This window comes from Kribbella sp. VKM Ac-2566 (assembly GCF_004366005.1).
GTDB classification, from domain to species: Bacteria; Actinomycetota; Actinomycetes; order Propionibacteriales; family Kribbellaceae; genus Kribbella; species Kribbella pratensis.
In genome coordinates this window covers 287,154-517,839 of sequence record NZ_SODT01000008.1, presented here as the reverse complement: position 1 = coordinate 517,839, position 230,686 = coordinate 287,154, and the positions used below count along the sequence as shown (strand labels likewise).

The 230,686-nt window shown below is 68.7% G+C and carries 210 protein-coding genes and 2 riboswitches (2 of these 212 only partly in view); of the genes, 108 read left to right on the top strand and 102 right to left on the bottom strand.

All coding sequences use genetic code 11. The features are described from left to right. The 5 genes from EV647_RS05420 to EV647_RS05400 form a co-directional block, all read left to right on the top strand. Positions 1–222 carry the final stretch of an ABC transporter permease gene (locus tag EV647_RS05420; RefSeq protein ID WP_133999282.1) on the top strand. 786 nt of this gene lie to the left of the window's left edge, so the window shows 222 of its 1,008 coding nt (coding positions 787–1,008); the start codon falls outside the window, past its left edge; it ends in the stop codon at positions 220–222. Positions 223–262: 40 nt separating this feature from the next. After that, positions 263–2,020 (top strand): ABC transporter substrate-binding protein, encoded by a 1,758-nt coding sequence (locus EV647_RS05415; RefSeq protein ID WP_133999279.1) that lies wholly within the window; start codon positions 263–265, stop codon positions 2,018–2,020. 103 nt (positions 2,021–2,123) lie between these two features. Continuing rightward, a complete protein-coding gene (locus tag EV647_RS05410) occupies positions 2,124–3,116 on the top strand; it encodes an ABC transporter permease (protein ID WP_133781794.1) in 993 nt (330 codons plus the stop codon). Beyond that, positions 3,113–4,276, top strand: coding sequence for an ABC transporter ATP-binding protein (locus tag EV647_RS05405; RefSeq protein WP_133999276.1), 1,164 nt, complete (start codon positions 3,113–3,115; stop codon positions 4,274–4,276). The genes EV647_RS05410 and EV647_RS05405 overlap by 4 nt, the downstream gene beginning before the upstream one ends. Before the next feature lie 20 nt (positions 4,277–4,296). Further along, positions 4,297–5,316, top strand: coding sequence for an ABC transporter ATP-binding protein (locus tag EV647_RS05400; RefSeq protein ID WP_133999273.1), 1,020 nt, complete (start codon positions 4,297–4,299; stop codon positions 5,314–5,316). 57 nt (positions 5,317–5,373) lie between these two features. Here EV647_RS05400 and EV647_RS05395 read toward each other — a convergent pair whose 3' ends face one another. The 13 genes from EV647_RS05395 to EV647_RS05335 all read right to left on the bottom strand — a co-directional run bounded on the left by EV647_RS05395 (position 5,374) and on the right by EV647_RS05335 (position 17,805). Beyond that, on the bottom strand, positions 5,374–6,678 hold the full coding sequence (locus EV647_RS05395) for a sugar ABC transporter permease (RefSeq protein WP_133999270.1): 1,305 nt from the start codon (positions 6,676–6,678) through the stop codon (positions 5,374–5,376). Further along, positions 6,675–7,490: an ATP-binding cassette domain-containing protein gene (locus EV647_RS05390; protein WP_202876046.1), complete on the bottom strand. Its 816-nt coding sequence runs from the start codon at positions 7,488–7,490 to the stop codon at positions 6,675–6,677. The genes EV647_RS05395 and EV647_RS05390 overlap by 4 nt, the downstream gene beginning before the upstream one ends. Before the next feature lie 113 nt (positions 7,491–7,603). Beyond that, on the bottom strand, positions 7,604–8,689 hold the full coding sequence (locus EV647_RS05385) for a substrate-binding domain-containing protein (RefSeq protein WP_133999267.1): 1,086 nt from the start codon (positions 8,687–8,689) through the stop codon (positions 7,604–7,606). An 80-nt stretch (positions 8,690–8,769) separates the two neighbouring features. Continuing rightward, on the bottom strand, positions 8,770–9,945 hold the full coding sequence (locus EV647_RS05380; protein WP_133999263.1) for an ROK family transcriptional regulator: 1,176 nt from the start codon (positions 9,943–9,945) through the stop codon (positions 8,770–8,772). A 150-nt stretch (positions 9,946–10,095) separates the two neighbouring features. After that, the gene (gene cobS / locus EV647_RS05375; RefSeq protein WP_133999260.1) at positions 10,096–10,935 is read right to left on the bottom strand and encodes an adenosylcobinamide-GDP ribazoletransferase; all 840 of its coding nucleotides are present in this window, start codon (positions 10,933–10,935) and stop codon (positions 10,096–10,098) included. Then, positions 10,932–11,459 (bottom strand): bifunctional adenosylcobinamide kinase/adenosylcobinamide-phosphate guanylyltransferase, encoded by a 528-nt coding sequence (locus tag EV647_RS05370; protein WP_133999257.1) that lies wholly within the window; start codon positions 11,457–11,459, stop codon positions 10,932–10,934. Before EV647_RS05370 ends, cobS begins: the two co-directional genes overlap by 4 nt. Further along, positions 11,452–12,297: an ECF transporter S component gene (locus EV647_RS05365; protein ID WP_133999254.1), complete on the bottom strand. Its 846-nt coding sequence runs from the start codon at positions 12,295–12,297 to the stop codon at positions 11,452–11,454. Before EV647_RS05365 ends, EV647_RS05370 begins: the two co-directional genes overlap by 8 nt. Further along, the gene (locus EV647_RS05360; RefSeq protein ID WP_133999251.1) at positions 12,294–13,904 is read right to left on the bottom strand and encodes an ABC transporter ATP-binding protein; all 1,611 of its coding nucleotides are present in this window, start codon (positions 13,902–13,904) and stop codon (positions 12,294–12,296) included. Before EV647_RS05360 ends, EV647_RS05365 begins: the two co-directional genes overlap by 4 nt. After that, complete coding sequence (locus EV647_RS05355) at positions 13,901–14,998, bottom strand: energy-coupling factor transporter transmembrane component T (protein ID WP_133999248.1); 1,098 nt, start codon at positions 14,996–14,998, stop codon at positions 13,901–13,903. Before EV647_RS05355 ends, EV647_RS05360 begins: the two co-directional genes overlap by 4 nt. After that, the gene (locus EV647_RS05350) at positions 14,999–15,715 is read right to left on the bottom strand and encodes an SCO2322 family protein (protein WP_133999245.1); all 717 of its coding nucleotides are present in this window, start codon (positions 15,713–15,715) and stop codon (positions 14,999–15,001) included. A 114-nt stretch (positions 15,716–15,829) separates the two neighbouring features. Next, positions 15,830–15,924, bottom strand: a riboswitch (cobalamin riboswitch). A 56-nt stretch (positions 15,925–15,980) separates the two neighbouring features. Continuing rightward, entirely contained in the window at positions 15,981–16,190 is a 210-nt protein-coding gene (locus EV647_RS05345; protein WP_133999242.1) for a hypothetical protein, read from the bottom strand. Beyond that, the gene (locus EV647_RS05340; protein WP_133781818.1) at positions 16,187–17,197 is read right to left on the bottom strand and encodes an aldo/keto reductase family protein; all 1,011 of its coding nucleotides are present in this window, start codon (positions 17,195–17,197) and stop codon (positions 16,187–16,189) included. Before EV647_RS05340 ends, EV647_RS05345 begins: the two co-directional genes overlap by 4 nt. 20 nt (positions 17,198–17,217) lie before the next feature. After that, a complete protein-coding gene (locus tag EV647_RS05335; protein WP_133999239.1) occupies positions 17,218–17,805 on the bottom strand; it encodes a DUF3043 domain-containing protein in 588 nt (195 codons plus the stop codon). A 166-nt stretch (positions 17,806–17,971) separates the two neighbouring features. Between EV647_RS05335 and EV647_RS05330 the strand changes: the two genes are divergently transcribed. From EV647_RS05330 to EV647_RS05315, 4 genes are all read left to right on the top strand, one after another. Next, entirely contained in the window at positions 17,972–18,790 is an 819-nt protein-coding gene (locus EV647_RS05330) for a PspA/IM30 family protein (RefSeq protein WP_131462562.1), read from the top strand. Then, entirely contained in the window at positions 18,787–19,062 is a 276-nt protein-coding gene (locus tag EV647_RS05325; protein ID WP_133999236.1) for a hypothetical protein, read from the top strand. The genes EV647_RS05330 and EV647_RS05325 overlap by 4 nt, the downstream gene beginning before the upstream one ends. Positions 19,063–19,294: 232 nt before the next feature. Next, positions 19,295–20,821, top strand: coding sequence for a sugar transferase (locus EV647_RS05320; protein WP_238175159.1), 1,527 nt, complete (start codon positions 19,295–19,297; stop codon positions 20,819–20,821). Positions 20,822–20,914: 93 nt separating this feature from the next. Further along, positions 20,915–21,430: an RNA polymerase sigma factor gene (locus EV647_RS05315; protein ID WP_166680224.1), complete on the top strand. Its 516-nt coding sequence runs from the start codon at positions 20,915–20,917 to the stop codon at positions 21,428–21,430. A gap of 42 nt (positions 21,431–21,472) precedes the next feature. Here EV647_RS05315 and EV647_RS05310 read toward each other — a convergent pair whose 3' ends face one another. From EV647_RS05310 to EV647_RS05260, 11 genes are all read right to left on the bottom strand, one after another. Next, complete coding sequence (locus EV647_RS05310; protein WP_133999230.1) at positions 21,473–21,826, bottom strand: hypothetical protein; 354 nt, start codon at positions 21,824–21,826, stop codon at positions 21,473–21,475. Positions 21,827–21,830: 4 nt separating this feature from the next. Beyond that, positions 21,831–23,450: a right-handed parallel beta-helix repeat-containing protein gene (locus EV647_RS05305; protein ID WP_133999227.1), complete on the bottom strand. Its 1,620-nt coding sequence runs from the start codon at positions 23,448–23,450 to the stop codon at positions 21,831–21,833. After that, positions 23,447–24,655, bottom strand: coding sequence for a glycosyltransferase (locus tag EV647_RS05300; protein ID WP_133999224.1), 1,209 nt, complete (start codon positions 24,653–24,655; stop codon positions 23,447–23,449). Before EV647_RS05300 ends, EV647_RS05305 begins: the two co-directional genes overlap by 4 nt. Then, the gene (locus EV647_RS05295; protein ID WP_133999221.1) at positions 24,652–25,872 is read right to left on the bottom strand and encodes an O-antigen ligase; all 1,221 of its coding nucleotides are present in this window, start codon (positions 25,870–25,872) and stop codon (positions 24,652–24,654) included. The genes EV647_RS05300 and EV647_RS05295 overlap by 4 nt, the downstream gene beginning before the upstream one ends. After that, the gene (locus EV647_RS05290; RefSeq protein ID WP_133999218.1) at positions 25,869–27,614 is read right to left on the bottom strand and encodes a Wzz/FepE/Etk N-terminal domain-containing protein; all 1,746 of its coding nucleotides are present in this window, start codon (positions 27,612–27,614) and stop codon (positions 25,869–25,871) included. Before EV647_RS05290 ends, EV647_RS05295 begins: the two co-directional genes overlap by 4 nt. Next, positions 27,611–28,861: a Wzz/FepE/Etk N-terminal domain-containing protein gene (locus EV647_RS05285; RefSeq protein WP_133999215.1), complete on the bottom strand. Its 1,251-nt coding sequence runs from the start codon at positions 28,859–28,861 to the stop codon at positions 27,611–27,613. The genes EV647_RS05290 and EV647_RS05285 overlap by 4 nt, the downstream gene beginning before the upstream one ends. Positions 28,862–28,929: 68 nt before the next feature. Further along, positions 28,930–30,867 carry an alginate lyase family protein gene (locus EV647_RS05280; protein ID WP_202876045.1) on the bottom strand — a complete coding sequence of 646 codons (1,938 nt, stop codon included), beginning with the start codon at positions 30,865–30,867 and terminating at the stop codon, positions 28,930–28,932. Continuing rightward, positions 30,864–33,014, bottom strand: a complete 2,151-nt coding sequence (locus EV647_RS05275; RefSeq protein WP_133999212.1) for a bi-domain-containing oxidoreductase — start codon at positions 33,012–33,014, stop codon at positions 30,864–30,866. Before EV647_RS05275 ends, EV647_RS05280 begins: the two co-directional genes overlap by 4 nt. A gap of 27 nt (positions 33,015–33,041) precedes the next feature. Continuing rightward, positions 33,042–34,961 carry an asparagine synthase (glutamine-hydrolyzing) gene (gene asnB, locus EV647_RS05270; protein ID WP_133999209.1) on the bottom strand — a complete coding sequence of 640 codons (1,920 nt, stop codon included), beginning with the start codon at positions 34,959–34,961 and terminating at the stop codon, positions 33,042–33,044. Positions 34,962–34,963: 2 nt separating this feature from the next. Continuing rightward, positions 34,964–36,202, bottom strand: a complete 1,239-nt coding sequence (locus EV647_RS05265; RefSeq protein WP_202870835.1) for a glycosyltransferase family 4 protein — start codon at positions 36,200–36,202, stop codon at positions 34,964–34,966. Then, on the bottom strand, positions 36,199–37,521 hold the full coding sequence (locus tag EV647_RS05260) for a UDP-glucose/GDP-mannose dehydrogenase family protein (protein WP_133999206.1): 1,323 nt from the start codon (positions 37,519–37,521) through the stop codon (positions 36,199–36,201). The genes EV647_RS05265 and EV647_RS05260 overlap by 4 nt, the downstream gene beginning before the upstream one ends. Before the next feature lie 282 nt (positions 37,522–37,803). Between EV647_RS05260 and EV647_RS05255 the strand changes: the two genes are divergently transcribed. From EV647_RS05255 to EV647_RS05180, 16 genes are all read left to right on the top strand, one after another. Further along, positions 37,804–38,865: an NAD(P)-dependent oxidoreductase gene (locus EV647_RS05255; RefSeq protein ID WP_133999203.1), complete on the top strand. Its 1,062-nt coding sequence runs from the start codon at positions 37,804–37,806 to the stop codon at positions 38,863–38,865. Next, complete coding sequence (locus EV647_RS05250) at positions 38,865–40,109, top strand: class I SAM-dependent methyltransferase (RefSeq protein WP_133999200.1); 1,245 nt, start codon at positions 38,865–38,867, stop codon at positions 40,107–40,109. The genes EV647_RS05255 and EV647_RS05250 overlap by 1 nt, the downstream gene beginning before the upstream one ends. A 25-nt stretch (positions 40,110–40,134) precedes the next feature. Next, on the top strand, positions 40,135–40,968 hold the full coding sequence (locus tag EV647_RS05245; RefSeq protein WP_133999197.1) for a sugar phosphate nucleotidyltransferase: 834 nt from the start codon (positions 40,135–40,137) through the stop codon (positions 40,966–40,968). Then, a complete protein-coding gene (locus tag EV647_RS05240; protein WP_133999195.1) occupies positions 40,968–41,627 on the top strand; it encodes a PIG-L deacetylase family protein in 660 nt (219 codons plus the stop codon). Before EV647_RS05245 ends, EV647_RS05240 begins: the two co-directional genes overlap by 1 nt. Before the next feature lie 14 nt (positions 41,628–41,641). Beyond that, complete coding sequence (locus EV647_RS05235; RefSeq protein WP_166680223.1) at positions 41,642–42,763, top strand: class I SAM-dependent methyltransferase; 1,122 nt, start codon at positions 41,642–41,644, stop codon at positions 42,761–42,763. Between the two features lies 1 nt (position 42,764). After that, entirely contained in the window at positions 42,765–43,313 is a 549-nt protein-coding gene (locus EV647_RS05230) for a dTDP-4-dehydrorhamnose 3,5-epimerase family protein (protein WP_133999189.1), read from the top strand. After that, on the top strand, positions 43,310–44,626 hold the full coding sequence (locus EV647_RS05225; RefSeq protein ID WP_133999186.1) for a glutamate-1-semialdehyde 2,1-aminomutase: 1,317 nt from the start codon (positions 43,310–43,312) through the stop codon (positions 44,624–44,626). The genes EV647_RS05230 and EV647_RS05225 overlap by 4 nt, the downstream gene beginning before the upstream one ends. 12 nt (positions 44,627–44,638) lie before the next feature. Continuing rightward, positions 44,639–45,610, top strand: coding sequence for a glycosyltransferase family 2 protein (locus tag EV647_RS05220; RefSeq protein WP_133999182.1), 972 nt, complete (start codon positions 44,639–44,641; stop codon positions 45,608–45,610). Beyond that, positions 45,607–46,830 carry a polysaccharide pyruvyl transferase family protein gene (locus EV647_RS05215; protein WP_133999179.1) on the top strand — a complete coding sequence of 408 codons (1,224 nt, stop codon included), beginning with the start codon at positions 45,607–45,609 and terminating at the stop codon, positions 46,828–46,830. Before EV647_RS05220 ends, EV647_RS05215 begins: the two co-directional genes overlap by 4 nt. After that, positions 46,827–48,146 (top strand): hypothetical protein, encoded by a 1,320-nt coding sequence (locus EV647_RS05210; RefSeq protein ID WP_133999176.1) that lies wholly within the window; start codon positions 46,827–46,829, stop codon positions 48,144–48,146. The genes EV647_RS05215 and EV647_RS05210 overlap by 4 nt, the downstream gene beginning before the upstream one ends. Beyond that, a complete protein-coding gene (locus EV647_RS05205) occupies positions 48,143–49,354 on the top strand; it encodes a glycosyltransferase family 4 protein (RefSeq protein ID WP_133999173.1) in 1,212 nt (403 codons plus the stop codon). The genes EV647_RS05210 and EV647_RS05205 overlap by 4 nt, the downstream gene beginning before the upstream one ends. Positions 49,355–49,513: 159 nt before the next feature. Further along, complete coding sequence (locus EV647_RS05200) at positions 49,514–51,010, top strand: sugar transferase (RefSeq protein ID WP_238175157.1); 1,497 nt, start codon at positions 49,514–49,516, stop codon at positions 51,008–51,010. Beyond that, complete coding sequence (locus EV647_RS05195; RefSeq protein WP_133999167.1) at positions 51,010–51,951, top strand: GDP-L-fucose synthase; 942 nt, start codon at positions 51,010–51,012, stop codon at positions 51,949–51,951. The genes EV647_RS05200 and EV647_RS05195 overlap by 1 nt, the downstream gene beginning before the upstream one ends. Beyond that, the gene (gmd, locus tag EV647_RS05190) at positions 51,948–52,946 is read left to right on the top strand and encodes a GDP-mannose 4,6-dehydratase (RefSeq protein ID WP_133999164.1); all 999 of its coding nucleotides are present in this window, start codon (positions 51,948–51,950) and stop codon (positions 52,944–52,946) included. Before EV647_RS05195 ends, gmd begins: the two co-directional genes overlap by 4 nt. After that, complete coding sequence (locus tag EV647_RS05185; RefSeq protein ID WP_133999161.1) at positions 52,943–53,689, top strand: WecB/TagA/CpsF family glycosyltransferase; 747 nt, start codon at positions 52,943–52,945, stop codon at positions 53,687–53,689. The genes gmd and EV647_RS05185 overlap by 4 nt, the downstream gene beginning before the upstream one ends. Positions 53,690–53,698: 9 nt before the next feature. After that, entirely contained in the window at positions 53,699–54,967 is a 1,269-nt protein-coding gene (locus EV647_RS05180; protein ID WP_133999158.1) for a hypothetical protein, read from the top strand. On the opposite strand, the gene EV647_RS05175 is transcribed toward EV647_RS05180, so the two are convergent. The 3 genes from EV647_RS05175 to EV647_RS05165 form a co-directional block, all read right to left on the bottom strand. After that, a complete protein-coding gene (locus EV647_RS05175) occupies positions 54,954–56,405 on the bottom strand; it encodes a fibronectin type III domain-containing protein (protein ID WP_238177043.1) in 1,452 nt (483 codons plus the stop codon). The two genes, EV647_RS05180 and EV647_RS05175, sit on opposite strands and share 14 nt — an antisense overlap. A 100-nt stretch (positions 56,406–56,505) precedes the next feature. Beyond that, positions 56,506–58,035 carry a fibronectin type III domain-containing protein gene (locus tag EV647_RS05170; protein WP_133999155.1) on the bottom strand — a complete coding sequence of 510 codons (1,530 nt, stop codon included), beginning with the start codon at positions 58,033–58,035 and terminating at the stop codon, positions 56,506–56,508. 144 nt (positions 58,036–58,179) lie between these two features. Continuing rightward, positions 58,180–60,411, bottom strand: a complete 2,232-nt coding sequence (locus EV647_RS05165; RefSeq protein ID WP_133999152.1) for a LamG-like jellyroll fold domain-containing protein — start codon at positions 60,409–60,411, stop codon at positions 58,180–58,182. Between the two features lie 176 nt (positions 60,412–60,587). Here EV647_RS05165 and EV647_RS05160 point away from each other — a divergent pair, with 176 nt between their 5' ends. Both EV647_RS05160 and EV647_RS05155 read left to right on the top strand, forming a co-directional pair. Beyond that, the gene (locus EV647_RS05160) at positions 60,588–62,213 is read left to right on the top strand and encodes a Wzz/FepE/Etk N-terminal domain-containing protein (protein ID WP_133999149.1); all 1,626 of its coding nucleotides are present in this window, start codon (positions 60,588–60,590) and stop codon (positions 62,211–62,213) included. Beyond that, positions 62,213–63,499, top strand: coding sequence for a hypothetical protein (locus EV647_RS05155; RefSeq protein ID WP_238177042.1), 1,287 nt, complete (start codon positions 62,213–62,215; stop codon positions 63,497–63,499). Before EV647_RS05160 ends, EV647_RS05155 begins: the two co-directional genes overlap by 1 nt. Here the strand turns inward: EV647_RS05155 and EV647_RS05150 are convergent. After that, complete coding sequence (locus tag EV647_RS05150; protein ID WP_238177041.1) at positions 63,485–64,906, bottom strand: right-handed parallel beta-helix repeat-containing protein; 1,422 nt, start codon at positions 64,904–64,906, stop codon at positions 63,485–63,487. The genes EV647_RS05155 and EV647_RS05150 overlap by 15 nt on opposite strands. A 152-nt stretch (positions 64,907–65,058) precedes the next feature. Beyond that, entirely contained in the window at positions 65,059–66,471 is a 1,413-nt protein-coding gene (gene uxaC, locus EV647_RS05145) for a glucuronate isomerase (RefSeq protein ID WP_133999143.1), read from the bottom strand. Between the two features lie 143 nt (positions 66,472–66,614). Between uxaC and EV647_RS05140 the strand changes: the two genes are divergently transcribed. Genes EV647_RS05140 through EV647_RS05115 form a run of 6 tightly spaced genes read left to right on the top strand, consistent with a single transcriptional unit; the run spans position 66,615 to position 73,072 of the window. After that, a complete protein-coding gene (locus tag EV647_RS05140) occupies positions 66,615–67,610 on the top strand; it encodes a LacI family DNA-binding transcriptional regulator (RefSeq protein WP_133781896.1) in 996 nt (331 codons plus the stop codon). Between the two features lie 57 nt (positions 67,611–67,667). Beyond that, positions 67,668–68,885 carry an ABC transporter substrate-binding protein gene (locus EV647_RS05135; RefSeq protein WP_133999140.1) on the top strand — a complete coding sequence of 406 codons (1,218 nt, stop codon included), beginning with the start codon at positions 67,668–67,670 and terminating at the stop codon, positions 68,883–68,885. Then, on the top strand, positions 68,882–69,976 hold the full coding sequence (locus EV647_RS05130) for an ABC transporter ATP-binding protein (RefSeq protein ID WP_133999137.1): 1,095 nt from the start codon (positions 68,882–68,884) through the stop codon (positions 69,974–69,976). The genes EV647_RS05135 and EV647_RS05130 overlap by 4 nt, the downstream gene beginning before the upstream one ends. Beyond that, positions 69,973–70,851, top strand: coding sequence for an ABC transporter permease (locus EV647_RS05125; RefSeq protein WP_133999134.1), 879 nt, complete (start codon positions 69,973–69,975; stop codon positions 70,849–70,851). Before EV647_RS05130 ends, EV647_RS05125 begins: the two co-directional genes overlap by 4 nt. Next, complete coding sequence (locus EV647_RS05120) at positions 70,848–71,693, top strand: ABC transporter permease (protein WP_133999131.1); 846 nt, start codon at positions 70,848–70,850, stop codon at positions 71,691–71,693. The genes EV647_RS05125 and EV647_RS05120 overlap by 4 nt, the downstream gene beginning before the upstream one ends. Then, a complete protein-coding gene (locus tag EV647_RS05115; RefSeq protein WP_133999128.1) occupies positions 71,690–73,072 on the top strand; it encodes a mannitol dehydrogenase family protein in 1,383 nt (460 codons plus the stop codon). Before EV647_RS05120 ends, EV647_RS05115 begins: the two co-directional genes overlap by 4 nt. A gap of 105 nt (positions 73,073–73,177) precedes the next feature. On the opposite strand, the gene EV647_RS05110 is transcribed toward EV647_RS05115, so the two are convergent. From EV647_RS05110 to EV647_RS05105, 3 genes are all read right to left on the bottom strand, one after another. Then, positions 73,178–74,764, bottom strand: a complete 1,587-nt coding sequence (locus tag EV647_RS05110; RefSeq protein WP_238177040.1) for a right-handed parallel beta-helix repeat-containing protein — start codon at positions 74,762–74,764, stop codon at positions 73,178–73,180. Between the two features lie 130 nt (positions 74,765–74,894). Then, positions 74,895–75,068 (bottom strand): hypothetical protein, encoded by a 174-nt coding sequence (locus EV647_RS42820; protein ID WP_238177039.1) that lies wholly within the window; start codon positions 75,066–75,068, stop codon positions 74,895–74,897. Continuing rightward, complete coding sequence (locus tag EV647_RS05105; protein WP_238177038.1) at positions 75,031–76,596, bottom strand: right-handed parallel beta-helix repeat-containing protein; 1,566 nt, start codon at positions 76,594–76,596, stop codon at positions 75,031–75,033. The genes EV647_RS42820 and EV647_RS05105 overlap by 38 nt, the downstream gene beginning before the upstream one ends. Before the next feature lie 60 nt (positions 76,597–76,656). On the opposite strand from EV647_RS05105, the gene EV647_RS05100 reads away from it, so the two are divergent. The 5 genes from EV647_RS05100 to EV647_RS05080 all read left to right on the top strand — a co-directional run bounded on the left by EV647_RS05100 (position 76,657) and on the right by EV647_RS05080 (position 80,686). Then, positions 76,657–77,862 carry a glycosyltransferase gene (locus tag EV647_RS05100; RefSeq protein ID WP_133999122.1) on the top strand — a complete coding sequence of 402 codons (1,206 nt, stop codon included), beginning with the start codon at positions 76,657–76,659 and terminating at the stop codon, positions 77,860–77,862. Positions 77,863–77,923: 61 nt separating this feature from the next. Next, positions 77,924–78,361: an adenylyltransferase/cytidyltransferase family protein gene (locus tag EV647_RS05095; RefSeq protein ID WP_238177037.1), complete on the top strand. Its 438-nt coding sequence runs from the start codon at positions 77,924–77,926 to the stop codon at positions 78,359–78,361. Next, positions 78,358–79,083: a CDP-alcohol phosphatidyltransferase family protein gene (locus tag EV647_RS05090; protein WP_133999119.1), complete on the top strand. Its 726-nt coding sequence runs from the start codon at positions 78,358–78,360 to the stop codon at positions 79,081–79,083. The genes EV647_RS05095 and EV647_RS05090 overlap by 4 nt, the downstream gene beginning before the upstream one ends. After that, positions 79,083–79,499: an adenylyltransferase/cytidyltransferase family protein gene (locus EV647_RS05085; protein ID WP_133999116.1), complete on the top strand. Its 417-nt coding sequence runs from the start codon at positions 79,083–79,085 to the stop codon at positions 79,497–79,499. Before EV647_RS05090 ends, EV647_RS05085 begins: the two co-directional genes overlap by 1 nt. Beyond that, positions 79,499–80,686, top strand: coding sequence for a glycosyltransferase family 4 protein (locus tag EV647_RS05080; RefSeq protein ID WP_133999113.1), 1,188 nt, complete (start codon positions 79,499–79,501; stop codon positions 80,684–80,686). The genes EV647_RS05085 and EV647_RS05080 overlap by 1 nt, the downstream gene beginning before the upstream one ends. A gap of 279 nt (positions 80,687–80,965) precedes the next feature. Here the strand turns inward: EV647_RS05080 and nadA are convergent, their stop codons facing one another. Continuing rightward, a complete protein-coding gene (gene nadA / locus EV647_RS05075) occupies positions 80,966–82,147 on the bottom strand; it encodes a quinolinate synthase NadA (RefSeq protein ID WP_133999110.1) in 1,182 nt (393 codons plus the stop codon). An 82-nt stretch (positions 82,148–82,229) separates the two neighbouring features. Here nadA and EV647_RS05070 point away from each other — a divergent pair, with 82 nt between their 5' ends. The 8 genes from EV647_RS05070 (at position 82,230) to EV647_RS05035 (ending at position 90,493) form a co-directional block, all read left to right on the top strand. Next, on the top strand, positions 82,230–82,805 hold the full coding sequence (locus tag EV647_RS05070) for an NTP transferase domain-containing protein (RefSeq protein WP_202876044.1): 576 nt from the start codon (positions 82,230–82,232) through the stop codon (positions 82,803–82,805). Positions 82,806–82,843: 38 nt separating this feature from the next. Next, positions 82,844–83,719, top strand: a complete 876-nt coding sequence (locus tag EV647_RS05065; RefSeq protein ID WP_133999108.1) for a MoxR family ATPase — start codon at positions 82,844–82,846, stop codon at positions 83,717–83,719. A gap of 7 nt (positions 83,720–83,726) precedes the next feature. Continuing rightward, entirely contained in the window at positions 83,727–84,815 is a 1,089-nt protein-coding gene (locus EV647_RS05060; RefSeq protein ID WP_133999105.1) for a VWA domain-containing protein, read from the top strand. After that, the gene (locus EV647_RS05055) at positions 84,808–85,995 is read left to right on the top strand and encodes an XdhC family protein (RefSeq protein WP_133999101.1); all 1,188 of its coding nucleotides are present in this window, start codon (positions 84,808–84,810) and stop codon (positions 85,993–85,995) included. Before EV647_RS05060 ends, EV647_RS05055 begins: the two co-directional genes overlap by 8 nt. A gap of 85 nt (positions 85,996–86,080) precedes the next feature. Next, positions 86,081–86,590 carry a (2Fe-2S)-binding protein gene (locus tag EV647_RS05050; protein ID WP_133999098.1) on the top strand — a complete coding sequence of 170 codons (510 nt, stop codon included), beginning with the start codon at positions 86,081–86,083 and terminating at the stop codon, positions 86,588–86,590. Continuing rightward, positions 86,587–89,010 carry a xanthine dehydrogenase family protein molybdopterin-binding subunit gene (locus EV647_RS05045; RefSeq protein ID WP_133999095.1) on the top strand — a complete coding sequence of 808 codons (2,424 nt, stop codon included), beginning with the start codon at positions 86,587–86,589 and terminating at the stop codon, positions 89,008–89,010. The genes EV647_RS05050 and EV647_RS05045 overlap by 4 nt, the downstream gene beginning before the upstream one ends. Next, the gene (locus EV647_RS05040; RefSeq protein WP_133999092.1) at positions 89,007–89,861 is read left to right on the top strand and encodes a xanthine dehydrogenase family protein subunit M; all 855 of its coding nucleotides are present in this window, start codon (positions 89,007–89,009) and stop codon (positions 89,859–89,861) included. The genes EV647_RS05045 and EV647_RS05040 overlap by 4 nt, the downstream gene beginning before the upstream one ends. Continuing rightward, positions 89,858–90,493, top strand: coding sequence for an SRPBCC family protein (locus EV647_RS05035; RefSeq protein ID WP_133999089.1), 636 nt, complete (start codon positions 89,858–89,860; stop codon positions 90,491–90,493). Before EV647_RS05040 ends, EV647_RS05035 begins: the two co-directional genes overlap by 4 nt. Positions 90,494–90,499: 6 nt before the next feature. Here EV647_RS05035 and nfi read toward each other — a convergent pair whose 3' ends face one another. After that, complete coding sequence (gene nfi / locus EV647_RS05030) at positions 90,500–91,165, bottom strand: deoxyribonuclease V (protein WP_133999086.1); 666 nt, start codon at positions 91,163–91,165, stop codon at positions 90,500–90,502. Continuing rightward, on the bottom strand, positions 91,165–91,566 hold the full coding sequence (locus tag EV647_RS05025; RefSeq protein WP_133999083.1) for a VOC family protein: 402 nt from the start codon (positions 91,564–91,566) through the stop codon (positions 91,165–91,167). The genes nfi and EV647_RS05025 overlap by 1 nt, the downstream gene beginning before the upstream one ends. A 219-nt stretch (positions 91,567–91,785) precedes the next feature. On the opposite strand from EV647_RS05025, the gene EV647_RS05020 reads away from it, so the two are divergent. Continuing rightward, positions 91,786–92,880, top strand: coding sequence for a glycerate kinase (locus EV647_RS05020; RefSeq protein WP_133999078.1), 1,095 nt, complete (start codon positions 91,786–91,788; stop codon positions 92,878–92,880). A 148-nt stretch (positions 92,881–93,028) separates the two neighbouring features. Beyond that, positions 93,029–93,385 carry an iron-sulfur cluster assembly accessory protein gene (locus tag EV647_RS05015; protein WP_130446795.1) on the top strand — a complete coding sequence of 119 codons (357 nt, stop codon included), beginning with the start codon at positions 93,029–93,031 and terminating at the stop codon, positions 93,383–93,385. 213 nt (positions 93,386–93,598) lie between these two features. Here EV647_RS05015 and EV647_RS05010 read toward each other — a convergent pair whose 3' ends face one another. After that, positions 93,599–95,050: a DHA2 family efflux MFS transporter permease subunit gene (locus EV647_RS05010; RefSeq protein ID WP_133999075.1), complete on the bottom strand. Its 1,452-nt coding sequence runs from the start codon at positions 95,048–95,050 to the stop codon at positions 93,599–93,601. Between the two features lie 117 nt (positions 95,051–95,167). Here EV647_RS05010 and EV647_RS05005 point away from each other — a divergent pair, with 117 nt between their 5' ends. Next, positions 95,168–95,878, top strand: coding sequence for a TetR/AcrR family transcriptional regulator (locus EV647_RS05005; RefSeq protein WP_133999072.1), 711 nt, complete (start codon positions 95,168–95,170; stop codon positions 95,876–95,878). A gap of 489 nt (positions 95,879–96,367) precedes the next feature. Then, the gene (locus tag EV647_RS05000; protein ID WP_238177036.1) at positions 96,368–97,801 is read left to right on the top strand and encodes an MFS transporter; all 1,434 of its coding nucleotides are present in this window, start codon (positions 96,368–96,370) and stop codon (positions 97,799–97,801) included. 431 nt (positions 97,802–98,232) lie between these two features. Here EV647_RS05000 and EV647_RS04995 read toward each other — a convergent pair whose 3' ends face one another. After that, positions 98,233–99,486 (bottom strand): aspartate aminotransferase family protein, encoded by a 1,254-nt coding sequence (locus EV647_RS04995; protein ID WP_133999068.1) that lies wholly within the window; start codon positions 99,484–99,486, stop codon positions 98,233–98,235. 80 nt (positions 99,487–99,566) lie between these two features. Here EV647_RS04995 and EV647_RS04990 point away from each other — a divergent pair, with 80 nt between their 5' ends. Beyond that, on the top strand, positions 99,567–101,039 hold the full coding sequence (locus tag EV647_RS04990) for an NAD-dependent succinate-semialdehyde dehydrogenase (protein WP_133999065.1): 1,473 nt from the start codon (positions 99,567–99,569) through the stop codon (positions 101,037–101,039). A gap of 20 nt (positions 101,040–101,059) precedes the next feature. Here EV647_RS04990 and EV647_RS04985 read toward each other — a convergent pair whose 3' ends face one another. After that, entirely contained in the window at positions 101,060–101,710 is a 651-nt protein-coding gene (locus EV647_RS04985; protein WP_133999062.1) for a GntR family transcriptional regulator, read from the bottom strand. Further along, positions 101,707–102,435 carry an aspartate/glutamate racemase family protein gene (locus tag EV647_RS04980; protein ID WP_166679880.1) on the bottom strand — a complete coding sequence of 243 codons (729 nt, stop codon included), beginning with the start codon at positions 102,433–102,435 and terminating at the stop codon, positions 101,707–101,709. Before EV647_RS04980 ends, EV647_RS04985 begins: the two co-directional genes overlap by 4 nt. Before the next feature lie 45 nt (positions 102,436–102,480). On the opposite strand from EV647_RS04980, the gene EV647_RS04975 reads away from it, so the two are divergent. After that, complete coding sequence (locus EV647_RS04975) at positions 102,481–105,489, top strand: FAD-binding and (Fe-S)-binding domain-containing protein (protein ID WP_133999059.1); 3,009 nt, start codon at positions 102,481–102,483, stop codon at positions 105,487–105,489. Between the two features lie 131 nt (positions 105,490–105,620). Here EV647_RS04975 and EV647_RS04970 read toward each other — a convergent pair whose 3' ends face one another. From EV647_RS04970 to EV647_RS04960, 3 genes are read right to left on the bottom strand one after another with little or no spacing between them, the layout of a single operon-like run. Further along, the gene (locus tag EV647_RS04970; RefSeq protein ID WP_133999056.1) at positions 105,621–106,808 is read right to left on the bottom strand and encodes a PLP-dependent aminotransferase family protein; all 1,188 of its coding nucleotides are present in this window, start codon (positions 106,806–106,808) and stop codon (positions 105,621–105,623) included. A gap of 4 nt (positions 106,809–106,812) precedes the next feature. After that, the gene (locus tag EV647_RS04965) at positions 106,813–107,982 is read right to left on the bottom strand and encodes a M24 family metallopeptidase (RefSeq protein WP_133999053.1); all 1,170 of its coding nucleotides are present in this window, start codon (positions 107,980–107,982) and stop codon (positions 106,813–106,815) included. 11 nt (positions 107,983–107,993) lie between these two features. Further along, positions 107,994–108,749, bottom strand: a complete 756-nt coding sequence (locus tag EV647_RS04960) for an Asp/Glu racemase (protein ID WP_202876042.1) — start codon at positions 108,747–108,749, stop codon at positions 107,994–107,996. 67 nt (positions 108,750–108,816) lie between these two features. Between EV647_RS04960 and EV647_RS04955 the strand changes: the two genes are divergently transcribed. Genes EV647_RS04955 through EV647_RS04945 form a run of 3 tightly spaced genes read left to right on the top strand, consistent with a single transcriptional unit; the run spans position 108,817 to position 111,682 of the window. Further along, positions 108,817–109,809 carry a D-2-hydroxyacid dehydrogenase gene (locus EV647_RS04955; RefSeq protein WP_238177035.1) on the top strand — a complete coding sequence of 331 codons (993 nt, stop codon included), beginning with the start codon at positions 108,817–108,819 and terminating at the stop codon, positions 109,807–109,809. Continuing rightward, positions 109,806–111,191: an amidase gene (locus EV647_RS04950; RefSeq protein ID WP_133999050.1), complete on the top strand. Its 1,386-nt coding sequence runs from the start codon at positions 109,806–109,808 to the stop codon at positions 111,189–111,191. Before EV647_RS04955 ends, EV647_RS04950 begins: the two co-directional genes overlap by 4 nt. Then, positions 111,188–111,682: a DUF3830 family protein gene (locus EV647_RS04945; protein WP_133999047.1), complete on the top strand. Its 495-nt coding sequence runs from the start codon at positions 111,188–111,190 to the stop codon at positions 111,680–111,682. Before EV647_RS04950 ends, EV647_RS04945 begins: the two co-directional genes overlap by 4 nt. On the opposite strand, the gene EV647_RS04940 is transcribed toward EV647_RS04945, so the two are convergent. The 11 genes from EV647_RS04940 to EV647_RS04890 form a co-directional block, all read right to left on the bottom strand. Beyond that, positions 111,669–112,481: a MerR family transcriptional regulator gene (locus tag EV647_RS04940; protein WP_133999044.1), complete on the bottom strand. Its 813-nt coding sequence runs from the start codon at positions 112,479–112,481 to the stop codon at positions 111,669–111,671. The two genes, EV647_RS04945 and EV647_RS04940, sit on opposite strands and share 14 nt — an antisense overlap. An 8-nt stretch (positions 112,482–112,489) precedes the next feature. Next, positions 112,490–113,896, bottom strand: coding sequence for an amidase family protein (locus tag EV647_RS04935; RefSeq protein WP_133999041.1), 1,407 nt, complete (start codon positions 113,894–113,896; stop codon positions 112,490–112,492). Positions 113,897–113,929: 33 nt separating this feature from the next. Further along, positions 113,930–115,093, bottom strand: coding sequence for an amidohydrolase family protein (locus EV647_RS04930; RefSeq protein WP_133999038.1), 1,164 nt, complete (start codon positions 115,091–115,093; stop codon positions 113,930–113,932). Next, complete coding sequence (locus EV647_RS04925) at positions 115,090–116,274, bottom strand: M20 family metallopeptidase (RefSeq protein ID WP_133999035.1); 1,185 nt, start codon at positions 116,272–116,274, stop codon at positions 115,090–115,092. The genes EV647_RS04930 and EV647_RS04925 overlap by 4 nt, the downstream gene beginning before the upstream one ends. 17 nt (positions 116,275–116,291) lie before the next feature. Beyond that, the gene (gene atzF / locus EV647_RS04920; protein WP_133999032.1) at positions 116,292–117,875 is read right to left on the bottom strand and encodes an allophanate hydrolase; all 1,584 of its coding nucleotides are present in this window, start codon (positions 117,873–117,875) and stop codon (positions 116,292–116,294) included. Beyond that, positions 117,872–119,824, bottom strand: a complete 1,953-nt coding sequence (locus tag EV647_RS42475; RefSeq protein WP_202876041.1) for a 5-oxoprolinase/urea amidolyase family protein — start codon at positions 119,822–119,824, stop codon at positions 117,872–117,874. Before EV647_RS42475 ends, atzF begins: the two co-directional genes overlap by 4 nt. A 2-nt stretch (positions 119,825–119,826) precedes the next feature. After that, positions 119,827–120,462, bottom strand: coding sequence for an urea amidolyase associated protein UAAP2 (locus tag EV647_RS04910; protein WP_133999026.1), 636 nt, complete (start codon positions 120,460–120,462; stop codon positions 119,827–119,829). Beyond that, on the bottom strand, positions 120,459–121,112 hold the full coding sequence (locus EV647_RS04905) for a DUF1989 domain-containing protein (RefSeq protein ID WP_133999023.1): 654 nt from the start codon (positions 121,110–121,112) through the stop codon (positions 120,459–120,461). The genes EV647_RS04910 and EV647_RS04905 overlap by 4 nt, the downstream gene beginning before the upstream one ends. Further along, the gene (locus EV647_RS04900; protein WP_133999020.1) at positions 121,109–122,692 is read right to left on the bottom strand and encodes an amino acid permease; all 1,584 of its coding nucleotides are present in this window, start codon (positions 122,690–122,692) and stop codon (positions 121,109–121,111) included. Before EV647_RS04900 ends, EV647_RS04905 begins: the two co-directional genes overlap by 4 nt. A gap of 56 nt (positions 122,693–122,748) precedes the next feature. Further along, a riboswitch (guanidine-I (ykkC/yxkD leader) is annotated at positions 122,749–122,881 on the bottom strand. Between the two features lie 97 nt (positions 122,882–122,978). Further along, complete coding sequence (locus EV647_RS04895) at positions 122,979–123,917, bottom strand: NAD(P)-dependent oxidoreductase (protein WP_133999017.1); 939 nt, start codon at positions 123,915–123,917, stop codon at positions 122,979–122,981. A 70-nt stretch (positions 123,918–123,987) separates the two neighbouring features. Next, positions 123,988–125,388: a serine hydrolase gene (locus EV647_RS04890; protein ID WP_238177034.1), complete on the bottom strand. Its 1,401-nt coding sequence runs from the start codon at positions 125,386–125,388 to the stop codon at positions 123,988–123,990. Positions 125,389–125,425: 37 nt separating this feature from the next. Here EV647_RS04890 and EV647_RS04885 point away from each other — a divergent pair, with 37 nt between their 5' ends. Then, a complete protein-coding gene (locus EV647_RS04885) occupies positions 125,426–126,322 on the top strand; it encodes a diacylglycerol kinase family protein (protein ID WP_133999011.1) in 897 nt (298 codons plus the stop codon). On the opposite strand, the gene sigJ is transcribed toward EV647_RS04885, so the two are convergent. Further along, on the bottom strand, positions 126,296–127,153 hold the full coding sequence (sigJ, locus tag EV647_RS04880) for an RNA polymerase sigma factor SigJ (RefSeq protein ID WP_133999008.1): 858 nt from the start codon (positions 127,151–127,153) through the stop codon (positions 126,296–126,298). The two genes, EV647_RS04885 and sigJ, sit on opposite strands and share 27 nt — an antisense overlap. A 77-nt stretch (positions 127,154–127,230) precedes the next feature. Between sigJ and EV647_RS04875 the strand changes: the two genes are divergently transcribed. After that, positions 127,231–127,599 carry a DoxX family protein gene (locus EV647_RS04875; protein ID WP_133999004.1) on the top strand — a complete coding sequence of 123 codons (369 nt, stop codon included), beginning with the start codon at positions 127,231–127,233 and terminating at the stop codon, positions 127,597–127,599. Here EV647_RS04875 and pulA read toward each other — a convergent pair. From pulA to EV647_RS04855, 4 genes are all read right to left on the bottom strand, one after another. After that, positions 127,596–133,247 carry a pullulanase-type alpha-1,6-glucosidase gene (pulA, locus tag EV647_RS04870; protein ID WP_133999001.1) on the bottom strand — a complete coding sequence of 1,884 codons (5,652 nt, stop codon included), beginning with the start codon at positions 133,245–133,247 and terminating at the stop codon, positions 127,596–127,598. The two genes, EV647_RS04875 and pulA, sit on opposite strands and share 4 nt — an antisense overlap. 75 nt (positions 133,248–133,322) lie before the next feature. After that, positions 133,323–134,045 (bottom strand): Sir2 family NAD-dependent protein deacetylase, encoded by a 723-nt coding sequence (locus EV647_RS04865; RefSeq protein ID WP_133998998.1) that lies wholly within the window; start codon positions 134,043–134,045, stop codon positions 133,323–133,325. 15 nt (positions 134,046–134,060) lie between these two features. Next, positions 134,061–134,273 carry a sulfurtransferase TusA family protein gene (locus EV647_RS04860; RefSeq protein ID WP_133998995.1) on the bottom strand — a complete coding sequence of 71 codons (213 nt, stop codon included), beginning with the start codon at positions 134,271–134,273 and terminating at the stop codon, positions 134,061–134,063. Next, positions 134,270–135,385: a cysteine desulfurase family protein gene (locus EV647_RS04855; RefSeq protein WP_202876040.1), complete on the bottom strand. Its 1,116-nt coding sequence runs from the start codon at positions 135,383–135,385 to the stop codon at positions 134,270–134,272. Before EV647_RS04855 ends, EV647_RS04860 begins: the two co-directional genes overlap by 4 nt. A 94-nt stretch (positions 135,386–135,479) precedes the next feature. Between EV647_RS04855 and coxB the strand changes: the two genes are divergently transcribed. The 4 genes from coxB to EV647_RS04835 all read left to right on the top strand — a co-directional run bounded on the left by coxB (position 135,480) and on the right by EV647_RS04835 (position 139,979). Continuing rightward, entirely contained in the window at positions 135,480–136,364 is an 885-nt protein-coding gene (gene coxB / locus EV647_RS04850; RefSeq protein ID WP_133998992.1) for a cytochrome c oxidase subunit II, read from the top strand. Next, positions 136,361–138,133, top strand: coding sequence for a cytochrome c oxidase subunit I (ctaD, locus tag EV647_RS04845; protein ID WP_133998989.1), 1,773 nt, complete (start codon positions 136,361–136,363; stop codon positions 138,131–138,133). The genes coxB and ctaD overlap by 4 nt, the downstream gene beginning before the upstream one ends. Continuing rightward, complete coding sequence (locus EV647_RS04840; RefSeq protein ID WP_131342187.1) at positions 138,130–138,525, top strand: cytochrome c oxidase subunit 4; 396 nt, start codon at positions 138,130–138,132, stop codon at positions 138,523–138,525. Before ctaD ends, EV647_RS04840 begins: the two co-directional genes overlap by 4 nt. Positions 138,526–138,734: 209 nt before the next feature. Beyond that, a complete protein-coding gene (locus EV647_RS04835) occupies positions 138,735–139,979 on the top strand; it encodes an Ig-like domain-containing protein (protein ID WP_238175144.1) in 1,245 nt (414 codons plus the stop codon). A 72-nt stretch (positions 139,980–140,051) separates the two neighbouring features. Here the strand turns inward: EV647_RS04835 and EV647_RS04830 are convergent, their stop codons facing one another. Both EV647_RS04830 and EV647_RS04825 read right to left on the bottom strand, forming a co-directional pair. Then, positions 140,052–140,627: an HNH endonuclease gene (locus tag EV647_RS04830; RefSeq protein WP_238177033.1), complete on the bottom strand. Its 576-nt coding sequence runs from the start codon at positions 140,625–140,627 to the stop codon at positions 140,052–140,054. A 171-nt stretch (positions 140,628–140,798) separates the two neighbouring features. Next, positions 140,799–141,626 (bottom strand): alpha/beta hydrolase, encoded by an 828-nt coding sequence (locus tag EV647_RS04825; protein ID WP_133998980.1) that lies wholly within the window; start codon positions 141,624–141,626, stop codon positions 140,799–140,801. A 41-nt stretch (positions 141,627–141,667) separates the two neighbouring features. Between EV647_RS04825 and EV647_RS04820 the strand changes: the two genes are divergently transcribed. Beyond that, complete coding sequence (locus EV647_RS04820) at positions 141,668–142,132, top strand: MarR family winged helix-turn-helix transcriptional regulator (protein ID WP_133998977.1); 465 nt, start codon at positions 141,668–141,670, stop codon at positions 142,130–142,132. A 56-nt stretch (positions 142,133–142,188) separates the two neighbouring features. Here EV647_RS04820 and EV647_RS04815 read toward each other — a convergent pair whose 3' ends face one another. Genes EV647_RS04815 through EV647_RS04800 form a run of 4 tightly spaced genes read right to left on the bottom strand, consistent with a single transcriptional unit; the run spans position 142,189 to position 146,427 of the window. Then, positions 142,189–143,862, bottom strand: coding sequence for a cytochrome bc complex cytochrome b subunit (locus EV647_RS04815; RefSeq protein ID WP_133998974.1), 1,674 nt, complete (start codon positions 143,860–143,862; stop codon positions 142,189–142,191). Continuing rightward, positions 143,859–144,884, bottom strand: coding sequence for a Rieske 2Fe-2S domain-containing protein (locus EV647_RS04810; protein ID WP_370342795.1), 1,026 nt, complete (start codon positions 144,882–144,884; stop codon positions 143,859–143,861). Before EV647_RS04810 ends, EV647_RS04815 begins: the two co-directional genes overlap by 4 nt. Before the next feature lie 17 nt (positions 144,885–144,901). After that, the gene (locus EV647_RS04805) at positions 144,902–145,768 is read right to left on the bottom strand and encodes a c-type cytochrome (RefSeq protein WP_133998967.1); all 867 of its coding nucleotides are present in this window, start codon (positions 145,766–145,768) and stop codon (positions 144,902–144,904) included. Then, positions 145,765–146,427, bottom strand: coding sequence for a heme-copper oxidase subunit III (locus EV647_RS04800; RefSeq protein WP_133998964.1), 663 nt, complete (start codon positions 146,425–146,427; stop codon positions 145,765–145,767). The genes EV647_RS04805 and EV647_RS04800 overlap by 4 nt, the downstream gene beginning before the upstream one ends. An 82-nt stretch (positions 146,428–146,509) precedes the next feature. Here EV647_RS04800 and EV647_RS04795 point away from each other — a divergent pair, with 82 nt between their 5' ends. Genes EV647_RS04795 through trpD form a run of 3 tightly spaced genes read left to right on the top strand, consistent with a single transcriptional unit; the run spans position 146,510 to position 148,955 of the window. Beyond that, complete coding sequence (locus EV647_RS04795) at positions 146,510–147,427, top strand: cytochrome c oxidase assembly protein (protein WP_133998960.1); 918 nt, start codon at positions 146,510–146,512, stop codon at positions 147,425–147,427. Between the two features lie 46 nt (positions 147,428–147,473). Then, a complete protein-coding gene (locus EV647_RS04790) occupies positions 147,474–147,893 on the top strand; it encodes a response regulator transcription factor (protein ID WP_133998957.1) in 420 nt (139 codons plus the stop codon). 6 nt (positions 147,894–147,899) lie between these two features. Continuing rightward, positions 147,900–148,955 carry an anthranilate phosphoribosyltransferase gene (gene trpD, locus EV647_RS04785; RefSeq protein ID WP_133998953.1) on the top strand — a complete coding sequence of 352 codons (1,056 nt, stop codon included), beginning with the start codon at positions 147,900–147,902 and terminating at the stop codon, positions 148,953–148,955. A 47-nt stretch (positions 148,956–149,002) separates the two neighbouring features. Here the strand turns inward: trpD and EV647_RS04780 are convergent, their stop codons facing one another. Then, positions 149,003–149,677, bottom strand: a complete 675-nt coding sequence (locus tag EV647_RS04780; protein WP_238175141.1) for a hypothetical protein — start codon at positions 149,675–149,677, stop codon at positions 149,003–149,005. Further along, positions 149,650–149,970, bottom strand: coding sequence for a hypothetical protein (locus EV647_RS04775; RefSeq protein ID WP_133998947.1), 321 nt, complete (start codon positions 149,968–149,970; stop codon positions 149,650–149,652). Before EV647_RS04775 ends, EV647_RS04780 begins: the two co-directional genes overlap by 28 nt. 520 nt (positions 149,971–150,490) lie before the next feature. On the opposite strand from EV647_RS04775, the gene EV647_RS04770 reads away from it, so the two are divergent. After that, a complete protein-coding gene (locus tag EV647_RS04770; protein WP_133998944.1) occupies positions 150,491–150,727 on the top strand; it encodes a hypothetical protein in 237 nt (78 codons plus the stop codon). A 103-nt stretch (positions 150,728–150,830) separates the two neighbouring features. On the opposite strand, the gene EV647_RS04765 is transcribed toward EV647_RS04770, so the two are convergent. From EV647_RS04765 to EV647_RS04755, 3 genes are all read right to left on the bottom strand, one after another. Next, a complete protein-coding gene (locus tag EV647_RS04765) occupies positions 150,831–153,779 on the bottom strand; it encodes a hypothetical protein (protein ID WP_133998941.1) in 2,949 nt (982 codons plus the stop codon). A 128-nt stretch (positions 153,780–153,907) separates the two neighbouring features. Beyond that, positions 153,908–154,195 (bottom strand): Lrp/AsnC family transcriptional regulator, encoded by a 288-nt coding sequence (locus EV647_RS04760; protein WP_133786133.1) that lies wholly within the window; start codon positions 154,193–154,195, stop codon positions 153,908–153,910. Positions 154,196–154,290: 95 nt separating this feature from the next. After that, entirely contained in the window at positions 154,291–156,096 is a 1,806-nt protein-coding gene (locus tag EV647_RS04755; protein WP_133998938.1) for a DEDD exonuclease domain-containing protein, read from the bottom strand. Between the two features lie 174 nt (positions 156,097–156,270). Between EV647_RS04755 and EV647_RS04750 the strand changes: the two genes are divergently transcribed. The 7 genes from EV647_RS04750 (at position 156,271) to EV647_RS04720 (ending at position 164,521) form a co-directional block, all read left to right on the top strand. After that, entirely contained in the window at positions 156,271–157,578 is a 1,308-nt protein-coding gene (locus tag EV647_RS04750; protein ID WP_133998935.1) for an NYN domain-containing protein, read from the top strand. 119 nt (positions 157,579–157,697) lie between these two features. Further along, the gene (locus tag EV647_RS04745; RefSeq protein ID WP_311136370.1) at positions 157,698–157,928 is read left to right on the top strand and encodes a hypothetical protein; all 231 of its coding nucleotides are present in this window, start codon (positions 157,698–157,700) and stop codon (positions 157,926–157,928) included. Between the two features lie 213 nt (positions 157,929–158,141). Further along, on the top strand, positions 158,142–159,203 hold the full coding sequence (locus tag EV647_RS04740; RefSeq protein WP_133998932.1) for a C40 family peptidase: 1,062 nt from the start codon (positions 158,142–158,144) through the stop codon (positions 159,201–159,203). An 88-nt stretch (positions 159,204–159,291) separates the two neighbouring features. Next, complete coding sequence (locus EV647_RS04735; protein ID WP_133998929.1) at positions 159,292–160,776, top strand: hypothetical protein; 1,485 nt, start codon at positions 159,292–159,294, stop codon at positions 160,774–160,776. Further along, on the top strand, positions 160,769–162,016 hold the full coding sequence (locus EV647_RS04730; RefSeq protein WP_133998926.1) for a M48 family metallopeptidase: 1,248 nt from the start codon (positions 160,769–160,771) through the stop codon (positions 162,014–162,016). The genes EV647_RS04735 and EV647_RS04730 overlap by 8 nt, the downstream gene beginning before the upstream one ends. Further along, entirely contained in the window at positions 162,013–163,131 is a 1,119-nt protein-coding gene (locus EV647_RS04725; protein WP_133998923.1) for a glycosyltransferase family 4 protein, read from the top strand. Before EV647_RS04730 ends, EV647_RS04725 begins: the two co-directional genes overlap by 4 nt. A gap of 229 nt (positions 163,132–163,360) precedes the next feature. Continuing rightward, positions 163,361–164,521, top strand: a complete 1,161-nt coding sequence (locus EV647_RS04720) for an alanine--tRNA ligase-related protein (protein WP_133998920.1) — start codon at positions 163,361–163,363, stop codon at positions 164,519–164,521. Here EV647_RS04720 and EV647_RS04715 read toward each other — a convergent pair. The 3 genes from EV647_RS04715 to EV647_RS42815 are packed head-to-tail and all read right to left on the bottom strand — an operon-like array spanning position 164,514 to position 167,200. Continuing rightward, a complete protein-coding gene (locus EV647_RS04715) occupies positions 164,514–165,485 on the bottom strand; it encodes a DMT family transporter (RefSeq protein ID WP_133998917.1) in 972 nt (323 codons plus the stop codon). The genes EV647_RS04720 and EV647_RS04715 overlap by 8 nt on opposite strands. A gap of 39 nt (positions 165,486–165,524) precedes the next feature. Continuing rightward, the gene (locus EV647_RS04710) at positions 165,525–166,196 is read right to left on the bottom strand and encodes a DUF1345 domain-containing protein (protein ID WP_202876039.1); all 672 of its coding nucleotides are present in this window, start codon (positions 166,194–166,196) and stop codon (positions 165,525–165,527) included. Between the two features lie 26 nt (positions 166,197–166,222). After that, positions 166,223–167,200: a DUF5937 family protein gene (locus tag EV647_RS42815; RefSeq protein WP_238177032.1), complete on the bottom strand. Its 978-nt coding sequence runs from the start codon at positions 167,198–167,200 to the stop codon at positions 166,223–166,225. A gap of 67 nt (positions 167,201–167,267) precedes the next feature. Between EV647_RS42815 and EV647_RS04700 the strand changes: the two genes are divergently transcribed. Further along, positions 167,268–168,470 (top strand): MFS transporter, encoded by a 1,203-nt coding sequence (locus tag EV647_RS04700; RefSeq protein ID WP_238177031.1) that lies wholly within the window; start codon positions 167,268–167,270, stop codon positions 168,468–168,470. Here the strand turns inward: EV647_RS04700 and EV647_RS04695 are convergent. Next, positions 168,430–169,170 (bottom strand): SDR family oxidoreductase, encoded by a 741-nt coding sequence (locus EV647_RS04695; RefSeq protein WP_133998907.1) that lies wholly within the window; start codon positions 169,168–169,170, stop codon positions 168,430–168,432. The two genes, EV647_RS04700 and EV647_RS04695, sit on opposite strands and share 41 nt — an antisense overlap. 70 nt (positions 169,171–169,240) lie before the next feature. Here EV647_RS04695 and EV647_RS04690 point away from each other — a divergent pair, with 70 nt between their 5' ends. Next, on the top strand, positions 169,241–170,113 hold the full coding sequence (locus EV647_RS04690) for a LysR family transcriptional regulator (RefSeq protein ID WP_133998904.1): 873 nt from the start codon (positions 169,241–169,243) through the stop codon (positions 170,111–170,113). Here EV647_RS04690 and EV647_RS04685 read toward each other — a convergent pair. Continuing rightward, entirely contained in the window at positions 170,110–170,970 is an 861-nt protein-coding gene (locus EV647_RS04685) for a helix-turn-helix transcriptional regulator (RefSeq protein ID WP_133998901.1), read from the bottom strand. The two genes, EV647_RS04690 and EV647_RS04685, sit on opposite strands and share 4 nt — an antisense overlap. A gap of 101 nt (positions 170,971–171,071) precedes the next feature. On the opposite strand from EV647_RS04685, the gene EV647_RS04680 reads away from it, so the two are divergent. The 3 genes from EV647_RS04680 to EV647_RS04670 are packed head-to-tail and all read left to right on the top strand — an operon-like array spanning position 171,072 to position 172,917. Next, on the top strand, positions 171,072–171,485 hold the full coding sequence (locus EV647_RS04680; RefSeq protein WP_133998898.1) for a cupin domain-containing protein: 414 nt from the start codon (positions 171,072–171,074) through the stop codon (positions 171,483–171,485). Beyond that, positions 171,482–171,856, top strand: coding sequence for a DUF2255 family protein (locus EV647_RS04675; RefSeq protein WP_133998895.1), 375 nt, complete (start codon positions 171,482–171,484; stop codon positions 171,854–171,856). The genes EV647_RS04680 and EV647_RS04675 overlap by 4 nt, the downstream gene beginning before the upstream one ends. Before the next feature lie 23 nt (positions 171,857–171,879). Next, on the top strand, positions 171,880–172,917 hold the full coding sequence (locus tag EV647_RS04670) for an alcohol dehydrogenase catalytic domain-containing protein (protein ID WP_133998892.1): 1,038 nt from the start codon (positions 171,880–171,882) through the stop codon (positions 172,915–172,917). Here EV647_RS04670 and EV647_RS04665 read toward each other — a convergent pair. After that, positions 172,914–173,918 (bottom strand): LacI family DNA-binding transcriptional regulator, encoded by a 1,005-nt coding sequence (locus EV647_RS04665; protein WP_133998889.1) that lies wholly within the window; start codon positions 173,916–173,918, stop codon positions 172,914–172,916. The two genes, EV647_RS04670 and EV647_RS04665, sit on opposite strands and share 4 nt — an antisense overlap. A gap of 10 nt (positions 173,919–173,928) precedes the next feature. Then, positions 173,929–175,659 carry a glycoside hydrolase family 36 protein gene (locus EV647_RS04660; RefSeq protein ID WP_133998886.1) on the bottom strand — a complete coding sequence of 577 codons (1,731 nt, stop codon included), beginning with the start codon at positions 175,657–175,659 and terminating at the stop codon, positions 173,929–173,931. A gap of 177 nt (positions 175,660–175,836) precedes the next feature. Between EV647_RS04660 and EV647_RS04655 the strand changes: the two genes are divergently transcribed. From EV647_RS04655 to EV647_RS04645, 3 genes are read left to right on the top strand one after another with little or no spacing between them, the layout of a single operon-like run. Beyond that, the gene (locus EV647_RS04655; protein WP_133998883.1) at positions 175,837–177,189 is read left to right on the top strand and encodes an ABC transporter substrate-binding protein; all 1,353 of its coding nucleotides are present in this window, start codon (positions 175,837–175,839) and stop codon (positions 177,187–177,189) included. 3 nt (positions 177,190–177,192) lie between these two features. Further along, complete coding sequence (locus EV647_RS04650; RefSeq protein WP_133998880.1) at positions 177,193–178,095, top strand: carbohydrate ABC transporter permease; 903 nt, start codon at positions 177,193–177,195, stop codon at positions 178,093–178,095. Then, positions 178,092–178,997, top strand: coding sequence for a carbohydrate ABC transporter permease (locus EV647_RS04645; RefSeq protein ID WP_133998877.1), 906 nt, complete (start codon positions 178,092–178,094; stop codon positions 178,995–178,997). The genes EV647_RS04650 and EV647_RS04645 overlap by 4 nt, the downstream gene beginning before the upstream one ends. Before the next feature lie 51 nt (positions 178,998–179,048). Here the strand turns inward: EV647_RS04645 and EV647_RS41875 are convergent, their stop codons facing one another. The 6 genes from EV647_RS41875 to EV647_RS04615 form a co-directional block, all read right to left on the bottom strand. Further along, a complete protein-coding gene (locus EV647_RS41875; RefSeq protein WP_370342332.1) occupies positions 179,049–179,474 on the bottom strand; it encodes an STAS domain-containing protein in 426 nt (141 codons plus the stop codon). Between the two features lie 58 nt (positions 179,475–179,532). Beyond that, positions 179,533–180,174, bottom strand: coding sequence for a response regulator transcription factor (locus EV647_RS04635; RefSeq protein ID WP_133998870.1), 642 nt, complete (start codon positions 180,172–180,174; stop codon positions 179,533–179,535). Further along, positions 180,167–181,402 carry a sensor histidine kinase gene (locus EV647_RS04630; RefSeq protein WP_133998867.1) on the bottom strand — a complete coding sequence of 412 codons (1,236 nt, stop codon included), beginning with the start codon at positions 181,400–181,402 and terminating at the stop codon, positions 180,167–180,169. The genes EV647_RS04635 and EV647_RS04630 overlap by 8 nt, the downstream gene beginning before the upstream one ends. A gap of 24 nt (positions 181,403–181,426) precedes the next feature. Beyond that, entirely contained in the window at positions 181,427–182,191 is a 765-nt protein-coding gene (locus tag EV647_RS04625; protein WP_133998864.1) for an ABC transporter permease, read from the bottom strand. Next, positions 182,188–183,102, bottom strand: a complete 915-nt coding sequence (locus tag EV647_RS04620; RefSeq protein WP_202876038.1) for an ABC transporter ATP-binding protein — start codon at positions 183,100–183,102, stop codon at positions 182,188–182,190. Before EV647_RS04620 ends, EV647_RS04625 begins: the two co-directional genes overlap by 4 nt. A 93-nt stretch (positions 183,103–183,195) precedes the next feature. After that, positions 183,196–184,983, bottom strand: coding sequence for a long-chain fatty acid--CoA ligase (locus EV647_RS04615; protein WP_133998861.1), 1,788 nt, complete (start codon positions 184,981–184,983; stop codon positions 183,196–183,198). Positions 184,984–185,088: 105 nt separating this feature from the next. Here EV647_RS04615 and EV647_RS04610 point away from each other — a divergent pair, with 105 nt between their 5' ends. From EV647_RS04610 to EV647_RS04580, 7 genes are all read left to right on the top strand, one after another. Then, the gene (locus EV647_RS04610) at positions 185,089–185,550 is read left to right on the top strand and encodes a polyketide cyclase / dehydrase and lipid transport (RefSeq protein ID WP_133998858.1); all 462 of its coding nucleotides are present in this window, start codon (positions 185,089–185,091) and stop codon (positions 185,548–185,550) included. A 4-nt stretch (positions 185,551–185,554) separates the two neighbouring features. Further along, on the top strand, positions 185,555–185,986 hold the full coding sequence (locus EV647_RS04605) for an SRPBCC family protein (protein WP_131342091.1): 432 nt from the start codon (positions 185,555–185,557) through the stop codon (positions 185,984–185,986). 4 nt (positions 185,987–185,990) lie between these two features. Further along, complete coding sequence (locus EV647_RS04600; protein WP_133998855.1) at positions 185,991–187,295, top strand: ArsA family ATPase; 1,305 nt, start codon at positions 185,991–185,993, stop codon at positions 187,293–187,295. Next, a complete protein-coding gene (locus EV647_RS04595; RefSeq protein ID WP_133998852.1) occupies positions 187,292–187,693 on the top strand; it encodes a hypothetical protein in 402 nt (133 codons plus the stop codon). Before EV647_RS04600 ends, EV647_RS04595 begins: the two co-directional genes overlap by 4 nt. Beyond that, positions 187,684–188,643 (top strand): ROK family glucokinase, encoded by a 960-nt coding sequence (locus EV647_RS04590; protein ID WP_133998849.1) that lies wholly within the window; start codon positions 187,684–187,686, stop codon positions 188,641–188,643. The genes EV647_RS04595 and EV647_RS04590 overlap by 10 nt, the downstream gene beginning before the upstream one ends. Positions 188,644–188,724: 81 nt before the next feature. Next, positions 188,725–189,867, top strand: coding sequence for an ROK family glucokinase (locus tag EV647_RS04585; RefSeq protein WP_133998846.1), 1,143 nt, complete (start codon positions 188,725–188,727; stop codon positions 189,865–189,867). After that, complete coding sequence (locus EV647_RS04580; protein ID WP_133998843.1) at positions 189,864–190,559, top strand: endonuclease/exonuclease/phosphatase family protein; 696 nt, start codon at positions 189,864–189,866, stop codon at positions 190,557–190,559. Before EV647_RS04585 ends, EV647_RS04580 begins: the two co-directional genes overlap by 4 nt. On the opposite strand, the gene EV647_RS04575 is transcribed toward EV647_RS04580, so the two are convergent. Both EV647_RS04575 and EV647_RS04570 read right to left on the bottom strand, forming a co-directional pair. Then, positions 190,549–191,292 carry a phytanoyl-CoA dioxygenase family protein gene (locus EV647_RS04575; protein WP_133998840.1) on the bottom strand — a complete coding sequence of 248 codons (744 nt, stop codon included), beginning with the start codon at positions 191,290–191,292 and terminating at the stop codon, positions 190,549–190,551. The two genes, EV647_RS04580 and EV647_RS04575, sit on opposite strands and share 11 nt — an antisense overlap. A gap of 40 nt (positions 191,293–191,332) precedes the next feature. Further along, positions 191,333–192,082 (bottom strand): enoyl-CoA hydratase-related protein, encoded by a 750-nt coding sequence (locus tag EV647_RS04570; protein WP_133998837.1) that lies wholly within the window; start codon positions 192,080–192,082, stop codon positions 191,333–191,335. Positions 192,083–192,175: 93 nt separating this feature from the next. Between EV647_RS04570 and EV647_RS04565 the strand changes: the two genes are divergently transcribed. Further along, the gene (locus EV647_RS04565; RefSeq protein WP_133998834.1) at positions 192,176–192,694 is read left to right on the top strand and encodes a hypothetical protein; all 519 of its coding nucleotides are present in this window, start codon (positions 192,176–192,178) and stop codon (positions 192,692–192,694) included. Here the strand turns inward: EV647_RS04565 and EV647_RS04560 are convergent. The 4 genes from EV647_RS04560 to EV647_RS04545 are packed head-to-tail and all read right to left on the bottom strand — an operon-like array spanning position 192,691 to position 195,937. Next, positions 192,691–193,116 (bottom strand): nuclear transport factor 2 family protein, encoded by a 426-nt coding sequence (locus EV647_RS04560; protein WP_133998831.1) that lies wholly within the window; start codon positions 193,114–193,116, stop codon positions 192,691–192,693. The two genes, EV647_RS04565 and EV647_RS04560, sit on opposite strands and share 4 nt — an antisense overlap. Before the next feature lie 25 nt (positions 193,117–193,141). Then, a complete protein-coding gene (locus EV647_RS04555) occupies positions 193,142–194,383 on the bottom strand; it encodes a TIGR00300 family protein (protein ID WP_133998828.1) in 1,242 nt (413 codons plus the stop codon). Positions 194,384–194,439: 56 nt separating this feature from the next. Continuing rightward, complete coding sequence (locus EV647_RS04550; RefSeq protein ID WP_133998825.1) at positions 194,440–195,150, bottom strand: hypothetical protein; 711 nt, start codon at positions 195,148–195,150, stop codon at positions 194,440–194,442. Then, positions 195,143–195,937 (bottom strand): carboxylesterase, encoded by a 795-nt coding sequence (locus EV647_RS04545; RefSeq protein ID WP_238177030.1) that lies wholly within the window; start codon positions 195,935–195,937, stop codon positions 195,143–195,145. Before EV647_RS04545 ends, EV647_RS04550 begins: the two co-directional genes overlap by 8 nt. Positions 195,938–196,282: 345 nt before the next feature. On the opposite strand from EV647_RS04545, the gene EV647_RS04540 reads away from it, so the two are divergent. From EV647_RS04540 to EV647_RS04495, 10 genes are all read left to right on the top strand, one after another. Next, positions 196,283–197,047, top strand: coding sequence for a 1-acyl-sn-glycerol-3-phosphate acyltransferase (locus EV647_RS04540; protein ID WP_133998821.1), 765 nt, complete (start codon positions 196,283–196,285; stop codon positions 197,045–197,047). Positions 197,048–197,083: 36 nt separating this feature from the next. Further along, complete coding sequence (locus EV647_RS04535) at positions 197,084–197,476, top strand: DUF2237 family protein (RefSeq protein ID WP_133998818.1); 393 nt, start codon at positions 197,084–197,086, stop codon at positions 197,474–197,476. 43 nt (positions 197,477–197,519) lie between these two features. Next, on the top strand, positions 197,520–198,893 hold the full coding sequence (locus EV647_RS04530) for a class II 3-deoxy-7-phosphoheptulonate synthase (RefSeq protein WP_238175137.1): 1,374 nt from the start codon (positions 197,520–197,522) through the stop codon (positions 198,891–198,893). Beyond that, entirely contained in the window at positions 198,890–199,912 is a 1,023-nt protein-coding gene (locus tag EV647_RS04525) for a low specificity L-threonine aldolase (protein ID WP_133998815.1), read from the top strand. Before EV647_RS04530 ends, EV647_RS04525 begins: the two co-directional genes overlap by 4 nt. 37 nt (positions 199,913–199,949) lie before the next feature. Further along, positions 199,950–200,927 (top strand): ribose-phosphate pyrophosphokinase, encoded by a 978-nt coding sequence (locus EV647_RS04520; protein ID WP_133998812.1) that lies wholly within the window; start codon positions 199,950–199,952, stop codon positions 200,925–200,927. Positions 200,928–201,823: 896 nt separating this feature from the next. Further along, the gene (locus tag EV647_RS04515) at positions 201,824–202,243 is read left to right on the top strand and encodes a hypothetical protein (protein ID WP_133998809.1); all 420 of its coding nucleotides are present in this window, start codon (positions 201,824–201,826) and stop codon (positions 202,241–202,243) included. Between the two features lie 178 nt (positions 202,244–202,421). Next, positions 202,422–203,063: a hypothetical protein gene (locus EV647_RS04510; protein WP_133998806.1), complete on the top strand. Its 642-nt coding sequence runs from the start codon at positions 202,422–202,424 to the stop codon at positions 203,061–203,063. Positions 203,064–203,595: 532 nt separating this feature from the next. Continuing rightward, positions 203,596–204,165 carry a cyclopropane-fatty-acyl-phospholipid synthase family protein gene (locus tag EV647_RS04505; protein ID WP_238177029.1) on the top strand — a complete coding sequence of 190 codons (570 nt, stop codon included), beginning with the start codon at positions 203,596–203,598 and terminating at the stop codon, positions 204,163–204,165. Positions 204,166–204,371: 206 nt separating this feature from the next. Next, a complete protein-coding gene (locus tag EV647_RS04500; RefSeq protein ID WP_238177028.1) occupies positions 204,372–205,352 on the top strand; it encodes a serine hydrolase in 981 nt (326 codons plus the stop codon). Positions 205,353–205,405: 53 nt separating this feature from the next. After that, on the top strand, positions 205,406–206,527 hold the full coding sequence (locus EV647_RS04495; RefSeq protein WP_133998800.1) for a Gfo/Idh/MocA family protein: 1,122 nt from the start codon (positions 205,406–205,408) through the stop codon (positions 206,525–206,527). A 150-nt stretch (positions 206,528–206,677) separates the two neighbouring features. Here EV647_RS04495 and EV647_RS04490 read toward each other — a convergent pair whose 3' ends face one another. Further along, positions 206,678–209,806, bottom strand: a complete 3,129-nt coding sequence (locus EV647_RS04490; RefSeq protein WP_238177027.1) for an amidohydrolase family protein — start codon at positions 209,804–209,806, stop codon at positions 206,678–206,680. A 379-nt stretch (positions 209,807–210,185) separates the two neighbouring features. On the opposite strand from EV647_RS04490, the gene EV647_RS04485 reads away from it, so the two are divergent. Continuing rightward, a complete protein-coding gene (locus EV647_RS04485) occupies positions 210,186–210,704 on the top strand; it encodes a hypothetical protein (protein WP_133998798.1) in 519 nt (172 codons plus the stop codon). Positions 210,705–210,709: 5 nt separating this feature from the next. Here EV647_RS04485 and EV647_RS04480 read toward each other — a convergent pair whose 3' ends face one another. Genes EV647_RS04480 through EV647_RS04470 form a run of 3 tightly spaced genes read right to left on the bottom strand, consistent with a single transcriptional unit; the run spans position 210,710 to position 212,972 of the window. Continuing rightward, the gene (locus EV647_RS04480; RefSeq protein WP_166680222.1) at positions 210,710–211,213 is read right to left on the bottom strand and encodes an SRPBCC domain-containing protein; all 504 of its coding nucleotides are present in this window, start codon (positions 211,211–211,213) and stop codon (positions 210,710–210,712) included. Between the two features lie 33 nt (positions 211,214–211,246). Beyond that, positions 211,247–212,491 carry a hypothetical protein gene (locus tag EV647_RS04475; protein WP_133998792.1) on the bottom strand — a complete coding sequence of 415 codons (1,245 nt, stop codon included), beginning with the start codon at positions 212,489–212,491 and terminating at the stop codon, positions 211,247–211,249. Then, entirely contained in the window at positions 212,481–212,972 is a 492-nt protein-coding gene (locus tag EV647_RS04470) for a SigE family RNA polymerase sigma factor (protein ID WP_133998789.1), read from the bottom strand. The genes EV647_RS04475 and EV647_RS04470 overlap by 11 nt, the downstream gene beginning before the upstream one ends. A gap of 164 nt (positions 212,973–213,136) precedes the next feature. Here EV647_RS04470 and EV647_RS04465 point away from each other — a divergent pair, with 164 nt between their 5' ends. Then, positions 213,137–214,207, top strand: coding sequence for a glycoside hydrolase family 172 protein (locus EV647_RS04465; protein WP_133786185.1), 1,071 nt, complete (start codon positions 213,137–213,139; stop codon positions 214,205–214,207). A 9-nt stretch (positions 214,208–214,216) separates the two neighbouring features. On the opposite strand, the gene EV647_RS04460 is transcribed toward EV647_RS04465, so the two are convergent. The 5 genes from EV647_RS04460 to thiO all read right to left on the bottom strand — a co-directional run bounded on the left by EV647_RS04460 (position 214,217) and on the right by thiO (position 220,618). Further along, the gene (locus EV647_RS04460; RefSeq protein ID WP_133998786.1) at positions 214,217–215,425 is read right to left on the bottom strand and encodes a glucoamylase; all 1,209 of its coding nucleotides are present in this window, start codon (positions 215,423–215,425) and stop codon (positions 214,217–214,219) included. A gap of 13 nt (positions 215,426–215,438) precedes the next feature. Then, positions 215,439–216,329, bottom strand: a complete 891-nt coding sequence (locus EV647_RS04455; RefSeq protein WP_133998783.1) for a DMT family transporter — start codon at positions 216,327–216,329, stop codon at positions 215,439–215,441. 30 nt (positions 216,330–216,359) lie between these two features. Continuing rightward, positions 216,360–218,309 (bottom strand): Stk1 family PASTA domain-containing Ser/Thr kinase, encoded by a 1,950-nt coding sequence (gene pknB / locus EV647_RS04450; RefSeq protein WP_133998780.1) that lies wholly within the window; start codon positions 218,307–218,309, stop codon positions 216,360–216,362. A gap of 74 nt (positions 218,310–218,383) precedes the next feature. Beyond that, the gene (locus EV647_RS04445) at positions 218,384–219,322 is read right to left on the bottom strand and encodes a LysM peptidoglycan-binding domain-containing protein (protein WP_133998777.1); all 939 of its coding nucleotides are present in this window, start codon (positions 219,320–219,322) and stop codon (positions 218,384–218,386) included. A 168-nt stretch (positions 219,323–219,490) separates the two neighbouring features. After that, on the bottom strand, positions 219,491–220,618 hold the full coding sequence (gene thiO / locus EV647_RS04440; protein WP_133998774.1) for a glycine oxidase ThiO: 1,128 nt from the start codon (positions 220,616–220,618) through the stop codon (positions 219,491–219,493). Between the two features lie 43 nt (positions 220,619–220,661). Between thiO and thiE the strand changes: the two genes are divergently transcribed. Genes thiE through EV647_RS04425 form a run of 3 tightly spaced genes read left to right on the top strand, consistent with a single transcriptional unit; the run spans position 220,662 to position 222,147 of the window. Next, a complete protein-coding gene (thiE, locus tag EV647_RS04435; RefSeq protein WP_238177026.1) occupies positions 220,662–221,300 on the top strand; it encodes a thiamine phosphate synthase in 639 nt (212 codons plus the stop codon). Next, positions 221,297–221,725 (top strand): ribonuclease domain-containing protein, encoded by a 429-nt coding sequence (locus tag EV647_RS04430; RefSeq protein ID WP_202876037.1) that lies wholly within the window; start codon positions 221,297–221,299, stop codon positions 221,723–221,725. Before thiE ends, EV647_RS04430 begins: the two co-directional genes overlap by 4 nt. Then, positions 221,722–222,147, top strand: a complete 426-nt coding sequence (locus EV647_RS04425) for a barstar family protein (protein ID WP_133998768.1) — start codon at positions 221,722–221,724, stop codon at positions 222,145–222,147. Before EV647_RS04430 ends, EV647_RS04425 begins: the two co-directional genes overlap by 4 nt. Here the strand turns inward: EV647_RS04425 and EV647_RS04420 are convergent. Further along, positions 222,130–222,483 carry a DUF4180 domain-containing protein gene (locus EV647_RS04420; protein WP_133998765.1) on the bottom strand — a complete coding sequence of 118 codons (354 nt, stop codon included), beginning with the start codon at positions 222,481–222,483 and terminating at the stop codon, positions 222,130–222,132. The genes EV647_RS04425 and EV647_RS04420 overlap by 18 nt on opposite strands. Positions 222,484–222,559: 76 nt before the next feature. On the opposite strand from EV647_RS04420, the gene EV647_RS04415 reads away from it, so the two are divergent. After that, positions 222,560–222,979, top strand: coding sequence for a helix-turn-helix domain-containing protein (locus EV647_RS04415; RefSeq protein ID WP_133998762.1), 420 nt, complete (start codon positions 222,560–222,562; stop codon positions 222,977–222,979). On the opposite strand, the gene EV647_RS04410 is transcribed toward EV647_RS04415, so the two are convergent. After that, positions 222,980–224,050: a polyprenyl synthetase family protein gene (locus EV647_RS04410; RefSeq protein ID WP_133998759.1), complete on the bottom strand. Its 1,071-nt coding sequence runs from the start codon at positions 224,048–224,050 to the stop codon at positions 222,980–222,982. It abuts the gene before it with no gap. A 57-nt stretch (positions 224,051–224,107) separates the two neighbouring features. On the opposite strand from EV647_RS04410, the gene metF reads away from it, so the two are divergent. Both metF and EV647_RS04400 read left to right on the top strand, forming a co-directional pair. Further along, positions 224,108–225,025: a methylenetetrahydrofolate reductase [NAD(P)H] gene (gene metF, locus EV647_RS04405; protein ID WP_133998755.1), complete on the top strand. Its 918-nt coding sequence runs from the start codon at positions 224,108–224,110 to the stop codon at positions 225,023–225,025. Between the two features lie 4 nt (positions 225,026–225,029). After that, positions 225,030–225,560, top strand: a complete 531-nt coding sequence (locus tag EV647_RS04400; RefSeq protein WP_133998752.1) for a histidine phosphatase family protein — start codon at positions 225,030–225,032, stop codon at positions 225,558–225,560. Positions 225,561–225,566: 6 nt separating this feature from the next. Here the strand turns inward: EV647_RS04400 and EV647_RS04395 are convergent, their stop codons facing one another. The 3 genes from EV647_RS04395 to EV647_RS04385 all read right to left on the bottom strand — a co-directional run bounded on the left by EV647_RS04395 (position 225,567) and on the right by EV647_RS04385 (position 229,811). Further along, positions 225,567–227,738, bottom strand: a complete 2,172-nt coding sequence (locus EV647_RS04395) for a UvrD-helicase domain-containing protein (RefSeq protein WP_166679789.1) — start codon at positions 227,736–227,738, stop codon at positions 225,567–225,569. 154 nt (positions 227,739–227,892) lie between these two features. Continuing rightward, positions 227,893–229,200, bottom strand: coding sequence for an NAD(P)/FAD-dependent oxidoreductase (locus tag EV647_RS04390; RefSeq protein WP_133998746.1), 1,308 nt, complete (start codon positions 229,198–229,200; stop codon positions 227,893–227,895). Continuing rightward, positions 229,200–229,811 carry a DUF4126 domain-containing protein gene (locus EV647_RS04385; RefSeq protein WP_133998743.1) on the bottom strand — a complete coding sequence of 204 codons (612 nt, stop codon included), beginning with the start codon at positions 229,809–229,811 and terminating at the stop codon, positions 229,200–229,202. Before EV647_RS04385 ends, EV647_RS04390 begins: the two co-directional genes overlap by 1 nt. 163 nt (positions 229,812–229,974) lie before the next feature. On the opposite strand from EV647_RS04385, the gene EV647_RS04380 reads away from it, so the two are divergent. After that, positions 229,975–230,686 carry the 5' end (the start) of an N-acetylmuramoyl-L-alanine amidase gene (locus tag EV647_RS04380; protein ID WP_133998740.1) on the top strand. It continues 1,211 nt past the right edge of the window, so 712 of the gene's 1,923 nt are visible here — the first part of the coding sequence; the start codon lies at positions 229,975–229,977; the stop codon falls past the right edge of the window.

The window sequence follows — 230,686 nt, the reverse complement described above, 5'->3', positions numbered from 1 at the left end:
CCGGCGTATGTGACCGCGGAGGCCGGCCTGTCCTTCCTCGGCGTCGGTCTGATCGAGCCGGTCCCGTCCTGGGGCCAGACGATCGCGACCGCGACCAACTGGTTCAAGGCGGATCCCCTGTACCTGTGGCTTCCGGTGCTCGGCATCACCGCGCTCGTGCTGGCACTGGCTCTGCTCGGTGACGCCGTACGCGACGCCTTCGACCCCAAGACTCGCCGGTAGCCCGGCGTTGCCCCAGCGGCAGAAAAGGAGAAACACAACAATGCAGTGGAAACAAGTCACCGCTGTTGCGGCGACGGTCATGCTGGCCGTCGCGGCCTGTGGCACCCCGTCGTCCAACAACAAGGGCGGGGCCAACGCGGGCAACGCGGGTACGGCGCAGGAGAAGGCGACGGACCCGACCGCGAAGGGCCCGGCACCGGAGATCGAGGGTGCCCAGAAGGGTGGTGTCGCCACCGTCCTGTCCGACGTCACGCCGGACACCATGGACCCGACGAACATCTACTTCATCGACGGGAACCAGATCGGCAAGCTGATGTACCGGGCGCTGACCCAGTACCGCCTGGACGGTGACAGCCACAAGCCGGTGCTCGTTCCGGACCTCGCCGAGGACCTGGGCACGAAGTCCGCCGACGGCCTGACCTGGACCTTCAAGCTCAAGCAGGGCATCAAGTACATGGACGGCACGCCGGTGAAGGCGGCCGACTACGCGTACGCGATCAAGCGGTCCTTCGCGCACGACCTGTACGACGCCGGACCGACGTACCAGGACGAGTACTTCAAGGACGGCAAGACCTACAAGGGCCCGTACGGCGCGAACGGCGACAACTACGCCGGTGTCGACACGCCGGACGACCACACGCTGGTCATCCACCTGGCGAAGAAGTTCGACGACCTGCCCTACTACGCGGCATTCCCGATGTTCACGCCGATCCCGAAGGCGAAGGACACCAAGAAGTCGTACGACCTGAAGCCGATGACCACCGGTCCGTACCAGGTCGACTCCTACACCCCGGGTTCGGAGCTGAAGCTCAAGCGGAACCCGCACTGGGACCCGAACACCGACCCGGTGCGGTACCAGTACCCGGATGCCTGGGACTTCAAGTTCGGTCAGGACACGCTGAAGGTGCAGCGCCAGGTGCTGGCCAGCAACGGCCCGGACGCGAACGCGCTGAACTACTCCGACCTGGACTCCAGCCTCGTCCCCGAGGTCAAGGACCAGAGCCAGATCGTCACCGGTCCGCAGCCCTGCACCAACGTCTGGGGCCTGGACACCCGGAAGATCCCGATGGAGATCCGGCAGCTGATCGCCAAGGCGTACCCGTTCGACACCTACCGCAAGGTCGCCGGCCTGACGCCGCAGACCGCGATCCCGGCCTCGACGATCCTGCCGCCTGCTGTTCCCGGCTACGAGAAGTACGAGCTCCCGGGTCTGGTCGGCACGGGTAAGGGCGCCGAGGACCCGGCCGTCGCGAGCGAGGTCAAGGCGAAGCTGAAGGAGCTCGGCAAGGAGAACTTCGAGCTCAGCTGGTACTACTCGAACGACGACAAGATCGCCACGCAGGTCAACCAGCTGCGGACCCAGGTCTACACCGCCGCCGGCTTCAAGGTGCGGGCCGTCGGTGTTCCGAAGGCCAAGATCCGGACCCTGCGCAACGACCCGGCCGCGCCGGTGAACATCGCTCAGGGCCCGTCGGGCTGGTGCTCGGACTGGCCGTCCGGCGCCAGCTGGTTCCCGGTGCTGTTCAAGTCCGACGCCGTTGCGCTGAGCAACAGCATCGGCATGCTGCAGGACAAGACGCTGGACGCCGAGATCGATCGCGTCAACGGGCTGACTGCCGACCAGCAGCTCAAGGAGTGGTCGAAGGTCGACAAGTTGATCATGGAGAAGTACCTGCCGCTGATCCCGCTGTACTACAGCTACAGCGGGTACCCGGTCGGCAAGAACCTGGGTCACGTGATCAACGACCCGACGCAGGGTCTGCCGGAGTTCACCTCCATCTTCCTGAAGCAGCCCTGATCCGGGGCCAGGTAGTCCTAGCGGTTTGATCATCTGACCACGGGTGGTGACCGGACAGTGTCGAACTCGTCCGGTCACCACCCCTCGGTGAGGAGAATCCCTCGTGCTCTACTTCGTGGCGCGCCGGCTGGTGAGCGCGCTCAGCGTCGTGCTGGTCACGCTGATCGTGACCTTCGCGCTGTTCTTCGTTGCGCCGACCGATCCGGCCGGCGCGATCTGTGGTGATCGCAACTGCACCCAGGAGCGATACAACGACATCAAGGAGAATCTGCACCTGGACCAGCCACTGGTGCAGCAGTTCGCCGGGTACACGGCCGGCATCTTCGCCGGGCGGACCTTCGAGACGGCCGGCGTGAAGCAGAAGTGCTCGGTGCCGTGTCTGGGCTTCTCCTTCAAGAACGACCGGCCGGTGACCCAGATGCTGAAGGAACGGCTGCCGGTGACGGTGTCGCTGGTCGCCGGGTACGCGGTGATCGTCCTCACCATCGGTGTCTTCGTGGGCTCGATGGCCGCGAAGAGACGCGGGACGCTGGGCGACCGAGCGTTGATGAGCAGCACGCTGATCCTCAGCTCGGTCCCGTACTACATCGTCGCGCTGATGATCTCGCTCTACCTGACGATCCTCTACCAGATCCTGCCGCGCGGCGGATACACACCGATCACACAGAATCCGGTGGCCTGGTTCACCGGGCTGCTGACCCCGTGGCTGGTTCTCGGCCTCTACAGCTGCACGCAGTACGCGCGGTACTCGCGCGGCTCGATGGTGGAGGCGCTGAGCGAGGACTACATCCGGACCGCGCGGGCCAAGGGCCTGTCGGATCGAGTGGTCACCTACAAGCACGGGCTGCGCTCCGGGATGATCCCGGTCATCACGATCTTCGGTCTGGACATCGCCGGCAGCCTCTCGGGCGCGATCTTCACCGAGCGGATCTTCGACCTGCAGGGCCTCGGCAACCTGGTGCTGGACAGTTTGAGCAACTACGACCTGCCGGTGATCATGGGCACCGTCCTGGTCTCTTCGGTCATCCTGGTCGCGATGAACTTCCTCGTCGACATCGCCTACTCACTGATCGACCCCCGGGTGAGGCTCTCGTGACGAACCCAGCCAACGACGACGCCAAGGAAGTTCAGGACAGCATGGTGGAAACGCCGGCCGGCGACACCGCGGCCGCCAAGCGTGGTCCGTCGGTCGCCACCCGCGAGCGCCGGCAGGGCTCGATCAACCCGAGCGGCGAGACGCCGTACCTGGTGGTCGAGGACCTGGCCGTGAAGTTCCCCACCGCCGACGGCATGGTCAGCGCGGTGAACGGGCTGAGCTACTCGGTCCCGCTCGGCCGCACGCTGGCCATCGTCGGCGAGTCCGGGTCCGGCAAGTCGGTGTCGAGCATGGCCGTGATGGGCCTGCACGACCGGAAGCGGACCCGGATCACCGGGTCGATCCGGCTCGGCGGCGACGAGATCATCGGCCTGTCCGAGAACGACCTGATGAAGATCCGCGGCGACGCGGTGTCGATGGTCTTCCAGGACCCGCAGTCCTCGCTGCACCCGCTCTACACGATCGGCAACCAGCTGGTCGAGGGTTACCGCGTGCACCACAAGGTGTCCAAGGACGTGGCGAAGAAGCGGGCGCTGGAGATGCTCGACCTGGTCGGCATCCCGAACCCGCAGCGCCGGTTCTCGCAGTACCCGCACGAGTTCTCCGGCGGTATGCGGCAGCGCGCGATGATCGCGATGAGCCTGATCAACGACCCGAAGCTGGTGATCGCCGACGAGCCGACCACCGCGCTGGACGTGACCGTGCAGGCGCAGATCCTGGACCTGCTGAACAACCTGCAGAAGGAGTTCGGCTCCGCGATCGTGCTGATCACCCACGACCTCGGGGTGGTCGCCGAGATGGCCGACGACGTGCTGGTGATGTACGCCGGGCGCTGCGTCGAGTACGGCACCGCGGAGGACGTGCTGGCGAACCCGCGGATGCCCTACACCTGGGGCCTGCTCGAGTCGATCCCGACCGTCTCCTCGGCGAACGAGAAGCTGCGCCCGATCAAGGGCCTGCCGCCGAGCCTGCTGAACCTTCCGGACGGCTGCTCGTTCAACCCGCGCTGCCCGTACAAGGACCGGGTCAAGGGCGAGCTCTGCACGACGCAACTGCCGGACCTGCTGCCGGTCGACGGCGCCGGTGCGCACACTTCCCGTTGTCACCTGCGCGACAAGGCCTCGATCTACGAGGCCGAGGTCGCGCCGAGACTGGGCTGACGAGAGAGGACTGAGGAACCATGAGCGAAACTCTCTTGCAGGTCCGCGACCTGAAGATGCACTTCCCGATCAAGGAAGCGGCCGGTCTCGGCCGGACCAAGAAGGTCGTGCAGGCCGTGGACGGGGTGACCTTCGACCTGAAGGCCGGCGCCAGCCTCGGCCTGGTCGGCGAGTCGGGCTGCGGTAAGTCGACCACCGGCCGGATGATCACCCGGCTGCTGACCCCGACGTCCGGCGAGATCGTGTTCAAGGGCACCGACATCGCGCAGCTGAAGGAGCGGGAGCTGCGGCCGTTCCGCCGCCAGCTGCAGATCGTCTTCCAGGACCCGTACAGCTCGCTGAACCCGCGGCAGACGGTCAGCAACATCATCAGTACGCCGCTGCGCGTCCACAACCTGGTGCCGAGGGGCAAGGAGCTCGCGCGGGTCCAGGAACTGCTGGAGCGCGTCGGCCTGAACCCGGAGCACCACAACCGCTACCCGAACGAGTTCTCCGGCGGTCAGCGGCAGCGCATCGGCATCGCCCGGGCGCTCGCGGTGGAGCCCGAGGTGATCATCGCCGACGAGCCGGTCTCCGCGCTCGACGTGTCGATCCAGGCCCAGGTGATGAACCTGCTCGAGGACCTGCGCAGGGACCTCGGGATCGCGTTCGTGTTCATCGCGCACGACCTCGGCGTGGTCCGGCACTTCTGTGACGAGGTCGCGGTGATGTACCTCGGCAAGATCGTCGAGCAGGGCAGCCGGGACCAGATCTACAACGCGCCGCAGCACCCGTACACGCAGGCGCTGCTGTCGGCCGCGCCGGACCTGGGCACGATCCGCGGCGTCCCGCCGAAGGAGCGGATCCGGCTGGTCGGCGACGTACCCTCGCCGATCGACCCGCCGAGCGGCTGCCGGTTCCGGACCCGGTGCTGGAAGGCGGAGGACATCTGCGCCACCCAGGAGCCGCTGCTGGAGATCAAGCCGCAGTCGGCTCCGGGCCACACGGCCGCGTGCCACTTCGCGGAGCCGAAGGCCGACCTGATCGCCGATACCGCGTAAGACAACAAGTAGGCCCTCCGTCAAAGGCGACGGAGGGCCTACTTGTGTCCGGATTGGCTATGCGCGGCCGTGGGCCTGGCGGCTGCGGCGGCTGAGGGAGTCGATGGTGACGGCGATCAGCAGGACGCCCGCGGTGACGATGTAGCGGACGTTGGAGTCCAGGCTGAGCAGGGCGAGACCGTTGGAGATCGAGGTGATCACCAGCGCGCCGAGCAGCGCGGAGTACGCCGAACCACGGCCGCCGAACAGGCTGGTGCCGCCGATGACAGCGGACGCGATCGCGTTCAGGTTCACGTCCGTGCCACCGCTGGCCTGGCCGACGGCCACCAGCCGGGCCGCCGCGAGGATGCCGCCCACCGCGGCGAAGGTGGTGCAGGCCGCGAACACCGTCAGGTAGATCATCCGGACGTTGATACCGGCCCGGCGCGCTGCCTCGACGTTGCCGCCGACGGCGAAGACCGATCGGCCCCAGCGCGTCCGTCGTACGGCGAGGTCGGTGACCACGACCAGGGCGAGGAACAGCAGGAACATCGACGAGACGCCGCGGTCGCCGTTCAGCACTGCGATCGGGATCAGCAGCACGATCGCGAGGCCGGCGGCCTTGATCGCGATCACCGAGTTCGGCGCCGCGGACAGACCGGCCGCGGCGCGGGCGGTCCGGCCCTGCCAGCGGCTCAGCGCGTAGGCCACCACGACCAGGGCGACCAGTGCGTAGGCCATCGCGGGGGAGAGGAAGCTCCGCGTCGCGAATCCGACCAGCGCGGAGTCGTACGGCAGGTTGATCGTGCCGTCCTTGCCCAGCACCAGCAGCTGGAGACCGAGGAACCCGAGCAGACCGGCGAGAGTGATGACGAAGCTCGGTACGCCGAAGCGCGTGTACAGGAGGCCGTAGAACAGGCCGATCAGCACACCGAGCGCGACGGCGGCGACGAGCGACGCGACGATCGGCCAGCCCTTGTTGACGAACGTGACGCCGACGACCGCAGCTGCCACGCCGCTCACCGAACCGACCGAGAGGTCGATCTCGCCGAGCAGCAGGACCAGAACGATGCCGAGGGCAATCACGCCGACGGACGTGGTCTGCAGCGTGAGGTTCACCAGGTTGCGGCTGGACAGGAACGAGCTGTTCGCGATCTGGAAGACCGCCCAGATGATGACCAGGCCGACGACCACCGGGACCGAGCCCAGGTCGCCGGACCGCAGCCGGGCGGTGAAGGCGCCGACCGCGCCGCTGATCCCGTGCCCGGCGATCAGCCGCTCGTCCTGGAGATCGGCCGGCAGCTGGGCCGCGCCGTTCTCCTCGGGCGCCGCCGTCGTACCCGTGATGTCCTGGGGGCGGGTCCCCGATCCTTGGAGACTCATGAGGCCGGTCCCTCTTCCCGGCTCCGGCGCGCTGCGCGCTCGGAGACCGCGTTGTCGGTAGCGCCGGTGATCGCGGCGATGATGTCCTGCGTCCTGGTCTCGCTGACCACGAAGACGCCGTTGTTGCGGCCGAGACGCAGTACGGCGACCCGGTCCGCGACCGCCATCACGTCGGCCATGTTGTGGCTGATCAGGATGACGGCCAGCCCGCGTTCGCGGAGCCGCTCGACCAGGTTGAGGACCTCGGCGGTCTGAGCGACGCCGAGGGCCGCGGTCGGTTCGTCCAGCATCACGACCTTGGGCCGGCCGAGCAGGCTGCGCGCGATCGCGACGGTCTGCCGCTGGCCGCCGGACAGGCTGGCGACCGGGATCCGGACCGAGGGGATCTTCGCGGACAGCTGCCGGAGCAGCTCCCAGGAGGAGCGCTCCATCTCGACCTCGTCGAGGGCGCCGTTCTTGCGCATCTCGCGGCCGAGGTACAGGTTCGCGACCACGTCGAGGTTGTCGCACAGCGCGAGGTCCTGGAACACGGTGGCGATGCCGAGCTGCTGCGCCTCGGCCGGGCTACCGACCCGGACCGGCCGGCCGTCGAACACCATCGACCCGTCGTCGGCCGTGTAGACGCCGGCGATCGTCTTGACCAGCGTGGACTTGCCGGCCCCGTTGTCGCCGACGAGAGCGAGCACCTCACCGGCACGGACGTCCAGCTCGATGTTCTTCAGAGCCTGCACGGCGCCGAAACGCTTGGAGACCCCCTGCAGCGTCAGCACCGTACCGGCGCCGACGTCGAGGGGAGTCGGGGTAACAGTCACGTGTTGAGCCTCCTGGACTTATTTCACGCCATGATCCTCGCCGGGGGCGCGGTTGGGGAGAGGTCGGCGCAGCCCCCCGCACCTCACTGCGGGGGGCTACGCCGAGGGGCGGGTCAGTTGGCGGACAGGCCTGCGGCGGTGCAGGCGGCAGCGAAGGACGCGGTGCAGATGTCGGTGACCTTGTAGATGTTGTCCTTGACGACGGTGTCCTTGATGTTGTCCTTGGTCACCGCGACCGGGTCGAGGATCGTCGACGGTACGCCGTTCTTTTCGGTGGTGGACTCGGGCTTGCCGCCGTTCGCCAGCGCAACCGCACCCTTGGCGGCGGCCTCTGCCTGCGGCTTGACCGCCTTGTAGATGGTCATCGCCTGGTCGCCGGCGATGATCCGCTGGATCGCGGCCAGTTCCGAGTCCTGCCCGGTGACCGGCGGCAGCGGCTTCACGCCACCGCCCTTCAGCGCGGCGATCGCGCCACCCGCGGTGCCGTCGTTGGCTGCATACACACCGACCAGGCCGTTCTTGATCGCGCTCAGCTGGCCCTCCATCCAGCCCTGCGCCTTGTCCGGGCTCCAGTCCGGGGTCTCGAACTCGGCGGCGATCTTGAACCCGCTGGAGTCGAGCACGCTGTGCGCGCCCTTCTTGAAGTCGGCGGCGTTCGGGTCGGTCGGCGAGCCGTTGATCATCGCGAGGTTGCCGGACGTCTTGCCGGCCGCCTTGAGCGCATCCACCAGGGTCTGCGCCTGCAGCTTGCCGACCGCCTCGTTCTCGAACGACACGTAGTAGTTGGCGTTCTCGATGAACCGGTCGTACGCGACCACCGGGACGCTCTGGGCCTTCGCGGAGGCGGCGACCGCGGCGGCGGCCTTGCCGTCGACCGGGTCGAGAACCAGGACGTTCGCGCCCTGGGTGAGCGCGGCCTCGGCCTGCTGCTGTTGCTTGGCGGCGTCCTGATCGGCATTGCTGTAGATCAGCTGGCAGTCGCCGCAGGCCGCCTTCAGCGCCTCGGTGAACAGCGGGCGGTCGAGCGCCTCGTACCGGGTGGTCTTCGACTCGGGCAGCAACAGCGCGACCTTTTTCGCGCCGCCTGAGCCGCTGCCCGAGCCGGAGCCCGTGTCGTCCTTGCCACAGGCCACCAAGGAGGTGGCGAGGGCCGAGACGGCAAGCCCGAGGCCGACGAGACGAAGTGCTGAGAAGGACATATGGCGGCTCCTTGACGAGACGGCCCCGATTGGCCTGCCCGCAGTCAAGCCCGCCGGCGTCTTGGCGTCAAGACTTGAATTCAAGAAATGGAGATATTGGTATGACTCAGCATCGATGCGCGATGGATCGCGCCGACGATGTCCGCCTCGTCGCCGAGCTCGGCGGGGCGCAGTTCGACGCTCGCCGCGGCGCTCGGGATCGCGCACCGGTCGAGCGCCTCGCGGAGCGGGGCGTGGATCAGTTCGCCGGCCTCGGCCATCAGGCCGCCGACCACGATCGCCTCCGGGTTCAGCAGATTGACGACGCCTGCCACGGCGACGCCGACCCGGCGGCCGGCGTCCTCGATCACCCGGCGGCAGCCGAGATCGCCGGCGAGTGCGCGGGTCACGATGTCCTTCAGCCGCAGCGGTCCGTGCGACGCGGCCAGGCTGCTGATCAGCGCGCGCGAGCCGACGAACGTGTCCAGGCAGCCGCGGTTGCCGCAGCGGCAGATCGGGCCGTTCTCGTCGATCGTGACGTGCCCGATCTCGCCCGCCGTACCGGTCGAACCGCGGAACACGTCGCCGTTGATCACGATGCCCGCGCCGACGCCGTACGAGAACTTCAGGTAGCAGCCGTTCCGGACGCCGCGGAGCGCGCCGGCCCGCAGTTCGCCCAGGGCCGCAAGGTTCGCGGTGTTGTCGAGCGCGACCGGGGCACGCAGGTACCCGGACATCGCCTCGGTCACGTTGACGCCGCGCCAGCCGGGCAGCACCGCGTCGGACCCCGCCTCGCCGCTGACGGAGTCGACCGGCATCGGCAGCCCGAACCCGATGGCGGAGATGTCCTCGACGCCGGAGCTGACCGTCTCGGCCAGGTCGGCGAGCAGGCGGGCGGCGCGCTCCATGCCCTCGTCGGCGACGTGATCGGCCTGCAGCGGCATCAGTTGCTGGGCGAGGATCTCGCGGGAACCGTTCGCGACCGCGACGCGGACGTCGCGCTCGCCGAACGCGACACCGGCCAGCAGCCCACCGCCGGACGCGAGGGAGACCAGTACGGCGCGGCGGCCGTTGCGGATGCTGCGGGACAGGCCGACCATGCCGGCCTGGTCGAGCTCCTTGACCATGTTCGAGACGGTGGCGGCGGAGAGGCCGGAGGCGGCGGCGATCTCGACCTGCGTGAGCGGGCCGTGCTGCCGGACGACGCCGAGAACGCGCGCACGATTGGCTTCGCGCAGCGAAGCCTGCGAGCCCGGGGCCGGGCGAGTTGCGTTCATTACATAAAGATAACGGATCGCGGGGCGTGCCCGGCCGCCCACCGGTGGTGAACCACGAACATCTTCCGCAACCTCGCCGTCACTACCCCTCTGAAACGTCTCGTCGGCGAGAGTAGACCACCCCGGCCACGAGGTGGTGGAGGTGAGCGCTCACACGGTCAAGGCGAGCGCCACAAGGGCCACCGGGAGAGCCATTTCGACGGTCGCGCCGAGGACGTCGCCGGTGGTGCCGCCGAGCGCCCGGACAGCTCGGCGGCCGATGAGCAGGCTGGTCAGAACGGCCAGGAGTACGGCGCCTGCGGTGCCGGACGAACGGAGTACGGCGGGGGACGCGAGCCAACTGAGCGCGATGGCCGCGGCGAGTACTGCGGCTGTAGTGAGGGTTGCCGTGAGTGGGCGGACGGTAGTGGCGACGATCGATCCCAGGCCGTCGGGGCGGGCCGCGGGGATCGACGTACGGCAGGACCAGGGGAGGGTGAGGCGGCTCGCGGCGGTGGCGATCAGAAGCGCCTGCCAGCCGAAGTCCGCTTGCAGGCAGGCGGTGAGGGCGGCGACGTCGAGGAGCAGTACGCCGACGATGGCGACGACACCGAACGGGCCGATGTCGCTCTGCTTCATGATCCGCAGCATCGTCTCGCGGTCCCGCCGGCTGCCCAGGGCGTCGGCGAAGTCGGCGAGGCCGTCCAGGTGCAGTCCGCCCGAGAGCCCGGCGACAACCAGCACCCCGAGTACGGCCGCCAGCAGGTCCGCCTCCGGCTTCACCAGCTGCGCAAGCACGACAACCGCGGCAGCGATCCCGCCGACCAGCACTCCGACGGCCGGGGCCAGCACCATCGCGCGCCCGCCGACCTCTCGATCAACTCGTGATGGCACGCCCGCGGGCAGGACCGTTAGCGTGCCGAGCGAGAGTCGCGCGGCATCGCTCCAGGCCCGTCGGACGTTGGCGTCTGCGGGCCCGGCGGCGGCTTCCGGTTCGCCGGGCTCGGTCATGTGAGGGGGAGGGTTCGGCCGGCCACGGTCCAGAGGACCTGGTCGGACGCCAGGGAGATGGTGGTGTTGAGGCGGCCCATGAGGTCGCGGAACAGACGGGTCCCGGGGTCGGCGGGGACGATGCCGGAACCCACGTCGTTGCTGACGGCAACCACGCGGCGGGCGGTCGCGGACCACGCGTCGGCGAGGCCGGCGATGGCTTGCTCGACGAGGCCCGCGCGGTCGAGATCGGACCAGACGTCGACGGTGTCCATGGTGCGCGACAGCCAGAGGGTGAGGCAGTCGATCAGGAGCGGGGGACCGGAGGACTCGAGCAGTGGCACCAGGTCGATCGTCTCCGCCAGACCCCAGGAGGCCGGCCGGCGGGCCTGGTGCTTCGCGACCCGGTCCGCCCACTCGGCGTCACCGGAGTCGTTTCCGCCGGTCGCGACGTACAGGACGTCGGGCTCCGCGGACAGCAGGCGTTCGGCGGCGACGGACTTGCCGGAGCGGGCTCCGCCGAGGATGAGGGTTCGGTCAGGCATTCGTCCTCCCGGGCTCGAAAACCACCGGCGCCTCGAAGGCCGCCTTGCGCGCCGTACGCCGGAACGCGTTCAGGATCGGCCGCCCGAGCAGCAGCACCAGCACCGCGCTCAGGATGCCGCGCGGAATGTCCCACCCCAGCGACGTCGCCACCACGAACAAGAAGTACCGGTGCAGGTTGGCGGCCAGTGCGTCGCCCGGGATGAACGAGAAGTCGCTGCCGAACGTCGCGTACGGCCAGAACCAGAGGTTCATGATCACGCCGTACAGCACACCCGACACCAGCGAGTACGCCGCCAGCAGCAGCAACTCCAACCGCCCGCCGACCCGCGGCAGCAGACCCGCAAGACACCCGACCCACGCGCACGCGAACATCTGGAACGGCATCCACGGCCCGACCCCACCGCTGATCAGCGCCCCGCCCAGCAACGACACCGCCCCGAGCACGAACCCGAAACCGGCGCCGAACGCCCGTCCCGCCAGCACGAGCAGGAAGAACCCCGGCTCGAGTCCCGCCGTACCTGGGCCCAACGCCCGCAGGGCCGCGCCGACCGCGGCAAGCATGCCGACCAGTGAGATCACCTTTGCGTCGATCCCGGCCTCGGAGAGCTCCGCCAGTACGACGGCCACGAGCAACGGCAACAGCAACACGAACAGCCACGGCGCGTCCGTGGTGTGACCGATCGCGGACTCGCCTGCCTGCGAGGTCTGGAAGAACAGCGGCCACGCGAACCCGAGCACGCCCGCGAGCGAGGCGACAAGCAACGCGGTCGTACTCCGGGGCTTCAGCCGGATCAGGCGAAGTGGTGCAGTCGGGGGCTTGAGCCGGTTGCGTTTCACGACGCCCGATCCAGTGCGTCCGCGACCTCGCCGACGGTCAGGAACGGCAGCGGCGCAAGGATCTTCGCCACCTGCGGCGCGAACGCCGGCGATCCGGCGATGACCTCGGCCGTCTCCCCGTCACTCACCAGCTCGCCGTCGGCGAGCACCATCACCCGCGTGGCGACTTCGGCGACCATCTCCACGTCATGCGTCGACAACACCACTGCGTGCCCAGCAGCGGCCAGCTCGCGCAGGATTGCGACCAGCCGCCGCTTGGCGCCGTAGTCCAGGCCCCGCGTCGGCTCGTCCAGCAACAGCAGTGGCGGCGCGCCGCACAGTACGACGGCCAACGCCAGGCACAGTCGCTGTCCCTCCGACAGGTCGCGCGGATGCATGTCCAGAGGCACATCGGGTGCCAGTCGCTCCAGGAGCGCCCGGCAGCTACCTGTGGTCACCTTGAAGTCGGAGTCCGCGGTGGAGCATTCGTCCGCGACCGTAGCGGCGTACAGCAAGTCTGCGGGCTCCTGCGGGACCAGTCCGACCGCTTTGACCAGTCGCTTCGGATTGGTACGGCGTGGGTCGACTCCTGCGGCGGTCGCAGTGCCAGAGCGAGGAGAGAGGATGCCGACGAGAGAGTTCAGCAACGTCGACTTGCCCGCGCCGTTGCGGCCCATCAGTGCGACGACCTCACCGGCCTTGATACTCAGCGAGACACCACGGAGCGCAGTGACGCTGCCGTAGCTCACCACCAGGTCCTTGCACTGGGCAAGCTCCGCACCGAGTGGTCCTCCCGCGCGTGCAGGCTGCGGAGAGTCGAGCCGGGAGCGGAGACCTGCTGCAGCGCGTCGGGCGTCCCGTACCGACAGGGGGAGCGGTGACCATCCGGCCAGCCGTCCCAGCTCCACGACCGGCGGTGCGACCGGTGCGGTCACCATGCGCTCGGCCGGCAGGCCCGTCGACACAGCAGCGGCGCCACCGGGTACTTCGATCACGCGGTCGGCGTACTGGATCACCCGCTCCAACCGGTGCTCGGCCATCACCACAGTGACACCCAAGTCGTGCACGAGCCGCTGGAGCGCAGCCAGCACCTCCTCGGCCGCCTGTGGGTCCAGCGCGGAGGTGGGTTCGTCCAGCACGAGTACGGCGGGATGCGACGTGAGAGCTGCTCCGATGGCAGTCCGCTGCCGCTGTCCACCAGAAAGCGACGTCAGAGCTCGATCCCGTACGTCGGCCAGCCCGAGCAGGTCCAGCGTCTCCTCGACGCGCCGCCGCATCACGTCCGGCGCCACACCGAGCGACTCCATGCTGTACGCCAGTTCGTCCTCGACCGTGTCGGTGACGAACCCCGCCATCGGGTCCTGTCCGACCATCCCGACCACGTCGGCGAGATCGCGCGGCCGGTACTCGCGGGTGTCCCGCCCGTCGACCAGCACCCGCCCGGCCAGCGTGCCTCCGGTGAAGTGCGGCACCAAGCCGTTGATTGCCCGCAGCAACGTGGACTTGCCGGACCCGGTTCGCCCGATCACCAGCGCCAGTTCGCCCTCCGGCACCGTGAAGCTGACGTCCCGCAGAGCCGGTTGGAGCGCCCCGTCGTACGTCACCGTCACCTGGTCGAACTCGATCATTTGACCGCCTTAGTCAGTGGCGCTTTGAGGGGTGGTGCGGCCACGGCGGGCACCAGTCCGATCAGTACGCCGACGACCGGCAGCACCGGTACTGGTGGGACCACCAACGGGCCGGCCAGCAGCAGACCGTTCACACCACGGACCGCTGCGGTCACCATGGCACCCGCGGCCACAGCACCGGCCGCAACGACGATCCACTCGGGCAACGCCCACGGGTCGGGTCGGTAGCGCGTCCTGCTGACCCGCTGCCGCCCGACTGCCATGGCTGCGACTGCCAGCAGCACACCAGCCGCCAGCGCACCGGCAGCTAATGGGAACGCCATGGCGTCGGTCAGCAACGCGTAGACGCCCAGCAGGATCCCCAGCAGTCCCAGCAGCACGCACAGTGCGGTGAGTCGACGCTGCGCACGAGGAGCCTGCGCAGTACGGCCGTAGCCACGTGAGTCCATCGCGGCCGCCAACTCCACCGATCGGTCCAACGCACCTTCCAGGACAGGCATGGCCGTCGTACGGAAGGAGGCGCGGGTACGACCGCGGAGCCGTCGTGCTGCGCGCACGCGGCGGCCGTCCGTCACCAGTTGCGGCGCGAAGGTCAGTGCGACCACGCACGCGACCCCCATCTCGTAGAGGGCCCCTGGCAACGACTTCAGCAACCGCCGCGGACTGGCCAGTGCGTTGGCCGCACCCACGCAGCAGAGCATGACGGCCAGCTGACCACCGTCGTACAGAGCCGTCACCAGAGCCTCCGCCGTGACGTCGCCGCCGAGCTTGACGCCCGCAGCCCAGTCAGGCAAGGGGATCTGCGGCAGCGTGAACAGCAGCGTGTTTCCCTGCGAGCGGGTGGACAGCAGCGCCTGCAGGACCACGCGGACGCCGATGACCAGCAGACCGAGCTTGAGGAACGCAGTGAAGCTGTGTGCCCACGGTGCGTCGCTCCGGCGGGCTGAAACGACGAATCCGGTCACGGCGAGGATCAGGACCAGCAGGACCGGATTGCGTGTCCTGCTGGCCGCGACAGCCATGCAGAGCGCCCACAACCACCAGGCCCCCGGGTGGAGTGCCCGGGGGAGTGTCAGGTGGTGGACGGCGCGCACTTAGTTGGCCGCAGTACGCCGGCGGTTCAGCACGAATCCGCCGCCCGCCAGGAGCAGCACCACGATGACGGCGATGATGATGCCGGTCCACGGCGTACCGCTGCTGTCTGAGGAGGGTGTGGAGGCGGCGGGTGTCGCCGTCGAGCCCACCGCTGCACCGATCTGCAACGTGACCGGGGGCTCGGTGGCCGGGACCTTGATGTTCTTCACCTGGTCGCCGCAGCTCTTGGACGGGTAGCCCGCGATGCCGCAGGTCAGGCCCTTCTCGATCCGGACCGGTCCGGCCGCGGCGAGGATCTGCGCGCCGGTCGACTTCGGGGCGGTCACCACGCAGGTGCCTTTGGCTTCACCCGGCGTCTCGCCGGCGACCGCGTCCTCCGGCGTACCCGGGTCGACGACCAGCGCGACCCGCTTCTTGCCGGTCTCCGCCGGGGTCTTGCCGCAGATCGCGTCGAAGTCGCCCGCGGCCCGCGGGACCCGGGGCTTGGCGCCGCCGACGGCGAACCGCCAGCCCTCCACGGCGCCGTCGGCGGGCACGAAGGCGTCGGCGCCCTTCTGGGAGAAGGCCCATTGGCCGTTGCTCCACTGGTAGTAGCCCCAGAAGCGGTAGCCGTCCTCTGTCGGGGCGGCGGTCGCTGAGACGGTGGCAACGGTCCCAGCCAGCAGGAGACCCGCCAGCAGGCTGAGGACCAGTCGTACGGTCCGGTGTGCAGTCATGGTGGTTCCTCGGTCGGGCCGCAGCCCGGTGGAGGAGGTCCCGCCTGCACCGGCAGGGTAGGGGCTCCACCCGCGGACCACGGCGGGTAGTCGAGCCTGACCGCCTGCGTCACAGTGTTCCGGCTTGCCACCTGTCAGTGCTGTCAGTGCTGTCAGCGCTGTCAGGTGGCCTACGGTTGCGGGTCAGCGCCGGACTCGGACCGGCTTCCCTGTGACGCAGGCGTGTGGTTCGAAAGCAGCTTACTCTGCGCTTATTCGGCGGTGCTTATTCGGCTGAGGACAGGCTCATCGGCCCGTAGACCTCGCGGCCGTCCTCCAGCAGGTACACCTGACCGACGCCACGGTCGGCCAGGTCCCGCCAGACCTCGCCCAGCCAGCTCTCCGCGTCACCCTGCGCCGAGAAGTCGGCCCCGCCGACCTCGCCGGGGTCGACCAGGGCACCGGTCGCGGTCTCGAACCGCCAGCTCCAGCTCACGAGTTCGGCCGCTTCTGCGGGGCGTTCTGCGCGGTCTTGGCCGGGTCGTTCTCGACGATGTGGCCGAGCACCTCGTCGATCCGCTTCAGCAGACCCTCGTCCAGCGTGACGCCGGAGGCCTTCACGTTCTCGGTGACCTGCTCGGGCCGGGAGGCACCGATGATCGCGGACGAGACGTTGCTGTTCTGCAGCACCCACGCGATCGCGAGCTGGGACAGCGAGAGGTCCGCCTCCTCGGCGAGCGGCTTCAGCTCCTGGACCCGGGTGAGCACGTCGTCGGTGAGGAACCGCTTGATGAAGTTGGACCCGTTGGCGTCGGTCGCCCGGGAACCCTCCGGCGGCTGCTGACCGGGCAGGTACTTGCCGGTGAGCACGCCCTGCGCGATCGGCGAGAACACGACCTGGCCGATGCCGAGCTCCTCCGACGCCGGCACCACCTCGGCCTCGATCACCCGCCACAGCATGCTGTACTGCGGCTGGTTCGAGACGAACGGGATGCGCAGCTCGCGGGCCAGCCGGTGGCCCTCCTGCAGCTGCTCGGCGGTCCACTCCGACACGCCGATGTAGAGCGCCTTGCCCTGCCGGACGACGTCGGCGAACGCCTCCATCGTCTCCTCGAGCGGCGTCTCGGTGTCGAACCGGTGCGCCTGGTACAGGTCGACGTAGTCGGTGCCGAGGCGCTTGAGCGACCCGTTGATCGACTCGTGGATGTGCTTGCGGGACAGGCCGGTGTCGTTCGGCCCGCCCGGACCGGTCGGCCAGTACACCTTGGTGAAGATCTCCAGCGACTCGCGGCGCTCGCCGGCCAACGCCTCGCCGAGCACCGACTCGGCCTTGGTGTTCGCGTACACGTCGGCGGTGTCGAACGTCGTGATGCCGGCCTCCAGGGCCGCCCGCACGCAGGCCTTGGCCTGCTCGTTCTCCACCTGGGAGCCGTGCGTCAGCCAGTTGCCGTACGAGATCTCGCTGACCTTGAGACCACTGTTACCCAGATACCGGAAGTCCATGGTTTGACCCTACCGCTCGTTCAGGACGGCTTCTCGCCGCGCTTCACCATCGGCTTCGGCAGCCGCCAGCGGCGCATCTGCATCGTCCGCCGGACGGCGTAGAACCCGATCCCCTTGGTGGACTCCTTCGGGAACTTGATCCCCACCTGCTTCTTCAGCCCGGAGGTGAGCAGGAACCAGTCCGCCGCGATCAGCAGGATCATGAACAGGAACAGCAGGTTCACCATCCCGGCCAGCCACGGGAACTGCGGCGAGAACACGACGCCGATCAGCGACACCACCAGCAGGACCGGCAGCGCGAACTCCATCACCGAGTAGCGCGCGTCGACGTAGTCGCGGGCGAACCGCCGTACCGGGCCCTTGTCGGCGGCCGGCAGGTACCGGTCGTCGCCGGTCTGCATGGCCGTCTGCATCTTGGCGCGCTCGGTCCGGACCTTCTCCCGCCGGATCGCCGAGGCCTCCTTGCGGTTGCGCGGCTTCTTGAACGCGGCCTTGCGGGCGGCCTCCGCTTCCTTGCGGCTCGGCGTCGGACGCCCCTTGCCGCCCGGCTTGCCCTGGGACTCGGCAGGTACGGTGGTATCTGTCTCAGACTTGGTACGACGGAACACGGGGTCAGAACCTCATTCGCAGGGCAGGTCGCGACTCGGGGTGGTCCCCGGACCTTCCTCCTACTTTATCCGGGCCGGTCCTGATGGTGTGGTGACCCGGTGGGACATAGGGTGGAAGGCACGCACGCCGGGTCGTCAGTCCGGCACAGAAGGGGTACGGATATCGATGAGCATCTTCAAGCGGATGTCGACGATCTTCAAGGCCAAGGCGAACTCCGCCCTGGACAAGGCCGAGGATCCTCGCGAAACCCTTGACTACTCGTATCAGAAGCAGCTCGAGCTGCTGCAGAAGGTACGGCGGGGTGTGGCCGACGTGGCCACCAGCCGGAAGCGGGTGGAGCTGCAGGCGTCACAGCTGCAGTCCCAGTCGGCCAAGCTGCAGGAGCAGGCGCAGAAGGCGCTCTCGATGGGCCGCGAGGACCTGGCCCGTGAGGCCCTGACCCGCAAGTCCGGTCTCCAGGGCCAGATCGACGACCTGACCACCCAGCACGCCCAGCTGCAGGGTGAAGAGGAGAAGCTGACGCTGGCCTCCCAGCGGCTGCAGGCCAAGGTCGAGTCCTTCCGGACCCGCAAGGAGACCATCAAGGCCACCTACACCGCGGCCGAGGCGCAGACCCGGATCAACGAGGCCTTCTCCGGTATTTCCGAGGAGATGAGCGACGTCGGTCTCGCGGTCCAGCGCGCCGAGGACAAGACCCAGCAGATGCAGGCCCGGGCCGGCGCGATCGACGAGCTGCTCGCCTCCGGCGCGCTCGACGACGCGAGTGGCACCGTGAAGGACAACATCACCCTGGAGCTGGACCGGATGTCGTCCGGCTCCGACGTGGAGAACGAGCTGGCCGCCATGAAGGCCCAGCTGGCCGGAGGCGGTGCGCCGAAGGAGCTCTCCGGTGAGGGGGCCGCGCAGGCCCAGCCGCAGTCCGCCCAGCCAGTGCAGCAGCCGGCAGCCGAGCCGGCGCGACCTCAGGACGGAGATGTTCGGTGATCGTTCGCATCATGGGTGAAGGCCAGTGGCGACTGGCCGACGACAAGCTGGACGCGCTCAACGCGGTGGACGGCGACCTGGAGAAGGCGGTGTCGTCCGGCGACGAGACGGCGTACCAGACCGCGTTCGCCGCGCTACTGGACTTCGTCCGCTCCGGCGAGCAGGTGCCGGACACCGAGCTGCACGACTCCGACGCCATCCTGCCCCCGTCGGACAGCTCGCTCGCCGAGATGCGTGAACTGATCAGCGGCGACGGCTTGATCGCCGGCTGATCACTTGCAGTAGCCGTTTTTTCGAGACCCCTGGGACCGAAACTGGTCCCGGGGGTCTTTTTCTCCTACGGCGACTGCGCGGGGGTAAACACTCGTCGTCAGTGCTGTTCCAGGCGGCATTCGCGTAGTACTGTCTGGTTCACGCCGTTGTGGGGGCGGCGATGGACGAGGTCCGTGACGGGGTGTGGGTTGGTCACGGGTTTCGCTGTACACCTGTGGGGGGTGGCTGTACGTGACCGAATTCGTCATGTCTGAAGGACTCGCCGAACCAGCTGATTTGCGGCCGGCGCCGTCGGGGGACCGGCGTCGGCCGGTCTGGGTGGTTCCGGACGCGGTGCCGGCTGTGCTGCCGCGCTCTGCCCGGCACACCGAGGCGCGCTGGGTGGCGAAGTACCGGCGGGCGTCGCTGGCGGCTGATCTCGGCGCCGGGATGATCGGCGCCTCGCTGGCGCTGGTGGCCCGGTTCGGGGCTCAGATCAATCTTGGATACGTCGTGCTGGGGGTGCTGCTGCCGGTCGCCTGGGTGGCCTGTGTGGCGCTGCAACGCGGCTACGAGACCCGGTACTTCGGCACCGGGCCGGAGGAGTTCCGCTCGGTCATCCGGGCTGCGGTGGCCCTGACTGCCATCGTGGCGATCTCGTCGTACGCGACCAAGAGCGAGGTTGCTCGAGGGTTCGTGGTGCTGGCGGTGCCGATGACGTGTGCGGCGGCGATGTTCGGCCGCTGGATGCTGCACCGGCAGATCTCCTGGCGGCGGTTCGCCGGCCGGTGCATGCGCCGGGTACTCGTTGTCGGACGCAACGACCAGGTGACCACGCTGAAGCGGCACCTGGAAGAACGGCCGGCCGACGGGTACGTCGTGGTGGCCAGCTGCCTGCCGCGTGGCGACGTCTTCGAGGAGCCGGAACCGGAGCGCCTGGGCCGGACCGAGATGGACATCCTGGCCGCGGTCGACCAGTACACCGTCGAGGTCGTGGCCGTGGCCGCTGACCCCGAACTGGCCGGACACACGCTGCGGAAGCTGTCCTGGGCACTCGAGCAGCGCGGTGTCGAGCTGATCGTCTCGCCGGGCATCGTCGAGGTCGCCGGTCCGCGGATCTCGATCCGGCCGGTCGCGGGCCTGTCGCTGCTGCACCTGGAGCGGCCGTCGGTCTCCGGCGGACCGCACCTGCTGAAGAGCATCTTCGACCGGGTGGTCGGGTGTCTGATGCTGCTCGGCGTCGCGCCGATCCTGCTGGTCACCGCGATCCTGGTGAAACTCACCAGCCGCGGGCCGGTGCTGTTCCGGCAGACCCGGGTCGGCCGCGGCGGCAAGCAGTTCCAGATGCTGAAGTTCCGCACGATGGTGGCCGACGCCGAGGCACGCAAGGCCGAGCTGCACGCGCTGAACGACGGCAACGGGGTCCTGTTCAAGCTCCGCGACGACCCGCGGGTGACCAGGGTCGGGCGGTACCTGCGACGGTTCTCGATCGACGAGCTGCCGCAACTGGTGAACGTGCTCCGGGGGGACATGTCACTGGTCGGCCCGCGTCCGCCGTTGCCCGCCGAGGTCGCGCAGTACGCGATCGACGACGCGCGACGGATGCTCGTGAAGCCGGGCCTGACCGGCCTGTGGCAGGTCAGCGGTCGCAGCGACCTGACCTGGGAGGAGTCCATGCGGCTCGACCTGCGGTACGCCGACAACTGGTCGATCGCGCTGGACCTTTTGATTCTGTGGAAGACCGCACGCGCCGTGCTGGGGAGCGACGGCGCGTACTGAGTGGTGTTGAGCGGTGTTGTGTTCCCGAGGGGGGAATCCGTGACTGTAGTACTGGAAAGATCGGCCGTTGCCCGATCCGAGGCAGCGACCCTGGTGGTCGGGGCCGCGGCGGGGGACCAGGGTGCCTGGAGTCAGCTGGTCGATCATTATGCGCGGCTCGTCTGGGCCGTCACCCGCAGCTTCCGGCTGGGCGACAGCGACGCCGCTGACGTCTCGCAGGTGGTCTGGCTGCGGTTGCTCGAGCACATCAATCGCGTCGATCCCGAACGGGTCGGCGCCTGGCTGGTCGTCACCACGCGCCGGGAATGCCTGCGGGTACTGGCGTTCCGCAAGCGCGTGCTGCTGACCTACGAAGCAACGGCGTTCGAGGACGTGGCCGGCGACCAGCCGGAGCTGGACTCCGACCTGATCGCCGGCGAACGGGCGGACGACGTACGGCGGGCACTCGAGAAGCTGCCGGACCGCTGGCAGCAGCTGCTCGGCATGCTGATGTCCGACCCGCCGGCGCCGTACGCCGAGATCTCCGCGACGATCGGGATCCCGATCGGCAGCATCGGCCCGATCCGCGGCCGTTGCCTGGAGAAACTCAGACTGCTGCTTGCCTCCTGAGGCAGCAGGCCCCGGTCCGGGCCGCCACCGATCGTGCTCTGGTCAGAGCATGATCCAGGCGGTCCGGACCGGCCGTTGTGCGCTACCGGGCCACCGCAGTAGGAAGCTCACCAGTTGCGCGTTGCCAGGCCCGTCGCTACCGCGCGCCTCGACCACGACCGGACCGGCCGGGAAGACCCGTAGTTCCACGGTCAGCGTCGTGCGTTCCACGTCCAGCGTCACCCCGTGCCCGGCGAAGCGCAGCCGTCGTACGTCGTCTCCGGGCTGGTCGATGAGGCTGTCGAAGACCAGGTCGAGCACGTCGAGGCCGTGTTCGTGCCGGCCGAACGCGGCGTACCCGACCGACCGGAGCAGCGCGATCTGCTCACACGCGGCCCGTTCAGGAGGCCCGATCATCGCTTCAGCGCTCCCCGGTCGAGCCGCTCGCGGGAGCCGGCAGCTTGATCAGGCTGTCCGTGTCCTGGTTGTAGGGCGCGCCCTGCCAGGTGGCCCAGTTCGCCCGGGCACCTTGCGCTGGAACGACGAAGCTCCACGGACCGGAGTAGATGTTCGAGGAGAACTTGTTGTTCTGCTGCAGTGCGACGGCCTCCTCGATCGCGGTGCCCTTGTACGGCGACCAGGCGGGGGAGGTCCCGAAGTTCGCGAACAGACCGTTGTAGCCGCAGCCGGTCTGCGAGCTGCAGGTCGCCGGAAGCCGGCTCGGGTCGAGGCTGAAGAGATTGTTGTGCACGTGGACGTTCTGCGTCTTCCACCGGCAGTCGTCGAAGTAGGGCTGCTTCTTGATGTTGCGCTGGGTGCAGGTCTTGGCGGTGACCAGCTGAGGATTGACCAGGGTGTCGGCCTGGCTGCCCTCCGCCGGTGATCCCGAGAACCGGTCGGAGTTCTCCCACAGCACGACGCCCGACCAGTTGTCCTTGAAGACGTTGTCGCTGATCTCGAAGGTCTTGCCGGAGCCGGCTCGGACCCGCCGGTCGCTGCCCGACTCCGAGATGTAGACGGCGCCGGTCGGGAAGTTGCCGTTGGCCGGACCCTCGACGTGGCCGTTGCCGACGAACGTGTTGCTCCGGATGACCGCGTTGTAGCTGATCTCGTAGATCAGGCCCTCGGCGTCGTTGCCTTCGATGTAGTTGCCCTCGAAGAGGAATCCCGCGTTGTTCGTGTCGGCCCACAGACCGGCGCCCTTGTTGTCGTGGACCCAGTTGTTCCGCACGACCGCTCCGGTGACCTCCCAGAACTTCCCGCCGGCCGTGCACCCGCACCCCGGCCTGAGGTGCTCCCAGTCGTCGGTGTTGTTGCCGGTGATCTCGTTGCTGTCGAGCGTGATGTTCGAAACGCCCGCGATGGCGCTGTAGGTGCCGAAGCCGCTCTGCCCGTTGTGCGCCAGGCAGTTGTGGCGCAACAGGTTGCGGGTGCCGACCATGACCGCGTTCCCGGCGTTGTCCCGGATCGTGTTCCCGAGCAGCGTCCAGCTCGCCGTGGTCTCGTGGTTCACCACGCCTTCGTCGTTGTTGGAACCGTGGCGCCCGAAGTTCTGGATGGTGAGGTTCCGGATGACGACGCCGCCCGCCGGCCCGCTGAACGCGTACAGGTTCAGGTGCTGCCCGTCGATGATCGCTCCCGGCGCGCCGACGTACGTGTTGCCGGCCTTCGGCGTCACCTGGTCGTACTGGCCGGTGCCCAGGGTGTGCACTCCCGGGACGAGCCAGAACGTCGTACCGGCGGGCCTGTCCTCGGTCAGCGCAATCAGGTTCTGCGTTCGCTGCACGACGACGGCGCCACTGGGTGGTCGCGCGGGACCGGCCAGGATGGTCGGGTTGTCGCAGATCCGGGCCGGCGGAGATGCCGGTGCGGGCGCGGCCGCCGACGGCCCCGGCGCCGCGGCGGGTGGTGCTCCGGGGACGGAGACGCCGACCGAGGCCTGGGTCACCGCGGCGCGGTTCCTGGCGACGAACCCGGCGGTGACCAGGCCGGCGACCAGCAACAGAGCCCCGGAGCCGGCCAGCAGGCGGCGGGTGTTCATCGGCGTCGCACAGCGGGGTGCTCCACTGCGTACCGGTAGATCTCGAGCAGGTGCCCGATGTTCTGGGTGGGATGGAACCGGTTCTCGTACGTCGCCCTTGCCTGCAGCCCGTACTTCTCGTACCGCTCCGGAGACCGGTCGACGTCCTGGAGTGCGGTCAGCAGTTCGGCGGCGTCACCGGGCCGGAACAGCGAGCCGTCCATGCCGTCGGTGATCAGTTCGGGGAACGAGCCGTGAGCGGCCGCGATCGAGGGGACCCCGGCGGCCATCGCCTCCACGAGCACCAGCCCGAACGTCTCCTGGACCTGTGAGGGCAGCAGGACGGCGCGCGAGCGGGCGATGAGCTCGAAACACTCCTGTTTGCTCAGCATTCCGGTCACCTCGACCGACGGATGCCGCTCCGCCCAGCGTGAGACCTCTGCTTCCAGCGCTCCGCCGCCGGCGATGACCAGCCGCAGCCCCTGATCGCCCGCCGTCGAGCGGTACTCGTCCCAGGTGCGCATCAGGAACGGCAGGCCCTTGGCCTCGTCGAGGCGGCCGACGTAGGCCACCTGGTGCTCGCGTGATGCAGGTCCCGACACAGGTCCGTCGTACGGCACGAGGTTCGGTTTGACGAAGACGCGCTCCGGATCGAAGTCCATTGCGGCCAGCAACGGGATCTGGGAAGCAGTCGGCAGGACGTACGCCGAGACCAGCGAGCGCCATGCGTTCCGGTGCACGCGCCCGGCGACGACAACGGGCGCGGTCGCCAGTACCGAGCCGCGGTAACAGCGGTGCCGGATGGCGGCCGTGGAGCTGCCGTCGGCGCACTCCAGGCAGATCTTGCCGTCCCGGAAGAAGTCGCCGGTCGCACAGACCAGCCGGTAGTTGTGCAGGGTCGCGACCACCGGTACGCCGGCGTCACGGCACGCGTACAGCACGGAGGAACTGAGCAAAGGAAAAGTGTTGTGAACATGTACCACGTCAGGCTCGAACCGTCGCAGTACCGCGCTCAGGTCCCGGTGCGAGCTGCGGCTCCAGACCACGGTCGCCGGCAGGGCGGCCTTCTGCAGCGGCGACCAGCTCTCGATGTCGTCGCTGCGCCGTTCGAAGTGTTCCACCTCGTGTCCGAGGGACCGGAGGGCGTGACTCTCCTGGTCGACGACCCGGTTCTCCCCGCTGGGAGCCGCCGAGCGATAGCGGTTGTGCAGAACGAGGATTCTCATCGCGGGCCTCTGTTGAGGGTCGGCAGGAGCAGAGATGCGGCGAGGGCGAGTTCGAGCAGGGCGAGCGACGCGTCGCCGAGACCGGTCTCGGTGAAGCTGGAGACGATGGCGTAGCCGACCAGGTACAGCGCGAGCGCCCGGTGGACGCCGTGCGGGCGGAACGAGGCGGTGATCAGCAGGAACAGGAGCATCGCGATGTTGATCGCCACACCGACCAGCCCGAGCTCGTAGTAGGTGGAGATCCAGTTGCTGTCGATCGCCAGGCCGTTGAACGATTTGTTGGTCAGTCCAATGCCGAACAACAGCTCGAACCACCCCCGCGGCTTGGACAGGACCTGGTCCCAGACCACGGTGCGCCCGGTCAGGTTCGACAGTTGCGAGGTGTCCTGACCGCGGGCGATCCAGGTGGTCAGCACCGAGGACAGGCTGAGTGCGCCGATCGAGACGATGACCGTTCCGGTGGCGAACGCCCGGCGGACGCGGGCCCGGGTGCGGAAGAGGCTGAGCCCGGCGATCAGGAGGCCGGCCGCCATCGACACCAGCGCCGTGCGGGTGTGGCTGAGCAACAGGATCGGCAGGGCGACCGTCGCGGTGATCAAGGCCGTCCTCCGCTGGATCGTGCCGGACATCCAGAGGATCGCGGTCAGCCCGATCGCGGTCGCGGCGTACCGGCCGACCTGCGTCGGGGGGATCGGCCAGATGGCGCCGCCCAGGCGGCCTTCGGTCCCCATCGCGACGCCCGGTGCGACGACGTACCCGACCAGAACGGAGCCCAGGACGATCCCGACGATGGTCAGATGTGCCTTGACGAGGAGCAGATCACGCCGGCCCCACCAGGGGGTCAGCAGCAACAGGGTCAGCAGGAACGCGATCAGGCGGCAGACCCGGTAGAGGCTGCCGAAGATGAACTCGCTCCGCAGGCTGTCCATCACGGCGACCCCGGCCATAACGGTCACCAGCAGGATGAAGGTGCTCCGGCGGATCGATCCCCGGCGGTTGATGCTCATGGCAAGGATCAGGGCCACGCCGAGGGATCCCTGGGTGATCAGCTTGCCGATGATCCCCGGGATGGGCAGCAGGTGCCCCGCGCCGGGATAGAACGGGATGACGTTGAGGACCAGCAGCCCCCAGCAGGTGTAGATCCGGCGCCGGACCGTCCGCGGCCCTGGCACCGACCGGACGGCCGGCGCGGTGCCGAGGAGCGGCGGAGCGGTCATGGGGCGACCACTCCGAAACCGGACCCGGCCGCAGCCTGCCCGGCCGCTCCGACCTGAGTGCGCTCCTCGTTCTGCCCGTTCTGCCCGTTCTGCCCGGTCTGCCCGGTCTGCCCGGTCTGCCCGGTCTGCTTGGCGTGTTCGGTCGACTTGGTCTGCTCGGCGTGCTCGGTCTCCGTCTCCCACTGCCCGAGGCTGTCGTCGGTGCGGTCGGCGCGCAGCAGTACGGCGGTTTCGACGTGGAGGCCGGCGAGCCGGATCATCTCGCCGGTGGCGTGCAGGGTCGTCGCGTTGGACCGGCCCGCGGTCGCCACGAGCGCCGCCCGGGAGGCCCAGGCCCTGAGGTAGTCGGCGCCCAGCGCGGGGGAGAGGGTCGCGTGGACCAGTACGACGTCGGCGGCGGCCCAGACCGCGCGCAGAGCCTTCTCCTCGTCGGTGTCCCCGTCCGCTTCCTCGTGCAGGCGAAGACCTTCGAGGGCGCCGGTGCCCGACGCCGGGCGATGGACGTTGACCGGTAGGTCGGCGTCCGTTACCGGTGCCTCGAACGTGCCCGGCTTCTTGATGCCGAATCTGGCCGCGAGGTCACCGGTGTCGGTCAGATCCGCCACCAGAACCCGCTGTCCGTGTTCGGCGAAGGACCGCGCGAGCAGGGCGACCAGGCGTGCACAGTCCTTCGTCGTGTCGATGCTCACGACGGCGAGGGCCGGTGCTAGCCCGTCCTCGCCCGTGACGGTCCAGCCCAGGTGCCGCACGACTGGTCCGAGGTCGGGCTCCGGTGCGCGGAGCCGGCGGATGGTCGGCCGGCGGCGGAGCCGCGGGCGTCCGATGCTCAACCGGATCGGTACACCGAGTGCCTGGGCAACGTCCTGCCGCCGCCAGAGCCGGTCCGAGATCATCGCCCGGACGACGATGAACCCGATCCCGAGGAACAGACCCACCATGAGTCCGGAGCCGGTCGCGACGATCTGCGTGTGCCGCCGCGACACCCGGACCGGCGAGGCTTGGTCGAGGACGCGGCTGCTGGTCATCCGTGCGGCAGACACCTGCTGGTCGAGGAGTTGCTGCTCGATGTAGCGCTGATTCTCCCGCGCCTGGCCGAGCCTGGCCGTCAGTGTGGTGGTGGGTGCGGACGCGTCGCTGGGGTCGCCGCCCGCTGCCCGGACCGCCGCCTCGGCACGCTTCACCGCGGTGGCAGCCGCCGCGAGATCGGCTTGCAGAGGCGCCGCCTGCTCGGCGATCTGCTGGTTGCGGAACACCAGGTAGGCGCTGGCGATGGTGTCGGCGAGAGCAGTCGCCTCGGCGCTCGTCGGTGCCTTGGCGTCGATCTCGAGGACACGGCCGGTCAGGGCCGTCGCGGAGTACCGCTTCAGCAGCTGGTCGGGCGTGTCGGCGAGGCCGAGCTTCTGGATGGCTACCTGCGCCACGGCCCGGGTGGTCACCAGGCTGGCGTCGGTTGCCATCGCAGTCTCGAGGTTGTCGCCCTCGCGGTGGGTCAGGAGCAGCTTGGCCGACGATTGGCTCGCGGGCGGCATGACGAAGGGGACCGCCGTACCGAGGGCGAGGCCGAGGATCGCGACGGCGATCCACAGCCGGGCGTGCCGGCGGACGGCGTCCTTGAGGAAGCGGAGGGTGACGAGCCCGTCCGGTGGATAGCTGTCGGTGCGTTCGTCGATGCCGTACAGCTCGTCGTCGTCCGACCAGACGGTCTCGGGGCCTGGCTGCTCGGCCTTCCATTGTTCGCTCATCGGGCTCTCCTCCGGGCCGCACCGCTGAGCAGGGTCGGGAGGCTGGCGCCGGACCGCCGCATGGAGCGCGGCACCCGCCCGATGGTGCGGTCGGACGGATCGGGATCCGTCACGATGATGCCGTCGATGGTGCGGTCGGCGTCGTCGGCGGCGACCGCGAGCCGGGCGAGTTCCTCGGCGGTCACAGCGCCCGCGGCCACCGCGACCACAGTCGTGGAGGTGCCGAGCACGCCGTTCAGTTGCGGTTCGTCGCGGTCCACGACGACGACCAGGATGTCCAGCTGGACCCGGTTGCCGGATCCCACGACGGTCCCCGGCACGACGGCGGGCGCTTCGTGGTAGTTGCCGACGACCAGCGAGGTGGCGATCCCGATCGACTTGGCGTACGCGGCCAGTTGCGGCCCGAAGGGGAGCGCGGCCTCGTCCTCGGTGAACGAGATCACCGTCAGCGAGGTCGAAGTGTTCTCCTTCGGGTCCAGGCCGAGGTGGTGCAGCGTCTTGCGAAGACTCCACGCGTCGACGGCCGGGGGCGTGTACCGGTCGAGCAGGTTGCTCCAGTCGGAGACGCCTTTCGCCCGGTACGACGAGACCGACGCGAGGACCGGGAGGCCGATCGCGTCGGCGATCTCGTCCCGCAGCCGGAGCCGCCGGTCGCTGCGGGCGATGACCAAAGCCGCGACCGCACCGAGAAGTGCGCCGCCGACCAGACCGAGGAGTCCGTAGAGAGCGAGGTGCGGGGCCAGCCCTCCGCCGCTGGCCGTCGTCGCCCGCTCCAGGACCCTTGCGCCGGTCTTCTTGCCCAGATCACCGGGCAGCTTCTGTTCCGTCGTGACGAACACCAGGTAGACGTCGGCGACCGCGTTCGCCAGACTGGTCGCCTGCCGCCGGCTGACGCCCCGGCTCTTGATCTGGATCACGTCGGCGGTCGCGGACTGCACCTTGATGCGCTTCTTGACCTCTTCGACGCCGAGGACCGGACTGACGTTCTGGCCGGCGCTCTTGAGGACAGGTTCGCTGCTCGCGATGAAGACCTGGGTGTCGATGTTCTGCTCGCTCGATGCCGCCTGGCCCTCCACTTTCGGTGGTGCCGGCAGCAGCACCAGCGACGAGGCCGAGTACTGCGGGGGGATCAGCAGACCTGCGCCGATCCCGCCGAGCAGTCCGACGGCCGCCACGGCGCCGACGAGCCGCCGATGCCGCAGGATCGCCCGAAACGCCTTCTTGACGTCGAGTTCTTGCGTGCTCACGGGTACCTCCTCAGCCGCAGGCGCTCTCCGTACAAAGGAGCGGCGAGCGTCCGCCGTGATACACGGGTTCAGGTAGACAGCCGGAATCTGGTCACCATCGGGGTCGGCGCCTCCGATCGGCCGCTGCCGAGCAGGGTCGCCGAGGGCACCTTGTGGCCGAAACGCCCGGAGTACCAGCCGAGGATCGGGTCGGTCTCACCGCGGTGCACTGTCCAGGACAGTCCTGGTGGCAGTTCGACGACCGCTGAGCCGGTGGACCATTCCAGGCGTCCGGTCGTGCCGTCCAGCTCCGCCGACACCTCAGGTCCCAGATGCCAGGCGACCCGTACGTCGGTTGCGGCGTCGAGGTGGTCCTCCACGCACAGCACGCCGTGGTCCAGTACGGCGGTCCGTCGATGCGTCACGGGGGCGTAGCCGTCGTGTTCGGCATCCCAGCTGTTCTCGTCGTGCCGGCGTACCGTGCCGGTCGCGCCGCGCAGCCAGAGGAACGGGCCGCCCCAGGTGGACTGCTCGGTACCCGCTACCTCGACAGTGTTGTGGGCGATCGTGGAGCGGAAGTAGTCCCGCCACTCCTCCTCACCGTGATAGCAGTACGTCCCCGGGTCGGCGAGGATGTCGACGCCGTCGACGCGCACCTCGAGCGAGAGCGCGTCGGAGTGGGCGTGGGCGGCGATGGAGAGGAAACCGTGCGGACCGGCGTCCGCACGGCACCAGATCTCCCGGCCGGTGTCCCGGCTCCTCAGGATGGTCAGACCGGCGTCCCGGAAGTGGTCCGGTCGTTCGGCAGGCCGGTCTGGTTGCTGGGCGTTGACCAGCGAGCCGACGATGACCGAGGTCGCTGTTGGAGGGCTGTCCGGCCACCAGGGCGCGGCGCCGACCACGGCAGCGCCGAGGGAGAGGTACGCCGACCAGTTGCTGATGTCTGGTGGGTCGAGGACCAGCGCCATGCCTTCGTCGTCGTCACCTTGGCGTGGTGGCCGCAGGGTCGTGTCGACGATCGCTGCGGCCACATCGACGGTGCGGGTCAGCAGGGCCCAGGTCTGCGGGCTGAGCGGATGGCCCGCGAGGTCGGCCTCCAGGGCGGCGTACAGACCGAGCTCGGAGACGAAGCGGTGGTAGTCGGTGGCCAGCTCGCGGTTGACGCCGGACGGGAACGTGTTGGCGTCGAGTTCCTTCTCCAGCAGCGCTGCGGCATCAGCACGCCAGCGGGCGCTCTTGGTGAACCAGGGGAACGCGCAGGCGCCGACGAGTTGGCCGGCCGCTTCTGCGATCACGTGGTTGTTGGCCGAGGAGCCGTGGCTGCGGAACGCGGCGAGATAGCGCTGGTGCCAGTAGATCTGCTGGAGCGCCGACTCGTTGTGCTCGAACAGGTCCGTGATCTCGGGCCAGTCGTTCAGCAGCCGGCGGATCCAGGTCCAGCTGATCAGGCGCAGGCCGAGCTCGATGCCGCTCGCCCAGTGCACGCCGGACAGGAACGGGTTCGACCGCCACCAGTCGTTGAGGTGGTCGGCGACGCGTTCGGCGTACCGGTCGTCGTGGGTCAGGTACCAGGCCGCGGCCAGCTGGGTGAGGTGGTGGTGACGGGACAGCTCCCACACCTGCTTGATGTTGCCGACCGCTGCTTCGTTGCGGTGGTTCAGCTTGAAGACGTACTGCGCCGGGTCGGACCGGCGGCCCGTGACCGGGTCGCGGAACCAGTCCGGTGCGCGGAGGTCGGTGCGCTCGACGCCGAGGACCTCGAGGTTCCCGGCCAGGACGGCGTCGGCGGTCTCGATCACCGCCTTCCGGGCGTCGTCCGGTACGGCGCTCGCGGTTCTCGGCGGCAGCGTCGTACCGAAGGTCAGGTCCTTGCGGAGCGGGAGGTGGATCGCCGCGTCCTGCCCGGGCCTGACGTGCTGGTAGGCCCAGGCAGTACGGCGTCCGGCATCGCGGGTTCGCCAGATGATTTCGGTGGGGGACATCCGGCGGAGGCGGCGGACGTACCAGCCCAGAGGCTGGCGGCTCACACGTGCTCCGGTTTGCCACTTGCGAGACTGCGGTCGACGGCGATCGTCGCGCGGGTGGTGGCGACCAGCGCGTCGAACGGGATCGGCATCGGGCCACCGGACTGCACGGCGGCGACGAAGCGTTCGAGTTCGGTGCGCTGGCCCTTGTCGGTACTGCGGGACTTGCGGGTGGACGGTTTGCGTCCGGTCCACAGCGAGGCGCTCTGGAAGTTGTCGAAGCGGGCGTTGCGGCCGGCGCCGGTGATGTCGATCGTTTCCTTCGGGAAGCGCGCGTTGCCGCCACCGACGTAGCTGATCGTGCCGACGGAACCATTCGCGAACCGGAGCGTGACGACGAGGTCGCCGGTGTCCGGTCCGGGTACGGCGTACACCTCGGTCGGGAGACTGTTCAGCCACCAGGTCAGCGTGTCGATGAAGTGGCCGCCTTCACCGGCGAACCGGGTGCCTTCCTTGCCGGCGTCGAGGTACCAGCTGGTGGAGTCGAGCTTGCCGGCGTTCACCAGGTAGCGCAGCGAGAAGCTGCCGCCCGGGTTGCCGAAGCGGTCCTTGAGATCGGTCAGCAACGGCGCGAACCGGCGGTTGAACCCGACCATCAGCCGATCGTTGCCGGTCGCCTGCACCGTGGCGACTATCCGGTCCAGCTCCTCGTCGGTCAGCGCCAGCGGCTTCTCGACGAAGACGGCCTTCCCGCTCTCCAGCGCCCGGCAGGCAAGCTCCGCGTGCGAGCTGTGCCGGGTCACCACGAACACGGCATCCAGACTGGCGTCTTCCAGGACCTCGTCCGCGGTCGTGGAAACCGCCTCGAATCCGAACCGCCGCTGGGCATTGGCCGCCGACAACGACTTGTTGGTGGCCACCCGCGCCAGCACGGCCCGCCCGTCCTTCTGCAGATGCGGCAGCAACATGCTCGACGCGTAGTTCCCGGCCCCGATGAACCCCATCCGCACGCCACCACTCGTGGGTGCGGCAGGACGTGCCGCGGTTGTCGTCGCCGTCGGTGCAGCTGCCTGAGGTACGTCGGGGTACTCGAACAGGAAGCCGACGCCTGGATAGGCGCCGCTGCTGAGCTTCTGGTAGACCTCCGTGGCGTCCGCGATCGGGAAGGTGCTGGCGATCAGCGAACCGATGTCGATCTGTTCGCGGGCGATCAGGTCGACGAAGCACTCGAGGTTGCGGCGTTCGGTCCAGCGGACGTAGCCGGCCGGGTAGTCGATGCCCTGGAGCTCGTAGCGGTCGTCGTACCGGCCAGGACCGTAGGAACGGGAGAACCGGACGTCCAGCTCCTTGTCGTAGTACGCGTTCCAGGGCAGGTCGAGTCTCGTCTTGCCGATGTCGACGACACGGGCGCGGTCGCGGGCCAGGCGAGCGGCCGTCTCGACCGGACCGTTCGAGTGACCGCCGGCGGCCAGCAGGATGCGGTCGGCGCCGAGACCGTTCGACGCCTCCAGCAGCGCTCGCTCGAGCGTCGCTACCCCTGCCTCGTCGGGCGACGAGCAGTGCAGCGCCCCCGCCTTCTCGGCCATCCGGCACCGGTCTTCGACCGTGTCGATCCCGAACACCCGGACCCCAGCGGCAACAAGCAGCCGCACAACCAGCTGCCCGACAAGCCCGAGCCCGATCACCACAGCTGTGTCCCCGAGCTGGACCTCTGCCTGCCGCACGCCCTGCATCGCGATCGCACCGACGGTGGAGAACGCCGCCTGCTCCGGCGGCACGCCGTCGGGCACCGGCACGCACAGGTTCAACGGCACCCAGTTGTACTCCGCATGCAGCGCGAACTCGTTCCCCGCCGCGGCGACCAGCTGTCCGACACTGAACTCCTCGGCGCCGGCGCCGACCTCGACCACCACACCACACAGCGAGTACCCGAGCGGCGTGTACGAGTCGAGCTTGTTCATCACCTTCTTGTAGGTGTTGAGCGCGCCCTGCTGGGCAACGGAGTCCAGCACCTTCCGCACCTGGTCCGGCCGGGCCTTCGCTTTGCCGACCAGGGACAGCTTCGCCTCGCCGACCTTCATCAGCTCGGTCCCGGTGGAGATCAGTGAATAGAGCGAACGAACCAGCACGCCACCCGGCGCACAGGCCGGCGGCGGTACGTCGAGAACCGCCAGCTCGCCGGACTTGTAGTTCTGCGCAACCTGTTTCATGCCAGTCCTTCAGAAAGAGAAGAGTCTTCAGAGTGAGGTGATGGTGACGCCCATTGACCGCATGTGCCGCGTCCAGGTCTCCAGGGTCAGCAACTGCCAGATCTGCTTGGAGTAGTCCTCGCGCCCGGCCCGCTCGTCGTCGACCAGCTTCTGTACGGCGGCCTGCCGCAGGAACCCGCTCCCGACCAGCTCCCCGCGCAGCAGTACGTCGTCCACCAGTTCGCGCAGGTCGTTCCGCACCCACGCCCGCAGCGGCGCACTGAACGACGCCTTCGGCCGGTAGATGATCTCCTTCGGCAGCCAGGCCTCGGCCGCCTTCTTCAACGCCAGCTTGCTGACCCGGCGGTGGATCTTCTCGCTGCCCGGGATCGAGAACGCCGCCCGCGCGACGACCGGGTCCACGAACGGGGTCCGTACCTCGGTCGACGCCGCCATGCTGGACCGGTCCGTGTACGCGAGGTTCAGTCCCGGCAGGAACATCCGCGAGTCCGCGAGGCACATCCGGTTGACGTGATCAGTGAGAGTCGTGTCGTGGTAGATGTCGCTGTGCTCGGCGAGCAGCTTCCCGACGTACGGGTCCAGGTCGGGGCTGATGAGGCCGGCGAGCTGGTCGGCGTCGTACATCGTGTAGCTGCGCCGGAACGCCTCTTCCTCCGGCAGGTTCGAGAACGTCTCGAACCGCTTTGCCCAGCGCGCGTACCGCAGTCCGCGACCGTTCGCGGTCACCGGGAGCCGCCGTACCGCCGGGCCGATCACACCGTTCCGCAGTACGCCGGGGAGCCGCTGGTACTGCGCTCCCATCACGCACGCGAGGTGCTTGCGGTACCCGCCGAACAGCTCGTCGGCGCCCATTCCGGACAGCAGCACCTTCACGCCCGCGTCGCGTGCGGTGTCGCACATCAGCAGCGTGTTGATCGCGGCCGGGTCGCCGATCGGCTCGTCCAGAATGTCGACAATCCGCGGAAGTAGCTCGACGACATCGGGTGCGATCTCGATCTCGTGCAGGTCGATCCCGAACTGGCGGGCCACCTTCCGCGCGTAGACCGCGTCGTCCGGCATGGCCTCGAGCTTCTGGTCCTCGGCGCGGAAGGTGATCGTGTACGAGTCGACACCGGGATCCATCTGCTTCGCCAGCACGGTGACGAGGCTGGAGTCGAGGCCGCCGCTCAGGAACGTCGACACCGGCACGTCGGCCACGAGGTGCGCGGCAACGGACTCCTCGATGACCTGCCGCAGGTCGGCGCGGGGACCGGCAGCGGCCTCCGTGGCGACGTCGGTCACCCGCCAGTACGTCTCGTGCCGGCTGCTGCCGTCCGGCCGGAACTCCGCCCACGAACCCGGCGGCAGCTTGTCGACGCCGTCGATCGCGCAGCGCTGTTCGGGCAGCCAGTAATACAGCATGGACGCGATCAGTGCGCCCGGTTCGGTGCGCAGCTCGGTGCCGACCGCGGCGACGAGGGCCTTCAGCTCGGACGCGAAGATCACGCCGCCCTCACGGCGGAGGAAGTACAGCGGCTTGATACCGAGTGGGTCGCGGGCGAGATACATGCTGCCGCTGTCCTCGTCCAGCATCGCGAACGCGAACATGCCGCGGAAACGTTTGAGCGCGTCCGGGCCCCAGCGACGCCAGGCCTCCAGCACCACCTCGGTGTCGCCGTTGGTCCGGAAATGCACCCCCGACTTGGAGAGCTCGGCCCGGAGTTCCTTGTAGTTGTAGAGCTCGCCGTTGTAGCAGATCGTCAGACCGCGCTTGCTGAACGGCTGGTCCGCGGCCGACGACAGGTCGATGATCGACAATCTGCGATGTGCCAGGTAGGCACGGACGTCGCCCTCGTCGAACGCGTACAGCCGATCGGCGTCCGGGCCGCGATGGGCGATGCGGTCGCTCATCGCCTCCGCGAGCGCGAAGCCGTCGCGCTGCTGGTAGCAGCCGGCGATGCCGCACACAGTCAGGATCCCGTCGCGTTGCGGATACCGGCCACGGTGCCGAGGTGGCTGACGTGTCCGGTGAGCTGGTCGTACACCTCGAGGTACGCCTTCTGCTGGTGCTTCCACGCGAGCACCTGCTCGACGCGTTCGCGGCCGAGTTTCGCCATCCGGCGCCGGCGTACCTGGTCGTCGAGCAGTGCGACGATCGCGTCGCCGTACTGCGCCACGTCGTTCGGCTCGACGTACACCGCGGCGTCCGCGGCGGAGACCTTGGTCTCGATCAGGTCGAAGGCGACGACGGGGAGCTCGAAGGCCATGTACTCCATGGTTTTGTTCATTGTCGACACGTCGTTCAGCGGATTCTTCGGATCCGGCGACAGGCCGAGGTCCGCGGTCGACATCACCGCGAGGACCGTCTCGTCCGGCACCCGGCCGGTGAACTCGACGTACTCGGTCAGCCCGAGCTCGTCCCGCAGCGCGACCACGTCGTCGAACGAGTCGCCGCCACCCATCAGCGTGAAGGCGATATCGGTGCGCTGCAGATTGTTGACAATATGATCGGCAGCGCGCACGACGATGTCGACGCCGTCCTGCGGGCCCATCACGCCGATGTAGGTCACCAGGTAGCGGTGACCGCGGCGCAGCGACTCGTCCGCTGCGCCGCGGAGCAGTTTGTCCGGGTCGGGCCCGGTGCGGACCACGGTCACGTCGTGATTCGCCTTGCCGCTGCGTGTGATCGCGATCCGGCGGTACGAGTCGTTCGTCGAGATCACGTGGTCGGCCTTGCGGTGCGTCATCCGCTCGAGGAAGCGCAATCCCTTGTACGGAAGGCTGGTCGTGCCGCCGAAGCGGGACTGGAACAGTTCCGGGCACAGGTCGTGGTGGTCGAAGACGAACTTCGTCCCGTCCAGCCGGCGCAACAGCATCGCGATCGGCCAGAAGATGTCCGGCGGGTTGCAGGCCTGCAGGACCTTGAACTTCCCGGCCTTGCGGGCCCGGAAGACCAGCCGGAGCGTGGCCAGGAACGAGTAGGCGTACTCCCAGACGAAGCTGACCTTGCTGCCGCCCGGCGCGTACGCGTTGTACTTGTGCACGGTCACCCCGTCGATGACCTCGTACGACGGATCGCCGGGACCCTTCGGGCAGACGACCGTGACGTCGTACCCGGCCGCCACCAGCGCCTGGCACTCCAGCCAGACTCGGCGGTCGAACGGCACCCAGAGGTTCTGGATGATGATCAGGACGCGCGGACCGCTCACCAGCCCACTCCTTCGTATCCGTGCAGCGCCTCGACATCGGCCCCGAGCCGGCCGCTCAGGTCGATGGTTCGCGCCGGTGGTGTTCTGAGCAGCGCCTCCACAGCGGGCCGGTCGGTCGCCGCGACGATCGCCACGTCGGCGCCGGCCAGCGCCGCGTCGGGGTCGTCGGTGAGAACCCGCTGCAGGTGCGGGAGCTTGGATGTGACGTGTCGCAGGTTCGCGCCGACGAGGCGGCCCGGGTTCACGATCGCGTCGTAGATCCGCAGGTTGTAGCCCTTGCCGATCAGCCGTTCGGCGAGCTCGACGTTGGGGCTCTCGCGCAGGTCGTCGGTGGCGTGCTTGAAGCTGAGGCCGAGCAGCGCGATCTCGCGGCCCGGGCCGGCGATCACGCGGTCGACGACGTCGCGGACGCTCCGCTCGTTGGTGGCGAGCGTGCCGGCCAGCAGCGGGAGCTCGGTGTCGTTGATCCGTGCGAGGTGCAGGACGCTGCGCAGGTCCTTCGGGAGGCAGGAGCCGCCGAACGCGAACCCTGGCTTCAGGTAGTACGGCGAGATGTTCAGGCTGGTGTCCTGGACGAAGATCTTCATCACCTCGCGCGAGTCCACGTCGAAGTGCCGGAAGATCCGCCCCATCTCGTTCGCGAACGAGACCTTGGTGGCGTGGAACGCGTTGCAGGCGTACTTGAGTGCTTCCGCCGTACGGACGTCGACCACCTGGACGTCCTTGCCGAGGAACGCGAACAGGTCGGTCAGAGCGGTACCGACCTTCGGGTTGCGGGTGCCGACCACGACGAACGGCGGCTCGTAGAAGTCCGCGAGACCGGAGCCCTCGCGCAGGAACTCCGGGCACATCGCCGTACCGAACGTGAGCCCGTCCGGCGGCGGCATCTCGGCCAGCACCTGGGCGACCACCTCGTCGACGGTGCCCGGCGGGACCGTGCTGCGAATGACGATGCTGTGAAAACCCGACTCCGGCCGGAGGACGACCTGCGCCGCCTCGGCGATGTCACGCACCGCGCGCTTGATGTAGGTCAGATCCGTACTGCCCGCCTGCGTCGACGGTGTGCCGACACAGATCAGCGAGACATCGGCCCGCTCGAGCGCGAGCCGCGGATCGGTTGTCGCGTGCAACCGTCCCGACGTGGCACCCGCCGCGACCAGATCGTCCAGTCCCGGTTCGACGACCGGGCTGTGACCCTGGGCGATCGGCTCGACCTTCGCAGTGTCGACATCCACGCCCCACACCTCATGCCCAGCAGCCGCCAGACATGCCGCCGTCACCGACCCCACATACCCCAAGCCGAATACGGCAACCTTCATAACGCCCCCCACAGGCTCATGACGCGGTCTCCCCACGTCCCCACAGCGCCCATGAGAGCGCCCGCCCCACCCCCCTGATACACCCCGGCGGAAATCTCCCCCGAGAAATCCAAGCGGTCAGGACGACGAGCGACGGGAGTGGGACCGTGCGTCGCGGAACCGCGAGCATCCAGGGATCAATCACAAGATCCGCAGATTCTCTGTATCACCGTGGGTTCACGGTGATCTGTATGGGCGACAGAGGCTGTGCTTGGGGTGTGGGCTGGGGTGAGGGGACGCCGGATGAGGGTTCTGGTCAGCGGGGATCGCGGTTATATCGGGGCGGTGATGGTGCCGTTCCTGCGGGCTGCGGGGCATCAGGTGGACGGGTTGGACACCGGGCTGTACGAGGGGTGCGACCTCTTGGACGGGCCGGAGCCGATCGGGGCGCGCGTGCCGCGGGACATGCGGGACGTGACGGCGGGGGAGCTGACGGGGTACGACGCGGTGGTCTGTCTGGCCGCGTTGTCGAACGATCCGCTCGGGCACCTCAACCGCGACGCCACGTACTCGGTCAACCTCGAAGGGACACTGAACCTCGCCCGCGCGGCGAAGGACGCCGGTGTCGGGCGGTTCCTGTTCGCGTCCTCCTGCAGCCTGTACGGCGCCGCGGGGTCGGAGGCGGTCGCCGAGGACGCGGAGATGTTCCCGGTCACGCCGTACGGCGAGACGAAGGCGCTGGCGGAGCAGGAGCTGTCCAAGCTCGCCGACGACACGTTCAGCCCGACGTACCTGCGGAACGCGACGGCGTACGGCGCCTCGACGCGACTGCGGCTCGACATCGTGGTCAACAACCTGACCGCGATCGCGCTGACGTCCGGCCAGGTCCGCCTGGAGAGCGACGGCACCCCGTGGCGGCCGCTGGTGCACATCGAGGACATCAGCCGCGCGTTCCTGACGGTGCTCGAGTCGCCGCGGGAGACGATCCACGACGAGGCGTTCAACGTCGGCCGCTCCGAGGACGTGGTGCAGGTCCGCGACATCGCCGAGATGGTCCGTGAGGCGGTACCGGGGTCGACCCTGTCGATCGCCGACGGCGCCGGCCCGGACCTGCGCAACTACAAGGTCGACTTCAGCAAGCTGAACGACACGTTCCCCGACCTGAGGCTCGAGTGGACGGTCCGCAAGGGCGTCGACGAGCTGTACGACGCCTACCGGCGGCACGGCCTCACGCTCGACGACTTCAACTCGGCGCAGTTCGTCCGGCTGCGCCGCATCCAGCAACTCCTCGCCGCCGGCCTGGTCGACGACCAGCTGCGCCGCCAGACCGACGAGCAGTTCCCCGGGCCGAAGGAGCTGAACTGATGACGGACCCAAAGACGGACTCGGTCGCCTGCCGCCTCTGCGGCGAACCGTTGACGCGGACGTTCGTCGACCTCGGCATGTCGCCGCCGTGCGAGAGCTTCCTGCGCGCCGACCAGATCGACAGCGGTGAGACGTTCTACCCGCTGAACGTGCGGATCTGCGACAACTGCCTGCTGGTCCAGCTCCCGGCGTACGTCGCCGCCGACGACGTCTTCAGCGACTACCTGTACTTCTCGTCGTACTCGACCAGCTGGGTGGAGCACGCCCGCCGCTTCGTCGTCGACATGCAGGAGCGGCTGCAGCTGAACGAGAACAGCCTGATCGTCGAGGCCGCGAGCAACGACGGCTATCTGCTGCAGCACGCCGTTGCCGAAGGCATCCCGGTGCTGGGGATCGAGCCGGCCGCGAACATCGCGAAGATCGCGAACGAGAAGGGCATCCGCACCGAGAGCTACTTCCTCGGCGAGGCGACCGGGGCCGACGCTGCCAAACGGCACGGCCAGGCGGACCTTGTCGTCGGCAACAACGTGTTCGCCCACGTCCCGGACATCGTCGACTTCGCCAAGGGCCTGCGCGCGCTGGTGAAGGACGACGGCCTGGTGTCGTTGGAGTTCCCGCACCTGCTCCGGCTGATCGAGAACCGCCAGTACGACACGATCTACCACGAGCACTACTCGTACCTGACTCTCAAGACCGCGGCCGACGCTCTCAACAGGGCCGGCCTGACAGTTGTCGACGTCCAGGAGCTGCAGAGCCACGGCGGGTCGCTCCGCGTCTTCAGCACGCCGACCGAGACTGCGGGTGAGCCCACCGAGCTGGTCGGCAAGGTGCTGCAGGACGAGGAGGACGCCGGCCTGCACAGCGTCGAGGGGCACCTGGGCTTCGCGGCCGAGGTGTTCAAGATCAAGTCCGATCTGCTCGAGTTCCTGATCCAGGCACAGCGCGACGGCAAGTTCGTCGCCGGGTACGGCGCTCCCGGCAAGGGCAACACGCTGCTCAACCACTGCGGCATCCGCGAGGACCTGCTGCCGTACACGGTCGACCGCAGCCCGCACAAGCACGGGATGTTCCTGCCCGGCACGCACATCCCGATCCACGCCCCGGAGCGCCTGGCCGAGACGCGTCCCGACTACATCGTGATCCTGCCGTGGAACCTGCGCGCGGAGATCGTCCATCAGCTCGGCTACGCACGGGAGTGGGGCGCGAAGTTCGTCGTACCCATCCCGCGCCTCGAAGTGATCTGAACGTGTTGGGGGGAAGGGAAGTCAGATGAAGGTCGTGATCTTCTGCGGGGGGTTCGGGCTGCGGATGCGCAGCGGAGTCGACTCCGCACCGAAACCGATGATGACGATCGGCGACCGGCCGGTCCTGTGGCACGTGATGCGGTACTACGCGCACTTCGGCCACACCGAGTTCATCCTCTGCCTGGGCTTCGGGGGGTCCGCGGTCAAGGAGTACTTCCTGCGTTACGAGGAGACGGTCTCCAACGACTTCGTGATGACGAAGGGCGGGCAGCGCATCGAGTTGCTCGACTCCGACATCAGCGAGTGGAAGATCACCTTCGTCGACACCGGGATCGACACCAGCATCGGTGAGCGGCTGCGCCGGGTCCGGCCGTACCTGGAGGACGACGACGCGTTCCTGGCGAACTACGGCGACGTGCTGACCGACGCGCCGATGGACAAGATCGTCGACCACGTGATGACCAGCGACATCACCGCGAGCCTGCTCGCGGTCCCGCCGCAGGCGTCGTTCCACGTGGTCGAGTTCGACAACGACTCGCGGGTCACCGGGCTGCGCTCGGCCGCCGATCTGAACGTGTGGATCAACGGCGGGTACTTCGTGATCAAGAAGGAGATCTTCGACGTCCTGCACGAGGACGAGGACCTGGTCGGCGACGCGTTCCCGCGGCTGTCCGCGATGCGCAAGCTGGAGGCGATCCCGCACCACGGGTTCTGGGCGCCGATGGACACGCTCAAGGAGCGCAGCCAGCTCGAGGAGCTGTACCGGTCCGGCAAGAAGCCGTGGGCGCTGTGGAGCCACGAGGCCCGCCAGCAGAACGGCAAGCTCGTGGACAAGGCGCCTGTGGTGGTGGCGATCTGATGCTGCCGTTCCAGCTCGGCCTCATCGACGGACCGGTCCACCTGGTCGCTCTCGGCGCGCATCCGGACGATATCGAGATCGGCTGCGGCGGCACGCTGCTCAAGCTGGCCGAGTCGGTGCCGGAGCTGACCGCCGAGTTCGTGATCGCGACCGGTACGCCGGTGCGTCTGGAGGAGGCCCGCCGCGCGGCGGAGCTGTTCCTGCCGGAGTGCGAGGTGACCGTGACATCGGCCGAGCTGCCGGACGGACGGCTGCCGGCGTACTGGAACGAGACCAAGGAGTTGCTCGAGGCAACCGCTCGCGGCGGTGACACGGGGCGCCGGCCCGACCTGGTGTTTGCCCCGAGCAAGAACGACGCACATCAGGATCACCGGCTGATCGCCGAGCTGGCGCCGACGGTCTGGCGCAACCATCTGGTGCTGCACTACGAGATCCCCAAGTGGGACGGCGATCTCAGCCGGCCGTGGCTGTACGTCGAACTCACCGAGGAGCAGCTGCGCGACAAGGTGGCGCTGCTGCACAAGGCGTACCCGTCACAGGTCCCGCACGACTGGTTCGACGAAGAGGTGTTCGCCGGGCTCGCCCGGCTCCGCGGCATGGAGTGCCGAGCGCCGTACGCCGAAGCCTTCACGACGGGGAAAGCCACGCTGACATGGTGAACGAGGGGGATGCAGTGAGCTTCAAGTGTCGTGGGTGCGCGGCGGAGAACGTCGTACCTGTGGTCGATCTAGGGCCGCAGCCGTGTGCCGACTACTTCCCGCCCGCGGACACACCGGGGCCCGATCCGCGCTGGCCGCTGGAGCTGTGGCTGTGCCGGTCCTGCACGCTGGTCCAGCTCGGTCCCGTCGAGGCGCAACTGCCGGAGGAGCCGCTGGCGGTGGAGTCGGCGACGAGCATCGCGCATGCCGAGAAGTCGGTGAAGGAGCTGCTCACCGAGTACCCCCAGCTGCACAACAGCGTCGTCTTCGAGTTCGCCAGCCACCATGGCGGTTCCTGGCTCGAGCACCTGTACGCCGCCGGCTCACGACTGGCCGGTGACGGCGAGAAGGCCGATCTGGTCATCGATGTGCACGGCATCGTGCACGAGCCGCAGTACGGCGAGATGCTGAAGCTGCGGGCGGAACGGCTCGCGCCGGGCGGCCTTCTGGTGATGGAGTTCCACCATCTGTTGCCGTTGTTCGTCGGGAACCAGTTCGACACCATCCGCCACGGGCACTGGGCCTACGTCTCGCTGCGGGCGCTGCGGAACCTCGCTGCCCTTCACGGGCTGGCGGTCGAGTCGGTGAAGCAGGTCGACATGTTCGGCGGCAGCCTGATGGTGATGCTCCGGCACACGGCCGATGCGAAACCGGACGCCTCGGTCGACGTGGTGCTGGAGGACGAGGATGCCGCGGGCATCGCCGACGAGGTACAGCTCGGCAGCCTGCAGGAGGCCGCGTGGCATGCGGCCGGCGCGCTGCACGACGAGCTGGCCCGGCACAAGGCCGCCGGCCGCACCGTCCTCGGGTACGGCGCACCTTCCAAGGCGCCGGTGCTGCTCGACCTCAGCAAGGTGACGACGGAGCTGCTGCCGTTCACCGTGGATCTTGCTCCCGGCAAGCACGGCCGCCGCGTACCGGGTGGCTGCATGGTGCCGATCCGTCCGATCGAGGAACTGAAGGCCGCACGGCCGGACATCGTCCTCGTCCTCACCTGGGACATCGCCGACGAGATCATCGCCCAGCTGGAGGCCGACGGCGGCTGGGGTACGACGTACCTCGTCCCTCTCCCGGAACCGTACGAGAGGGAGTGCTGACATGGAGATCGTCGAGGTCCCAGGCATCGCCGGCGTCCTGTTGTTCCGTCCGGCGCCGCACCGCGACGAGCGCGGGTTCTTCTCGCGCACGTTCGACCGGGACGTGATCGCGAAGGCCGGTCTCGACCCGGACGGCTTCGTCCAGGACAGCATCTCCCGTTCGCGTCGGGGCGTCGTCCGCGGCATGCACACCAGGTCCGGGCGCGGTGAGGCCAAGCTGGTGCGCTGCTCGTACGGCGCGGTGTTCGACGTCGTCGTCGACCTGCGTCCCGGCTCGCCGACGTACCGGAACCGGGAGACGTTCGACCTGACCGGCGACAACCAGGTGACCGTGTACGTGCCGGCCGGCTGCGCGCACGGATTCCAGGCCCTGACCGAACCCGCTGACGTCTCGTACCGCATCGACCGTGCCCACGACCCGTCCGAGGACGTGGCGATCCGTTTCGACGATCCCGACCTGGACATCCCGTGGCCGCTGCCGGTGACCCTGATGTCCGACCGGGACAAAGCAGCAGCATCACTCGCCCTGGCCACCACGAGGCTCACATGAACAAGTCTTTCGAGAAGTCCGTTGCCGCGAACAAGCGACTGCACGACCTGGTCCCCGGCGGCGCGCACACCTACGCCAAGGGTGAGGACCAGTTCCCCGAGCACCTGGCGCCGGTGATCGACCACGGCGACGGCGCGCACGTCTGGGACGTCGACGGCAACGAGTACATCGAGTACGGCTCCGGCCTGCGCGCGGTCAGCCTCGGCCACCGGCACCCGAAGGTGCTCGAGGCGGTACGCCGTGAACTCGACCGCGGCAGCAACTTCGTGCGGCCGAGCATCATCGAGCTCGAGGCCGCCGAACGCTTCCTCACCACCGTCCCGACCGCCGAGATGGTGAAGTTCGCCAAGAACGGCTCGGACGCGACGACCGCCGCGGTGAAGCTGGCGCGTGCGGTCACCGGGCGGCCGCTGGTCGCGCTCTGCGGCGATCAGGCCTTCTTCTCGATCGACGACTGGTTCATCACCCGGACCCCGATGTCGGCCGGGATCCCCGACGAGATCGCCGACCTCACCGTCACCTTCCCGTACGGCGACCTGGGCGCCACCGAGGAACTGTTCCGGCGGCACGAGGGCCGGATCGCCTGCCTGATCCTGGAAGCCGCGACTCAGCAGGACCCGCCGGCCGGCTACTTGGAAGGTCTGCGCGATCTGGTCCACCGGCACGGCGCGCTGCTGATCTTCGACGAGATGATCACCGGCTTCCGGCTGTCCGCGGCCGGTGCCCAGGGTCTGTTCGGCGTGACGCCCGACCTCTCGACGTTCGGCAAGGCGCTCGGCAACGGCTTCGCGGTGTCGGCCCTGGCCGGCAAGCGCGAGTATCTGGAGCGCGGGGGACTGCGCGACAGCCACGAGCGAGTCTTCCTGCTGTCGACCACGCACGGCGCCGAGACGCATGCCCTCGCGGCAGCTGTCGCGGTGATGGACGTGTACGCCGAGGAAGACATCCCCGCCCGCCTGCACGAGCGCGGCGAGCGGTTGGCACGGGGTGTTCGCGAAGTCGCCGCGGCCGCCGGAGTACAGGACCACGTGCTCGTCCGCGGCCGCCCGAGCAACGCGGTGTTCGCCACCCTCGACCAGGACTTCAACCCGTCGCAGGACTACCGCACGCTGTTCCTCCGCGAGCTGATCCTCGGCGGCGTCATCGGCCCGTCGTTCGTCGTCAGCAGCGCCCTCACCGACGCCGACATCGACCGCACCGTCGAGGTCGTCGCCGGCGCCTGCGCGGTCTACCGCCAGGCCCTCGACGCCCAGGACGTCCAGGCGTTCATCGGCGGTCGTCCCGTCAAGCCGGTCTTCCGCCGGTTCGTCTAGGAAGGAAAGACCATGGTTTCAGCTCTTCCCAGGCTCAGCGTCGGACTGCCCGTCTACAACGGTGAGGAGTATCTCCGGGAGGCGCTCGACGCCGTTCTGGGCCAGACGTACGAGGACTTCGAGCTGGTGATCTCGAGCAACGCCTCGACCGACGCGACCGACGACATCTGCCGCGAGTACCAGGCGCGTGACCCGCGGATCCGCATCTTCCGCCAGGAACACAACATCGGTGCCGCACCCAACCACCAGTTCGTCTTCGACCAGAGCCGCGGCGAACTGTTCAAATGGGTCGCGGCCGACGACCTGTACGCGCGCGATCTTTTCGAGCGCTGCGTCGCCCTGCTGGACGAGCATCCCGACGCGGTTCTCGCCCACGCGTGGGGCGCGGCGATCGACGGCGACGGCGAGGTCATCCAGGCGCTCGAGTACCCGCTGACAACCGACTCCTCGCAGGCACCGGAGCGGTTCCGCAGCATGTTGTTCGGCGTGGACCTGCCCGGAGCGCTGGCCGCGGACGACTTCTACGGGGTGATCCGCTCCGACGTACTGCGCAAGATCAAGCCGCACGGCAGCTTCTACCACGCCGACTACACCTACACTGCGGAGATCTCCTTGCACGGCCGGTTCGTGCAGGTGCCCGAATGGCTCTACTTCCGCCGCCAGCACGACGACCGGGTCTCGCTCGCGTCGATCAGCACTGTTGCCGCCCGACTCGACCCGAGCCGGGACAGCTGGTTCCGGACCTTCAAGGCGCGGCTGTTCGCGGAGTACCTCTGGAGCTGGTTCGCTGCCGTTCGACGAGCTCCGCTCAGTGGTGCGGAGCGTCGCACGTGCTACCGGCACATCATCTCGTGGGCCGGCAATCGTGCCGCTCGGCGGCTGCCGGGACGCTCCGGGCCGCAGGCACCGGAGAGCTTCGGTGAGATCGGCACGCGGGTGCTCGCCAGCCGGGCGCTCGTCGCCGGAGCAGGCGGCCGTCCGTGACCAGCGCGCGACGGATCGGCCTGTTCGGCCGGCTGGGCTCCGGCAACCTCGGCAACGACGCGACACTCGAGGCGGTGCTCGCGTATCTCCGTGCGGAGTACCCGGACGCGGTCGTGGACAGCATGTGCTCGGGACCCGAGGCACTGACCGCCCGCTACGGGATACCGGCGGTGCAGCTGCACTGGCTGCACGACAAGCAACCGCCACAGTCCCGGCTCGCTCGTGCGGTCCTGACCGTGCCGCGCATCGCCCTCGGCGCCCTCGTCGACACCTGGCGGACGGCCGGCTGGACCACACGCCATGACGTCGTCATCGTCCCCGGCATGGGCGTGCTGGAGTCGACCGTGCCGCAACGGCCGTGGCAGCTGCCGTACTCGTTGGCCGTGCTGTCGATCGCCGGCCGGCTGTCCGGTACGAAGGTCGCGTTCGTCAGCGTCGGCGCGACGGTGGTCCGGCAGCGCGTGACACGTGTGCTGCTGAGGATCGGCGCCCGGTTGGCGCACTACCGCTCCTTCCGGGACGAGGAATCGCTCGATGCGGCCCGTCGTACCGGCTTGGCGTCCACGCGCGATCGGGTCTATCCGGATCTGGTCTTCGCGCTTCCTGCTCCGGCAGCGGCACCGGGGCCGACCGGGATCATCGGCGTCGGCGTGATGGCGTACTACGGCAGTGCCGACGACCGCGCGCGATCCGACGAGTTGCACACGACGTACCTGGACAAGATGCGGCGCCTGGTCGGCCGGTTGGTGGCGAGCGGCTATCAGGTGCAGCTCTTCGTCGGTGACGAGGCGGACGAGCCGGTAGTGCCGGAGCTGCTGGCGGAGGCCGGTCCGGGCAACGCCCGTTACGACCGCTGCGACACGTTCGACGAGCTGATCCACCAGGTCGCCGGCGTCGACGTGATGGTCGGCACCCGGTTCCACAACGTGATCGCCGGGCTGAAGTGCGGTACGCCGACGATCGCGATCGGGTACGGGCGCAAGCACGACGCCGTGATGCGGCTGCTCGGGCAAGGCGAGTACGTCCACGACATCCGTGACTTCGACGTCGACCGGCTGATCGAGCAACTCACTGTGCTGACACACGACCGCGAACGGATCGTCGGGGAACTGGCGGAGCGCAACAGCGAGCTCAAGCGTGCGCTGGAGGACCAGTTCAGTGCCCTGTCGGCCGAGGTGTTCGCGAGGCCACCGGCGCGGGTGAGGAGTGTGCCGACATGAGCCGGATCGCGCTGTGGCGGCAGCAGATCGCCGGCCGGCTCGGCTGGGCCGTGGCCGATCAGGCGGTGTCGAGTCTGGAGAACTTCCTGCTCGGCGTCTTCGTGGCCAACGTCCTCGGCGCCGAGGGCCTCGGGGCGCTCGGCCTCGCGTTCGTCGCCTATTCGATCGCGCTCAGCTGTTCGCGGGCCTTGGCGACCGACGCCCTGATGATCAGGTTCTCCGGGACAGCGGGCGACGTCTGGCGCACCGCGGCGTCCGCGGCGACCGGCGTCGCGCTGCTCACGGGTACGGCCATCGGCGTCATCTGCGTCGGGCTGGGCCTGATCCTGAAGGCCGCAGAACCCGGCTCGGAGGCCGGTATCGCGTTCCTCGCGATCGGCATCGCGATGCCGGCGCTGACCCTGCAGGACAGCTGGCGGTGTGCCTTCTTCGCGGCCGAGCGCGGTGCGAGGGCGTTCCTCGTCGACGTGGTGTGGACGGTGCTGTTCCTGAGCCTGCTGCTGGTCGTCCACCTGACCGGGAACACCAGTCTGATGCTGGTGCTGATCGGGTTCGGCGCCACAGCCCTGGTGGCCGCGGTGGCGGGAATGATCTACGCGCGGACGGTGCCACGGGTTCATGCCGCGCGGTCCTGGCTGCGCGCACATCGTGATCTCGGCACGCGCTTCCTGGTCGAGAACGTGGTGATGGGCGCCGGCGGGCAGATCCGCGCGCCGGTCGTCGCGGCCGCGGTCGGGCTGGCCGCGGTCGGCGCGATCCGGGCCGCCGAGATGCTCATCGGCCCGGTCGCGGCGCTGCTGATGGGCATCTCCCAGGTCTCCGTCCCGGAGGCCGCCCGCGCGCTGCGCAAGGGATCCGGCCCGCTCCTGCGACTCTGCCTCGGCATCAGCGCGGGCCTCGCCTCGGTGGCGTTCGCGTGGGGCCTGGTGGTCATCGTGATCTTCCCGTTCGGGATCGGCAGCATGCTGCTCGACGGGGTCTGGCCGGATGCGCACCGGCTCGTGCTCGGGGTGATGGTGAGCTCTGCCTTCGGCTGCCTGCAGATCGGCCCCTCCGCGGGGTTGCGGGCCCTCGGACGTGCCGACCGGACGATGCGCTGCCAGCTGGTCGTGTCGGCCCTGTTCATCCTCCTCGGCACCGTCGGAGCTGTCACCGGGGGTGCTCTCGGGGCGGTCTGGGGGACGGCGATCGCGTCCGCTGTCGGGTCGGCGATCTGGTGGTGGCAGTTCCTGCGCGCCCGGCGGGAGTACTTCGAAGCAGCGGGCGAGCTGATCCGGCCTGGGAAACACTTCAAGACGACGGGAGCGGCCGCATGACGAACGCAACTGCTGAGCAGTCACGGCGCCCCGACCGCCTCGACACCGAGATCGTGATGACGATGCTGATGCGCCGCAACGGCGGATCCGGCGTCCAGACCCATGTGCGCACGGTGGGGCAGTACCTGGACGCCGCGACGCGGCCGACCAGTGTGGTCAACCCGTTCTCGTCGAAGGACCCGTTGCTCCCGCCGGTCTTCGGGGCAAGGTTCGCCATCCGGCTTTTCAGTCCGCAGGCCAGTGTGTGGTGGTACCGGTACTGGCACGCCTATTACCTGGAGCGTGCGCTGGCCGCCCACCTGTCGGGTGCCGGACCAGCTGTGGTGTACGCGCAGTGCCCGGTCTCGGCCGCGGTCGCCCTGCGGGTGCGGACGACGCAGCCGGTCGTGATGGCGGCGCACTTCAACCTTTCGCAGGCCGACGAGTGGGCCGGCAAGGGCGACATCGACCCGTCCGGGACGATGTTCGGCGCGATCCGGTCGTTCGAGGAGCAGGTCCTGACCGAACTGGACGGGATCGTCTACGTGTCCGAGTTCGCGCGCTCGGTTCTCGAGGAGCGGATGCCCGCGATCCGCAACGTGCCCGGCATCGTCATACCGAATCCGGTCAATATTCCGCTGCAAGGTGCGGGGGCAGCGCACACCGCGGACCTGATCACGGTCGGGGCTGTCGAGCCGCGGAAGAACCATCGCTACCTTCTCGAGGTGCTGGCCGCCGCCGCACGCCGGGGCCACAGGTACACGCTGTCCGTCGTCGGCGACGGGCCGGACCGGCGCGCGTTGCAGGGGCTCGCCAAGGCCCTCGGCCTCGGCGACCAGGTGCGGTTTCTGGGGTACCAGGCCGATCCGCCGTCGTTGATGGCCGGACACCGCCTCTACTGCCACACCGCGACGATGGAGAACCTGCCGATCGCGCTGCTCGAGGCGATGGCCGGGGGACTGCCGGTCGTCGCCGGAGCGGTCGGCGGCATCCCCGAGATCGTGCGGCCCGGCCAGGAGGGACAGTTCTGGCCGTTGGACGACGCGGAGGCGGCCGCCGGCGTACTGATCGAGGTCTTGGAGGACCCGGCCCGGCTGCAGGCGATGTCGGCTGCGGCCACAGTCAGGGCCGAGACCGAGTTCTCGTCCGAAGTGGTCGGGAAACGCCTGGTCAGCTTCCTCGAGAACATCGAGATCCGGCGGGGAAAGTTGACGGATCAGCCTGATTGAAAGATCTCCCCAAGGATTGGCACCTCTCGTCGCCCGAGGCCTGCCCGCGTAGTAATGTTCGGTCACTCAACGCCGACGCGCGGGTTGACAAGGACACACTGCACGCTGCCGCGGACACTGTAAGTGACCAAGCAGTTGCGGGAGGGAACGAGGGCCGCTGTGAGCGGAGCAGAAGCGCCGGACGCTGTGGACAGCCGTCGGCCGCTCTGGGTCGTCCCGCACGAGGTTCCGGCGATCGTTCCGCTGCCGTCGCGCTCGACCGAGCCGCGCTGGGTCGGCGTGTACCGCTGGGCCGCGGTCGGCGGCGATCTGCTCGCCGCGATGCTCGGTGTCTCGATCGCGCTGCTGACCCGGTTCGGGTACCACGTCGGCTCCAGTTACCTCGTGGTGAGCAGTGTGCTGCCGCTCGCCTGGGTAGCCGCGGTCGCCTTGTCGAAGGGGTACGACTCACGGTTCTACGGGGCCGGGCCGGACGAGTTCCGGTCGCTGCTGCGCGCCGGCGTCGGACTCACCGCGGCAGTCGCGATGACGTCGTACGTGACCAAGGCCGAGATCGCCCGTGGCTTCGTGGTGCTCGCGATTCCGGTGATGGTGGTGGCCGCGCTGCTGCTGCGGTACGCGTTGCGGAAGGACCTGCACCGGCACCGGGTCAGGGGTCGTTGCATGCACAGGGTTCTCGTGGTCGGGCGCAGTGGCCCGGCCGCGACGCTGTGTGAGCACTTGGAGAGCCGGCCGACCGACGGTTTCCGGGTCGTCGCGACCTGTCGCCCGCGCGGTGACAGCACCCGTGACAAGAACGGCCCGATGCAGCCCGAGGAGCTCGCCGAGCCGGACATCCTGGCCGCCGCCGACCGGCACGCGGTCGAGGTCGTCGCGATCGCGACGGACCCGGAGCTGGCCGGCCAGTTGCTGCGCCGGCTGTCCTGGGCGCTGGAGCAGCGCGGCATCGAGCTGATCGTCTCCCCGGGCATCATCGAGGTGGCCGGCCCGCGGATTTCCGTCCGCCCGGTCGCCGGCCTGTCCCTGCTGCACCTGGAGCGGCCGTCGGTCAGCGGCGGACCGCACCTGATGAAGGCGGTCTTCGACCGGGTCGTTGCCCTCGGCATCGTCGCCGTACTCTCGCCGTTGCTGATCGGCCTGGCGCTGGCGGTGAAGCTGTCGAGCCCCGGTCCGGTGCTGTTCCGGCAGCAGCGGGTCGGGCGCGCGGGTGCCGAGTTCACGATGCTCAAGTTCCGCAGCATGTACGTCGACGCGGAGCAGCGGCTCAGCGACCTGTACGCGTTGAGCGACGGCAACGGCGTGATCTTCAAGATGCGCAACGACCCGCGGATGACGCCGCTCGGCCGCTGGATCCGCCGGTTCTCGCTCGACGAACTGCCGCAGCTGTTCAACGTGCTGCGCGGCGACATGTCGCTCGTCGGTCCGCGGCCGCCGCTGGCCGAAGAGGTCGCGTTGTACGCCGCCGACGACTCGCGGCGGATGCTGGTGAAGCCTGGCATGACCGGCCTCTGGCAGGTCAGCGGCCGCAGCGACCTGTCCTGGGACGAGTCGGTCCGCCTCGACCTGCGGTACGTCGACAACTGGTCGATGACGCTGGATCTACTGATTCTCTGGAAGACCGTGCGCGCGGTGATCTACGGCGCGGGAGCTTACTGATGGACCCTGTGTTGGATTCTGGGGCACCGGTGTACGTCGCGGGTCATCGCGGCCTCGTCGGCTCGGCCCTCTGGCGTCGCCTCGAGGCGGCCGGGTACACGCACCTGATCGGCGCGTCATCGGCGGAGCTCGATCTGCGCGACCGTCAGCAGACGTTCGACTTCCTGCGCGAGCACCGGCCGGCGGTCGTGATCGACGCCGCGGCCCGGGTCGGCGGCATCCTCGCGAACCGCGACCACCCGACCGAGTTCCTCAGCGACAACCTCCGCATCCAGGTGAACCTGATGGACGCGGCGCTCGAGGTCCGCACGCCACGGCTGCTGTTCCTCGGGTCGTCGTGCATCTATCCGAAGTACGCCGAGCAACCGATCCGCGAGTCGAGCCTGCTGACCGGTGAGCTGGAGCCGACCAACGACGCGTACGCGATCGCCAAGATCGCGGGCATCATGCAGGTCCAGGCGGTACGCCGGCAGTACGGCCTGCGCTGGATCTCCGCGATGCCGACGAACCTGTACGGTCCGCACGACAACTTCGACCCGACGTCGTCGCATGTCCTCCCCGCGTTGATCCGCCGGTTCCACGAGGCAAAGGCCGCTGCCGCGCCCGAGGTGGTGTTGTGGGGGAGCGGTACGCCGCGGCGCGAGTTCCTGCACGTGGACGACCTGGCCGACGCGTGCCTGCACCTGCTGGAGCACTACGACGCACCGGAGCCGATCAACGTCGGTGTCGGCGCCGACGTGACGATCCGCGAGCTGGCCGAACTGGTCGCCCGGACCGTCGGCTACACCGGTGCCCTGAGCAACGATCTTTCCAAGCCGGACGGCACCCCGCGCAAGCTGCTCGACGTGAGCAGGTTGCTGGCGCTCGGCTGGAAGCCCACCATTTCCCTCGAAGACGGTGTGGCCGCCACCTACGCCTGGTACCAGGAGCATGTGGCATGACCCCCAACATCAAGAGGGCCTTCATCACCGGCATCACCGGCCAGGACGGTTCGTACCTGGCCGAGCTGCTGCTGTCCAAGGGCTACGAGGTGCACGGCCTGATCCGGCGCGCCAGCACCTTCAACACCAAGCGGATCGACCACCTGTACGAGGACCCGCACGCCCGGGACAAGCGGCTTTTCCTGCACTACGGCGACCTGACCGACGGGTCGCGACTCGTCACCCTGCTCGCGTCGATCCAGCCGTCCGAGGTCTACCACCTGGCCGCGCAGTCGCATGTGCGGGTCAGCTTCGACGAGCCGGAGTACACCGGGGACACCACCGGGATGGGTACGACGCGGCTGCTCGAGGCGATCCGGATGATCGGGCTGGACTGCCGGTTCTACCAGGCGTCGTCGTCGGAGATGTTCGGCGCGACCCCGCCCCCGCAGAACGAGGACACCGCGTTCCACCCGCGTTCGCCGTACGGCGCCGCGAAGCTCTACGGCTACTGGATGACCCGGAACTACCGCGAGGCGTACGACATGTTCGCGGTGAACGGGATCCTGTTCAACCACGAGTCCCCGCGGCGCGGCGAGACGTTCGTGACGCGGAAGATCACCCGCGCGGTGGCGGCGATCAAGACGGGTCGCCAGGATCGCCTGTACCTGGGCAACCTGGACGCCTGCCGTGACTGGGGCTACGCCCCGGAGTACGTCGAGGGCATGTGGCGGATGCTGCAGCACGACACCCCCGCGGACTACGTGATCGCGACCGGTACGTCGTACTCCGTCCGCGACTTCGTCTCGCTGGCGTTCGAGCACGTCGGGCTGGACTGGGAGAAGTACGTCGACCACGACCAGCGCTACGAACGTCCCACCGAGGTGGACTCGCTGATCGGGGACGCGTCGCGGGCCGCCACCGACCTCGGCTGGAAGGCGCAGGTGCACGTTCCCGAGTTGGTCCGCATCATGGTCGACGCCGACCTCGCACTGCTGAACGGGGAGGACGCATGAGTAGGGTCGACGTTCTCGGGATCCACGTCAGCGTGACGAATCTGGACCGGACGGTGGAGACGTTCGCGCGCTGGATCGACGACGGTGAACGTCAGCTGGTGTGCGTGTCCGACATGAACGCTTTGCTGCACGCGCGTGCCGACGCTCGGCTGACCGAGGTCTACAACACGTCCGGTCTGACCGTTCCGGACGGGATGCCGCTGGTGTGGGCCGGTCGGCGCGCCGGGTTCGAGGAGATGGGTCGCGTGGCCGGTCCGGATCTGCTCGAGCGGGTGCTGGCAGAGGCGGCGGAGCGCGGCTGGACGCAGTACTTCTACGGCGGTGCCGAGGGCGTGGCGGAGGAGCTGCGCGAGCGGTTCCAGGAGCGGCATCCGGCGTTGAAGGTCGTCGGTGTCGAATGCCCGCCGTACCGTGAACTGACCGACGCCGAGGACGCGGAGACGGTCGCCCGGATGAACGAGGCGCGGCCCGACATCGTCTGGATCGGGCTGGGCGCGCCGAAGCAGGAGCGATGGATGGCCGACCACCGCGACCGGCTGAACGCGACGATCCTGATCGGGGTCGGTGCGGCGTTCGACTTCCACACCGGTCGGCTGGACCGTGCGCCGTACTGGATGCAGCGCTCCGGGCTGGAGTGGAGCTTCCGGCTGTACAAGGAGCCGCGCCGGCTGTGGAAGCGTTACGTGCTGGGCATCCCGCGATTCCTCCTGGGCATCCTCCGCCATCCGCCACGCCCCGTTTAGAGTGAGCTGGTGAAGTTCCGGCGGCCGAAACTACGTCGGCTGGCCGGACCGGCTGGTCGCGCGGGCTGGGGTCTTGCCGATCAGGGCTTGTCGAGCCTCAGCAACCTCGCCGTCGGGGTCGTCGTCGCGCGGTCCAGTACCGTCGCCGACTTCGGTGTCTACGCGCTCGCGTTCGGTGGCTACACGATCGCCCTGAACGTGTCGCGGGCGATCTCGACCGAGCCCCTCGCCGTCCGCCACTCCGGCGTTCGCAGCCCGGAATGGGAACGAGCAGTCCGGGCCAGTACGGCGACGGCGCTCTTCACCGGAGTCCTGGCGTCGTTGCTCGGTCTTGCCATCGCGGCTGTCCCGGCCGTTCCGTCTCGTGGTGTGCTGCTTGCCTTCGCCTTGACCATGCCGGGCCTGCTCCTGCAGGACGCGTGGCGCTGGGCGTTCTTCGTCGTCGGCGAGGGCCAGAAGGCGTTCGTCAACGACCTGATCTGGTTGCTCGCGATGCTGGCGATCTTCGGCGGCCTCTATCTCACCGGTACGACGTCCGCGTTCACGCTCACGTTCGGATGGGGACTCGGCGCGGTGATCGCGGCGATCGCCGGCCGCTTCCAGGCGGGCGTGGCGCCGCGCCGGCAGCTGATTCGTGAATGGGTCAAGCGGAACTGGGACCTGAGCCCGAAGTACGTCGGGGAGATGCTCGCGGTCTCCGGCACCATCCAGCTCTACATGCTCGGCATCACGGCCGCCGCCGGCCTCGTCGCGACGGCGGGCATCCGGGGAGCACAGGTACTGCTCGGCCCGGTCAACGTGCTGAACCAGGGCATCCGGATGATCTCCGTCCCCGAGGCGGCCCGGGCGTTGCGGCACTCGTACCGGCGCCTGTGGCTCGCCGGCCTCGCCATCTCGCTCGGCGTCGGCGCAGGCGCACTGGCGTGGGGCGCGATCTTCCTCCTGCTACCTCCGGTCGTCGGCCGCGAACTGCTCGGCCCCGGCGTCTGGAACCAGGCCCACAGCGTCCTGGTCCCCGTCATCCTGCTCCAGGCCCTGGGCGCCTCCAACGCCGGCGCCTTCGCCATCCTCCGAGCCCTCACCGCCGCCACCCGCGGCCTCCGCGTCCGCCTGATTTCCTCAGTCGTCCTGATCGTCTGCGGCGTCGGCGGCGCCTTCCTCTGGGGTCCCCAAGGCGCGGCGTGGGGCCTGGCCGGCGCCTCGTTCGCCACCCTGCTGCTGTGGTGGAACGAAGCCCACCGAGCGATCGCCGCCCACCGCCGGGTCAGCGGACGGTGACGGTGGAGTAGCCGCTTCGTACGGCGTGACTCCCGTCGGACACCTCGATGCGGTAGTTCTGGGTTGTTCTGGTCGGTGCTGTGGTGTCGGTGAGCGTGACGGTGGGGCGGGACCAGAACGCGGAACTGACTCTCGTGACGGCGACGACGGTCGTCCCGCGGAGCAGGCGATAGGTGAGGCGGATGTCGTCGTTGTCCAGCGAGGCCTGGACAGTGGCCTTCACCTGACCGATGGCCGGCCTGGAGAGTGTCGGCGACGCCGGGGCGCTCGGTGCGGCGCCGGCGCCGAGATTGGTGAACCGGGTCAGGCCCTGCTGGCCGGCGCCGTTGACCTTGGTGAAGTCACCACCGATCCAGAGATCACTGCCGCCAGTTGCCGACACGAGTGGACCGACCGATGTCGGCGGTCCTGCGTTCGTGTTCGGGAACCAAGGTCCCAGGGAACCGTTCGCCGGGTTCTGCAGTAGCAGGAAGTGGGTGCCGCTGCCGTCCGAGAAGGCACCGGGACAACTGTGCGCGTGCGACCCCTTGAACAGCCACCCGTTCACCATGGTGATCGCCTCGGTCGCGCCCAGGCAGGTGCTCTTCCAGACCAGGTTGCCGGTGGCAACATCAGCCGCCCAGGTCCCGTCGAAGCACCCCCAGCCGTCGCCGGCGTTGGCGAAGTACACCCGGCTGCCGGACGTCTCGATGTCCTTCACCCGCGACGTGCACCCGCTCGACGGCGACGGTACGGCCGACGCCGCGGCGAAGCGCAGCGGTGCGCCGGTCGAGTTGTTGACGCTGGCAACAGCCCAGTGACTCGTTCCGCCGATCTTGGCGAACGACCCGCCCAGATAGACCTTCGAGTTGTCGTCGGCCGCGTCGATCGCGTAGACATCGTTGTCAGCGTTCGGGTTCCACGGCAGCAGGGCGCCGGTGACCGTGCTGATCGCGGCGGCCCGGTTCCGGGTCACGCCGTTCACGATCCCGAACGACCCGCCGAAGTACAGGCTGGATCCGCCGATCGCGAGCGCCTTCACCCGGTACGACACCTGCGGCGCGATGGCCGCGACCAGCGCGCCGGTCGCAGTGTTGAACGCGGCGATCCGGTTCCGGACCTGGCCGTCGACGCGGGTGAAGTCCCCGCCGATGTACACCCTCGAGCCGTCGGCCGACGCGACGACCGCCCAGACGATCCCGTTCAGGACATGGTTCATCCCGGCGTCGAGCGCGCCCGTGCTCTGGCTGAACGCGGCCAGATAGGTCCGGCTCGTCTCGTGGGTCCCGGCGGCCGCGCCCGGCGGGCGTACGGTCAGGAAGCGGCCCCCGACGTACGCCTTGCCCTTGGCAACGGCCAGGCCGAGCACACTGGCGTCGGTCTGCCACGTCGATACGGCGACGGCGGTCAGGCCTGCCCCGGTGGCTGTCGCGGGTGCTGCCGGCACCACCCCCAGCACGAGCCCACTGATGCCTAACGCAACTAACAGTCGTGTCCCCATGATCGATCCCCCTTGGTCACCAAGCTACGACTGAGGGTTCCGATGCGGAAGGGGCAAGTCAGGGGATCTTTACTGTGGCGTTGGCGCCCTTCATGATGTTGCGGCCGTCGTGGACCTCCACGTGGTACGTGTACGACGAGCCGCGGGCGAGGCCGCGGTCGACGACCTGGTAGGTCTTGCGGGGCTGCCAGAAGTACGTCGTGTACTTGTTCGAGCCGACGTTCAGCGAGCCTCGGAACACGTTGTACGTGAGCGTCAGGTTGTCCAGGTCGTACGAGTCCGTGTAGCTCACGTACACGCGCCCCGACGACGTCGCGGTCAGCGTCGGAGCCTTCGGTACGGCGGGAGCCGCACCGCCGGGCGTGTTCGTGAACCGGGTGATTCCAACCTGGATCGTGCCGTTCACGTGCAGGAAGTCGCCGCCGACCCACAGGTCGGTGGCGGTGCCGGCCATCGCCAGCGGACCGACCTGGGTGGTGCTCTTCGGGTTCGCGTCGGTGTTCGGGAACCACGGCCCGAGGTTGCCGTTGATCGTGCTCTCGACCAGCAGGTAGTGCGTGCCGGTTCCGTCCGGGAAGCCGTTCGGCGACGAGCTGCAGTTGTGGGCGTGCGAGCCCTTGTAGAGCCAGCTGCCGATTGCCTTGATCGCCTCGGTCGCGCCCAGGCACTTGTTCTGCCAGAGCAGCTTGCCGGTCGACACCTGCGCGGCCAGTACGCCGTCGTAGCAGCCGCCACCGTCGCCGCCGTTGGAGACGTACACGTTGTCGCCCAGGGTGTCGATATCCTTCACCCGCGTGGTGCAGGTCGCCGTCGGCTTCGGGATCGCGGCCGCCGCCGGGAAGGCGAACGCCGCGCCGGTGGTGTTGTTCAGCATCGCCAGCGAGTAGTGGTCCTTGCCGTTGATCGTGCTGAACGGTCCGCCGACGAACACCCGGGTGCCGTTGTCGGCGACGTCGACGGCGTACACGTCGTTGTTCGCGTTCGGGTTCCACGGCAGGAGGTCGCCCTGGATCAGCCGGACCGCGCCCAGCCGGTTGCGGGTCGCGCCGTCGATCGCGCGGAACGCGCCGCCGATGAACACACTGTTGCCGTAGATCGCCAGCGCCTTGACCCGGGCCGCCACGACCGGGTCCCAGGCCGCGACCAGCTTGCCGGTGGCCACCGAGAACATCGCGATCTTGCTGCGCCGGATGCCGTTGACCGTGGTGAAGTCACCGCCGATCACCACCCACTTGCCGTCCGGGCTGGTGGCGATGGCATACACCGGTCCGTTCAGCACCGGCGCGAACGCGGTCGGCCTCCCGGTGGTGCGGTCGAACGCCGCGACGTACGAGCGGAGGGCCTCCGGCGCCTGTCCGGACGCCTTGCCTGGCTGCCGAAGCCTGGTGAAGAGACCGCCCGCGAACACGGTGTTCCCGGCGATCGCCAGCGCGTTCACGCTGTTGTTGGTCTGCCACGAGGTCTGCTTGATCGCGGACACCGCGGACGCGAAGCCCGGCGTCGCTGCCTGCACCGGAGGTCCGGAGGGAATCAACGCGGCGGCGAGCACAGCCGCACCCGTGATCAGGGCGAGCACTAACTTCTTCATTTATGTCCTTCGACAGGCGGGGGCGTAACAGTGCGTGCCTCATCACGCACCAGCGGCGGACATTACCGCTGTGGGAGGCCCACCGGAAGCGGACCTCCCACCCGCGTTATGAGTTTGTGTCAGATCTTGCAGAAAGACGCCTTTTCACCTTGCTGCATAGTGGGATTGGACCTGTACGGGGGTGAGTGCGTACGGGTAGACGGCCGCCTCGTCGATACCCATTCCGGTCTGGGTCGCTCCACCACCGGGCCACGAGTTGGTGAGGTCGTACCCGACCCGCCACCAGCCGTAGTACAACGACGCCGAGCCGACCAAGGCGCTCCCGCTGAGTACGCCGTCGACGTACAGCTTCATCATTCCCGTGCTGCCGGAGCCGTCGTAGCTGCCGACCACGTGGTGCCACAGGCCGTCGTTGTTGCCGGACGGGCTGGTCAATGTCCGCTGCGAGCCGTCGTTCACGCCGAAGACGATCGAGCCGTTGGTCCGCATGTACAGCATCCGGTCGCCGCCACCGCCGCTGTTCCCGGTCTTCGAGTTGCCGAAGCCGATGATCCGGCCGCCGCGGTTGAACCCGCTCTGCTTGACCCAGGCCTCGACCGTGAACTGCTGCGGCATGCTGTACGCCTTCTCGCCGACCATCCGCCCGCTGGTCGAACTGGTCGTCATCGCGGTGTTGCCCGCGATCGCGCCGGCACCGCCCAGCGTCACGCCGGTGAACGTGCCGTTGTTGCTCTGCCCCGAGGCGTCGACCGAGGTCGTCGTACCGGCCGGCTCGCCGAGTCGCCAGTAAGCCTGCGACCCGTCCGCGTTGACGATCTGGTCGTACGCCGTCGACGCGGCCGAGGCGACCGTGATCTGGTCGGAGTAGTTGCCGCGGACCGTCGTACTGCCGTCGGTGACCTCGACGCGGTAGTTGGTGACCTCACCCGGCGCCGAGGAGGTGTCGGTGTAGCTCAGCCACGGCCGGTCCCACGGCGTGGACCTGGCCGTCCAGGTCGCGATCGTGGTGTTGCTGAAGCCCTTGAGCAGCCGGTAGGTCAGCGTGCTGTCGTCGTTGTCGACCACGGTCGGGAAGTGGATCTGCACGACACCGGGCTGGACGCTGTAGGGGAGCAGCTTGGCCGGTTTGGCCGGGGCCGCGCCCGGGGCGGCGTTGGTGAAGCGGGTCAGGCCCTGCTGGCCGGTGCCGTTCACGTTCAGGAAGTCGCCGCCGACCCACAGGTCGTTGCCGCCGGTCGCGAACGCCAGCGGGCCGACGTTGGTGACGCTGTTCGGGTCGGCGTCGGTGTTCGGGAACCACGGCCCGAGCGTGCCGTCGGTCAGCTTCTCGCTGAGCAGGAAGTGGTACCCGAAGCCCTGCGGGAAGCCGCCGGCGCCCTGGTTGGCGCAGTCGTGCGCGTGCGAGCCCTTGTACAGCCAGCCGTTGACGACCTTGACCGCCTCGGTCGCGCCCAGGCACTGGTTCTTCCACTTCAGCGTGTTGGTCGCGATGTCGGCCGCCCAGGTGCCGTCGAAACACCCGCCGCCGTCACCGCCGTTGCCGAAGTACACGGTGTCGCCGCTGGCGTCGATCGTCTTCACCCGGGTCGTGCACGACCCGTTCGGCGGCGGTACGGCGGATGCGCCGGGGAAAGGCAGGACGGCGCCGCTGACCGGATCGAGGCTCGTCACGGTGTTCTGCATGGTGCCGTTGACGGTGCTGAACTGACCACCGGCGTACACCTTGGACGCGTCATCGGCGGCGTCCACCGCGTACACGTCGCCGTTGACCGCGGGCGCCCATGGCAACAACGTGCCGGTGTCGGTGGTGACGGCCGCCAGCCGCAGGCGGTCCACGCCGTTCACCAGGCCGAACGAGCCGCCGAAATACACCGTCGTACCGGAGACCGCGATGGACTTGACGCGGTACGAAACGGACAGTTTCCAGTTCGTCACCAGGGCGCCGGTGGCGGTGTCGAAGGCGGCGATCCGGTTCCGCGTCTGGCCGTTGACCGTGGTGAAGTCACCGCCGACGAAGATCCGGGAACCGTCTGCGGAGGCGGCGACCGCGTAGACCTGGCCGTTCAGCACCGGGTTGAACGAGCTGATCAGCGCGCCGGTGCCCGCGTCGAAGGCTGCCAGGTAGGCCTGGGCGACCTCGCCGGTTCCGGGCGCGGCGCCCGGCGGCCGGACGCTGGTGAAGCGCCCTCCGGCGTACGCCGTGCCGGCGGCGACCGCGAGACCCTGGACGCTGGCGTTGGTCTGCCAGGTCGAGCTGTTGGTTGCCGCGAGCGAAGCCTCGACGCTCTGCGCCGGTGGCGCAAGCGTCACCACCAGTGCACCGGCAAGCAGAGTGCCCACGATCCCCAGGCGCGTGAACAGCCGTGTCTTCGTCATGTAGCGATGTCCCCCCTTGGACATGATCGGCGCACGAGGCGCCTGATACCTCAGATATCCCCCCGGAAGAGAGTAGGGCACAGCGAGCACATCGCGTGAGCACCCGGTCCGGACCTGTGGATATCCTGGGTCGCCGGCGCCGAACAGAGTGAGGCTGCGCCGAATTGGAGGTGGGCATGGAACCGGGCACCGTGGTCTGGCGGGAAACCGCTCAGTCACTGCTGCGGCAGAAATGGCTGATCCTGGGCTGCATCCTGCTCGGACTGCTCGGCGCCTCCGTGTTCGCGCTCTCCCAGACCGAGCGCTGGACCGCCTCGAGCCAGCTGGTGATCGGTCCGGCGGTGCCGCCGGCGCTGGTCGGCAAGCTGTCCACGTCCGCAGACAAGAGCGGCCCGCTGGGAATGGACCTCCCGGCCGAGACCCAGGCGCGGGTGATGGCCAGCCCGACGCTGCTCAAGGCCGTCGTCAAGGCGCTCGGCATGCCGGACAACGACCAGACCATCCAGGACCTGGCCGCGGTGACGCGGGTGAAGGCCGTCACCGACAACGCCTACCTGGTCACCACCGACGGCCCGACCGCGCAGAAGGCGGTCGACCGGGCGAACGCGATCTCCGCGATCTACCTGGCGCAGCGCAATTCCGAGGCCAAGGCGCTGCTGACCAACCTGGCCGAGCAGGCCCAGGCCCGGTCGAAGACGGCGACCACGCAGTCCCGCAGCCTGGTCAGCCAGATCGACGAAGCCGTCGGTCGCGGCGACAACCAGACCGCGGCAGCACTGCGCGACCAGCGCGTCGGCCTGGCGACCGAGGCCCGGCAGGCCGCGGACGACGCAGCCGCGATGCTGAAGGCGCTGTCGACGGTCGGCTCCGGGAGCCAGCTGGTCACGCCGGCGACGACCGACACCGCCAGCTCGTCGCCGATGGTTGCCCGCGACATCCTCGTCGGCGGGATCCTCGGACTGGTCCTCGGCTTCGGCCTCGCGCTCCTGCGGTCGCATCTGACGCCGTACATCCTGACCCGCGACCAAGCGGCACGGGCATCGTCCGCGCCGGTGATCGCCGCATCCGAGGGGTATCGGCGACGGGTGTGGCAGCGGTCCGCTCCGGAGCTCCCGCAGTACGAGATCACCGCGCTCGGCGCCGAGGCGAGCGGTGCGCTGGCGCGGCGCGAGCTGAACCCGCGCGCGTTCGCGGCCGGCTCTCCGGGCGCGCTGCTGGTCGTGTCGGCGTCCCCGACTCCGAACTCGGCGGGGATCGCGCTGGCGATGGCCGAGGCGAACGCCCGCGACGGCCGCGAGACGCTGCTGGTGCTGGCTGACATCGAAGGTACGCCGGTGCTCCCGCATCTCACCGGGCACGAGGGCCTCACCGACCTGGTCAACGAGCCGGCCGCGACCCGTGCGATCCGAGCCCGGAAGCTGTTCCGGCCGGGGACCGTCGCGGACCTGTACGTGCTGCCGCCCGGGCTGAACCACGAGGAGACGGCCGAGGCGGTAGGCCCGTCGCTGGTCCCGGGGATCGTCGCCGACCTGCCGCCCGGGTACTCCGTGGTGGTCCACGGCCCGGCCTCCGTCGGGCGGCACGGCATCACGCCGCTCGCCGCGGCGGTCGATGCGTCGGTGCTGGTGGTGCAGGTCGGTCTCGACAAGGAGATGGACGTCGCGCGGCTGACGGGCGCCCTGCAGTTCGCCGGCGCTCCGGTGCTGGGCGTCGTACTGATCGGCACGTCGACGCAGGACGAGACCCTCGGGATCCCGCTGAACTACAAGCCGCTGGACGCGGGTACGCCGACGATGCGCTGATGTCCATGGCTTCCGGGACGCGATTGGCCCCCGCGGTACCGGGCACGGTCGCCGGCGAGAGCGAGCGGCCGGCCTGGTTCTGGCTGATGCTGTGGTGCCTGTTCGTGCTCGGCGTGCAGCCGTGGTCGTCGCGGGTGGCCGCCCCGCAAGGCACGACCGGGTCCACGAACAGCATTGCGAAGGGGCTGCTGCTCGGCGCGGTCTTCATGGTCGCACTGGCCGCGACCAAGCCCGGGTTCCGGACCCGGGTGAATCCGGCGAGCTGGCTGTACGTGATGTATGTGCTGTTCGCGTGTGCGACGGCGTTCCTGCTGGCCGAGCCGATGGGGCCGCTGACGCGGTTGGCGCGCTTCCTGATCGGCCTGGTGCTGCTGTTCCTGTTATGGGGGCCGCTGGTGCAGGTGCCGGAGCGGCTGGTCCGCGCGCATCTGTGGGCCCACCTGTTGCTGGCGGCAACCGTCGTACTGAGTCTGGCCTATGCGCCGTCGCAGGCGTGGCGGCCGCTGCGGTCCCTCGGCGCCGGGTACCGGCTGCAGGGCGTCATCATCCCGATGCTGCCGCCGCGCGTCGGCGAGGTCGGCGCGATCCTGCTCGGGCTGGCGCTGATCGGCCTGGTCTGCCGGAAGCTGGCCACGCTGCCCGCGGTGGTGCTGATCGGCCTCGGCGGCGTCCTGATCGCGGCCAGCCGGACCCGTACGTCGGCCGCCGCGGTCGCAGGTGGGCTCGTGATCGCACTGATCATCACCCGGAAGACGTGGCTCGGCCGGATCGCGTGCCTCGCCGTACCGGGGCTGCTCGGCGTCGCGTTCCTGACCATCGGCTCGTTGCACACCTGGCTGCTGCGCGGCCAGGGCACGCAGCAGATCACGTCGCTGAGCGGCCGTACGACGAGTTGGCAGGCGGTCCTGGACGAGAAGGTGTCGATCCAGACCGCGATCATCGGCCACGGACTCGGCAACAAGCGCGTGCTGCTCACCCGTGGTGAAGGCGATGTCGACGTGATGGCGATCGACAACAGCTGGCTCGGGCTCTACTGGGAGACCGGGCTGCTGGCCGTGGCGATCGTCGCGGTGGCGCTGATCGCGGCGTGGGTGTCGGTCCTGCGCGCTCCGACGCCGTACGTCCGGGCCTGTGGCGCCTTGCTGCTCGGGTACGTCACGGCCGCCTCGCTCAACGAGAGCGGCCTGTCAGACCTGTCCTCGATGACCGTGCACCTGCTGGTGGCCGCCGCGATCTGCGACGGCGACCGGCTACGGCAGCGAAGACGCGCGTCAGCTGCTCACTGAGTCCTGGTCGAAGCCGGACTGCTGCCACTCGGACCAGGTCATCGTCTTGCCGCGGTACGCAAAGCGATCGGCGCCCCCGGAGACGCGGTAGCTGTTGCGGCGGAACGTGATGGCGCCAGGTTGCGCGGGGGAGCTCTTGTTCTCCACCACACCGAGGGACGAGGCGGCGTCGGTCATCACGACCAGGTTGCCCTCGACGAGGACGTTGCGCAGGACGTAGGTACCGCGCGGACCCTCGCCGCGTGTGCGGGACTGGATCGACAGCGCGTTGCGGTTGTCCTGGATCAGGTTGCCCCGGACCTGTACGTCGGACGACGTGTTGACGTTGATGCCGCCGCCGTCCCAGAGCGAGCCGCCGGAACCGCGGCCGGTGCCGAAACCGTTGTGCTGTACGACGTTCTGGTCGATGACGCCGGCGTAACTGATCTCGTACCGGATCCCGTCCGCGGCGTTGTCGCGGATCCGGTTCCCGGTGATCCGGCGGTCGTACTCCGCGATGTCGCTCCACATCCCGATGCCGCGGTTCGCGACGATGTCGTTGCCGCTGACCTCGCCGGACGACCTGGTGGACTTGATCCCGCCGGACTCCCAGTCCGCGATCCAGAACCCGTCGGTGTTGTTGCGGGTGACCAGGTTCGCGCTGATCCGGACGCCGGCGGACTTGTACTGGCCGATGCCGAGCTGCCCGTTGTCCGCGACCGTGTTCCGGCTGACCTCGGCGTTGTCGCCCTCGATCACCATGATGCCGACGGCGTGGTTCCACCGGACCTCGTTCGCGGTCACCTTCCAGCCTTTGCCGGCCTGCAACGCGCCCGCCTGCGGGCGGCTGGCGAAGTGCTCGATCGTCAGGCCGGTCACAGTCACCTTGTCGGCCGACTTGTCGATCGCGGTCTGGGTGCGCGACATCTCTGTGACGTGTCCGGTCGGGTCGTCGCCCAGGTAGAGGGCGTTGGCCTGGTAGTCGGCGAAGAACGTGCCCGGCTTCACCTGGCTCAGGCTCATCACGCGGGTCAGGTGGTTGCCGTCGAGGAACAGTTGCTCGCCGACCTGGCACGGCTTGGTCTTGTCGTCCTCACACTGGCCCTTGAGCGGGTACGCGGCGGGCAGCACGCCCTGCACTGACCAGGCGTTTCCGGCTCGCTTCCATCCGGTCAGTCGGACGGCACCGCTCAGTACGACGCCCGGCCCGCCCGCGAGCGTGTCGCCCTCACGGGGCTGGATCGCTCGCCTGAGGCGGTGGACACCGTTCGCAAAACAGAACGTGGTGCCTGCCGGGGCGGCGTCGATGATCGGCTGCGGGTCGACGCCGACCTCGATAGCCGTTCCGCTACAGGGCTTCGCTGTACTCGGGCCCGTCGGCCCGAGCACAGCGGCAGCCGCGGCCGGAGGAGCCGTCGGAACCGTCACCGTGACTGTCGGCGCGGGCCTGGAGGGCTCGGGAGAGCCCTCTGAATCCGTGCAGCTCGACAACAGCAACAGCGCGGCACCAGCAGCCGCGACAACCCCACGCCTCATCCAGGTCCCTTCACCCGCCCCCGGCGAACAAGATCTGCGTGAGACTACCGGTTCGACAGGTACGTGTCCTTCGCAAGGTCGTACGCGAGTGCCTTCGCGATCTGCAGGGCGTCGTCCTCGTCCAGCCGGTGCTGTACGACGAGGTCGGCCAGGTAGCCGGCGTCGATCCGGCGAGCGAGGTCGTGCCGCGCGGGAATCGACAGGTACGCGCGGGTGTCGTCGACGAAGCCCGAGGTGTTGTAGAAACCGGCCGTCTCGGTCACGAGCTCGCGGAACCGGCGCATGCCGTCCGGGCTGTCCAGGAACCACCACGGCGCACCGAGCCGCACGGCGGGGTAGACGCCTGCTAGCGGTGCTAGCTCCCGTGAGTACACGGTCTCGTCGACGGTGAACAGCACCAGCCGGAAGCCCTCGGCGTGCCCGAACCGCTCGAGCACCGGTCGCAGCGACCGCGTGAACTCGGTCGCCACTGGGATGTCGTGTCCCTGGTCGGGCCCGTACGTCGCGAAGATCGCCGGGTCGTGGTCCCGCAGTACGCCGGGGTGCAGCTGCATCACCAGTCCGTCCTCGGCCGACATCACCGCCGACTGGTACAGCATGTGTCCCGCGAACGCCGCCGCGTCCTCGGCCGTCACGTCACCCTTCAACGCACGGGCATAGATCCGCCCGGCCTCCGCATCGGTCAGCGGTACGGCGGCCGCGCTCAGGTGACCGTGGTCGGTGGCGCGCGCACCGGCCGCGACGAACGCCTGCCGGCGTTGCCGGATCGCCTGCAGGAACCCGTCGTACGTCGAGGTGTCGACGTCGGCCAGCGCGCCGAGCTGCGCGATCAGCGCGGGCCAGCCGTCCCGGTCGACGTGGGCGACGGCGTCCGGCCGGAAGGTCGGGACCACTCGGCCCGGCAGGTCCGCGGCGAGCTTCGCGTGCCGGGCGAGGTCGTCGGTCGCCGCGTCGGTGGTGGAGATCAGCTCGATGTTGAAGCGATCCAGCAGCGCTCGCGGCCGGAACTCGGGCTCCGCGATGCGGGCCATGATCTGGTCGTACAGCTCGTCGGCGGTCTCAGCGGACGGGTGCACGGTGAGGCCGAGGACCTCGGCGAACTCGTGCTCCAGCCAGTAGCGGCTCGGCGTGCCGAGGAACAGGTGCCAGTTGGTGCAGAACTCCCGCCAGATCTCCCGCGGCTCGGCTGTCTGACGACCGTCGCGACGGGGGAGTCCGAGCCTGTCGGGGGAGACGCCCTGGGAGATCAGCATCCGGGTCACGTAGTGGTCCGGCACGACCAGCAGCTCGGCGGGGTTGCCGAACGGTGCGTCGTCGGCGAACAGCCCGATGTCGACGTGACCGTGCAGGCACAGCAGCGGCAGGTCCTTCGTCGAGGCGTGGATCCGGCGGGCGACGTCCCGCGCGGCGCCTGCCGGCAGGGCGCGGTCCGGATGAGGCTGCAGGGCCTTCGGCATGGGTCCTCCGATGTGGGCTGAAACGTGTTCTGCAAAGGATTGCAGCCGCTGCTTGTCAGCACAAGGCAGCGTCCGTTGGGTGACCGCTTGACACAAACTGCAACCGATTGCAGACTCATCCGCGACCCCCTGAGGAGATGACGATGGCGGCAACGATCCGGGATGTGGCGCGGCTGGCCGGCGTATCGCCGTCGACGGTCTCGCGTGCGCTCTCGCTGCCCGGCATGGTCAATGCGACCACCAGGGCCCGCGTCGCGGCCGCGGTCGAGCAGCTCGGGTACGAGCCGAATCGCGCGGCCCGCGGCCTGATCACCGGCCGGACCGGCACCATCGGCCTGGTCGTGCCGGACCTGGCCAACCCGTTCTTCGCCAGTCTCACCAAGGGCGTGCAGGCGCGTGCCCGCCACCACGACGTCGCCGTGTTCGTCGCGGACACCGACGAGGACCCGGCGGCCGAAGCCGGGCTGGTTCGGGCGCTGTCCAAGCAGGTCGACGGTGTCGTCCTGTGCTCGCCGCGGGCGAGTGACGAGGAGCTGGCGGCGATCGCCCAGGACACCACCGTCGTACTCGTCAACCGCACCGCTGTCGGTCTGCCGGGGGTTGCCTACGACAACGAGGACGGGATGCGGCAGGCCGTCGCGCATCTCGTTGCCCTCGGCCACCGCCGGATCGCGTGGGTCGGTGGGCCGGCGACATCCTGGTCGACCCAGCACCGCGGTTTCGGCCTGCGGAACGCGGTCGAGGCACTGCGGGCCGAGCTCGCGCCGGTGGGCAACTTCGCGCCGACGTACGAAGGTGGCATGGCGGCCGCCGACCAGGTGGTCGCGACCGGCGCCACCGCGGTCGTGGCCTACAACGACCTGGTGGCGATCGGTCTGCTGGCCCGCCTGCACAGTCGCGGCATCTCGGTTCCCGGCGACCTGAGCGTGGTCGGGGTCGACGACATCGCGATGTCCAGGATGGCGCGGCCCGCGCTGACCACGGTCCGGCTGCCGAAGCAGGAGGCCGGCCGGATCGCCGTCGAACTGCTGCTCGCGATGCTCGACGACCCCGACAGCGCGGCCGAAGGTCCGAAGCACGGGGAACTGCACGGGGAACTGATCGTCCGGGACTCGACCGGACCAGCACCACAGAAGTGATCAACCCGGCCAGTCGTGACGCTGTGCCGGGCCGCCCTTGATCCGAGGAGACACCCGATGCATCTGCAGCGGAAGTTGATCGCGGCCACCGGCCTGTTGGCCGTGTCGGCCGTATTGGTCGCCTGCGGCGCCCCGGCGCCGAACAAACCCGCCGCCGACAGCGGTGGCGACGTGCCGGACAAGCCGGCCAAGGCCGTGACGCTGAACGTCCTCGACGTGGCCGGCAATCTGCAGCTGACCCAACCGATGATCGACGACTTCGTCAAGCAGCACTCTGACGTGATCTCGAAGGTCACGTACTCGAAGGGACCCGCGCCCGAACTGTCCGGCAAGATCAAGGCCCAGCAGAACGCGAACCGGGTCGACATCGACCTGGTGCTGACCGGCACCGACGGTCTCGCCGCCGGCCGGGAGCAGGGCCTGTGGACCGATCTGCTGACGAAGTACTCCGACCGGCTGCCCGGTATGAAGGACTACCTGCCGCCCGCGGCCAAGATGCAGGAACTGGGCGGCAAGGAAGGCGTGACGGTCACCTACTACCCGTCCGGCCCGCTGCTCGAGTACATGCCGTCGAAGGTCCCGTCGCCGCCCAAGACGGCCGACGACCTGCTCGCCTACGCGAAGGCCAACAAGGGCAAGGTCATGTACGCCCGGCCCGCGAACTCCGGCCCCGGCCGCACGTTCCTGATGGGCCTGCCGTACATCCTCGGCGACAAGGACCCGAAGGACCCGGTGAACGGCTGGGACAAGACCTGGGCGTACCTCAAGGAACTCAACCAGTACGTCGACTTCTACCCGTCCGGCACCGCCGACACGATGAAGGCGCTCGCCAACGGTTCGGCCAACATCATCGCGAGTACGACGGGCTGGGACATCAACCCGCGCGTCCTCGGCACGGTCCCGAAGGAGGCCGCGATCACGCCGATCCAGGGCTTCCACTGGGTCACCGACGCGCACTACGCCGTCGTACCGAAGGGTGTGTCGACCGACAAGCAGGCGGCGATCCTGCAGCTGCTGCAGTTCATGCTGACGCCTGAGCAGCAGGCCAAGGCGTACGACAAGGGCTACTTCTACCCGGGGCCGGCGATCAAGGGTGTCGAGCTGACGCAGGCGCCGCAGGAGAGCAAGGACGCGATCTCGGAGTTCGGCCGGCCGGAGTACGACAAGTTGATTGCCGACAATCCGACAGAGGTACCGCTGGACGCGAAGGCGCTGGTGGCTGCCTTCGACAAGTGGGACCGCGAGGTCGGCGGCAGCAAGGTGAAGAAGTCGTGACCTCGTCGACCTCGAACTTCGAGCAGCTCCGGCTCGACGGTGTCACCCGCCGCTTCGGTGCGCCGGACACCCCGGCGGCGCTGTCCGAGCTCGACCTGACCATCGAGCGGGGCGAGTTCATCGCCCTGCTCGGTCCGTCCGGTTGCGGAAAGTCGACCGCGCTGAACTGCCTGGCCGGCCTGCTCCCGCTGACCGCGGGCTCGATCTGGCAGGACGATCGGCGGGTCGACACGCTTCCGCCGGAGAAGCGCGGCTTCGGAATGGTCTTCCAGAACTACGCGCTGTTCCCGCACCTGACCGTCCGGGACAACATCGCCTTCGGGCTGCGGATGCGCAACCTGCCGAAGTCCGACGTGCAGCGGCGGACCACCGAGGCGATCGAGATGGTGCAGTTGACCGAGCACGCGAGCAAGCTGCCCGGCCAGCTGTCCGGCGGTCAGCAGCAGCGGGTGGCGATCGCCCGCGCGACCGTACTCGAGCCTTCGCTCGTGCTGATGGACGAGCCGCTGAGCAACCTGGACGCCAAGCTCCGGCTGGAGATGCGCACCGAGATCCGCCGGCTGCACCAGTCGCTCGGCTTGACCACCGTGTACGTGACGCACGACCAGGAAGAGGCGCTCAGCATGGCCGACCGCCTGGTCGTCATGCGACAGGGCAAGGTGCAGCAGATCGGCACGCCCGAGGAGGTGCACACCAAGCCGTCGACGTGGCACGTCGCCGACTTCATGGGCTACCGGAATCTGCTGCCGCTGAAGGCGTCGCAGCTGAACGGTGACCAGGTGACCGTGGATCTCGGCGGTACGGCGATCCGTGGGTCCGCGCAGGGGCCTGTCGCGCCTGGGGACGACGTGATCGCCGCCGTACGGCCGGAGGACGTGAAGCTCGCGGATCAAGGTGTGAAAGGGCTTGTCGAGGTCGTCGAGTACCAGGGCCGCGAACGGGCGGTCGAGGTGGTTCTGGACGGCGGTGTCCAAGGCGGCGTGGCGCAGGATCCGGTGCGGTTGCACGTCCGGACGGAGCGGCGGGTCGAGGCGGGGGAGCAAGTGGCGCTGACCGTCACGCCCGGGCGGCTCCTGGTGTATCCGTCATGAGCGCGACCTGGCAGCACCGGCTGGCCGAGCGCGGTGTCGACCGCCGCCTGTGGTTGTTGCTCCCGGCCACGATCTTCGTCCTGTTGCTGTTCGTCTACCCGTTCCTGTACGGGCTCAGCCTGTCGTTCCAGCCCATGCAGGGCGGCGGCGTCCTGGCCAACTACGACAAGTTCTTCGGCGACGCGTACCAGCGCGACACGATCGCGACCACGCTGAAGATCGCGCTCCCCGCGGCGCTGCTGAACGTGCTGGCTGCCGTGCCGATCGCGTTCCGCCTGCGGGGCCGGTTCCGCGGCAAGCGGCTGCTGACCACGATCCTCGTCGTACCGATCACCCTCGGGACCGTGCTCACCGCGCAGGGACTGCTGAACTACCTCGGCCCGACCGGCTGGCTCAACCGCGTGCTGCTCAGCCTGCACATTGTTGACAATCCGATCCGCCTGACGAACAACTACTGGGGCGTGTTCTTCTCGCTCGTCATCACCGGGTTCCCGTTCGCGTTCCTGCTCGTGCTGTCGTACCTGTCCGGGATCGACCCGACGCTCGAACGGGCCGCGGCAACCCTCGGCGCCTCCCGCGCGCAGCGGTTCCGGCGGATCACCCTGCCGTTGTTGGCACCCGGATTGGCGACAACCTTCTTGTTGACATTCGTACTCGCGTTCTCGGTGTTCCCGTCCGCGGTGCTGGTCGGCAACCCGGCCGGATCCACCCGTGTCATCTCGCTGGCGGCGTACCAGGCGGCGTACGAGCAGTACGACTACTCCTACGCGTCGGCGATCGCGATGGTGATGGGCGCGGTGGAGCTGGTCGTCGTGGCGATCGTGCTGGTGTGGCGGTCGCGGCTCTACTCCGGATCGACGGGAGGCAAGGGATGAGCCGGAAGTTCGGGCCCGTTCGCGCCACCCCGTTGGGCTGGGTGGTCTGGGCCGTCGTCGTGTTCTTCTTCGTCAACCTCGCCGGCGTCGTGCTGTCGGTGCTGGTCAGCTCGTTCGGCAAGAAGTGGTTCGACACGTGGTTCCCGAGCGGTTTCACCACCCAGTGGTACGGCGACGCGTGGCGAGAGTTCACGTTGTTCCACGTCATCGTCGTCACACTGCTCGTGTCCGCGTTGGTCGTCGTACTGTCGGTGCTCGTCGGCGCCCCCGCGGCGTACGTGCTGGCCCGGAAGAACTTCCCCGGCAAGCGGCTGGTGTACCTGACGTTCCTGCTGCCGATCCTGATGCCTCCGATCACGTACGGCATCCCACTCGCGACCGTGCTCTACAAGTTCGGTTTGGCGGGGCACCTGTCCGGTGTCGTGCTGGCGAACCTGGTGCCGTCGGTGCCGTTCGTGATCCTCACGATGACGCCGTTCATCGAGCAGGTCGACCCACGGATCGAGGACGCGGCCCGGATGCTCGGCGCCGGGACCCGCGCGGTGTTCCTGAAGATCCTCGCGCCGCTGCTCGTCCCCGGCCTGCTGGCCTCGGCGATCCTGGTGCTGGTCCGGACCGTCGGAATGTTCGAGTTGACGTTCCTCACCGCCGGGCCGGACTCCCAGACGCTCGTGGTCGCGTTGTACTACTCGATGTCCGCGGCCGGGATCCGGGCGCAACAGTCCGTCGATGCGATGGCCGTGATCTACACCGCGATGATGCTGGTACTTCTGGTGGTGGCACTGCGCTTCGTCAACCCGACCCAATTGGTCGCCCGAGTGAAGGAAGAACCCTCCGAATGAGTTCGAGCAGGCTGAGTCTCACCAACCTCCCCGTCGCCCCCGCGGTCGACCCGAAGGCGTTGTCGGTCGGCATCGTCCATCTGGGGATCGGTGCGTTCCACCGCGCCCACCAGGCCGTCGTCACCGAACGGGCGGCAGTCGAAACCGGCGAGACCCGGTGGGGCATCACCGGCGTGAGCCAGCGCTCCACCACGGTCCGGGACCAGTTGGCGCCGCAGGACGGGCTGTACTCCGTCCTCGAGCGCGGTCTCGGTGAGCCGTCGGTTCAGGTGATCGGCAGCGTCCGCGAGGTACTGACCGTGCCCGAGGACCCGGAGGCGGTGGTCGCGCGGATCGCGGACCCGGCGGTGTCAGTGGTGACGCTGACCGTCACCGAGAAGGGGTACCGGGCCGCCGGCGCCGGGCTGAACCTGGACGACCCCGAGATCCAGGCCGACCTGACCGGCCGCCCGCCGCGCACGGTCGTCGGCCAGCTGGCGGCGGCGATCGCCCGTCGCGAAGAGCCGCTGACGATCGTCTCCTGCGACAACCTGGTGGCCAACGGGCCCTTCCTGCGCACACTGGTGACGGAGTACTTCGATGCGTTGGGCAAGGTTCCCTCGTCGTTCGACGGGACGCGGTTCCCGGCCAGCATGGTGGACCGGATCGTGCCGGCGACGACCGACGCGGACCGTGACGAGGCCGCTCGGCTGCTCGGCGTACGGGACGAGGCCGTGGTGGTCGCGGAACCCTTCCTGCAATGGGTGATCGAGGACGATTTCGCGGGTGCACGTCCCGCCTGGGAGCGTGGTGGCGCTGTACTCACCGGTGATGTCGCGCCGTGGGAGCAGGCCAAGCTGAGGATGCTCAACGCCACGCACTCGATGCTCGCGTACCTCGGTGCGCTGCGCGGGTACGAGACGATCGCCGAGGCGGTCCGCGACGAGGAGCTAGGTGGGCTCGCACGGCACTTGATGACCGACGACGTCGTACCGACCCTCACGCCGCCCGACGGGCTGGACCTGGCGGCGTACGGCGCGACCGTGCTGGAACGGTTCGAGAACCCGGCGCTGAAGCACCGCACCCGCCAGGTCGCGATGGACGGCTCGGTGAAGCTGCCGGTCCGGATGCTCGGCACAGTCCGCGACCGCCTGACAGCCGGCGCCGAGCCCCGCATGATCGCACTCGCCGTCGCCGCGTGGATGGTCTACGTCCAACGGACCCCGGAGCTCGACGACCCCCAGTCCGAACGCCTCAAGTCCGCAGTAGCAGGCATCACCGACCCCACCAAACTGGTAGACGCCCTCCTCGCGGTGGACACCATCTTCACCCCCGACCTCCGCGACTCACAGCTCTTCCGCGACCTCCTCATCGACCACGTCAACAGCCTGACCCACTAACCGGCTCTCCTGTCCGATGAGTGGGTGGTGATCAGCCCGATCAGAGGCACCGTCGTCCGCCGGCCCCGCGTCGAGCAGACGAGGCGTTATCCGGCTGTGAGTGGGTCAGTTGGTTGTGGGGAGGATGGTGAGGATGCCGGTGGCGTCGAGGATTGCTTTGCCCAGGGTGAAGGCGCTGGTGGTGTCCTGGCCGGTGGTGCGCCATGCCTCCGCCGTGTACCACTCACCGGTTTTCTGGAAGCGTTCGGCGGTGAGGCTGTCGAGGATGTAGGTGTTGTCGTTCAGGGTGACCTCGCCGGGCGGGATGACCGCACCGGCGTTCTGCACCATGCCGGTCGCGGTGGTGCCGCCGCGCATCGTCACCTGGTTGCCGGAGACAACGATGTCGCGGAGCTGGTTGGTGCCCCACGGGCCCGAGCCGCGGGTGCGGGACTGGATCGCGATCCCGTTGACGTTGTTCGCCACCACGTTGTCGCGGACCTGGACGTTCGACGACGTGTTCACGTTGATCCCGCCGCCGTCCCACAGCGACGTACCGGATCCGCGGCCGGTGCCGAAGCCGTTGCCGCTCACCACGTTGTCCTCGATGACGCCGTTGCGGCCGATCTCGTAGCGGATCCCGTCCGCCGCGTTGTCGAGGATCTGGTTGCTGCTGAAGGTGCGGCTGTCGTCGTACGCGTCGCTCCACAGCCCGACGCCGCGGTTGTACTGGATCAGGTTGCCGCTCACCCAGCCGCCGCTGGACCAGGTGGTCTTGATCCCGCCGGACTCCCAGTCCGCGATCCAGAAGCCGTCGGTGTTGTTGTAGCTGACCTCGTTGGCGGCAATGGTTGCCTTCAGCGTGCTGTACTGGCCGATGCCGAGCTGGCCGTTCGAGTGGATGTGGTTCCTCTCGAGTACGGCGCCGTCCGCGTTCACCAGCATCGCGCCGACCCCGTGGTTCCAGCGGATGTCGTTGGCGATCACCTTCCAGCCCAGGCCGAGCACCACCGCACCGCCCTGCGGCGGGGTGGCGAAGTGCTCGATCGTCAGCCCGCGGACGGTCACATTGGTCGCGCCGGACTCGATCGCGGTCTGCGTCTTCGACATCTCGATCGAGTGCCCGGCCGGGTCGCTGCCCAGGTAGATCGCGTTCGCCGCGTAGTCGGCGTAGAAGGTGCCGGGGGCAACCTTGTCGCGGGTTGCCACCCGGGTCAGGTGCTTGCTGTCCCGGAACAGCTGCTCGCCCAGGTAGCAGATGTTCGCCGTGTTGTCCTCGCATTGCCCGGTCTGCGGGTACGCCGGTGGCAGGGCTCCGGTGGTCACCCAGTCGCCGTTGTTCGGCGTCCATTTGGTGAGTCTGATCGATCCCGTGAGTACGGCGCCGTCGTTACCGGCGAGCACCTGGTCCGCCTTCGGGTGGATCGTCTCGGTGATCCGGTGCCAGCCGCGCGTGAAGCAGAACGTCGTCCCGGTCGGTGCGTCCTCGACGATCCGGGCGGCGTTGTCGCTGGTGCGGATCGGCACACCGCTGCAGGCGGGCGCCACCGCGGGACCGGTCCGGAACGTGCCGTCGGCCGGCGGAACGGTGGCGGACGGAGCGGCGGTAGGTGGAATGGTTGCAGGTGGAGTGAGGGTGCCCTGCGCAGGCAGGGGGCTGACGGCAACCAGACTGGTGCCGACTGCAACAACTGCAACGACTGCTGTTCTCATAGAGGAGCCTCCGGTGGCACAGGTAGCCCTGAGCGCACCCCCCATGGCGCGGCTTCGCTACGCAGATTACCCCTACGTCACGTAGTCATGGCAATACGTAGCGCACAAACATGTTGCGAAAGGCAAGCGGTCAATTCGCGAGAAAGCTGCCGACTGTGTCCAGGCCGGCGTCCTGCCAGCCGGCGGCGGTGAGCTTGGTGCCGAACCGGGCGAACCGCTGGGTGCCGAGGTCGTCGAGGACGTACTTGTTGCCACTGAAGACCACTTCACCGGCCGGCACCGTGGCGCCGGAGTTCTGGACCATGCCGGTGGCCTGGGTCCCGCCGGTCATCTCGATCGTGTTCCCGCTGACCCGGACGTCGCGCAGCAGGTAGGTGCCCCACGGCCCGCTGCCGCGGGTCCGGGACTGGATCGTCACGCCGTTCACGTTGCCCGACACCCGTGCCCTTGATGGTGACCCCGGTCGAGGTGTTCACGTTGATCCCGCCGCCGTCCCACAGCGACGTACCGGATCCGCGGCCGGTGCCGAAGCCGTTGCCGGTCACCGTGTTGCCTTCGATCGTGCCGTTGCGGCTGATCTCGTACCGGATGCCGTCCGCCGCATTGCCGGCAATCTGATTGTCGCTGATCACCCGGCCGTCGTCGGCGACGTCGGCCCACATCCCGATGCCCAGGTTGGACCTGATCACGTTGCCGCTGACGGTTCCCGAGGACCGGGTGGACTTGATGCCGCCGGACTCCCAGTCGGCGATCCAGAAGCCGTCGGTGTTGTTGGAGCTGATCACGTTCCGGGTGACGGCGGCCGCGGTCGAGCTGTACTGCCCGAGGCCGAGCTGGCCGTTGTGGTGGATCAGGTTCTTGTCGACCTTGGTGCTGTTCGCCTTCACCAGCATCACACCGACCGCGTGGTTCCAGCGGACGTCGTTGGCCGTCACCTTCCAGCCGGGCCCGGAGACGAGCGCCCCGGCCTGCGGTGCGCTGGCGAAGTGCTCGATGGTGAGGCCGCGCACGGCCACGCCGCTGGCGCCCGACTCGATCGCCGTCGCCGTCTTCGACATCTCGATGTCGTGACCGGTCGGGTTGCTGCCGAGGTAGATCGCGTTCGCCGCGTAGTCGGCGTAGAACTTGCCGGCCTTGACCGCCGCGACACTCGCGACCCGCGTCAGGTGCGTGTCGTCGAGGAACAACTGCTCCCGCAAGTAGCAGATGTTCGCCTTGTTGTCCTCGCACTCACCGCTCTTGCCGTACGCCGACGGCAGCGCACCCCGCACAACCCAGACGGACCCGGACTTGGCCCACCCGCTCAGCGGCACCGACCCGGTGAGTACGGCGCGCTGCGCGCTCGCCAGCACCTGGTTCGCCTTCGGGCGGATCGTGTCGGTGATCCGGTGCAGGCCTGCCGCGAAGCAGAACGTCGTACCGGCCGGCTTGGAGTTCACGATCGACTGGGCATTCTGGCCGGGCTTGATCACCGTGCCGACGCACGGCCCGGCGACGGCAGGGCCGGCCACGTCGGAGTCGACGCCGGGCGGCTTCGGGAGCTTGGGCTCGACCGGCTTGCTCGGCGTCGCCGACGTGGTCGGCTTGCGGGTCGGATGCGGCGTCGTACCCGGCTTCTTCGGCGGCGCGGTCGTAGCTGTGGTCTTCGGCCGGCTCGTACCGGGCTTCGCCGTGGTGGTCTTACCCGGGCTGTGCGAGGGCAGCACGCGAGACGCGGCCTGCTCGGACTTCGCCGCGGTCGTCGCCTTGTTCTCTCCTGCGATGACCGGCACCGCGACCGTGACGACGGCCGCCGCCGCAGCGATGAGCGCTGCGAACCACAACTTCCTCAATGCACTCTCCTGGGAGCGGGCGAGACCAGGCGTAGTTACTCGGGGACTTAAGGTAGTGCCATGCGGGTCGCCATGTTGCACAACCGTTACCGGACCGGTCAACCCAGCGGTGAGAACACGGTTGTCGCGCAAACGGTTGATTTGTTGCGTAACTCAGGACATGAAGTCGACCTTTACGCCCGAAACAGCGACGACATCGCCGAGATGGGGCGAAAAGATCGCGCTCTGTTACCGTTTCGCTCCGTTTGGTCATTTTCGGCGGAACGCGATTTAACACAGCTATTGCAGGCGCAGCGGCCCGATGTGGTGCATGTGCACAACACTTTCCCGTTGTTCAGCCCCTCGGTGCTGCGGGCGGCGTACCGGCTGGACCTCCCGGTCGTGGCAACGCTGCACAACTTCCGGCTGCTGTGTGCGAACGGTGTCCTGCAGCGTGACGGCGGGCCGTGTGAGTCGTGCATCGGGAAGGTGCCGCTGGCGGCCGTGAAGCACGGTTGTTACCGCGATTCGCGGGTGCAGACCTTGCCGCTGGCGACGAGCATCGGCGTGCACAACGCCTTGCACACGTGGCAGCGGTACGTCGGGACGTTCGTCGTACCGTCCGAGTTCGTGCGGGACCGGTACGCCGCGGCCGGGTTCGATCCGGAGCGGTTCGTGGTGAAGCCGCACGCCGTACCGCATTCAGGTGCGGTACGCAGCGGCGCGGGGGACGCGGTGGTGTTCCTCGGAAGGTTGAGCGAGGACAAGGGGTTCGCGGATCTCCTGCAGGCGTGGGACGCGTCGCTCGGCCGATTGGTGGTGGTGGGCGATGGTCCGCTGCGGGCGGGGGCCGAGGAACGCGCCCGGAAAGACCTGTCGATTCAGGTGCTTGGTCAACTGCCCTGGGCGGACGGCATGGAACAGCTGCGGTCTGCGCGCGCCGCCGTCGTACCGGCCCGTTCGTATGAGAGTTTCGGGCTCGTGGTGGTCGAGGCTTTCGCGCACGGTGTGCCCGTGGTCGCGTCCCGGCTCGGGGCGCTCGCGGAGCTCGTCGACGACGGCGAATCCGGTGTACTGACCGCGCCCGGCGATCCGGAAGGATTGCGGAAGGCGATCGGGTTGGTGGCTGATCCCGAGACTTCGATAGCCTTCGGCGAACGAGCCCGTCAGGTCTATTTGGAGCGCTTCACACCGGAGCGTGACCTGGTGGCCATGGAAAGGATCTACACCGATGCGATCGCCCGGCACTCCGCCAGCGGCCGGGCGCGCACGGAACCACGGGTATGAAGACGCAGGGGGCAGCGTCGTTCCGGACGGAATTCAGGAGTTCGCGTTGGGGGATGTAACTGTGGGCAGTGTGCCCCGGGTCGGCTGCGTGGCTGGAGTCTTCGACCTGTTCCACGTAGGCCATGTCGACGTGCTCGAGCGGGCGCGGCGGCACTGCGACCGGCTCGTCGTGGCGGTGCTGTCCGACGACTGGGCGCTGGACGCGTGGGGCGGGCGGCCGTTCGTGCCGCTGCTCGAGCGGGCACAGATCCTCGAGCACCTGCGCTGCGTCGACGAGGTGGTTGCCGTGGACGACGTACGGTCCGGTTGGCTGACCGGCGTACTGGGAGTACAGACCGTGTTCGCTGCCGGCGCCACGGACGGCGTGCTGGGGGTGGGCGAGCTCGACGGGATTCCGGCCGGGCTGATCACCGTCCTGCCCGCCGGCCGCGGCTCGCGCAGCCCGATCCTGCGTGCCGCGATCGACCAGCGGCAGTCCCGCAGTTCGAACGTCGCATGAGTGGGCTGCGAGACACCGTCGCGCAGCTTTCCCGGGCGCAGAAGCCGTCGGCCGGTACGCCGGCGTACTCACGATTCGTGAACCGGCGGATCGGGCGCGTGTTCGCGGCCGCCGCGTTCCTCGGGAGGCGGACGCCGAACCAGGTGAGCCTCGCGTCCGGGTTCTGCTCGCTCGTCGGGATCCTGCTGCTGGCCTGCGTGCGCCCGTCACTCGGCCTGGCGCTGGCGGTGACGTTGTTGCTCGTCCTCGGGTACGGGCTGGACTCCGCGGACGGGCAGCTGGCCCGGCTGCGCGGCGGCGGGTCCCCGCTGGGGGAGTGGCTCGACCACATGATCGACGCGGTCAAGATCGTGCTGCTGCACAGCGCCGTACTGATCTCGTTCTACCGTTTCGATGCCTTTGACAACGATCTGGTGCTGCTGGTCCCGCTCGCGTACGTCTGCGTGTCGTCGGTGCTGTTCTTCGGGCTGATCCTGATCGACCAGCTCCGCCGGCGGCACGACGCCTCCTCGAAACCCAACGTGCGCGGCGATTCCGTGGTGAAGTCGTTGCTCATCGCACCGACCGACTACGGCGTACTGTGCCTGGTCTTCCTCGCCTTCGGTACGCCGTCGTTGTTCGTCGTGCTGTACGGCGCTCTGCTGGTGCTGAACGTCCTTTTCCTCGCGGCCGCGGTCCGGAAGTGGTACCGGGAGATGGCCGCGCTGGGGGTGCGCGCCTGATGGCGATCGTCGGGTACGCGCCCGGGGTGTACGACATGTTCCACATCGGGCATCTGAACATCCTGCGCCGCGCCCGCGAGTACTGCGACCACCTGATCGCGGGGGTCGTCGAGGACGATGTCGTCACCCGGATCAAGGGCCGGCCGCCGGTGGTTCCGCACCAGGAACGGATGGATGTCATCCGGGCGCTCGACCTTGTCGACGAGGTGGTCAGCGACTGGTCGAGCGACAAGTTCGAGATGTGGCAGCAGCTGCGGTACGACGTTCTCTTCAAGGGCGATGACTGGAAGGGAACGGAAAAGGGGAAGAGACTGGAAAGACTGCTGGGTGAGGTCGGCGCACAGGTGCACTATTTCCCGTACACCGCCTCCACCTCGAGCACGGATCTGCGCAGGCTCCTGGAGGGGATGAGCTGATGTACGGCCGGCCGAAGGTACTGCTCAGCGCGTACGCCTGCCGGCCGACGGGCGGCTCCGAGCCGGGCGCGGGGTGGGCGTGGGCCAAGGCGGCGGCGCGGGACCACGACGTCTGGCTGCTGACCCGGGGCAAGTTCGTGCACGAGATCGAGGAAGAGCTCGCGGCGCGGCCGGTGCCCGGTCTGACCGTCGTACCGCTCGAGCTGCCTCGCTGGATCCTCCGGCTGCGGCGACGGCCCTCGGACGTGTACTGGTACTACCCGCTGTGGCAGGGACTGGCTCGGCGTACGGCGCGGCGCCTGCATGCGGAGCAGTCGTTCGACGTGATCCATCACCTGACCTTCGCGGTCGACTGGATGGGCGCGGGCGTGGTCGAACCGTCGTCCGCCAAGGTGATCTGGGGACCGGTCGGCGGGTCGACGAGCGCGCCGCTGTCGATGGCGCACTGGCTCGGCGCACGCGGTGTGGTGGGGGAGCTGGTACGCCGTGCGTACACCGGGCTCCGGCGCCGCGCGACCGGGCGGCGAATGGCGCGGACCGCCGACCTCATGGTTGCCCAGAACAACGATGTGGCGGAGGCGTTCGCGCCGTACGCTCGCGAGATCGTGGTCCAGCCCAACGTGGCGATCCGGCGCTTCACCGCGTCCGGTCCTTATGAGCCGTTCGGTGCTCCCGGTGTGAAGACGGCGCTGTTCGTCGGGCGGCTGATCCCGTGGAAGGGCGTGCTGCTCGCGATCAGCGCGCTCGCCCGTCCAGAGGCGGCCAACTGGGAGCTGCGGATCATCGGCGACGGTCCCGATTGGGGACGCGCGGAGAGCCTGGCCTGGCAGCTCGGTGTTCGCGATCGTGTCGAGTTCATGGGCGCCCTGCCTCGCGAGGAGGTGCTGGCGGCCATGTTCCGCGCCGACGCCCTCCTTGCCCCCGCGTTCCGCGAAGCCGCCGGCTGGGCCGTCACCGAGGCCCTCGCCTCCGGCTGCCCCGTGGTCTGCGTGAACCGCGGCGGCCCCGCCGTCATCGTCGGCCCCGACGAAGGCGTCACCGTCCCCTGGCAAGGCGACGTAGTAGGCGAACTCGCGAAGGGTCTCGCCTCGCTACGCGGCCGAATCACCCCAGTAGACCGCTGGGGCCCCGACCGCCTCCCCGACCTCCTGGCCGACTGGTACACCCCCGCCCGCGTCTCCCGCTAACCCCACCCCCGCAGGCGCCCGGTTGGCAACGAGCGCGTCCCGTGCGGCGGTCGAGTCCGCCTGTACGACGTCGTTCGAGCAGGCTGTCGTGAGCATCGACGCGGCACTCCGAGCGGACGGGTGAGGAGGGGGTACGTCGTCTGCTGGAACTGACCGAGTTCTGGCCCGGAAGCATCACAGCTCGACCGTCCAGTGCGGCTCGCAACGAGCCTTCGGCAAGCGTTCGCCCAGTCCGGCCAGGCCGCCTGACGCCGACCGGAACGCGGGAGGGGGTGAAGCTCAGTCGCGGGCGGTTTTGCCGGGGAGGGCGAGCATTCGGTCGAGGGCAACCTTGGCGTAGTGCTGGGTGTCGGCGTCCACCTTGATGGGGTTGACGACGTGACCGGCTACGAGGTTCTCCAGGGCCCAGACGAAGTGCGGGAGGTCGATGCGGTTCATCGTGGCGCAGTAGCAGACCGTCTTGTCGAGGAAGACGATGTTCTTGTCGGTGTGCTGCTTCGCGAGGCGCTGGACCAGGTTGAGCTCGGTGCCGACGGCCCACGACGTACCGGGTTCGGCGGTTTCCAGGGCATTGATGATGTACTCCGTGGAGCCGACCTGATCCGCCTTCGTGACCACCTCGTGGCGGCACTCGGGGTGGACGATCACGTTCACGCCGGGGACCCGCGAGCGGACGTCGTCGACCGATTCGGGGGTGAACCGGCCGTGCACCGAGCAGTGCCCGCGCCACAGGATCATCTTCGCGGCCGCGAGCTGCTCGTTCGTGAGGCCGCCGTTCGGCTTGTGCGGGTCGTAGACCACGCAGTCGTCGAGCGACAGTCCCAGCTGCAGTACGGCGGTGTTGCGGCCGAGGTGCTGATCCGGGAGGAAGAGCACCTTCTCGCCCTGCTCGAACGCCCGGTTGAGCGCGGTCTCCGCGTTGCTCGACGTACACACGACGCCGCCGTTGCGGCCGCAGAACGCCTTGATGTCGGCGCTGGAGTTCATGTACGTGACCGGCACCGTCACGTCCGCGACGCCGGCGTCGGCGAGCGCGTCCCACGCGGCCTCCACCTGCTGGATACGCGCCATGTCCGCCATCGAACAGCCGGCCGCAAGGTCCGGCAGGATCACCGTCTGCTCGTCGTTGGTGAGGATGTCCGCGGACTCCGCCATGAAGTGCACACCGCAGAACACGATGTACGGCGCGTCCGGGCGGGCCGCCGCGTCGCGGGCGAGCTTGAACGAGTCACCGGTGACGTCCGCGAACTGGATCACCTCGTCGCGCTGGTAGTGGTGCCCGAGCACGAACACCTGGTCACCGAGCGCCGCCTTCGCCTTCAGCGCCCGCTCGACCAGGTCCGGGTCGGACGCCGGCGGGAGCGCGCCCGGGCACTCGACACCGCGCTCGGAGTGCGGGTCGGTGTTCTGCCCGAGGAACAGCAACGGAAGGGACTTCGAGCCGTCTGCGATCGTCGTCACGTCAGATATCGTCGCACGCCGATCGCGGTGCGCCGCGTGGGGCACGTCACTGCTCAGAGTGTGAAATCAGTACAGTCCTGGTGTGAAGATCGCGGGGCTGGTGCTCGCCGCGGGGGCCGGGCGGCGGATGGGTACGCCGAAAGCGCTCGTCCGGGACGCTGACGGGGTGACGTGGGTGGTCCGTACGTCCCGTCTACTCACCGAGGCCGGCTGCTCGCCCGTTGTCGTGGTCGTGGGAGCGTCCGCGGATCAGGTGCGCGGGGAACTGTCCGACGAGCCGGTCGAGGTTGTCGAGGCAACCGATTGGGACGAGGGGATGGGGGCGTCCCTCCGTGCGGGCCTTCGCTCAACTGACACGTTGTCGGACGCGGTACTCGTGGCGACGGTGGACGTGCCGGGGCTGACGGCGGCCGCTGTACGGCGGGTTGCGAACCGCGTCGGCGAGGACGCTCTGGTGCGGGCGACGTACCGGGGTGTGCCGGGGCATCCGGTGCTGATCGGGCGGGCGCATTGGGACGGGGTGATCGCGTCGGCGCGGGGCGACGAGGGGGCTCGGGGCTACCTGCGGGAACACGAGGTGGTCCTGGTCGAGTGCGGGGATGTGGGTGACGGGGAGGATGTCGACACGGTCGGGGAGCTCCCGCCGGGGCACGGGTGAGGGTTGGCAACCGTGGGAAGTGGGTGAATGCTGAGGGAGTGAGTGCCGTCGGCTCGGCCGCTGAGCTTGCCGAGTGTCTGCGGGCGACCGGGTATCTAGCCGGAGAGGGCTTGGCCACGGTCGGGTATCTCGCGCTCGCGTTGCATCGCCCGTTGCTGCTGGAAGGCGAGCCGGGCACCGGCAAGACCTCGCTCGCGGGCGCTATCGCCGAGGCGCTCGACCTGGACCTGATCCGGCTGCAGTGTTACGAGGGCATCGACGCCTCGCAGGCGCTCTACGACTGGGACTTTCCGCGCCAGATCCTGCATCTGCGCACCGTCGAGGCGACCAGTTCCGACGCGGCGGTCGAGGAGGTCGAGAAGAGCCTTTTCGACGAACGGTTCCTGCTGTCCCGTCCGGTACTGCGGGCCCTCCGCGAAAGTCCAGCCGTACTGCTCGTCGACGAGATCGACCGTGCCGACGACGAGTTCGAGGCGTTCCTGCTCGAGGTGCTTTCGACGTACGAGGTGACGATTCCGGAGCTCGGCACGATCACCGCTGAGGTGCCGCCGATCGTCGTGCTGACCTCGAACCGGACCCGCGAGGTGCATGACGCGCTCAAGCGACGGTGCCTGTACCACTGGATCGACCATCCGGGTCTGGCACGCGAGATCGAGATCGTCCGGACCCGGCTGCCTGCGGTGTCCGCGCGGCTTGCCGAGCAGGTCACTCGATCGGTGCAGCGGATGCGTGAGCTCGATCTGCTCAAGCCGCCCGGTGTCGCGGAAACGCTCGACTGGGCGCGCGCGCTCGATGCGCTCGGCGCCGATGTACTCGATGTCGAGACGGCAGCCGCGACCCTCGGGGCGGTCCTCAAGTACCGCGAGGACACCGACCGCGTCCGCGAATCCCTCGACCGCCTGCTGGCGAGCTGAGACCCCGATGGCAGCTCCAGATCTTGCGCTTGCAGGGTTTGCTACTGCGCTTCGGCACGCCGGACTTGCGGTCACGGCCGATCGGGTGCAGCTCTTCCTGCAAGCCGTTGCTTCTCTCGACGCCACCCTGACCGCGGACGTGTACTGGGCCGGCCGCGCCGCACTGTGCAGCGGCCCCGACGACACCGCGAGGTACGACGAGGTGTTCGCGGCCTGGTTCACCGGCGACCGATCGCGCGGCGTCGTCCCGAGCCGCACCCCACAGCTCTCCGTTCAGGCCAACCTCGGCGAAGGCGCCGACGAGACCGAGGGCGACCACACTCTCAACGTGTCCGCCAGTACGACGGAAGTCCTCAGGCACCGCGACGTCGCCGAACTGTCGGCCGCCGACCGCGCCGAACTCGCCCGCCTCTTCGGGACCCTCCGCCCGCAGACCCCGATGCGCCGCGCGAATCGTCGCCGCCCGTCCCATCGCGGCGAGATCGACCCGCGCCGCACGTTGCGTGCCCAACTGCGCCAGGTCGGCGAACCGGGCCGTGTCCGCTACCGCCGCCGGGGCGTCCGGCCGCGGCGCGTCGTCGTACTGATCGACGTCTCCGGCTCCATGCGCCCGTACGCCGACAGTCTGCTGCGGCTCGCGCACGTGATGGTCCAGCAGGCGCCGCGGTCGGTCGAGGTCTTCACGATCGGCACGCGGCTCACCCGCGTCACCCCGGCGCTGCGGCGTCGCGATCCTGAGTTCGCGTTGCGGTTGGCGGGTGACGTCGTACCGGACTGGTCGGGTGGGACACGGCTGGGGGAGGTGCTGAAGGTGTTCCTGGATCGCTGGGGTCAACGCGGTACGGCGCGACGGGCCGTCGTCGTGGTGTGCAGTGACGGGTGGGAGCGCGGCGACGCGTCGCTGCTCGGTGCGCAACTGCAGCGGCTGGCGGGGTTGGCGCATCGCGTGGTGTGGCTGAATCCGCATCGCGGCAAGCGGGGATACGAGCCGGTGCAGGCCGGGATCGTCGCCGTACTGCCGCACCTGGACGACCTTGTTGCCGGGCACAGCTTGGCCAGCTTCGCCGAACTCCTGGAGGTGGTGGCGGATGCGTGACGTGCTCGACAAGCTGCTGACGTGGTGGCAGGCCGGCGAATCGGTTGCCGTTGGCACCGTTGTCGCGACGTTCGACTCGGCGCCCCGGCCGCCGGGTGCGGTGATGCTGGTCGGCCCTGAGCTGGAGGTGGTCGGCAGCGTGTCGGGCGGGTGCGTCGAGGGCGCGGTGTACCAGCTCGGCGAGGAGATCCTCGAGTCCGGCGAGCCCGTGCTGCAGCGGTACGGCGTGAGCGACGAGTCGGCGTTCGCGGTCGGACTCACCTGCGGCGGCATCATCGACGTGTTCGTCGAGAAGGTCGACCGTACGACGTTCCCGGAACTGGCGGAGGTCGCAGCGGACATCGCCGAGGGCCGCCCGGTCGCGGTCGCGATGGTCGTCGCACATCCCGACCCGAAGAGGGTCGGCCGCCGCCTGATCATCCGTCCAGAGCCGACCACCGAGACCCCGACGCCGAGAGCTAGCACTGCTAGCGCGGAGGCAAGCGGCGCTGGGGCGGGTGCGGGGGCGCGGGGAAGTCTTGGGTCGGATCGGGCTGATGATGCGGTGCTTGATGATGCGCGTGGATTGTTGGCAAACGGACGATCGGAGACGTTGGAGTACGGGCCGGACGGGCAGCGGCGGGGGGAGGGGATGCGGGTCTTCGTGTCGTCGTACGCGCCGGTGCCGCGGATGCTGGTGTTCGGGGCGATCGACTTCGCGGCGGCGGTCGCGCGCCTCGGGTCGTTCCTCGGGTACCGCGTGACCGTCTGCGACGCGCGGGCGGTGTTCGCCACCGCGTCGCGGTTCCCGTCCGCGGACGACGTGGTCGTGGACTGGCCGCACCGGTACCTGTCCGGTGAGGCGGCGGCCGGCCGGATCGACGACCGGACGGTGATCTGCGTACTGACGCATGACCCGAAGTTCGACGTACCGCTGCTGGAGGTCGCGTTGCGGCTGCCGCAGGTCGCGTACATCGGCGCGATGGGATCGCGGCGTACGCACGACGACCGGCTGAAGCGGTTGCGGGAGGCCGGGCTGACCGAGGAAGAGGTGGCGCGACTCGCGAGCCCGATCGGTCTGGACCTCGGCGCGCGGACACCGGAGGAGACCGCGGTGAGCATCGCCGCCGAGATCATCGCCCAGCGGTGGGGTGGCGCCGGGCAACGACTCTCCGCGGCAGCGGGGCCGATCCACCACTGATCAGCACTGACCGACTCTTGTGGTCCACATCACAACAGGAGCAGGATCAAAAGTACGGCGATTGCTGACATCTGGAGGCGGGGCGATGACCCGGATCACGGTCAAGGTCGACGGAAGCAGCTTCACCGACGAGGTGGAGCCGCGCACGCTGCTCGTGCTGTATCTGCGCGAGCAACTGGGGAAGACGGGCACTGTGGTCGGCTGCGACACCGGCAACTGCGGCGCCTGCACGGTTCACCTGGACGGGCGGAGTGTGAAGTCCTGCTCGTTGCTCGCGGTCCAGGCCGACGGTCATGAGATCACCACCATCGAAGGGCTCGCGACGAACGGCGAGCTGCACCCGATGCAGCAGGCCTTCCACGAGAACCACGCCTTGCAGTGCGGATACTGCACGCCAGGCATGATCATGCAATCCATCGATCTGATTGCAGACAATCCGAATCCGAGCGACGAGGACATCCGGCACGGGCTCGAGGGCAACCTCTGCCGCTGCACCGGCTACCAGAACATCGTCAAGGCCGTCCAGGCGGCAGCAGCTGCAGCACCCGCAGCACCCGCAGCAGTCCAGCACAGCGCGGCCGGAGGTGCGCAATGACCGCCACCGAGGAACGCCCGGCGACCGAGATCGGCGCCTCGCGCCGGCGCAAGGAGGACGCCCGGCTGATCACCGGCCGGACCCGCTGGACCGACAACATCGTGCTGCCCGGCCTGCAGCACCTCGCGATGGTGCGCAGCCCGTTCGCGCACGCCCGGATCACGGCGATCGACACCGAGGCGGCCAAGGCGGCGTCCGGCGTCGTTGCCGTGATCACCGGCGCCGACATCGCCGACGAGCAGGGCGCGCTGCCGAACGCGTGGGCCGTCATCCCCGACCAGAAGGCGCCCGTCCACCCGTCGATGGCGGTCGACCACGTCGCGTTCGCCGGTGAGATCGTCGCGATGGTCATCGCCCGTACTGCGGCCGAGGCGAACGATGCCGCCGACCTCGTCGACGTCGACTACGACGAGCTCGAACCAGCCCTCGAACTCAAGGCGGCCGCCCGCGACGAGGTGATCGCGCATCCGGATCTCGGGACCAACGTGTCCGCGGTGTGGTCGTACGACTCGGCCGAGTCGGGCACCGGTGGCGACGTCGAGGCGGCGATCGCGGCCGCCCGCGACGGCGGCATCGTGATCGAGAAGGAGTTCCGCCAGCAGCGCCTGATCCCGGCGTTCATGGAGCCGCGGTCGATTGTCGTCGATCCGACAACTGAACAGATGACCGTCTGGTCATCGACCCAGGTACCGCATTTCGTGAAGATCTTCATCGCGCTCGTGCTCGGCATCCCGGAGAGCAAGATCCGGGTGATCGCACCGGACGTCGGCGGAGGTTTCGGCGGCAAGCTGCAGTTCACCCCGGAGGAAGTACTCACGGTCATCGCGGCCCGGCGTACCGGGAAGCCCTGTAAATACACCGAAACCAGGTCCGAGTCGTTGATGGTCGCGCACCACGGCCGGGACCAGTGGCAGCAGGTCACGCTGGCCGCGAACGCCGACGGCACGGTCACCGGGCTGAAGGTCGAGCTGATCGCCGACATGGGCGCGTACCTCGGCCTGGTCACGTCGGCGATCCCGCTGCTCGGGGCCTTCATGTACAACGGGATCTACAAGTTCCCGGCGTACCACCTGGGCATCACCAACGTGTTCACGAACAAGACGTGGACCGATGCGTACCGCGGCGCCGGCCGGCCCGAGGCGACGTACGCGATCGAGCGGCTGATGGACGAGCTCGCCGCCCGGGTCGGCGTCGACGCTCTCGAGATCCGCGAGCGGAACTGGATCAAGCACGAGGAGTTCCCGTTCTCGACGGTGTCCGGGCTGCGGTACGACTCCGGCAACTACGAGGCCGCGACCGCGAAGGCGCGCCAGCTGTTCGGGTACGACGACCTGCGGGCCGAGCAACGCAAGCGGCGCGAGTCCGGCGACCCGGTGCAGCTCGGGATCGGCATCTCGACGTTCACCGAGATGTGCGGCCTGGCCCCGTCACGGTGGCTCGGCTCGATGGGGTACGTCGGCGGTGGCTGGGAGCACGCCGCGGTACGGATGCTGCCGACCGGGAAGGTCGAGGTCGTCACCGGGACGAGTCCGCACGGCCAGGGACACGAGACCGCGTGGAGCCAGCTGGTCGCGGACCGGCTGGGCGTGGCGTTCGAGGATGTCGAGGTACTGCACGGAGACACGCAGGTCGCCGTACGCGGGCTGGATACGTACGGGTCGCGGTCGCTGGCCGTCGGCGGCATGGCGGTGCTGGCCGCCGCGGACAAGGTGATCGAGAAGGCGAAGCCGATCGCGGCGCAGCTGCTGGAGGCGAACGCGGACGACCTCGACTTCAGCGGCGGACGGTACGGCGTGCGCGGGACCGACGCCGGGATGACGATGGCCGAGCTCGCGTTCGCGGTCTTCCAGGGGCACAAGCTCGACGGCTCGGCCGAAGCGTGCCTGGACGCCGACGCGACTCTCGACCCGGACGACTTCTCGTTCCCGCACGGCACGCATCTGTGCGCGGTCGAGGTCGACACCGAGACCGGTGCGACGAAGATCCGCTCGTACGTCTGCGTCGACGACGTCGGTGTGGTGGTGAACCCGATGATCGTCGAGGGGCAGGTGCACGGCGGTCTCGCACAGGGCATCGCGCAGGCGCTGTTCGAGGAGGCGGTGCACGACGAGGGCGGGACGCTGGTCACCGGGTCGTTCGACCAGTACCTGGTGCCGGGGGCGCCGGATCTGCCGGCGTTCGAGACGGCGCGGACCGAGACGCCCGCGACCACGAACCAGCTCGGTGTGAAGGGAGTCGGCGAGGCCGGGACCATCGCGTCGACGCCGGCTGTCGTCAATGCGATTGTCGACGCGCTGCGGCCGCTCGGGGTCACGGACGTGCAGATGCCGTGTACGCCGTACCGGGTCTGGAAGGCGATCCAGCAAGGTGCCCAGGAAGGTGCCCAGGAAAGTGCCCAGCAGAAGGAGGCGCGGTCATGATTCCGGCGGCGTTCGAGTACTTCAGCCCGACGAGCGTGGACGAGGCGCTCGGGTTGCTGCGCGAGCACGACGACGCGAAGGTGCTGGCGGGCGGGCAGAGCCTGATGCCGGCGCTGCGGTTGCGGCTGGCAGCCCCTGAGGTGATTGTCGACATTCAGAAGATCGACGAGCTGCACGGAGTGCGGGACGACGGCGACGCGCTGGTGATCGGCGCGATGACTCCGCACAGTACGGTGCAGTCGGATCCGCTGGTCAGTGAGCACGCTCGGCTGATTTCGTTGGCCACGGCAACGGTCGGGGATCCGCAGGTCCGGCACCGCGGGACGTTCGGCGGGTCGCTGGCGCATGCGGATCCGGCGGCGGACCTGCCCGCGGTCGCGGTCGCGCTGGACGCGTCGTTCGTGATCGCCGGGGCGGACGGCCGGCGTACGGTGCCCGCCGCGGAGTTCTTCCAGGGCGTGTTCAGTACGGCGGTCGGCGAGGACGAGTTGCTGGTCGAGGTCCGGGTGCCGAAGTACACCGGGTGGGGCGCGCACTACGAGAAGTTCAACCGGGTCGCGCAGGCCTGGTCGATCGTCTCGGTCGCGGCCGCGGTACGGCTGGACGGCGACTCGATCGCGGAAGCGCGGGTCGGGCTCGGCAACATGGGCCCGGCCCCGGTCCGGGCAACCGCGGTCGAGGCTGCGCTGGTGGGGCAGCCCGCGACCGCGGAGGCCGTCCGCGAGGCCGCGGCGCGGGCGGCGGACGGCACGTCACCGGGGAGCGACCTCAACGGTGACGCGGACTACCGGCGACATCTCGCCACGGTGCTCACCCGGCGGGCGGTCCTGGCCGCGGCAGGTACGGCGTGAAGCTCGAGCACAGGTTCGTCGTACCGGCGCCCGTGGAGGAGACCTGGGCCGCGTTCAACGACCTCGAACGGGTGGTGCCGTGTTTCCCCGGCGCCACCCTGGCGACGCACGAGGGTGACGAATTCACCGGCTCGTGCAGGGTCAAGCTCGGGCCGGTGTCGCTGCAGTACAACGGCACCGGCACGTTCCTCGAGCGGGACGAGTCCGACCATCACGCCGTGATCGAGGCCAAGGGCAAGGACAAACGCGGCAACGGTACGGCGACGGCTCGGGTCACCGCCCGCCTGACCGGCACGGACTCCGGGGTCACCGAGGTCACCGTCGACACGGACCTGACCATCACCGGCCGGCCCGCCCAGTTCGGCCGCGGACTGATCCAGGACGTGTCCGACAAACTCCTGGCCCAGTTCACTGCCTGTCTGACCACCAAGCTGAGCACGGCTGCCGAAGAACCCCCGGCGGCAACCGAGCCTTCCGCACAGCAGTCATCGCCAACCAGCGCCCCACCGGACACCGACGCTGTCCCGCTGGACCTCGGCACCACACTCGTCCCGGCCCTGGCCCGCCGCGCAGCCCCCTACCTGATCGGAGCCACCCTGGCCCTACTCCTCCGCCGCCTGCTCCGCCGCTGACAGGAGTCAGCCGAGCAGCCCTTCGCGGCACGCCCGGTCCGCGCGCCGCGTCGTCTCCGGCAACCGATAACGCGGCGCCAGCCGCAGCACGTGATCGATCGCGGTCTCCAACCGCACTCGATGCCCCACCGACACATACACCGGCTTCACCCCGTCCTGCGTCCGCACCGCAGCACCGACAACCTCCCCGCCATCGACCAGCTCAGCCCACGCGCCGCGCTCCTCCGCGAGCTCGCGATGCGTCCCGACGAACGTCGTCTTCGCGGCACCGATCGCCGGCAGCTTCGTGAGTACGCCGAGGTGACACGCCAGACCGAACCGTCGCGGATGCGCGATCCCGTGTCCGTCGCACACCAGCAGTTCCGGCGTGATCGTGAGCTGTTCCAGCGCGGTGAGCAAGGCGGGCACCTCGCGGAACGCGAACAAGCCCGGCACATACGGGAACGTCGTCACACCATTCACGACCGCGCGATCAACCTCCGCGAGCGTCTCCCGATCCAGTACCACGACAGCGGCCGCCAGCCGGTCACCGTCGTACGCGACGTCGAGGCCGGCGACGTACCGCGGCGTCTTGCCCGCGTCCGTGGCATCGACCTGACTCCGCAACTCCTCCTGCACCGCGATCGCCTCGGCGGCGGTCGTCGGCCAACGCATCGTCGTCGGCCACTGCATCAAGAATCTTCCGGCATGGGAGCGCCGCCGGGCGGCCACTCGACGAGCTCGATGCGGTAGCCGTCCGGGTCGAGGAGCCAACAGGTTTTCGGGCCGTCGGGACCGCCCGGAAGTTCGGCGGCGCCGGGGTGCAGACCTGCCGCCGTGAGGCGGGTGAGGGTGTCGGCGAGTGACTCGACCTCGATCGCGAAGTGCGCGAACCCACCCACCTCGACCGGGCCGTCCGCGGGGCGGTGGACGAGTTCGAGCGACACGGACGGCTCGTCCGGCAAGCGGAGCCAGACCAGGCTGGAGCCGTCCTCGAACGGGATCGTGGCGAGCTTGACGTACCCGACCCCGTCGTAGAAGGCGAGCGAACGCTCCAGGTCGGTCACGCGCAGCGCGAACAGGATTGTCTTCATGCCGAACGATCCAACTGTCCTCTCCAGGCCCCGTCAATCCGCGTGCTCCCTGAGCGCTAACGACAGGAGGTGTCCGGTGATCGCAGTGGGTTTGCGGGCTGCTCACGCGGGCGGTGCGGTGTACGTATATGACTACGTCCTGTCGTTAGGCCCGCCAAGCACGCTGGCGGACTTGGACGGGGCGCCCGACCGGCAGGTGCTGTGAGGGAGGATGTGCGCATGCGGATTCTGATTGCGCCGGACAAGTTCGCGGGGACGCTCACGGCTGTGGAGGCTGCGGCGGCCATCGAGGAAGGGTGGCGGCGCCGGGACCCGGGTGCTCAGGTCCTGGTCGCGCCGATGGCCGACGGTGGTCCAGGGTTCATCGACGTACTGTCCGCGGTGGTCGACGGGAAGCTGCTCTCGGTCACGGTGCGCGGGCCACTCGGCGAGGAGACTCCGGCGACGGTGCTGCTGGCAGGGGAGACGGCGTACATCGAGACCGCGCAGGCGTGCGGGTTGCACCTGGTAGAGCCGAAGCAACGGCGGCCCGAGGACGCGACGACGTACGGCGTCGGTCAGCTGATCACCGCCGCGGTCGATGCCGGCGCGAAGCGGATCATCCTCGGCCTCGGAGGTTCCGGCACGAACGACGCCGGCGCCGGTCTGCTCGCCGCGCTCGGTGCGACTGCGGAGTCCGGTCAGCTGGACAGGGGAGCTGCGGGGCTGGCTGGGCTGGGGTCCGTGGATCTGGGGCCGGCTCGGGAGCGGGTCGCGGGGGTCGAGTTCGTTGCGGCCAGTGATGTGGAGAACCCGATGCTCGGGTTGCGGGGCGCGACGAATGTGTTCGGGTCGCAGAAGGGGATCTCGGACGAGCGCAAGCCGGAGGTCGACGGTTGGCTGACGCACTTCGCGGAGCTGGCCGACCGGAAGACGGCGGACAAGAAGGGTGCGGGTGCCGCGGGCGGGCTCGGGTACGCGCTGCTGCTGCTCGGCGCCGAGCGGGTCTCCGGGATCGACCTGGTCGCGGAACTGACCGGGCTCAAGCAGAAGGCGTCGCAGGTCGATCTGGTCATCAGCGGTGAAGGGGCGTTCGACTTCCAGTCCCGCGACGGCAAGGTGATCGCGGGCGTTGCGAAGATCGCGAACGACGCGATGCGCCCCTGCGTCGTGCTCGCGGGCAAGGTCTTGATCGGCTCCCGCGAGATGCGTTCGATGGGTGTCGAGTCGGCGTACGCGCTGGTCGACGCGGTCGGCGAGGACCAGGCGTTCGCGGACCCTCACGGCTCACTGGCCGCGGTCGCGGAGCGTGTCGCCCGCACCTGGGCCCGGTGACCACCCTCTGACGGGGTAGTTGATCTGCGAAATTGGTGTGCGACCATGGGAATGAGCGCGGGTCGGGTGATGTTGGCCTGTGTTGACAAGAGACTTCCGTGCCGACGCAGCTGTACGTCGGCACTTGAGCAGATGACTGGAGTCAGGAATGACTGAAGCGCAGACCGAGCAGGCCGTTGCCACGGGTGTTCTCCTCACCGACGGGGCCGCCGCCAAGGTGAAGGCGCTGCTCGACCAGGAAGGCCGCGACGACCTCGCGCTCCGGGTCGCCGTGCAGCCGGGTGGGTGCTCCGGGCTGCGGTACCAGCTGTTCTTCGACGAGCGTCAGCTCGACGGCGACGTGGTGGCCGACTTCGGTGGTGTGAGTGTCGTCACCGACCGGATGAGCGCTCCGTACCTCAAGGGTGCGTCGATCGACTTCGTCGACACCATCGAGAAGCAGGGTTTCACCATCGACAACCCGAACGCCACCGGCTCCTGCGCCTGCGGCGACTCGTTCAACTGAGCTGACTCCGAAGCCCCTGGCCGCCGGCAGGCGACCAGGGGCTTCGGCATGTCCAGACTTCCGTAGCGATCGTGCCAATGTGTGAATCCAAGCTTGTTGGGTACGGATCGGCCCCGTGTGGGAAGGTGCTGATCGACCTCAACGCGCAGGTCGACGTCGACGGACGTTTGCCCGCCGACGTCGCCATGGACTGGTTGGTGAAGGAGGGGTTCGTCAGCCGTGACTGACGCTCTCCTCCCGGGCGCTCTTCGGGAGTAGGTACGACACCGCGAGGCTGACGACGAACAGCCCGATCGCGACCAGGACCGAGGCTTTGGTCGCACCCAGGAAGGCGTGGGTCGGCAGCAGTTGAAAGAACACAGTGCCGATCACGGCGACTCCGATCGCACCGCCGTACTGCTGCATGGCGGTCAGTACGCCGGACGCCGATCCCGCAGCCTGGTCGTCGATCGAGGCCAGGATGATGTCGAACAGCGGCGCGAACACCATGCCGGCGCCGATGCCGGTGGCCAGCGTTGCCGGGACCAGGTTCCAGATCGTGGTCGCGTCGCCGTGCGTGTGCAGGGTGAACCACACGCCGACCATCGCGACCGTCATCACCGCGATGCCGAGTTGCAGCGCCTTGCGGCCGAGCTTCGGGGCGAGTAGGCCCGCGGACAGCGGCGCGCCGATCGCGATCCCGAGCGAGAACGGCACCATCGCGAGGCCCGCCTTCAGCGGGCTGTAGTGCAGGCCGAGCTGAGTGAACAGGTTGAAGACCAGCATGAAGCCGTTCATCGCGAGGAAGAACGTGGTGATGACGCCGAGGCCGGCGACGTACCCGCGGTTGCGGAACAGCGACGGGTCGATGACCGGGTTGCCGGACCGGCGCTCCCGCCAGCCGAACAGCGCGAAGACCGCGACCGAGGAGGTCAACATCAGGATTGTCCACAACGGCCAGCCGAGCTCGCGACCTTGCACCAGCGGGTAGATCAGCAGGCCGGAGGCGAGGCTGACCAGGATCACGCCGATGGCGTCCAGCCGGGACGCGCCGGGGGTCTTGACCTCGGGCATGAAGCGCAGCGCGCCCGCCAGGGCGGCGATCCCGATCGGGACGTTGATGAAGAAGATCGTCCGCCAGCCGGCGTCGAACCAGTTCGCGTCGATCAGTACGCCGGCCAGGATCGGGCCGGCGACTGCGGACAGCCCCATCACCGGGCCGAACATCGCGAACGCCTTGCCGATCTCGTCCGGCGGGAAGATCGACTTCAGGATCGCGAAGCCCTGCGGGATCATCACCGCGCCGAGGAGGCCCTGCGCGACCCGGCTGCCGATCAGCAACTCCGGGCTGGTGGCCAGCCCGCAGACCGCGGACGCGATCGTGAACCCGAGGGCGCCGATCACGAACAGCCGCCGGCGGCCGACCAGGTCTCCGAGCCGGCCGAAGGTGACCAGCCCGATCGCGAAGGCCAGCGTGTAGCCGGCCAGCATCCACTGCATGGCCGATTCGGAGCCGCCGAGGTCCGCCCGGATCGACGGAGCAGCAATGTTGACAATCGTCGCGTCGACAAGATCCATGATCTCGGCGACGAGGATGGTGGCGACCACGAGCCAGCGCCAGCGGTACGGCGTACCGCGTGGGGTGGGCGTGGTGTCGGGTGAGCTCTGTACGGCGGTGGCGCTCATAGGTGGCTCCTTTGGGTCAATTGAGGTCTTGATTTGGCGAACAGTGTTCGTTGACGAACACTGTTCTACGCTCGAACGGTGTTCCCGTCAAGTACGGCGTTCGCTACAGTGGTTCGTATGACCCAATCGCCGTGGCAGCCGATCAGTCCCGCCAAGCCCGTGCGTCCGGCCAAGGAGCCGCTGAATCGGGAGCGGATTGTCGACACTGCCCTGCGGGTGATGGTCGACCAGGGGTACGAGGCGGTCTCGATGCGCAAGATCGCGCAGGAACTGCACACCGGTCCCGCCTCGCTGTACGCGCATGTCGCGAACAAGAAGGAGCTCGATCAGCTCCTGGTCGACCGGGCCGCGCAGGCGATGAACCTGCCCTCGCCGCCGGATCCCGAGCGCTGGCAGGAGCAGCTGAAGGAAGCGATGCGCGAGATGCTGCGCGCGATGCGCACGATGCCCGGTGTGGCGCGGGCCGCGATCGGAGCCGTGCCGCTGGGGGAGGCCGCGCTGCGTACTACCGAGTGTCTGCTCGGCATCCTCAAGGCCGGCGGGCTGCCGGATCAGGCCGTCGCGTGGGCGGTCGACCTGATCCCGCTGTACGTGACCGCGGTGGCGTTCGAGGAGAACGTGCAACGAGCGGACGAGTGGAGCCCCGAGGATATCGAGCGGTTCCTCGACGGGTTGCGGTCCTACTTCGCCTCGCTGCCGGCCGACCGGTTCCCGCTCACGATGGCGCTCGCAGGCCCATTGACGGCCGGCGCTGCGGGCGATGACCGTTTCGAGTTCGGCATCGCGGTGATCACGGCCGGCCTCGCCTCACTCGCCGAGCAGAACTGAACGGCACCGAACAGCACCGAATGAACCGAGCGGCTGAGCGGCGCCGAGCGGAACTGAATGACACCGAGGGGCTGAGCGGCGCCGAGGGGCTGAGTGGCGCCGAGGGGCTGAGTGGCGCCGAGGGGCTGAGTGGCACCGAGGGCTGAGTGGCGCCGAGGGCTGAGTGGCGCCGAGGGGCTTCGGTGCTGAATGGAACTGAGCGGCGCCGAGGGACTCCGGCGCTGAACGGACCGAGCGGCACCGAGCGACGCCGAGGGACTCCGGCACTAACGGACCGAGCGGCCCCGGGTGGCGGTCAATGGAGTTGGTGCGGCGTTGAAGCGGGCTTGAACGATTTGGCGTGATCGAGCGGTAGTGATCGCTTGTGGTTCACGATTGCACATGGCTAACCTTCGGATTGTCAACAAAACTACGACCTGATCCCGTGGGGCGTGTGGATTGTCTGCGGGTGGGCACTCGGGTCAGGCCGTATGACGACAGGAGGAAACCGTGGACTCCGAGATCCCGCCGCCTGCGAGCGCCGAGCCCCCGCAGGGTGAACGCGCCCAGGACCGGCCGCCTGTGACCACGACCGAACAGGAGCAGCCGCCCGGAGTGCTCAGGAAAGCGATCGCCGCCTCGGCGATCGGGAACGCGACCGAGTGGTTCGACTACGGCATCTACGCCTACGGCGTGACGTACATCTCGGCCGCGATCTTCCCGGGCGACACCGAGAGCCAGACCCTGCTGGCGCTGATGACGTTCGCCGTCTCGTTCCTGGTCCGCCCGCTCGGCGGCCTGGTCTGGGGCCCGCTCGGCGACCGGCTCGGCCGCAAGCACGTGCTGGCGATCACGATCCTGATGATGTCCGGCGCGACACTGCTCGCCGGTCTGGTCCCCTCGTACGACTCGATCGGGCTCTGGGCGCCGATCCTGCTCGTCCTGCTGCGGATGATCCAGGGCTTCTCGACCGGTGGCGAGTACGGCGGTGCCGCGACCTTCATGGCCGAGTACGCGCCGAGCCGCAAGCGCGGGTTCCTCGGGAGCTTCCTTGAGTTCGGCACGCTGGCCGGATTCTCGCTCGGCGCGCTGCTGATGCTCGGCTTCTCGCTAGTGCTCGGCGACGACGCGATGCACGCGTGGGGCTGGCGGCTGCCGTTCCTGGTCGCCGCGCCGCTCGGTCTGGTCGGCGTCTATCTCCGGTCCCGGCTGGAGGACACGCCGGTGTTCCGTGAGCTCGAGGCGAAGGGCCAGAAGGAGCAGGAGACGACGACCCAGTTCAAGGACCTGCTCGCCGTCTACTGGGCCCCGATCCTGAGGCTCGGTGGCATGGTCATCGCGTTGAACGTCGTGAACTACACGCTGCTCACGTACATGCCGACGTACCTCGAGAAAGAGATCGGGCTGAGCGCGGACGAATCGCTGATCGTGCCGATCATCGGAATGTTGACAATGATGATCTTCGTCCCGTTCGCCGGGCGCGCGTCGGACCGGCTCGGCCGCAAGCCACTGTGGTGGGCGTCGCTGGGCGGCCTGTTCGTCTTCGGCGTCCCGATGTTCCTGCTGATGGGGACGAACGTCGCGGGCGCGATCATCGGCTTCGCGGTTCTTGGACTGCTGTACGTGCCGCAGCTCGCGACGATCTCCGCGACGTTCCCGGCGATGTTCCCGACGCACGTCCGGTACGCCGGATTCGCGATCGCGTACAACGTGTCGACGTCGCTGTTCGGCGGTACGGCGCCCGCGGTCAACGACTGGCTGACGTCGAAGCTGGGTGACTCGCTGGTGCCGGCGTACTACATGATGGCGGCCTGCGTCGTGGGTGCGCTCGCGCTCGCCAAGGTCCCCGAGACGTCACGGTGCCCGCTCAACGGCACCGAGATCCCGGGCACCGACGACGCCCCGCCGCCGGTCGCCCTCGAACCGGCCCACGCCAAGGCCTGACCCGCGGATCCGCGCTCTCCGGAAACAATTCGCCACCCAGCGCGAAAAGGTTTCCGGAAAGCGCGAATCCGACCCCGCCAAACCCACCAGCCAACCACCTAACCGACGACCCGACCGACGACCCGACCGACGACCCGACCGACGACTCAGCGGACGACCTGACCGACGACTCAGCCGGCGACCTGACCGGCGGCTCGACCGGCGACCTGACCGGCGGCCCGACGGCGACCCGACCGACGACCCGACCGACGACTCAGCCGACGACCTGACCGGCGATCCGACTGGCGACTCGGCCGGCGACCCGCCGACGACTCAGCGGATGACCTGACCGACGACTCAACCGACGACCTGACCGACGACCTGACCGGCGACCCGACTGGCGACTCGGCCGGCGACCCGCCGGCGACTCAGTCGACGGCTCAGCCGGTGAGTCAGCCGACTACTGCGGTGACTGCGTCGGACCAGAGGCTTGCGGCCTCGTCGATCTCGTCGGGGGAGACGACCAGCGCGGGAATGAAACGCACGACCTGACCCCAGGCGCCGCACGTGAGGAGCAGCAAGCCCCGGCGCGCCGCCTCCTGCTGAACCGCGGCGGCCGTCACCGGGTCCGGCTTCCCGTCCGCGTCGCGGAACTCGTTACCGATCATCAGACCGAGGCCGCGGACGTCGGTGATCTGATCGTGCTTGTCCGCGACCAGTTGCAGCGCCTGCTTCAGCTGAGCGCCACGGTCCGCGGAGTTCTGCACGAGACCCTCGTCCTTGATGACGTCCAAGGTCGCCAACGCCGCCGCACACGCGACCGCGTTCGCGCCGTACGTGCCGCCCTGCGAACCAGGCCACGCCTTCTCCATCAGTTCCGACGACGCCGCAATCCCCGACAACGGGAACCCGGACGCGAGCCCCTTCGCGGTGACCAGGACGTCCGGATGCGAACCGAAGTGGTCACCACCCCAGAACCTCCCGGTCCGCCCGAACCCGGTCTGTACTTCGTCCACCACGAGCAGGATCCCGTGCGCGTCGGCACGTTCGCGCAGGCCCGCGAAGAACCGCTCGTTCGCCGGTACGTAGCCACCCTCGCCGAGCACCGGCTCCACGAAGAACGCCGCGGTGTCGGCCGGCGTACTCAACGTCTGCAGGACATAGTCCAACTGGCTGAGCGCGAAGTCGGTCGCCTGCTCGACAGGCCAGCCGAAGTGACCGGGGTCCGGGAACGGCGACACGTGGACGCCGGCCATCAACGGGCTGAAGCCGGAGCGGAACTTGGTCCCGGACGTGGTCATCGTGGCCGCCGCCACGGTCCGGCCGTGGAAGCCGCCGTGGAACACGATCACGTTCGGCCGGCCGGTCGCCTGGCGGGTGAGCCGTAGGGCCGCCTCGATCGCCTCGCTGCCGGAGTTCGCGAAGAACATCCGGTCGAGGTGCCGGGGGAGGACCTCGCCGAGCCGGTCCACCAGCGTGAGCAACGGCCGGTGCATCACGGTCGTGTACTGCGCGTGGATGATCCGGCCGACCTGCTCCTGGGCGGCCGCGACCACTCGCGGATGGCAGTGCCCGGTCGAGGTGACGCCGATGCCGGCGGTGAAGTCCAGGTACCTGCGGTCGTCCTCGTCGAACAGTTGGACGCCCTCACCGCGGGCGGCGACCACCCCGGTCGCCTGCTTGAGGATCTGCGAGAGCTCGGCCACGGACTTCCCCTCCAGTCGTCGGATGGTAGATTGTCGACAATCAGCCTATCTCAGCTGTCGAGGCCGGTGAAGGGGTGCAGATGGACCAGTCGAGGGTGGACGAGTCGAGGGTTGTCGAGGCCGTCGAGAAGCGGCTGTTCATCGACGGGAAGTGGACCGACGCGACCCGCGGCGCGACGTTCGACGTTGTCGATCCGTCGACCGGCAAGGTGCTGTGTGCGGTCGCCGACGCCTCACCGGAGGACGGCCGGACCGCACTCGAGGCGGCCGTCGCCGCCCAGCCGGACTTCGCCCGTACGTCGCCACGCGAACGGTCCGACATGCTCATGACGGCGTACGAGCTCTTGATGCAACGCGTCGACGATCTCGCCTTGCTGATGACGCTGGAGATGGGCAAGCCGCTGGCGGAGGCGCGCGGCGAGATCGCGTACGCAGCCGAGTTCTTCCGGCACTTCGCGGGCGAGGCGGTCCGGATCGACGGCGGGTACCAGACCGCACCGGCTGGGAACGCCCGCTTCCTGATCACCAAGCAGCCGGTCGGGCCGTGCCTGCTGATCACCCCATGGAACTTCCCGATGGCGATGGGGACCCGCAAGCTCGGTCCGGCGATCGCGGCCGGCTGCACGAGCGTCATCAAGCCCGCTCACCAGACGCCGCTGTCGATGCTGGCGTTGATGGGGATCCTGGCCGAGGCCGGCGTACCCGCGGGAGCCGTCAACTGCGTCACCGCGATGGAGGCGGGCGGCGTGATGGAGCCGCTGATCCGGTCCGGCCTGGCGCGGAAGCTGTCGTTCACCGGGTCCACGCGGGTCGGCCGGATCCTGCTCGAGCAGTGCGCGGAGAAGGTGCTGCGGACGTCCCTCGAGCTCGGCGGCAACGCGCCGTTCGTGGTCTTCGAGGACGCGGACCTGGACGAGGCGGTGACCGGCGCGATCGCGGCCAAGATGCGGAACATGGGCGAGGCCTGTACGGCGGCCAACCGGATCTTCGTGCACGAGTCGGTGATCGACGAGTTCGGGCGCCGGCTCGCGGAGCGGATGAGTGCGCTGACGGTCGGGCGCGGTACTGAGCCGGGCGTGAGCGTCGGCCCGCTGATCGACGAGGCGGGCCGGGAGAAGGTGCGGTCGCTGGTGGCGGACGCGGTCGGACGGGGTGCGACCGTGCTCACCGGGGGCGAGGTGGAGGCCGGCAACGGGTACTTCTATCCGCCGACGGTGCTCACCGGCGTACCGCGGGAGGCGGCGATGGCGGACCAGGAGATCTTCGGGCCGGTCGCGCCGCTGACGCCGTTCAGCACCGAGGAGGAGGTCGTGCGGGCGGCGAACGACACCGAGTACGGGTTGGTCGCGTACGTGTTCACCAACGACCTGCGGCGGGCGCTCCGGGTCGCGGAGTCGATCGAGACCGGGATGGTCGGGCTGAATCAGGGCGTGGTGTCGAATCCCGCCGCGCCGTTCGGGGGCGTGAAGCAGTCGGGGCTCGGCCGTGAGGGCGGCGCGGTCGGGATCGACGAGTTCCTGGAGACGAAGTACATCGGCATCGCGGTCAGCTGACAGGGCCCCGAGGGCGGGGCTCAGCGGCTGACGAGGCGTTCGATGGCGTCGTCCATGTGGGCGCTCAGGAGTTCGTCGGTGCGCGCGACGTCGCCGGTCCGGATCGCGTTGGCGAGCCTCTCGTGCTCGACTGCGCGGGCGTCGGTGGCGAGGTACGTCTCCTCCAGTGCGTGGATGCACATCCGGGTCTCGATCATGGACGTCCGATGCATCCGCGACAGCCGGGGGCTGTCGGCCAGCCGCACGAGCAGCTCGTGGAACGCGATGTCGAGCTCGCCGACCGCGGCCGGATCACCGTCGGCGGCCGCCATCTGGTCGACGATCGCGAGCAGCGCCAGCCCGACGGTCTCGAAGTCGCCGTCGCGGAGGATCTTGAAGGCGGCGGCGCGCTCGATCGCCTCGCGAGCGAGGTACATGTCGCGGATGTCCTGGGGCGTCATGTCGATGACGAACAGGCCGCGGTTGCGGATCGAGACCAGCAGCCCTTCCTGGGTCAGACGCTGCATGCCCTCCCGCAACGGACCCCGGCTGACCCCGAGCTTGCGGGCCAGGTCGGCCTCGACGATCTGCGCGCCGGGCTTGAACTCCCCGTGGCCGATGGCCTTGCGCAGTTTGTCGGCGATGATGCTCGGCGTCGACTCCTGAGCCAGCGGCTCGATGTAACTGGTCACTCCGGATTCCCCCTTGTGGCGAACAACGTCCCCAGATCTGGCAAGGAGGGTACAACCCCGGCCAACTCGAGCCCCTTCCAGACCGTCACCTGGTTCGCGGTCAGCACCGGTTTGCCGACTGCGGTCTCCAGTTCGTCGACAATCTCCAGGGTGTGCATCGCGGTGTCCGGCACCAGGACCGCCTCGGCGTCCGGGTGGTCGGCCGCCTTCACCATCGCGACCACCTGCTCGGGTGCGAGCGTCCCGACCTCGGCGGCGGTGATGATCCCGTTGCTGCCCATCGACACCACGTCGACGCCGCCCGCGGTCAGGAACCGGACGAAGTGCTGTGCGACATCCTCCGGGTACGACGCGGCGACCGCGACCCGCTTCACACCGAGCGCGTGGCATGCGTCGACGAACGCGATCGAGGTCGAGGACGCCGGTACGCCGAGCGCCTGCGCCACCCCGGCCGCCTGGATGTTCGCGCCCTCCCTGCCGAACACGAAGCTGCCCGAGGTACACGCCCACATCACCGAGTCCGGCCGCGCCGGCTTGAGCTCCGCTGCCCCTTCGGCAAGCCGTTCCGCCCGGCCGAGGTCGAGGAGCGCGTCCACCCGATGCGCGTCCTCGCCCACCGAGGTGATGACGACCGGAAGCTTCACCGAGCCGTCCAGCCGTGCCTCGAGTGCCGGGTAGTCGTCTTCCGCGCTGTGTCCGGGGTAAAGGAGTCCTACCGTGACCATCGGGCCTCCTGGCTGGTCCATCGTCCGAAAGGTAGATTGTCGACAATGTTAACCCCAGAGCGCTCCGGCCCCGGATCCGTCGCGTACGACGTCGCGGGGCTGGCCGGCATGCTGCGCCGGGATCTCCGGGGTGCGGTCGCCGACGATCGAGGGACGCGGGCGCTCTATGCCGCGGACGGGTCGAATTACCGCGCGGTGCCCGACTTGGTCGTCGTACCAGCTGATGCCGAAGACCTGGCGGCGGCTGTTGCGTTGACCGCCGCTGCTGGGGCGCCGGTGGTGATGCGCGGCGGCGGCACGTCGATGGCGGGCAACGCGATCGGCGGCGTCGTCATCGACGCCTCCCGGCACGTGAATCGCATCCTCGGCATCGACACATCGGCGCGTACGGCGGTCGTCGAGCCGGGCGTCGTACTGACCGATCTGCTGGCCGCCGCGAAACCGCACGGGCTGGCGTTCGGCGCCGACCCGTCGTCGGCAAGTCGCGCGACCCTCGGCGGCATGATCGCCAACAACGCCTGCGGCGCGCACTCTGTTGCCTGGGGCACCACAGCCGACAATCTGCGTTCGCTCGACGTGATCCTCGCCGACGCAACCCGCCTGACCTTCGACTCCGGCACAGCTAACGCGTCGGCCGCAGCGCTTGCGGAGTTGGGGGCTCGGCCGGGGCGGGAGGGGGAGTTGCATCGGGCGCTTCAGGCTTTCGCGGGGCGGAACGAGCTGCTGATCCGCCGGCGGTTCGGGCAGTTCACGCGGCAGATCTCCGGTTATGCGCTGCATCGGCTGCTGCCGGAGTACGGGTACAACGTGGCTGGTCTGCTGGCTGGTAGCGAAGGTGGTCTGGCCGCGACGCTGCGGGCGACTCTTCAGCTCGTGGAGTTGCCCAAGGCAAAGGTTTTGTGCGTTCTCGGGTTCGCCGACTCGATCACGTCGGCCGACTGCGTGCCGGTCGTGCTGCGGCATGCGCCGCTCACGTTGGAGTCCATCAACAACGAACTGGTGGACCGACTGCCGACGGAGGTGCGTGACGCCGCGGTCCACGCCGGGCTCCCGGGCGGCAACGCCTGGCTGCTGGTCGAGATCGCCGGCGACGACGAGGCGACCGCCGCGTCGGCTGCCCGCGCGATGCTCGAGGAACTGCGTGATTCCGGTGCGACCGCGTCCCTGGTGACCGACCCGAAGGCGCAGGCCGTTCTGTGGCGGTGCCGTACGGACGCTGCGGGCCTCGCGACGCGGCGCGCGGACGGGGCAGAGGCGTGGGGCGGTTGGGAGGACGCCGCCGTACCACCGGAGCGGTTGGGCGCCTACCTGCGCGGTCTCGACGAACTGCTCGGGCGGCATGGTCTGTCGGGTGCGTCGTACGGGCATTTCGGCGAGGGCTGCATGCACATGCGGATCGACTTCGACCTGCTGAGTCCGCAGGGCATCGCGACGTACCGGGAGTTCGTCGAGCAGGCCGCGGATCTGGTGGTCGAGCTCGGCGGTTCGGTGTCCGGCGAGCACGGTGACGGTCGGGCGCGCGGGGAGTTGCTCAGCAGAATGTACGGCGCTGACGGGGTCGCGCTCCTCGGCGAGTTGAAGCGGATCTGGGACCCGGCGGGCGTGCTGAACCCGGGCATGATTGTCGACCCGCCGCGGCTCGACGTCGCAATCCGGCATGACGGGCCGGCCAAGGATCGCAGAATGTTGACAATCTTCGACTATCCCGACGATGGGCATGAGTTCGCGCAGGCCCAGCGGCGGTGCGTGGGGATCGGGAAGTGCCGGCAGTCGTCCGGCAGCGTGATGTGCCCCAGCTACCAGGTGACGCGGGACGAGCTGCACTCGACGCGTGGGCGGGCGCATCTGTTGTGGGAGATGTTGCAGGGCGACCTGATCACGGACGGGTGGCGGTCGACCGAGGTACGCGACGGGCTGGACCTTTGCCTTTCGTGCAAGGGATGTCTGTCGGACTGCCCGGTCAATGTCGACGTGGCGACGTACAAGGCGGAGTTCACCCATCACCACTACGCGCGCCGCCCGTGGGCACGGCCGTTGTCGCACTGGTCGATGGGTTGGCTGCCGCTGTGGTCCCGTCTTGCGTCGCGGGCGCCGCGCCTTGCGAACCGCTTCGCCGGCCTGCCACTGACCAAGCGCCTCGGCGGAATCGCTGCAGAGCGGGACGTCCCTCCCTTCGCGCCGGAGACTCTTACCCACTGGTTCACCCATCGCGGCACGTCACCCACGACTGGCTCACCGAGCGGCTCTGCACCGGCGGATGGTTCGCCAGGCGGTGGCTCGGGTCGTGGTGGTTCGGCCGATGGTTCAGGCGATGGTTCAGGCGATGGTGGGCGGCGGGTTGTGCTTTGGCCGGATACGTTCACCAACTACCTGGCGCCGGAGATCGGCCAGGCCGCGGTCGCCGTACTGGAAGCCGCTGGTTATGAGGTGGTGCTGCCCGCGAAGCCGGTCTGCTGCGGGCTCACCTGGATCTCGACCGGCCAGCTCACCACCGCCCGCCGCGTCCTCAACCGATCCCTTCGCGTTCTCGCTCCGCACCTCCAAGCCGGTACGCCGATCGTCGGCCTCGAACCCAGCTGTACGGCGGCGTTCCGCCACGACGCCCCCGCCCTCCTCGCCGGCAATCCGCTCGCCGCGTCGGCGGCCGCGAACATCCGCACGTTCTCCGAGCTGCTCGTCGAGTCCGGCTGGCAACCGCCGTACGTCGGGGGAGCGGCGTTCGTCCAACCGCACTGCCACCAGCACGCCGTCCTCGGCTTCGACGCCGACCGCAAGCTGATGGAAGCGGCCGGCATCGAGGCAGGACTCGCGGACCCGGGCTGCTGCGGTCTAGCCGGCAACTTCGGCTTCGAACGCGACCACTACAAGATCTCCGCGGCAATCGGTGAACGCACGCTGCTTCCCGCCGTACGGTCGTTGCCCGAGACAACCACCGTGCTGGCCGACGGCTTCAGCTGCCGCACCCAAATCGCCCAGGCCACACCCCGGCACCCCCACCACCTGGCCCAACTCCTCGCCGAAGCCCTCCCGGATCCACCCCGTCCTCCCGAGTAATCTCCCCAAAGCCAACTTCGAACGGATATCCCTTGCTGTGTTGGGTTCTCTACTGGTGTACGAGCAGAGAACCCAGCACACCAAGGGATATCCCCGCCTCCGTGCGCGCTGGGTGGTCGGGCGGGGGCTGGTCAGAGGGCTAGTTTGTCGGTGGCTCGGCGGAGGCGGGTGATGCCTTCGTGGATGCGGGCTGGGGGTGTGGAGGCGAAGCAGAGGCGGAAGGCGTTCTGGAAGCGGGCGGTGGGGGAGAAGGCCGGGCCGGGGATGAACGCGACGCCTTCGGCCAGCGCGAGCTCGAACAGTTCTTCGGCATTGACGCCGTTCTCCAGCGTGACCCAGAGGAAGAAGCCGCCTTCCGGATCGGTCCAGTGCGCGATGTCGCCGAAGTGCTCCGTCAGCGCGGCACGCATCGCCTCTTTGCGCTGTTTGTACGCCGCTCGCTGCCGAACGAGATGTTCCTCGAGATGCCCGCCGGTCAGGAACCCGGTGAGCAGCCGTTGCGCCGGAAGATTGGTGCAGGTGTCCATCGCCTGTTTAGCGTTGATCAGCAGCTGCTGCAGTTCGGGATCCGCATCGACCCAACCGACGCGCAGACCCGGCGCGACGATCTTCGAGAACGTCCGTACGGCGAAGACCAGCGGATCGCCTGCGCCGAGCTCGCGCAGCGTCGGGAGCGGTTCGCCCGCGAACCGGAGCAGACCGTACGGGTCGTCGTCGATCACCATCGAGCCCCACGACCGGGCCAGCTCCAGCAGGCGATGCCGCCGTTCGAGGGAGAGCGTCGCACCCGACGGATTCTGGAAGGTCGGGATCGTGTAGATCGCCTTCGGCCGCCGCCCGTCCAGCAACCGCGGTAGATCGTCGACAATCATGCCGTCGTCGTCGACCGGAACCTCGAGCAGCTCCGCGCCGTACGAGAGTGCAGTCGCACTGCCGTTCGTGTACGTCGGCGACTCGACGACCACCAGATCGCCCGGGTCGACGAAGATTTTGCAGAACAGGTCGAGACCCTGCATGCCACCGGCCGTGATCGTGAGGCGCTCGGCAGTCGTCTCGTCACTGGTCCCGTGCAGCATCTCGAGCAGCGCCGCGTGCAGCGGCGGGTCGCCCTCGGTCGCCGCGTAGTCGTAGCTGGACGGCCGGCTCAGCTCGTCGGCCGCGATCGCGGACAGGATCTGCGCCGGTACCGCTTCAGCCGCGGGTGATCCCATCGCGAAACGGACGATGTCGTGCGTCTGCCTGTGCAGCAACGACGTACTCGAGTCGATCACCGAACCCACCAGTCCGGCGGCGCGTGCGGCGTACGGGAGTGCTGGCAAGGGACTACCTCCTGATCGTCAGTTCGTGGGACAGACCGGTCAGTCGCTCCACTCCGCCGGCGGCGACCACCACGGGCTCGGACAGCTCGTAGCCCCAGCCGTCCATCCACATCCCGAGGATGAGGTGGAACGCCATTCCCGCGGTCAGCACGGTGGTCTCCTCGGCACGCAGGCTGACGGTGCGTTCACCCCAGTCCGGCGGGTACCCGATACCGATCGAGTACCCGATCCGGGACTCCTTCACCAGACTGTGCGCGGCGATCACGTCGTTGAACGCCGCGTGCACGGCGCCGCCGGTGACACCTGGTCGGATTGCCGACAATGCGGCCTGCATGCCGTCAGCAACGATCTTCGCGGTCTCGCGGAGGCGTCGCGGCGGGTCGCCGAGCATCACCGTGCGGGCGAGCGGGGCGTGGTACCGGCCGTACACGCCGGCCAGCTCGATCGTGGTTGCCTCGTTGTCGACAAACGGACGATCGCTCCAGGTGAGGTGCGGCGTACCGGCGGCGGCACCGGTCGGCAGCATCGGCACGATCGCCGGGTACTCACCGCCGTGCTCGGGCGTGCCGATCGTCTGCGCGGCGAGGATCTCCGCGGCCACGTCGCACTGCCGCCGACCCGGCTGCAGCCGGTCGAGCGCGGTCCGCATCGCCTGCTCGGCGATCCGGCCGGCGATCCGCAACTGGCCGATCTCGTACGGCGACTTGACCAGCCGGATCCAGTTCACCAGCTCGGCGGAGTCGACCAGCCGGCGCCCGGGCAGTCCGTTGCTGAGGGCAAGGTAGCTGCGCGCGGTGAAGTAGTGCGCGTCGCTCTCGACCGCGACGTCGGCGCCGGCCGGGATCAGCTCGTGGCAGACGTTCGCGATCCAGTCGTACGGATGGACGTCCGGCCGGTGGACCAGCTGCTCGGGATATCCGTGGATCTGGTCCGCGCGCAGGTTGCAGGTGTACGACGCTCCGGCCGCGTCCATCGCCCGCGCGAACAACCGCACGTCGCCCTCGGCCGGAACCAGCAGGCACTGCGGCGTGTAGAACGACCAGGCGTCGTACCCGGTCAGGTAGAAGAGGTTCGCGGGATCGCTGACCACGAGCGCGCCCAGACCACGCTCGGCCAGTACGGCGCGAACCCTCGCCAGCCGGGCGCCGTACTCATTCAACGCAGGCTCGTTCATCGCAGGCTCGTTCATCGGACGTTCAGCAATCGCTGCCCCGGACCGATCGCGGTATGCCCGGCGAGCTCGAGCACGGACCACATCGTGACCTGGTTCGCGGTCAGGACCGGCTTGCCGAGCGCGGCCTCCAGCCCGGCGATCACGTCGTACGTCGGCAGGTTCGTGCAGCTGATGAAGATCGCCTGGACCATGTCGCTGTCGACGCTGCGGACCAGCTCCACGGTCGTCTCGTAGGGGACGGCCCAGATCTGCGCGATCAGGCCGAGCCCGGCGGTCGCGACCACCTCGATCCCGGCCTGCGCGAGGAACGCGGTCAGCCCCGCGGTCAGGTCGTTCGTGTACGGCGTGACCGTCGCGATCCGGTTGACCCCGAGCCGGCGCAGTGCGAGCAGCAAAGCGCCGCTCGTGGTCACCGCGGCCGGCGCTCCGGCGCCGACCATCGCGTCCACCAGCGCCAGCTCGCCGGTCAACCCGCCGACAAAACTGCCGAACGTGCACGCGTACGCGACCGCGAGCGGGGCGACCGCGAGTACGTCGTACGTCGTCCGCGCGATGAGTTCCGGATCCGAGATGTGTACTGCCATCTCGACGGTCGCGGCCAGCGGTGCGTACGGCGTCCGTGTGACGTGCAGCGTGACGTCGTCGGGCGCCCAGCGCCACAGCTCGCGGTCGAGCGCGAAGTCGTACGGCGCGACGACACCGATACCGGTCTGCAGCAGTGGAGGCACCGCCGCCGGCAGCGGATGGGTGGAGGGACGCGTGCTCATGCGAGTCAGTGTGCGGCCATCAGGAGATTGTTGACAATCCTACTAGCGAGTTCCTAGCCTCGATGACGTGCCAGCCTCCCCGCCAGCAAGCGCCGAGCGACCTGTGATTGCGGTGCTCTGCGAGCGAGCGACCGACCGGCCGCCGGGTCTTGACGGGCTGCCGGCCGACTTCCGGTACTGCGCCGCGGACGGACTGCGCGAGGCGGTTCGGGGTGCGCGGGCCCTGATGCTCTGGGACTTCTTCTCGACGGCGGTCCGGGACGTCTGGGCGGACGCCGACGCGCTCGAGTGGATCCATGTGACCGCGGCCGGTGTCGACACACTGCTCTTCGACGAACTGCGGGACTCCGCAGTCGTGGTCACGAACGCGCACGGTGTGTTCGACCGGCCGATCGCCGAGTACGTGCTCGGTGCGGTGATCGCCAACGCCAAGGACAGCCTCCGCAGCTTCGATCTGCAGCGCGGCCGTCGCTGGCAGCACCGTGAAACCCGGAGTGTGCTGGGCGCGAAGGCACTGGTCGTCGGGACCGGTGCGATCGGAAGAGAGACTGCCCGGCTGCTCCGCGCCGCCGGGTTGGAGGTGCGGGGCGCCGGCCGGGTCGCGCGAGGGGACGACCCGGACTTCGGCGAGATTGTTGCCAGCAGCAATCTTCAGGCCGAGGCCGGATGGGCCGACCATGTCGTGATCGCCGCACCCTTGACGGCTGCGACCCGCGGGCTCGTCGACGGGGCGGTCCTGGCCGCGATGCGGCCCGGCGCGCACCTCGTCAACGTTGCCCGTGGTCCGATTGTCGACGAAACGGCACTGCTCGCCGCGGTCCACGACGGACGGATTGCGGTCACCCTCGACGTCTTCGACAACGAGCCGCTGCCGCCGGACCATCCGCTCTGGGACGCGCCGAACGTGACTGTCACCGCGCACATGTCCGGTGACGTGATCGGCTGGCGCGACACCCTCGCGGACCAGTTCGCGTCGAACGTCCGGCGCTGGCTGGCCGGCGAACCGCTGCTGAACATTGTCGACAAGAAGCTTGGCTACATTCCGACAGGAGATCGATGAGACAAGCATCCGAGCTGGTCGAGGGCTACCGCACCGGCGCGCTGTCCCCGGTCGAGGCGACGCAGGAAGCGCTGGACGCGATCGAGCGGTACGACGAGCAGGTCAACGCCTTCGTGCTCGTCGACGCCGAGGGTGCGCTCGCCGCGGCCAAGGAGTCGGAAGCCCGCTGGCACGCCGGCACGCCACTCGGTCCCGGCGACGGCGTACCCACGTCCATCAAGGACGCATTGTGGACAAAAGGATGGCCGACACTGCGCGGCAGCACGATGATCGACCCGGCCGGGCCGTGGGACGAGGACGCGCCGTCCGTCGCCCGGCTGCGTGAGACCGGCGCCGTCTTCCTCGGCAAGACGACCACGCCGGAGTACTCCTGGAAGGGTGTCACCGACTCCTACACGTACGGCGCCACGGGCAACCCGTGGGATCCGTCGAAGACGTCGGGCGGCTCGAGCGGCGGTTCCGCGACCGCGGTCGGACTCGGGATGGGCGTGTGGTCGCTCGGCACGGACGGCGGCGGATCGGTCCGGATCCCGGCCGCGTTCACCGGTACGGTCGCGCTGAAACCGACGTACGGGCTGATCCCGTTGTTCCCACCGAGCGCGTTCGGGACGCTGTCGCACGCGGGGCCGATGACGCGGACCGTGCGCGACGCGGCGGCGCTGCTCGACGTGGTCACCGGGTTCGACTCGCGGGACTGGTCGGCGATGCCGACGCCGGGCCGGTCGTTCCTGGACGGGCTCGACGACGGAATCGCCGGGTTGCGGATCGGGTTCTCTGTAGATCTTGGTTTTGTTGACAATCAACCGGAGGTCGAGGCGCTGGTCCGGACCGCGGTCGGCGTCCTCGAGAGTCTGGGCGCCGAGGTGACGGAGGTGGATCCGGGGTTCGCGGATCCGATCGACGCGTTCAACGTGCTGTGGTGGTCCGGCGCCGCGAAGGTGCTCTCGGCGTACACGGTCGACGATCGCGTCGATCCGGGACTGCGCCGGGTCGCGGAGCTCGGGGCGGCATACTCCGCGTCGGACTTCCTCGACGCGACCGCGGTCCGGATGGACCTCGGCACACTGATGGGCCGCTTCCACGAGCGGTACGACGTACTCGTCACGCCGACGTTGCCGATCACGGCGTTCCCGGTCGGCCAGGACGTGCCGGACGGTTCGGCGTCGCCGGACTGGACCGACTGGACGCCGTACACGTATCCGTTCAACCTGACTCAGCAGCCGGCGCTGAGCGTGCCGTGCGGCTTCACCGGTGCCGGATTGCCGGTGGGACTGCAGGTGGTCGCACCGCGGCATGCCGACGCGCTGACATTGCGGGTCGGCCAGGCGTATCAAGCGGCCACGGACTGGCACCGGCGTACCCCGACCTTGGAGGCTCAGTGAACAAGCACATCTCCGTCAGCCTGGACAAGCGCGGCGTGAGCTGCGTGGCGAAGTTGCTCGACGAGGTGGCGCCGCGGACGTGCGCGGCGGTGTGGGACGCGCTGCCGCTGTCGGCGCCGGTGTTCCACGGCAAGTACGCGCGGAACGAGATCTACACGCTGCTGCCGGCGTTCGCGCCCGACCCGGGCAAGGAGAACACGACGGTCACACCGATCCCGGGGGATCTGTGCTGGTTCTCGTTCGACTCCGACGATCTGGGGAATCCGGCGTACGGGTACGAGAACACGACCGGCACCGGGACGACCGGTGCGATTGTCGACCTTGCTGTGTTCTACGGCCGCAACAACCTGCTGATCAACGGCGATCAGGGCTGGGTCCCGGGCAACGTGTTCGGTGCGATCACCGAGAATCTCGACGAGTTCGCCGCCGCTTGCCAGGACCTCTGGATGGGTGGCGCTCGGGGAGAGACGTTGTCGTTCAGTCGGTTGTGAGCGGCTGCTGCAGCTCGGTGACCCACTGCTCTGGGTCTTCCGGAGTGTCGAGGTAGAGCTCGCGAGCAGGCTCGGCGGCGCGTCGGCCGTTGTCGTCGAGCCAGCGCGCCAACGCCTGCCAGGAAGGCAGTACCTGGTCGATCGGTCCGCGGTGTACCAGCGTCGCGGCCTGTGTTGTGGGCAGGTCGATCACCTCCAGTCCGTTGAGGTTGCCTCCGGCATCGACCGCGGCCGGAACCGTCGCGCATACGACGATCTCGTCCTCGGACTCCTGCGCGTACAGGCAGGTCAGCCGACCGGACGGCCGTACGTCGGCGTCCGGCAACCGTCGGCCGAGCTCCGCGCACAGCGGATGGACCACGGGCGTGATGTCGTCGGGTGTGAAGCTCGCGGCCGTCGCGGTGAGGCCGACCAGTCGTACGGCGGGCAGCTCCTTGACCACGATGTCTGCAATCGGAATGTCGGCTTCCAGGCCGCGCAGACGTGACTCGACCTGTGTGAGTCGCGCGGAGCTCTCGGCGAGCATGGTCTCCAATTGTGCGCGTCGCATCGTCAGCATCGCCCGCAGATCGGCCGGGCCGAGATTGTCGACAATCATCGTGCCGACCTGGTCGAGGGAGAAGCCGAGGTCCTTGAGTGCGACGATCCGGTTCAGGTCGGCGAGCTGACCGGCGGTGTAACTGCGGTAGCCGGTGACGGGATCGACGTACGCCGGCCGCAGCAGGCCGAGAGCGTCGTAGTGCCGCAGCATCCGAATCGACACCCGGCCGTGGCGGGCGAACTCTCCGATTGCGAACATGAGGGCAGTCAACCAGCCAGGAGCTCTGCGAACGTGATCGCGGTGTCGTCCTCGTGCCACGGACCGATCACCTGGGCGCCGACCGGCAGCCCCGCTGGTGTGTGTCCGATCGGCATGCTGAGCGCGGGATGACCGGTCAGCGATGCGTGCGCGATCCAGAACACCTGTGTTTCATAGGGTTGCCCGTCGATCGTGGTTGAGCCGTGCGGGAACGCGACGGTGAAGCTCGTCGGGCACAGGAAGACGTCGACGTCCTCGAAGTACTGCTGCCAGCCGGCACGCGCCTGCATCCGGCGCCGGTCGAGGTCGCGTACGTCTGCGGTGGTCAGGTCGCTGTCCGAGTCGCCGTGCAGCGCGAAGAACAGTTCGACCTGGCGGCCGAACTCCTCCGCCTGTTCGTTCGCGTCCACTCCGTCCGGCCAATTGTTGACAATCTTCGCGCCGCTGCGGGCCAGGCGGTCGATCGTGTCGGACAGCGCATCGCCGACCTCGCTCGAGACAGGCGCCGACGGGTGGTCGGTGACGATGCCGACGCGGTAGTCCTGGAGACGGTCGTGTCGGGGCGGGCGGAGCTTGTACGAGTACGGGGCTTCGGGGCCGGCGGTTGCGCGCAGTGCGGTCCGGAGGTCGGCGGCGGAGCGGGCTAGTGGTCCGATTGTTGACAATACGGGCAGTTCGGTCGGGAGGTACGGCGTACCGGGGATCTCGAAACCGCGCAGCGGGACCAGGCCGTTGGTGGGCTTGAGTCCGTAGACGCCGCAGTATGCCGCTGGGAGTCGGATGGAGCCGACGAGGTCGGAGCCGTACTCCAGGTAGGTGAGGTCGGCCGCCAGTGCTGCCGCTGCGCCGCCGCTTGATCCGCCAGGGGTGCGGTCGAGGTCGGCGGGGTTGTTGGTTCGTCCGTAGATCTCGTTGGCGGTCTGCCCGAAGTCCGCGAGCATCGCATGCACGTTGGTCTTCCCGACGACGATCGCGCCGGCGCGCTGCAGTCGCTCGACGACAAGCGCGTCGTGGTCCGCGATGTACTCCGCGAACGCAGGATTGCCCCAGGTGGTGCGCATCCCGGCGACATTGAAACAGTCCTTGACCGTCACCGGCACCCCAAGCAACGGCCGGCCCAAACCGCCCGGCCCGACCACGTCGTCCGGTCCGACGACGTCGTCCGGTCCGACCACGTCGTCCGGCCCGACCACACCATCCTGCCCGCCCACGCCGGCCCGCCCGACCAGCCCTCCGTGCTCGGCCAGTAGAGCGTCGGCTCGGTCCGCTTCTGCCAGCGCGTGCTCGCGCCGGACCTCGACCACTGCGTTGACCTTCGTGTCAGCTGCGATCCGCGCGAGGAGCTCCTCCGTCACCTCACGCGACGTGACCTGACCCGTGCGGATCCGCTCCGCGATCTCTCCTGCTGTGTACATGCGCCCGGTCTACGGTCTGACACCGTGTCAGAGTCAACGCCCGACTTCGACTCCGTTGTGGAACACCCGTTGGATCCGCGTCGAGAGTGAGCTGCAGTCCAGGTCGACGCCCTGCAGCAGAACCAGGTCTGCCCGCTTGCCCACCGCAATCTCACCGCGGTCGTCCGCGAGCCCCAGCAGCGTCGCCGCGTCGATCGTCGCGGCTCGCAGCGCCCCGGCGTCACCCAGTCCGGCGGCAGCGAGATGCCGCAGTTCCCACAGGACCTCGGTGTGCGGCCGGACCGGGTTGTCGGTACCCATCGCGATACGCACGCCCGCGGCGATGGCGAGTCGCATGGATTCCAGATGGGCCTCGGCGGCGCCCTCCGGTGTAGCGGTCGGCTCCGACTGGGTGACGGAGAGGGTGGGCACGTACCAGGTCCCGTGCTCGGCCATCGCCTCCACCGCGGCCTCGTCGAGGTACGTCCCGTGCTCGATGCTCCCCGCACCGGCGCGGGCGGCGAGTTCCGCGGCCCGGGCTCCGTGCGCGTGCACCATGACCCGCCGGCCCCCGCGCCGCCGCGCCTCGTCGACCAGCGCAGTCATCTCGTCCTCGGTCAGCTCGAGGTCCGTGAGGCCCTTCCCGATCGCCAGCGAACCGGTGACGGTCACCTTGATCCAATCCGCACCGGCCCGGACCATCCGCCGTACGACGGCCCGAGCCTCGTCGGCGCCGTTGAAGATCGGATCGGGCAGCGAAGGATCCTCGAAGAAGTCGACCGGCCCGGTCCGCGGCGCCCACAGGTCGCCGATGCCACCCGTCGTACCCACCTGCCGCAGGCTCAGCAGCACCTGCGGCCCGTCGATCCAGCCCTTCTCGACCGCCATCCGCACCCCGGCGTCCGCGCCCCACGCGTCGCGCACCGTCGTGACGCCGAGGCTCAGGAGGGTTCGCAGCACGGGTACGGCGGACAGCGGGCGGACCGAGCGCGGCAGTCCGAACGGGTCGATCCGCGTCTGCGCGATGCACAGATGCGTGTGGCAGTCGATGAACCCCGGAACCAGCAACCCGCCCTCGCAGTCGATCGCGGCGTCGCCGTCCAGCCCTGTCCCGACCCCGACGATCCGATCGCCTTCGAGCACAACGTCGGCTCGATGAACGTCGCCGGAGCTGACGTCGAGCACCGACCCGTGGCGAAGAACCAACCGTCCACTCATAGGAGTCGGAGTGCGATGAGGGCGTACGCGCGTGCTGCCGTGACCAGCTCGGCGACGGCGACGGATTCGTCCGCGCGATGTGCTTGGGTGGTGACCGAACCGGGACCCAGGACAACGACCGGTACGCCGAGATCTCGGGCGATGTACCCGCCGTCGCAGGCTGCGGTCCACCCCGCGAGCGGCAGCGGTGGTCCGCCGGCGTCGAAGCGCGCGGCCTCGGTGATGCGGACCAGGTCGGCGTCCTCGGGGGTTTCGAAGGCGGGCATCTCCATCGGCATCGCGAGCTCGACGCTCAGGCCGCGATCTTCCAGGTGCAGCGCTGCGATCCGGCGGTCGAGGTCGGCGAGTACCTCGACGGGGGACTCACCGGGAAGCAGCCGACGGTCGGCGACGATCACGCAGTCGGCGGGAACGATCGAGCCTCCGGTGCCGCCGTTGATCTGGCCGACGCTCCAGGTGGCGGGGCCGAGCAGGGGGTGGGGCGCGGCGGCGAGTTCTTTGTGCAGGCGTTCGATCTCGGCGACGACGGCTGCGGCGCCGTAGATCGCGTTGGCGCCGCCGTCCGGGTTGCCGGCGTGCGAGGCGCGGCCGTGGACCGCGACCTGGAGGTACGAGTCACCGCGCGCCGCGACGATCGTCTGCAGGTCGGTCGGCTCGGCCGTGATGCATCCGGCGTACCGCCGGAACTCGTGCTGGTCGGCTGCGATGTAGGCGCGGATGCCCTTGCCGGTCTCTTCCTCGTCGACGACCGCGGCCAGTTCGACCGGACCGCTCAGCGTGGTGTCGCGGAGTGCGGCGAGTGCGACCAGAGCCGCGGCGAGTCCGCCCTTCATGTCGGATGCGCCGCGGCCGTAGATCCGGCCGTCGCGCAGGAGCCCGCCGTACGGGTCGACCGTCCAGCCGTCGCCGACCGGGACGACATCGGTGTGGCCGAGCAGCAGCAGACCGGGATCGTTGCCACCGGCAAGCGTGATCGAGACGTTGTCCCGGCCGGGCTCGACAGCAGAAGTGCCGACGTCGAGCCCGAGCTGTCGACCCGCCGCGGTGAGGGCGGCCACCGTGGCGGCCTCCTCACCGGGCGGGTTCTGTCCAGGGGCCCGGACGAGATCCTGCGTGATCTGCACCAGCAGATCCTCGTCGATGCGATCCAGCACCTTCTGTTCGGCGGGCGTCAGGCTCATACCCACCCACCTTAGGCTCAGTCGCCGGCCAGGTACGCTCGCCAGCCGCCGGATGCCGTGATGTCACGCTCGGGGTCCGCGGCGTCCGCCGTACACAGGAAGCCGAGGACCTGTTGGCCGTCCGAGAGTTCGAGTGGGCCGATCGCCAACGGCGGATCGATGGTTGCCGCGAATCCACCGAGCTCGGCGGCGGGCACGCTCCACACCTCGACCTCGATCCCCCGGCCTTCCACACCCGACAGGGTCCGGGTCAGCCCGGGACGCGGTCCGTCGACCAGATACATCCGGTACGACGCAGCAGTCCGTGCAGTGAAGGCGAGCCGGGCACCACGCCGTACCAGCTGATCGTTGAGTGGCTGGCCGGACAGATGGGCACCCGCCACCGCGAGCAGGATGTCGGTGTCCGGCACGTCCTCACCACACCAGAGACCCGCCAAGTCGATCAGCGAGCGGTCGTGACCAGCCGGTGCCAGGAGCTGGATCCCGAACGGCAGACCATCGGCCCGATCCGGCCCCGGGAAGGCGACCGCGCACAGGTCGAGCAGGTTGACCATGTTCGTGAAGCGACCGAGGCGACTGTTCACGCCGATCGGATCGGCCGCGACCTCTGCCAGCGTCGGATGCCCGGGTGTTACCGGCAGCAGGAGCGCGTCGAGCTGCGTCCACAGATGCTCACTCGCACGCTTCAGCGTCGCCAACCGGTCGAACCCCGCGAATGCGGCGGCCGCAGTCAGAGTCGCTCCGCCCTGCACGATCGTCCGTACGGTCGGATCGACGGCCTCAGAGTCGTCCAGCTTGTCCCCGAACGCCAGCCAACGCTCGGCCAGCCACGGTCCGGAGTACAGCAGCTCGGCAGCTTCGAGCAACGGCTGTACGTCGACCTTGACCACCTCGCCCAAGCGATGCGCCTCGTCGAGCGTCGCCTGCCACGTCTGCTCGTACTCCGGATCCAGACCCAGCCCGACATCCGGTACGCCGATCACCGCCGCCGACCCGGCAACCCGGCCCGGCCGGCGCTGGGGGAGTGACGACGCTCGCCGCGACCAGGCGTCATCGGGGTCGAAGGCAACCATCACGTCGAAGACGCGCCGCGCGGTGGCGACCGATCGCGCCATCACCGTGACGCAGTCGAGCGACCGGCACGCCGGTACGACGCCGCTCGCGGAGACCAGGCCACGACTCGGCTTGATACCGACGAGCCGGTTGAAGGCGGCCGGAACGCGGCCGCTGCCCGCGGTGTCGGTGCCGAGCGCGAAGTCGACCTGCCCGGTGGCGACCGCGACCGCGCTGCCCGAGCTCGAGCCGCCCGACACATGCTCAGGCGAGAAGACCGAGTGACACGCGCCGTACGGCGATCGCGTGCCGACCAGACCGGTCGCGTACTGATCCAGGTTCGTCTTCCCCAGCGGTACGGCGCCGGCGGCAATCAGCTGCTCGACCACGAACGCGTTGTCCTTCGCGGGCTCCGTCGTACGTGGGTCGCCTGCGGTCGTCGGCACACCGGCCAGGTCGATGTTGTCCTTGAGCGCCATCGTCAGCCCGTGCAACGGTCCGGGCGCCGGCTCGATCGGGTCGACCCGGGTGATCCACTCGTTGTTCATGCTCCCCACCGTGCCCGCTCGGCCTCGAACGCGGCGCGGCGTCTGGCGCGCAAGGTCGCGATGTCCACAGGTGCCTCCTGCTCGATCCGGCGTACGTCGGAGATCGAGAACGTCGCCGGTGCGGTCTTCAGATCCGCCCGCCCGGCCGCGATCTCGGCCCGCTCGTGCGCGAGTTGCTCCGCGCTCACCGGCGCGAATCTGATCAGGTCGAACTGCCTCAGCAACCAAGGTTGCGCGTCATCGGGGGAGAGCCGCCAGACCGGGACGGTGCGTCCGACGAGCTGGTACCCGCCGGGACCCTCCATCCCGTAGACACACAGATAGATCCCGCCGATCCCGACCGCGTTCTGCGGCGTCCAGGTCCGCGCCGGGTTGTACTTCGTGGTGACGAGCCGATGCCGCGGATCGACCGGTACGGCGACCGGTGCGCCGAGGTACACGTCGCCGAGACCGACCACCAGGTACGTCGCGGCCTGGACGATCTCGAAGACCTCGTCCCGGGTGTCCAGATCGTTGACCCGCCGGATGAACTCGACGTTGTCCGGGCACCACGGCGCGTCTGGGCGGACCGATGTGGCGTAGCGGCGCATCGCCTCGTGCGCCGCCGGATGATCGAACGCGATCGGCAGCACCACCTCCCGGGCCGGCAGCACCACGGTCTCGGGATCGCCCAGGCCGGCGGCCAGGAACGCGAGCCGCTCCGCGAGTTCGGTGAGCGCAAGCCGGGCCGAGTCGACCGCGACGAGCAGCGATCGCACGCCCTCGACGATCTCCGTGATCCCGGCCGGTCGATCGTCCCGCAGGGCCTGGGCCAGCAGGTGGATCCAGACCCGGACCGTGAGGTCGAGCTCGGCCGGCCCTGCCTCGACCAGCACGTGCCGCTCGCCTGCGCACCTGATCGTGTACGACGGCGCCGTGCCGGCCTGCTCGCCGTGGTGCAGGAGCTTCGGGCGATCCGGCGTACCGGTCGCGACGGGGACGGGGGTGGGCTCCTGCCGGAGATCGGTCAGCCAGCGCCTCCGAGCCTGGATCGCTTCAGCCGCCGCGTCGGGGGTCACGGGGACCAGGCGAACGGAGTCGCCCGCGCGTAGCTGGCCGAGCGTCCATCGGTCGGCCTCGATCACCACGGCGGGTACGACGAAACCGCCGAGCGACGGTCCGTCCTTGCCGACGATGACGGGGGTGTCGCCGGACAGCATGATGCCGCCGACCGGGTACGCGGAGTCGTGCACGTTCGAGGGATGCAGCCCGGCCTCGCCGCCGTCGGTCCGGGCCCAGCCGGGGGTCGGGCCGATCAGCCGGACGCCGGTGCGGTCGGACCGATGGTCGACAATCCACTCGTTGGCAAAGAACATGTCGACACCTTCGGCGGTGAGATGCTCCGGTGCCCCGTGAGGGCCGGGGATCACGCGCACCTGCCAGGAGTCGGAGATCGTTGGCAGCTCCACCGACAACGGAGTGAGCAGGTTCTCCTGCCGACCCAGCGGAAGCTGATCGCCGGCCTTGAGCGGCCCGCCGTCGTGACCACCGAAGCCGCCGAGAACGAACGTGGATCGGCTGCCCAGCACTCGCGGCACATCCAGACCGCCCTGGATCGCCACATATCCGCGCATTCCGGGACCGTCGAGCGGCCCGACGTCCAGCACCGATCCGGCCGGCCAGCGGACGACCATCCCCGGTCGGAACGGCAGATTGTCGACAGTCGGATTGCGGACTGCGCCTCCGACGCAGATCAGCCGATCCTCGTCGCAGGTGAGCGCCGGTCCGGTGAGTACGCATTCCAGCCCGGCAGCACTGTCCGGGTTGCCGACCGCGGCGTTGACCAGGGCGAACGTGAGTTCGTCGGCAGCCCCGGACGGCGGTACGCCGACGTCCCACAGGCCCGGCCGCCCGGCCAGGTCCTGCACCGTCGTTTGGATGCCTGGGGCAACAAATGTGACGACGGCCACCGTCACCACCGGCCCAGCAGCTGGATCGGCGTCGGGTCCCAACCGTTACAAGGATTGTTGACCTGCGGACAATTGCTGATCAGCACGAACAGGTCGCGGCTCGCGGTGATCTCGACGTACTTGCCCGGGGCGGACAGGCCGTCCTCGAACGTGAGGCCGCCGCTCGACGTCACCGGCACGTTCATGAAGAAGTTGACGTTGTGGGTGAGCTGCCGCTGGCCGATGCCCGCCCGCGCTCCGTAGCGCAGGAACGTCTGGCGGCAGGCATGCTGATGCCGCGTGGACTCGCCGTACCGGATGACGTTGCTCTCCTGCGAACAGGCGCCGCCGACGGTGTCGTGCCGGCCGCAGGTGTCGTCGGTGATCACCGCGAGTTCGTCGAGCCTGGTCGACATCAGGCGTGATCCGGTGGTCAGGAACACGGCCCGCTGCTCGCGGATCGTGTCGAACGCGGAGTACCGGTTGTCGATGTCATGGGCGTCGTAGAACAACGTGTCCACGGCCTGGTTGCCGTGAAGGTCGACAATCTGCAATCGACCGCCTGATGGCACAGTCACGAGGGCGCCGTCGCCGGCGTCGACCACGGTGTCCAGCGCGACGGCCGTTGAGGTGGCAGCGGTCGTTTTGGTGATGGTCATGCGATCAGCTCCCGGGTCAGGCGCAGCGCGCGGATCGCTTCCTTCCGGAGTTCGGGATCCGGTGCGGGATCTCCGGTGTGACCTCCTGTGTGATCTTCGGAGTGATCAGGTGTTTCGAGCCGTACGGCGACGCTCGCGGCGCGGCCGTCGGACAGCGCATGGGGGGCGGTCGAGACGAAGATGAGGAGGTCCTGGTCGGCCCGGAGCGTGACTGTGTCACCTGCGTGGCCGTGGTCGGGTACGTAGGTCAGGGAGGCGCGTGGGTCGTCTGCGACGGAGACCTTGCTGAAGAAGTTGATGCAGGCGTGCAGGTCCGCCTCGCCGAATCCGTGTTTGGTGAGTTCGAGGAGGAGGAGTTGGTCGGGGAGAGCTCCGGTCAGGCAGTCGTGCCAGTCAAGGCTGGAGGCGGTGACGGTTGCCAGCGCCAGGCCGCGATCCGACATCAGGACCATGCCTGGCTTGATGCGGGCCGACATCTGCGATTTCAACGTGTCCGGGATGTTGAGCCGATCGAGACGGTCGGCGCCGATGATCAGCATCGTCGCGTTCGCACCGTCGGCCAGAGCGGTCAGCGTTACGGTGCGCCCCGCCCGCACCGGCGCCGACCACGCGGCGGCGCCCGGAAGCTCGTGCTCATGATCGAGAGTCATGCGCTGGCCCCTTCTGCTTCGACGGCCGGTGCGGTGGTGGGCACGGGTACGCCGATCGAGGCGTAGTAGGCGCTGCGCTGGGTCCGGTAGGCGAGGAGACCGCCGACGGCGACCACCCCGAGGGTGATCAGCGGGAGGTACTGCAGATACCAGCCGTCACCGGCCGGGTCGTACACCTCGGCGCGTGGCCAGCCGAGGTTGATCGCCATCGCGAGGCCGTAGGCGACCGCAACAATGTTGACAATCAGACCAAACCGTCCGAGCGAGAACAGCGGCCGTCCGTTCTCGTCCACTCCGCCGGGCAGTCCGCCGCCGGTGAAACGGCGTACCAGCAGAGGCGTCGTGACCATCAGGTAGGCGACGTACAGCAGCATGATGCAGACGCTTGCGAGACCGAGGAACAGGCCCGCGTTTCCCACGTTCACGACGAGGCAGACACCGGCAAGAACACCAGGCACCACCGTCGCAGCGACCGGCGTGCCGGTCCGCGTGGACACCATGCGCAGCTGCCGCGATCCCGGCAGCACGTTGTCGCGTGCCATCGAGAAGATCATCCGGGCCGCCGCGGTCTGAATCGCCAGCGTGCACACGCAGACCGCGAGCGCGACGTCGAGGAGCAGCAGCTTGCCGGCCGTCGTACCGAGCCGGCTCGTCAGCACGTAGGGGAGGCCCTGGGTGGCGAGATCTCCGTCGGTCAGTGACGGCGCGGCCATCAGTGCCGCGACGATCAGGAAGGCGCCGCCGATTCCCGAGGCGGTGACCGCCCGGATGATCGTCCGTGGCGTCGTCGCGCGCGGCTTGTGCGTCTCCTCCGACAACTCGCCCGCGCTGTCGAAACCGACCAGCACGTACGCCGCCATCAACGCCGAGATCAGCAGCGGTACGACGTACCCGGTGCTGCTGTCGAGATTCGTCGTGTGCAGTACGACCGACGGACCGCGCTCGGCTCTGGTTGTCAACAAAACAACGATCAACACGACGCCGACCAGTTCGCAGGTCACGCCGACCGAGTTCACCACCGCGGTGATGCGGACGCTGGTGGCGTTGAGCGCAGTGGTGGCAACGAGCAGCAGGCAGCCGAGAAGTACGGCGTTCGCGGCGCCGTCCTTCGACGCGAGAGCGGGATCGCTGCCGACCAGCTGGAAACCGGGCCAGACCGCGGGCAGCACGACCTGCAGCGCGATCGCCGCCGTGGCCAGCGTGATGATCTGCGCGATCACCATGGTCCAGCCCGCGAACCACCCGACGACAGCACCGCCGAGACGACGGGCCCACTGGTAGATCGCTCCGGACAAGGGGTACCGGGCGGCGAGCTCGGCGAAGCACAACGCCACCATCAGCTGACCGGTGAGAACCACCGGCCAGGTCCAGAAGAACGCCGTACCGCCGAAGCCGAAGCCCAGACCGAACAGCTGGAACACAGTGGTGAGGATGGAGACGAACGAGAAACCGGCCGCGAACGACGCGTAGCTGCCGACGCGGCGCGAGAGCTGCTGCGCGTAGCCGAAGTGGCCGAGATCGCGTGCGCCGAGCTGATCGCTGCTGAGAGTTTCCGTGGGTGCTGTGCTGGATCCTGGCATTCGGGCCTCCGCTGCATCGGGCCCAGGAACGCGCACGGCAGCCCGGGGCCATCAAGGCCTCCCGGGCTTTTGTCCCGCCGTGGAGCGGTGCGGTCACGATTGCCTCAACGACAGTGACTGCACCGCCTCCCCTCTCGGACCAGTCCTGCCGTCAGATCGACCAGCAGCGGAACCCTAGGGGCGCCCCGCCGTCCCGGCGGGTCTGTTCCAGTTCAGGACGAGCCGGTTTCGGCAGCCGTCCTGGTGTGTAACAGCGAAGTAAATGAATCCTCTCACCAGTTCCGCCTCAGAGCCCGTGGCGGAAACCTTCGCGCCAGGACGCATAGCCGGGCTGCCAGTCGAAGGTCTTCTTGGCGAGGGTGTTGTCGGCGCCGCGGATCTCGGTGAAGGCGGCCACACCGACGTCGCCGGCGGCGAGGCGGCCGAGCCAGGTCGGGACGCGTCGCGGCGCTTTCGCACCGAGGATCCTGGCGAACTCGGGCAGCCAGACCGCCGCCTGCGCCGGGTCGTCGTCCGCGACCTGGAACACGCCGGTGACGTCGCTCTCGATCGCCTTCACCGTCGCCGCGGCCGCGTCGTCGTAGTGGATGAAGGACCAGACCCCGGTGCCGTCGCCGATCAGCGGGAGCCGGCGCTTCTGGATCATCTCGACCATCGACCCGCCCTTGCCGATGTCGCCGGTCGGGCCGTAGAAGTTCGCGTACCGCAACGCGACGCCCTCGATCCCTTCGGTGTTCAGGGCTGCCGACTCGAGGTGCTTGATCCCGGCCATCGTCTGCCGCTGGGCGGGCACCGGGTTCGGGTCGAGCGGGTCTGCCTCGGTCTTCGCGGCGGATCCGCCGTGCTCGAGGTTCCAGCCGGCGTACGACTGGACGACGAACCGTCGTACGCCGGCCGCCTGGGAGGCCGCGAGCAGATTGTCGGTGCCTTCGATGCGCAGCCGGTTCGTCATCGCGAAGCTGTCGTCGAAGTGCTTGAAGTCGATGCCGCCCTTGAGCGCCGTCATCTGGTGTACGACGACCTCCGGGCGGACCGACTCCACCGCGGCGCGTACCGCGGCGGCATCCAGGCCGTCCGCGAGTACGGCGTCCGCACCGAACGACCGCACCTCGGCCGCGCCGGACTCGGACCGGGTCATCCCGGTCACCTCGTGTCCGGCCGCGAGCAGCTGCGGTACCAGTGACCGGCCCAGTCCGCCGGTCGCGCCTGCCACCAAAACCTTCATGTCGTCCTCCGTCGTCCGTGATTACGACCCGGAGGACACGCGCCGGTCCCGGCTTGTGACGTGACGTGAATCACTTCTCCGAAGTCAGCCTGAACTCGGTCGGTCCGAAGGAGACGTTGAGCTGACCGTCGACGGTCATCGTGTCGCCGTCGACCTGGCAGCTGATCGTTGCGGCGAACGGGGACTCGACCCACCGGAAGGCCGCGACGAATGCGTTGCCGTCACCGTGCGCACTGGTCACCAGACGCTCGCCGATCTCGGGGCTCGCGTCGTCGACCGTGCCGTGGGCAGTCTGCTCGCGCCACCCGCCCGGCGCGCAGACGACCTCGTGCTGACTCCCGTTGCTGAAGTCACGGAAGCTGAACGTGCCGGTGCCGTCGGGGTCGAGCCGTACGGCGGTCAGGCCGGTCGGGTTGTCCGCCGCGAAGCGGTACGTCTGCCCGTTGCCCGGCGCGGGTGCGGGACCGCTCGGCGGCGCAAGCTCGAGCCGCTCCGGGCGTTGCGTCGCGGCGACCTCCTTGCCCTCGAGGGCCGGCAGCAGGTAGTCCCAGGCGGTGTTGAGGATCGCCTGCATGTCGCTGGTCGCGCTCGTGGTGATGAGCACCGCGTCGTACTCCGGGAAGATCAGGATGAACTGCCCGAACGCGCCGTCGCCGCGGTACGTGTTGTGACGGCCGCGCCAGAACTGGAAGCCGTAGCCCTGTTTCCAGTCCGGGTTCTCCTCGTTGTCGTTGGGGACCTGCTTCGAGGTGGCCGCCTCGAACCACTCGGCCGGGACGAGTGGCTTGCCGTTCCACTCGCCGTGCTGGAGCAAGAGCTGCCCGAAGCACGCCAGGGACTCGGTGTTGACGCTCAGGCCCCAGCCGCCGACGACGATGCCTTCCTTCGACACCTGCCAGGTCGCCTCGGTGGCGCCGAGCGGCTCGAACAGCCGGGGTCGCAGGTAGTCGAGCAGGTTCTCACCGGTGAGCCGCTGCAGGATCGCCGACAGCATGTACGTCGCGCCGCTGTTGTACACGAACACGGTGCCCGGCTCGTGCTGCACCTCGAGTCCGAGGAAGATCTTGACCATCCGGCGATCCCGGCTGAGCGCCTCGACGGTGTCCTTCGAGTGCCCGGTCGTCATCGTGAGCAGGTGCCGGACCTTCATCGCTGCCAGGTTGTCGCTGACCGTCTCGGGCAGGTCGTCCGCGTCGAAGAACGAGATCACCTGGTCGTCCAGCGACAACAGCCCGGCGTCGATCGCCAGTCCGATGCCGGTCGACGTGAAACTCTTCGACACCGAGAACAGCAGGTGCCGGTCCTCCAGCCGGTACGGCGCCCACGCCTCCTCCAGCACCACGTGTCCGTGCCGCACCAGCATCACGGTCTGGATCTCCGGCTGCCCGGCGTCCAGCGCTCCGACGAAACTGCCGAGTGCGGCGGTGGACAGCCCCTGGGCTTCTGGCGTACTCCGTGGAAGTCTGCTCATTCTCAGCACGTTATCTCTTTGAACGGACAAAGATCAGGTGAGTTCTGCCAGGCGGGCAGCCGTCATCGTGAACCCGGTGAAGGTCGACGGCGACGACTTCCGGCGTACCGTCGAGAAGGCGCTGGCCGAGCGGGGGTTCGAGGATCCGCTCTGGCTGGAGACGACCGAGGACGACGCCGGTGTGACGATGGCCCGGCGCGCGATCGACGACGTGGTCGATCTGGTGCTGGTGGCCGGCGGCGACGGGACCGTGCGGGTGGTGTGCGCCGAGCTCGCCCGGACGGGGATCCCGGTGGGGGTGCTGCCGGCCGGGACCGGGAACCTGCTCGCCCGCAACCTCGGGATCTCGCTCGAGCTCGGGACCGCGCTGGCCGAGGTGCTCGACGGCTCGGACCGGCGGATCGACAGCGTGCTGGTCGAAGGAGATCAGCTGCCGACCGACCGCTTCGTGGTGATGGCGGGCCTCGGGCTGGATGCCGCGATCATCGCGGACGCCCCCGACGACCTGAAGAAGCGGGCCGGCTGGGCAGCATATGTCGTGTCGATGCTGAAGAACCTGAACCATCCGTCCGTCCAGGTCGAGATCACCGTCGACGACCAGCCCCCGGTAGGCCGCCGCGCGCGCACCGTGGTGATCGGCAACGTCGGCACACTGCAGGCGAACATCCCGCTGCTGCCGGACGCGATCCCCGACGACGGGAGGATCGACGCGGTGCTCCTCGCCCCGCGCCGGGTCGGTCATTGGCCGCGGCTCGTGCTCGGCGTCGTGATCAAGTCCTGGCGGGAGGAACACCTGCAGCGCTTCACCGGCCGTCGCATCCAGGTCCGGACGGAGCGCACGGTACGGCGCCAGCTCGATGGCGACACCGTTTCCGGCGGCACGTCGCTTACCGCTGAGGTCGACGCGTCAGCCCTGGTCGTCCGGGTGCCCTGACGGCTGGAGGTGGGTCAGCTTCTCGGGGTTCACGATGCCGTGGATCGCGGTGATCCGGCCTTCGGCGATGGTGAACGACCAGACCGCGACGGTGCGGTTCGACCGGTCGTGGATCCGCAGCGCGGGCTGTCCGCCGACATGCACCGCCTCGGTGGTCAGTTGACGGAACTTGCCGAAGACGCCGATGAGCATCCGGGCCACGTTGCCGGCGCCGTGCACCGGGCGGGGGAAGCCGCCCTTGCCGCCACCGTCGCCGGTGAAGGTCGCGTCCGGGGTGAGTACGGCGACGAGCGCCTCCAGCTCACCGTCCTCGGCGGCCGCGACGAACCGTCGTACCATTTCGTCGCGTTCCCGGGGGGACGGGTCGAAGCGTGGTCGATTGTCGGCAATCCGACGGCGGGCGCGGACGGCGAGCTGGCGACAGTTGGCCGGCGTCTTGCCGAGGATGCCGGCGAGGTCGTCGTACGAGTAGCCGAACACGTCACCCAGCAGGAAGACGGCGCGCTGGTCGGGGGTGAGTCGTTCGAGGACGACGAGGAACGCGGTGGACAGCGAGTCCGAGAGTGCGGCGCGGTCCGCGAGATCGACGTACTCGTCGACGGCGGGCTCCGGCAGCCACGGTCCGAAGTACTCTTCCCGCTGCCGCCGCGCCGAGCGCAGTTGGTCGATCGCCAGGCGGGTCGTCACCGTGGTCAGGAACGCCTTCGGTGACGTGACCTCCGGCTCCCGGTGCAACCGCAGGTACGCCTCTTGTACGACGTCCTCCGCGTCCCCGAACGTGCCCAGCATCCGGTACGCGATCGACAGCAGCAGCGGCCTGAGTTCCTCCATCACACCATCACAGACGATCGGGGACGCCTTCCAGTGACAGTGTCACAGCACTGATCTGTCGATCGTCTGCAATCGACATGAATACGATCACTTGGATCTTCAGCGGCGTGCTGGCGGTTGTCTTCACGATCTCCGGCGTGCTGAAGGCCGTCATGTCCCGCGCTCGCCTCATCGCCACCGGTCAGACCGGGATCGCCCCGTTCCCGATGCCGCTGGTCCGCTTCGTGGCTGTCTGCGAGCTCCTGGCGGTGGCCGGCCTGTTCGCGCCGTGGCTGACCGACACAGCCCGCATCCTCACCCCGCTCGCGGCCGTGGGCCTGTGCGTCGTCATGATCGGCGCGGCCACCTCCCACTCCTCGCTGCGCGAGCCCGGCTCGACAGCCGCCAACACCATCCTTCTGGCGCTGGCGGCTTTCGTAGCGGCAGCTCGGTTCGCCGGTCTCTAGTGCTGGACCAGTACGGCGACAGTTCGCGGCGGGACTGTTGCGGTGCCCGTGGCCGAGGACCACGTGGTCTGCTTGACCACTGCGTCGGTGCCGTTGGCTTGGACGGGGGACAAGCTCAGGTTGGCGCCGGTCAGACCGGGCACCTGCTGGGTGACGGTGGAGTTGGTGGAGTTGAAGACGACCACGAGGCCCTTCAGCGCCGGGTCGACGTCCGGGCCGACGGTGTCGTCGACGCGCATCGTGATGACGCCCGGCGTCGTACCGCTCAGGGGGAAGCTCAGTTTCTGATTGATGAGAGCGGCCGACCCGAGGCGGAACAGGGGAGTGGAGAAGCGCAGCTTCAGCAGATCGGCGGCCGCTGCGGACGCCGACGCCACATCGGTCGCCGTGGGCTTCAGGGCCGGGTTGGCGAGGAGAGGCTTCATGTACTGCCACTTGGCCTCGTTGTCGGTCTTCGGCGGCAGGCCGTGACCGAAGCCGTTGTCGGCACCGGTCCAGTCGAGCGTGTTGAACCAGTCACCCGAGTCGTACGAGTTGCGGTCCAGTGACTTGCTCCGCAGCAGGTCCGCGCCGGCGTGCCAGAACGACGGCGTCTGCGCCAGCGCGGTCGTTGCCAGCGACAACGTGTTCATCCGGATCCGGTCCGGCATCGGCAGGTTCGCCGGCAGCTTGTACGTCAGTGTGTCCCACAACGTTTCGTTGTCATGGGCATCGACGTACGTGATCACCTCGTCCGGCTGGTCGGCGTACCCGGCCGGCGAGCCGTTGTAGTCGACCTGATCACCACGGACGTCTGCACCCGACGATGCCGACTTGAACGTGAACGTGCGAAGGTTGCCGGCCAGCCCGAGCTGGACCAGGTCGGTGTCGTGGGCGAGCCGCTTGGCGCGCTCGTCCGGCGTACCGTTCACGGGGTCGCCGTTCGGGTCGCTCGCCTCGCCGGAGCCGAAGCCCTGGATCCGCGGATTGTCGTCGAACGGCCCGCCGCCGCGGACCCCGTCCCGCAGCCGGTCGGAGAACGTCCCGATCCCCGTCCCGCCGAGATTTCCCTGCCTGGCCTGGACGAACAGCGCGTCGTCCGCGACCTCGCCGAAGTTCCAGCCCTCGCCGTACAGGTAGATCGACTTGCCGTCGACGCCGTCCTTGGCGAGCGTCAGCTTGTCGAGCGCGGCGCGGACCTTCAGCATGTTCGCCTTGGTGTGATGGCCCATCAGATCGTATCTGAAGCCGTCCACGTGGTAGTTGCGCGCCCAGCTCACCGTGCCGTCGACCATGATCTTCTCGGCCATCGCATGCTCGGTCGCGATGTTGCTGCAGCAGGTCGAGATCTCGACCTTCCCGGTCGCGTTGAGCCGCTGGTAGTACCCGGGCACGATCTGATCGAGCACCGACGTCGGTGCCTGGCCTGCGGCCGGGGTGTGGTTGAAGACCTGGTCGAGGACGACGCGCAGCCCGGACTTGTGCAGTCCGCCGACCATCGTGCGGAACTCCGCGACGCGTGCCAGGCCATCCCGTTCGGTCGCGTACGACCCCTCCGGCGCGAGCCAATGGAACGGGTCGTAGCCCCAGTTGAACCCGTCCTTCGCAGCCACCGCCGTCACGCACGCCTGCTGCTGCTCGGAGTCGGCCGGCAATGACTTGAGATCGCACGCGGGCGTCTGCTGTCCGGTCTCAGGGATTGATGCAATGTCGAATGTCGGCAATAGGTGCACGGTGTTGAGTCCGGCGGCCTTGAGTGACCGCAGGTGCTTGGTCCCGTTGCCTTCGTCGGCAAAGGCCAGGTAGGTACCGCGGTGCGCGGCCGGCACCGTGTTGTCGTTGATCGAGAAGTCCCGTACGTGCAGCTCGTAGATGGTCGAGTCGACGCCCCGCGCCAGCTTCGGCGAGGGAGTGGTCGACCAGAGCGCCGGTTTACCCGCCGGGTCATTCAGGTCGGCGGCCACGGAGTACGCCGAGTTGGTGGTCAAGGCAACCGAGTACGGGTCCGTGACGACGTTCGTCTCGACCTTGCCGGTGCTGGGTGCGAACACCTTCACCTGATAGCGGTACGACGCGTTCTTCCACGACCGTGGTCCGCTGACCGACCAGGAACCGTCGCCGTTTGTACGCATGGGGATTGTCGACGATCCGATCATCAACCGCACGTCCTGGGCGGTCGGCGCCCAGAGGGTGAAGGTCGGCTTGCCGGCCTGCCACGTCACGCCGTACGAGCGCCCGGTCGCGTTCCCGTAGACGTCGTCGAGCACGCCCGGGATCTGTACGCCGGTCGCGTCGAGCAGACGCCCTGCGTCGTCGTACTGCGCCAGACCGAGCTGACCGGTGAGGATCTTGCGAACGTCCGCGCTGCCGAGTCGCAGCGTCGTGTAGCCCGGTTTCACCTCAGCGGGGTCGTAGCGCAGCGCGGCCGACGATCCGCCGATGTCGTTCGCGTCGATCTTCAGCGAACCGGTGTCCGACCAGTGCAGCCGCCACCGGTACCGCTCCGCGTGATCGACCGCCGGCACGGCGAGGGTGTCGCGATTGATCCAGTACGCCTTCGCCTGGCTCAGGTCCGGCTGTGCACCGGGCTTGGCCGTCGTCACCGTGAGCTGGTGGGTCGCGAGCACGTACGAGAACGTGACGACCAGCCCGTCCGACGGCACCGCGACCGGAACGTTCTGTGCCGGGTAGCTCTCGTCCCAGGACAGGTTGTGCGCCACCTTCGCCTCATAGTTGCCCGCCTTCAGTTCGCTGGTGGACCAGGTGTAGGTCCCGTCGCCGTCCTCGTCGGTCAACCAGGGTCGCATGCAGGAGGGATCCCAGTCGGTCGGACAGCCCAGTTCGGTCTGGAATGTCCCGGGCACCGTGATGATCGGTCCCTGCGCGGTGGACGTGGCGTAGTGCCGTCCGTGCTCGTAGTAGAAGGTGACCGGCGTGGTCGGTGCCGTATACGAGATGTTGGCGCCGTTGGCGACACCACCCGCTCCGTAGTTCTCGTCCCAGGTCTTGTTGATCGCCGCCTTGTACGCGTGCTCACCGGGCGGGAGCGTGTACGTGCCCTTCCAGACCTTGTCCTTCGCGTCCAGCTTCAGCTGAGCCTGCTCGCAGTCCGGAGACCAGTCCGCGGGACAACCCATCTCACTGTTGTGGTCGCCCGGGACAGACACGTTGGCCGGCTGTACGACAGGACCTGTCCCGCCACCGCCACCACCTGGCGCAGCAGCGTCACCAACCACGCCGTACGAGCCGGACACCGAGTAGTTGCCCGAGGCATCCCGCAGTACGGCGCGGTACTCGAGGAGCGTGCCCTTGGCCAGTCCGGACACGTCGTGGAAGACGCGGTACGGCGCGTTGTCGTCGGCACCGAGCCGCTTCCACTCCGTCGTACCCACAGGCCGGTAGCCGAACGTCACTGTCACCGGTGTGTTCGCCGGGACCGCAGCAGCGATCTCAGCACGCCCACCGACTGTGGCACCGGCTTCTGGCGAGCTCATGTACACGCTGGGCGCCTGAGCACCCGCTGGGATCTTGGTCTGAGCCTGGTACACCGTCACCGACAGAGGAGCCTGGCTGACTGCCACCCTGCCCTCACGGTCGGTCTTCACCGACTTCGAGCCGCCGTAGACCGGCTTGAGCCAGGTGTTCGGCCCGTACGTCGGCACTGTCGCGGCAGCCGCTGTCTTCGAGTTGTTCGCGACGACCAGGTACTCGACGTTGTCGCTGCCCAGCCGGCTGAACGCGTACAGACCGTTCAGGTTGGACGAGTACCGGTGCACCTGTCGCCCGTCGGACAGGGCCGGGTACGTGGCGCGCAGCTTCGCCAGGTCCGCGATGTGCTTGTACATCGGCGAGCTGACGTCGTACCTGTCCCTCTTGCCGATGGTCGTCGTACCTGTGCCGTCGACGACCTCGTCGTCCGCATAGTCGTCGGTCTGGGTCGCGAACATGTCCTGCCGCGCGTCCTTGTCACCACCGGGACCTGTGAAGCCCTGCTCGTCGCCGTAGTAGATGACCGGCTGCCCGCGGGTCAGGTACATCAGCGAGTGCGCCAGCTTGTCCCGCGCGAGCAGGTCCTGACCAGCCGCACCACTCTGCTTCAGGAACGTACCGACGCGTCCCATGTCGTGGTTGCCGAGGAACGTCGGCAGCTCGTACGCGTTCGAGTCCGTGTCGGTGTAGTAGTCGTCGTCCGCGTAGAAGTCCTGCAGCTTGGTACTCGGGTCGCCCTTCGCGTACGCGACCGCGCTCTGCTGGAACCCGAAGTCGAGCGTCGCCTGCAGGGCGCCCTTGGTCGTGTACGTCGACATGAACTGCGGGTTCGCGTCGAAGACCTCGCCGAACATGAAGAAGTTCTTCGACCCAGCCCCGCGAGCAGCCGCCAGGATCGCGGGCGAGAACTTCTGCCAGAACTCGAGGTTCACGTGCTTCACGGTGTCGATCCGGAACCCGTCGATCCCGAGCTCGGCCCACGTCTTGTAGACGTCGATCATCCCGTCGCGGACCTTCGGCTGCTCGGTGAACAGGTCGTCCAGCCCGACGAAGTCGCCGTACTCCGCGCTCTCGCCGGCGAACGTCGAGTCGCCGCGGTTGTGGTACAGCGTCGGGTCGTTCAGCCAGGCCGGCACCTTGACGGTTTCATCAGCCGTGCTCCGGAAGACCGGGATGTTGGGGAAGGAGATGTTCTTGTCCAGCGCCGGGAACGTGTCGGTGCCGGCATAGTCCTTGTCGTCGAACACCTTGCCCTGGGCATCTTTGTACGGCGACGTGGACTTCGGGATGTAGCCGTACTGGCCGGACTGGTAGTCGATCACGTCCGCGGTGTGGTTGGTGATGATGTCGAAGAAGACCTTCATGCCCTTGCGGTGCGCGAGGTCGATCAGCCGCTGCATGTCGGCGTTCGTGCCCAGATGCGGATCGATCTGGGTGAAGTCGGTGATCCAGTACCCGTGGTACCCGGCGCTGACGTTCGCGCCGGAGCCCTGCACCGGCCGGTTCTTGAACGACGGGGTCAGCCAGATCGACGTCGTACCCAGAGACTTGATGTAGTCGAGCTTCTGGATCACTCCGGCCAGGTCACCGCCGTGGTAGAAGCCCTTGTCCTTCGGGTCCAGCCCGGTCTTCAGGCGGTCACCGGTGAGTCCGCCGGCGTCGTTCGCCTTGTTGCCGTTCGCGAACCGGTCCGCCATCAGGAAGTAGAACCGCTCCTTGGTGAGGTCCGGACGCAGGCTCGGTGTCGCGAGGGCCTTGTCCGCGGCCGTCACCGTCGACCCGGCGAGATCCACCGGCTTCACCGTCACAACGTGACTGGTGTCGTTGTAACTGAACTGCAGTTTCGCCGGCCCCTCGATCCGCAGCGGGATGTTCGCGCCGTTCAGCACACCCCCGGCGCCGTAGTTCTCGTCCCAGCTCTTGTTGACCGTGACCTTGAACTCGTACGACCCCGCCGGCACATCGAACACCTTCGTGTACGGCGCGCTCGCCCCCAGACTGGACGCGTCGCAGCCCGGATCCCAGTCGGTCGCGCACCCGAGCTCGTTCTGCAACGAGCCCGCGACGGTGATCACCCGCTCCGCCGTCACCTGGGCCGGAGCCGGTGCCGCCGTACCCAACCCCAGTACGACCACAGCGGCCGCGGTGAAACCTGCTGTCAAACGCCTGAACCCGCGCATCACGTGCCCCTCCCCGCCGACTCACCCTGCCGGGGACGGTAGCCGCCGCCTTTTACCGTGAGGAGGGCTCAAATGTCACGGTAAGGTCACGAGGTCCGGCAGTGTGGTCTCGATCGGAGTGCGCAGCACAGTCGTGGCCTGCTCGTCGTACGGCGTCGGCTGTGCGTTCAGGATGATCAGAGGCTTTCCGGCGTTCAGTGCGAGGTCGCAGAGACCAGCCGCCGGGTAGACCTGCAGCGACGTGCCAATGGCCAGGAACAGGTCGGCTGACTCGGTGGCTGCGACAGCTCGGTCCAGCACGGCCCGGTCGAGGGACTGGCCGAACGAGACGGTCGCGGACTTCAGGATGCCGCCGCACACCTCACAGGCCGGGTCCTCGTCGCCTGACTCGAGTCGGGGGAGTACGTCGGTCATGGGGACCTGGCGCTCGCACTGGAGGCAGTCGACGTACCGGACCGTGCCGTGCAGCTCGTGGACCAGCTCTGGTGACGAGCCGGCCTTCTGGTGCAGCCCGTCGACGTTCTGTGTGATCAGACCGGTCAGACGGCCCTGCCGCTCCAGCTCGACCAGAGCGAGATGACCCGGGTTCGGCTCGGCTGTCCACGCCGGAACGGCCAGCCGGTGCTTCCAGGTCGCCACTCGCACCTCGCGACTGGCGACGTACTCGTCGATGTCGAACATCGCCTCCGCGGCCGGGTTCTTCGTCCACACGCCCTGCGGGCCCCGGAAGTCGGGGATGCCCGACGCCGTCGAGATCCCGGCTCCGGTCAGTACGGCGATGCGTTCGGCCTCGATCACACCTCAAACGGTATGTCAGCTCACCCGTCGTACGACGTACTGGTCTTCCCCGGCCGACACCAGCTCCTGGGAGCGCATCCGGCACCACGCCGGGATGTCGGTCGCCGCGGCCGGGTCGTCGGCCAGCACTGTCACCGTGTCGCCTACGGCAACTGTCGGTAGCGTCTTGGCCAGTTTGATCACCGGGAGTGGGCAGAGCAGACCACGGCAGTCCAGGTCGACATTCACATGCCCACCTCCGCCCGGATCCGCTGCACCAGTCCTGGAAGCACCGCACAGAACCGCTGCACCTCGTCATGGGTTGTGTCGCGCCCTAGAGACACACGGACGTTGCCGTGAGTCAGGACGCCCATCGCTGCGAGTACGTGCGAGGGCCGGAGCGTGCTCGACGTACAGGCGGAACCGCTGGAGACAGCGAACCCCTCGGCGTCCAGTGCGGTCACCAGCGCCTCACCGTCCACATAGAGACAGGAGAACGTCAGGATGTGCGGCAGACGGTCGTCCGGGTCACCTACTACCTCGACATCGGGGATGTCCGCGGCCACACGGCGCCGTACCTCGTCGATCCAGGCCCTGTGCCGCTTGTCGAGCTCCTCCGCCTCAGCCAGTCGCGCCTGCAGCGCAGCGGCCGCGGCCAGCGCGTTGGGGACGTTCGGGAATCCGGGGGAGAGGCCGTCCTCCCGCTCGTCCATCGGCCACGCCGGTGCGATGCGCGTGCCCTTCTTCACAGCCAGTAGCCCGATACCCGCCGGGCCGCCCCACTTGTGCGCGCTTGCCGCGAGCACCGACCAGCCCGTGGGTACGACGTCGTGCCCGACCGACGCGGACGCGTCAACGAACAGCGGTACGTCGCCTGCCGCCGCAGCCGCCGCTTCGATCGGCTGACGCGTCCCCACCTCATGGTTCGCCGACTGCAGCGCGGCCACAGCCACACCAGGTCGCCGTACGGCGTCTGTGAAGGCATCCAGCTCGACCCGCCCCAGCCGGTCCACGCCGACCTCGGCAGCCGCCTCCCCAGCCGTGTGCAGTACGGCGGAATGCTCGACCGCACTGTGCACGATCGTTGCCCCGACCCGGCTGCGCGCGGCCCGTACCGCGGTCAGGCCGCTCTGGATCGCCGCCGTACCGGAGGTAGTCAGGTACAGCTCGTCCGGCCGCACGCCGACCGCCTCCGCGAGGACCGCGCGGGCGTTGTCCACCAGCAGCCTGGCGGTCCGGCCCTCATGGTGCAGACGCACCGGATCCGCCCATCCGGAATCCACTGCCGACAGCAACATCTCCCGCGCCGCGGGGTGCATCGGCTCGGCCGACGCGGCGTCCAAGTACGTACGCTCGCTCACACGGGAAACGCTAAGCCCTACCTATGCGCGGAGACGCGAATGGTGTCCAGTAGTGTTTGGTCGTCAGTCTCACTTGGGAAGGGAAAGGCGCCCCGTGGGTTCGAACGGCACGCCCGGAGTGGAGGAGCGACCGGCAGGTTCTGCCGGCGCCACACGACCGGCGAAGCGTCGCCTGCTGGTCGGCAGTGCAGTGGTGCTCGGCACCCTGCTGCTGACCGGTTGCTCGACGGCGACCACTGAGCAGTGGAAACGACTCGGTCTGCCCGAGGGCGCATCGGACCGGACCGAGGCCATCCGCAGCCTCTGGATCGGGGCGTGGATCGCCGCCCTGATCATCGGCGTGATGGTCTGGGGCCTGATCCTGTGGGTCGTGGTGCGGTACCGCAAGCGCAACGACGACGCACCCCGGCAGGTGCGGTACAACCTGCCGCTCGAGGTGCTCTACACCCTGGCCCCGTTCGCGATCATCGGTGTGCTGTTCTTCTACACCGTCGAGCACGGCAACCAGGTCACGAAGATGGACGCCAATCCGCAGCACACCGTGAACGTGGTGGGCCAGCAGTGGCAGTGGACCTTCAACTACAAGGACACCGTCGACGGGCAGCAGGGCGTCTGGGAGACCGGCACGCTGGACAAGCCGGCGACCCTGTGGCTCCCGGTGAACGAGTCGGTCCACTTCGACCTGACCTCGCCGGACGTCATCCACTCGTTCTGGGTGCCGTCGTTCTACTTCAAGCTCGACGTGATCCCGGGCAAGACGAACAAGTTCGAGCTGACCCCGACCAAGACCGGCACCTTCGCCGGCAAGTGTGCTGAGCTCTGCGGGCTCTACCACAGCCGGATGGTCTTCACCGTCAAGGTGGTCTCCCGCGACGAGTACGACGCACACCTGAAGGAACTGGCCGCCAAGGGCCAGACCGGAGCCGCAACCGGCGGCGCCGACGCCACCACCATTCCCGGTACAGGGGGCGAGAAGTGACCGACTTCGCCGAGCGCACCGGCGCTATCGGTAGCACCAGCGCGCTGCCCCGCCGGCGCAGCAAGGGCGCGTTGCTGGTCAAGTACCTGACCACGACGGACCACAAGCTGATCGGGCACATGTACCTGATCACGTCGTTCGCGTTCTTCCTGATCGGCGGCGTGATGGCGCTGCTGATCCGCGCCGAACTGGCCAAGCCGGGCCTGCAGATCGTGAACGAAGAGGTGTACAACCAGCTCTTCACGATGCACGGCACGATCATGCTGCTGCTGTTCGCGACCCCGCTGTTCGTCGGCTTCGCGAACGAGATCATGCCGATCCAGATCGGCGCGCCCGACGTCGCGTTCCCGCGGCTGAACATGTTCAGCTTCTGGCTGTTCCTGTTCGGCGGCCTGATCACGATCAGCGGCTTCTTCACCCCGGGCGGCGCGGCCGACTTCGGCTGGTTCGCCTACGCCCCGCTGTCGAACGCGGTCCGTTCACCGGGTGTCGGCGGCGACCTGTGGATCATGGGTCTGTGGATGGCCGGTCTGGGCACGATCCTGGGTGCGGTCAACTTCATCACCACGATCATCACCATGCGCGCTCCCGGCATGACGATGTTCCGGATGCCGATCTTCACCTGGAACATCCTGGTCACGTCGATCCTCGTGCTGATCGCCTTCCCGATCCTGGCGGCGGCGCTGCTGGTGCTGGAGGCGGATCGAACACTCGGGGCCCATGTCTTCGACGCGGCCAACGGCGGCCCGATTCTCTGGCAACACCTGTTCTGGTTCTTCGGGCATCCAGAGGTGTACATCATCGCGCTACCGTTCTTCGGCATCGTGACCGAGATCCTGCCGGTGTTCAGCCGCAAGCCGGTCTTCGGCTACATCGGTCTGGTCAGCGCGACCCTCGGTATCGCGGTTCTCTCGGTGGCGGTGTGGGCACACCACATGTTCGTCACCGGCGCGGTGAACCTGCCGTTCTTTTCGTTCATGACCTTCCTGATCGCGGTCCCGACCGGCGTGAAGTTCTTCAACTGGATCGGCACGATCTGGGGCGGGTCAGTCTCGTTCGACACCCCGATGCTCTGGTCGGTGGGCTTCCTGACCACCTTCCTCTTCGGCGGTCTGACCGGCGTCATCCTGGCCTCGCCGGCCCTGGACTACCAGCTGTCCGACTCGTACTTCGTGGTCGCGCACTTCCACTACGTCGTGTTCGGCACCGTGGTGTTCGCGATGTTCGCCGGGTTCTACTTCTGGTGGCCCAAGTTCACCGGGCGGATGCTCGACGAGCGGCTCGGCAAGCTGCACTTCTGGCTGCTGTTCATCGGCTTCCACACCACGTTCCTGGTGCAGCACTGGCTCGGTGTCGAGGGCATGCCGCGGCGCTACGCGTCGTACGGCGCCAACGAGGGCTTCACCACGCTGAACGAGGTGTCCAGCGTCGGCGCCTTCATCCTGGGCGCGTCGATGCTGCCGTTCTTCTACAACATCTACAAGTCCCGCAAGACGCCGCTCGTGGGTGTCGACGACCCGTGGGGCTGGGGCCGCTCGCTGGAGTGGGCGACCAGTTCGCCGCCGCCGCGGCACAACTTCGAGAGGCTGCCCCGGATCCGTTCGGAGTCGCCGGCGTTCGACCTGCACCACGCCGACCTGGCGCTGGCGGAGTACCCGGACAACCGGGCCGGCGAGGACAACCTGCTGGACGCGGGTGAGGACCAGGGCCGCGTCGAGCATCTCGAGGAGCTCGCGAGTACCGAGGACGACGGGAAGGACAAGGCGTGAAGGTCGAAGCCTGGGTCTTCGGGATCCTGAGTGTGTTCGTGCTCGTCGTCACGCCGATCTACTGGCTGATGTCCGAGGACCCGACCGGCACCACCGCACTGGTGATGACGTTCTTCCTGTCGCTGCTGGTGGCGTTCTACCTGAGCGTCACCGCCCGGCGGATGGACGCCCGGCCCGAGGACCGCAAGGAAGCGGAGATCGTCGAAGGGGCCGGCGAGCTCGGCTTCTTCCCGCCGTACTCCTGGTGGCCGCTGTGGTGCGCGCTGACGCTGGCGGTGGTTGTCCTCGGCGTCGTCTTCGGCTGGTGGCTGTTCATCGCCGGCTGCGGGATCGGCATCGTCACGCTGAGCGGGTTCATCTTCGAGTACTACCGCGGTGACCACGCTCACTAGTTGCTCACTAGTTGAGAGTCGTACGAAAAACGCCGTCCGGGAACGAACCGGGCGGCGTTTTCGTGCGTCTGTAGTACTGCGAACGGGTACAGAGAGTCGTGGACTGTACCGGAACGGCTCGTGCGGATGCACAGAAATGTCGCCGCGGCAGGTTACCCTTACCGCGGTCTGACTAAACAGGGGAGAACTGGGGAATGGTGAGCGGTTCGGTGAGGAAGCACGGCCTTGCCGTGGCGGGGATCTGCGTCCTGCTGCTGGCCGGCACGGCCTGTAGCGACACAGAGGCCGGCGGCGGCTCTGGCGGGCAGTCGACGCCCGGCACGTCCACGTCGCAGAGCAACTCGCCAGGTGCCTCCAGCACCCCAGGGAACTCGACGAGCCCGTCGGAGACCCCGGCGTCGGCCAGCATCGCGATCGTGCCTGCCAAGGGCGCCTCGTCGGTGCAGCCGGACAAGCCGGTGACGGTGACCACCACGGCCGGCAAGCTGACCGCGGTCACGCTCAAGGACGACGACGGCGACAAGGTGACCGGCAGCTTCAACGCCGACAAGACCCAGTGGACGTCGTCGCCGCAGCTCAAGCCTGGCGCGACGTACACAGTGAGTGGCTCGGCCGAGGGCACCGACGGTGCCACCGTGCCGATCAGCTCGACCTTCAAGACGCTGAAGGCGTCGAAGAGCCTGAAGGCCTCGGTCGTCCCGCTGAACGGTGAGACGGTCGGCGTCGCGCTGCCGATCCAGATCTTCTGGAACAACCCGGTCAAGGACCGTGCGGCAGTCGAGAAGCGGCTCTCGGTGAAGACCTCGGTCCCGGTCGACGGCAGCTGGCACTGGGTGAACAGCAAGCAGGTCAACTACCGCCCGAAGAACTACTGGCCGGCCGGCACCAAGGTGACGGTCGACATCGGCACCCTGGGCGTCAACGCCGGCAACAACACGTGGGGCACCGCGAGCCGGACCATCGCGTTCACCATCGGCAAGTCGGTGGTCACCAACGTCAACGTCAAGAGGCACACCATGACGGTGACGATCAACGGCAAGCTGGCCCGGACCATCCCGATCACCGCCGGCAAGGACGGCTTCACCACCCGCAGTGGGGTGAAGGTGATCATGGAGAAGTTCACGGTGAAGCGGATGGACGCGGCGACGGTCGGCCTCAAGCCCGGCGACCCGGAGTACTACAACATCCCGGACGTAAAGTGGGCCCAGCGGGTCACCAGCTCCGGAGAGTTCATCCACGGCGCGCCGTGGTCGGCCGGCAGCCAGGGCAGCTCCAACGTCAGCCACGGCTGCGTCGGCATGAGCCTCAAGGACGCCCAGTGGTACTTCAACCAGACCCTCCGCGGCGACCCCGTGATCGTCACCGGCACCACCCGCCACATGGAGCCCGGCAACGGCTGGACCGACTGGAACACCACCTGGGCCGCCTACAAGGCCGGCTCCGCCCTCTCCTGACACACCAAGACGCAGCAGCCTCCTCACCGCATGCCCGCGGGCAGGAGGCTGCTGTGTTTCACCGTGGCTGGTTCAGCCCGCAGGTACGTCGGCCAACGCGAAGTCGGCGGCTTGTCGGAGGACAGCCTCGTCGGCCTTCCATCGCGAGCGCCGAGTCTCGTCGGCCCTCGATCGTGAGCCCTCAGCCTCGTCGGCCTTCGTTCGTGAGCGCTGGGTGATGGCCACGACCGGGTCGCCGGCGGGGTGATCTGCCCTCCGTCGGTGACGGCTGCGGTGCTGTCTGGGTGATGGTTCTGCCCAGCTCGGGCGCGCGACCTCGACCAGGCAGTCGGTGATCGTGACGCTCCACTGACCGTGATGCAGGTCGACGTGGTGGCGCCGGCACAAGAGCACGAGGTTGGAGGTCTTCGTCTCGCCACCGTCGATCCAGGAGCGCAGGTGGTGCGCGTCGCACATGATCGGCGGGACGCCACAGATGACGCAGCCCTGGTCGCGGGCGTTCAGCGCGCGACGCATCGCCCGGGTGACCAGGCGTTCGCTGCGGCCCACGTCCAGGGGCTCGGAGTTCGTGCCGAGCACGAGCGGGATGATCCGTGCGTCGCAGGCCAGCCGTCGGACGGTTGCGGCCGACAATCCGTCGCCGTACACCAGCTGTCCGCTCGCGACCGGTACGTCTCCCGGCGGGCGGCCTCGGCTTCCAGCGCGTCGAGAGTCGACAGCAGTTCGCTGCCACTCATCGACCACACCGGCCGCTCGCCCAGGAGTTCCATGGCATCGACCCTAGAACGCCCGCCCGTCGACCGACGAGCCAGAATCCCCTTATTTTGTGGGCAATTCGTGGGCCCACGCAGCCCACACCTCGTCCGCATGGAGGGACGGGAGGGAGTGGTGGGTTGCGGTGTCGAGTTGTACGACGGTTGCGGCGGGGGAGAGTGTGGTGACTCGGCGAGTCAGGTGGGCTGCGTTGTGGCTCTTGCTGCGGCCCGCGACGAAGACCAGGGGAGCGAGTTCTCGCAATTGGTCGTCCGTGGGGCGTTTGGTGCGGACGAACGGGGTGGAGGGCTGCTCTGCAGCCAGTCCGGCCAGTTCCAGGACCTGGGGATCGATCGGAAGCCCTTGCGTCTCCCAGCGCAGGAACGACATCGTGCGCTTCCGGGACGGCCGCAGCAGGCCTGGCAAAGCTCTGAGGATGTAGGGCACGCGGAGGCCGGCGTAGCAGTCCGTCGGGTCGAGCAGGGCCAGGCGCTCGACGCGCTCCGGGTGCGCGATCGTGTACGTGAGTGCGATCCAGGCGCCGTACGAATGACCGCACAACGCCGCCTGGCTGATGCCGAGTCCGTCGAAGGTGTTCGTCAGCCATGTGTGCAGATCGGCCGGCGTCTTGGGCGTCCGGCCGCTGTTCGTACTGCGCCCCGCGTCGACGATCAGGTCGATCGCGTAGACGCGGTACCGCCCCGCAAGCCGCGGCGCGAGGGCGAACCACACGGGTGACGTCGCGCCGTGCCCCGGAAGCAGTACGACGGGTTGCCCGTCAGCGGGTCCGCACGCGTTGACGTGGGTCGTACCGAACTCGTCGGTCAGCTCGAGTTGCTCGACCGGCACGTCCCAGCGGGCGAGGAGAGCGTCGTACGTGTCCTGGAAACTCATGCTGCCGAGGATAGCTCACTCAGTGAGGTAAATTGTGGGGCATGCGTGAAGGAGTGACACCAGCCGACCCGGCACGGGCCGCCGCACTGGACGTGGTGCACCTGCTGCGAGAGGTCGCCTTGCGGTACGACCGGGCGGTCGGAGAGTTCGCCCGTACGGCGGGCTTGCACGGGACCGACGTACGCGCGCTGGTGAGCCTCCTGGACGCCGAACGCGCCGGAGTAGCGGCCACGCCTACATGGCTCGCTCAGCAGCTCGGAATGACCTCTCAGGCGACGACGGCAGTCATCCACCGCCTGGAGGCCGCCGGCCACGTCGAACGCCTCAGAAGCCGCACAGACGGTCGCAGCGCCCGCCTCCAGGTCTCCGACACCGCTGTAGCCCTCGGCTGGCAGTTCTTCGGCCCGCTCCTGGACCGGCTGATCATCACCACCCAGGCACTCGACCCGAGTCAGCAGACGCTGGTGAAGGACTATCTCACCGCGGTCACCGACGCGCTCGGATAAACGAAAGAGCCCCGGCCGATCGGCCGGGGCTCTTTCAGTACGACTTCAGGGCGACGTCAGGAGCGGTCGCTGGTGACCTCTCGATAGGTCTCCGTGTCCTCCGTCAGCTCGTGGATCTCGTCGGCGTCGTGAGCGTGCTCGTGCGCCGCCTCGAGCTCCTGAGTGGTCGGCTTCTGTACGGCGTCGGCGAAGTAGAAGCGGGAGAGCGCGGCACGCGCCTTGTGCAGCGCCCGACGCGGGGCGCGGACGCCGTTCTCGTCGGTCTCCGGGCCGATCTCGTGCGGCACGAGCCGGTCCCGCGCGGTGATCGAGTACGCCTCGTACGTCGAGATCGGCTGGTGCTTCTCGGTGTACTTGCCCTCGGGGGAGCGCATGATCACACCGGTCTCCAGGCCGTGCAGCAACCGGTCCTGGTCCGCCCGCTGCAGCGAGATCGCCCAGCGGCGCGCGACCCAGAAGCCCAGGATCGGGCCGAGGATCACCGCGAACCGCAGGAACCAGGTCACGTGGTTCAGCGACAGGTTGAAGTGGGTGGCGATCAGGTCGTTACCGCCGCCGATCCACAGCATCGCGTAGAACACGATGAACGCGACGCCGATACCGGTCCGGGTCGGCATGTCCCGCGGCCGGTCCAGCAGGTGGTGCTCGCGCTTGTCGCCGGTGATCCAGCCCTCGATGAACGGATAGAGCGCGACCAGCGTGACGAACGCCGGTGGCACGATCAGCGCCGGGATGATCAGGTTCCAGCTGAGGGTGATGCCCCAGAAGTGCGACTCGAAGCCGGGGAATATTCGCACCGAGCCTTCCAGCCAGCCCATGTACCAGTCCGGTTGCGCACCGGCGGTCACCTCGGCCGGGTTGTACGGCCCGTACAGCCAGACCGGGTTGATCTGCATCAACGCGCCCATCAGCGCCGTGATGCCGAAGACCACGAAGAAGAAGCCGCCGGCCTTGGCCGTGTACACCGGGAACAGCGGGTAGCCGACCACGTTCTTCTGGGTCCGGCCGGGACCGGCGTACTGCGTGTGCTTGTGGTACACGACCAGGAACAGGTGCGCCGTGACGAGCGCCAGGATGATGCCCGGGATCAGCAGCACGTGGACGATGAAGAATCTGGAGACGAAGTCGTCGCCGGGGAACTCACCGCCGAAGATGAAGAAGTTCATGTACGTGCCGACCACCGGTGATGCCTGGATCATGCCGTTGGTGATCCGCAGACCGGTACCGGACAGCAGGTCGTCGGGGAGGCCGTAGCCGATGAAGCCCTCGACGATGCCGAGGAACAGCATCCCGAAGCCGATCAGCCAGTTCAGCTCCCGCGGCTTGCGGAACGCGCCGGTGAAGAACATCCGCAGCAGGTGCACCATCATCGCGGCGATGAACAGCACGGCCGCCCAGTGGTGGATCTGCCGCATCAGCAGACCGCCGCGGACGTCGAACGTGATGTCCAGCGTGGAGGCGTACGCCTCCGACATGTGCAGACCCTTGAGCAGGCTGTACGAGCCCTGGTACTCGACCTCGGCCATCGAGGGCTTGAACCAGAACGTCAGGAAGGTCCCGGTCAGGATCAGGATGATGAAGCTGTAGAGCGCGATCTCGCCCAGCATGAAGGACCAGTGGTCCGGGAAGACCTTCCGCAGGTTCTTCTTGCCGATCTTCGCGATGCCGAGGCGATCGTCGACCCACTTGACCGGTCCAGGGAACTCTGTGTTTGTTGACACTGTTGTCACCCTCGTTCGAAGAAGCTCGGGCCGACCGGCTCGGTGAAGCCGCTCTGCGCAACCAGGTAGCCCTCACTGTCCACTGCCAACGGTAGCTGAGGCAGCGGCCGGGCAGCAGGGCCGAAGACGACCTTGGCGCTGTCGGCCAGGTCGAACGTCGACTGGTGGCACGGGCAGAGCACGTGGTGCGTGGTCTGCTCGTACAGCGAGATCGGGCAGCCGACGTGGGTGCAGATCTTCGAGTAGCACAGGATGCCGTCGACGCCCCAGTTCTCCCGGCCCGGCTTGGTGCGGATCTCGCTCGGCTTGATCCGGACCACGATCACCGCGGCCTTCGCCTTGGCGTTCTGGTACTCGACCGCGCTCTCCTCCTGCAGCGGGGCCAGGTTGGCCGGCGCCGCGTTGACCAGCTGGCCGACGATCAGGTCGGACGGCTTGATCGGGCGGTCGGTGACGTCGTTGACGACCCGGATGCCCTTCGCCCAGATCGTGTTGTACAGCGCCCGGCCCGGCAGCGGGCCGAGGTCGCGGAGCAGGATGACGGCCGGCAGGCCGAGGACGCCGAGCGCGCCGATCAGCGAGTTGCGGATCATCTTGCGGCGGCCGAAGCCGGACTCCACCGTGCCTTCCTTGAAGGCCTCGGTGATCTCGGCGATCTGCTGCGGCGAGGAGTGCGCGGGGTGGCGCTCCTCGGAGATCTCCTCGTCGACCATCAGCTTCTTGGCCCACTGGATCGCGCCGGCCCCGATCAGGAACAGCGCGAGCCCGATGCACAGGCCGATGACCATGTTGTTCGCGTTGCCGGACAGCGGGCCGAACTCGAGGATCGAGTCCCGCGGGATGGCGAAGTACGCGACGCAGGAGCCCACCACCAGCAGCGTCGCCAGGCCGAACATGCCCGACACCTGGCGCTCGACGCGGTCGGCCGCCTTCGGGTCGATGTCGGTGATCCGCGGCTCGTGCGGCTCCAGACCCGGGTCCGGGATCGGTTCGGCCACCTCGACGGCGCCGTGCTCGTCCTCCGGCTTCACCGGCAGATTCTTGTCACTCACTTGGCCTTCGCTCCCTTGGCCTTGACGCCCTTGGCGCCGATCCAGACCGCTACCGCTACCAGCAGGCCGATGCCGACGAACCAGCCCCACAGGCCCTCGGACACCGGGCCGAGCCGGCCGAGTCCGAAGCCGCCCGGGTCCTTCTGGGTCTCCAGCGCCTTCAGGTACGCGATGATGTCGCGCTTGTCCTCCGGCTGCATGACCTGGTCGGAGAAGACCGGCATCTGCTGCGGGCCGGTCAGCATGGCCTCGTAGATGTGCTTCTCACTGACACCCATCAGCGACGGCGCGTACTTGCCGTTCGGCAGCGCGCCGCCACGACCGGCGAAGTTGTGGCAGGCCGTGCAGTTGGTGCGGAACAGCTCGCCGCCACGGGTGACCTGCTCGTCGGTGGCCTTGCTCACGTCGTACGACTCCGAGCCCGGGACCGAGGGGCCGGGGGCCAGCGAGGCGACGTACGCCGCCAGGGCCTCGATCTCCTCCTGCGAGTACGCCGGGGCCTTGCGCGGGATCTGCGCGCCCGGCTGCATCGCCGGCATCCGGCCGGTGCCGACCTGGAAGTCGACCGCGGCCGCGCCGACGCCGATCAGCGACGGGCCGGCCATCTTGCCCTCGCCGTTCCCGCCGCCCTCGGCGTTCAGGCCGTGGCAGCTGGAGCAGCCGACCGCGAAGAGCTTCTTGCCCTCCTCGATCTGCTGCGACTGGGCCGAGTTGTCCGCCACCGCGTTGTCAGGGGCGAAGGCGGCGTACGCCGACCCCACTGCCAGGAGGCCGAACAGGAGCACGACGAGGCCGGCGGACCGGTGCCGTCGTCGCGCGGAGAGAAAGCGCGCCGGTGACAAGGAAGGTCTCTTCTCACTCATTTGAGCAGGTAGATGGTCGCGAACAGGGCGATCCAGACCACGTCGACGAAGTGCCAGTAGTACGACACGACGATCGCCGTCACGGCCTGTTCGTGGGTGAACTTACGAGCCATGTACGTCCTGGCCAGGACGAACACGAAAGCGATGAGGCCGCCGGTCACGTGCAGACCGTGGAAGCCGGTGGCCAGGTAGAACACCGACCCGTACGCGTTCGACGAGATCGAGATGCCCTCGTGCATCAGCTCGGCGTACTCGGTCACCTGTCCGGCGATGAAGACGGCACCCATCAGGTACGTGAGGATGAACCACTCACGCATGCCCCAGTTCCGCGGGTTCGCCAGCGAGCCGACCCGGCCCACCTTGCCGTGCTCGGCGGCGAACACTCCGGCCTGGCAGGTGAACGACGACGCGACCAGGATGAACGTGTTCACCGAGGCGAACGGGACGTTCAAGTGGTGCGTCATGACCTCCCACAGCGTCTCCGTGCCCGGAGCGGCTGCGGCGGTCGTCACCGACCGGATCGTGAAGTACGCCGCGAACAGGGCGGCGAAGAACATCAGTTCGCTCGAGAGCCAGACGATCGTGCCGACACTGACCATGCTGGGACGGTCGTGGTGTCCGTGTTCACGAGACGCTGGGAGCGCGGTTGCAGTGGCCACGCGGTCATTATGTCGGTCCTCGTATCAACTGACACGACCACCCCCATGCATGTCGGCAACTAATGGTTTCTACTGTGGAAGCGTGCTTCCCCTTCACGCCACGCCCGGCGACCGGATCGAGCCGCTGACGCCGGTCCGGTTGCTGACGGCATGGACCTTCGAACCGGTGTTACTCGCCGTGATCGTCGTCCTCGCCGCGGTCTATCTGTACGGCGTCCACAAGCTGCGCAAACGCGGTGACAAGTGGTCCCGCGGCCGGACGTTCGCGTTCGTCGGCGTCGGGCTGGGAAGCGCCGTGATCGCCACCCAGTCGGCGCTCGGCACCTACGACACGGTCCTGATCAGCGTGCACATGGTGCAGCACATGATCCTGTCGATGCTGACGCCGCTCGCGATGGCGCTCGGCGCGCCGGTCACGCTGGCGCTCCGGACGCTGCCGCGGCAGCCGCGGAAATGGTTGCTCTCCGTGTTGCACTCGCGGTTCGCGAAGGTGATCTGCTTCCCGATGATCGGCTTCACGCTGTTCGTCCTGAGCCCCTGGGTGCTCTATTTCAGCGGCTGGTACGACGCCACGCTCCGGTCGACCGTCCTCCACGACCTGCTGCACGTGCACTTCATCCTGGTCGGCTCGCTGTTCTTCTGGCCGCTGCTCGGGCTCGACCCGGTGCCCGGCCGGGTGATCTACCCGTTCCGGCTGATCCTGACGTTCCTCACACTGCCGTTCCACGCGTTCCTCGGCATCACGATCATGTCCGCGGACAAGCTGATCGCCGAGGACTGGTACACCAGCTTCGGTCGCTCCTGGTCGCCGTCGCCGCTGCGTGACCAGTACATCGCGGGCGGTCTGCTGTGGGGCTCCGGCGACATCGTGGGCGTGGTGTTCTTCGCCGTACTGTTCGTCCAATGGGTGCGTGAGTCACAGCGTGAGGCGCGCCGTGAGGACCGCCGCCTGGACCGGTTGGAGGAACAGGCTCGCCGGGCCGGACAGGCGCCCCGGTAGCATTCCGGGTGTCCAGTCGTCTTTTGAACAAGCTTGGGATGGATCGATGAGTTCAGAGCGTCCGCTGAAGGTCCTGGTCTACAGCGACGACCGTACGACGCGGGAGTCCGTCCGGCTGGCCCTCGGCAAGCGGCCGACGGCCGATCTGCCCGAGCTCGAGTACGTCGAGTGCGCCACCGAGCCGGCCGTCATCAAGACCATGGACAAGGGCGGGATCGACCTGGCCATCCTGGACGGCGAGGCCGTCCCGGCCGGTGGCATGGGGATCGCCCGGCAGCTGAAGGACGAGATCTTCCAGTGCCCGCCGGTGCTCGTCATCACCGGCCGTCCGCAGGACGCGTGGCTGGCGACCTGGTCGCGGGCCGAGGGCGCGGTGTCGCACCCGATCGACCCGATCAAGCTGGCCGAGGTCACCGCGGACCTGCTCCGCCAGCGGCTGGCCAAGCTGCCTGCCACCACCGCCTGACGCGCCATGTCCGATCCAGGGGCCGCCTACAGCTGGCCTCAGGTGCTCAATCCGCTGCTGCGGCATGAGGACCTGGAGGCGTCCGCCACCGCGTGGGCGATGGAGCAGATCCTGTCCGGCGCGGCCTCGCCCGCGCAGCTCGCCGGGTTCGTGATCGCGCTGCGTTCCAAGGGCGAGACGGTGACCGAGGTCGAGGGACTGGTCGCGACGATGCGCGACTTCGCCACCCGGATCTCGGTGCCCGGCCGGACGCTAGACGTCGTCGGCACCGGCGGTGACCAAGCCCACACCGTGAACATCAGCACGATGTCCGCGATCGTCGCCGCGGGCGCCGGCGCGAAGGTGCTGAAGCACGGCAACCGCGCGGCGTCGTCGGCCTGCGGCGCGGCCGACGTCCTCGAGGAACTGGGCATCCCGCTCGACCTGACCGCGGAGCAGGTGGCCGAGGTGGGGGAGCGGGCCGGGATCACGTTCTGCTTCGCTCCGGCGTTCCACCCCGCGTTGCGGCATGCCGCCGTACCGCGCCGTGAGCTCGGGGTGCCGACCACGTTCAACTTCCTCGGTCCGCTGGCGAATCCCGGCAACCCGTCGGCGCAGGCGGTCGGCGTCGGCGACGGGCGGGTCGCCGGGCTGATGGCCGGCGTACTGGCGCGGCGCGGGATCGATGCGCTGGTGTTCCACGGCGACGACGGGCTCGACGAGCTGACCACGCGTACGACGTCGCAGGTGTGGGTCGTCGGCGGCGGCAAGGTCGAGGGTCCGATCACGCTGGATCCGCGGGAGCTGGGCATCGAGCCGGTGTCCGCGGACGCGTTGAAGGGCGCTGACGCGACGTTCAACGCGAAGGTCGTGCGCGCACTCGTCGACGGCGAGCCGGGGGCGGTGCGGGACGTCGTAATGCTGAACGCCGGCGCAGCGCTGGCGGCGTACACGCCGGAGACCGGCAGCGTGACGGAGCGGATCCGGACCGGGATGGACCGCGCGGCCGAGGCGATCGACTCCGGGGCGGCGAAGGACGTGCTGGACCGGTGGATCGCTGCTTGCGCCGAGGTGCGCGGCTGAGGTTGCCACAGCAGAAGGGCCGGCGGGTGACTTCCCGCCGGCCCTTTCTACTTGCTCAGCTTGATCTGGGAGACCTTGTAGCGCCAGACGTTCTGCCAGGCCGGGGTGGAACCGGCGATGTCGGCGATCGACACCGCCGCCGTACCGTCACCGCGGTCGACCACCGCGATCATGATCGTGGAGAACGTCTCCGGCAGCTTCGGCACCTTGACGGCGACCTTCGCGACGAGCTCGTGGCCCGGGTGGCCGTTGACCGAGATCGCCTTGTGCGTGGCGCTGCCCTTGATGACCTGCGCGTCCTTGTCGTACAGGTTGTAGAGCGCGCGGCCGCCGACCTGGATCGACGCCTGCTTGAGGCCGGCGGCGGTGTTCGTGTACGTGATGTCCGGCGGGAGTTGGCCGAAGGCGACGTAGTTGCCCCAGCTCTTGCCTTTGTCGTAGTTGCTGTGCACCGTCAGCCAGATCGCGGCGCCGCCCCACAGGCCGGCGCGCTCGTAGTTGTTGCCCCAGGCCGAACTCATGATCGGCATCGTGTCGTTGTTCGCAGCAACCATTTCGGTCCCGAGGACCTTGCCGAACGGCGTCGGCGTCTTCGTCGGCTTCGCCGACGGATTGACCGTCTCCATCGGCTTCCCCACGGTGGGCAACGGCACCGGGGAAACGGCCTCGGCCTTGGTCCAGACCCATCCCACACTCAAGCCGGTCGCAGCCAACGCAGCCACCACGAGAACCACAGCCCCAATGGCCCGAGCCCGCCCGTTACCCCCCGCTCCAGCAGCATGCCCAGCCGAGTGCGCCCCGGCCGTACTCGCACCGTGCCCACCCGAGTGCCCACCGGGAGTACCTGCACGGTGCCCGGCTGAATGCGCTCCCGCACCCTGTCCACCTGCTTGCGCGCCCGCCGACCAGCGCCCCTGCCCACCGGACTGACCGGCACCGTGCGCACCAACCTGCCCACCGACGGCCCCAGCACCTTGCCCAGCGCCATGCCCGCCCGCAGCAGCACCTTGCCCACCGGGCGCTCCAGCACCCTGCCCACCGGGCCCAGCACCCCCGGCCGCTCCAGCACCTTGCCCGGCCGCTCCCGCGGTGTACGGTCCAGCCGCCCGCGAGATCACCTCGGTGAACGCCAACGGCCCACCCTGCGGCCCACGCTGCTGAGGACCCTGCGGACCGCCTTGGTGAGGACCCTGCGGCCCAGCCTGCTGTCCGCCCTGCGGCCCACGCTGCTGAGGACCCTGCGGCCCGCGCTGCTGAGGAGTCTGCGGACCGCCGTTCGGTGAGTTCTGCTGACCGAACTGCGGCCGGCCAGGCTGAGGCCCGGTCGCCTGCTCCTGCCAGCCACCGGGCCGCTGACCCGGCTGCTGCACACCCCACATCTGCCCCGGCTGTGCAGGACCCGGCTGTCCCGGAGGTGATTGTGGTTGCCCGGCTTGCGGTTGGCCCGGCTGTGCCTGTGACGGCTGCCCCGGCTGACCTGGCTGAGGCGGTACCGGCCGCTGGCCCCCGTACTGCGGACCAGCTGGAGGAGCCGCGTGCTGCGGCCGCACATGCTGCCCGCCAGCCTGCTGCGGACCTGGCTGCTGGCCACCCGACTGCGGCGCGCCCGGCCGCGGCGCGCCCGGCCGCGGTGCGCCGGACTGTTGTGTGCCCGGCTGCTGTGGCTGCTGGGGGTTCGCCGGCTGCGGCGGTTGGCTGGTCCAGTGCTGTTGTGGTGGGGCTGCGTGCTGCGGCCGGACCGGTGGCGGGGGAGGCGGCGCCGGGGCAGGTGACTGCCCGAACAGCGCATCCGACGAACCGTCCTGTCCCGGGCGTGCGGAGCTGTCCGGCGTGCCCTCCGGGGTGTTGGGGCGCGTCGGGTTCTGGTCTTCGTTCTCAGCCAACGTTGATTCCTAGGTAGGCCTGGTCCGCGGCCTTCTTCAGGTCCGGGCGGTTGTTCGGGATGCCGCTGATGTACGCGACCGCGGTCCCGTCACCGAGGTCGAAGACGGCCACCGTCAGGGTAAGCACCCGATCGGTCACCGCGGTCGTCGTCGCGGTCACGGTCTGCTGGAAGACCCAGCCCGCCTTCTCCGTCCGCTTCACGGGACCGTTGGCGACCGTCTTGAAGGTCACCGGGATGTTGCCGTACATGTTTTCGCGCAGCTTGATCGACAGCGACGCCGCGGTCGCCTTGGGGTCGCCGTTGAACCCGGACCCGGTACCGAGCGCGCCGACGAAGATGTCCGCGCTCCAGTCGTCCCCTTCGACGACGTCTTCCTTCAGCACGATGCGCTGGCCGTTCGAGTTGATCAGCTGCTGGACGAGGCGCTTGCGGTCCGACCACGGCGGGTTGCGGCGCGGGAACGAGATTGCGTCCGACGCGATCCGCCCGGCGCCCTCGTGCAGCTTCGGGTCCTTCGACTGACCGGGCTTGGTGCTGGACTGGTTCGTCGGAGAGGGCGAGCCGCTCTGCGTCGGCGTACCGGTCGGATCGGGGTTCGCCGTCGTGTCGTCGCCCTTGGTGAGCAGTACCACCGCGGCGACGATCAGCAGCACGACCGCGACACCGCCGGCGATGATCAACGGCATCTTCCCGCCGAACGGACCACCACCGCCGGAGCTCTTGGACTTCTTCTTGCTCTTGCCGTCCCGCTTGCCGACACCGGTACTCAGGTCGGTCTGGCCGCCCCAAGCCTCGTTGCCGTCGTCACCCCAGGCACGCTGCGTCTGCTGATCGCCCCACGGCTGCTGACCACCCTGCTGCACTCCAGCACCCTGCTGGACGCCCCACTGCGGCTGCGCGGTTTGCTGCACGTTCTGCTGGTTGCTGGGCTGCTCTACAGGCCAGGACTGCCCGCCCCACGACTGATCGCCGCCCTGCTGGCCCGTCTGCGCGCCTGCGGTTGCCTGCTGCGAGCCCCACACCTGTCCCGGCTGCGCAGCGGGTGCCGCGCCGGTGCCCTGGCTGCCAACCTGCTGTCCGTTCCAGTTCTGGTCCTGAGCAGGCGTCGGCTGCTGAGGCTGATCGCCCCAGAGCTGCACCGGCTGGTCCGGAGCAGTGTCCGGCGCTCCTGGCACGGTCCAGAGGGGAGCGGCCTGCTTCGACGTCTTCGGGTCAGCGTCGTCCGCAGTCTCGACACCCCACGCGGGGATGTCAGTAGCCTCCTGGTCCTGCTCGTCTCCGGACTGGCTTCCCCAGTTCGGCTGCAGGCCGGCCGCCTCTGCCTCATCCGCCGCCTGCTCCGCAGCCAGCTCGTCCGCAGCCAGCTCGTCCGCGGCCCGCTCATCAGCCACCCGCGCCACTTGCTCGTCCGCGACCTGTGCCGCTTGCTCGTCCGCTGTCTCAGCGGCTCGGCCGTCCGCGGTCTGCGGTGCTTGTGCGTCGGCCGCCTGCTGACCGGCCGCCGGTTCGGGGGCGAGCTTGAGGGTCCAGCCGCTGGACTGTTCCTCCGGCTGTACGTCGACGTCCGCCGCTGCCTGTGCTGCTTCGAACTCCGAGATCTCGCGCTGCGTCCAGTGGTCCGGTGGCGCGGGCGCCAACTCCGGTGCACCCCAGGTGGCGCGGGCACGATCCGCCGCGCTCAGTTCCTCTTCAACAGACGCCGAGGACGCAGCCTCACCAGCAGCGGCCGAGGACGCAGCAGCAGCAGGAGCGGCCGAGGGCGCAGGTTCACCAGCAGACGCCGTGGGCGCAGCGTCAGTCTGTGCGGACGGGTCCGGCTGCGCCGGGGAGACTGCGCGCAGGCGTGCGCCGCCGGATGCAGGCGCGTCGTTGCCCGTGGACGGTGAGCTCCACAGTTGCGGGGTGGGGGCAGGCTGCCACCATCCGCCTCCGCTCGCTTGGTCGGCCTGAGCCGCGTCGCCGGCGCCGGTCTCCTGCACCGCCCGCAACCCGGGCGCCTGCGACTCACTCTGCACAGGCTGAACGGGCTGTTGCTCGGCGCCCCAGTTCTGAGGGGTCGCTTGCTGCGGGGTTTGGTCCGGCGTGGGCTGGTCGTACGACGTGAACTGGTCGGCTGACCAGGGCTGCTGGGTGGCGGTCCATGGCTGCTGCGGCTGGTCGGCGGGGGTGGACTGTTGCTCCGGCCACGGCTGTTGTGCGGACCACGGCTGCTGGTGGGACTGCTCGTGGGTGGGCGCGCTCGGGTTGCCCTGCTGGGGCGACTGCTGCGGCGTCGGCTCCGGCTGAGTAGGCCAGGACTGTTGCTGGGTCTGCTCGGTGTCTGGGTTGGGCTGGTCGTAGGAGCTGAACTGGTCGGCCGACCAGGGCTGCTGGGTGGCGGTCCACGGCTGCTGCGGCTGGTCGGCGGGGGTGGACTGTTGCTCCGGCCACGGCTGTTGTGCGGACCACGGTTGCTGTTGGGTCTGCTCGGTGTTCGGGTCAGCCTGCTCGTACGAGCTGAACTGGTCCGCCGACCACGGCTGCTGATCTGCTGTCCAGGGCTCCTGGTTACCTGACCACGGCTGCTGCTGAGTCTGCTCGGTGTCTGGGTTGGGCTGGCCGTACGACGTGAACTGGTCGGCTGACCATGGCTGCTGAGCGGACTCGGGCTGCGCGTTCTGCTCCGCGGGCCAGAACTGTTGCTGGGCAGGCTCGGGGTCTGGCTGGGTTGGCCGGGGCTGTTGTTGGGCGGGCTCGGTCGGCTGCGAAGAGGCGGGCTCCGCTGGGTGTGGGGTCGGTGTGGGGTCGTCCTTGGCCGTGGACTCTTCGGCTGCCGCGGCCAGGGCCGCGGCCTCGTCCTCGTGTGCGGTTTTGTTGGTCCACTTCTCCCCGTTCCAGAAGCGGATCGTGTGCGGCTGGCCGGTGGGGTCGGGGTACCAGCCGGCGGGCGGGTTGCTCATCCGCGTCCTCGCTTCGGCACCGGCGCGAAGGCGCGGACCTGCTCGGCAAGAAACTGACCCCGGACGTTCATGTATTCACCGTAACTTCAGCTCGTGTCAGTCGGATCGGAAGTCCAGTCCCGCAGGACCTAGATCCCGTCCTCCTGGCCCAGGCTGAAGGCGGCTTCCAGGTCGTGGCTCGAGTAGGCGCGGAACGCGATGTGCGTCTCGGTGCTCAGCACCCCCGGGACCCGGTTGACGTGCTCGGGGATGACGGTGGCCAGGTCGTCGTGCCGCGCGACCCGGACGAGGGCGATCAGGTCGAGCCCGCCGGTCACGGAGTACACCTCGCTGACGCCGTCGATGGCCGCCACCTGCTCGGCGACCTCAGGGATCCGTGCGACGTCGGCCTTGATGAACACGATCGCGGTGACCATGCCGTCCTCTCCTAACACCCGTCCAGAACTCACACCTCAATGGGCCGAAGCATAGTGTGGCCGAGGCGCCGCACCGCCGTCGCCGTCGTCGAGGCCTAACCAACCCGAGCAGGGCCCAGCGGGCGGAGGTTGCGGCGGCGTTCGGTGGGGTGCTTGTGGTTGTCGGTGTGCGAGTTGTCGAGGCGCGTGAGGTGCCGCCCGGCGCCGCCGACCGGGCAGGTCCAGGTGCCGTCCATCTCGACCAGGCGGATGCCCGGGAGCTCGAGCCAGCGCAGGATCAGCTCGATCTCCTCCGGTGACGCCGCCGCGACCGGCCCGATCCCGGGCAGCACCGTCTCGGCCGAAGCGCGCAGCATCTCCAGATGCGGCCGCGGGTCGGTCCCACGCGGGCTGAACCCGGCCGCCGCGAGTCGCCCGCGCCGGATCACGTGCAACTCCCAGCCCCCGTCGTCGGTCCGCCTGGCGGCACAGATCTCGGCGCATCCGGTGAGCGACGCCATCCGCTGCATCCGCGCCGAGCTCCGCACGAACGCGCTCAGCCGGTCCCGATGGACCGCGGCGTCCTCGAACCGCTCGTCCGCGGACAGTACGTCGATCCGCCGGTCGAGCGCGTCCACCACGGGTGTCGGGTCCACGGTCAGCGCCGACCGCAGCGCCTCGACGAACTCGCCGTACGAATCCATCGAGATCCGCCCGTCGCAGGGCGCGACGCAGCGACCCATCTCGGCCAGCACGCACGGCGACAACTGCGGGTGCCTGGACATCCGCGCGGTGCACTGCCGGATCGGGAACGCCTCGTGCAGCGCGGCCATCGCCCGCTCGGCCGTCTTCCGCGAGCTGAACGGCCCGAGGTACCCGGCGTCGTCGTCGCGCACCTGTTTGACCAGCGACAACCGCGGAAACGGTTCGACCGTGACCTTCAGCCAGTGCTGCCGCTCCGGGAACTTGGACCGCCGGTTGTACCGCGGTTTGTGTTCCGCGATCAGCCGCAACTCCCGTACCTCGGCCTCCAGCGGCGTCCCGCACTCGATCCCGCGGACGGCCGTCGCGATGCCGACCATCTCGCCGATCCGGTTCCTGGTCTCGGAGGCGGTGAAGTACGAGCGGACCCGCGTGCGCAGGTCCTTGGACTTCCCGACGTACAGCACCTCGCCGCGGTCGTCGGTGAACAGGTACACACCCGGTGCGTGCGGCAACGACTCGGCCAGGTGGCGCTTGGCCCGGACGGCCGGCGCGACCCGCGACGAGAACGTCTGCAGGTCCTCCACCGTTTGCACGCCCAACGACCCGACCCGCTCGAACAGCCCGTGCAGCACGTCGACGGTGGCGCGGGCGTCGGACAGTGCGCGGTGGTTCGGCGTGGTCGTGGTCCGGAACAGCTTGGCCAGCGTGCCGAGTTTGCAGTTCGGCGCCTCGTCCGGGGTGATCACGCGACGCGCCAGCAGCGCGGTGTCGACGACCGCGAAGTCGGGCCAGTCGTACCCGTGCACCAGGCTCTCGTGTTTCAGGAAGCCCATGTCGAACGGCGCGTTGTGGGCGACCATCACGCAGCCTCGCGCGAACTCCAGGAACGCGGGCAGCACCGACTCGATCCGGGGGGACGTGGCAACCATCCCGTTCGTGATGCCGGTCAGTACGGCGATGAACGGCGGGATCGACTCCGACGGGTTCACCAGCGTCTGGAACTCGCCGATCACCTCGCCGGCCCGCACCTTGACCGCGCCGATCTCGGTGATACCGCCCTCGCCCGGCGGATTGCCTGTGGTCTCCAGGTCGACGACGCAGAACGTGACGTCCCGCAACGGCGTCCCCAGGTCGTCGAAGCTGTGCTGCACACCGCGGATCGGCAGCAACGGATGCGCTACGGAATCCTGGGCCGGCGCATGCCCTGGGCTGGTCATGGCCACGACGCTAAGAGCCGCCACCGACAATTCCGCAGGTGACACGCCTGCGAGTCGACTAGGCTCTCTGTATGCGTACACAGGCGATCACCGCGATTCCGGGCCGGATGCCCGTTCGCTGTGGTCTGCGTCACTGGCCCAGCCAGCTCATCGTTCCGGCCGGACTGCGGACCGGTGACTGAGGCCGGCACCGCCGCGAGCTCCGCCGCTACGACTTTGCCTGAACCGGTCCGGCAACGCGTCCTGACCCTCGCCGCGCACGCACTCGGCCAGCTGCCCGCGTCCGACATCCCCGCGCCGCTGCGCCGGTTCGCCAGTTTCGCGCCGGCGAAGCGGGCGAAGCTGTCCGCCTCGGTGCTCGGGCCGATCCTGGAGACCGACGACCATTTCCGCCGGCTCACCGCCTTCGAGGTACGGCGGGAGCACCCGGAGCTCGGCGATGCGGTGGCCGACGGTGTCGCCGTACCGGCCGCGGATCCGGTGGAGGTCGCCGCGCTCGCGTACCTGTTGCGCCCGGACGACTGGGAGCAGCGCGTCGCCGCGGCCGCACAGGTCCCGGTGGAGAATCCGCGCGCTGACGAGGAAGCCGTCAACCGGCTCGCCGACCAGCTCGACCAGGCGCGCACCGAGACCCGGCAGGTCCGCGAACGGCTTCGTGAACAAGTCAACGAGCTCAAGGCCGAGAACGTCACGCTCCGGCGCAAGCTCAACGAGGCACGGCAGCGGATCACCGGCCTGCAGACCGAGGTCGAGCAACGCACCAAAGAGGCCGAGAGCGCCGACGAACGCGTCGACGCGGCACGTGCCGAAGTCGAGCGTGAACTGCGCAAGCTCCGCACCCGGATCACCGAACTGGAAGCGGTCGAGCACGCGGCCCGGCGTACGGCGGGACAGGAGCGGGAGCTCGCGTCGACGCGCACCCGGCTGTTGCTCGACACGGTGCTCGAGGCAGCGAGCGGCCTGCGCCGCGAGCTGGCGTTGCCGCCCGGGGGAGAGCTCCGTCCGGCGGACACCGTGGCCGGCTCCGAGCCCGACGCGGCCCCGGTCGGACGTACGGCGCCTGAGGACGACCCGGCGTTGTTCGACGAACTGCTGGCGTTGCCGCAGGTGCATCTGATCATCGACGGCTACAACGTGACGAAGACCGCCTGGCCGAACTCGCCGTTGCACTCGCAGCGTCAGCGACTCGTCACAGCTCTGGGTGCACTGGTCGCGCAACGCCGGATCGAGGTCACTGTGGTGTTCGACGGCGCCGAACTGTCGGGGCCGGTGCAGCTGAATCCACCGCGTGGTGTGCGTGTGCGGTTCAGTCCGGCCGGGGTGATCGCCGACGAGGTGATCCGGCAACTGGTCCGCGCCGAGCCTCCCGGCCGCCCGGTGGTGGTCGTCTCCACCGACCGTGAGGTTGCCGAAAGCATCATCAAACTCGGCGCCCGCGCACTGTCCGCGAGCAGCCTGACCGCACGCATCGCACGCACGTAGGCCCTGGCGGGCAACAAAAACTGTCGGCGGGGTTCTCTAGCGTCCTTCTCAGCCGGATGCAAGTCCGGGTGCTTCCCCACTTGGAGGATGTTGTGCTGATCGACTGCGACGCTTGTGTGATGAAGGGCCCGGGGTGCCAGGACTGCGTCGTCACGGTGGTGCTCGGATTCTCGGAGGAACGGTCCGGCAGCCTGCGCATCGACGACGACGAGAAGGCCGCCCTGGACGCGCTCGCGGACTCGGGCCTGGTCCCACCGCTGCGCCTCGTGCACGCGGTCAGTAGTGTCGAGCCGGACATTGCTGCCGAATCGCCTGCCGGAGAAGACGAAACGGCCGTTGGGTCAGGGTGATCCTTCGTAAATTTTGGATCAAACCCGAGGGGCGAATTGCACTGGTCACGAAACGGTCACTACTGTTACCTCTCGTTGCCTCAGGGTGTCGGCCGCTCCGGCCGACCGGGCAGCAGCAAGCCGAGAGAGTGATCCGGCGGATCCGTGGACAGCTGTCCGCGGCAGGCCTGGTCAACGGGGACGGCGCGAGCAGAGGAAGGGACCGACCGGGCTGTGTCCATCGGACGCATCAACCGCACCAGGGGAATCGCCCTCGCCGCCATCACCAGCACCGCTGTCGTCGCGGGAGTGATCTTCATCCAGGGAGCGGCGGACGCCGACCCGAAGCCCACTCTGGAGCAGGCGAAGCAGCAGATCGCCACGCTCCAGCACCAGGCCGAAGAGGCAGGTGAGTCGGCCAACGACCTACGCGGGCAGATCACCGCGTCGTCCGCCCGGGTGAAGGCCCTGCAGGCCGGTATCGCCAAGCAGCAGGCCCAGGTGGACTCGGTGAAGCGGCAGATCGGCTCCCTCGCGGTGGCCGGCTACCAGACCTCGGGCATCTCCACGACGGCGCAGCTGTTGCTGTCGAGCAACCCCGACCAGTTCCTCAGCCAGGCGTCCACCGCGCAGGCCTTCGCCGGCCAGCAGAACTCGGCGCTGCGTCGCTACCAGGTCGCGCAGGGCAAGCTGACCGACCTGCAGGCGAGCGCACAGACCGAGCTGGCCGCGCTGCATGCCGTGCAGGCGAAGCAGGACGCGCTCAAGGCTCAGCTCCAGTCCAAGCTCGACGCCGCCCAGAAGGTGCTCGACAAGCTCAGCGACGCCGAGCGCAAGCGGATCGAGGAAGAGAACGCCAAGGAGGCGGAGGAGGCGCGCAAGCAGCGCCCGACCCGTGACGGCGACCGGACCGGCGATGACAAGAACCTGCCGAACGTTCCGGCCAGTGGCCGCGCGAAGATCGCGATCAACGCCGCCCTGTCCCAGCTCGGTGACTCCTACGTCTGGGGCGCCGCAGGTCCCAACTCGTACGACTGCTCGGGCCTGACCATGTACGCCTGGGGCAAGGCCGGCGTTTCCCTCTCGCACTCGTCGAAGGCGCAGGCCGGCGAGGGCCGCCGGGTCAGCAAGTCCGAGCTCATGCCGGGCGACCTGGTCTTCTTCTTCAGCCCGATCAGCCACGTCGGCATCTACCTCGGCAATGGCCGGATCGTGCACGCTCCCCGTCCGGGTAAGAGCGTGGAGATCGCCCCGCTCGACGAGAACCCGTACAACACCGCGGTCCGTCCGGGCTGACCTGCGACGTTGACATACTCATCGGCTCCGGGGTTCTCCCCGGAGCCGATCCGTTTCACGGTGATGCCGTAGTGTCGGAGGAGGCCGGGTGTCCCGCCTGACTGGGGCAGGTGAGCAGCGAGGGGCCGAGGTGATCGACGAGCACGGCGATACGGTTCCGCTGCCGGTGATCCCATCGGCCAGTGACGCTGAGGAGCCGTTCGATCACCTGTCGGAGTCGTACGCCGACGGTCCGCAGCGCCCGCCGTTCGCGCCGATCCTGAAGAAGGTCGCGCTCGGTGTCGCTGTCTGCCTGGTCGCCGGTGCCGGGTACGCCGGGCTCGAGCACATCGCCAACGCCCCGGCCGACCCGAACGGCGTCGCAGCGCACCAGCCGTCGCAGTCCTCGCCGACCACGCCCGATCAGGCCCAGGCCGGCGTACAGCGGGCGGTCGCCGGCGAAGCGGTGCTGCAGAAGATGACCGACGCGGTCGGGAACGAGGACCGTACCGAGTTCCTGAACACCATCGACCCGAAGGCCACGGCGTTCCGGGCCAGCGCGCGGACGATCTTCAGCAACCTCAGCACGCTCCCGCTCGGTACCTTCCAGCTACGCTACGTGAGCGACGACAGCGCTGCCCTGACCCCGGACCGGCAGGCCGAGCTCGGCGGGACGCAGTCCTGGCTGGCGCAGGTCGAGGTCTCCTGGCAGCTCTCCGGGTACGACGTGAAGCCCGCGCGCGAAACCCTCCCGGTGACGTTCGTGACCCGCGACGGGAAGACGTACGCCGCCTCGTTCTCGGAGCGGTTCGTGGCGGGGCAGCGTCGGCCGGTCTGGGCGCTCGGCCCGATCGCCCTGGCCAAGGGCAAGCAAAGCCTGGTGATCAGCCTCGACTCGGAATCGGAGGCGAGAAGCTACGTTTCGGTCGCCGACAAGGCCGTCGAGTCGGTGACGAAGGTGTGGGGCAAGGGCTGGCGGCAGAAGGTGGTCGTCTACCTGCCCGCGAAACAGACCCAGATGGAAGGTGTCCTGGGCGCACAGCCGAACACGTACACCCAGATCGCCGCCGTCACGATGGCCGAGCTGGACACGCCTGCCATCGGCGCGCCGGTGCGGATCGTCGCGAACCCGAAGCTGTTCGAGGAGCTCGGCAAGCAGGGCCGGCGGATCGTGCTGACCCACGAGACCACGCACGTCGCGTCGACCGCGACCGCCTCGCCGGTGCCGTTGTGGCTCGCCGAAGGCTTCGCGGATTATGTCGCCTTCACCGCCGTACCCGTGCAGGACGAGTCGGCGGCGAAGGAGTTGTTCAAGGCGGTGCGTGCGGGGAAGGTGCCGGCCACCTTGCCGACCCCGGAGGCGTTCGCGGCGTCGGCGACCGAGCTGCCGCAGGCGTACGAGTCGGCGTGGCTGGCCTGCAGGCTGATCGCCGAGCGCGAGGGACAGGACAAGTTGGTGAGGTTCTACCGGGCGGTGCACGCGTCGAAGACCTCGGCCGGGCTGCCGGACGCGTTCAAGTCGGTGCTCGGGATGACCGAGGCCGAGTTCGTCGCGGAGTGGCAGAAGTACCTCGAGCGGCTCGCCGGTGCCTGAGAAACCTTCCAGTCCATGGGCGCCGCGCGCCGCGGGTGGACTGCTGGCGCTCGCGCTGGTCTTCACGATCGCGGTCACGACGCCGTGGCACCTGATCGACCTGCCGAAGCCGGACGCCGCGCTGGACTTCACGGCCGCGGAGATCGCCCGCCAGAACGCGTTCCGGCACGAGATCCTCCGCTGGTCGACGGCGTCCTGGATCATCTCGGTCGTGGTCCCGCTGGTGATCGGCTTGAGCCCGCTGGGCCGCCGGTTGTACGACGGTCTGCGCATCCGCTGGTGGTTCCTCGCCGTACCGGTCACGGTCGCCGGGATCGCCCTGATCACCAACCTGCTCACCGTGCCGACCGACGTACTCGCCCAGCGAGTCAGCCTGAAGTACGGGTTGTCCGTGGAGAACTGGCGGTTGTGGGTCTGGGACCGCGGCGTGAACTGGGCGATCACCTCGCTCGGGGTGGGGGTACTCGCGATTGTCCTGGTGGGGTTGGCGAAACGCCGGCGCCAGGGCTGGTGGTTGCCCGGGGCAATCGCCGGCGCGCTGCTCGTGCTGGGCGTGTCGTTCGCCTACCCGGTGCTGATCGAGCCGCGGTTCAACGACTTCACGTCGATGCCGGCCGGTGCCCAGCGCAACGACTTCCTGAAGCTCGCGGCCGAGGACGGCGTACCGCTCAAGGATGTGCTGGTCGCGGACGCGTCGAAGCGGACCACCGCCCTGAACGCGTACGTGTCCGGCTTCGGCTCGACCCGTCGGCTGGTCGTCTACGACACGCTCCTGAAGGACACGCCGCCCGCGCAGGTCCGGCTCGTGGTCGCGCACGAACTCGGTCACGCCGCCGAGGACGACGTACTGCACGGCACGTTGATCGGCGTGCTCGGTACGGCGTTCGGCATCACGGTGCTGTACTTGTTGCTCGGGGCCCGGATCGCGGACCCGCGGCGTACGGCGGTCTTGGTCGCGCTGATCGTGGCCGGTACCACGCTGGCGAGCCCTGTCCAGAATCTGGTGAGCCGCAAGATCGAGGCGCGTGCCGACTACCACTCGCTCCGCCTGACGGACGACCCGCAGGACTTCGTCGCGATGCAGCACGACCTCGCCGTCCGGAACATCTCGGGACTCGACCCGAGCGCCTGGCGGTACTGGATGTTCGCCAGCCACCCGACCGCGCCGGAGCGGATCGCGATGGGTCGTGCCTGGGCCGCCGAGAACGGCGGCAAGGTCCCACCGCTGGCTCGACGATGACCGTCCTGGTCGTCACCAACGACTTCCCGCCGCGCCAGGGCGGGATCGAGACGTTCGTCCGCTCGTTGTGCGACGAACTGCACCACGTCGTCGTCTACACCTCCCGCGAGCCAGGGGACACGGCGTACGACGCGACGCTGCCGTTCCCCGTGATCCGGGACCGGACGTCGATGTTGTTGCCGACGGCCCGTGTCACGAAGCGGGCCGTCGGGCTGATGCGTGAGTACGGCGCCGACCGGATCCTGTTCGGCGCGGCCGCTCCGCTCGGGTTGATGGGTCCGGCGCTGCGACGGGCCGGTGCGCGGCGGATCGTCGCGATGACGCACGGGCATGAGACGTGGTGGGCCGGCGTACCCGGGGCCCGGCGGGCGTTGCGGCGGATCGGTGATGCGGCCGACACGGTGACGACGGTGTCGTCGTGGTGTGCCGAACGGATCGCTCCGGCGTTGTCGCCGGCGGCAGCGCAACGGATGCGGAGGCTGACGCCAGGGGTCGACACGAGCCGGTTCGCTCCGGGATGTGGGGGAGAGCAGATCCGCGAGGGGCTCGGGCTGGACGGCCGTCCGGTGGTTGCCTGTGTGTCGCGGCTGATTCGCCGGAAGGGGCAGGACACGCTGATCCGCGCGTGGTCGCGGGTCCAGCGGTCGGTGCCTGACGCGCGGCTGCTGCTGGTGGGCGGTGGGCCGGACCGCGAATACCTCGAGGAGTTGGCGGTGACCGCCGGCGTGGCGGACGCGGTGGTGTTCACGGGGCCGGTTCCGTGGCCCGAGATTCCGCCGTACGTCGATGCTGCCGATGTGTTCGCGATGCCGTGCCGGACGCGGCGGTTCGGGCTGGAACCGGAGGCGCTCGGCATCGTCACGCTGGAGGCGTCCGCGACCGGAAAGCCCGTGGTGGTCGGGGATTCCGGTGGCGCGGCCGACACGGTGGTGCACGGTACGACGGGGTACTTGGTCGACCCGTACAACCCAGCTGCCGTAGGCGTCCGCCTGGTCGAACTGCTGACGAATGCCCAGGACCGTGCTGCCCTGGGGGCCGCTGGGCGGAAGTGGATCGAGGACGAGTGGACCTGGGGGAGGTCGGGCGCCGTCCTGCGGGAACTGCTGGACGCCTGACCCGGGGGTGTCGGGAAAGGGTGGACAGCGGATGGTGGAAATCGTGTACTCTGGCCGGCATGCACCGAATGTTCCGACTTGCCGCAGCCGTACGAGCTTCACGCTCTCCGGCTGCCGCGGCCTGACATTCTGAATCTTCCACCGGCGACCGGAAACGGTTCGCCGGTGTTGTTGTTTGAAGCAGCCCGGTGGTCTGGTTCCGGTCCTGAATTCGACAAGGACGAGAACCATGAGCATCAGCAGGACTTTCATCGACTTCTTCATCGACCGCGACCACGTCCCGACGACCGGGTCCACGCTCATTCCGCGGCTCGGCGATCCCGTGCTCTTCACGACCTCGGGGATGCATCCGCTCACGCCGTACCTGGAAGGCGAACCACATCCACTGGGACGCAGACTCGTGGGCATCCAGCGATGCCTGCGAACCACCGATCTCGACGAGGTGGGGGATCCGACCCACCTGACGGTGTTCGAGATGCTGGGCTCGTGGTCGCTGGGGGACTACGGCAGCACCGAGACTCTGCGCTGGGGGTACGAGCTGCTCACCACCCGGTTCGGCCTGGACCCGCGGCGGATGTACGTGACCGTGTTCGGCGGCGACGATCAAGTGCCGTTGGATCAGGAGTCGCTCCGCACCTGGCAGGAGCTCGGGCTACCGATCGAGCTGACCATCGACGACAACTGGTGGTCGAACGGCCCGACCGGTCCGTGCGGTCCGGACTCGGAGATCTTCGTGTGGACCGGCGACGGTGATGACAGGGAGCCGGAGGGTACGCCGACCACCGACGACCGCTGGGTCGAGGTGTGGAACCACGTGATGATGCGGTACCGCCGCCACGACGACGGCTCCCTCGAGGAACTCGAGCAGCAGAACATCGACACCGGTCTCGGCCTGGAGCGGCTGACGATGCTCCTGGAGGGCAGGCAGTCGGTGTTCGAGACCTCGCTGTTCGAGCCGTGGATGCGGATCATCCCGAAGCTCTGGACGCTGGACGAGCGCTCGCAGCGGATCGTCATCGATCACCTGCGGTCCAGCATCGTGATCGTCGGCGACGGCGTGCACCCGTCGAACACCGGTCGCGGGTACGTGCTGCGCCGGCTGATCCGCAGATTGCTGACAATCCTCTGGCAGACCGACGAGTCGCGGTCGCTGTCCGACCTGCCGATCGAGCTGTTCGAGCACACGCTCGGCCATTTCCACCAGGGCGAGACCGTGACGCTGATCCGGCGGATCCTGATCGACGAGGAGATCCGGTTCAGCAACCTGCTCGACCGCGGCCGCAAGGTGCTCAGCCACGAACGGTTCCACAAGTCCCTCGACGACACCGACTACGAATACCTGCACGAAACCCACGGTCTGCCGCGGGAACTGGTGGACTCGCTCAGATGACCGGATCCAGTACGTCGGAGGGGGAAGCGTCGGGAATCTCCGGAGACGCGACCTTCCCCACCGACGACTGGGCCACGAACGCGCCGGCAAGCACGATCACGCCGCCGATGATCTGGTTGGTCCGCAGCGTCTCGCCGAGCAGGATCAGCGCGAACACGCAGGCCGCCACCACCTCGACGTACGCGACCGCACCCGCGATCGGCGCCGAGAGCCGCTGCACGGCGGCAGCGCCTGCCAGGTAGGCGACGACCGTGCTCACCAGGATCAGCCACGCGGCCATCACCCAGCCGGGAGCGTGCCGCTGGCCGATCGCGATCGAGTCGACCAGCACGTGCCACGGCGTACCCCACGGCGCGGCGATCAGCGTCAGCACGACGGCGCCGACCACGCTGCCGGCCGCGGTCATGACGAGCGGATCCGCGGCGCCGGTCAGCTTGTCGATCAGGATGAAGTACGTCGCCTGGCACGCCGCCGCGCCGAGGCCGGCGAGCAGACCGATCAGGTCGATCCGCAACCCGGACCAGATCTCCGCCACCGTCGCGAGACCGACGACCGCGATACTCACTCCGATCGCGGCCGACCGCGGTACGGCGACCTTCTGGCCGAACTTCAGCCACGCCACCACCAGCACGGGCCCGGAGAACTCGAGCATCAGCGCCACGCCGACGGGCAACCGGCTGGCCGCGACGAAGAACAGCGTCTGGCAGCCGGCGATCCCGGTCAGGCCGTAGAGCACCAGCGCCTTCCAGGAAGCCCGCGCCGAGCGCAGCCCGGCGCGACCGCGGAAGACCAGCACGAGCGGAACCAGCACCGCGGCGGCGCCGAGGATCCGTAACCAGGCCGCCTGCTGCGGCGTGAAACCGGCGCCGATCAGCGCCTTCGCGAACGGGCCCGACCCGCCGAACGTGACCGCGGAGAACACCGCGAACCCCAACCCCACCGACTTCGAGCTGTACATGGCCATAACGCTCTCATGCCCATTACATCGCTGTCGAGGGTGATCTCAGAGGACATTCACCGCGCGGGCCGCGACGATCGCGACGGTGAGCAGCGCGATCGCCGACTGGATACCCATCAGCATCTTCGTCCGGGCCGTCAGCGGCATCGTGTCGGTCGGGCTGAACGCGGTCGCGGCGGTGAACGAGACGAACAGATAGTCGGTGAACCCGGGCAGCCAGCCCTTCCACCCCTCCAGGTCGACGGTCATCTGCGGGAACAGCAGATCCGCGCGCTCGGTCTCACGCTCGTGCTCGGGCGCCCGGGCGAACGGCCCGCCGCGGTCGATCTCCCAGTACCAGACTGCGAATGCGACCACGTTCGTCACCCAGATCAGCAGCGCGCTCTTGACCAGGACCTTGCCGTCTCCTGCTTCTCCGTTGTTCAGGAAGAAGATCATTCCGGCCAGGTAGTACGCGTTCACAGCGACCAGGACCGCGAGCAGGACGAGCTCGACCGACCGCAGCCAGGGCTCGTCGCGGCGCAGGTGGAACGGGTTCATCCACACCAGCGGCAGCAGCAGAAGTCCACCGAGCAAGGGCATGAGCCACCGCGGCAGCGCGTTGATCTGCGTCGGCACGAGCACCTGCAGCGCCAGAACCGCGACCACCGCCAGTGAGGCCGGCCAGCGCCGCGTGTGGCGGGTGCTGGGCGGACGCACCTTCGTCGGCTTGTTCATCTCAGCATTCTCGCGCCGCGTGCCTGTTATCCGACGGAGGCGTCGATGACGGCCTGTCCCACTTCCGTACGGCGGTAGTGGACCTGGTGACCGGTACGACGGCGTGTCGCGAGACCCGCGTCGTACAACGCCGACAAGTGTTCGGCGACCGTGGCGAGGGCGAGGTTGTACTGGGCGGCGAGCGCGCTGGTCGTGGCGGGTGGGTCGAGCGCTACGAGGAGGGTCGCGCGGGTGCGGCCGAGGAGGCGGGCCAGCGGGTCCGGTGGGGCAGGAGCGTCGGACCACAGGCGGGCCGCGCCGCGGGCCGGATAGACGAGCGTCGGGTGGTACGCCGGGTCGGCGACGATCACGAGGTACGGCCAGGCGAAGACCCCGGGAACCAGGAGGAGGCCCTGTCCGGCGAGATCGCGGTCCTCGGAGCGGTACCGGGCGGCGATCAGACGGTCGTCCTCCCAGTCCAGGGTCGGGTGCAGATCGTCGAACAGCCCGGCCAGGCCGCCGTCGGTCAGCTGCTGACCGCGGTACGCGATGTCGTCCTCGAGGACGCGGCTGATCAACGGCCAGTCCGGCTTGATCAGGGTCTCCCAGGCGCCCTCGATCTCGTCGGCGAGCCGCGCGCGGGTGCCGGCCAGATCGTCCAGCATCTTGTCGATCTCCGGCGCTCCGGGGTTCTTCAACTCCTCGCGTGACCGGATCAGTTCGGTGCGAACCGTCTCTAGCGGGGTACTACGGACGCGGGCGATCTCGGTCGCGAACTTCGCTCGGGAGGCCTTCGGCGGCGGGGTCAGGAAGTCCGGCGTGAAACCCACGCGGGGCTGCACCGCCTGCAGTCCGCGCAGGTCGAGTCGCGCTGCCGATTCCCGCTTCGCCGCGATCCAATCGGCGTACAACGGCCGGTGCTTCGATCCGTTCAGCACCCGCACCGCGGACATCGTCTCCCACAACGGAGACGCCCCGAACCGGCACCGCAGCGCGTCCGCCTGCGTGAACCGCAGTACCGTCACGAACCCGAACTTTCGGCCACAACCAAAACTCTACGCCGCCCACCCCGGACGCGTGCACTCTCGCCGCGTGAGGTCCTACCGAGCTGTACTCAGCCTTCCCGGCCTGCGCGCCGTGTACGCCGCCCACACCGTCTCGATGCTGGGGACTGTGGCGGCGCAGGTCGCGTTGTCCATCCTGATCTTCGAGCGGACCGGATCGCCGTTGCTGTCGGCCCTCGTCCTGGCCTGCTCGTTCCTGCCGTACGCCGTGAGTGGCGTGCTGTTCTCGTCGATCGCGGACCGATTCCCCGCGCGCCGGGTCCTGGTCGCGTGCGATGTGGTCAGCGCGGTGGCCATCGGACTGATGCTGATACCGGGAATGCCGGTGGGCGGCCTGCTCGGACTGTTGCTGGTGAGCGGGATCGTCGCGCCGATCTTCGCGGGCGCACGGGCCGCCAGTCTCGCGCATCTGTTGCCGGCCGATCTCTTCCCGGTCGGCAGATCCTTGCTGAGGGCAATCAGTCAGGTCGCGGTGCTGACCGGATTCGCGCTCGGCGGTATCGCGGTCGCGGTGGTCGGCGCGAACTGGCTGCTGGCGCTCGACGCGGTGACCTTCGTCGCGTCGGCGGTGCTGATCGCGACGGGTACGCCGTACACGCCGCCGGGGGAGCGCACGAGCAACACGGTCCGCGACTCGTGGACCGGGCTGCGGATGCTGTTCGCCAACGCCAAACTTCGCAACCTGATCCTGTTGACCTGGGTGGCCCCGGCGTTCTCGTCCGTCCCGGACGGACTGGCCGTCGCCTACACCGCCCAGGTCGGCGTCGCAGCCGCTGCCGCCGGCGCGTTGTTCACCGGGTACGCCGCCGGCAGCGTGCTCGGCGAGCTCGTCGTCGCGCGGTTCACCCCTTCCGCGCGGCGACGGCTCGTCGTCCCGTTCCTCCTGACCAGCCAGCTCCCCGCGATCGCGTTCCTGTCCACACCGTCGATCCCGGTCGCCGCGGTACTCCTCGCGATCTCCGGCACCGGCTACGCCTTCAACCAGGGCATCGATCCGCTGATCCTGCAGCACGCCGACCCGTCGTACCGCGGCCGCCTATTCACCGTCCAAACCAGCGGACTGATGGCCATTCAGGGCGTCAGTATCGCCCTGGGCGGCGTCGTCGGCTCCTTCGTCGCCCCAAACCTCACCATGGCAGCAGCCGGCATCCTCGGCACCACGATCACCTTGCTGATAGCCCGTCAGGCGCTCACCACGGGGCCACGTCGGCCAGTGACTCAGGTCCTCTGAAGACGCCGGTGGGTCCGTCGGCCGGGAGTGTTGCGAGAGCGACCGGGACGGCTGCTCCGTCGGCCACGGTTCGCTCGCCGCGTGGTACGGATGCCTGCGTGTTCAGGTCGGTTGGTACGAGGCCCGGTGTGGCGGCGTTCACCTTGATGTTGTCCGTGCGCAGGGCGCTTGCGTAGACCAGGGTCAGGGCGTTGAGCGCTGCCTTCGACGAGCTGTAGGCGAGCAGTCCTTGGGATGCGAGGCGGCCGTCGAGTTCCGAGAGGAGGTTGACCGAGCCGAGTCCGCTCGACATGTTCACGATCCGCGCGTTCGGCGATCGCCGCAGGAGCGGTACGAAGGCGTTGATCACCGCGACCACGCCGAACACGTTCACGTCGTACGCCGATCGAACCTGTTCGGCCGTGATGTCAGCGACCGCCGTACCCCACTCCGACACGATGCCCGCGTTGTTCACCAGCGCATCGAGCCGGCCGGAGTCGGTCTCGACCTGCTTGGCGGCCGCAGCGACCGACTCCACGTCGGTCACGTCCAGCTGGACAAACCGCACGTCGCCGGCCAGCTCCTCCGCGGCGCGAGCACCCAGCGCCGGGTTCCGTGCGCCCAGATACACCGTGAGCCCGCGCGCCGCGAGCTGGCGCACGATCTCGTGGCCGATGCCTTTGTTCCCGCCCGTCACCAGGGCGACTTCGTTCTGATTCATGCCTCCAGTCCAGCGCGGACCCACCCCCGCGGACCAACACCGATCAGGTGGTCCGCCATACCCTGGAGGTATGCCGGAACCCGAGATCCGCGAACTGCGGTATTTCCGCGCGGTCGCCGAAGACCTGAACATCACCCGCGCCGCCGAGCGTCTGGGGATTGCGCAGCCGCCGCTGTCCCGCGCGATGCGCCAGCTCGAGCACCGTCTCGGCGTCGACCTGTTCGACCGTTCCGGCCCTCGCCTCGCGCTGACCGAGGCGGGGGAGACCCTGCTCAAGGAGTCGGGGCCGGTGCTGGACGCGCTCGACTCGGCGGTACGACGGACGCAGCGGGCCGGCCAGTCGTCCGGAGGACTCGTGGTGACGGCGAAACCCGGTGTGGCCACGGAAGTGCTGCATCGGATTGTGACCGAGCTCCAGGATGAGCTGCCGGGTGTTCAGGTGGTGGTGAGCGGGTTCGGGGAGCAGGCCGACATGGTTCGGGACGGACGGGCGGATGTTGCGCTGGTGAGTCGGCCGTTCGACGACCACGGGCTGGAAACCGAGCTGCTGTACACGGAACCGCGGGTTGCCGCGCTTCCGGCGCGGCACGAGTTGGCGGCGCGGGAGGTGCTCGCGGCTGATGATCTGGCGGGAATTCCGGCGCCGCGGTGGAGCCGGGCCAATGTTGCTGAGCGCAACTACTGGTCGGCGCGGCCGGACGACTCGGTGGACGGGCCGATCGTGCAGGACTCGTCGCAACTGCTGGAGGTGGTCGCGTTCGGGCAGGCGGTTGCGCTGGTTCCGCAGTCCATGGCCGAGCGCAACATCCGGCCGGACGTCGTTTACCGCCCGGTGACCGACGTCGAGCCGTACCAGATGCTGGTCGTCTGGCCGGCCGGCAGTCGCTCCGCAGACCTCGCCAAGTTCGTCGAGGTGGCAGTCAGGCGGTCAGGTGCTCCCTAGTGCTGGGGTACCTCCGTGCTGGCGGCCCAGCTGGCGAGGAGTTTGAGGCTGTCGGCGGTCGGGCTGTCGACGGGAGCGACGTACACAACGAGGGTGAGTCCCGGGTGGGCGGGGAACTCCATCGCCTCGAACGTCAGGTCCAGGTCGCCGACGACCGGGTGGTGGAGCTTCTTCAGGCCGGTGCGGTGGAAGCGGACGTTGTGGGCCGCCCAGCGGGTGCGGAAGTCCTCGCTGCGGGTCGACAGCTCACCGATGAGTTCGATCAGCAGCTTGTCGTGCGGATTGCGCCCGGCTTCGGAGCGCAGCATGGCGGCGATGTCGTCGGCGACGCGTTCCCAATCCCGGAAGAAGTCGTGTGACGCCGGGTCGAGGTAGGCGAAACGGGCGCTGTTGGCGGGGCGCCGCGGGTCCGCGAGCAGCGGAGCGTAGAGCGCGCGGGCCATCCGGTTCGCCGCGAGCATGTCGTGGCGGGCGTTGCGGACCCAGGCCGGTGCATCGGTCACGGAGTCGAGCACGAGCTGGACGCTGGCCGGAACGGTCGCGGGCGCGGTCTTGCGACTGCGCGCGGGAGCCGGTTCGGCGGCGCGGGCGAGATCGAACAGGTGAGCACGCTCGGCGTCGTCCAGCTGCAGCGCGCGGGCAAGTCCTTCCAGGACGGTGTCGGACGCCCCGGCCAGGTTCCCGCGCTCCAGCCGCACGTAGTAGTCGATACTCATTCCCGCCAGCATGGCGACCTCTTCGCGGCGCAGCCCCTTGACCCGGCGGTTGCCGCCGTACGCCGGCAGACCCGCCTGCTCGGGCGTGATCCGCGCTCGCCTCGAGGCGAGAAACTCGCGGATCGCAGCTCGGTTGTCCATGCCTCCACCGTAGACGGGCCCCCGACCCTGAAGGAGGTACTGGCATTACCTGTAACAACAGTGACTCCCGCTGGTACGCGGCAGACCGTTCACTGGCAGACATGGAGAAACTGACGAAGCCCGCGACCGGGAAAGGCCCCGGCGACTGGTTCGTAGGCGAGGTCTGGTTCGACCAGATCTACAGCGGTGAGGAGCCGTCTCGTGCCCGCGTGAACGCGGTCCACTTCGCACCAGGCGCTCACACCGCCTGGCATGTGCACGCCATGGGCCAGACGCTGCACGTCACCGAGGGCGTCGGCCTGGTCGGTACCCGGGACGGACAGGTGATCGTGATGCGCCCCGGCGACACCGTGCACACCCCGCCGGGGGAGTGGCACTGGCACGGCGCGACCGCCGATTGCTTCATGACCCACCTGGCCATCTGGGAAGGCACCGGCAATCCCGACGTACCGGAGACGACCTGGGGTGAACACCTCACCGACACCGACTGCGAAAAGGCGGTGTCGGCGAGGTGAGTGGATGGAGCGAGCAGGAACTGGAGCGGGTCGGACGGGCGACCGAGCTGCAGGTCAGCTCCCGGCGGACCGACGGGTCTCTTCGGCCGTTCGTGACCATCTGGGTGGTGCGTGCCGGCGACGAGCTCTACGTCCGGTCCGCCTACGGCACCGACAACCCCTGGTTCCGGCGCGCCACGATCAGCGGCCGCGGCCGGATCCAGGCCGGCGGGATCGAGCGCGACGTCGTCTTCGAGGTCCCGGAGGGCGATGTTCACAGCGCGGTCGACGCGGCCTACCACTCGAAGTACGACCGGTACGGCCCACGGATCGTCGGCAGCGTCGTCGGACAGACCGCCGCGGCCGGCACCCTGCGTCTCCTCCCTGACTAACCGCAGACCACCGAAGGATTCTCATGCGAGCTACTTACATGTACGGCGCGGGCGATGTTCGTGTTGTTGACGTGCCTGAGCCGATCATCAAAGAACCGACCGATGCGATCGTTCGCGTTGTGCGGGCCTGTGTCTGCGGGTCCGATCTGCATCCGTACCACTCGATGGCGGCGACCCCGGACGGCAGTTCCATGGGGCACGAGTTCGTCGGTGTCGTCGAAGACACCGGTAGCGATGTGACCACCATCAAGGCCGGTGACTTCGTGATCGCGCCGTTCGCCTGGTCCGACGGCACCTGCGACTTCTGCCGTGAGGGTCTGCAGACCTCCTGCCGGCACGGCGGTTTCTGGAACGCCGGCGACGTCGGCGGAGGTCAGGCCGAGGCCGTCCGGGTCCCGCTCGCGGACGGCACCCTCGTCGCCGTACCGGTCGAAGAGACCTCACCGCTGATCCCGTCGCTGCTCACTCTGTCCGACGTGTACGGAACCGGGTATCACGCGGCGATCAAGGCGAACGTCGGCCCGCGTACAAGTGTGACGGTGATCGGCGACGGGGCGGTCGGCCTACTGGCCATCCTGTCCGCGAAGCGCCTCGGTGCCGAGCAGATCATCCTCATGGGCCGCCACACCGCCCGCACCGACCTCGGCCGTGAGTACGGCGCGTCAGATGTCGTAGCCGAGCGCGGCGAGGAGGGCATCGCCCGCGTACGGGACCTCACCGGCGGCGACGGTACGCACGTCGTACTCGAAGCGGTCGGTCACCGGCCCGCCTACGACCAGGCGGTCGGCGTTGTCCGGGCCGGCGGCGTCATCAGCCGCGTCGGAGTACCGCAGTACAGCGATGCTCCGGTCGGGTTCTCCAGCCTCTTCCGCCCCAACATCACCCTCACCGGCGGCCCCGCGCCTGCCCGCGCCTACATCGAAACCCTGCTCCCCGACGTCCTCGCCGGCAACGTCGACCCCGGCAAGGTGTTCGACAGCGAGGTCGCACTCGCTGACGTGGCCGACGGATACCGCGCGATGGACGAACGCACCGCGCTCAAGGTACTCGTGAAGCCTTAGGCGCTCGAGCGGACCACCAGCGGTGCCGTGACGAGCCTGCCTGGCTCGTCCGGCTCGCCGCTGATCTCCCGCAGGGCGCGGTCGAACAGGCAGGCGGCGATGTCCCGCAGCGGGATCCGGGCGGTCGTGAGCGGCGTGTCGAGCATGCTCGCGAACGGGAAGTCGTTGAACCCGGTGACCGCAACGTCCTGACCGACCGTGATCCCGCGCCGCTGCAGTGCCCGCATCGCGACCACCGCGAACGCGTCGTTGTCCGCAACGAAAACGTCCGGCGGGTCCAATTCTTCGACGTACGCCGCTACCGCCTCGAGCGAACCGAACGATCGCGCAACCGTCGACGGGAACTCCCGGACGAACCCGTCCCGCCGCTGATGCACCCACGGCAGCGGACTGTCCGTCGCCAGGTACACCGCCCGCTTCCGGCCGGTCGACCGCAGATGCGCGGCGACGCCGGCCATCGACGACTCGTTGTCCACGTCGACCCAGCACTGCCGATGCTCGGGCCCGGTCCGCCCGAACGCCACGAACGGGAACCGCCGGCGGCTGAGGAAATCGATCCGCTCGTCGTGCGGCATCGTCTCCGAGACGACGATCGCGTCGACCTGCCGCGCCGCGATCAGCTTGTCGTACAGCACGATCTCGGTCGCGTGGTCGACCGGGGTCTCGACAACATGGACGCCGTACCCCGAGATCGCGGACGCTTTGACCAGACCGCCGAGCAGGCTGTGCAGGAACCCGCCCAGGCCCGGGTTGTCGTCGTCCACGAGGTCGTCCTCGAAGGACATCGGCAGGCCGATCACCTGGCTGCGCCCGGACGACAACGCGCGGGCAGCGTGGTTCGGGATGTACCCGAGTTCCTGGATCGCGGCGCGCACGGTCCGGACGGTCGGTGCCGCTACGCGGTGTGGCGCGTTGAGCACGTTCGACACCGTCATCGCAGACACCCCGGCCAATCGGGCGACGTCCGCGACAGTCGTACGCCGCGGCTTCTCGTCAGCCAACCGTTCCCCCTTAGTCCCACACGATCCGGGCCGACCCACCCACCGGAACGTCGATCGTCCACACCTCAGGCGGAGTCGTCGTCTGCCGGTGCACCTCGCGGCCCGAACAGTCCGACACTACGAGGTCGACAAGCCGGTCGCACGCACCTTCGACGTGCAGTCGCCGCTCGGCGCCACCGTTCACCACGACGGTGCACGACTCCTGTACCCGCACGACAGGATTCGTGTACACGGCAACCACCGTTTCCGTCGCACCGACCGCACGAACCTGCGTGTACCGCGCATCCGGTCGCGACGGCATCAGTACGCCGTGCAGCAGTGCGTCGGCGTGATCGCGCAGGAACCCGAGCCAGTACCGGACCACTTGCTCGTGTTCGGGTGGCAACGCGTCCAGCTCCATCGACACCTGCGGCGTACTGAACAACGCGCCGATGAAGTGCTGCGCGACGTTCTCCGCCGACGCCGACGAGTGCCACATCAGCATGTCGGAGTGCACCGCCCGGTCACCGGCGAGGAGGCGGCAGTCGATCGTACGGACACGGTTCTCCACCGCGTCGAGCGCGCAGTCGCCGGCGCGCAGGAACGTGCCGAACTGCCAGAGCCTCGGGTGCACGTAGTCCTGACGGAACTCGATCAGCACGTCGGGCCGCAGCTTCCGTAGCTCGTCGGTGACGGTCTGCAAGAACCGCTCCACGCCTTCGTCGACGGAGGAGCAGTCACCGCCCGGTGCCGGAGGGACGCTGCTCCGCGCCCAGGAATCGATGAAGTCGATTTTCAGGCCGTCGACGCCCCAGTCACGCACTGGACGAACGCAGCATTCCAGGAGGTGCTCGCGGACCTCGGGGTAGCGGGGGTCGAGGACGGCGGTCACCTCGCCGTCGGCAAAGCCGAGTGTGCGGTCCTTCAGCTTGTCCCAGGCCTTCGAGTGCACGCCGATCAGCGGCGGCGCGATCCACAGCACGTACTGCTGGCCGAGCGCGTGCACGCGACGTACATGCTCGGCCATGTCGGGGAACTTGTGGCTGGTCGGCTCCCAATCGCCGCAGTACGCGTACCCGCGGCGCGTGTCGTCGGTCTGCCAGCCGTCGTCCACGATGACCGCCTGGGTGCCGTACGCCGAACCCGCGCGAGCGTGTCGCTCCACCGACTCGGCTGAGACGTGCTGGTGGTCGCTGTACCAGGTCGAGTACATCGCCTGTCGCGCGACCGGCGGCACGTCGGCGATCCGGTCGCCCAGCTCGGCCGCCCACTCCGTCGTCACGGCACGCAACGCCTCGGCGAAGTGCTGGGCCCGCAGATCGATCCGCAGAGCGAAGCCTTCGCCCTCGAGATCCGTCATGGTCAGCTCGATCAGCTGTTCCGCGGTCTCCTCGCTCACCCCGACGGCGAAGTCACACCCATGGACGTTCGACGACAAAGAGACTGTGGCGATCGCCCTGTCCTGTCCGTTGACGAGGGACGCGACCGGGGCCGAGCGGACGGAGCGGACCTCGCGGTGCGAGCCCCAGTCCGTGGGGAGGTTGCGCCGGGAATCCTGCATCGGCCGCCAGAGCGTCACGGCATCGTCGGCCGGCCAGGTCCAGCGCAGCGTCACGGGTCCGCCGGCAGCCACGTCGGGCGTCACGTCGTACCGGAGCACACCGGGCTCGGCCGCCGGACGCGGGGTGATCGTGCCGAGGCCGGTCAGGCTTCCGGTCCGCACGGTGCGACCGTCGGGGGACCGGATCTCAAATGTCGTCACGGGCCGGACTATAGCGGTAAAACTAAATGCTCCGGAGGTATTGACGGAATTGCCTTGCGTCTCTAGGTTTTACCGCTAATATCCGCCTTCTTCGAGGAGCCGCCGGGCCGGCTCTCAGCTCCGACCTCGCCGGTGTGGCCGTCTGCCGAAAACCGAACCATGAGAAGGAGAACTGTCATGCCGATGAATGAAGGGCCCTTCGGGCGACCGATTACACGTCGTAGTTTCCTGGCCAGTGCGGCCCTTGCCGGAGTGGGGTCGAGCGCAGTGCTCACGGCCTGCGCCGGCGGTAGCGCGGGCGGCACCTCGGCCGCCGGCAAGGACGGCGCCGGCGGCGCGGGAGGCAAGGGCGGCACCGTGACCTGGGCCTCCTGGGCGAACCCGGGCGAGGCCGAGCGGTTCCGGCAGATCTCGAAGGACTACGAGGCCGCGCACGGGACCAAGGTCACCTTCCAGGTGGTGGTCGGCGACTACGGCGCCAAGCTGCTCACCCAGCTCGCCGGCAGCAGTGCTCCGGACGTCTTCTACGTGCAGGACTCCGGCATGCAACGGCTCATCCAGTCCAAGAAGGTCGCCGATTTCACCGAGTTCACGTCGAAGCCGGACGCGCCGGTCAAGATCGACGACCTGTATCCGAACCTGATGGGCTGGTGCAAGCCTGCCGACGGCAGCCCGGGCACCTACGGGCTGGTCGTCGACTGCAACCCGATCGTGTTCTGGTTCAACAAGGACATGTGCGAGGCCGCCGGCATCACCAAGAACCCCGCGCAGCTGCACGAATCCGGCGGCTGGAACCGGGACGCCGTCGACGACTTCCTGACCAAGATCAAGGCCACCGGCAAGCGGGGCATGGTGCTGGAAGGCGGCTTCGGCCCCATGCTCAGCTGGATGACCGCGTTCGGCGGCAAGGTCGTCGAGGGCAACAAGATGATCTTCAACGAGGACGCGAAGTCGATGGAGACCCTCGAGTGGCTCTGGGAGGGAATGGCCAGCGGCAACATCACGTACGGCGGGTCGCTGCCGAAGGGGCAGGCCATCGACGCCCTGTTCTACAGCCAGCAACTCGCCAGCTGCCAGGTGGGACGCTGGATCCTCCCGAACCTCAAGAAGCTCAAGTTCGGCTACGACATCGCGCCGTTCGCGTCCGCCGACGGGAAGACCGTCCCGCCGGTGATCGTCTACACCGCCGCCATGGCCGTGAACGCCAAGGCCAAGGACCCCGAAGCCGCGATGTACTTCGCCACCCGGTTCGTCAACAAGGACGGTCAGAAGGCCCGGCTCTCCGGCGGAGGCAACGCCGTGCCGTCCGTCTCGGGTCTGGACGAGGTCGTGCTGGAGAACAAGCAGCCCGAGCACTGTGCCTGGTTCACGGACACCGCCAAGAACGGCTACGCCATCCCGTCGGCCATCGCGTCCAAGGCGGAGGTCGGAGCCAACCTCGGCACCGAGATGGACAAGTCGATCAAGGCCGGCGACAGCGCGAAGGTGTGGGCCGACAAGATCTGCAAGTACATCAACAACGGGAAGTGAGACATGGCGCTCGCAGTCGATGTGAAGCGCAGACGGCGGACCGAAGCGCTGTGGGGATACGCCTTTCTCACCCCGCAGCTCATCGGCCTGATCGCCTTCATGGTGGGTCCCCTGGTCTTCGCCATCGTGCTGTCGTTCTCGAGCTGGGACGGATTGGGTTCGCGCACGTTCGTCGGGCTGCAGAACTTCATCGGTGTCTGGCAGAACGAGCAGCTGCGGCAGTCCTGGCTGAACACCGCGTGGTTCACCGCCCTCCAGGTCCCCGGACTGCTGATCACCGGCTTCTTCTTCGCGTTCTTCATTCAGAAGGCGGGTCGGTTGACGCCGTTCTACCGGATCTTCTTCTTCGCGCCGCAGGTCACGTCGACCGTCGCGGTGGGCGCCATCTGGCTCTGGCTGCTGAACCCTGAGATCAGTCCCATCAGCGCGCTGCTGAAGTCGCTCGGGGTGCCCAACCCACCTGACTGGCTGCAGGATCCGGGAACAGCGATCCCTGCGATCGTCCTGGTGTCGATCTGGCAGGGCCTCGGCTACATGATCGTGATGTTCGTCGCCGGTCTGCAGAACATCTCGCCCACCCTGATGGAGGCCGCCGACATCGACGGCGCCTCGGAATGGCAGAAGCTGCGCAAGATCACCGTGCCGCTGCTGTCGCCGACCATCCTGTTCCTGTCGATCACCTCGATCATCGGGTCCTTCCAGGTGTTCGACTACATCTACTTCTTCTTCGACACCACAGCGCCGGCGAACGCCCACACGATCGTGTACGACATCGTGAACATCGCCTTCCGTGAGTTCAAGTTCGGGTTCGCCGCGGCCATCGCGGTGTACCTGTTCCTCGTCCTGCTGGCCCTGACCGGTCTCCAGTTTCTTGCTCAGAAGAGATGGGTGCATTACACCGAATGACTTCCTCATCAAGCGAGATCGCCGCCCGGGACCTCGAGGCGGCGCGTCGAAAGAATGCTTCTCATGGCCTGGGCGGGGGGCGGTTCAAGCCGTCCTGGATTCCGCTGCACCTGCTGCTGGTCGCGGGCTCGCTGGTGATGTTCGTGCCGTTCCTGTGGATGTTGTTCTCGGCCATGAAGCCGTTGGACGAGATCTTCGCCCAGCCGCCGAAGCTGCTGCCGAAGGTCTGGCAGCCGCAGAACTTCGTCACCGCGTGGCAGGGCGCCGACTTCGCGCGCGCGTACCTCAACAGTGTCTATATCGCCGGCCTGGTCACGGTTTTCACCCTGATCACCTGCTCGATGGCCGCCTACGCCTTCGCGCGGATCCGTTTTCCGGGTCGGAAAGTGATCTTCGGCGTCTTCCTGGCCACCTTGATGGTTCCGTTCCAGCTGACCGTGATCCCGCTCTACGTCATCATGGGGCAGCTCCGCTGGATCGACACCCATCTGGCGCTGATCGTCCCGCCGTCGTTGTTCAACGCCTTCGGCGTCTTCCTCCTGCGCCAATATGTCCGCGGCATTCCGCTGGAGCTGGAGGAAGCCGCCTCGATCGACGGCGCGGGGCGGGTCCGGATCTTCACGACCATCATCCTGCCGCTGCTGCGTACCCCACTCGTGGCGCTCGGCATCTTCGTGTTCCTCGGGCAGTGGAACTCGTTCTTCTCTCCGCTGATCTTCCTGAACAGCGATCGGAACTTCACGATTCCGCTCGTGGTCAACCAGTTCAAGGGCGCCTACTCCTCCGACTGGACGAGCCTGATGGCGGCCACGACCATGGCGGCGCTGCCGATGCTGCTGATTTTCATCATCGCCCAGCGCCAGATCGTGCAAGGTATCGCTCTGTCCGGCTCCAAGACCTGACAGGTATCGCACGTCCGGCATCAGCCCGTCGGGCGATGCCGGACGTGCGAACTACGTGGCGTGGGAGGTGAGCCCGCTGATCGCCGGCCGGTACGCCGGGAGCGCTTCCGCCAAGGTGGGATAGTGATCGAGCGGCCGGCCGGCGCCGGTGGCACGGGTGAGGTCGGCCAGCCACTGGCCGGCTCCGGAGGCGCGCAACCAGCCGCCGTGCCGGACCGCCAGTTCGTGCGCGTCGGCGAGAACGTCGAGGCCGGTGGCCTCCATCGCCGTGACGCGTCGCAGGTCGACGACGAGGCGCGGCAGCTTGGTGGTGATCACGTGCTGGAGTTCGTGCGCGAAAGTGGGGGCGGTCCGGACGTCGACGGTGCCCGCCACCCGGACGACCGCACAGTCGCCGACAGCGCTCCAGCTACAGACGAATGGTCCGCTCGCCGCTGCCGGTCGGTGGGCGGACCTGATCGCACGGGGTGGATTCATGCGTCCCAGTACCCCGCGGCTAACCTGCGCTGCGGGCACGTCGAAGTTCAAGCGTTCGTCAGTCGCGACCGAGGATTCCCTGCTCGTAGCCTTTGGCCACGGCTGCGGCACGATCGGTGACACCGAGTTTGGTGAAGACATGGCTGAGATGGGTCTTCACCGTGGCCTCGCTGATGAACAGTTCGCGGGCGATGTCGCGGTTCGACGTACCTTTCGCGACCAGCTCCAGGACTTGCCGTTCGCGCGCGGCCAACGGGCTCGGCGCCGGCGAGCGGACTGCCGACACCAGCCGCGACGCAACCGCGGGGGAGAGCACCGTACGACCGGCCGCGGCCTGGCGGACGGCGTTGAACAACTCGTCCTGCGGCGCGTCCTTGAGCAGGTAGCCGGTGGCGCCCGCCTCGATCGCCGGCAGCGTATCGGTGTCGGTGTCCCAGGTCGTCAGGACCAGCACCTTCGAGCGGATGCCGCGGCGGGTCAGTTCGGTGATCGCGTCGAGCCCGCCGCCACCCGGCATCCGGAGGTCCATCAGGATCACGTCCGGGGTCAGGTCCGCGGCCAGCTCGACCGCCTCGACGCCGTTCGACGCCTCCGCGAGCACGGTGAATCCGGGCGTGGACTCGAACATGCCACGCAGACCGTTGCGGACCACCGGGTGGTCGTCGACGAGAAGCAGTGAGATCCCAGATGAGTCAGACATCGAGCACCAACGGTATGCGAGCAGAGACCGCCGTACCGAACCCTGGCTCGGACTCGACCGTCAGCGAGCCGGCGATGCGTTCGGCGCGGGCCCGCATCCCGTCGAGGCCGAAGCCGCCGGTGCCGGTCCGGGCAGACAGGGCCAGCGGATCGAAGCCCTTGCCGTCGTCGCGAATGTCCACCGTTACCTCGTCGTCCATGAAACTGAGCGTCACGCCGGCGCGGGTCGCCGCGGCGTGCTTCGACACGTTCGCCAGGGCCTCCTGCGTGATCCTCAGGACTGTCGCCGAGAACTCACCGTGCAGGTGCTGCGCCGTACCGGTCAGGGTGAACTCGGCAGGTACGCCGGTCCGCTCGGACCACTGGTCGACGGTCTTGCGAAGCGCCTCGGGGAGACCGTCGGACGACAGACCCGCCGGAGCGAGGTTCTGCACCGAGCGGCGCGCCTCGCCCAGGCTGTGCCGGGCCAGATCGGTCGCGCGGCCGACATGCGCCTTGACGGTCGCCGGGTCGGACGAGTTCGCCACCACCTGGAGTTGCGCGATGATGCCGGTCAGCCCCTGTGCGATGGTGTCGTGGATCTCCGCGGCCAACCGGCGCCGCTCGTCCGCGATGCCCGCTTCCCTTGCCTGGACAAGGAGTTGGGCCTGCAACGCGGCGTTCTCCTCGTGCGCCCGCTCGAGCTCGGCGATCGTGACGGCCCGCGCCGTCGACCGTGCCTCCTGCTGGTCGGCGAGGTGTTTCGCGACGGTCACCAAAGCGTTGTTCGCGACCAGCAGACCGGCGAAGGCCAGCCAACCTGTGCGTCCCTCGGGAGGGAAGCTTCCGGTCTGCGCGCTGGCGATCGGGATCGAGCAGGCGAAGAGTGCGAGTCGCCGCCGCCTCCGGCCGGGAATCACCTCGTCGGCGTCGTAGTAGCCCGCCGCCACGTAGAACGCGAAGAAGCCGCTCAGCATCGTCAGCACGGCCGCGATCGCCCAGCGGATCACGTAGTACGTCACGGACACGGCATTCGGCCCGCGGTGCAGGCGGCCGCTCCGGCTCCACCACAGCTGCAGGAGCAGAGCGACGCCGACCAGAACGCATGCCGTGATCTGCTCCCGGCGCGACGGCATGATCTGGGCCGCGGTCGCCAGGGCCAGCAAGGAGCCGAGGCCCAGCAGGAAGTACGGAGCCCAACGATGGAACGCCGCCTCGTGCCGGTCGAGGTCGCTGTCCGCCGTTGTCACTCGTCCAGTGTGCACGAACCGGGCCTACTCCCACCGGAACCATCGTGCGGCCGCCGCCGTCAGGACCACCGCCCACGCGGTCAGCACGCCCAGATGGGACCAGGCCGGCCAGTGCCCGGCCGCGGCCTGCTCGAGCGCCTGCGAGGCGGCACCGAACGGGAGAAGTACGACGATCTCCCGCAGCGTGTGCGGCATCGACTGCACGGGAGCCCACAGGCCGGCGGAGAACAGGCTGGGGAAGAACACCACCATGCCGATGCCGGCCGCGAGCCGTGCGGTCGGAGCGAGCGCCGAGATCAGAGCGCCGAGGGCCAGCGCTGCGGTGACCGTGAGCAGGAACGCCAGCGCGTAGCCGACGGCCTGCTTCGGCAGCTGTACGTCGAACGCGAGGCGCCCGATCGTCAGGCAGACCAGCGCGGACAGCACGCCCGCGGCGCCGTTCAGCCCCATCTGGGCGGTGAGGAGCGCGGACGGCCGGACCGGGGTCAAGGACATCCGGCGCAGGATGCCGCGTTCGCGATAGCCGGTGATCACCGGCGGCATCGCCTGCAGGCCGGTGACGATCAGCGCGACCAGGACGAGGGTCGGCACGTACACGTCGATGACCCGCATCCCGAGCCCCTCGTCGAACTTCCGGAAGCTACGGATCGACCCGAGGATCACCAGCAGCAGCGGCGGGAAGCCGAGCGTCCAGAACAAGCTGCCGGCCTCCCGGCGGAACAGTCGCGCCTCGGCCCGCAGTACGGCGGTTCGCGGCGAAGGACGGCGTACCGCCGTGATCGTGCTCATTTGGTGGCTCCCGTGAGGTCGAGGAAGGCGTCGTCGAGGGTGGCGTCGGTGACGCGGAGCTGGTGGGCGGTGATGCGGTGCCGGGCGAGCAGCGACAGCAGCGCGGTGACGGTCTCGTCGGATCCGCCGAGAGTGATCCGGCCGTCCTTGTCCTCGACCGACGCGAGCGCCGGCAGCGCGGCCAGGTCCGCGTCGTCGAGCGGCGCCGACGGGGTGAACGAGATGATCGTGGAGCCCGCCGTCCGGCCGATCAGCCCCTGCGGGGTGTCGAGGGCGGTGATCCGGCCCTTGTCGATCAGGGCGATCCGGTCGCACAGCCGCTGCGCTTCCTCCATGAAGTGCGTGACCAGCAGGACGGTGACGCCGCCGGCGCGGACGTCCTCGACGATCTCCCAGGTGTCCCGGCGGGCGCGCGGGTCGAGACCGGTGGTCAGCTCGTCCAGTACGACGACGCGCGGGTTGCCGATCAGTGCGAGCGCGATGAACAGTCGTTGCTTCTGGCCACCACTGAGGGCACCGAACCGGGTGTTCAGCTTGCCGGTCAGGCCGAGTCGCTCGGCGAGCGGCCGCCAGTCGGCCGGGTTCGGGTACAGGGCGGCGTACAGCTCGAGGGCTTCGCGGACCGTGAGCTTGGCCTGCAGTTCGCTCTCCTGCAGTTGCGCGCCGAGCACCTGCGTAACGGCGGCATGATCGGCGACCGGGTCGAGCCCGGCGATCCGGATCCGCCCGCCGTCAGGGATGCGCAGCCCCTCGACGCATTCGACGGTCGTGGTCTTACCGGCGCCGTTCGGCCCGAGGATCCCGAAGATCTCGCCCTCGTCGACAGTGAACGACACGTCGTCGACGACAGCGCGCCCGCCGTACGCCTTGCGCAGGCTGCTGACTTCGACGATGGGAGATGTACTGGTCATACGTCGAGCTTCGCGGACGGCGTACCGCCCGCACATCGCCCGACGAGCTGGTCCCGGCATCAGCCATTCGGGTGATGCCGCGGCTACACCTTCTTACTTCGCGTAGAGCGCCTCGACGTCGGCGCCGTGCTTGTCCATCACGATGTGCCGGCGCAACGAGAGTTTCAGCGACAGCTCGCCGGACTCCTGGGTCCAGTCGATCGGGAGGATCGAGAACTTCTTGATCGCCTCGGCGTGCGAGACCGAGGCGTTCGCGTCGTCGACCGCCTTCTGCACCTCGGCGATCAGGTCGGCGTCCTGGGTCAGGGCCGCCGGGTCGGTCGGCTTCCCCCGCTCGGTCGCCCACGGAACGATGTTCTCCGGGTCGATCGTGATCAGCGCCGCGATGAACGGCTTGCCGTCGCCGACGACCATGCACTGGCTGACCAGCGGGTGCAGCCGAATCTGGTCCTCGAGCATCGTCGGCGCGACGTTCTTCCCGCCGGCCGTCACCAGGATCTCCTTCTTCCGGCCGGTGATCTTGATGAACCCGTCGACATCGAACTCGCCCAGATCGCCGGTGTGGAACCACCCGTCCGCGTCGATCGCGTTCGCGGTCGCTTCGTCGTTCTTCCAGTAGCCCTGCATCACCTGGCCGCCCTTGAAGAGCAGCTCACCGTCGTCCGCGACACCGACCGTCACACCAGGAAGCGGCCGGCCCACCGTGCCGATGCGGAGGTCGTCGGGCAGGTTCACCGATACGGCGGCGGTGGTCTCGGTCAGGCCGTAGCCCTCCAGGACCGGTACGCCGATACCGCGGAAGAAATGCCCGAGCCGGTCCCCGAGCGGGGCGCCGCCCGAGACGGCGTACTGCACCCGGCCCCCGAGCACTGCTCGCAGCTTGCCGAAGACGAGTCGGTCGAAGAGCAGGTGCTTGGCCTTCAGGCCGAACGAGGCGCCGCCCTTGTCCTGCGCCTGCGAGTACGCGATCGCGGTCTCCGCGGCAGCGTCGAAGATCTTGCCCTTGCCGTCGGCGTGCGCCTTCTGGCTGGCCGAGTTGAACACCTTCTCGAACACCCGCGGCACGCTCAGGATGAACGTCGGCCGGAACGCGCCGAGATCCTCGACGAGGTTCTTCACGTCGGCGGTGTGCCCGACCTTGACCCGCTTCATCACGCAGCCGACCTGGATGATCCGGGCGAACACATGCGCGAGCGGCAGGAACAGCAAGGTGCTCGCGCCGGTGGTGTCGAACAGGTCGTCGAGGATCTTCACCGCGGGACCGAGCTCGTCGAGGAAGTTCGAGTGGCTGATCTTGCAGCCCTTCGGGCGTCCCGTCGTACCGGAGGTGTAGATCAGAGTCGCGAGGTCGGACGGCGCGACCGCGGAGCGGCGCTTGTCGAACTCGGCGTCGGTGACGTCCTGACCCAGCGCGGTGAGCTGGTCGACGGCGCCGGCCTCGATCTGCCAGACCTCCTGCAGCGCGGGCGCCTCGGCCCGGGAGGACTCGACGACCGCGCCGTGGGTCGCGTTCTCGACGACGGCGACGACCGCCTCGGAGTCCGTCAGGATCCACTGGATCTGCGAGGTCGAGGAGGTCTCGTAGATCGGCACGGTGACCGCGCCGATGCTCCAGATCGCGTAGTCGATCAGGGTCCACTCGTAGCGCGTCGCGCTCAGCAGAGCGACCCGCTCGCCGTGCTTCACCCCGGCCGCGATCAGGCCCTTCGCGACGCCGGTCACCTGCTGCGCGAACTCCGCCGCGGTGACATCGGTCCAGGTCGACCCTGTACGGCGGCTGAACACCGCGGTGTCAGGATGAGAGGACGCGTTCGCCCACACCGGGTCGCTCAGGCTCCCGGTGGGCGGTTCTGTCACAGCAGGAACGGTGTACTCACGCATCCGCGTCTCCTCAGTCGGTCCCGAATTGTCGACTTCCGGCGCACGCTACAGTCACCTACCCACAAGTAGCCAGGTTTATGTGACCCACGGAACTAGGTTCTAGCCATGCCATTGCTCGACATCAGTTGCGACGACCTGGTCGTTGCTGATCCAGCCTACGTCGCCGAGCGACTCGGTTCGGACACCCTCTGGCGTGAGTGGTGGCCGGAGCTCACGCTGACGCCGTCCGAGCGGCGCGGTCGCGAGGGGGTCCGGTGGGTGGTCACCGGCGCCGCGATCGGTACGGCGGAATGGTGGCTGGAAGCGGTCCGGGACGGGGTGGTCGTGCACTGGTACCTGCGGGCCGATCCCGCGAAGCCGGTCCGCGGCCGCGCGGTCGAGCGCTTGAAGGAGCGGTACGTCGCGGCGTACCGGGAGAGGCTGTGGGCGTTCAAGGACGAACTCGAAGCGGGCCGCGCGGCGGGCGAACGCCGTACCGGATCCGATCCCGCGATAGTCTCCGGGGAGGACACGGGCCCATCGGGGGGTCCGGTCGTCCCGCAGACCCCGGGCAAAGCGAAGAGGTGAATCGATGGCGGAACAGACCACCTCGACCATCCAGGTGAACGCGACCCCCAAAGAGATCATGGCGGTGATCGCGGACTTCGCGGCCTACCCGGAATGGGCCGACTCGATGCGGGAGACCGAGGTGCTGTCCACCGACGAGGCCGGCCGGCCGAACAAGGTGCGGTTCAAGGTGGACGCCGGCGCGATCTCCGACGAGTACACGCTGGCCTACGTCTGGTCCCGCAACGAGGTGACCTGGACGCTGGTCGAGGCGAAGATGGTGAAGGGGATGGACGGCGCGTACGTCCTGAAGGATCTGGGAGCCGAGGGGACCGAGGTGACGTACCGGCTGGCTGTGGATGTGGCGATCCCGATGATCGGCATGCTCAAGCGGAAGGCCGAGAAGGTCATCATCGACACGGCCCTCAAGGGCCTCAAGAAGCGCGTCGAGTCCTGATCCAGTGACTCGGGTACTGCTGTACACAGGTAAGGGCGGCGTCGGCAAGACGACCTCCGCCGCGGGGACGGCCACGCTCGCGGCACTGCGCGGGCTGCGGACGCTGGTGCTGTCGACGGACGCCGCGCACTCGCTGTCGGACGCGTTCGACTCCGAGGTCGGACCGGAGCCGACCGAGATCGACGACCTGCTGTTCGTCCAGCAGATCAACGCACAGCGCAAGTTCGAGCGGTCCTGGGGTGACATCCAGGCGTATCTGCGGTCGGTGCTGCACATGGTCGGGGTCGACCCGGTCGAGGCCGAGGAGCTGACCGTGCTCCCTGGCGCCGAGGAAGTGCTCGCGCTGCTCGAGGTCCGCGACCACGTCCGGTCCGGCCGCTGGGACGTGATCGTCGTCGACTGCGCTCCGACCGCGGAGACGCTGCGTCTGCTGGCGTTGCCCGAGGCCCTGAACTGGTACCTCGAACGGATCTTCAACGCCGAGCGCAAGATGATGCGGACGTTCCGGCCGTTCCTGAGCCGCGGGTCGAGCATCCCGATGCCGGACGACACGGTCTTCGACGCGCTGCGGCGCCTGCAGGCCGACCTGTCCGACATCCGCACGCTGCTGGCCGGACCGGACGCCTCGGTGCGGCTGGTGCTGACGCCGGAGGCAGTCGTGGTCGCCGAGGCCCGGCGGTCGCTGACCCGGCTGTCGCTGTACGGGTACCGCGTGGACGGTGTCGTGGCGAACCGGGTCTTCCCGGCCGCCGGGGCCGACACGTGGCGCCGGCAGTGGGTCGCGGCGCAGCGGGGGATTCTTGAGGAGGTCGCGGACTCGTTCCGGCCGTTGCCGATCTGGGAGTCGCCGTACCGCGTCTGTGAGCCGGTCGGCGTCGAGGAACTGGCCGCGTTCGCGGTGGAGATGTACGGCGGGGACGACCCGTTCGCGCGCGCCACGGACGACACGTCGCTCTGGGTGGATCGCCACATCGACACCGACGGGCGGACGTACACGCTGACGATGCCGTTGCCGTTGGCATCCGCCGACGAGCTGGAGCTCGCGCGGCACGGGGACGAGCTGATCATCACCGTCGGGTCGTACCGCCGGGTGCTGCCGCTGCCCGCCGCCCTGGCGCGTGGCGTGGTCGCGGGCGCGCGGCTGGACGAAGGCCGGTTGCAGGTGCGGTTCTCGCCGCGGGAGGTCGCGCGACCGGTCACTCCCGAGGTCCCGAGCGGATCCGGGCCGCTCGAGTCGGCCCAGGAGCTGGCACAGGGCCTGGCGGCCGAGTACCACGAGGCGCTGACCCGTCGCGAGGCGGCGCGGTGACGAAAGAACCGGTCGGCTCGGTCGCTGAGGAGGCGGCGAAGCTGTTCGCCGTACTGCAGAACGCTGCCCATGACGCGCCGCCTGCCGACGAGGCCGAGCATGACACTGGAGAGCACGAGCACAAGTTGGGTCCCGACTGTGTGTGGTGCCCGGTCTGTCAGCTGATCCACCGGGTGCGGAACACCAGCCCGGAGACGATCGAGCAGCTGTCGACAGCCGCCGCGCATGTGCTCGGCTCACTGAGATCTCTGCTGGAGGCCGCCGCGGACGCGGCCCGGCAGACGCGGGAGGACGCAGCGTCGCGCTCCTCGCCACCGGAGGAGGAAGCGGCCCAAGAATCGACTCGGTCCCGGGTGGACCGGATCGACGTGAGTGAGGACCCCGAACCATGGGACTGACGATCGGCATCGACGTCGGCGGTACGAAGATCGCGGCCGGCGTGGTCGACGAGCACGGCGCGATCATCGCGCGCACGCATCGCGACACCCCGGCCGACTCGGTCGACGCCACCGCGGCGGCCATCTGCGACGCGGCCGCCGAGCTGATCGCGAACCACGCCGTGGAAGCGGTCGGGATCGGCGCGGCCGGGTTCGTCTCCTCGGACCGGTCGACGGTGCTGTTCGCGCCGAACCTGGCCTGGCGGGACGAGCCGCTCGGCGCACGCGTCACGGAGCAGCTGAAGGTCCCGGTCGTGGTCGAGAACGACGCGAACGCGGCGGCCTGGGGCGAGTTCGCGTTCGGCGCGGCCAAGGAAGTCGAGGACATGGTCTGCATCACGGTCGGCACCGGGATCGGCGGCGGCGTGGTGATCGAGGGCGAGATGCTGCGCGGCGCCCACGGCGTGGCGGCCGAGCTCGGCCACATGCGCGTCGTACCCGGTGGACACCGGTGCGGGTGCGGTTCTCGCGGCTGCCTCGAGCAGTACGCCTCCGGCAAGGCGCTGGTGCGCGAGGGCAGGGCGCAGGCCGAGTCGGGTTCGCTGGCGGCGGTGCAGATGCTGAGCGTGTGCGGGATCACCGACCCTGCCGAGCTGACCGGCCCGATGATCACCGACGCGGCGGTGCAGGGGGATCCGTGCGCGGTCGAGTTGCTCGACGACCTGGGCCGCTGGCTGGGTGAGGGCGTCGCGAGCCTGGCGACGATCTTCGACCCGTCGCTGGTCGTGATCGGCGGCGGTGTGAGCGCGGCGAAGGATCTGATCATGAAGTCCGCGGTGCAGGCGTTCGAGAAGGTGCTGCCCGCCAAGGCCAACCGCCCGCACGCGCCGTTCACCCTCGCCGAGCTGGGCAACGACGCCGGCCTGATCGGCGCCGCCGACCTGGCCCGGCGCCCGGTCCCGACGCTGTGACGCCCCGATGATTGTCCTGACCTGGGATACTGGACCCGGGACACATCCTGGCCCGGCGGGGGTCGCGAGGAAGGTCGAACCTTGGCGTTGACGCAGGCACTGACGATCGGGATCGACATCGGCGGGACCAAGGTCGCCGCCGGGGTGGTCGACCCGGAGGCCAACATCCTCGACCGGTTGCGGCGGGACACGCCGACGACGGACCCGAAGGAGACCGAGGACGCGATCGCGGAGATCGTGCGCGACCTGGAGTCGCGGCACGACGTGATCGCGGTCGGCATCGGCGCCGCCGGGTTCGTCGACGGCACCCGGTCGTCGGTGCTGTTCGCACCGCACCTCGCCTGGCGGCACGAGCCGCTGCGGGACGCGGTCGAGCGCCGGCTCGGCCTGCCGGTCGTGGTCGAGAACGACGCGAACGCGGCCGCCTGGTCCGAGTGGCGGTTCGGCGGCGGTCAGGGCGAGAGCCACCTGGTGTGCGTCACCCTCGGCACCGGCATCGGCGGCGCGATCCTGAACGACGGCGCGTTGCAGCGCGGGAAGTTCGGGATCGCGGGCGAGTTCGGGCACATGCAGGTCGTGCCGGGCGGTCACCGCTGCGAGTGCGGGAACCGCGGCTGCTGGGAGCAGTACGCCTCCGGCAACGCGCTGACCCGGGAGGCCCGTGAGCTGGCGCTGTCCGGTTCGCCGGTCGCGCACAACCTGCTGCGGGCGGCCGAGGGCGATCCGCGCAAGATCAACGGCCCGATGGTGACCGCGCTGGCCAAGGACGGCGACCCGGTCGCGGTCGAGCTGCTCGAGGACGTCGGCCGCTGGCTCGGCATCGGCCTCGCGAACCTGGCCGCCGCGCTCGACCCGGGCACGTTCGTGATCGGCGGTGGCGTGTCCGACGCGGGCGAGCTGCTGCTGGCGCCGGCGCGGGAGGCGTTCAAGCGGACGCTGACCGGCCGCGGATTCCGCCCGGAGGCGCGGATCGTGCGCGCGGTGCTCGGGCCGGAGGCGGGCCTGGTCGGTGCGGCCGACCTGGCGCGTGAAGAGGCGACGTGGCTGCGCCGGGTCCGGGTGAAGACCACTGCCGTGACCGCGAAGACGGCTGCGGCGCGCGGACGGTCGACCCGCCTCGAGCGGGCGGCCCGGAAGACCGCGGGACGGCGTACCGGGATGCGCGCCGCGGCGCAGGACACCGACCTGCACCCGGCTGACCTGAACGGCGACCCTGAGGCATGAGTGACGGCGCCCTGCGGGTGCTGTCGTACAACGTGCACCGGTGGGGAGACGACCGTACGGCGCTCGCTCGCGTGGTGCGGGCGTGCGCGCCGGACGTGATGCTCGTGCAGGAGGCGCCGACCTGGTTCGGCACCCGTCGCAAGCGCCGGGCGATGGCCGCCACCTTCGGGATGCGGTACGTCGCGGCCGCCGCCCGGAACGCGATCCTGGTTGCCGACGGCATCGAGCTCGGCGATCCGCTGCGCTGGCGGGTCTGGCGGCCGTTCGTCCGCCGGCGCCTGAACTTCGTCGCCACCCAGCTGTCCGGCGGCGCCGTCGGCGGTCAGGTCCTCGTCGGCACGACGCCGGTCGCTGTCGTCTGCTGTCATCTCGGCCTGCACATCCTCGGCCGTCAGCACGAGCTCGAGCAGATCCTGAAGCGATGCCGCGCGTTCGGCACGCCGTACCTGCTGGCCGGCGACCTGAACGAGGAACCCGACGGCCCGGTGTGGAAACGACTGGCCGAGGAAGGCCTGACCGACCTCGGCGCCGACGCGGGCCCGACCTTCAGCTCCACGAATCCCCACAAACGCATCGATGGCGCCCACCTGTCGCCGACGCTGCAGGGACGCATCCTCCCGACACCTGCTTCCGCGGAGGACCTCGCCGCCGCCTCCGACCACCTCCCGATGCTGATCGAGATCAGGGTCTGAACTCGAGCAGCGGATCAGTGACCGCGGCCCGCCAGTTGGCGCGATGCGTCGTGGTCCGGAGCCGGTAGTACAGGGTTTCCCGGCGTACGTCGTCCGCGCTGCCGGAGTGGCCGCCGATGTTGTGCGCCAGCAGATAGTGCGCGAAGAGCACGCTGCCGGCCGCTCCGGTGGCCTGGATCGGATCGCCGAGCGGGATGTCGGGGTAGGGGCCCGGATTCATCTCGTCGACCCGGGACAGCGCGTCGGCGCCACGGTCGGCAAGGTACTCGCCGAAGCGAAGGTGCGTCCCCGGCCAGAGGTAGAGATTGCCCCGGTCCAGCTCCTCGTGAGAAGTCAGCCACAATCCGGCGAGCATCGTAAACGTCCCCGGCGTGCCGTCTTCCAGACCCGGCGTGATCCCGTCGACGTGCGGTCCGCCCGGCCGGTGCGGCCACGGCGGGATCGTCGTCGCGACCTGGGCCTGGTCGGGCTCGAGAAGCTCCAGTTCCGGCCGCAGCAACTGCGCGGCCAGCTCCGCGATCCCAGCTGCGCGGTACAACGCCAGCAGCGGGTGTCCGCCGTCGAGGGCGGGCCACAGGAAGTGCGCGCCGACACCCTCCGGCGGCTGGCGTTCGAGCATCTCGCCGACAATGCGGCGAGCGGCGGCGATCTGGTCGTCGGTGAGTACGCCGGGCACGACGACGTACCCCTGGTTCCGGAACTGCGTCCGCTGTGCCTCGGTGAGCTGCCGCATGCCGCCAGTCCAGCAGCGGCATCGGTGTGCGGCAAACGAATTAGCTCTTCTTGCGGTTCAGGAACGCGAGCATGGCTTCTTGGGCGGCGGGGGAGCCGAACAGGGATGCGGACAGGTCGGCGAGGTCTTTGCCGCGGGCATCTATGTCGGCGAGCAACTCGCGGTTGAGGAGCTTCTTGGTTTCGCGCAGGCCCTGTGGTGCGCCCTTCAGGATGGACGTGAGCACCGTGTCGACGGCGGCGTCCAGGTCGCTGTCGGGGACCGTGAGCGTGAGCAGGCCGAGACGCGCCGCCTCGAGGGCGTCGAAGGCGTTGCCGGTCAGGAAGGTGTACGCCGCCGCGCGGTCCGTGAGCCGGGGGAGGACCGTCAGCGAGATCGTCGCCGCCGCGAGCCCCAGCCGGACCTCGGTCAACGCGAACGTCGCGCTCTCCCCGGCGATGCTGATGTCGGCCGCCGCCACGATCCCGATGCCACCCGCTCGCGCCGGGCCCGCGACGCGCACGACGACCGGCTTCGGGTTCGCCACGATCGCCCGCTGTACGTCGACCATCCGCTGCGCGCCGACGCCCATCCCGACGGTCGTCGCCTCGGACAGATCGGCCCCCGAGCAGAACACGTCCAGCGCCGACCGAACCACGATCACCCGCACCGCATCGTCCCCACCCGCCGCCTCGAGCCGCGCCAGCAACTCACCGGTCAACTGCTGCGACAACGCATTCTTGTTGTGCGGCGAGTCGAGCGTGATCGTGGCAACGCCGCCATCGGTGTCCAGGTGCACGAGTTCCGTCATACCGCCATCCAACACGCTCGCGGTCCAGGCGTCATGCCCAGGCGGACGTGACGGTGCAGACAGGTCGGCCCGGTGACGTGAAAGGGTGCCGGGATGACGATTGACATCAGTGGCTCGAACGTCCGCCAGACGGTCCGGTTCGATCGGCCGATCAAAGGCAAGGATCTGATCGAAGCGGTGCGGGCCACCTGCGAGGCGAACAGGTCCGAGTTCTCCGAGACCAAGCGGTACGACGACGGCTGGCTGCACGCCGTCGGTCAGAGCTCGCATGCGGAGCAGCAGCAGTTGCTGGTGGCACCCGATCGCGACAACGCGTTCATCGAGCCGGACAAGACCTACACGGAGGCTGTGGTCCTGCGGCACAACTTTCCGCGGGCGGGCATGCGGAACCTGGCCCGCAACGACTTCGACGTCGAGGACGAGGTCCGAGAGGTGATCGAGTTCGCCGAGGCGTTGCAGCGGACGGTTCAGCACGGTCCCGACGCCGGCAAGGCGATGTCGCGCGGCCTGGACGCAGGCGGACCGGAGGTGCGGGCCGGCAACGCTCCGGACTGGGGCCGTCGGGAGGGCAGCGGCTATCGCCCCGGCGGACACCGCGACCTCAGCCGTTAAGGCCCCGTCAGGGCCGAGGTGGGGTTGAGGGGGTCGGCGTGGCGGTGGGTGATCTTCCACGCGCGGTCCTCGGCCCGGAACACCATCGTCGTGCGCAGCAGGTGCGGCACCGGGGCCGGCTGGGTGACGTGCTGGACGGTGCCGCGCTCGATCGCGACCGTGTACGCCGTGTCCGCGCCGACGTGCTTGACGAGGTACTCGAACTCGATCTTCGCGCCGCTGGGGAGGAACTGCGAGGACGCCCACTCGTACCGCGGCCCGATCTCGGACCAGCCGACCTCCTGGCCGCCGAACCCGCCGAAGATCGAGGTCTGTTCGCTGCGCGACACCAACGGCAACCACAACGACGGATCGCCGTTGACGAACGCGGTATTGGCCTCCTCGAAGCGCCGCAGGAACGACTCGAAGTCCTGATTCAGCATAGGACCAGCGTGTACGGCGATGGGGTCACTTCATGTCGGCGTACGACGGGGAGAGTTCGCGGGCCAGGTGCTCGATGAACAGGCCGACGTCCGTGACGATCCCGCGGGCCTGGGACGAGCCGCGGTCCGCGAGCTTGGTCACCGTCGCCGGGTTGATGTCCACGCAGGTCAACGGGATCGACGCCGGCAGGATGTTGCCGGTGGCAACCGAATGCAGCATGGTCGCGGCCATCAGGCAGTACCCGACCCCGTCCAGCTCGGCCCGCATCGCGCGCTGGCCCTCGAGTACGTCGGTGTAGACGTCCGGCAGCGGCCCGTCGTCACGCACCGACCCGACCAGCACGAAACTCTTACCTTGCCGAACCAGCGCGTGCATCACCCCGGACGTCAGCACGCCCTGCTCGACCGCCGCCGCGATGGACCCGGCCTTGCGGATCGTGTTGATCGCCCGGATGTGGTGCTCGTGCCCGTGCTCGACACCCCGCCCGCGGGCGAGATCCACGCCGAGCGACGTCCCGTACAGCGACGACTCGATGTCGTGCGTCGCGAGCGCATTGCCGGCGAACAGTACGTCGACGTACCCGGCCTCCACGATCGCCACCATCGCGGGCGCGGCGCCGGTGTGCACGATGCCGGGCCCGCCGACCCAGAGCACCTTCTGCCCGTTCGCCTTCGCCTCGCGCATCCCGTCCGCGACCTGCTTCACCAGCACCCGCTGCGGCTTCTCCGACGACACGTCCGACTCCATGAAGCCGAATCCGTCCTCGGTGCTCGTCACGATCGGCGGCGTGACCCGCACGCCCTGCGCACTCGTGATGATCCTCATCCCGGCCTGGACCTCGGACATCGGAATGGTCCGTACGGTGCCGGACTCAGGGTCACCCTCGACGAGCAGGCCGCAGTCCATCTCCGGGTTCTGGACGGTGACCCAGTGACCGCCGAGCCGGACGCTCGTCGGCAGGTTCGTGGTCGAGTAGAACCCGTCCGGAAACACCCCGTCCTGGCTGACCTCGGTGATTTCCGGCGTACCGGGGTCGACCAGGTTCGCGCCCTTGGTCTGGATCCGCATCAGCAGCCGCTGCAGCGACTCCTCATCCTCCGCGCCGACCGTCATCCGGACCGTGGACGGGTCGTCCTTGTCGTAGCCGAGATCGAACTTGTCCAGCGTGTACTCGCCGCCGTACCCGCGAATGTCGTCGAGCACCCGGGACAGCAGCCCGGAGTCCATCAGGTGGCCGGTGATCTCGACGGTCTCGGTGACCTGCACGGGTGCCCTCCCAAACGAGTGATGTCGTCAGATTGTCCGACGATCCGCACTCTAACTCAGACGACGGCTCCGTCGTCACCGCCGTCGCCCGGAGGGAGCCGGTCCTTCATCCGGAAGACCAGCGTGAGGAAGCCGCCGATGAATCCGGTGACCGCGAGCGTGGTGATCCGGCCGGTGCCGAAGTCGAGCAGGGCGGCCAGGATCAGCAGCAGCGGGCCGCCGAGCAGCCCGAGCCAGGCGAGCCGGCTGATCCAGTCCAGCCGCGGCCCGCGCGGGGGCTCCGGCGGGACGTAGTGGTCGTGCGGGTCGTCGGCCTTCCTGGCCGGCGGCTCCGCGTCCTCTGTCTTCTTCTCCTCGACGGTGAGCCCGGCCGGTACGTCGATCAGCGGCTCGTACTTGTCGTCGACGTCCTCGCTCGCCGGCCAGCGCGCCACCGTCTCCTCGCCGCCGTCGTGCCCCGGCGCGGACGGCTGGTTGAACTGCTCCACCAACGACTGCCACTCGGCGTCCTCGGTACTGCGGTCGATCACCGGGCGGGCCCGCTCCACCGCCTCGGCGTCGACGAAGATCTCGTCGTACCCGACCGGGATCCGGACCGGCTCCTCGGCCTCCTCCGGCGCCGCGACCTCACGCAGGGCCTCGCTCTGGTTCTCGCAGTACGCCGCGATGCCGGCCGCCTTGAGCGCGTCGAGCACCGGCTCCGCGACCAGCGGATCGATGCCACCGAGCGACGTGTACGACGTCGCGGTCAGTCCGTTGTCACGCATTGCGGTGCTCAATCTTGGACTCACTCTGGGGCTCGCTCAGCCGGCTGATGAAGGCTGTCGAGTCCGCGAAGATCCGCGGTGCGTCGTTGTCCAGAGTTGCCACGTGGTAGCTGTCCTCGAGCAGGGTCTCGGTCACGTCGCGGGACGAGATCGAGGACAGCACCGCCCGCCCCGAGCTCGGCTCCACCAAATGATCGACAGTACTGCGGAACAACAGCACGGGCTGCGTGATCTTCGCCAGATCGTCCCGGGTGATCCTCCACAGTTGCGAGAGCGAGTGCAGCGCCCGCAGTGGCATCCGGTCGTACGCGCCTTCGTCGACGCCGGGCTTCTTGATGTCGTTCGAGATGCCCGGGAACGACGGCACCAGCCTGGACAGCACCGGCAGCAGTGCTAGCCGCTTGTCGTCGGTGCGCACCGACGGGTTGATCAGGACCAGACCGGATACGTCCGCTCCGTGCTGCTCCGCAAGCCGCAGTACCAGGCAGCCGCCCATCGACAGCCCCACCAGGAAGACCCTGTCGTGCTCCTTGCGCAGCCGCTCGAACTCGTTGTCGAGTACGGCGTACCAGTCCGGCCAGGCGGTCTTGTTCATCTCCTGCCAGCTGGTCCCGTGACCGGGCAGCCGCGGTACCGCGACGCCGTACCCCTCGGCGGCCAGGTGCTCACCGAACGGCCGCATCGACCGCGGCGAACCGGTGAATCCGTGGCTCAGCAGTACGCCGACGGCGGCGTTCCCCCCGGTGCCGGGACTGCGGAACTCCTCCGCGTGGGCTTGCACTGGCACGCTCGACTCCTCGCCGTTCACTGTCCTCACAACTGCGCCGTACCACCGGGCCTTCACAACTGGGCCCTGAGGCGCGTGACAATCGTCGCATCTGGGCCGCAACGAGTCTGCATCCAGTCTGCATCCAGGTGACAACACGGTGAGCAACACTCGCATTCCTGGCGGTGACATTGCCTGAGGGGGAAGCTGGAACGTAGTGTCCGCACCGGAAGGTGGCGCGCCGGAGTTGTCGCGTGACCGCCACCGGCGGGCACTGGTGCCGGACGCAGGTACGGGCCGACGATGGTGACGTGGGCTCTCAATGAGTGCTGGTGAGTGTCGGGCGAGTGACGGAGGTCGAGGCGGATGCTGTACCTGTTCCTCAGACGGTTCTTGGTCGCACCACTGGTCCGGCTGCTCTTCCGGCCCAAGGTGACCGGGACGGAGCACGTGCCGACCGACGGTCCGGCGCTGCTGGTCAGCAACCACCTGGCGTTCTGCGACTCGATCTTCCTGCCGGTCTCGATTCCCCGGCAGATCGTCTTCCCGGCCAAATCGGAGTACTTCACCGGTCCCGGCCTGAAGGGGAAGCTGGTCGCCACGTTCTTCCGGTCCGTGGGCCAGATCCCGATCGACCGCTCCGGCGGCCGCGCCTCGCTGGCCGCGCTGAACACCGGCCTGGGGATCCTCGAGAAGGGCGGCCTGTTCGGGATCTACCCCGAGGGCACCCGCTCGCCCGACGGTCGGCTGTACAAGGGCAAGACCGGCGTCGCCCGGATGGCGATCGTGGCCGGCGTCCCGGTGATCCCGGTCGCGATGATCGACACCGAGAAGCTGCAGCCGCCGGGCTCGATCCGGCCGAAGATGTTCTACCGCGAGAAGGGCCGGCTGCTGCCGCGCCTGGTGCGGCCGGGCGTGGCGTTCGGCGAGCCACTGGACTTCTCTCGCTACGAGGGCATGGAGCGCGACCGCTTCGTCTTGCGCTCGGTCACCGACGAGATCATGTACGCCTTGATGGACCTGTCCGGCCAGGAGTACGTCGACATGTACGCCGACAAGGCCAAGGAACTGCTCAAGGCCGGCGAGTCGATCGACGAGCACGTCCGCCTCGGCGACACCAAGGCCAGCTGACCGCATTCCGGCTGTCGTACGGCGAGGATTGCCGTCATGGACAACGACCTGAACGTGCTCGGTGAGCCGCTCGAGGAGTGCGGCACCGATCCGGTGACCGGGTTCTACCGCGACGGCTGCTGCACGAGCGGTCCGGAGGACCTCGGCAACCACACCGTCTGCGCGGTGATGACGTCGGAGTTCCTGGCCCACCAGGCCTCGATCGGCAACGACCTGATCACCCCGCGCCCCGAGTGGCAGTTCCCGGGCCTGAAGCCGGGCGACCGCTGGTGCGTCGTAGCAGCCCGCTGGCTCCAGTCGTACCACGCCGGCGCCCCGGCCCCCGTCGTACTCGCATCGACCCACGTCCGCGCCCTGGACACCATCCCCCTGTCTGCCCTCCGCGCCCAAGCCGTAGACGTCCCCCAGGACCCCAGCTCCCTCACCTGAGACGCGCACGCAGCGTGCGAGGGGGGTCAACTAGGCTGAGGGCATGCAATTTGCGACGTTGACGGCGGGTGAGGTTCCCGGGGTTCCTACGCTGGACGAGTTGCGGGGGCTGAAGCCGCTGCAGCAGCCGGAGTGGCCGGATCAGGGTGTGCTGGAGCAGGTGATCACGGAACTCCGGACGCTGCCGCCGCTGGTGTTCGCCGGTGAGTGCGACGACCTGACGACGAAGATCGGTGCGGTCGCCCGCGGTGAGGCGTTCATCCTCCAGGGCGGCGACTGCGCGGAGACGTTTGCGGGCGTGACCGCGGAGAACATCCGGGCCAAGCTGCGGGTGCTGCTGCAGATGTCCGTCGTACTGCAGTACGCCGCCAGCGTGCCGGTCGTGAAGATCGGCCGGATCGCGGGGCAGTACGCCAAGCCGCGCTCGTCCGGGGAGGAGACCCGCGAGGGCGTGACGCTCCCGTCGTACCGCGGTGACGCCGTGAACGGCTTCGACTTCACCCCCGAGTCGCGGATCCCGGACCCTGCCAGGCTCCGAGGCGTCTACAACGCGGCCGCGGCGACGCTCAACCTGACCCGCGCGTTCACCACCGGCGGGTACGCCGACCTGCACCAGGTGCACGCCTGGAACACGGACTTCGTGAAGTCCTCCCCGGTCGGCCGCCGCTACGAGCAGCTGGCCTCGGAGATCGAGCGCGCGCTGGCCTTCATGCGAGCGTGCGGCGCGACCTCGGACGAGTTCCGGACCGTCGACTTCTACGCGTCGCACGAGGCGCTCATCCTCGAGTACGAGCACGCCCTGACCCGGATCGACTCGCGGACCGAGCAGCCGTACGACGTGTCCGGCCACCTGCTCTGGGTGGGGGAGCGGACCCGTCAGCTGGACGGCGCCCACGTCGAGTTCCTCGCCTCGCTGTCGAACCCGCTCGGTGTGAAGATCGGTCCGACCACGACACCGGAGTACATCCGGGCCCTGATCGACAAGCTGAACCCGAAGGGCATTGAGGGCCGGCTCACGTTCATCACCCGGATGGGCGCGGGCAAGATCCGCTCGGCGCTGCCGCCGCTGCTGGAGGCGGTCCGCGACCACGGCTCGCCGATCGCGTGGGTGTGCGACCCGATGCACGGGAACACGTACGAGACGCCGAACGGGTACAAGACCCGCAACTTCGACGACGTGATGGACGAGGTGCAAGGCTTCTTCGACGCCCACGAGCAGGTCGGGACGTGGCCGGGCGGCGTCCACATGGAGCTCACCGGCGACGACGTCACCGAGTGCCTCGGCGGCGGTGAGGAGCTGGTCGCGGAGGACCTCGTGAACCGGTACGAGACCGCCTGCGACCCGCGGCTGAACCGGCACCAGTCCCTCGAGCTGGCATTCCTCGTCGCGGAACGCCTGCGCGGCGCACAGGCATGATCGACCTCCGCTCGGACACCGTCACGCGCCCGTCCGCGGGCATGCTGGCCGCGATGACGTCGGCCCCGCTCGGCGACGACGTGTACGGCGAGGACCCGACCGTCAACGCGTTGGAGGAGCGGGTCGCCGGGCTGCTCGGGCACGAGGCCGGTCTCTTCACCGTCACGGGGTCGCTCGCGAACATCCTCGGCGTACGTTCCTTGGTGCCGCCCGGCGGTGAGGTGCTGTGTGAGGCGAGTGCGCACATCGCGCGGGCCGAGCTCGGCGCGCACGCGGCCGTGAGCGGTGTCACCACCCGTACCTGGAGCGCGCCGTCCGGGCAGATCGACCTCGAGCAGATCCGCGCGCTGATCGCACCCGACCTCGGTCCGTACTTCGTCGTCACATCGGCCGTCTCGGTCGAGAACACGCACAACTTCGGCGGCGGGTCGATCCAGCACGGGTACGACGTACTCGCGGACGAACTCGATGCGCGCGGTATCCCGCTGCACCTCGACGGCGCCCGACTGTGGAACGCTGGTGTCGCCACTGGACGGCCCGTCGCGTCTTTTGCCTCGCGAGCGGCCGCGGCGAGTGTCTGCCTGTCCAAGGGCCTCGGCGCGCCGGTCGGCTCCGTTCTCGTGGGCTCCGTGGAGCTGATCCGCGAGGCACGGATCTGGCGGAAGCGTCTCGGCGCCGGCTGGCGGCAGGCCGGCGTACTAGCGGCGGCCGGGCTGTACGCCGTCGAACACAACGTCGAGCGACTCGCCGAGGACCACGCGAACGCCCGCGCGATCGCCGAGGTGCTCGCCGACGCGGCGCCCGGCTCGGTGAAGCCCGACCAGGTCGAGACCAACATCGTCGTCGCCGACCTGGCCGCGACCGGTCGCACGGTCGCCGAGGTGGTGGCCGGCGCTCGCGACGCCGGCGTACTGATCGGTGGTGTCGGGGCGACGCAGCTGCGGGTCGTCACGCATCTCGACGCGTCGGCAGCCGACTGCCGTACGGCCGCGGAAATTCTCGCGCGGCTGATCGGTTAGGGTTCAGCTGTCGGGGTCGCAGCGTTCGGGGAGAGCCGTGCGAGAGATCGTCGTGTTCAGCGGAAGTGCCCACACCGAGTTGGCGGAGCAGATCTGTAAGGATCTCGGCGTACCGTTGTCTCCGGTCGAGATCCATCGTTTCAGCAACGATTGCCTGCAGGTCCAACTGCAGGCGAACTGCCGGCAACGAGACGTGTACATCGTGCAACCGCTCGTACCGCCGACGCAGGACCATCTGATGGAGCTACTGCTGATGATCGACGCCGCCCGCGGCGCGTCGGCGCAGCAGATCACCGCCGTCATCCCGCACTACGCGTACGCACGGTCCGACAAGAAGGACGCCTCCCGGATCTCGATCGGCGGCCGGCTCGTCGCCGACATGCTGACCACGGCCGGCGCCAACCGCGTCCTGACGATGTCCCTGCACGCTCCCCAGGTCCACGGCTTCTTCTCGGTCCCGGTCGACCACCTGACCGCGATCGGCATCCTCGCCGACCACTTCCGCGGGCGCGACCTGTCCGACACCGTCGTGGTCAGCCCCGACCTCGGCAACGCGAAGACCGCAACGCAGTTCGCCCGCCTGCTGGGCCTCCCGGTCGCGGCCGGCAGCAAGCAGCGGCTCGCCGACGACCGCGTGGTCATCGACACGATCGTCGGCGACGTCGCCGGCAAACGCGCGATCGTCCTCGACGACGAGATCGCCACCGGCGGCTCCATCATCGAACTCCTGGACCGCCTCAAGGACCGCGGCTGCACGTCGGCCGCCGTAGCCTGCACCCACGGCCTGTTCGCCGGCCCCGCGGTCGAGCGCCTCCGCTCCCACCCCTCCATCACCGAAGTCATCAGCACCGATACCGTCCCCCGCCCCACCGGCTTCCCCGACCTACAAGTCACCTCAGTAGCCGGCCTCTTCGCCGAAGCCATCAAACGAATCCACGACGGCGAATCCGTCAGCAGCCTCTTCGACGGCGTAGACCCCACCCACGCCCCACCCCAACCCAAACTCCCCTTCTAGTACGCCGGGGAGCTTGTGAGGGATGCGGTTGTGATGGTGGGAATGTGGTTGGAGCAGACGGCTGTGATGAGTAGGAATGTGGTCTGACCCCCGCGTGCTAGCGGGCGCTAACTTCGTCGCTCCGCTCCTCAGCGCACCCACTCCGCGCGCTCCCACCGCCCCCGGCTTAGCGCCGTACTCCCAACTGCCGGCTGCCGCCGGCGACCTGCTCGCTACCGCTCGCGGGCGACTACCAACCAAAGCCCGCACCCAACTGACCCGTGCCGCTGGCGACTGCTACTTTCCCGCCCACGCATCCAGCGCTCGGCTACAAGCGAACCGATAAGAACCGCCGAGGAAGACCGTCAGGTTCACCTCGCCCTGAGTCGGAGCCGGCACCACGTCCTCTCCGTCACGCCGTAGTGCGCAGCCACGGCGCGCACATCGTCAGCGAACGGGCTTTCACTGATCACGTTCGTCGTCATTGAGCTCCTCGTGGTCCGCGGGATCCTCGAGTCCTTCCGGTGAGCGGGTTGCGACTGAGCACAGCGATCGCGGGGCGCGCTCGATGTCGCAGCCTAATGCACGCGGCGCTGCCGCCCCGACGGTCATCCGGCGTTGCCTTCAGCAACCACCCCTGCAGCTGAGCGTTGAAGTCGCCGGGATCGGCGGGCCGCAGACCGCCTGGCAATCACCGGTCAGCTCGGCGGCGACGCAACCTGTCGATCGCGCCGTCCCAGACCAAAGTATTGGGGAACGCATGGTTGACGATTACGTGCCAGTTGATAGTTGACACCTCGTCTAGGAAACTGAGAGGCCGCCGTGGTCGGCCCGTTGCCGTAGGTTGCTCAACTGGTGCATGGGATTGGGGTCGTTTGATGCGTGGTCGGCAGCCGAGTCCGTGGGGTTCTCCCGAGGTGTTTCGCACTCTTGTGCGTCAGGCGGGCCTGACGGTGGGGTCGTTGTCCGCGGCGAGCGCGTGGTCGGTGTTCGGCTCGTTCAGCAGAGTCGAGTTCGATGTGCCGAGGGAGCCAGACTCCGATGGTCTCCTGTACCAGTTCGGGATCTATGACTTCTCCGGCGAGCCCCGCTTTCACTTCGATCTGACCAGGCAGTTCGGGTTGCCTGACTCCGACGAGTATCTGCAGTTCCACTGCGATCTCCAGTACCTGCCGACGCCTCGGCTCGAGGTGCTGGGATCACACTCGGAGTGGTGGTTCCCCGGCGACGGGAAACAGTTACCGGACTGGGTCGCCTCGGTGAACCAGCGTCCGGAATGGCCTGTCCTGGAGTCGGCGCTACCGACGGCGGTCGAGGTCTATTGCGACGAGACGTGACGTGACGTGGTCGGTCGGCCTTGATGTTGCGGACCGGCAGGGTGGTGGTGCGGCGCACGACGCGGGTTCCTCGTCGTCGAGCTCGATCGCCACCCTGGAGAGCGGGAGCATGGCTGACATTGTGCGTGCCACGGCTGCGGCGTCTTTTGGCTGTAGGTGAAGGCGTTATGGTCGGGTTGTGGGTGGTTGGGACAGCTTGCGGGTGGAGTTGCGACGGTTGCTCGAGGAATCGCCGGACGCGTTCATGTTCCTGCCTGACCCCGACAGCGAGCGGTCGGAGAAGCGGATTCGGATTGGGCTGGCCGCGTGGGCGACCGACATCGCTGCCGACTTCCACGCGAGGTACGGCGACCTGCTCGATCTGCATGTTGGGATGATGAGGTTTCCGGGCCGAGAACTGTTGGGGAATGCGCACCTGCTCCAGGTCCACGGCGAGCCAGCTGAAGGCGCTGGGTTCGGCGTCGAACCGCTCGCTCCGTTGACGGTCCGAAGTGGACGACACGCGCACCGGGACCTGCTGATCACGAATCGCACCGAGCGCACGGAGTTGTTGATCACCAATGGCGAGTTGTCCTCCGCAGTGACCAACAGCTCTGGCGCCGTGGTCGGCCGCTTCGCCGGCCCGCACACCCTGGCACGGGTGGGCTTTGAGATCGCACCTCAGCAGACTCGTCCAGTCCCTGTCCTGATCGGGACGGCGTCGGTGGTTCCTGAGCTGGGGTACGCCGTCCCACCGGGCCAGTGGACGCTGGTCGTCGTACTGCAGACTGAGACCGGGAGCATGCTGTTGGCGCCGCTGGACCTCACTGTCAGCGAATAGCTGGCGCTTGTGACGGATGTGTGGGTGGTTGGGTTGCTCCGGCGCCCCTCCACCGCCCTACCGCAGTCACCCCCGATCCTCGAGTCGTGGGATTCGGTGGCCAATCGCAGCCTCGATCCACGACTCGCGGTTCCCGGTGCCAACCAAACGCCACGACTCGGCCTGATCCCCGGACAAGACAGTCGTTCCGCGTAGATACCCGGTCGGTTGCGCCGGCGCATCACCTCGTAGGCGTTCTGCACAACCGCGGTCCGAGAAGCGCGTCAGAAGAGCCGGGGTTAACCCGTCGTTTGGTAGCCGCAGGGGCGCAGCGACCGGGCTGGGCGACGGTTGGCGGGGCGGCGGTCGGGAGTGGGGATAGGCAGCGGTGACTGGGTACAGGCGGCGGTGACTGGGGACAGGCAATAGCAGGTGCCGACCCACCATTGCCTGTCCCATGACCTCGGCTCGGGCTGATCTCCACGCACACATCGGACGGCAGGGCCCAATAACCGGTTGCCTGGGCCCAGGTGGTCGCGCAGAGTGCCGTCGCGTGGATGATGCTGAGCTTGACGTGCTGCTGAGGAATGAGCGGTATCCGCGGGCTGCGGCGTACTCGGGGCGGTGGATGGTTGATGGGGCGATGGGGCCGAACCCGGTGTGGCAGGCGGAGGCTCTCACCGAGCTCATGTCGCTTGAGGCTGGGATGCGGGTGTTGGACATGGGGTGTGGCACTGCGCTGAGTTCGATCTTTCTCGCCAAGGAGTTCGGGGTTGAGGTTTGGGCGACCGACCTGTGGGTGCAGCCCGATGAGAACCTGCGGCGGGTGGCTGAGGCGGGGCTCGAGGGGCGGGTGCATCCGGTGCATGCCGAGGCTCACGCGTTGCCGTTCGCCGAAGGGTTCTTCGATGCGCTCGTCAGCATCGGCGCCTACCACTACTTCGGCACCGACGACCTGTATCTCGGCTACTACTCGCGCTTCGTGAAACCTGGTGGTCGGATCGGCATCATCCAGCCCGGTCTTGCCGAGGAGTACGAGACGCTGCCGCCACCACACCTCGAGCCCTACTGGCAATGGGACTTCTGCGCCTGGCACAGTCCGGCCTGGTGGCGGCGGCACTAGGAGAAGACCGGCCTGGTCACCGTCGAGGTCGCCGATCGCCTACCCGACGGGTGGCGGGACTGGCTGCAGTGGAACGAAGCATGCGATCGCGACAGCGGTACGCCGGGACGTGAGGAAGCCCAAATGCTCCACGCCGACGCCGGCCGAACCCTCGGCCTCACCCGAGTCATCGCCCACCGCAACACGTAGCTGGTAGCTTCAGCATCGTGTTGGAGGGGGCGGTTGAGGGGACTAGGTTCTCCGGTGTCGTTCGGGTTGATCGGGCTGGGGTTACTGAGTTCTGTGCGGCTTATGGGTACGCCGATCGGGCCCACGGGATCGTCAATGCGGTCGAGACCCAGTTTGCGACGGCGAGTGGGACGAAGAGTCTGACGGCTCTGGCGGTGATGAGCCTGATTGAGCGTGGGACGTTCGAGCTCAAAACCACCGCTCGTTCGCTGCTCGGCAAAGACCTGCCTCTGATCGCCGATGACGTGACGATCGAGCACCTGCTGGCGCACCGGTCCGGGATCGGCGACTACTTCCCTGAAGACGGCGACATCACCGACCATGTGATGCCGGTGTCGGTGCACGAGCTTGCGACGACCGAACAGTTCCTGCCAGTGCTGGGCGGGCACAAGACCGTGTCCCCGGCCGGCGAGCGGTTCGCGTACAACAACGGCGGCTACGTCGTCCTCGCCCTGCTGGCCGAACGGGCGAGTGGCATCGACTTCCACCAGTTGGTTCGTACGCTGGTCTGCGAGCCGGCGGGCATGGTCGACACGGAGTTCCTACGCTCCGACGAACTCCCAGGCCGCGCCGCCCTCGGCTACCTGTCCGTCGACGGCCTACGAACGAACGTGTTCCATCTCCCCGTGCTCGGCAGCGGAGACGGCGGCATCTACTCGACCGCTGCCGACCTCAGCGCCTTCTGGGACGCACTGTTCGCCGGACGGATCGTTTCCCCGGAGCACGTCGCCGAGATGGTGCGGCCGCGCAGTGACTGGCCGGAGGAGTCCAGGCGCTACGGCCTCGGGTTCCACCTCCACGCGACAGGCGATGCCGTCTGGCTGGAGGGGTACGACGCAGGCGTGTCGTTCGCCAGCCTGCACAAGCCCTCGTCATCGATCACCTACACCGTCATCTCGAACTGGTCCGACGGCGCCTGGCCGATCATCAGGGTCCTCAACGGCCAGCTCGGCATCTGAAGCGGAAACGCGCGCGGCCGCGGGGTTCGCTGATCGCCAATAGCATTGCCGCTATGGCGGATTCTGTGCGGATCGGTGTTGTCGGCGCGGGGAGCATCTCGGTTCGCGGGCTCCTTCCACACTTGGGTCAGCCGGATCTGGCCGGCCGGGTGTCGTTGGCAGCGGTGTGTGACCCGGTGCCGGGGCGGGCGGAAGCGGCGGCCGAGAAGTTCGGGGTCGAGCGGGCGTTCGTCCAGTACGAAGAGTTGCTGGCGCGTGGCGACGTCGACGCGGTGACGCTCGCTTCTCCGATCGGGTTGCACTACGAGCAGGGCAAGCTCGCGTTGCAGGCCGGGAAGCACGTGCACTTCAACAAGACCATGACGCTGACCGTCGCCGAGGCGACCGAGTTGATCGAGCTCGCGGCGAAGAACGATCTGCGCATCGTCGCGTCACCGGGGGAGATGCTGCGACCGCATCATGTGCGGACGCGGGAGCTGATCGCCGAGGGCGCGATCGGGACGTTGTCGTGGGTGAGCTGCGGGGCCGCGTTCGGCACCTACCACGAGGACGAGTCCGTGCGCGGCGGGAACGACGTACTCACGAACATCGATCCGTCGTGGTACTTCCGCAAGCCCGGCGGCGGACCCCTGTACGACATGACGGTCTACGCGCTGCATTCCGTGACCGGGATCCTCGGCCCGGCGCGGCGGGTCACGGCAATGTCCGGCGTACGGGTGCCTGTTCGCACGAGCGGAGGAGTCGACGTGGAAACGGATGCCGACGACAACACCGTCATCCTGATCGACTTCGGCGACAACCTGTTCTGCGTTGCGACCGGCACCGCGGCGGGCGGGATGCGCGGAGGATTCGGCGGCGCCTATTACGGTACGGCGGGAACGATCGACGGGCTGCTGCTCAACGGCGAGCCGTTCGACTTCCCCAACCGCAACCCGTCCGAACAGTCGCCCCGCGGGCCCGGGAACCAGGCGCTGCTTCCGCACGTGACCGGCGTACACCGGGAGATCGAGGAGCAGCACGTGTACGAGGACGTCATGCAGCTCGTCGACTGGGTCCGCGACGGCAAGCCCTCGATCGTCACCGCCGAACACGCGCGCCACGTCATCGACATCATCGAGTCCGCATACCGCGCGGCAGCAACCGGCCAAACCCAGGACCTCACAACAACCTTCTGAGCGGCGTTCGCAGGGACGCGGTTCACCGGAAGCGGCAGCTCGACAGTACGTATATGTCTCATACCCGTCACCGCACGCCGTGCGGTCGGCCGGATCGCCGGACAGTGGACGTATACGTACTGTCGACCTGCACAACTACTGCTTGCTCTTCTAGCTTTCGCAGCAGGCTCGGTGGAGCCATTCGGGTTCGTGCCACCAGTAGTCGGCGTCATGGGCATGAGCTTGGTTGCGGGTCAGGGGTTGTGGGGCGTTGGCGGTGTGGACGGTGGGCTGCAGGTTGTTGGTGGACGTGTACGGCGCCAGTAGGTCGTCGACGGTGTAGTGGTTGCCGGCGATCATCACCTGTTGTACGGCGGCGGCCGCGCGGATGTCGGCCAACGGGTCTCCGCTGACGAAGGACAGGTCGGCCTGGGCTCCAGGCTTCACGACGCCGAGCTTGTCCTCGAGGTTGAGCCACTTCGCCGGGTTGCGCGTCGCCGTCGTGAGCGCCTCGTACGGCGTGAAGCCGCCCGCGACCATCGAGCGGAGGTTCGCGTGCAGTGACACGGCCATGTTGTCGAGGGGAGTGTCGGTGCCGGAGATGACCAGCCCGCCGCCGCGGTGGATGCGGAGGACCATGTCGACGTTCCCGCGCAGCAGTTCTCGCGTGGTGACGCCGGCCGGGCCCTTCGCGGTGTTCACCTCGGTGATCAGCGCGTTGTACTCCCAGGACGGGTAGAGCGTCGTCGTACGTCGGTCCGTGAGCAGGGACGGATCGTCGACGTGCGCCATCGTCGAGTTGAAGAGCGTCGGCGTCACGGACAGGCCGGCCCGCGTGAACAGTGTGACCACGTCGGCGTACGCGCGTCCCAGCCGGCTGACCGTGTGTGAGTACCCGAGCCGGTTCGTCGCGCCGGTGTGCTCCATCCCGTCCATCCCGAGATGCTCCGCGGGATAGAGGTAATGCGACGACAACTGCAGCCCGAGTTGGTGCACGTAGGCGATCGCCCGCCGCTGGTACTCGATCGGCAACCGCACGTACGTCTTCACCAGGTCGTACGCGAGCCCCTCGACCCGATCGAGTTCCAGACCGAGCTGCCGCAGCGACAACGTCGGCCGCATGAAGTTGTAGTACACGCGCGACCCGTCGATCGCCTCACCGGTCGCGAAGTACCGCGGCCCGCGCAAGGACCCGCTGACGAGCGCCTCGCGGGTCTCCTGCATCTGGTACGCCGGATCGCCGGGAGAGCGCGTACTCGTGATCCCGTACGCGAGCCACAGGTTCCCCTGCCGCGCGCCCCAGGCCCGTCCGCGCAGATGCCAGTGGTTGTGCGCGTCGATCAACCCGGGCATCACGGTCAATGCGGACGCGTCGATGTCGGCGCGGCCGTTGTGCGGTCGTACGGCGGCGATGCGCTGATTGTCGACAATCAGATCGACGTCCCGGCGGAGCGTGGTCGCGCGTCCGTCCCACAAGGCGCCGGCGTGGATCGTGACGTGCTGGTTGACGGTCGCGCGCCGGTACTCCAGGTCGAGCTTGATCGTCTCACCAGTTGTCGTGCGCAACCGTCCGTTGTTCAGGTAGGCCAACGTGTGGTTGTTCAGCCACACGGGGGAGTCCGTGACTTCGTTGGTCAGGGCGCGCGGCTCGCCGGTGAAGCGGCCTCGAGCATCGACCGGTACGACGTACAGGAGGCTCTCCACGACGAAGGCCAGCTGCTTGCCGTCGGGTGAGAACACGGGGCCGTCGTCGCCGCGGGTGGCGAGCGAGCGGAACGGCATCGGCTCGACGTACTCGAGCGCGGTCGACGCGACATCGACGTACAGTAGTTGGCTGGTGCCCTCGCGGAAACGTTTGGAGAACGGCTTCACCGCGGCCAGGACGAGCGTCTTGCCGTCGCGCGACCAGCTGACCCGCCCCGGCTGGAACAGGGTCGGCGTCAGCTGCCGGACCTCGCCCGACGCGAGGTCGAGCACCCAGGCGATGCCGTCCTGGTCCTGGTAGGCGATCCGCTGCCCGTCGGGTGCGAAACGCGGCGCGGTCTGGGCACCCGGGAGACCCGACAGCTTGGTGTCGGTGCCGGTCGCCAGGTCGTGCAGCCACAGGTCGGCTGTGCCGTCGCGATCGCTTGCGTAGAGCAACTTCTTGCCGTCCGGTGAGAAGTCCGGGTCCGAATTGAAGTAGCCGTCGGCAACCACCTTGCGGGGTGGCGTCCTGCCGTCGGTCGGCGCCAGCCACAGGGCGTTCAACGCGCGGAACGCGAGCCACTTCCCGTCCGGCGACGCGGTCGGGCTCGCGATCCCCTGCACCGCCCGTTTGCCCGTCGACTCGAGATCAGGAGCCTTCGGCCGCGGCCGCCGTGACGTCACGGGGACGGTGGCTGCAAACGGTACGACGCTGTGCTCGCCGCCGGCGTCGACGTTGTACCGGTGGACCGTGCCGTCGGCCGTGTAGAAGAGGTCTGTCGACGCCCAGGACGGTGGGACCGCGAAGACATCCTGTCCATTGGTGACTTGCTGATTGTCGACAATCAGATCGCAGGCCGGACCGGACAGGCGAACGTACGCGAGGTGGCCCGCCGGCGAGTACGACGGCCCGAACAGGGTGATACTGGTCTGATTGTTGACAATCGTCGTGCGGACACCGGAGGCGAGGTCGAGTTCGACGATCGAACTCGTGTCGACGGTGAAGGCGATCTTCCGGCCGTCGGCGGAGACGGTCGGCTCGGCCTCCTCGCTCGTGGTGTCGGTCAGCGCGACGATCGCGCCGGTCGCGAGGTCGAGCCGGTGGATGCCGTAGCTTCCCGCGGTGTTGCCCCCGTCGCCGAAGCCGCCGCGGTCGGACGAGAAGACGATCGATCGGCCGTCGGGCGTGAAGTGCGGCTCGCGGTGGTCGTACCGCCCGCTGGTCAGCTGCCGCAGGCCGCTGCCGTCGGGCCGGATCGACCAGAGGTGGAAGTTCCCGTCGCGGTACGACTGGAACACGATCGACCGTCCGTCCGGCGACCAGCGCGGGCGGGTCGCGTCCTGCAGGTCGTCGGTGAGCCGGCGCGACGTACCGCCTGCGGCCGGCGTCACCCAGATCGCCGTCACCAGGTCGAACGCCAGCCACTTCCCGTCCGGCGACACGGACGCCATGAGGTTCGTGCCTTCACTCAGTACGGCCTGTCGGCCAGTTGAGACGCCGGCGGCCTCGGTGGGCAGCGCCGGAAGTTGTACGGCGCCGACGGCGGCGGCACCTCCGCCGAGCTGCAGCGCGCGCCGCCGCGAAATGCTCCAGGAACCAGGGTTCTCGGTCACGTCATCGGATCCAATCCCTCGAGGGCGGTGGGACTCCTCCGAATCTGCCAGCACCGTCGGCGTCACATGAACCTGACCGGCGCGTCCCGCGCCCAACGGCCCGGAAAGTGCGACAAGCGGCAAGGCAGGCCCTGATCCGCGCCGTCGGTGCAGACCAGGCTCGGGACTGGGACCAAGACTGCTCTCCAGAACCCGCTGCCGGGCACTACGTCGGCACCTACCTGGCTTGGCCCCGGTGTGTGGAGACAAGCAATAGCCTGTTCCCAGTCACCGTAGGTTGTCCCTAGCCCCAGCGGGCGGTGCCTTGCGGCGAGCGACCGCCGTCTATCGTCGCGTCATGCAATCTGTGTCTCCGCCGACTCGGTCTCCGTGGGCGGCAATGTCTCCGCGGGCTCGGGCGCTGGGTGCGGCCGGGCTCTGTCTGTTGATCGCCGTCGTGGCCGGGCTCGCGGTCGACAGCAGGCTCGATCGGCACTGGATCCTCCGCGGCCTCACGGCCCTGCTGGCGGTCTGTTGCGCCGCACTGCTGGCCACCGACCAGACCCGGCGGCTGCGGCAGATCGTGACGGGCGTCGGGCTGGGGATGTTCGGGCTGATCATCCCGGTGTCACAGACGGCCTGGTCGAAGCCGCCGGAGATCGACTTCGCGCTACAGGTCGCGACAGACGCGAAGAACGCGGCGCAGAAGAACGCCCGGAGCGCGGTGTCGGTCGCAGACGTGCAGGCCGCGGCAGAAGCACGCGGGGGAGCGGTCGGCACACTCCCGACCGAGAAGAACCCGCAGGTGCGCGGCGCGGACGCCTACCCGCTCGTCATCCGCGCCAAGCGCGACCAGGGCCGCCCCTGGGCCTGCCTCTCCTTCACCCACGGCCTGGACGCCAAGGTCCGCGCCTGCTGAACCCGCTATTCGTAGGCGGCACTCAACTCCTCGGCCCGATCCAACGGGTCCCAAGTGATGGGCTTGCCGTCGAGTTGAGCCTCGACAACCTCCAGCCCTGCCTCCCAGCCCGCCGTGGCCGGCCCGGCGGCGTCCGGCTCCGTGAGTACGTTGGTGAACACCAGCAGGCTGCCGGTCGCAGTACGAGTGATCTCCCAGGTGAGGATCTCACCGGACCACTCGTACTCCAGCACTTCCGGCGGCTCGCTCCGCAGCAGCCGCCCATTCGGCGTGCGGTCCGGGTCGTCCGCCATCCCGTACCGCCGCTGCTGCTCCGCCGTCACCCCGAAGTACAACGCGCTTCCCACGGGGCGATCCAGGTCCACCACCGCCGGGAACCACGCGGACAGCCGGGCCGGATCCGTGATCGCCTGCCACACCTGCTCCGGTGGATGCGGCAGCACCCGCTCGAACCGGATCGCCGTCCGGCCGTCGTCCGTTGTGAACACCGTCCCACGCCGCCTGTCCATGCCGACAATATAACCGATCATGAATATAAGCGCTCATGGAATCGAAGTCGCGGCGTCGAACCAGGTGGCCGGGTTCTGGGGTGAGCTGGTCAGCTGTAGGTTCTCGGCGATGCCGCGGAGCTCGTTGAGTGATGGCTTCGGGGCGAGGCTGCGGATCGTGATCGCGACCCCGTTGCCCTCGAGCCGTACGGCGTCGTAGGGCGGCACCGTGTTCTTGGTCTGCGACGTTGCCAATCCGGTGGCGTAGACGTAGTACGCCTTCATCCCTTGGATGATCGCGACCGGCGCCGCGTGCCGGCTCGAACTGTCCCAGAATTCGCCGGTGGAATAACGGATCTCGATGTCGTCGCCGACCTGCGGTTGATAGGCCTGGTTCCCTTCGGGACAGACCTTTGGCGGCGGACTCTTGAAGGACAGCGAGCAGCCGGACGGCGGCTTCCGGTAGCCCGTGCCCGGGTTGCCGTCACTGAACATGACCGCGAAGTCCTCGCCGGACCCCGCGACGTTGCCCGTTGCGGGCGAATAGGTGATCCGCCGTGCGGCAAGCCCGTCAGGCAGTTCGTCCGCGACGAACGGTGAGCCGAGCTGCTGCGGACCCACCGACAGCGACCGCGCGATGGTCGACGCCATCGTGACGTCCGGATCGAACGGGCCGTCGATCGTCGGGATCTTGCGCGTGCCGAGTCGGCGCTGCGACTCGCAGCTGAGCAAGGCCCACAGCCCTTCGGCAGGTTGCCAGACGAGAGTCTGCATCGGGGCGCCCAAGAGAGGGAATCGGTAGCCCTGGGGACCGGGCGGGAACGGTGCGTTCTTGGTCGACGTCACGATCCGGGCCTGGTGCCCGCCGAGCGCGATCGTGGGGCTGCCCGGCGGGATCCGGCCCGGGTCGAAATCGCCGTTGCGATGCACCTGGAGCTGGCAGAACGTCGGCCACGGGGTCGCGTTCACCACCTGCAGTTCAGAGTCCTGCCGGTTCGCGCCATAGACCTGGGTTGTCGCGTAGACGTTCTTCGGCAGGCTCAGTCCGACCCACCTGGCCCAGGCCGAGGTCCTGGTCTCCTGATCCGCCGAGTCGTTGCCCGACAGCAACAAGTGCGGCGTGAGGACAGCCGCGACCGCTGCGGTCGCAGTGGCAACCGCGGTGACGGCGATGAGCGCAGTACGTCGGTGTGCAGCACGCCGGCCGCCCAGCTCGAGTGCTTGCCGGATCTGGCCGGGATGCGGCGCCGTGCCGGCCAGGTGGTCGAAGGCGTCTCGCAGGTCTTCCTCAGTACGCATGATGCACTTCCTCCGCCAGGCTGGTGAACTGGATGCGCAGGGTTGCCAGGGCACGTGACGCGTGCGCGCGCACGGTGCCCGGCGAGCAGCCCATGGTTTCGGCGATCTCGTTGTCCGTCAGCCCGCCGTAGTACCGCAGCACCAGGACGGCGCGCTGCCGCCGTGGGAGCTTGGCCAACTCACCGATCAGCTCATCGCGGTCGGCGGTGCGGTCGGCGTGGTCCGGGCTGCTGCCCGTCTCCACGTCGTCGCTCGGCACGTACCGCGACCATTTCCGGCGCCAGGACAGGTACTCGTTGACGACCATCCGGCGCAGGTACGCCTCCGGGTGGTCCAGCCCGCCGATCCGGTCCCAGCCGCGCTGGGCCTTGATCGTGACGTCCTGTACGACGTCCTCGGCCAGGTACGGCGTACCGCACAGCACGGTCGCGAATCGCAGCAGCGGCGGCAGACCGGTGCGGGTCCACTCGTCGAAGGTCACGTCGCCCCCTGTCCCGGCCGGTGGGTGACCGGCCTACACCACTACAAACGACGGTAAGCGCCGATCTGCTGAGTCCAGGCTGGCTCCACGGTTGGGTCCACAGCTGAGTCCACGGCATGGGCAATCGATTTCTCAGAAGCTCCAGGACCGCTAGGGTCGCGGGTATGACTCTTGGGAACCTCAGCGGCATCAGCGCGCTCGCCGACGTCGAGTCGCGCTCCATCAGTGCGGAGAACCCCACCGGCGAGCCCGGTCAGGGTGGACGGCGGACCGAGGGGACCGGCGCGCACGCGGCGCGGGACCTCGGGCAGGGGTGGAAGGTCTCGCCGTCGATCGAGATCGGGCCGGGGGAGACCGTGACGCTGGCCGACATCGCCGGGTCCGGCTGCATCACGCACATCTGGCTGACCACGCACGTCGACCACTGGCGCCGGTTGGTACTGCGGGCGTTCTGGGACGGCGACGCCGCGCCCGCGATCGAGACGCCGGTCGGCGACTTCTTCTGCTCCGGCTGGGGCAAGTTCGCGCAGGTGAGCTCGCTGCCGGTGGCGGTGAACCCCAATGGCGGCTTCAACTGCTACTGGGAGATGCCGTTCCAGTCCCAGGCGCAGCTGACCATCGAGAACACGCACGACGAGGCAGTGGTCGTGTACTTCCAGGTGGACTACTGGCTGGGCGCTGTGCCGGACAAGTCGGCGTACCTGCATGCGCAGTGGCGCCGGAGCAACCCGCTGCCCTCCAAGACCGTGCACACGTTGCTTGACGGTGTGGAAGGGCCCGGGCACTACGTCGGCACCTACCTGGCTTGGGGCGTCAACAGCACCGGCTGGTGGGGTGAGGGCGAGGTGAAGTTCTACCTGGACGGTGACGACGAGTTCCCCACCATCTGCGGCACAGGTACCGAGGACTACTTCGGTGGCGCATGGAACTTCGACGTACCCCACCTGGGTGGCTATACCGAGTTCAGTACGCCGTACCTCGGTATGCCGCAGGTGATCCGGCCGGACGGGCAGTACCAGAGCCAGCAGCGCTTCGGCATGTACCGCTTCCACCTGCCAGACCCGATCCGCTTCAAGGAGCGGCTGCGCGTTGACGTGCAGGCGCTCGGCTGGCGCTCTGGCGGACGGTACCTGCCGCTGCAGGACGACATCTCGTCCACGGCGTTCTTCTACTCGGGCAAGACGAGTACGGCGCGACCGGACGCGCCAACGCACGACGTGATGGAGATCTGCTAGCCAAAGGAACTACGGGACCGGCAGCGGGTTCTGGAGAGCTGTGTCGGCGAGAACCACGAGTGCGGCAGTCCACGCGAGTGGGGCCTCGCCGGCCGGCTCCAGGTCCCGGTTGACCTTCTCGGGCAGCGCACCGCTACTGGTCCGGTGCTGGTCGAGCCAGGAGAGCAGTGCCTCGGCTCCGGAGCGATCCCCGCGCGCGGCAGCGCTCAACGCGAACAACGCGGTCTGAGGCGTCCAGGACACTCCGTCAGCACGCCACGATTCGCCAGGCGTCACGCCACCGTTGGGCTGCGTGAGTACGGCGTGCGCCTGGTTGATCGCCGTGGACACGACGGGCCGATCAGGGGCGAACGGCGGCCCCAGTACGGCAACGAACGCGTCGGCACCGCCGCCGACGCTGATCGGTTCGACACCTGGCTCGACGAAGCTCCTGGCTCGGGCCGGTGTCCGCGGATAGTCCGGCCCGAAGACCCGGTCGGTTGCCGCAGACAACTTGTCGAGACCTTCCCGCCAGCGGGTCGCCTCGACCGGGCGCTTCTCCTCGGTGGCGATCCGCACGGCCGACCGCAGGCCCGTCAGCAACGGGGCGACCGTTCCGATCGTCAGCTCCTTCTCGGAGCGCTCCCAGTAGTCAGGGGAAGGCGCAGGCAGCCCGTCGGGCCCCAGTTCGCTGAGGATCTGGTCGGCCGACTCCTCGACGAGGTCCCAGTACCGCTTGCCAAAGCGGCAGAACCACGTGGCCCACAGCACCCACCCGGAGGCGTCCAGCTGCGGCTCGCGACCGTCGTCGACGTGTCGGCCGGCATCGGTGTAGCGGGCCTGCCAGCGACCGGTCGACGGCCGGACGCGGTCCAGGAACGACAGTACGTCGAGCGCCTGGTCGTACTGGCCGATCGCGCAGCGGGCGACGGCGACGAACGACGCGTCCCGGGGCCAGACGTACCGCCACGGGCCGTCCCAGCCGGCCAGGGTCGCGCCGTTCGGGAGGGTGAGCGCGTCGAGGTCGGCCAGCGCGTGCCGGACCAGCTCGTCGTACTTGTCGCTCCTGAGCGAAGAGCTGGTGTGTGCGGGCGCAGTGTCACCGGGGACGCCGTCGGCGACCAGGCGGGGTTGCGGGTTGCGGACCAGGTTGGTGGCGGTCCCGGCGGCCAGTATCGCGAGCAGGAGGGCGATCACGACGTACGGGAACCACCGGTCCCGCCGATGACTCTCCCGCATGGTCCCCCCGAATCTACTGCGCCAGGTGCTGCACTTCCGCCTCGAACTTACGCCGTGGTGCCAGCTCGACCAGATACATGGCCGACACGACCAGTGCGCCGCCGACCAGCATCCGCCAGGTGAGGCTGTCGGAGCCGAACAGCACCGCGAACGCCGAGGCGAACACTGGCTCCATTGTCATCGCAATCGCCGCGCGAGTGGGAGTCAGGTGTGCCTGTGCCCAGGTTTGGACGATCAGCGCTAGGGCTCCGGCGACCAGCGCCATGTAGATCACGCTGACCCAGTCGCCGCCGGTGCTCGGCACCGAGAACCCGCCGGGCAGGGCGCCGATCGCGCAGACGCAGGTGATCACGATCATCTGCAGCGACGACAGACCGAACGCGTTCCTCGACGTCGACCAGGCGCCGAGGCCGATGATGTGCAGCGCGTAGAGGCCGGCGGATGCCAGCGTCAGCAGCTCGCCCTGGCCGAGGCTGAGTCCGCGCAGGGACAGTACGCCGAGACCGGTCGTGGCGAGGACCACCGCGACCCAGGCCCAGCGGCCGATCTTGTGCCGCAGGATCACGGCGCCGAGCAGCGGGGTGAAGACGACGTACATGCCGGTGACGAAGCCGGAGACGCTCGCCGAGGTGTGCCGCAGGCCCTCGGTCTGGAGGAGCTGGGCGATGCCGTACGTGATGCCGAGGGCAACGGCGCGGCCGCGGTCCAGGCGGCTCAGCCGCGCGATCGCGGGCGGGTGGACCAGCACCAGCGCGACCGACGCGATCAGGAACCGCAACGCCAAGTAGTCGGCGACGTCCATCCTGGTGAGCAGGTCCTTGGTCAGGAAGAACGTCGATCCCCACGCGGCCGCAACCGACAGCAGGGCCAGTACGGCGAGACGCGGGTGGGTCACGCCGGACATCAGATCAGATCCGTCGCGGGTAGGCCAAAATCAGAGCACGGTGATCACGATCGTGCTGCCGGGTTTCACCTTCCGGCCGGCGCCGGGGCTCTGGGCCGCGACGATGTTGAGGCCGAGATTGAAGGGCGCCTTCTGCACCGTCACCTTGAAGCCCGCGTCGCCGAGGATCTTCTGCGCGTCGGCAGTGGTCTTCCGCTTCACGTCCGGGACCTCGACCAGCGGCGGGCCGAGCGACACGACCAGCGAGACCTTGTCCTTGGCGAACAGCGTGCCGTTGTTCGGGCTCTGGCTGATCACGTTGCCCTCGGCGATCTTCTCGTCGTACTGCGTGGTGCGCCCGACGACGAACCCGAGCCTGGTCAGCGTCTTCTTCGCGTCCTTGTACGACTTGCCGGTCAGGTCCGGCACGGTGATCGGCCGTTTGCCCTTGCTGACCGCGAAGTTCACCGCCGTCCCCGGCTTCACGATCGTGTTGAACTTCGGGCTGATCGCGATCACCTTGCCCTGCGGCACGGTCTCGTTGTACTGCTCGATGATCTGCCCGGTGATCAGCTTGATCGGCGACAGTGCCTGCTGCGCGGCATCCAGTTGCAGACCGACGAGCTGGGGCACCCGGTACCGCTCCGGTCCCTTGGAAACGGTGAGACCGATGTCACCGTTCTTCCGGATCCGGTCACCTGCCTTCGGGTCGGTGCGGATGACCTCACCCTTCTTCACGTCCTCCGAGTAGTCCTGGTTGTCGAGGCTCGTTCGAAGGCCCCTCTCCGCCGCCTTCGCGTTCGCGGCGGCGGGCTCCATGTTCACCAGGTCGGGCGTGGTGGTGTACCGGTGGATGCCGTAGTACCAGGCCGACGTACCGATGCCGATCGCGGCCGCGAGGATCAGAATCAGCGCGATTGGCCCCCGGGACCTGCGCCGTGGCGGTGCGGGTGTCTTGGCCGGAGCGCCGGTCGGCCGACCGTGGTCCACCGTTACGACGATCGTGTCGTGGCGAATCGGCTGGCTGTCCGGGGGCGCCTGACCGCGCGAGTAACCGTCGTCGTACCCGCTGTCCTGCCGGATCTGGTGAATCGGCACCGTCAGGTCACCGGTCAGCTCGGGGTCGTCCGGCAGCCCCTCGTCGAGCGCACTGCGCACCCGGTGCACCTGCCGGCTGAACACCCGCGCGTCGGTCGGCCGCAGGTCGCGGTCACGCGCGGTCGCGCGCTGCACGAGCGCATCGACGTACGGCGGGATGCTCGGCTGCTCCAGCGACGGTGGGGGTACGTCGGCATGCACGTGGGCGTAGGCGACCTGGATCGGGGTGTCACCGGAGTGTGGCTTGTTGCCGGTGAGCATCTCGTACAGGAGGATGCCGGCCGAGTACACGTCCGAGCGCGCGTCCGCACTACCGTCCGTGACCAACTCCGGCGCCAGGTACGACACGGTGCCCATCAGGAGCCCCTGGGTGGCGGTGTTGCCGCTGGCACTCACCGCGCGGGCCAGACCGAAGTCGGCGACCTTCACCGCGCCCTTGTCGGAAATCAGGACGTTCTCGGGCTTGATGTCGCGGTGCACGATGCCGGCGTCGTGGGCGGCCGACAGTGCGGACAGGACCGGTGTCAGCAGGTCCAGCGCACGGGCAGGGGACAGCGGCGCCTCCTCGCGGATGACGTCGCGCAGGGTGCGGCCGCGCACGTACTCCATCGCGAGGAACAGGGTGCCGTTGTCGTCGCCCTGGTCGAAGACGGCCACCACGTTCGGGTTCGAGAGCCGGGCGGCGGCGCGGGCCTCGGCCACGAACCGGCGGGTGAACTGGGCGTCGTCACCGAGCCCGTCGTGCATCACCTTGAGCGCGACGGTCCGGTCCAGCCGCATGTCCAGCGCCTCGTAGACGGTGGCCATGCCGCCCTTCGCGACGCGCGCGTCCACGCGGTACCGACCGTCGAGCACGCGCCCGACGAGGCGGTCGCTGACCTGCGTGTCCACGTCGTCCGTCACTTGCGGTGAGCCGCCTCTCCCCAAACCGTCTGCTCAGAGAGTGTAGATAACGCCTCAGCTTGACAGCGCCAGGCTCACCGCAGGGGGTCCCACCCGCGTTCCAGCTGGGCCTTGATGCGGAGGACGTTCTTCACGTACAGCTTCGTGTCGGCGTACATGCCGTTCTTCTTCACGCCGCCCAGGCCCTGGTAGTAGCCGGCCACCGCGATGTCGAGCTTGGCGGCGCCTGTCAGGCGGCTCAGCAGGACGACGCCGGCAGTGACGTTGTCGCGTGGTTTCAGCAGGTCCAGCTCGCGGCCGACGACCCGGGAGGCGAACCGGCCGGTCGACGGGATGACCTGCATCGCGCCGATCGCGTTGGCCGGGGAGACGACCCGCTGCTTCCAGCCGGACTCCTGCCAGCTGACCGCGAGCGCGAGCTCCGGGTCGACGCCGTACCGTTTCGCGGTGCTCACGATCAGTGAGCGCATCTGGGTCCGGGTCGGCAGCTTGCGCTTCTTCAGGGTGGCCCGGTTGCGGTTGGCCGCTGCGACGACGTGGTCGGCGTACGTGCGCCCCGCGAACGTGTTGTCGGTCCGGGGCTTCGGGCGGACCTTCACCGGCACCTGGAGCGGCTTGCCCGCGTAGATGCGGGCGCCGGCCTTCAGCCCGTTCGCGGCGAGCAGGTTGGCCTGCGAGCACTTGAAGCGCTTCGCGATCCCGGAGACGGTGTCGCCGGGCTTCACGACGTACGTCACCCGGCCGAGCTTCGAGCGCGTCCTGGTCGTGGTGGTCGTCGACCCCTTGCCGGGGACCTTGAGCACCTCGCCGGCGTAGATCGCGTTGCCGTTGCCGGGCAGCTTGTTCAGCGCGACCAGTGTCGAGACCGTCGTCCCGTAGCGGCCGGCGATGTGGCTGAGGGTGTCACCCTCCTTGACCTTGTACGCGCCGAAGCCGGGCGAGCCGGCGGTGATCACCGCCGCGGTCAGCACCGGTACCGCCAGGCCGCTCAAGATCCGTACGACGTTGCGCATCGCAACCAACTCCCCGTGTGAACGTCACTTGACCGTATGTGCTGGTACGGATGTGACAACAGGGGCGAATGGGGTTGGTGTTACGCCTGTAACGCAAAGGTTACAATTCAAGGCTGAACTACATTGTTGTCGTTCACAATCTTTCCGGTTGCTGCGGGCAACGGTGAGTCAGTGACCGAACCGGCTGGCGAGGAAGGGTTTTCCGAGGTCCGGGAGCGTTCCGGTGCGGACGGTCTCCGCGAGGATCTGCGCGGTGACCGGCGTCAGCAGCACGCCGTTGCGATAGTGACCGGTTGCCCACAGCAACCGATCCACACCGGACGGGCCGAGTATCGGTGCGTTGTCCGGTGTCGCCGGGCGGAGGCCCGCGATCGACTCCACGAATTCGAGCTCGTCGATGACCGGGAGCACGGTGCGCGCGTCGCGGAGCAGGGCAAACACACCGCCGGCCAGCACGCGGGTGTCGTAGCCGAGCTCGGTGCTGGTCGCACCGATCACCAGCTCGCCACCTGGTCGTGGGACGAGGTAGACGGAGAAGCCACGGGCTGTGGCGCGCACAGTGTGCTGGAGCGCCGGGCGGTACGCCTCCGGGACCCGCAACCGCAGTACCTCACCCTTCACCGGACGCACCGGCGGACGAAGCTCCTCGGGTACGCCGTCCAGCTGCGACGACCACGGACCTACTGCCGCGATCACATGACCTGCGTGCACCGTGTCGCCGTTCTCGAGCTGTACGCCGAGTGCCGTCGTACCGGACGTGATGACTCGGGTAACGCGTTGGCGGATGAGCTGTACGCCGGAGAGCTCGACGGCGCGGAGCAGAGTCGCTACCGCCTGCCTGTTGTCGACGGAATGGTCACCTGGGACCCAGACGCCACCGGAGACACCTGTGGCGAGCATGGGCTCGCGGCGGCGGGCGTCGCGACCGGACAACACCTCCACCTCGAGGCCGAGGCGTCGCTGGTATTCGGCGAGCCTACGGAGTGCTGCTGCGTCGTCCACGTCGTACGCGACGGACAGTGTGCCCGTCTGGTGGAGGCCTGCGGGCTGTCCGGTGAGTTCTTCGAGCTCGGAGGCGAAGGCGGGCCAGGCGTTCACCGAGGCCAGGTTGAGCGCCAGCAGATCGTCCTCGCCGTACTCCACCTCCGTGACCGGGGCGAGCATGCCGGCCGCGACGTTCGACGTCTGCGCGCCGGGTGTTGGGTCACATACCGTCACCTGGATACCGTCTGCGGCCAGTCGCCACGCCGTCGCCAGACCGATCAGCCCGGCACCTACAACCACCACATCAGGCATGGCTTCAACCTTACGTCTGGCGCGGCATGGCAGGCTTTGGGGTGTGACTGACCACACCGACCGTCTTGCGGATGCCCGGCTCTACCTGTGCACGGATGCGCGCGAGAAGCAGGGCGACCTCGAACAGTTCCTGGACGCCGCGCTGGCCGGCGGCGTGGACATCGTGCAGCTCCGGCAGAAGGAGATGGAGGCGGCCGACGAACTGGCCGCGCTGGAGGTGTTCGCCGACGCGTGCCGGCGGCACGGCAAGCTGCTGGCCGTCAACGACCGCGCTGACATCGCATTCGCCGCGGGCGCCGACGTACTGCATCTGGGACAGCGTGACCTGCCGGTGCATGCCGCTCGCGCGATCGTCGGGCCCGGTCCGGTCGTCGGGCGCTCGACGCACACGTTCAGCCAGGTGAACGCCGCGGCCGACGAGGTGGGCTCGGACTACTTCTGTGTCGGGCCGACCTGGGCGACCCCAACCAAGCCGGGGCGTCAGGCCGCCGGTCTGGACCTGGTCTCGTACGCGGCCGGTCGCAAACAGTCGAAACCGTGGTTCGCGATCGGTGGCATCGATCTGGAGCGGCTGGACGAGGTACTGGACGCGGGGGCCACGCGCGTGGTCGTCGTACGGGCGATCACCGAAGCGGAGGACCCGGGGGAGGCGGCCGCCGAGTTCAGTCGGAGGCTTCGGTGATCAACAACCCGAAGGCCGCACGGATCGTCGCGGTCGTGGTGATCGCCATGCTGGTGATCACCCTGGCGGCGTCGCTGTTCGGCTGTTCGGCCGACAAGAAGGCGTCGTCGGGTGACCTCGATCCGACGAGCGGTCTCAAGTACGTCGCCGTCGCGGACCTGCCGAAGGAAGGCAGGGACACGCTGAAGCTGATCGACCAGGGCGGACCGTACCCGTACAGCCGCGACGGTGTGGTGTTCGGCAACCTGGAGAAGATCCTGCCGAAGCACGACCGCGGCTACTACCACGAGTACACGGTGAAGACGCCGGGGGAGAAGGACCGAGGCGCCCGCCGCATCGTGATCGGGAACGCCGGCGAGCGTTATTACACGGACGACCATTACAAGTCCTTCCGCCGGATCGCGGAAGACGGGGGAACTTCATGACCTCGCTGAGCACGTTGCTGGCCGAAGGGTTGCGGCCGGGTGTTTACCGTTGGCCGTCCGCCCCGGGTGTTGCCGACGTACGCCGGGATGCTGCCGCCGCCGGGTTCGGGTTCGTGCTTCTCGACACCGCCGAGATCCACGACAAGACCGGCTTCCTCGACCTGTGTGCGACCGCGTTCGACCTGCCGCGCTGGTTCGGCCGGAACTGGGACGCGCTCGCCGACTCGCTGAGCGACCGGTCGACGGGCGCGCCCGAGGTCGTGTTGTGGACCGGGCTGCTGCACCTGCTCGAACACGACCACGACACGGTCGACGTCGCGCTCCAGATCTTCGCCGAGGACACCACGAACTCCGGCCAGCTCCGGGTGCTCATCGCCGAGACGGAAACACCTGACCTGCTGAGCTCACTGCCGGTCCTGTAGCTGTTCCTCCAGTTCGCCGAGGTCCGCGGCGAACAGCAGATTGCGACCGCGGTTGCTCTCCCGCACCCAGTCCGCGAGCGGCTTGCTCGCCGCGACCCGCTCCGAGATGTCACCGACGACAGCCAAGCCCATCCGGTACATCACGAACTTCTGCGTGATCGCGCCCGCGAACCCAGTGCTCAGCTCGAAGAACGCGTCGCCCAACTGCTCCGGCGCAAACGCGACCCACTCGGCCTGATGCGCGTAATGCGCGTCGACGATCAGCTGCACGGCGTCGCTCTCGTCGCCGAGCGATGTGTCACTCACGTGGACCCGCACTCCAGCCAGTAGCTCCATGTACCTCAAAATACCTTAAGTGCCTCTAATCAGCTATTTATAGGGAATTCTAAGGAACGTGCCTTACGCTGAGAAGATGGCCCAGGAGCTGTATTCGGTGGAGCAGGTGGCGAACCAGCTGGGCCTGCACGTTCGGACGATCCGGAACTACGTCCGCGACGGGCGCCTGAAGGCGGTGCGGATCGGGAAGCAGTACCGGATCACCCGCGAAGACCTCGAGAAATTCACCGGTACGCCGGCCGCCGTGATCGAAGTCGACCGCTCCGCGCGGCACGTCGAGGCGTCCAGCATCGTGCACATCGACGCGGTCGACCGCGCCACCGCGGACCGCCTCAGCACGCACATCCACGGCGCGCTCAACCAGCCCGAAGCGGTCAACCTCAAGGCCGAGACGATCTACGACGAGGAGCGAGCCGTCCTCAAGGTCATCGTCCTCGGCAACCTCCCGGCCACCGCAGACCTTCTCCGCCTCATCAACATGCTGGCGGAGCAGTAGCTAGACCACCCGCGAGGTCGCAGCGACGGCCAGGTCCGTGAGGGCCTTGCGGGCGACGTCGTCGGCCAGGGGAGCGCGGTCGAGGGCGTCGAGGGCGTCCTCGGTGCGGTCGGTGATGAGGTCTTCGCAGGCCTGTACGGCGCGAGAGTCCTGGAGGATCTCGCGGAGCAGTTGGATCTCGTCGTCGTCGAGGTCCGGGCGCCCGAAGAGCCGGTCGAACTCGGTCAGCTGGATCTCCGACGCGTGGTCGACGGCGTACGCGATCAGGACCGTCCGCTTGCCCTCACGCAGATCGTCCCCCGCCGGCTTGCCCGTCACCGCTGGATCCCCGAACACCCCGAGCAGGTCGTCCCGCAGCTGGAACGCCTCGCCCAGCGGCAGCCCGTACCCGGACAGCGACGAGATCAATTGCGCGTCCCCTCCGGCCAACGCGGCACCGACGTGCAGCGGCCGCTCGATCGTGTACGTCGCCGACTTGTAGCGCAGCACGCGCAACGCCAGGTCCATGTCCGACTCGCCACTCGCCTGCGCGAGCAGATCGAGGTACTGCCCGGCCGTCACCTCGACCCGTACGGCGTCGAAGTACTGCTCCGCCCGGGCCAGTGCCGCCGCGTCGAATCCCGACGTGTGCAGCAGCTCGTCGGCCCAGATGAGGCACAGGTCGCCGAGCAGGATCGCGGCGCCGACGCCGAATCCGACCGGATCCGCACCGTGTCCGGACTTCGCGGACCGTCCCCGCTGCAGCGCCTCGAACCGGCGATGCGCGGCCGGCGCACCCCGTCGTACGTCCGAGGAATCCATCACGTCGTCGTGCACCAGCGCGCTGACGTGCAGCATCTCCAGGCTCGCCGCGGCGGTCAGGATCGGTTGGGCCGGATCGCCGCCCGCGGCCCGGAAACCCCAGTAGCAGAAGGACGGACGCAACCGCTTGCCGCCGCTGGTCGCGTCCCGTGCGGCCTGCACCTGCTCGGCCAGCTCCGGGCCGATCGCCGTCAGCCGCTCCTCCTGCTGGTCGAGGAACCCGCTCAGTGCACGCTGGATCTCGGCCGGGATGTCCACATCGCCATACACGTCTCGGAGCGTAGTCGGTGGGCAGACGCGACTGGCCACCGCGGGTAACCTGACGTCATGGCGAACGGTCTTCCTTCGACGCTTCCCGGCGGTGCGCCGACGATTCGCGAGCTGCTGGCGTCCGGAGACCGGTCCTTCTCGTTCGAGTTCTTCCCACCGAAGACCCCCGAGGCGGAGGAGGTGCTGTGGCGGTCGATCCGCGAGATCGAGCAGCTGCGCCCGACCTTCGTCTCGATCACGTACGGCGCCGGCGGGACGACGCGTGACGGCACCATCCGGGTCACCGAGCGGGTCGCGCAGGACACGTCGCTGACGCCGCTCGGGCACCTGACCTGCGTCGCGCACTCCCGCGACGAGCTCCGCTCCGTGATCGGCGCGTACGCGGGATCCGGGGTCCGCAACATGCTCGCGCTCCGCGGCGACCCGCCGGGCGGACCGAACCAGCCGTGGGTCGCGCACCCTGAAGGCCTCAACCACGCCACCGAGCTGGTCGAGCTGATCCGTTCGCTGGGCGACTTCTGCGTCGGCGTCGCTGCCTTCCCCGACAAGCATCCGGAGGCGGCCTCGCTCGAGGCGGACGCGCAGGTGCTCGCCGCGAAGGCGCAGGCCGGCGCCGACTACGCCATCACGCAGATGTTCTTCGGCGCCGACGACTACTTCCGGCTCGTCGACCGCGCTGCCGCGCTCGGCTGCGAGATTCCGGTGCTGCCGGGCATCATGCCGGTCACGAACATCAAGCAGATCCAGCGGATGGCCGAACTCACCGGCATGGCGCTGCCGACCGCCGTCACCGACCGGCTGCTCGCCGTCGAGGACGACCCGGCCGCCGTGCGCGAGGTCGGTGTCGAGATCGCCACCGAGTTGTGCGAACGCTTGCTGGCGGGCGGCGCGCCCGGCATCCACTTCATCACCCTGAACAGATCCACGGCAACGCGTCAGGTGTTCCGCAACCTCACGGCAGCCGTCGTATCCTGACCCAATGGCTGACCCGTCGGACCTGTTGATCGACCGCACTCTCGTCCTGCTCCGGCATGCCAAGGCGGTGCCGCCGGAGACGCTGCCGGATCTCGAACGCCCGCTGGCCGACCGCGGCCGCGCCGACGCGAGCGCCGCCGGCCGGCACCTCGTTGCCCAAGGCATCGAAGCGGACCTGGTCCTGTGCTCGCCGTCGAAGCGCACCCGCGAGACCTGGAAGTACGTCGCCGAGGCCGGCGTCACTGCGAAGGACGTCTGGTACGACAAGCGCCTCTACAACGCCGACACCGACGGCATCCTGGACGTCGTCCACGAGACCCCGGCCGAGGCGCGCACCGTGATCGTCGTCGGCCACGCGCCGGGCATCCCGTGGCTTGCCGACGAGCTCGCACTCGACGGCACCAGCCCCGAGCGCGTCGAGCTCACCCAGAAGTACCCGACCACGGGCCTCGCGATCCTGCACCTCACCACCCGCTGGGCCGACCTCGCGGCCAACGACGCCGACCTGGTGTCGTACGTCGTACCGCGCGCCTGAGGGACCCTAGGACGGCAGCCAGCGGGTCGTGCTGTTGACGGTGATGAGGCGCTGGGTGGCGCGGGTGAGAACCACGTAGAGAGCTCGTACGCCGCCCAGTGTGTCGCTGACGATCCGGTCCGGTTCGACGACGACCACGGCGTCGTACTCGAGGCCCTTGGAATCCAGCGGGCTGACCGCGACGACCCGCGGGTCGTTCAGCTCCGCGAGGACCGGGTCGACGACCGGGCGGAGCGCCGGCGGCACGATGACGCCGACAGTGCCCTCGACCACCTGGAGCAGTTCGACCGCCGCGTCACCAGCGGCCTCGGCGACCTTGCCGGCGTCGAAGATCCGGTGCTCCGGCTCCACTCCGGTACTGCGGACCGCGTTCGGCAGGTCCGCGTCCGGGATGGACTGCCGGATCACCTCGCCGGCGAACGAGTAGATCTCGGCCGAGTTCCGGTAGTTGGTGGACAGCCGGAACGCGTGCCGCTGCAGGTGCGACAGCATCGAGTCCATCGCGGCCCGCGCCTCGTCCGGGTCGGGCCAGGAGCTCTGCGCCGGGTCGCCGACGATCGTCCAGCTGGCCTGCGGTCCGCGCCGCGTCACCATCCGCCACTGCATGGGGGAGAGGTCCTGCGCCTCGTCCACCAGCACGTGCGCGTACTCCTCCGGCTCCTCGGCCTCCCGTGCCGCAGCAGCCCGGACGCGGCGCTCTGAGGTGGTCAGTACTTCGTTGACGCCGTCCGACAGCCCTTCGAGCCAGTCGAACTCCTCGTCGTTGTTCTCCACGATCGGAGGACGTCCCAGGAACGCGGTCAGCTCGTCCAGCAACGCGACGTCGGCAATGGTGAACTCATCGGTCGTTCGGATCGCCGTAGCGAGTGCGTCGACCTCAGCGGGGGTCAGGTCGTTGCGGGCCCAGCGCTGAAGGCGGCGGGCGTCACCGAGCCACCGCAGTACCGCTTCCGGGGTCAGCACCGGCCACCACTGGCTGAAGAACGTGCGGAACGCCGGTGTGTCGGCGACACGGTCGCCGAACGCCTCGCGGTCGCCGAGAGGCCCGTTGCGCAGGTCCTCCGGGAACCGCTGCCACAGCGCGGCGATCAGGCCCTTCCGTGCCTCGGCGGCGGCCCGGTTGCGGGCCGTGCGGCGCAGCGCATTCCGTCGTACGTTGTCGAGCTGGTTGGCGTCCAGCTCGACGGTGGCGCCGCCGAGGAAGATCCGCAGGTTCGTCGGCGCGTTCGGCACCCGGTCGCGGGCGGCACGTGCCAGCACCGCGCGCATCCGCAGCGAGCCCTTGATGGCAGCCGCTGCGGCGTTGTCGACCGCAGTAGCCTTCACGCCGTCGACCAGCTCGCCGACAGCACGCAGCGAGACCGTGTTCTCACCGAGGCTCGGCAGCACTCGCTCGATGTAGGCCATGAACGCGGCCGACGGTCCGACGACCAGTACGCCGCCACGCTCGAAGCGGCGGCGGTCGCTGTACAGCAGGTACGCCGCGCGGTGCAGAGCGACCACTGTCTTGCCGGTGCCCGGTCCACCGCCGATGACGGTGACGCCGCGGGCTGGTGCCCGGATCGCCTCGTCCTGCTCGGCCTGGATGGTGGCGACGATGTCGCGCATCGTGTGCCCACGGGCCCGCGACAACGAGGCCATCAGCGCGCCCTCGCCCATCACCGGCAGGTCCTCCGGCGCCCGCTCCGGCGCCAGCAGGTCGTCCTCGAGACCGACGATCCGCGCCCCCTTGTTCCGCAGCACGCGGCGCCGGACGACCTTCTGCCGGTCCGTCGGGGTCGCGCGGTAGAACGGCTCGGCCGCGGGCGCGCGCCAGTCGATCACCAGCGGTTCGTACTCGGCGTCGCGGACACCGATACGCCCGACGTACAGCTTGTCGAGCCCGTCCGCGGTCGTGGCGGCCGGCTCGTCGTCGCCGTGGTCGGAGTCGAGCCGGCCGAACACCAGGCCCTCGTGCTCGGCGTCCAGCTCGGCGATCCGGCGCGCGGCGGCGAACACCAGCACGTCGCGCTCGTACAGACCGGTCTGCTCCTCGTCGCGGACACGCCCGACGTTCTGCGCCTGGCCGCGCTGGTGGCCTTCGACCGCGATCCGGGACGCCGACCGCGCGGCCTCCTCGACCCGGCCGTAGACCCGGTCGACATGCTGTTGCTCCGCCGCCAGCTCAGCACGCTCCACACCATCAGGGCCGTCAAGGCCGCCATGGTTGTCGTGATCGGCCGATGTGGGGGTTTGATCCACCGAGGTCCTCTCTACGGCCGGGACCCGCCCCGACTCAGAACACAGGAACAACCAATCTTAGTTGGCTTCCCTGTCCAACCACACAGCGGTCTCAGGCCTTCCCGATGGCGTCGGCCACGATGGCGGCGCCGAGTGTGGTGGCGGGCACACCGGAGCCCGGGTGCGCGCCCGCTCCGACGCAGTACAGGCCCTTCACCGGCGAGACGTTCGCGGCCCGGCGACGGGCGGTCTTGTAGCCCTCCCAGGCCACACCGGTCCACCACGACGGCGACGTCTGCCGCGACACCACGTTCTCCCGGACAGGCAGGCCACGGGCGACCAAGAGGTCGAGTACGTCGTCAGTGGGGTAGCCGTGGACCAGCACGGACCAGGCCTGGTGCCCGGCGGGTGCTGTGCCACCTGTGCGGACGACCACGGTCGGCGTCCCGTGCAGCACGGTCTCGAACGGCAGCTGCGGCACCGGGTCCTTCAGACCGAGATGTACGACGTACGCCGCCTGCGCCTGGTGTGTCGACAGGATCCGCTTACGGGTCTTCTTGGCGACGGGGTCGTCGACGAACGACTCGTACAGGACCCGCGGATCGACGTCGCTCACCACGATGTCTGCGAGCAGCTCCTCACCGTCAGCGAGCCGTACGCCGGTCACTGCGCCACCTGACGTCGAGACAGCGACCACCTCTGCACTAGTGCGCACGGTGATCTTCCGCTCGCTGGCGCGCTGCACCAGGGCATCGGCGAGTGCGCCGAAACCTCCTGCGATCGTCCAGCGGCCGAAGGTGCGTTCCAGGTAGGACCAGACGCCGACGTACCCCGGTGTGAGGCCGGCGTCCGATCCGCTTTGGGCTGCGAAGTGCCGTAGTACTGCACGGGCGCGGTCGTCGGTCAGCTCGCGTTGCGCGACCTTCTCCAGTGACTGCCAGGGCTTGAGGGCGCGAATGGTCTTGATCGGCAGCTTGTCCTCGAGCGGTGGCTCCAGTGAGGTCTTGCGGAGGATCTGCCACGTCTCGCCGTACGCGTCGACCAGTGCGGTCCACTGCGCGGCCACAGGTGCACCCGCCAGGTCGGTCCACGCTTCTTCCTGTGCACCGCGGTCGCTGACGGGCAGGTCGAGTACGGAGCCGTCGGTGAACATGTGCCGACGTGGCTCGGACACAGGGTCCAGTTGGACCAGGCTCTCGATCGGACGGCCGCTCTTGCGGAACAGGTCGCGCAGCGCGGCCGGCAGCGTCGTACTGGCGGCGCCGGCGTCCCAGGTGAACCCGTCCGCCTCTACCCGGCCAAGCGCGCCGCCGAGGTGCTCGTCGCGTTCGCAGATGGTCACCTGGTGGCCGAGCTTGGCCAGCCGCACTGCACTCGCGAGACCGGCCAGCCCGGCTCCCACGACAATCACCTTCGCCATCAGACAGCACTGCTCCCAGTTGCAGGGGCACTACGTTTCTCGCGCCACGCCTTGAATCTGACATAACCGCGCCGGATGAACCTGAACGCGAGGTACACCCCGATGAGTCCGAGGATCAGCAGCACACCCGCGATGACGAGCGCGATCTCCGGATGAAAGGCGGCCAACGACATCACACCGGCGACAGCGACGTCCTCACCGGATGACGCGGCGATGTTGGTGACCGGCTCGGGGGAGGTGTTGATCGCGAGCCGCAGACTCGACTTCACCGCGTGCGAGAGCAGCGCCACCACGCCACCGGTGGTCGCGATCAGGGCCTGCTGCAGCGTGCTCGCCTGACCGGACATCAGCGCGGCCAGGACCGCGCCGATCGCCGGGCGGACGACGGTCGAGATCGCGTCCCACGCGGAGTCGACGTACGGGATCTTGTCGGCGACGAACTCGACCGCGAAGAGGACACCCGCGACGATCAGGACCGGGGCCGTGGTCAGCGAGTGCGGGACGTCGTCCGCGCCCGCGAACCGGCCGAGCAGACCGAGAATCAGCACACAGGCATAGGCGTTCACCCCACTGGCCCAGCCTGTCGTGACCGCCAACGGCAGCGCTTCCATCGTCGTACTCCGTAACCCTCGGCACCGGCATGATTTCGTCAGTATCGAACTCGACGACGTGAATTTTGGTTAACCGTTGACATCCGCGTCGCCCCGACCCACAGTGACTAGGCTGCCGGTCTGTGTGACCGGCATCCCGCCCTACGGGTTCAGGAGAACAATCATGCTGCGTCGTCCGAAGATTCTTGCCGCACTCGCTGCGGTAGCGCTGCCGGCCGCCCTGGTCGGCGTGTCGTTGGGAGGTATACCAGCCCAGGCGTCGTCCCCGGCGCCCGCACCGTCCGCCGTCGCCGCGTCGGCGTACAGTGCGGCTGCCGCACAGTACGGCGTACCGGAGTCGGTCCTGCTGGCCGTCTCCTACGCCGAGTCCCGCTGGGACGACCATGCCGGCGCGCCCAGCACGTCCGGTGGCTACGGCCCGATGCACCTCACCGCACTCGGTGCGTCCGAGGTGGCGGACCTGTCCGGGAAGCAGAAGGTCGCCACGGCCGAGTCGTTGCAGACGCTGCAGAAGGCGTCGGAGCTGACCGGCCTCGACCAGAGCGCACTGCGCAACGACGTGACCGCCAACATCAACGGTGGCGCCGCGGTTCTGGCGTCGTACCAGAAGTCGCTCGGCCTGCCGGTCGGCGCGGAGACCTCCCCGGCGCAGTGGTACGGCGCGGTGGCGTCGTACTCCGAGGCGGGGGACAAGGTCGGCGCGGCCGGGTTCGCCGACGACGTCTACTCGATCATGTCCAAGGGTGCGGCCCGTACGACGAACACGGGCCAGCAGATCGTGATGCCTGCGGTCGCCGTGACGCCGGACAAGTCGCAGATCGGCAAGCTGTCGCTGCCGGCCGGTGTGCAGCCGTCCACGTCCGACGTGGAGTGCC

What these genes read in the sequence shown, in the direction of transcription:
- EV647_RS04685 (WP_133998901.1), bottom strand. Translation starts at nt 170,970, where the DNA reads ATGGACAACCGAGCTGCGATCCGCGAGTTTCTCGCCTCGAGGCGAGCG.
- EV647_RS04790 (WP_133998957.1), top strand. Translation starts at nt 147,474, where the DNA reads ATGAGTTCAGAGCGTCCGCTGAAGGTCCTGGTCTACAGCGACGACCGT.
- EV647_RS04480 (WP_166680222.1), bottom strand. Translation starts at nt 211,213, where the DNA reads ATGGACAGGCGGCGTGGGACGGTGTTCACAACGGACGACGGCCGGACG.
- EV647_RS05010 (WP_133999075.1), bottom strand. Translation starts at nt 95,050, where the DNA reads ATGAGCGCCACCGCCGTACAGAGCTCACCCGACACCACGCCCACCCCA.
- EV647_RS05060 (WP_133999105.1), top strand. Translation starts at nt 83,727, where the DNA reads ATGGCAGCTCCAGATCTTGCGCTTGCAGGGTTTGCTACTGCGCTTCGG.
- EV647_RS04930 (WP_133999038.1), bottom strand. Translation starts at nt 115,093, where the DNA reads ATGAGTGGACGGTTGGTTCTTCGCCACGGGTCGGTGCTCGACGTCAGC.
- EV647_RS05260 (WP_133999206.1), bottom strand. Translation starts at nt 37,521, where the DNA reads ATGAAGGTTGCCGTATTCGGCTTGGGGTATGTGGGGTCGGTGACGGCG.
- EV647_RS04580 (WP_133998843.1), top strand. Translation starts at nt 189,864, where the DNA reads ATGAGTGACGGCGCCCTGCGGGTGCTGTCGTACAACGTGCACCGGTGG.
- thiO (WP_133998774.1), bottom strand. Translation starts at nt 220,618, where the DNA reads ATGCCTGATGTGGTGGTTGTAGGTGCCGGGCTGATCGGTCTGGCGACG.
- EV647_RS05040 (WP_133999092.1), top strand. Translation starts at nt 89,007, where the DNA reads ATGATTCCGGCGGCGTTCGAGTACTTCAGCCCGACGAGCGTGGACGAG.
- EV647_RS04650 (WP_133998880.1), top strand. Translation starts at nt 177,193, where the DNA reads ATGGCGCTCGCAGTCGATGTGAAGCGCAGACGGCGGACCGAAGCGCTG.
- EV647_RS04670 (WP_133998892.1), top strand. Translation starts at nt 171,880, where the DNA reads ATGCGAGCTACTTACATGTACGGCGCGGGCGATGTTCGTGTTGTTGAC.
- EV647_RS05220 (WP_133999182.1), top strand. Translation starts at nt 44,639, where the DNA reads ATGGTTTCAGCTCTTCCCAGGCTCAGCGTCGGACTGCCCGTCTACAAC.
- EV647_RS05360 (WP_133999251.1), bottom strand. Translation starts at nt 13,904, where the DNA reads ATGATCGAGTTCGACCAGGTGACGGTGACGTACGACGGGGCGCTCCAA.
- EV647_RS05305 (WP_133999227.1), bottom strand. Translation starts at nt 23,450, where the DNA reads ATGAACACCCGCCGCCTGCTGGCCGGCTCCGGGGCTCTGTTGCTGGTC.
- EV647_RS05310 (WP_133999230.1), bottom strand. Translation starts at nt 21,826, where the DNA reads ATGATCGGGCCTCCTGAACGGGCCGCGTGTGAGCAGATCGCGCTGCTC.
- EV647_RS04465 (WP_133786185.1), top strand. Translation starts at nt 213,137, where the DNA reads ATGACTCTTGGGAACCTCAGCGGCATCAGCGCGCTCGCCGACGTCGAG.
- EV647_RS04570 (WP_133998837.1), bottom strand. Translation starts at nt 192,082, where the DNA reads ATGACGGAACTCGTGCACCTGGACACCGATGGCGGCGTTGCCACGATC.
- EV647_RS05300 (WP_133999224.1), bottom strand. Translation starts at nt 24,655, where the DNA reads ATGAGAATCCTCGTTCTGCACAACCGCTATCGCTCGGCGGCTCCCAGC.
- EV647_RS04565 (WP_133998834.1), top strand. Translation starts at nt 192,176, where the DNA reads ATGACGATTGACATCAGTGGCTCGAACGTCCGCCAGACGGTCCGGTTC.
- EV647_RS04910 (WP_133999026.1), bottom strand. Translation starts at nt 120,462, where the DNA reads ATGACCATCACCAAAACGACCGCTGCCACCTCAACGGCCGTCGCGCTG.
- EV647_RS05025 (WP_133999083.1), bottom strand. Translation starts at nt 91,566, where the DNA reads ATGAAGACAATCCTGTTCGCGCTGCGCGTGACCGACCTGGAGCGTTCG.
- EV647_RS04460 (WP_133998786.1), bottom strand. Translation starts at nt 215,425, where the DNA reads ATGCGGGAGAGTCATCGGCGGGACCGGTGGTTCCCGTACGTCGTGATC.
- EV647_RS04890 (WP_238177034.1), bottom strand. Translation starts at nt 125,388, where the DNA reads ATGAGCAGACTTCCACGGAGTACGCCAGAAGCCCAGGGGCTGTCCACC.
- EV647_RS04765 (WP_133998941.1), bottom strand. Translation starts at nt 153,779, where the DNA reads ATGAGCAACCCGCCCGCCGGCTGGTACCCCGACCCCACCGGCCAGCCG.
- EV647_RS05110 (WP_238177040.1), bottom strand. Translation starts at nt 74,764, where the DNA reads ATGAGAACAGCAGTCGTTGCAGTTGTTGCAGTCGGCACCAGTCTGGTT.
- EV647_RS04950 (WP_133999050.1), top strand. Translation starts at nt 109,806, where the DNA reads ATGAGACAAGCATCCGAGCTGGTCGAGGGCTACCGCACCGGCGCGCTG.
- EV647_RS04745 (WP_311136370.1), top strand. Translation starts at nt 157,698, where the DNA reads ATGAAGGGCCCGGGGTGCCAGGACTGCGTCGTCACGGTGGTGCTCGGA.
- EV647_RS05225 (WP_133999186.1), top strand. Translation starts at nt 43,310, where the DNA reads ATGAACAAGTCTTTCGAGAAGTCCGTTGCCGCGAACAAGCGACTGCAC.
- EV647_RS42820 (WP_238177039.1), bottom strand. Translation starts at nt 75,068, where the DNA reads ATGGTCCAGAACTCCGGCGCCACGGTGCCGGCCGGTGAAGTGGTCTTC.
- EV647_RS04485 (WP_133998798.1), top strand. Translation starts at nt 210,186, where the DNA reads ATGTCTCCGCGGGCTCGGGCGCTGGGTGCGGCCGGGCTCTGTCTGTTG.
- EV647_RS04560 (WP_133998831.1), bottom strand. Translation starts at nt 193,116, where the DNA reads ATGCTGAATCAGGACTTCGAGTCGTTCCTGCGGCGCTTCGAGGAGGCC.
- EV647_RS05195 (WP_133999167.1), top strand. Translation starts at nt 51,010, where the DNA reads ATGGACCCTGTGTTGGATTCTGGGGCACCGGTGTACGTCGCGGGTCAT.
- EV647_RS04425 (WP_133998768.1), top strand. Translation starts at nt 221,722, where the DNA reads ATGACCTCGCTGAGCACGTTGCTGGCCGAAGGGTTGCGGCCGGGTGTT.
- EV647_RS04710 (WP_202876039.1), bottom strand. Translation starts at nt 166,196, where the DNA reads ATGAACAAGCCGACGAAGGTGCGTCCGCCCAGCACCCGCCACACGCGG.
- EV647_RS05210 (WP_133999176.1), top strand. Translation starts at nt 46,827, where the DNA reads ATGAGCCGGATCGCGCTGTGGCGGCAGCAGATCGCCGGCCGGCTCGGC.
- pulA (WP_133999001.1), bottom strand. Translation starts at nt 133,247, where the DNA reads ATGCGCGGGTTCAGGCGTTTGACAGCAGGTTTCACCGCGGCCGCTGTG.
- EV647_RS04610 (WP_133998858.1), top strand. Translation starts at nt 185,089, where the DNA reads ATGCCATTGCTCGACATCAGTTGCGACGACCTGGTCGTTGCTGATCCA.
- EV647_RS04690 (WP_133998904.1), top strand. Translation starts at nt 169,241, where the DNA reads ATGCCGGAACCCGAGATCCGCGAACTGCGGTATTTCCGCGCGGTCGCC.
- EV647_RS04445 (WP_133998777.1), bottom strand. Translation starts at nt 219,322, where the DNA reads ATGCGCAACGTCGTACGGATCTTGAGCGGCCTGGCGGTACCGGTGCTG.
- EV647_RS05330 (WP_131462562.1), top strand. Translation starts at nt 17,972, where the DNA reads ATGAGCATCTTCAAGCGGATGTCGACGATCTTCAAGGCCAAGGCGAAC.
- EV647_RS04390 (WP_133998746.1), bottom strand. Translation starts at nt 229,200, where the DNA reads ATGGCGAAGGTGATTGTCGTGGGAGCCGGGCTGGCCGGTCTCGCGAGT.
- EV647_RS04495 (WP_133998800.1), top strand. Translation starts at nt 205,406, where the DNA reads ATGGCGGATTCTGTGCGGATCGGTGTTGTCGGCGCGGGGAGCATCTCG.
- EV647_RS04805 (WP_133998967.1), bottom strand. Translation starts at nt 145,768, where the DNA reads ATGAGTGAGAAGAGACCTTCCTTGTCACCGGCGCGCTTTCTCTCCGCG.
- EV647_RS04590 (WP_133998849.1), top strand. Translation starts at nt 187,684, where the DNA reads ATGGGACTGACGATCGGCATCGACGTCGGCGGTACGAAGATCGCGGCC.
- EV647_RS05255 (WP_133999203.1), top strand. Translation starts at nt 37,804, where the DNA reads ATGAGGGTTCTGGTCAGCGGGGATCGCGGTTATATCGGGGCGGTGATG.
- EV647_RS04475 (WP_133998792.1), bottom strand. Translation starts at nt 212,491, where the DNA reads ATGCGTACTGAGGAAGACCTGCGAGACGCCTTCGACCACCTGGCCGGC.
- EV647_RS04655 (WP_133998883.1), top strand. Translation starts at nt 175,837, where the DNA reads ATGCCGATGAATGAAGGGCCCTTCGGGCGACCGATTACACGTCGTAGT.
- EV647_RS04820 (WP_133998977.1), top strand. Translation starts at nt 141,668, where the DNA reads ATGCGTGAAGGAGTGACACCAGCCGACCCGGCACGGGCCGCCGCACTG.
- EV647_RS04900 (WP_133999020.1), bottom strand. Translation starts at nt 122,692, where the DNA reads ATGCCAGGATCCAGCACAGCACCCACGGAAACTCTCAGCAGCGATCAG.
- EV647_RS05275 (WP_133999212.1), bottom strand. Translation starts at nt 33,014, where the DNA reads ATGAAACAGGTTGCGCAGAACTACAAGTCCGGCGAGCTGGCGGTTCTC.
- EV647_RS05005 (WP_133999072.1), top strand. Translation starts at nt 95,168, where the DNA reads ATGACCCAATCGCCGTGGCAGCCGATCAGTCCCGCCAAGCCCGTGCGT.
- EV647_RS05350 (WP_133999245.1), bottom strand. Translation starts at nt 15,715, where the DNA reads ATGACTGCACACCGGACCGTACGACTGGTCCTCAGCCTGCTGGCGGGT.
- EV647_RS05165 (WP_133999152.1), bottom strand. Translation starts at nt 60,411, where the DNA reads ATGACGAAGACACGGCTGTTCACGCGCCTGGGGATCGTGGGCACTCTG.
- EV647_RS05340 (WP_133781818.1), bottom strand. Translation starts at nt 17,197, where the DNA reads ATGGACTTCCGGTATCTGGGTAACAGTGGTCTCAAGGTCAGCGAGATC.
- EV647_RS05120 (WP_133999131.1), top strand. Translation starts at nt 70,848, where the DNA reads ATGAGCCGGAAGTTCGGGCCCGTTCGCGCCACCCCGTTGGGCTGGGTG.
- EV647_RS04925 (WP_133999035.1), bottom strand. Translation starts at nt 116,274, where the DNA reads ATGAGCCTGACGCCCGCCGAACAGAAGGTGCTGGATCGCATCGACGAG.
- EV647_RS05080 (WP_133999113.1), top strand. Translation starts at nt 79,499, where the DNA reads ATGTACGGCCGGCCGAAGGTACTGCTCAGCGCGTACGCCTGCCGGCCG.
- EV647_RS41875 (WP_370342332.1), bottom strand. Translation starts at nt 179,474, where the DNA reads ATGAATCCACCCCGTGCGATCAGGTCCGCCCACCGACCGGCAGCGGCG.
- EV647_RS04420 (WP_133998765.1), bottom strand. Translation starts at nt 222,483, where the DNA reads ATGGAGCTACTGGCTGGAGTGCGGGTCCACGTGAGTGACACATCGCTC.
- EV647_RS05055 (WP_133999101.1), top strand. Translation starts at nt 84,808, where the DNA reads ATGCGTGACGTGCTCGACAAGCTGCTGACGTGGTGGCAGGCCGGCGAA.
- EV647_RS04550 (WP_133998825.1), bottom strand. Translation starts at nt 195,150, where the DNA reads ATGCGTGACAACGGACTGACCGCGACGTCGTACACGTCGCTCGGTGGC.
- EV647_RS05380 (WP_133999263.1), bottom strand. Translation starts at nt 9,945, where the DNA reads ATGAACGCAACTCGCCCGGCCCCGGGCTCGCAGGCTTCGCTGCGCGAA.
- EV647_RS04715 (WP_133998917.1), bottom strand. Translation starts at nt 165,485, where the DNA reads ATGGCCATGTACAGCTCGAAGTCGGTGGGGTTGGGGTTCGCGGTGTTC.
- EV647_RS05160 (WP_133999149.1), top strand. Translation starts at nt 60,588, where the DNA reads ATGGAACCGGGCACCGTGGTCTGGCGGGAAACCGCTCAGTCACTGCTG.
- EV647_RS05045 (WP_133999095.1), top strand. Translation starts at nt 86,587, where the DNA reads ATGACCGCCACCGAGGAACGCCCGGCGACCGAGATCGGCGCCTCGCGC.
- EV647_RS04575 (WP_133998840.1), bottom strand. Translation starts at nt 191,292, where the DNA reads ATGCGGCAGCTCACCGAGGCACAGCGGACGCAGTTCCGGAACCAGGGG.
- EV647_RS04530 (WP_238175137.1), top strand. Translation starts at nt 197,520, where the DNA reads ATGCAATTTGCGACGTTGACGGCGGGTGAGGTTCCCGGGGTTCCTACG.
- EV647_RS04980 (WP_166679880.1), bottom strand. Translation starts at nt 102,435, where the DNA reads ATGGTCACGGTAGGACTCCTTTACCCCGGACACAGCGCGGAAGACGAC.
- EV647_RS04455 (WP_133998783.1), bottom strand. Translation starts at nt 216,329, where the DNA reads ATGTCCGGCGTGACCCACCCGCGTCTCGCCGTACTGGCCCTGCTGTCG.
- EV647_RS04725 (WP_133998923.1), top strand. Translation starts at nt 162,013, where the DNA reads ATGACCGTCCTGGTCGTCACCAACGACTTCCCGCCGCGCCAGGGCGGG.
- EV647_RS05290 (WP_133999218.1), bottom strand. Translation starts at nt 27,614, where the DNA reads ATGAGCGAACAATGGAAGGCCGAGCAGCCAGGCCCCGAGACCGTCTGG.
- EV647_RS04695 (WP_133998907.1), bottom strand. Translation starts at nt 169,170, where the DNA reads ATGAATCAGAACGAAGTCGCCCTGGTGACGGGCGGGAACAAAGGCATC.
- EV647_RS05370 (WP_133999257.1), bottom strand. Translation starts at nt 11,459, where the DNA reads ATGCCTGACCGAACCCTCATCCTCGGCGGAGCCCGCTCCGGCAAGTCC.
- EV647_RS05100 (WP_133999122.1), top strand. Translation starts at nt 76,657, where the DNA reads ATGCGGGTCGCCATGTTGCACAACCGTTACCGGACCGGTCAACCCAGC.
- EV647_RS05230 (WP_133999189.1), top strand. Translation starts at nt 42,765, where the DNA reads ATGGAGATCGTCGAGGTCCCAGGCATCGCCGGCGTCCTGTTGTTCCGT.
- EV647_RS04680 (WP_133998898.1), top strand. Translation starts at nt 171,072, where the DNA reads ATGGAGAAACTGACGAAGCCCGCGACCGGGAAAGGCCCCGGCGACTGG.
- EV647_RS05115 (WP_133999128.1), top strand. Translation starts at nt 71,690, where the DNA reads ATGAGTTCGAGCAGGCTGAGTCTCACCAACCTCCCCGTCGCCCCCGCG.
- EV647_RS05125 (WP_133999134.1), top strand. Translation starts at nt 69,973, where the DNA reads ATGAGCGCGACCTGGCAGCACCGGCTGGCCGAGCGCGGTGTCGACCGC.
- EV647_RS04760 (WP_133786133.1), bottom strand. Translation starts at nt 154,195, where the DNA reads ATGGTCACCGCGATCGTGTTCATCAAGGCCGACGTCGCACGGATCCCT.
- EV647_RS04990 (WP_133999065.1), top strand. Translation starts at nt 99,567, where the DNA reads ATGGACCAGTCGAGGGTGGACGAGTCGAGGGTTGTCGAGGCCGTCGAG.
- sigJ (WP_133999008.1), bottom strand. Translation starts at nt 127,153, where the DNA reads ATGGAGGAACTCAGGCCGCTGCTGCTGTCGATCGCGTACCGGATGCTG.
- trpD (WP_133998953.1), top strand. Translation starts at nt 147,900, where the DNA reads ATGTCCGATCCAGGGGCCGCCTACAGCTGGCCTCAGGTGCTCAATCCG.
- cobS (WP_133999260.1), bottom strand. Translation starts at nt 10,935, where the DNA reads ATGACCGAGCCCGGCGAACCGGAAGCCGCCGCCGGGCCCGCAGACGCC.
- EV647_RS04535 (WP_133998818.1), top strand. Translation starts at nt 197,084, where the DNA reads ATGGACAACGACCTGAACGTGCTCGGTGAGCCGCTCGAGGAGTGCGGC.
- metF (WP_133998755.1), top strand. Translation starts at nt 224,108, where the DNA reads ATGGCGAACGGTCTTCCTTCGACGCTTCCCGGCGGTGCGCCGACGATT.
- EV647_RS05085 (WP_133999116.1), top strand. Translation starts at nt 79,083, where the DNA reads ATGGCGATCGTCGGGTACGCGCCCGGGGTGTACGACATGTTCCACATC.
- EV647_RS04720 (WP_133998920.1), top strand. Translation starts at nt 163,361, where the DNA reads ATGAGCATCAGCAGGACTTTCATCGACTTCTTCATCGACCGCGACCAC.
- EV647_RS04625 (WP_133998864.1), bottom strand. Translation starts at nt 182,191, where the DNA reads ATGAGCACGATCACGGCGGTACGCCGTCCTTCGCCGCGAACCGCCGTA.
- EV647_RS04615 (WP_133998861.1), bottom strand. Translation starts at nt 184,983, where the DNA reads ATGCGTGAGTACACCGTTCCTGCTGTGACAGAACCGCCCACCGGGAGC.
- EV647_RS04400 (WP_133998752.1), top strand. Translation starts at nt 225,030, where the DNA reads ATGGCTGACCCGTCGGACCTGTTGATCGACCGCACTCTCGTCCTGCTC.
- EV647_RS04965 (WP_133999053.1), bottom strand. Translation starts at nt 107,982, where the DNA reads ATGAACGAGCCTGCGTTGAATGAGTACGGCGCCCGGCTGGCGAGGGTT.
- EV647_RS05090 (WP_133999119.1), top strand. Translation starts at nt 78,358, where the DNA reads ATGAGTGGGCTGCGAGACACCGTCGCGCAGCTTTCCCGGGCGCAGAAG.
- EV647_RS04620 (WP_202876038.1), bottom strand. Translation starts at nt 183,102, where the DNA reads ATGACCAGTACATCTCCCATCGTCGAAGTCAGCAGCCTGCGCAAGGCG.
- EV647_RS04525 (WP_133998815.1), top strand. Translation starts at nt 198,890, where the DNA reads ATGATCGACCTCCGCTCGGACACCGTCACGCGCCCGTCCGCGGGCATG.
- EV647_RS05140 (WP_133781896.1), top strand. Translation starts at nt 66,615, where the DNA reads ATGGCGGCAACGATCCGGGATGTGGCGCGGCTGGCCGGCGTATCGCCG.
- EV647_RS04825 (WP_133998980.1), bottom strand. Translation starts at nt 141,626, where the DNA reads ATGAGTTTCCAGGACACGTACGACGCTCTCCTCGCCCGCTGGGACGTG.
- EV647_RS05185 (WP_133999161.1), top strand. Translation starts at nt 52,943, where the DNA reads ATGAGTAGGGTCGACGTTCTCGGGATCCACGTCAGCGTGACGAATCTG.
- EV647_RS04905 (WP_133999023.1), bottom strand. Translation starts at nt 121,112, where the DNA reads ATGACTCTCGATCATGAGCACGAGCTTCCGGGCGCCGCCGCGTGGTCG.
- EV647_RS05400 (WP_133999273.1), top strand. Translation starts at nt 4,297, where the DNA reads ATGAGCGAAACTCTCTTGCAGGTCCGCGACCTGAAGATGCACTTCCCG.
- nfi (WP_133999086.1), bottom strand. Translation starts at nt 91,165, where the DNA reads ATGCAGTGGCCGACGACGATGCGTTGGCCGACGACCGCCGCCGAGGCG.
- EV647_RS05240 (WP_133999195.1), top strand. Translation starts at nt 40,968, where the DNA reads ATGCTGCCGTTCCAGCTCGGCCTCATCGACGGACCGGTCCACCTGGTC.
- EV647_RS04755 (WP_133998938.1), bottom strand. Translation starts at nt 156,096, where the DNA reads ATGACCAGCCCAGGGCATGCGCCGGCCCAGGATTCCGTAGCGCATCCG.
- atzF (WP_133999032.1), bottom strand. Translation starts at nt 117,875, where the DNA reads ATGAACAACGAGTGGATCACCCGGGTCGACCCGATCGAGCCGGCGCCC.
- EV647_RS04635 (WP_133998870.1), bottom strand. Translation starts at nt 180,174, where the DNA reads ATGTCTGACTCATCTGGGATCTCACTGCTTCTCGTCGACGACCACCCG.
- gmd (WP_133999164.1), top strand. Translation starts at nt 51,948, where the DNA reads ATGACCCCCAACATCAAGAGGGCCTTCATCACCGGCATCACCGGCCAG.
- uxaC (WP_133999143.1), bottom strand. Translation starts at nt 66,471, where the DNA reads ATGCCGAAGGCCCTGCAGCCTCATCCGGACCGCGCCCTGCCGGCAGGC.
- EV647_RS04415 (WP_133998762.1), top strand. Translation starts at nt 222,560, where the DNA reads ATGGCCCAGGAGCTGTATTCGGTGGAGCAGGTGGCGAACCAGCTGGGC.
- EV647_RS04975 (WP_133999059.1), top strand. Translation starts at nt 102,481, where the DNA reads ATGTTAACCCCAGAGCGCTCCGGCCCCGGATCCGTCGCGTACGACGTC.
- EV647_RS05020 (WP_133999078.1), top strand. Translation starts at nt 91,786, where the DNA reads ATGCGGATTCTGATTGCGCCGGACAAGTTCGCGGGGACGCTCACGGCT.
- EV647_RS04540 (WP_133998821.1), top strand. Translation starts at nt 196,283, where the DNA reads ATGCTGTACCTGTTCCTCAGACGGTTCTTGGTCGCACCACTGGTCCGG.
- EV647_RS05245 (WP_133999197.1), top strand. Translation starts at nt 40,135, where the DNA reads ATGAAGGTCGTGATCTTCTGCGGGGGGTTCGGGCTGCGGATGCGCAGC.
- EV647_RS04935 (WP_133999041.1), bottom strand. Translation starts at nt 113,896, where the DNA reads ATGTACACAGCAGGAGAGATCGCGGAGCGGATCCGCACGGGTCAGGTC.
- EV647_RS05250 (WP_133999200.1), top strand. Translation starts at nt 38,865, where the DNA reads ATGACGGACCCAAAGACGGACTCGGTCGCCTGCCGCCTCTGCGGCGAA.
- EV647_RS04940 (WP_133999044.1), bottom strand. Translation starts at nt 112,481, where the DNA reads ATGTTCGCAATCGGAGAGTTCGCCCGCCACGGCCGGGTGTCGATTCGG.
- EV647_RS05205 (WP_133999173.1), top strand. Translation starts at nt 48,143, where the DNA reads ATGACGAACGCAACTGCTGAGCAGTCACGGCGCCCCGACCGCCTCGAC.
- EV647_RS05395 (WP_133999270.1), bottom strand. Translation starts at nt 6,678, where the DNA reads ATGAGTCTCCAAGGATCGGGGACCCGCCCCCAGGACATCACGGGTACG.
- EV647_RS05385 (WP_133999267.1), bottom strand. Translation starts at nt 8,689, where the DNA reads ATGTCCTTCTCAGCACTTCGTCTCGTCGGCCTCGGGCTTGCCGTCTCG.
- EV647_RS04645 (WP_133998877.1), top strand. Translation starts at nt 178,092, where the DNA reads ATGACTTCCTCATCAAGCGAGATCGCCGCCCGGGACCTCGAGGCGGCG.
- EV647_RS05155 (WP_238177042.1), top strand. Translation starts at nt 62,213, where the DNA reads ATGTCCATGGCTTCCGGGACGCGATTGGCCCCCGCGGTACCGGGCACG.
- EV647_RS05015 (WP_130446795.1), top strand. Translation starts at nt 93,029, where the DNA reads ATGACTGAAGCGCAGACCGAGCAGGCCGTTGCCACGGGTGTTCTCCTC.
- EV647_RS04875 (WP_133999004.1), top strand. Translation starts at nt 127,231, where the DNA reads ATGAATACGATCACTTGGATCTTCAGCGGCGTGCTGGCGGTTGTCTTC.
- EV647_RS05170 (WP_133999155.1), bottom strand. Translation starts at nt 58,035, where the DNA reads ATGAAGAAGTTAGTGCTCGCCCTGATCACGGGTGCGGCTGTGCTCGCC.
- EV647_RS05295 (WP_133999221.1), bottom strand. Translation starts at nt 25,872, where the DNA reads ATGACCGCTCCGCCGCTCCTCGGCACCGCGCCGGCCGTCCGGTCGGTG.
- EV647_RS04605 (WP_131342091.1), top strand. Translation starts at nt 185,555, where the DNA reads ATGGCGGAACAGACCACCTCGACCATCCAGGTGAACGCGACCCCCAAA.
- EV647_RS05135 (WP_133999140.1), top strand. Translation starts at nt 67,668, where the DNA reads ATGCATCTGCAGCGGAAGTTGATCGCGGCCACCGGCCTGTTGGCCGTG.
- EV647_RS05050 (WP_133999098.1), top strand. Translation starts at nt 86,081, where the DNA reads ATGACCCGGATCACGGTCAAGGTCGACGGAAGCAGCTTCACCGACGAG.
- EV647_RS04960 (WP_202876042.1), bottom strand. Translation starts at nt 108,749, where the DNA reads ATGAGCACGCGTCCCTCCACCCATCCGCTGCCGGCGGCGGTGCCTCCA.
- EV647_RS04895 (WP_133999017.1), bottom strand. Translation starts at nt 123,917, where the DNA reads ATGAAGGTTTTGGTGGCAGGCGCGACCGGCGGACTGGGCCGGTCACTG.
- EV647_RS04385 (WP_133998743.1), bottom strand. Translation starts at nt 229,811, where the DNA reads ATGGAAGCGCTGCCGTTGGCGGTCACGACAGGCTGGGCCAGTGGGGTG.
- EV647_RS05415 (WP_133999279.1), top strand. Translation starts at nt 263, where the DNA reads ATGCAGTGGAAACAAGTCACCGCTGTTGCGGCGACGGTCATGCTGGCC.